This is a genomic window from Trinickia sp. LjRoot230 (genome assembly GCF_964253315.1).
GTDB lineage: Bacteria > Pseudomonadota > Gammaproteobacteria > Burkholderiales > Burkholderiaceae > Trinickia.
Genome location: NZ_CAXUQX020000001.1, coordinates 3192941 through 3422897, shown reverse-complemented (window position 1 = coordinate 3422897; position 229957 = coordinate 3192941). Strand labels below are relative to the sequence as shown.

Below are 229957 nucleotides of genomic sequence, written 5' to 3'. Positions count from 1 at the left end.
GCTCAACATCGTCGACGTCGCGGGTAACCTCGCGCTGACGAAGGCGGGCTTCGAGGCCTTCAAGGCGAAGTATCCGAATCTCGTCAGCAACATCACCTATACGAACGCGCCTGCGCCGCAATTGCCTGGCAAGTTGAAGGCGATGCAGGCGGCGGGCCGCTCCGATATCGATCTCGTCGTGACCGGCACCGACGCGCTGGCCGCCGGTATCGAGCAGAACATCTGGACGAAGGTGTCGACCGAGGACAGCAAAGGGTTCTCCGACGCACTCGGTAAATACGCACCGGCCCCGCGCAAGATGCAGGACCTGGCACAGGGCTATGGCCTCGAAGTGACCTACATGCCGGCCGGCCCGCTGCTCGAGTACAACCCCGCAAAGGTGAGCGCGGCCGACGTGCCGAAGACGCCCGAGCAGTTGCTGTCGTGGTGCAAGGCGCATCCGAACAAACTCATCTATGCACGCCCGGCCAACTCCGGCCCGGGGCGCACGTTCCTGATGGGGCTGCCGTATGTGCTGCACGACAAGGACCCGCAAGACCCGATCAACGGCTGGGACAAGACGTGGGCGTTCCTCAAGCAGTTGAATGAATGCGTGCCTTACTACCCGGGCGGCACCTCGGCGGTCATGAAGGAACTCGGCGAAGGCACGCGCGACATGACCGTCACCGTGACCGGCTGGGACATCAACCCGCGCGCGCTCGGCATCGTTCCTGCCGATTTCAAGGTGGCCGCGTTCGAGAACATGACGTGGATCAACGACGCGCATTACATGGTGATCCCGAAGGGCGTGCCGAAGGAAAAGCTCGACGTGCTCCACAAGCTGATGAGCTTCATGCTGGAGCCCGCCCAGCAGGCGATGACGTTTGACGACGGCTACTTCTATCCGGGCCCGGCAATCAAAGGCGTGACGATCAAAGACGCGCCGGCGCATTCGCAAGAGGTCATCCAGAAGTACGGCCGCTCGGAATACGAGACGTGGATCGCCAAATATCCGCATGCGCTGCCGCTGCCGGCTGACAAGATGGTTGCGGCATTCCAGAAATGGGACCGCGAAGTCGGCGCACAGAAGACCAAGTAAGGCAAGGGAAGACGGTGCGCGCCGCACGCGCTGCGCGCACCCCGAAATGCGAGTCAGGAAATCATCATGAAGCATACATTCGACCGTTTGCGCCTCAACGGCGTGTGCCGCAGTTTCGCTAACGCCGAGGGCGCGCACGTGGCCGCGCTGCAAGGGCTCGATCTCACCATCGAGCGCGGCGAATTCATCGCACTGCTCGGACCGTCAGGCTGCGGCAAGTCGACGGCCCTCAACTGCCTGGCCGGTCTGCAGCCGCTTACGGGCGGCGAAATCTGGCTGGACGACACGCGCATCGACGTGCTCGCGCCCGAAAAGCGCGGCTTCGGCATGGTCTTTCAGAACTACGCGCTGTTTCCGCACATGTCGGTGCTCGATAACGTGGGCTTCGGACTCAAGATGCGCGGCGTGTCGCGCGCCGAGACCACGCGTCGCGCGCGCGCGGCTTTGCAACTGGTGCAGCTCGTCGGACACGAGAACAAGTTGCCCGGGCAACTCTCGGGTGGCCAGCAGCAGCGCGTCGCCATTGCGCGCGCCATCGTGATCGAGCCGCCCGTCGTGCTGATGGACGAACCGCTTTCCAATCTCGATACGAAGCTGCGCATCGAAATGCGTGCTGAAATCCGACGCATTCATGGCGAGCTCGAACGCGCAACGATCTACGTCACGCACGATCAGGACGAAGCATTGTCGATGGCGGACCGCATCGTCGTGATGAAAGAAGGCGCCGTGCAACAGGTGGCGGCGCCGAAAGAAGTCTATGGCCGGCCGAAGAATCTGCACGTCGCACGCTTTATGGGATATCGAAATGTCATCGGCTGCACGCTGGAAGGCGCGGCGGGCGAGGGCATGCGGGTGAATGCGGGCGGCGTGTCGCTCGTCGGAACGCCGATGGAATCGTTCGATGCGAAAGCGGCGATGCTTGCCATTCGCCCCGAAGATCTGGTGCGTGCGGAGTCCGGCTCGGCGAACGCATTCGACGTCGATGTCGAAGTGGTCGAATACGGCGGCCGCGATTCGCTGCTCTTCGTCAAGGCGTCGTTCGGCAAGATGTGGGCGCGCGTCGAGGGCGAGTTCACTGAAGGCGAGCGCATCAGGCTTGCGATCGCACCGGAGCGTGCGCTCGTGTACCGCCCGGAGCTTGCATCATGAGCGCGCTTTCGCTTAGCGGGCCGCGCGACGCGAAGGGCTGGCTCGTCACGCCGGCGCTTGGTTTCATCGTGGCGCTTTTCGTCTACCCGTTCGCCTACGGTCTCGTGCTGTCGTTTCAGCCGATGAACGGCGGCGGCGTGTTCGCCAACTACCTGACATTCTTCACCGACAGCGCGATGTGGCCGACGATCTTCGTCACGCTCAAGCTCGCTGTGCCGGCGACGCTCGTCAACGTCGGACTCTCGGTGCCGGTTGCGTTTTCGTTGCGCCGCAAGTCGCCGTATCAGAAGCTCGTGACGACGCTGCTGGTGATTCCGGTCACGCTCGGCACGGTGTTGATCGCCGACGGCATGCTCACGTATTTCTCGCCGAACGGATGGTTCACGCAAGGTGTGCAGGCGCTGCATCTGTACGGCGATGAAGTGCGGCTCACGCATAACTACTGGGGCGTATTGATTTCGCTGATCGTGTCGGGCTTTCCGTTCGCGTTCTTGCTGACGCTCTCGTACGTCACCGGCATCGACCCGACGCTCGCGCGCGCCGCGGCCACCTTGGGCGCGAGCCCTTGGCAGCAGTTCCGGCAGATCTATTTGCCGTTGCTCGTGCCGGGCTTGACGATGGCGGCCTGCCTGTCGTTCGTGCAGGCGTTCTCGGTGTTTCCGTCCGCCGTGCTGCTCGGCGCACCGGCCGGGCCCACGCGTGTGATTTCGATTGCCGCGTCCGAAGCCGCTTTTGAAAGCTACGACTACTCGCTCGCCTCGACGATTGCAATCTTGATGGGCTTCGTGCAATTGGTGGTGGTGGCCGGCATGCTCGGCGCGCGCCGCCTGTTTTATACCGGTCCGGTGACGGGAGGGAAGGGATGATGGCGACCGATAACCAAACGGCTCGCGCAATCGCGATGCACGAACCTGCCAGCGGGCGCGGTGCCGGGTTGAAGGATGCACCGGAGCGACGCCATACGGAAAGCATCGGCGGCCGCGTGTGGAAGGTGCTGGTACGTGGCGCGATGGTCTTCTTCCTGCTTAACGTGTTGCTGCTGATCGCAACCGTTGCGGTCAACTCGGTGGCGACGCGTTGGTTCGGCACGTTGCTGCCGCAGGGGTTCACGTTGCATTGGTATGCGCAGGCGTGGAGCGATTTCCAGTTGTCGAGCGTGTTGTGGGTGACGATGGAAGTGGTCGGTGCAGTCGTGCTGTTGTCGATTGCGCTGGGCGTGCCGGCGGCCTATGCGCTGGCGCGTGCGAACTTTCCGGGCAAGCGCATCGCCATGCTGACGTTCCTGCTGCCGTTGATGGTGCCGCCCGTGACGTACGGCATTCCGATGGCCACAGTGATGTACAAGGTGGGCCTGGCCGGCACGTTGCCCGGCGTGATTCTGGCCAACCTCGTGCCCGCGCTGCCGTTCGTGATTCTCGTTATGACGCCGTTCATCGAGCAGATCGATCCGAATCTCGAAGCCGCCGCGCGCATCTTCGGCGCCAATACGCTGCGGTATTTCCGCTACGTGCTGCTGCCGCTGCTCGTGCCCGGTATGCTCGCCGCGGGGTTGCTCGTGCTCGTGCGCACCATCGGCATGTTCGAGCTGACGTTTTTCACGGCTGGGCCGAGCACGCAGACACTCGTCGTCGCGCTCTATTACGCGGTGTTTTCGACGGGCGTGCGAGCGCCGCAGTCGATCGATGCAATGGCGATGATCTACATGGCCATTACGCTCGTCTGGGTGTTGATTGCGCTGCAGTTCGTGAGCCCGACGCAATTGGTCTCGCGTGTGAAGGAGCAGCGTTAGTCTTAACGTTGCCGTTACCTGTGTAAGCGAGCGCTGCGAAGCAGCGCTCGCTGAGCTCCGGGATCAGGTGCGTTCGATCGAGTATATGAGCCAAAGCTCATGCGAACGATGCGCCTGTCGCCTCGATCCGGTCGCGGTTTTCCGCCACGTACTCTGCGACGACGCGCATCGCGACGCGCACGCGCGGCATTCGCCGAAGGTCGGGATGCGCGACGAGCCACAGCTCAGACGCCATCTCGGACACAGGCCCCAATACGCGCACGAGCGCTGGATCGCCATCGGCTAGAAAGCATGGCAGGGGTGCGAGACCGATGCCGGCCCGAGCCATTTCGCGCAACGCGACGAGCGAATTTGCGCGATGGACGATTCGCGCCGGATCGACATGTTTTGCGATCCACCGGGCCGAGCCGAGATGCGCGAGGCTCTCGTCGGGACTGACCCAGTCGAGCGCGAGCGGATCGGCATCAGCTTCATCGGCCATGTATTCAGACGCACCGTAAATTGCGGATGCGACGGTTGCGAGTCGCTTCGCGACGAGACCGTCCGGCACCGACTCCGCAGGGCGCAACGCAATATCGGCATCACGTCGAGTGAGCGCCAGGAACGAATTCGTGACGACGACTTCCACGAGCAGTTCCGGATGCAAGTGCCGCAGCGTTTTGAGTGCTGGCGTGATAAACGCGAGCAGCGCTTCGGTTGTTGTCAGCCGCACGATACCCGCCAAGCGGCCGTCATGACCCGCGAGCCGGCGCGCGGTTTCATCAAGCTCGCGCAGCACGCGCTGCGCGAGGTCGATCGCCTCGTCACCGACGGGCGTTGCGGAGTAGCCGACGCGTGTCCGGTCGAACAAGCGCACGCCAAGCCGGCTTTCCAGATTACCCAGGCGCCGCCATGCGCTCGCATGGTTCACCTTGAGCTGCCGCGCGGCACCAGCCAGCGATTTCGCTTTCGCGAGCGCACAGAGCAGCCGTAGATCTTCGATATCGAGCAGTTCTTGTTGCGTTGGCAAACTGGCATTGCGCATCTGCAGTATTCCCTCGCGTTCGGCGTACAGCGATCATAACGCCAACATTTCTATTGCGAGGAGAGTGTGATGGCTGAGACCAATTTGCCGAGAGAAAGCCGCCGCATGATCGGCCGTTTGGCAGCCGGACTGCTGTTGTCGGGCTTGATCGACGCGCCCGCTCGCGCTCAGGTCGCGAGCACAAAAGACCAAACGGCCGAGCCGCCTGCCGGATTTATGAGCCGCTACCTCACGGTCGACGGATCAAGGATGCACTACGTCGAAGGCGGCGCAGGTCCCGTCGTGCTTTTGCTTCACGGCTGGCCTCAAACTTGGTGGGCGTGGCGCAAAGTCATGCCGTTGCTGAACGCCGAGCATCACGTCATCGCGCTCGACATGCCGGGCCTTGGCAAGTCGGACGTTTGCGCGAGCGGCTACACCAAGCGCAGCTTGGCGCGTCGTGTGCGTGCGTTCGCCGCAGCGCTCGGACACAAGCGCGTTGCACTCGTTGGTCACGACCTCGGCGCAGCGGTTGCCTACGCGTATGCCAAGCAATTTCATGACGATGTTTCGGCGCTTGTCGTGATGGACGATCCGCTGCCGGGATTGAAGGATTGGGACGTGGTCAAAGGCAAATGGCCGCGCTGGCACTTTGCGTTTCACAATGTAGTCGGCTTACCGGAAGCTTTGGTGTCGGGACGTGAGCTGATCTACCTGAGCTGGTTTTACCGAAACGCTTTTCAGGCCAACGCGATCACGGAGGCCGACGCCCGCGTGTATGCCGCCGCATACTCGCAGCCCACTGCGCTTCATGCCGGGTTCGAGTATTACCGCGCGTTCGAGCAGGATGCGGCGGAGAACGCGAAAGACGAAGCGCCTTTGACCATGCCGGTGCTGGCAGTGGGCGGCGAGCATTCGCCGTGGCGCTCCTATCTGCATGAACAACTGGAAGGTCGCGCGCTGTCTCTGGAGGGCGTCGTGGTACCTGAATGCGGCCATTTCATCGCCGAAGAGCAGCCGGTCTGGCTCGCGCAAACTCTTCGGCAGTTTCTCGCAACTCCTCTGCAAAAAGCTTAGGAGTGCGAACGACCAGTCAGACGGACCGACTGCCCACGGCGAGAAGCGCCTCGGTGTCAGCCTCCGCGATACCGCGGGTTAGCTTCGAGAAAGATACCGATGTTCGAATGGTATCCGCGATGCTTGAATTGAACGTCGCTCAATGCTTCCGAGAGATTCAGCACGTATCGCCTCGTTCCGTAATATTGCGCGATGCATTCTCCGCGCGCAGCGCCTTCCTTCTCGTAGCAAGGCGTGAGGGTTTGAGAGGTTGGAATTCGAACACCGTATGCGAAGCCGCTGGAGTCATATGTTTTGGCCTCGCTTCCACTGGCGCCTTTTCTGAACTTGACCGCTTCGATTTGAGCCTCGTATCGTTCGCCGTCGGGTGCGAGCGCCGAGCATTTGATGGTGTATTCGCCTTCTTGCCCGACGAGCAAGTTCTTCAGTTCGAGCACTGACGCTCCATTGCGGCCAGGCGTCGCGTCCTCGCGTTTGGCGTGAACGAAGCCGCTTGCTCCGCCGCCATGACTGACCAGGCAATACGTGTTTGAAAAAGTGGTCAGATCGCCGTCGCGGTCGACGAAATCGATAGAAGGCGTAGCGCAAGCAATTTCAGCTAAACCAAGAATCAGCAATCCTGCAGGAACGGTGGCTCTGAAATTCATATTGACTCTCTCGTAGAGTTGGTTTTGATCAAGAACGCAGCGACGCACAGTGAGCGCGAACGCCGGAACGCATGCTGCGGTAAGGGCAGCGTGAGCAGCGTAGTTGTCTTGAAAATGTGATCTTTACGAGGGCGGCAAATATGGGACAGCCGGTTGGCTGCAACGACAAGGTTTCTTGGTCGCTGCGGTTCGCTTATGCGGGCATGAGACCGGCCGCGATTTTACGGCTTGGTCAAGCAACTCGCGAGCGCCACGGGCTATCTCCAAAGACAGGGATCAGCACTGGCTTCGGGCGCAATACCCGTACGTTTTCGGACGAATCATCGTCTTTCGGCAAAAACCTGCGCAGCGCCTCCAATATTCCGCTCCAGTCTATCTGCCGACTCGCTTCTTCCGGTGGAAGAAGGTGCACACGTTTCGGAATATCGAGCGCTTGAGCCATGCTGTTAATTGCTCTGATTTGATTGAGTGCAAATATCAGCGTCCCTATCTCGCGCCGCCCAACTGGCTTGCCGCCTTGTCCGCTTGCCAGCTCGTGCAGTCTGCGTAGCGTTTGCGCGGCGACGTCGAGCCCCTTTTCTATGTCGGGCGTGGACAATACATCAGGGAGAAAGTACCGTCCTTCGTCGAAGATCGCATTGCCATCGCCGCCGACGTCGAGAATTTCCCGTGAATCGTTCATGAAGTCGATGCCGCGAGTCAGAAAATCTTCGACGGCCGCGCGAGTCGCCCGACCCTTGGGTGAATCGCTGAGGCAAGCTTTGTAAAGTTCCTCAAGCTTCGTCCCTTCCACGAAATACTGAAACGCTTCTTCGTTGAATGTTGACGGATGATTCAATATCCAGTTGTCGTTGCCCGCGGCATACAGCGATGGCAGGGGCGCTTTATCCAACATTTCAGGGTAGCGCATGCTGAGCGAGAAATGCAGGATCGACGGTTTGTCGAACTGCGGCAGCAAATCTTGTGTACGCACCAGCGCCGGCATCTCGACAACGTCACGATCGATCTCCGGACAGATGCGCTGAGCATTAGGCAGCACGTCGTTATGCATCAGAAATTCGGCGACGGCGCGCCGCACCGAAACTGGCGCGATTTCCGCCGTCTGCGTCGGAACGCTGCCCTTGGCGGGAAAGTAGGATGCTAAAACCGCATAGCGGCGATTTTCGCTTTTGGCGAGCGCTTCGCCTTTCGCCACGATGCTCTTCGGCATGGCGGCCCCGATGTGCGGGAACAGCACACTCCACTTTACGAGCAGCGACAACGACGCAACACTGATCTTGACGACCTTGCCAGGCTTATCTGGATCTGTATAGACGGCGTGATCCATGCCGTGACCGAGCATTTTCAACGTATTCGGCGGCAGCGGATCGAGCCGTTTCCAGGCCCATAGGCGCAGCTTGCGCTCGCGCTGCGCGGGCGTGCCCTTGAGATCGTGCATCATCTCGCCGAATTCCGTCTCATCAAACGCATGCGGGCCAAGAATTGCCTTGAGCCTTTTATTCAATTCGCCTCGCGTGAATTCAATCTTCACGAAGCTGCGCCGCGGCAACCCCGTGAGCTCAGTCAACTCCGCACCGGCGCGCGCGCGGCAAGTTGCTTCGGGTGCCGTTTGAACCGTTGAGCCTCTTTGACCCGCAAGCGGGTGCGGCTGCTCGTTCGCGCCGCCTTTCGCGCCTGTAATGCAATAGGTCATGATCGTGCAAGTGTAGTGAAAGACTCGTCACTTTAGGGCGGACACCTGCCGTATATGCGGGTGTGAGCGAACTGGTGGCTGTCGATGCGAATGGCGCGGCTTTGAGGACGTTCGAAAGCCTCACGCCTATCGTCGGGGAGCGTAAGCGATCGATGATCCGCGCCCTGTTTCTGCGAGGTAAAGCGGCGACGATTGTGTCTACATGAACGCGGAGGTGAACGCAATGACAGAGCACAGCAAACGAAGAGCTTCTGGAAACGACTGCCCGAGCGGACTGTTGGCCAAGGAGCTGAATCACCTCGCCGGACACTGGCGGAAGCCCGTCCACTTAGCCCCGTGCCGTCCGAAACCATGTACACGGGCTGCAAAAATATAAATCGCGACAGGGGCACCAGATGCGCTCACACTGGAAGGCGTGGAGCAGAAAGGGCGCGGATCCGTGCCCTAGGCGCCTGCTATTTCTTCTTGACCGGCGCGCCGCCTGCGGGGTCTTCGCAAGCGAAGGGAACACGCCTACCACAGGAAACGTCACCTTTTTAGCGGAAAACAGCGTCGACAACGCTGTGCACGGGTCATCCGACACTTGAGTGCGCCGCTAAACCGCTGTTCTCATCCTGACGGTTGCTCGCGCGTCCAACCGCACCCGTGATCAAGCCGCACGCCCAAGGCTTGCATGCACGCGATACGTGCGGTGCGGCCTCTCCGAAGGAAGATCCGATGATGTCTCAGCGCTATAAGCCCTGCGTCGCTTTTGCGGTGGCAAACGATGCGCACGCCGCCAACACGACGCGCCACCGCGATAGGTCCTCTCCACCGAACTCCCCGACATCGTGGAAAGTGCGTCTGTGAAAACGATCCTTCGATATGTCGCGCGACATCGCTCGCCGTCGCCGCTGTGGACTGACATCGCGCCAGTGCGCGAAGCGCTGTTCGGCGTCGAACGGCTTGAGCAACACGCGGAGAGCCTCGCTGCCGCGCAATCGGTTACCAAGACTCCGCCTGCCGTTTTGTCGCTGCACACGAGACTGAACGATAACGCCGCCGTGCTGCTCGCAGCCTACCGGGCGGGCGCCAAGGAACTGGAGGGCGGCCGCGGGGTGGTGCCCGCCGCGGAATGGCTGCTCGATAACTATCACCTCGTCGAGGAGCAGATCCGCGAGATTCGCGACGACCTGCCGCCGGGCTACTACTCCCAGTTGCCCAAGCTTGCCACAGGCCCGTTCGCCGGGTATCCGCGCGTATTCGGTCTCGCGTGGGCGTTTGTTGCGCACACCGACAGCCATTTCGACCCGCAGATCCTGCGGCGTTTCATCACCGCGTATCAACGGGTTCAACCGCTGACGATTGGCGAATTGTGGGCTGTGGCGATCACGCTGCGCATCGTGCTCATCGAGAACCTGCGACGCCTGACTGACCAGATCACCGCAGGCCGTAGCGCACGCGCCGACGCGGATGCGCTCACCGACCGTCTGCTCGAATCCGGCTGCGCCAGCTCGGCGCTCGAAGCGGACATTGCCACGCGCTCGTCGGGCCTGTTATCGGAGCTGTTCGCAGCACAGCTTGCAAAGCGGTTGCGCGACCAGGATCCGCATACCACGCCGGCACTTGGCTGGCTGGAAGCGCGGCTCAAGCTGCAGGGCGCTACCGTCGATGAAGTCGTGCAACACGCGCAGCAGCGACTGGGTGCGTCGAACGTCACCGTGCGCAATGTGATCACCAGCATGCGGCTGATTTCCGACATCGACTGGACGGAACTGTTCGAGAGCGTGAGTCTTGTCGACGCGCGGTTGCGCGCCCACAGCAGCTTTGCCACGATGGATTTTCCAACGCGCAACCTGTATCGCAGCGCGATAGAGCAGCTGGCGCGCGGCTCGTCTTTCACCGAACTCGAAGTCGCCGGGTTAGCACTGGAATCGGCGCAGGCGGCGGTGCTCGAAGCAGGCGATGGCGCGCATGCGCAACGCGCGAGCGACCCCGGCTATCACCTGATCGCCGAGGGCCGGCGGGCGCTGGAGCACGCGATCCAATTCCGACCGCCGGCGCGTCTGCGGATCGCGCGGGTCAGCGTCCGCCTCGGCATCGGCGGTTACGTCGGCACGATCCTGATGGTCGCCACGATGTTGCTGGCGCTGGCATCGTGGGCGCTGTGGACACTCGCTGCGGGCGGTCTCGAACCCGCGTTGCTCGCGCTGTTTGCCGCATGCGGATTCCTGCCCATCACCGACGCCGCGACCGCGCTCGTCAATCGCGCGGTGACATGGAGCTTCGGCGCAATCACGTTGCCGGCTCTCGAGCTGACTGCCGGCGTGCCGTCGTCATTGCGCACCCTGGTTGCCGTGCCGACGCTCCTGACGAACGAGGCCGATCTGCGCGAGCAGGTCGAACGCCTTGAGGTGCATCACCTCGCGGGAGCCGGTGGCGACCTGTCCTTCGCGTTGCTGGCGGACGGGCTCGATGCGAATCAGGAAGTGTTGCCCGGTGATGCGCATCTGCTCGCGGTAGCCGCCGACGCCATCGAAGCCCTGAACCGCCGTTACGAGCCCAGCTCCACCGGCAACCGTTTCCTGCTGTTGCACCGCCGCCGCGTGTTCAGCGCGAGCGAAAACACATGGATGGGCTGGGAGCGCAAGCGCGGCAAGCTGCACGAACTCAACCGCCTGCTGCGCGGTGCGACGGATACCACCTTTATGCCGATCGCCGGCCGTGCACCGCAGGTACCGCCCGACGTGCGCTACGTCATCACACTCGACGCCGATACGCGTCTGCCACGCGACGCCGCGCTGCGGCTGATCGGCAAGATGGCGCATCCGCTGAACCGGCCGACATTTAGCGAAGCCGAGCAACGCGTCGTCGGCGGATACGCGATTTTGCAGCCGCGCGTCACGCCGTCACTGCCAATCGGTCAGGAAGGGTCACTACATCAGCGCATCTTCTCCGGCCCGGGCGGGATGGATCCGTACGCAGCTGCCGTGTCCGACGTCTATCAGGATATGTTTGGCGAAGGCTCATACACCGGCAAGGGCATTTACGACGTCGATGCATTTGAAGCGGCTTTGCGTGGACGCGTGCCGGAAAATGCGCTGCTCAGCCACGATCTGTTCGAAGGGATTTTTGCGCGCGCCGGACTGGCGTCGGATGTCGAGGTGGTCGAGGAGGTGCCGTCGCGCTACGACGTGATTGGCAAACGGCAGCATCGCTGGACACGTGGCGACTGGCAATTGCTGCCGTGGATCGTCGGCTATCGCGGCCGCGGCCGGCACGCGATGCCGTCGATCGGCCGCTTCAAGATGCTCGACAATTTGCGCCGCTCGCTGCTCGCCCCGTTCATGGTCGCCGCGCTCGCCCTTAGCTGGCTGATGCCAATCCGCGCCGGGATGGCAGGCGCGCTGCTGATGCTCGGCGCGCTGGCGATTCCTGCCTTCCTGCCCACCCTGTTCGCGATCCTGCCGCGCCGCAGCGGCATCCGGCTGCGCAATCATCTAGAGGTGCTGGCCGCCGATGTGCGGCTCGCCGTCTTGCAAACCGTTCTGTCGGCCGCGTTCCTCGCTGATCAGGCGTGGCGCATGGGCGATGCGATCGTCCGGACGTTGATACGGTTGTTCGTGACGCATCGCAGACTGCTCGAATGGACGACCGCTGCGCAGTCAAAGAGCAGCCCTCGTCTCGATCTGCGCGGCTTTTACAGGCAGATGACAGGCGGTGTAGCGCTCGGCATCGTGCTGCCGGCTGGTGCCATCGCGTTCGCCCCGTCGCACTGGCCGCTCGTGCTGCCGTTTGCGCTGTTATGGCTCGCCGCGCCGGCGCTCGCGTTGTGGTCGAGCCGCTCCTCGACCGTCGCGCGGCGTTTCGCTTTGACTGACCCGGACGCACGCAGCCTTCGCCTGATCGCGCGACGCACGTGGCGTTTCTTCGAGACCTTCGTTACTCCGGCAGAGAATATGCTGCCGCCCGATAACTTCCAGGAAGATCCGAAGCCGGTCGTCGCACACCGTACCTCGCCGACCAACCTCGGGCTATATCTGCTGTCGGCGATTGCTGCGCGGGATTTTGGCTGGGCCGGGACGACGGAAACAGTCGAACGGCTCGAAGCGACGTTCGCTTCGATGCGCAAGCTCACGCGTTTCAAGGGACATTTCTATAACTGGTACGGGACGCTCGATCTCCGAGTGCTGGCGCCGGCGTATGTTTCGTCGGTTGATAGCGGCAATTTGGCCGGTCATCTGATCGTCCTCGCGAACGCGTGCGAAGAATGGCCGCATGAATTGCTCGCACCGACTGCGCGATCCGGATTGATCGATAACCTGCAACTCGCGCGTGAAGCTGTCGACACGTTGCCCGCCGCGAGCGGCGAACGTGGCCGGCAACTGGTTGCGATCCTCGAAGAGATCAGCAAGCAGTTGCATGGCCCGCAGACGCTCGAAGCGCTGTCCCCGTCGCTCTCGCGGCTGACCGAAAAGGCCGCGAGAGCGACGCGTGAACTTGTGCCCGCCGGCGGCGCCGATGGTGCTGCCGATCTGATGTTCTGGATCGAAGCGTTGAGCAAAAGCGTGGTCGAACATGCTCGCGACCGACAACAACTCGCCGCGGCGCCGGCTCTTCTGCGTGCGCGCTTAAGGTCGCTCGCCGATACGTCGCGTACGATGGCGCTCGACATGGATTTCGCGTTCCTGCTCGATCCGGAACGCAAGCTGCTGTCGATCGGCTATTCGCAATTGGACAACAGCCTCGACTTGAACTGCTACGACCTCCTTGCGTCCGAAGCGCGTCTCGCGAGCCTCTTCGCCATCGCGAAAGGCGATGTGACGACGCGCCACTGGTTCCGGCTGGGCCGCGCTGCGACGCCGGTCGGCAACGGCTCGGCGCTCATCTCGTGGTCGGGGTCGATGTTCGAATACCTGATGCCGTCACTGGTGATGCGCGCGCCGGTCGGCAGCCTGCTCGAACAGACGAGCCGTCTGGTGGTGGAGCGGCAAGCGTCGTATGCGCATTCGCTCGGCATTCCGTGGGGCATTTCGGAATCGGCGTTCAACGCGCGCGACATCGAATTTACCTACCAGTATTCGAATTTCGGCGTGCCCGGCCTTGGCCTCAAGAGGGGCCTTTCAGAGAACCGCGTGATCGCCCCGTATGCAACGGGGCTAGCCGCGATGGTCGACCCACAAGCCGCGCGAGAGAATTACGCACAACTTGCCGCGCTTGGCGCGCTGGGCCGCTATGGTTTTTATGAAGCACTCGATTTCACTCGCTCGCGTCTACCGGGTAACGAGGATGTGGCGATAGTGCGCAATTTCATGGCGCATCACCAGGGCATGACGATCGTGTCGATCGCGAACGTGCTACTCAACGCGCAGATGCGTGCCCGTTTCCATCGCGAACCGATGATCCAGGCGAGCGAATTGTTATTGCAGGAACGTATGCCGCGCAATGTCGCCGTCGCGCATCCCCGTGCCGAAGAAGTGAAAACATCGGCAGCCGTCGCCGGCGTGATGCCGCCGACCGTACGGCACCTCGCTGCATCGACTGTGGCCGGCGCAGCGCCGGTGACCCACCTGCTGTCGAATGGACGCTACGCGGTCATGCTGACCGCGACCGGTGCCGGCTACAGCCGTTGGCGCGATCTGGCCGTGACGCGCTGGCGCGAAGACGCAACTCGCGACGACTGGGGCTCCTTCATCTTCCTGCGCGACAGGCAGAGCGGCCATGTGTGGTCGGCAGGCGCACAGCCGGCTGCTAGCGAAGCCGAGTGCGAAGACGTCGTATTCGGCGAAGACCATGCGGAATTCACCCGTCGCGACGGCTCGTTGACAACGACGATGGATGTACTGGTTTCCAGTGAAGCAGACGGCGAAGTTCGCCGCGTGTCGTTGGCGAACAGCGGGCGCCGTGCGCGTGAGATTGAACTGACTTCCTATGCCGAAATTGTGCTTACGACGCCCGCTGCCGACAACGCACATCCGGCCTTCTCGCGGATGTTTGTCCAAACCGAGCACCTTGCGGAATTCGGCGCGCTGGTGGCCACACGCCGTCCGCGTTCACACGACGAAAGACAGCTGTGGGCCGCGCATTTCGCCGTTGTCGACGGCGAGATCATCGCCGATCCGCAACACGAATCGGATCGCGCGCGCTTTCTGGGGCGCGGGCGCAACGCCGGCACGGCGGCCGCGATCTTCGACGATCAGCCGCTCACCAACACCGTCGGGACCGTACTCGATCCGATCTTTGCGCTCAGGTATCGCGTGCTGGTGCCGCCGGGCAAGGTCGCCCGCGTGACGTTCTGGACCGTGGTGGCCGAGTCGCGGGCGCAGTTGCTCGATCTGATCGACAAGCACCATGACCGCAACGCGTTCGATCGCGCCAAAACGCTGGCCTGGACGCAGGCTCAGGTGCAGTTGCGCCATCTCGATGTCGAAGCCGAGGAGGCGGCGGACTTTCAGCGCCTGACCGCGCCCATCATCTACGCCGATGCGCGTTTCAGGGCGCCGTCGGACACGATAATTCGCGGGGCTGGCGCGCAGTCCGGACTCTGGCCGCATGCGATTTCAGGCGACCTGCCGATCGTGCTGCTGCGTATCGATGATGTCGAGGACATCGCGCAAGTCCGTCAATTACTGAGGGCACACGAGTACTGGCGGATGAAGCGGCTGGGCGTCGATCTCGTCATCATCAACGAACGGGCTGCGTCCTATATCCAGGAGTTGCAGGGTGCGATCGAAACAGCCGTGCGCAGCAGTCAGTTGCGGCCGCGTTTCGGCGAAGAACTCGCGCAAGGGGCCGTCTTTACGCTGCGCGCCGATTTAATGAGTATGGAGGCGCGCGCACTGCTGCAATCGGTCGCGCGTGTCGCATTGATCGCGCGTCGCGGTTCGATCGCCGACCAACTCGCGCGCCTGCCGCACTCACAAGGCCAACCATCGGCGCCGCGCCGGCAGAAGCTGCCCATGTCGTCGCCATGGTCCGCGGCGACGCCTCGTCCGCCACGCGCGCCGTCTTCGATTCCATCGGGGCTCGAGTTCTTCAACGGTCTGGGCGGCTTCGATAAAGACGGGCGGGAATACGTGAGCGTGCTCGTGGCGGGTGCGAGCACGCCCGCGCCGTGGATCAACGTGATCGCAAACGCCGGCTTCGGCTTTCAGGTCGCGGCGGAAGGCAGCGGCTACACGTGGGCCGAAAACAGCCGCGAAAATCAACTCACGCCGTGGTCGAACGATCCGGTCGAAGACCCGGCCGGCGAAGCCATTTATGTGCGCGACGAAGTCACTGGCGATGTGTGGGGCGCGACCGCGTCGCCGATCCGCGACGGCGGGACGTATATCGCGCGTCACGGGTATGGCTACAGCCGCTTCGAGCACGAGGCGAATGGCATTGCGCTCGCCTTGCTGCAATACGTGCCGCTCACAGACCCGCTGAAAATCTCCCGGCTGACGTTGCGCAATCTGTCCGGCATGCCGCGCCGCCTGTCAGTGACCGCGTGGATGGAATGGGTGCTTGGCACGTCGCGAGGCGCATCGGGACCCTTCGTCGTGACGGAGATCGACGCCGTTACCGGCGCGATGCTGGCGCGCAATCCGTGGAGCATGGCGTTCGCGGGACGCGTCGCGTTCGCCGACCTCGGCGGTCGGCAGACCGCGTGGACGGCGGATCGTACCGAATTTCTCGGCCGCAATGGTCGAACTGCGGCGCCCGCCGCGCTAACCGGCAACACGTCGCTGTCTGGCGCAACGGGTGCGGGCCTCGATCCCTGTGCGGCGTTGCAGGGCGTGATCGAGTTGGGCGTGGGCGAGACCGTCGAAGTGGTGTCGCTCGTTGGGCAATGCGCGTCCGTCGAGGAGACGCGGGCGTTGATCGAGCGCTATCGCAAGGCCGATCTCGACGCCGTCCTCGCCGAGGTGACGGCCCAGTGGCTGAACGTGCTCGGCACCGTCCAGGTGAAGACCCCTGAGCGCGCGATGGATCTGATGCTAAACGGCTGGCTGCTGTATCAGACGCTCGCGTGCCGCGTCTGGGCGCGCTCGGCGTTTTATCAGGCGAGCGGCGCGTATGGGTTCCGTGATCAGTTGCAGGACGGCATGGCGCTGACCCATGCGCGGCCAGACGAGACGCGCCGACATTTGCTGCGCGCTGCGGCGCGCCAGTTCGTCGAAGGCGATTTCCAGCACTGGTGGCTGCCTCAGTCCGGGCATGGCGTGCGCACGCGGATTTCCGATGACCGCGTATGGCTCGCTTTCGCGACGGCGACGTACGTCGGCTGCGCGGGCGACGTCGCGGTTCTCGACGAGCTTGTCCCGTTCCTCGATGGACCGCCACTACGGGCTGGCGAGCACGATGCGTTTTTCCAGCCGATGGTCGCAGATCGAGCAGCGTCGCTATTCGAACATTGCGCGCGCGGGCTGGATCAATGTATCGAGCTGACCGGTGAACACGGCTTGCCATTGATCGGCACGGGTGACTGGAACGACGGGATGAACCGCGTCGGCGCGCACGGCAAAGGGGAGAGCGTTTGGCTCGGCTGGCTGCTGTTGCGGACTATTGCGTTGTTCGCCCCCCTGGCCGAGTCGCGCGATGCGGGTGCTGCCGCGCGCGCCGCGCACTGGCGTGCTCATGCAGCCTCGGTGCGCGAGGCGCTGGAGCGGGACGCATGGGACGGCGAATGGTATCGCCGGGCGACGTTTGATGATGGCACGTGGCTTGGCTCGCAAGACAGTGACGAATGTCAGATAGATTCGATAGCACAGTCGTGGGCTGTGCTGTCGGGCGCAGCAGATCCCGCACGCGCGTCTGTCGCGATGATGTCGCTGGAAAAGCATCTTATCCGGGGTGACGAAGGGCTGGCATTGCTGTTCACGCCGCCGTTCGACAAGACGTCGGACGATCCCGGCTACATCAAGGGTTATCCGCCCGGGCTGCGTGAAAACGGCGGGCAGTATAGCCACGCGGCGATGTGGGTCATCCTCGCGCTGACAAAAATGCGCGAGGGCAACAAGGCCGCCGCGCTATTTTCGCTACTTAATCCGATCAATCATGCGCGCACACCGATGGAAGTCGACCGCTACAAGGTTGAACCCTATGTCGTTGCCGCCGATGTTTATTCCGTGGCGCCGCATGCCGGGCGAGGCGGCTGGACTTGGTACACGGGATCCGCTGGATGGATGCACCGGGCGGGTGTCGAGGGCATTCTCGGGATTTGTCGCGAGGGCGATTTTCTTGTGATCGATCCTTGTATTCCGGACACGTGGCCGGGATTTGAAGCAACAGTGACAATGCATTCGACGAGGTATCAGGTTCTCGTCGAATCCGCTGGCGAGGGCGGTGCGATGCGGGCGGTGCTCGACGGCGCGGGTCTCGTCTGTAGTGGTCAACGGGTGCGGGTGCCGCTCGATGGCGGGTCGCATAAGCTGCTGATTTCGCTTCGCCTCAGCGTGAGTGAAGACGTGAATTCTAGCGCGCACATCGCGTGACGAATCCGCATCGGTAATCGAGGCGAAAGCGGCGACGGATAGTGGAAGGGCAATCCTGATCGGAGCAGGCAATATCGGCCAGGGCACTGGAAGAGCTGAACGACTGGTTCGGCGAAGAAGTGGTTCAGTTCGACGACTACGACATTCCGCCGGCGCCGGCGGCTGCGTAGGCGACTCTCTTACCGGCTAGCGCTTCTATCGGCAAATCGATGGCGAAGTGGCGTAATGATCAGCCGAGAGGCAATCGCAACCGTGAGGCAGGCCACGACGAAAGAAATCACGAGGAAGACGATCAGTAGGCGGGTTTCCCCGTCCTCTGCTCCTTGCCACTTGAGCAAGCTTATCAGCCAAACGTAAGCATGCTGCCCCGATGGGCTGTCGACCGCTTGTTCGACCAAGCGTGCCAGCGGTGGCCACCGATAGATGAGGAGGGTGTAAAGGTGCGTGAGCACGATGACGGCAACGATACGCAGCACGAGTTTCATTTCACCATCACCGTTCCGTAGTACCGAGTGAATGTGCCCGGAATATAGCTCGTCGGCTGCGACTTGAGATATTCGCGCAGCTGTCGGAACAGCGCGGGTGACACAAGCGTGATGCATCCTTCGCTTCGGCCGTGGCTCCCGACCGGATGAAGGCGCAAACTCGTCCGCTTGACGCCGTCGACAATAATCCAGTCGTCGTTGGGCGTTGGGCCGGATGTAGCGCGAACCACTCGTCGTGCTTCGAGCGACTGTACATATCCTTTAGGGGGGCCCAGAGCCACCCCATGCGGCCACCGCTGTAGTACGTTCCCTTGGGCATGGCCCTAGGTCTTTGAGCGCAACGTCGGATACCTTGTTCTCATGCCCTTTGTCACCAGAGAAAGCGGCGTATGCATTACCGTCACAGGTGAGCATGCTGGTTTGTCTGTTATTGAGAAAATACGTGCAGCTAGCGACGATATAGATTCCCTCGGATTTGTTATTTGAAGTCGAGCCGCGATAAGAATACAACAGCCGCTCAAGGACACACGCGATCGCTAAAACACAGATGACGTCTTCGCTCCGCCATCGCTTTGCGCCGTCGAGCGCGAGCGGAGCTTGGCGTGAACGCCGCTTGCCTCGGCTTCGAATTTCCGCTGTCGACCCTGACGCGACGCGTTTGTGAACAAGGCCGCATCGATGTCGTGATGCAGAACGCGGGGCACCTCGTCGTCGGTCCGGTCGAGGCGTTCACCCCTGAAGATGTTTTCGCCTGCCGCGCTGAGTAACGCCGGAAACGAGGCCTGATGACTGTCCGTTCCGGCAGCAGCTTCGGCCGTTCAACGCGGTACGGCTGAACGCGTCGCGTACACGATGTGACCTGCAACGGCCAGCGCCTGCGCGCTCAGCTTGCCGATGCCCGTTCCCGCGCCTGTGACCAGGATGACTGATTTCATGATGTTTCTCCGATTTTTCACGTTCGTTCAAGTGAGGCTTCAGCTTCAGGCCACGCCGCCATTCGCACGCAGAATCTGGCCATTGACCCGGCCGGCGTCGGCACTGGCGAGGAACGAGACCACCGAGGCGATGTCCTCCGGCTGGCCGAGCCGCTGCAGTGGCGGCATGTTCGCGAAGGTCCGGATCTGTTCTGCAGTCTTGCCGTCAAGAAACAGCGACGTCGCGATCGGGCCCGGCGCAACAGCGTTCACGGTAATGTGGCGACCGCGCAGTTCCTTGGCGAAAACGTGGGTGAATGCCTCGACAGCGGCCTTGGTCGCGTTGTAGACCGCGTAGCCCGGCATGTTCAGCGCGAGCGTCGTGCTCGAGAAGTTCACGATGCGGCCGCCTTCGTTCATCCGCCCGGCTGCTTCACGCAATGTGTTGAAGGTGCCGCGCACGTTGATGTCGAAGGTCTGGTCGTACAGCGCGTCCGACGTGTCGGCGAGCGGCACCGTTTTCAGCACGCCGGCGTTGTTCACCAGCACGTCGATCTTGCCAAGCTGTTGTCCGGTGATCTCGAACATCGTCCGGACTTCGCCGGCGTTCGCGACGTCTGCCTTTACTGCAATTGCGTTCGCGCCTTGCGCCGACAGCTCGGCGACCAGCGCCTCGGCCTCCTTCGAGCTCGACGCATAGTTGATGGCGACAGCGAAACCGTCGCTGGCGAGGCGCCGCGCAACCGCCGCGCCAATCCCACGTGATGCGCCTGTAACGATGGCAACCTGGCTGTTCTTGATGATGGTCATAATTTGCCCCTTTTCGGTGGGTGATTCAGGTAGTGAGTGGGTGAGACGAATATTCGACGATTCGACGGCAAAGATAATTGCCAGCAAACTGGTATCATAATTCCATTTGCTTTAACAATTGACCGCGGCGCGCTCATATGGACCGTTTCCAGGAAATGCAGGTTTTTATCCGAATCGCCGAGCGCGGTAGTTTTACCCGCGCGGCGGACGACCTGCAGATTCCCCGTGCCACCGTCACCAATCTGATGAAGCGGATGGAGGAACGGCTCGGCACGCGGCTGCTGGAGCGGACAACGCGCACAGTGCGCCTGACCCATGACGGTGAGGCGTTCTATCGCCGCTGCGTGCGCCTCGTGGCCGATCTGGAGGAAGCGGAGGGCTCGTTTCGCAACGTCGCCCCAAAGGGACTGCTGCGCGTGAATGTGCAGGGGACGCTGGCGAAGCACTTCGTCGTGCCCGCATTGGTGGATTTCGTAGCGCAGTATCCCGGTATCGAGTTCCATATCGGCGAGGATGACCGGTTGGTCGATCTGGTGCGCGAGGGGATCGATTGCGTGCTGCGGGCGGGGACGCTGCAGGATTCGTCGATGGTCGGGCGGCGCGTCGCTTCGCTGGAACAGGTCACCGTGGCCAGTCCTGCCTATCTCGCGCAATTCGGCGAACCGGCGACGCTAGAGGCGCTCGACGCCCATCGTGCCGTGAATTACATCTCGAGCGGCTCTGGACAGGCGCTGCCGATGGAATTCACGGTCGACGGAGAAGTGATCGAGAGGCAGCTTGCGTCGATCGTGTCGGTCACGGGGGCGGATCTGTACACGGGCGCCGCAGTAGCGGGCCTCGGCATGGTTCAGGTACCCCGATACCGCGTGTCGGGCGAATTGTCTGCCGGAACACTGAAGGTTGTACTCGCCGCCTTTCCGCCGCCACCGATGCCCGTGTCGGTGCTGTATCCGCACAACCGTCAGCTTTCATCGCGGGTCAGGGTATTCGCGCAGTGGCTGCGCGATATCTTCGAAGTAGCGGGCTGAATGCGGGCGCTCGGCGAGTGCCGCCTCGTGACCCGCGACCGTCTCATATCAGTTTGAGATACGACCGTCGCGAGTTTCGTTTGAATGACTAAAACTGGGCCGATCAGTGACGGGCGAGGACCGTCTCAGGCGGACCCATAGAGCCCATCAGAGGGGGTAACGAGAAAGGTAGCCGACCTGCTAAATCGTTGATTACGATCATAAACAGGCGATGCCTCTGGTCACCGAGACGAAAGGTAACAGGTGGCAGGTTTGTTTCCTATTTGTGACCGGACTCCAGCTGCCGCATCTGTTACAGCAAAACGCTTGCGGGCAGTTTTTGCCGCTGCGTTACTTTTTTCCGCAAGCCGCATTTTTCGTGGCGACTTTGCGTTCCTGTATCGCTGTCGGCCCCGTTCAGTCATCTCCGCGTCCGTGAGGACGCGGCGCGTCGGACACTACGCCAGATTTTTTACGCCAAATGAAAAGCCCAGCCTTGCGGGCTGGGCTTTTCATTTGAATCATTGGTGCCCAGGGTCGGACTCGAACCGACACGCCTTGCGGCGGGGGATTTTGAGTCCCCTGCGTCTACCTGTTTCACCACCTGGGCATCTTGACGGCTGCTGAACAAAAGTCGAAAACAGCAGCGCGAAGAGCGCGATTATGGCTGAAAAGAGTGGCATCGGCAAGCGCGTGGCCGAACCTCGGCGAGTACCGCTCGACGAACCCGATCTCTCCCCCGCTTACTGCCCCACGAACACAAACTTCCCACCGCGGATCGCCCCCATCACGCTGGCTCGCTGATCCAACCCGACGTGGTCCTTCGCGCTCGTATTGACGACGCCGTTCGGCACCGCGAGTTCATGCGCTTGCTCCAGCGCCTCGCGCAGTGCGATGCGAAACTGCACGGTGCCCGGCTGCGCAGTTTTCAGTGCCCGCGTCACCGCATCGGCGAGACGCGGGTAGACGCCCGCCGCGTCGCCCGCGAACTGTGTGACGGTGCCCGCGCCATACTTCGCTTCATAAGCCGACACAAAAGCCACCGCCGCCTTCTTCGCCGGAAGATCGGCCGGCAGCGTATGAGCCACCACCACCGGCTGCGTCGGGAAAAGCGTGCCCTCCACGTCCTTGCCGCCAAGCTTGATGAACTCGGGCGTCGCAATGCCATGCGTCTGGTAGATCGGCCCCTTGAACCCCCGATCGACAAGCGTGCGCTGCGGCAGCGCGGCGGGCGTCCCGGCGCCCGCGACGAGGATTGCATCAGGTTTCGCCGCCATCAGCTTGAGCACCTGCCCGGTCACGCTCGCGTCGTTGCGGTTAAAACGCTCGGTCGCGACGATCTGAATGTGCCGCAGCTCGGCAAAGCGCCGGAACGCATTGAGCCAACTGTCGCCGTAGCTATCGGCAAAACCGATGAAACCAACCGTTTTCACGTCGTGATTCGACATATAGCGCGTCATAACGTCGGCCATCGCGCTGTCGGTCTGTGCCATCTTGAACGCCCAGACGCGTTTGCCCTCTTGCGGCTCGACGACGCTCGCCGAGCCGATCAGCGTGATCATCGGCGTTTGCGCCGCAGCGACGGCGTCGAGCGCGGCCAACGCGGCAGGCGTGATGTTCGGGCCGACGATCACGTCAACGTGGTCCTCATCGATCAGCTTGCGGATATTCGCAACGGCTTTGCCCGGATCGGTGCCGTCGTCGAGGATGATGTATTGCGCCTTTTGGCCCGCGATCGTTGCCGGCCACATCTGTATCGCGTTCTTGCTGGTGATGCCGATGACGGCGGCAGGCCCCGTCGAGGACAAATCGATGCCGACCTTGATTTGCGCATGCGCGGCATCGATGCCGGCGCCGACACATGCAAAAGCCGTGAACCCAAGCGCGAACGCGCGGCGCAACGAGGCGGACAACGCCATGCGAATTCTCCGAAGCGTGGTGACGTTAAAAAAAAGAAAACCGAAATGCGGCGCGTTACAACTCGTAATTCTCGTGCTCGCCCTTGAGCGCTTGTTCGATCAGCTTGCGTGTCAGCGTCGGCGAAAGCAGTTCGACGAGCGTATACACGTAGCTGCGCAAATAAGCACCTTGTTTGAGCGCAACGCGTGTCAGATTTGTGCCGAACAGGTGTCCGACCGGCATGGCCCGCAGGTGCTTGTCGCGTTCCGCGTTGAATGCGATATCGGCCATGATGCCGACGCCGAGCCCAAGCTCGACATAGGTCTTGATCACATCGGCGTCAATGGCTTCCAACACGACGTCGGGCGTCAGGTTGCGCCGGGCAAACGCCTCGTTGATCTTGGTGCGGCCCGCAAACGCCGCTTCATAGGTGATCAGCGGGTATTGCGCGAGATCTTCCAAACCGAGCAGTTTGCGCTGCAGCAACGGATGATCAGCCGGCATCACGGCAACGTGGTGCCATTGAAAGCAGGGCAGGGAGATCAACTCCTTATAGTTCGCAATCGCTTCGGTCGCGATGGCGATATCGGCATGGTCGTGCATGACCATCTCGGCCACCTGGGTCGGGCTGCCTTGCAAGATCGCCAAATGCACCTTCGGAAAGCGCTTCTTGAACTCGGCAATGGCCGCCGGCAGCGAATAGCGCGCCTGTGTGTGCGTGGCGGCAATCACGAGATTGCCCTGATCCTGAGCGGCGAAGTCCTTGCCGACGCGCTTGAGGCTTTCGACCTCCTGCAAAATCCGCTCGACCGAGGCGAGGATGATGCGGCCCGGCTCAGTCAGCGAGCGCACCCGCTTGCCGTGTCGTGTAAAGATTTCGACCCCAAGCTCGTCCTCCAACTCGATGATCGCCTTCGACACGCCGGGTTGCGACGTATAGAGCGCCTTCGCCGCCTCCGTCAAATTGAAGTTCTGACGGACGGCCTCACGCACGAACCGGAATTGGTGCAGGTTCATTTATAACCTTTGCGTATAAGAGCAGAATTTTTTAGTCGTTTGAAATATAAGGGGAGTTTATTACGATCATCGGACGTTTTTCAATATGCATAGCTGTTTTTGTCATTAGCACATGAGCGGACGGTCTGAACGTTTCCCCGTCCGCACGCATCGATAGCGATTCGGGCGCCGTGAATGGTTCTGGCACGCGGCGCGACACAACCTGGGGTCCCCGAATGTATCAATACGATCAGTACGACCAGACCATCGTCGACGAGCGTGTCGCGCAGTATCGCGACCAAGTCCGCCGGCGTTTGTCAGGCGAATTGAGCGAAGAAGAGTTCCGTCCACTGCGGTTGCAAAACGGTCTTTACATGCAGCGTCACGCGTACATGCACCGCATCGCGATTCCCTATGGGCTCTTGCGCAGCGATCAGTTGCGGATGCTGGCGCGCATCGCACGCGAGCACGATCGCGGCTATGGCCATTTCTCGACGCGCACGAACATGCAGTTCAACTGGATCGAGCTCGAGCAGACGCCGGAAATTCTCGCCAAGCTCGCATCGGTGCAAATGCATGCGATTCAAACGTCGGGTAACTGCATTCGCAACATTACGGCAGACCAGTTCGCGGGCGTTGCGCCCGACGAAATCGTCGACCCGCGTCCGTGGGCCGAGATCTTGCGCCAGTGGTCGACGTTTCACCCCGAATTCGCCTGGCTGCCGCGTAAGTTCAAGATCGCCGTGTCGGGCTCGAAGGAAGACCGCGTGGCCGTGCAGATTCACGATCTTGGCGTGTATTTGTCGAAGAACCCGGCAGGCGAGGTCGTCTGCGCGATTCTCGCCGGAGGCGGCCTTGGCCGCACGCCGATCGTCGGCCCGGTTATCCGCGAGAATCTGCCGTGGCAACATCTGCTGTCCTATTGCGAAGCGGTGCTGCGTGTCTATAACCGCTTCGGCCGCCGTGACAACCTCTTCAAGGCACGTATCAAGATTCTCGTGAAGGCCCTCGGTGCCGAGAAGTTCGCGCAGCAAGTCGAAGAGGAATGGCAGCACCTCAAGGACGGCCCGTCGACGCTGACGCAGGCCGAATATGATCGCGTCGCGCAATATTTCCAACCGCCGGTCTATGAGAAGCTTTCCGATACGGATGCGTCCTACGAGAACCATCTGCTCGAAGACCGTGCATTCGCGCGCTGGGTGCAGCGCAGCGTGCGGCCGCACAAGGTGGCGGGCTACGCCTCGGTCACGCTCTCGCTCAAGCCGACCGCGGTCGCACCGGGCGATGTGACCGACAAGCAAATGGAAGCAGCGGCCGATCTCGCGGACACTTACTCGTTTGGCGAACTGCGCGTGTCGCACGAGCAGAACCTGATTCTCGCCGACGTCAAAAAGCGCGATCTGTTCGCAGTGTGGGAGCGTGCGAAGCAACTCGGCTTTGCCACGCCGAATATCGGGTTGCTGACCGACATCATCGCGTGCCCGGGCGGCGACTTCTGCTCGCTCGCGAATGCGAAGTCGATCCCGATCGCGCAGGCCATCCAGCGTCGTTTCGACGATCTCGACTATGTCCACGATCTGGGCGAGCTTTCGCTCAACATCTCGGGCTGCATGAATTCGTGCGGGCATCACCATGTCGGCAACATCGGCATTCTCGGCGTCGACAAGGACGGTTCCGAGTGGTATCAGGTGTCGCTGGGCGGCGAACAGGGCACGAGCCCGACGGGCGCACGGCTTGGCCGCGTTATCGGCCCGTCGTTTTCCGCCGAGGAAATGCCCGACGTCATCAGCAAGGTGATCGACACGTACGTCGAAAGCCGCGTCGACGGCGAGCGCTTTATCGATACATACAACCGGATCGGCATCGCGCCGTTCAAGGAACGTGTGTATGCCTCGCGCCAGCCTGCCCATGCATGACGCACGAAAGGAACATTCGCAGATGACTTCGATTATCAGGAACCGCGGCGTCGTCGAGGACGATTGGCATGTCGTGCGTGCCGCGGAAGACGGTGCGTTGCCTGCCGTCGATGCGCTGCCGGCGGGCCGCGTGCTCGTGCCGTTCGCGTTGTGGCAGGCGTCGCGCGAAGCGCTCGTCGCCACGCGCGACGCCGCCTCGATCGGCGTGTGGCTCGCGCCTGACGACGAGCCGGCCGACCTCGTGGCCGACTTCGACAAGATTGCGCTGATCGGCGTCGATTTCCCTGTGTTTCGCGACGGCCGCGGCTATAGCATCGCGCGTCTGCTGCGCGAGCGTTACGGCTGGCGCGGCGAGTTGCGCGCCATCGGCGACGTGTTGCGCGATCAATTGAACTACATGGCGCGTTGCGGTTTCGACGCATTCGCCGTGCGCGCTGACAAGGACATCCATGACGCGCTGCGGGCGTTCAGCGAGTTTTCGGTGCAATACCAGTCCGCCGTCGATACGCCGCAGCCGCTCTTTCGTCGTCGCGCGGCACACCCGGGGGAGCAGCTCGCATGAATACCGCTGTCGTCAATCCGACTGAGCTGGCCGTCGAAGTCGACGCGGCTGCGCTCGCTGCGAAGATCGAGCGTCTCGATGCGCTGATCGATTCGATTGCCGCGCGTCATGCGTCGGTCAAGCTCGCGAGCAGCCTCGCGGCCGAAGACATGGTCCTCACGCATGCGATCTTGTCGCGCGGCGCGGCAATCGGCATCTTCTCGCTCAATACCGGGCGCTTGCATCCGGAAACGCTGGGCATGCTCGATCGTGTTCGCGAACGCTATGGTTATCAGATCGAGCAATTTCATCCGCAGGCCGACGCAATCGATGCCTACGTCGCCGACCATGGGATCAACGCGTTCTATGAAAGCGTCGAGTTGCGCAAACGCTGCTGCGAGATCCGCAAGGTGGAGCCGCTCAATCGTGCGCTCGCCGGCGTGCAAGCCTGGGTGACAGGGCAGCGCCGCGAGCAGTCGGTCACGCGCGCCGAACTCCACGAAGAAGAGCATGATGCGGCGCGCGACATCGCCAAGTACAACCCGCTCGCCGATTGGAGCGAGGCCGAGGTATGGGCTTATCTCAAACAATTCGATGTGCCGGTGAACCCGTTGCATGCGCGAGGCTATCCGAGCATCGGCTGCGAGCCTTGCACGCGCGCCATTCGTCCGGGCGAAGATAGCCGGGCAGGGCGCTGGTGGTGGGAGTCGCGCGACACGAAAGAGTGTGGCTTGCATATCAGCACGATTGAGATCGTCCCGGAAGCCGCGCACCCTGTCATCGGAAGCGCAAGGTAAGACGCAAGCAACGCCGTACACGAATGCCGCCGACGCGGCCGCAATGGCCGCCGCCGCGCCGGGCAGGCAAACGATAGGAACAGACAAACATGAGCACGATTCTCGAACCCTCCGCAACGACCCCGCTCGCCGTGACCTCGACCCGCATGGACCACCTCGATTGGCTCGAAGCGGAATCGATCCACATTCTGCGCGAGTTGGTGGCCGAGTGCGCCAAGCCTGCACTGCTGTTTTCGGGCGGCAAGGATTCGGTGGTTGTGCTGCATCTGGCGCTCAAGGCGTTCGGCCTGGGCGCGCACCGCAAGACGGCCTTGCCGTTTCCGCTCGTTCACATCGACACGGGCCATAACTACGACGAGGTGATCGACTTTCGCGATCGGCGTGCGCAGCAAATCGGTGCGCAACTCGTGGTCGGGCATGTCGAAGATTCGATCAAGCGCGGCACGGTACGCCTGCGCCGCGAGACCGATTCGCGCAACGCCGCACAAGCGGTGACGCTGCTCGAAACGATTGCGCAGCACGGGTTCACGGCGATGATTGGCGGGGCGCGGCGCGACGAAGAAAAAGCGCGCGCCAAAGAGCGCATCTTCTCGTTTCGCGACGAGTTCGGCCAATGGGACCCGAAGGCGCAACGTCCGGAGCTGTGGAGCCTGTATAACGCGCGTTTGCATCAAGGCGAGCATCTGCGCGTGTTTCCGATTTCGAACTGGACCGAGCTGGATGTGTGGCAGTACATCGCGCGCGAGGGGCTCGAGCTGCCGTCGATTTACTACGCGCATCGCCGCGAGATCGTGCGACGCAATGGGCTGCTCGTGCCGGTGACGCCGCTCACGCCGATGCGGGAGGGTGAGGTGAGCGAACAGGCGCTGGTGCGCTTTAGGACGGTGGGCGATATCAGCTGCACGTGCCCGGTGCAAAGCGATGCGGACGACCTCGAGAAGATCATCGCCGAGACGGCGGTGACCGATATCACCGAGCGCGGCGCCACGCGCATGGACGATCAGGCGTCCGAAGCCGCGATGGAGCAGCGCAAGAAGCAGGGTTACTTCTGATTGCTCAGGACTGCTAACGAACGCTTAAGCGAAGCCACGCACACGTACACGCACACACATGCACACGGAAACACACAAGGCAGGACCTATGAACACACATGAACCGGCGGATCTCGGCGTGCTGCGCTTTATCACCGCGGGAAGCGTCGACGACGGCAAGAGCACGCTGATCGGGCGCCTGTTATACGACAGCAAGGCGGTCCTTTCGGACCAACTCTCGGCGCTCTCGCGCGCGAAGATGAAGCGCACGGTGGGCGACGAGATCGATTTGTCGCTGCTGACCGACGGCTTGGAAGCGGAGCGCGAGCAGGGCATCACGATCGATGTGGCGTATCGCTATTTCGCCACGGCCAAGCGCAAGTTCATCATTGCCGACACGCCGGGCCACGAGCAGTACACGCGCAACATGGTGACGGGCGCGTCGACCGCGCATGCGGCGATCGTGCTGATCGACGCCACGCGCGTGACGTTCGAGCAGGGCGCGGCCGTTTTGCTGCCGCAAACGAAGCGTCATAGTGCGATTGTGAAGCTGCTGGGTTTGCAGCATGTGATCGTCGCGATCAACAAGATGGATTTGGTGGAATTCAGCGAGGCGCGCTTTAACGAGATTCGCGATGCGTACGTGCAGCTCGCGCAGCAATTAGGCTTGGTGGATGTGCGGTTCGTGCCGGTATCGGCGCTCAAGGGCGACAACATCGTGACGGCGAGCGAGCGTATGCCGTGGTATGCGGGCGAGCCGCTGTTGGACGTGCTCGAAGCCTTGCCGGTGGCGCAGCCCGCCGGTGAGGCGCTGCGCTTTCCGGTGCAGTGGGTGGCGCGTCAGGACGGCGCGAGCGCGGACGATTTCCGCGGCTACATGGGCCGCGTGGAAGCGGGCGAGGTGCGCGTGGGCGATGCGCTGACCGTGTTGCCGGCGGGGCGCGCGGCGACGGTGGCGGAAATCATCGCACCGGTGCCGGGCGGCACGGCCGCGGTGACGCGCGCGTTTGCGGGGCAGACGGTGACGATCCGTCTGACCGAGGACGTGGATGTGTCGCGCGGTGACACGTTCGTGGGCGCGCAAGCGGCGTTGCAGCCGGCGAAGAAGTTGGAAGCGGATTTGTGCTGGTTCGACGAGGAGCCGCTCTCGACGCAGCGCAAGTATTTGCTCAAGCAAACGACGAATACGGTGTTCGCACGCGTGTCGGCCGTGAACGAGGTGCTCGATGTGCACACGCTCGCGCATTCGAGCGAGCGGCACAATCTGACGATGAACGATATCGGGCGCGTGGCGCTGACGCTGCAAAAGCCGGTGGTATGCGATGCCTACGACGAGCATGCGGGCACTGGTGCGTTCGTGTTGATCGACGAAGCCACACATCATACGGTGGCGGCCGGCATGATTCGTGCATACTCGAACTGACGCGGCCTGAACGACGGCCGCTCGCTCGAACGATGAGTGAACAGAACGAACCGGACGGATGGCGCAATGGGTAAGGTGTATTTGATCGGTGCAGGGCCTGGGGCAGCGGATCTCATTACGGTGCGCGGTGCTCGGTTGTTGGGCATGGCTGACGTCGTATTGCACGATGCGCTGGTCGAACCCGACATGCTCGCCTATGCTCCGCCGGGCGCCCGCAAGATCGCCGTCGGCAAACGGTGTGGCCGCCGCTCGACGGCTCAGCAGTTCATCAACAAGCAGATTGTTGACGCGGCGCGTGCTCACGCGCTGGTGGTGCGCTTGAAGGGCGGCGACCCGATGCTGTTCGGCCGGGCCGATGAAGAGATGCGTGCGCTCGAGGAAGCGGGCATCGAATATGAGGTCGTGCCGGGCATTACGGCTGCGCTGGCGGCTGCCTCGGCTGTCAAGCGCTCGCTGACGCTGCGTGGCGTGTCGCGCAGCGTGGCGCTGGCCACGCGCAGCCGCGCGCCCGACAGCGAGGCGATTCGCGAGCAGGTGAACGCCGATTCGCTGGTGTTTTATATGGGCCGCGACAGCGCGCCCGAAATCGCGCAGGAGTTGATCGATGCGGGCCGGCCGGCCGCGACGCCTGTGGCGATCGTCGAGGCATGCAGCACGCCGCGCGAGCGCACATTGACGCTCACGTTGGAAGCGCTCGCGATGGGCGAAGCGCAACAATGGCTCGACGCGGCCCAACCTAGCTTGCTGATGATCGGTGAAGCATTCGCCGAGCGCAAAACGCTACTGCCCGTTTCGCGGCAAGACGAGATGGCTGACGAGCAGCGGGCGCGCGTGGCGGCATAAGGCAGATGTCCGTCACGGCGCGGCTGCCCTCTAGTCCTCTGCAAGCATGCGGTTTAGCGACCCCGCTCAGCCAACCACTGCTCGTTCAACTCGGGAAAGTCTGTGAACACGCGCGTGCGGCCTTCGGGCGTCTGTCCGAAGTCTTCGCGCGCCATCGTGTCATTGACGATGCCCGTCGCCCACGTACCCGACGGACGCACGCCTTCTGAGGCGAGCACGCCCCCTCGCGTGTCGTCGAGCACGAAGCATTCGCCCGGTGATTGACCGACTCGCGCAGCGCCTGTTTCGTAACCCTCGGGGTTGGGTTTTGCAGCCACGTCGCTTCCGGTGACTACTTGCTTCTGCGTCCGGAAATATTGGTCAAGCCCGGTTTGCCGGATCATCGGCCACGCGTTTTTCTCCACGCTATTGGTGACGATCGCGAACGGCACGTCTTTTTCTTGAGCCAATTTCAGAAAGTCGTGGACGCCATCTCGTGCATGTATTGGGTCTTTCTCAATCAATTCCCGGAAAATCTCGTCTTTGCAGTCCGCCAAAAACGCTGCCTCATCCGGCGTAAAGCGTCGGCCAACTCGCGTGCCGAGCGTCATGATGATTTGGGCATTGCTGCCAGTGAAGGCATCGGGCTCATGGGGTTCGAGCTTGAGACCCAACTGTTCTTTGCAGAAAAGAACCCATGAGTGGGCCTGGAGTTGCGCGCTATCGACGAGCGTGCCATCGAGGTCGAGCAACGCTGCGCGCGGGGGCCCCGAGCGCTCGTCTTTCCCCGTTACGGAAAAGAGGAAGCTGAGAGGCGCGCGGGTGTCTCCCCCGCTTCGCCGGCCCGTCGCCACAAGCCCGCCCAACTCGGCTGGAGGCGTGCCGCGCCCTTGCGGTTGCACACTGTTTTGAAACGCGGAACTGTTGCCTAGCGGCGCGCCCCCACCGGGGATGCCGGATGGTTCTCCAACTTTCATGTCGATCCTCCTGTCGAAGATTCAGTTGCATTTGCGTCGCCAATCCCGCCGGTAGTGCAGGATTGCAACCGCGTGGCACCTTTCTGAGGCGCCATGCACCTTGAGCACGCATGTTAAGTGGCTCGCATCATTTCAACAGTGCGGAGGCGAAAGGCAGAGGGATAAAACGAATTTGGTTGCGGATCAATTCGCGTGTCAGTGACCGATCTGTCGCAGGCAGTATGCCGCCAATGCATCGAGCACCGCATCGTCTTCCCCAACCGGTTCAGCGCAGCGAATCTCGATGCCGACATGCTGAGCGCGGCATAGATCAATAACGGCCGGCAGATCGCGCCGGATATGGCCGCCCACACCGACGAATACCGGAACGACCGTCACGGCCGTGCAGCCGGCCACCACTTGCGCGGCGATGGCCGTCGGCAGATCGGGCGTCATCAGTTCGAGGAACGCGAGATCGACGCGCGTATCGGGCCCGGCGAGCGCGCCTAGTTTGGAGGCGAGCCGTTCAAATGGCTCGGCCCAGCGTGCATCGCGCGCGCCGTGGCCGAAAAGGATGATGCCATTGCGTACCGTCGCCATGATGATTGCGCTCCGAATGTCAATGCCGGTCGACCCACTTCAACGCGACGAAGCCGAGCACGAGATAGATCAGCGCAGGGGTGGCTGCCGTTACCGGCGCGGGCCACGTGTTCAGCATACCGATATGCGAAAACAGCGTGTTGATCAACTGAAAGCTCATACCGAGCATGATGCCGCCAAACACTTTCACCCCGACGACGCCAGCGCGCGTATGCAGATAAGCGAACGGTAGCGAGAGAACGAGCATGACCAACACGGCGAACGGGTAAAGCAGCTTTTTCCACAGAGCGATCTCGTAGCGCTGCGTATCTTGCCGATTCTCCGTCAAATGCTGGATGTAGCGAAACAGATTGAACATCGACATCCGATCGGGCGAAATCAGCAACACCGAAAGGATTTGCGGCGTGAGCTCCGAGCGTAGCGAGTACTCTGGCAACGTGGTTTGCGTCGCGCGGTAAACGGGGTTGAGCGCATCGGTGGGCGTCGCTGCGGACGGCGCGATACTCGCGAGATTGGTGTCGCTGACGCCCTTGAGCAACCAATGCCCCGCGCCTTGATAGCGCCCGCTTTGCGCAATCCGCACGTTGGTCAGCTCGAATTTGGAATCGAATTCGTAGATGCGCACATTGCTGATCGACGTATCCGGCATCAGCTCGCCGACGTTGACGAAGCGCGTCACCCGTTGCCCGTCTTCGCGCGCGGTCAGCGTGTCCTTGACCCACACACCGGAGGCGAAGTTAGTCGACACGGCGGAGCCGAGCGCCTCGAGCCGCACACGCTCGGAGAGTTGATCCGAGTAGGGGCCGACCACTTCCCCGATGAAATAGGTCAGTGCCACGAGCGGAATGCCGATTTTGAGCAGTGAGCGCAACGCCTGGCCGGTCGAAAGGCCCGAGACGCGGAAAATCGTGTACTCGGAGTTGGCCGCCATCTGCGCGAACACGTAGATGGCGCTGATCAACCCGGCCACGGGGATGATTTCATAGAACCGCGATGGCGTTTGCAGCGCGACGCGCACCACCGCGTAGCCGAATTTGTAGTTACCGTGCCCGACCGTGTTCAATTCGTTGATGAGGTCGAAAAAGAAGAACAACCCGGAAAACGCGAACAGAATGAAAACAAAAGCGAAATAGATCTGCCGGGCGAAATACTTTTCGTAAATGCGCATGGCGTTACGCTCCCCGGGCTCGGGCAAACATCGCGCGCGAAATGAGCGGCCGATTGCGCACGCGCAGCCAGAACACGGCGACGACGATGGCCGTCACGATCAGATGCAGGCCCAGCAGACCAACGACGAACGACATCCGGCCTTGCTCGACCCACGATTGCACGACGTTGAGCAGGTTCGAGTACGTGAGGAAAATAAGCACGGCCATCACGAGGTTGATCGTGCGCCCGCGGCGCGGATTCTGATAGGCAAGCGGAATGCCGAGCAGCATCAGGTTGATCGCCATCAACGGCAGTCCTGTGCGCCACGCAAATTCGGCAAGATTGTTATGGCTCGGATGATGCAGCAACGCGAGCGTCGGCAAGCCGGTCGTGGTGGGCCGGTTGACCACGGGCTGCTGCGTGATCTTCACGCCATAGCGCTCGAATTCCATGATGCGAAAGTCGGGCTTGGCGGGCTCGCCGTCGTAACGGCGTCCGTTTTCGAGCACGACGAAGCGTGAGCCGTCCTTCGCCGTTTCCGTGTGGCCTTCTTTCGAGACGACAACGTTGATCTTGCCATGCTCGGTGCTGGTGACGAATACGTTCTCGACGTGCGCCTGATCGGGCGTCATTTTCTCGACGAAGAAGACACGATTGGTCGCAGGCGATTCGCGGAATTGACCCGGTGCGAGCAACGACACTTCGTCGCGTTGCTGAAAGCGCGTGCGGATCAACTTGCTCTGCGCGTTCGACCAGGGCCAGCCGACGTAGGCGAAAAAAGCGATAAGCACGAGCATCGGCGCGGCGAACGTCGCAATCGGCTTGATGAAGCGCGTGAGGCTCACCCCCGAGGCAAGCCATACGACCATTTCGGAGTCGCGGTACCAGCGCGTCAGAACGAACAGGATCGAGACGAATAGCGTGACGACGAGCATCACGGCGATATAGCCGACGACGGTCAGGCCGATGAGGACGATGACGTCCTTCGGATCGATTTGCCCCGATGCGGCGAAGCCGACGATGCGTATCATCATCGTCGTGAGGAAAATGGTCAGCAGCACCATGAATACGGCGCCTGCCGTATACGCGAGCTCGCGCTGCAAAGAGCGTTCGAAAATCATCGTGATGAGCGAGGGCAGGGGCGGGGAACGCTGACGGTGCGCGTCGCGAACCGACGCCGCGAAAAAATAGCGGATAATTGCGGCTGCTCGGCTACGTCTTTCATAGCAACACGCCGATTTTATCCGAGGACAAGCGCGATGGACTTTAGCATAAAAGCCTGTGATTGGACGAAAGGCTTGCCGAAAGGCTCGACGAAGGGCACGCCGAAAGGCGCGTCAACAGGCTCTCCGGCGGCCTTCCTTACCGGGAAATCGGATTGCATCGTGCTCGGGGTGTTCGAAGCACAGACACTCACGGGCGCTGCCCTCGAGATCGATACCGCAACGAAGGGCCTCATCACGCGCGTCGTGAAAGCCGGCGATATGCAAGGCAAAAGCGGCACGACGCTCTTTTTGCCCGAAGTCTCGGGCATCGGTGCCTCGCGGGTGCTGCTCGTCGGTCTGGGCAAGCAAGACGCGTTCGGTCAGAAAGCCTATGGCGACGCCGTACGCGCCGCGTGGCGTGCGCTGCTCGGTACGAAGATCGTTCAGGTGACGTTCACGCTTGCTCAAGCACCGGTGAAAGGACGCACGGCGGACTGGGCCGTGCGCGCCGCCATCGTCGCGCTGCGCGGCGAGACTTACCAGTTCACGCAGATGAAGAGCAAGCCCGAACCGGTGCAGCACGCGCTCAAGCGCGTCGTCTTCAGTGTGGACGCGGCCGACGAGAAAGCGGCCAAGGCGGCGGCCAAAGAAGGTGTGGCGCTCGCGAACGGCATGGACCTTGCTCGCGACCTGGGCAATTTGCCGGGCAACGTGTGTACCCCGACCCACCTCGCCCATACCGCTAAGAAGCTCGCTAAGGACTGGAAGCTCAAGGTTGAGGTGCTCGGCACCAAGCAACTCGAAGCGCTGAAGATGGGCTCGCTTTTGTCGGTGACGCGCGGCTCGGCTCAGCCGCCGCAGTTCATCGTCATGCAGTATCAGGGGGCGGGCGCGAAGGCCGCCCCCGTCGTGCTGGTCGGCAAGGGCATCACGTTCGATAGCGGCGGCATTTCGCTCAAGCCGGGTGAAGGCATGGACGAAATGAAGTACGACATGTGCGGCGCGGCATCGGTGTTCGGCACGCTGCGTGCAGCGGCGGAACTCGGGCTCAAGCTAAACGTCGTCGGCATCGTGCCCGCGTGCGAGAACATGCCGAGCGGTACGGCAACGAAGCCGGGCGACATCGTGACGAGCATGTCCGGTCAGACCATCGAGGTACTCAATACCGACGCGGAGGGCCGACTCGTGCTGTGCGACGCGTTGACCTATGCCGAGCGGTTCAAGCCGGCTGCGGTCGTCGATATCGCGACGCTCACAGGCGCCTGCATAATTGCATTGGGCCACCACATGAGCGGGCTCTTTTCGAAGGACGACGCGTTGGCAGGCGAGCTGCTCGATGCTTCACGCGAAGCGTCCGACCCGGCATGGCGCATGCCGATCGAAGACGAGTATCAGGAGCAATTGAAGTCCAACTTCGCGGACGTCGCCAATATCGGCGGGCGTCCGGCCGGCAGCGTGACCGCCGCGTGCTTTTTGTCGCGCTTCACCGAAGCCTATCCGTGGGCGCACCTCGATATTGCGGGTACCGCGTGGAAAAGCGGTGCGGCCAAAGGCTCGACCGGGCGACCGGTGCCGTTGCTGCTGCAATTCCTGATCGATCGCGCGGCGCAGTGATGGCGGGTTGCCGTACCGAGGGCGCATCCGTAGAGGTGGTGCCGCAATGACGCGCATCGACTTCCATACGAACGTCGGGGATTCGCTGCTCTACGCGTGTCGTCTGGTTCGCAAGGCTTATCTTGCGGGCCAGGCGGTGGTCGTGCTCGCCGACGCAGCGCGGCTGCGGGCATTCGACGAGCGGCTTTGGACCTTTTCGCCACTCGATTTCGTGCCGCACTGCGCAGTTGGTGACGCGCTTGCGGCGCGTACGCCGGTCGTGCTGACCGAGACCGTCGATACTGCGCCGCATCATCAGATCTTGCTGAATCTCGGTGCCGCGGTGCCGCCGCAATTCGCCCGCTTCGAACGGCTGCTCGAAATCGTCGGTAATGACGAGGCGGAACTTGTCGCCGGTCGCGATCGCTATCGGTTCTATCGCGATCGCGGCTATGCGCTGAACAATTACAAGCAAGGCGCCTAAGGCTTGGCGCGGATAAGCGCCTCGTCACGCACTATCGTTTGTCCGATGGCTGCGCGAGCGAGGTGTCATCGTAGCCTCGCGGGCGTTCGTCCCACCGAGGCGGGCCGATTCACCATCATCAGGGAGAGTAGTCGTGGTCGATCCCAAGCATTCCGAGGACGTCAACGATCCTGACGATCCAGATTCGATTCCAGTACTGATCGATGTGCTCGTGGCCGGCCGGCCGCCGATGCCGCGGACGGTGCATGAGGACGCTGCTGCGCAGCCCGCGGCACACGATGCCGTGTCGCAAGTCGCAAGTGAGCACAAGGACAAGCACAAGGACGAGGACCGGCGACGCGGAGCGGAAGAATCGATAGAGGCCGCGCGAGCGGCACAATTGGCCGATTTCGTCGAACCGGCTCTGCAAGAGACGCCTGCATCAGCCGCACCGGAGCCGATTGCATCAGCGCCTTTCGAACCAGCCGCGCCCGATCGCCCGGCTGTCATGGTGGAGGCGGATTCCGCCGACTTGAGCGAGCGCGATGCCGAACATCTTGCCGAGCGCTTGCGTGTGCGCTTTGCCGGCTATCTGCGCGAAGAAGGGCGCGGCGTGATCGAAGCGCGCTGCCGCGATGCGTTGCAAGAGCACACGAGCTGGCTCGTGCGCCAAGTGACGCGAGAGGTTGCGCTTGCGCTCGAAGGCGAAGTGGTAGGGTGGGTGCGCGACGCGGTGCGCGAGGAGCTCGCCGCACACCGCGCCGCGCGCCGCCAGGATACGCCGTAAGCCCTAACCCCTAACGACGGCGCGTCGCAAGAAGCCTCAGCCTGTCACCGCGCCGGTCGTGGCGGGCTGCGCGAGCGCCGCATATTTGGCCAGCACGCCGCGCGTATAACGGGGCGCGGGTTGCTTCCATGCGGCGCGGCGGCGCGCGAGTTCGGCGTCGTCCACGTTCAACTGCAACAGCAGTTTGTGGGCATCGATCGTGATCGAATCGCCTTCCTGAACAAGCCCGATGGCGCCGCCGATGAACGCTTCGGGCGCGACGTGGCCAACCACCATTCCCCAGGTCCCACCCGAAAAGCGTCCGTCGGTGATCAGCCCGACTGATTCGCCGAGCCCCTTGCCGATCAGCGCCGAGGTGGGCGCGAGCATTTCGGGCATGCCCGGGCCGCCTTGCGGGCCAAGATAGCGCAGCACGAGCACGTCGCCCGCTTTGATCTTGTCGTCGAGGATCGCGGCAAGCGCGCTTTGCTCGTCGTCGAAGACGCGCGCAGGGCCGGTGATCACCGGGTTCTTGAGGCCCGAAATCTTGGCGACGGCACCTTCCACAGCAAGGTTGCCCTTCAGGATCGCCAAGTGACCTTCCGAGTACAGGGCCCGGTCGATCGGGAAAATGACCTGCTGGTCGGCGCGCGGCACGCTCGGCACGTCTTTCAGTTCTTCGGCGAGCGTCTTGCCGGTGATCGTGATGCAATCGCCGTGCAGCAAGCCTGCATCGAGCAGAATCTTCATGACCTGCGGAATGCCGCCCGCGCGATGCAGGTCGGTTGCCACATACTCGCCCGACGGCTTCAGGTTGCAGATGACAGGCACGCGCCGGCGCACGCGCTCGAAGTCGTCGATCGTCCACTCGACTTCGGTTGCATGGGCGATGGCGAGATAGTGCAACACGGCGTTGGTCGAGCCGCCCGTGGCCATGATGACAGCCACCGCATTTTCGATCGACTTGCGCGTGATGATGTCGCGCGGCTTCAGGTCTTGCTTGACCGCCTCGACGAGCACGCGTGCCGATTCCGCGGCCGAGGTCACTTTCTCGTCATCGGGGTTGGCCATCGTCGACGAGTAGAGCAGCGACATGCCGAGCGCTTCGAACGACGAGCTCATCGTATTGGCCGTGTACATGCCGCCGCACGAGCCGGTGCTTGGGCAGGCGTGCTGCTCGATGCCATCGAAATCCTCTTGCGTCATACGCCCGGCTGTGAATTCGCCAACGGCCTCGAACGACGAGACGATCGTCAGATCCTTGCCCTTCCAGTTGCCCGGGCGGATCGTGCCGCCATACACATAGATGCCCGGCACGTTGATGCGCGCGAGCGCGATCATGCCGCCCGGCATGTTCTTGTCGCACCCGCCGATCACGACCACGCCGTCCATCCACTGACCCTGCACGCAAGTCTCGATGCAATCGGCAATGACTTCGCGCGAGACGAGCGAGTATTTCATGCCTTCCGTGCCCATCGACATGCCGTCGGAAATCGTCGGCGTGCCGAAAATCTGCGGATTCGCGTTCGCGTCCTTGACCGCTGCAACGGCCGCGTCGGCCAGGCGCTGCAAGCCGGCGTTGCACGGCGTGATGGTGGAGTGTCCGTTGGCAACGCCGATCATCGGCTTGTCGAAATCGTCCTTTTCGTAGCCGAGCGCGTAATACATCGAGCGGTTCGGCGCGCGCGCGACACCCTGGGTGATGTTTTTGGAGCGGCGGTTATAAGGCATGGTGGGGACTCCGGTTCGTTCGCGGGTTATTTGGTTTGCATCTGCGAAAAAGCGGCGGATCAGCGTCTTTTCGTTGTCTCACCGGCCGCTTGAGCGCCAAGGTCGCGCCAGAATGCCCTGACTCACAACATGTGTCCAATATATTATTCAGCACTGATTAGGTCGAAAAGGATATCAACGATGCCCCCCGATTTGCGCCAGCTTCGCTATTTTGTCGCCGTCGCCGAAGAACGGCATTTCGGGCGTGCCGCGCAGCGCTTGTCGATGACGCAGCCGCCGCTCTCGCAGGCAATCCGCTCGCTCGAAGAGGCGCTTGGCGTCGAATTGTTTGCGCGCACGAAGCGTACCGTCGAATTGACGGCGGTCGGGGCCGATTTGCTGCCGGAAGTGCGCAAGCTGCTCGCCCTGGCCGACGGGCTGCGCCCGTTGGCGCAAAGTCTGGTGCGCGGGGAGGCAGGCTCGCTTGCGCTGGCATTCGTCTCGACGGCCGATTACGGTTTGCTGCCGCAGTTGTTGCGCGAATTTGCGGTGCGCTATCCGCGCGTGCGGCTGCAGCTTGCCGAGGCGACGAGCGACGTTCAGATAGAGGAACTCGTCGCGGGCCGCATTGACGCGGGGCTTATCATTCCGCCGCTGCCGCCGCGCCATGCGGCGTCGTTGAGCTATTTGCCGGTCATGCGCGAGCCGCTCGTCGCGGCATTGCCAAGCACGGCGGTGTTGGGTGCGCATCGTGCGGGCCGGGCCCGAGGCCGAGTCCAAGGCCAGCTAAGCGGCGAGCCGCCCGATTGGGACGACGCGCCTGTCACGCTTACCGAACTGGCCGAATTACCGCTCGTGATCTTCCCTCGCCGTTTGGCGCCAGGCTTTTATGACATCATTACGGGCTGCTATGGCGCGGCGGGTTTGACGCCGCGCATCGGGCAGGAGGCGATCCAAATGCAGACGATCGTCAGCCTCGTGTCTGCGGGCATGGGCGTCGCGCTCGTGCCGCAGTCGTTGCGCAACTTGCGCCGCACCGGCGTGGTCTATCGTCCGCTGGCCGAGCGCGCGCCGATCGTCGAGACAGGGCTCGTTTGGCGCACAGCCGAAGTCAGCCCGGTGCTGGCCGGGTTGCTCGATGTCGTGCGCAGCCATGTCGCGGCGGCTTCGGCGCTTACGCGTCGCGGCCGCAAAGCCTGATTCGTTCCATCGCTCCATCAACTGTTCGAACCCGTTCACATTACTGCTCAACGCCCGATACCACACACGATGCTGATCCATCCCAATTTCGATCCGATTGCCATTCATCTCGGGCCGCTCGCCGTGCGCTGGTACGGCCTCATGTACCTCGTCGCGTTCGTGATGGCGATCGTCGTCGGGCGGCTGCGGCTGCGGATGCCGCACGTCGCGGCGCAAGGCTGGAACGTGCGCGATATCGACGACATGCTGTTTTACGGCGTGCTTGGCACGATCATTGGCGGGCGCCTCGGCTATGTCTTGTTTTACAAACCGGACTATTACTTCATGCACCCGCTCGACGTGTTCAAGGTCTGGCAAGGGGGCATGTCGTTTCATGGCGGTTTTCTCGGCGTAACGTTGGCCATGGTGCTATTCGCGTTTCAGCGCAAGCGAACCTGGCTGCAGGTTACTGATTTCGTCGCGCCGATGGTGCCGGCGGGGCTCGCGGCGGGCCGGCTCGGCAACTTCATCAACGGGGAGTTGTGGGGTCGCGTGACGGACCCGTCAGCGCCCTGGGCGATGATGTTCCAAAGTGCGTCGGAAGACGATGCCCATTGGCTGATCACGCACCCGGTGCTCGCGGCCAAGTGGCATCTCGTCGAGATTTTCGCGCAATACCACATGCTGCCCCGGCATCCGTCCGAACTCTATGAAATCGCGCTCGAAGGCATCGTGCTCTTTTTCGTGCTCTGGTTCTTTGCGCGTAAGCCGCGTCCGGTCGGCGCGGCGTCGGCTGTCTTTCTGATCGGCTATGGGCTTGCCCGTTTCATCGTTGAATTTGCGCGCGAGCCCGACGATTTTCTCGGCTTGCTCGCGCTTGGATTCTCGATGGGGCAATGGCTTTCGATACCGATGATCGTCGCCGGCGTTGCGCTTTTCGCTTGGTCGTACCGGCGCGCAAGTAAGGAGCCGGCAGCGCTTGCGCGCTAAACACCGGGCGGGCCGTGACGCGAGTGCGGCGCGTGCTGCCCCGTGTCGTCGTCAGCGGCTCATTTGCACCGAGCCCGAGACATTCACTGTTACACGCGCTTTGCCGGCTTCGATGGGCAGCGGCGCCGCCTCGGGCGCCGCCATCGCGCGCATCGCGAACATCGGGCGCGGCGACGGCATTTCGCTGCCGATGTTGACCTCGCGTATCGTGTAGCCGCCATAGCCGAACGCACGCGTCGCCGATTCCGCCGCTTTACGGAACGAGGCAATGGCGTCACCCGTCAGCTTGTCGGCGGTCGCGCGTTGTGCCTCCGGCGAGAGCGAAAACGCGACATTGCCCACTTGCATCGTAGTGTTCAATTGGCCAGCAAGCTTCGAGGCGGCGGCGAAATCGCGCGACTCGAGCACGACCTCGGTGCGTCCGCGCCAGGCGGAGATATGGCCGTTACGGTCGGTCGATGGTGAAATCGAAAACGTACCGGTCCGTGCGCTCACGCCGGCCACACCTTTTGCCTGTGCAAGCGCGGCGGCCGTGCGCTTGTTGAGCGCGTCTGTCAACGAGCCCGCATCGGACGCTTCTTGCTCGTAAAAGAGCGTGATGTCGACGACGTCCTGTGCGACTTCATTGCTTGCCTGCGCCGACAGCGACAGCACGCCCGACGGCACGGCGTTCTCGGACATCGGCATCGTGGCGGCGTGGGCCGAACGGGGTGCGAGCGCGGTCAATGCGGTGATCGACATCAGCGTCGTGGCGCTCAGCAATGCGAAGGTGAAGGCGGTTTTTCTCATCTCAGGTCCTTGTTATAGAAACTATCGAAACAGCAGATTGAGAGATTAACCGAGTTCGTATGGCGCGATAGGCAGGCGGTCGTTCCTAGCCTCCGGTCAGTTGCTTGGTGATGAAGCGCCATTCGGCTTCGGTCACCGGCGTGATCGACAACCGGTTGCCCTTGGCGAGCACGCGCATGTTGGCGAGCTCCGGGTGGGCGCGCAACGCGGCGAGCGCAATCAGCGGTGTCTTTTTAACGAAGCGGACGTCGACGAGCATCCACCGCGGTGTTTCCCGCGTCGATTTCGGGTCGAAATAGGGGCTTTTCGGGTCGAATTGCGTCGGGTCCGGATAGGCGCGCGAAACCACTTCGGCCAACCCCGCGATGCCCGGCTCGGGGCAGCTCGAATGATAAAAGAGCACGCCGTCGCCAAGCTGCATCGTGTCGCGCATGAAGTTGCGCGCCTGATAATTGCGTACGCCCGTCCACGGCAATGTGCGTGACTTCGCGGCGAACAGATCGTCGATGCTTGCTTCGCTCGGTTCGGACTTCATCAGCCAATAGCGCATAGTGACTTCCCGTGACACCGCACACGCACCGCAAATGAAAACGGCATCGGAATAACCGATGCCGTTGAATAAATCCCCACCTTGGCCGCTAGGCCGGCATCCTGAACCGAGGATTCAGAATTGGTCGCAGTTAGCCGCACTTCGGGTACATCAGACAGAGTGACGCGCACACCCGTGCTGCAAATTTCCGCAACCGTGCACATGGCATTGGTTCAAGGAATTTATGACCTTGGCGAACCAGGCAGGGAAGCCGTAAAACTTGTGTAAACCTAAACTTTGCGAACGATTACCGCTCGTGCTTACCTAGCTTCAAGGGCTTCGTTTTGCCCCAGTACCGCACCGAGTTGCTCATTCATTTGGCGCATTGTACGCCGGATTTCCTCGGCCGGGAATGCTTCGCCATGACGAATACTTTCCTGCAGCCGCACGAGCTCGGAAGCCAGCGACAGCGCGGCCATCACCGCAATGCGATCGGTACCGCGCACGTTGCTGTGGCTACGCACCTTCGTCATTTCGGTATCGACGCGTGCGACAGCCTCGAGCAGTGCCGCCTCGGTTTCCGGTGAGCAGGCGAGACGATACGTCTGGCCGAGAATCGAGGCTTCGATCTGTTTCGTCGTCATGCGGTGTCTCCGTGCTGGGCAGCGCCGTTGCGTGCCGCTTCGCGTGTTGCCTCAGTTTCGCCCGTGCCGCCCGACAGCAAATCGAGCTGGGAGTCGGCGTCATAGGGGCTCTTGCCGCGCGGCAATTTTTCGAGAATCACGTTCAGGCGGACTTGCGCATCGTCGATCTTCGCAAGCAGCGTGTCGCGCTCGACTTGCAGCGCGTTGCGTTCGTCGCGCAAAAGGGCCAACTCGGCGCGTGCGGCGTCGTTTTCCGCGCGCAATTGCGTGAGTTGCTCTTCGAGCGCGTGACGGGCTTGCTGATGGCGTTCGTTGATCGCAATCAGCAAGCCGATGTTTTGTGACAGGGTTTCGAGTTCGTTAAGCATCTGCGGCGTCCTCTAAAGACTTGTGCATTTTAGCGCGGAATACGGAGCCGTCCGACCTCTGTCTCGTTTCCAGACGTAACAACCCCCCGCATTTTTGTGCCTACGGAGCGTCACGAGACGCCAACCCGGTGCGAATGCGGCGATTCTTGACGGTGTCCATGCGCCGCTCCTACACTTGCGGCACTTTGGTGCCCGCGTGCGGTCCGATGCGCGCGGTTAAACGGGAAACAGGGAGCGAAGTCCGCCCGGACGAGCCAACCTGTGCTGCCCCCGCAACGGTAAGCGATACGCCGCGCGTGACGCGCGCGAGAGAGGTCCGATGCCACTGCGCACTGCGCTGCGTGGGAAGGCGGACCCGATAGGTCGCCAGCCCGGATACCGGCCAAAGGGGGGAGTGCGGCGCATCGTACCAGCGCGTCGCACTTATGACACGGTGGCCTGCGGGTGGCGGGCTGACTGTCTCGTCCGACAGGAAAGACCACACAATAATGTTCTCGACCTTGCTTCACAAGGCGTTGTTCGTTGCGTTCGCTGGCTTGCCGCTGGCCGCGTTCGCTCAAGCTTCGAACGATGTATCGTCACCTTCTGCTGCTTCTGCTGCTTCCGCCGAGGAAAGCGAACAGACGCTCGCACCAGTTGTCGTGACGGCCCAGCGCGCCCCGCAGCCGATCGCCGACGCTATCGCGCAAACGACGCGCTTTACGCGTCGCGACATCGACGACGCGACAGCCACGGACCTGCCCGAGTTGCTCGCGCTTGCACCGGGCGCGCAAATCGCGCGCTCGGGCGGGCCCGGCGCCAATTCGACGCTGATGTTGCGCGGCGGCTCGGCCACGCAGTCACTGGTGCTGATCGACGGCGTGCGCGTCGATTCGGTGAGCCTCGGACAAGCGCAGATCGCGCAAATTCCGCTCGCGCAGATCGATCATGTCGAAGTGGTCAATGGCGACGTCTCCGCGCTTTATGGGTCCGGCGCGATGGGGGGCGTCGTGCAGGTCTTCACGAAGGACGGCGGGGCACACCCGCCGCGCTTTCACTTCTCGCTCGGCTACGGCAGCTATCACACGCAAAAGCAGGAGGCGGGAGTCGAAGGTGCGTTCGACAAAGAGGGCAAGACGACGTTCAGTTTCAATGTGGCGCGCTTCAAGAACGATGGATTCTCATCGATCGACCCCGCTTTGGCGCCGAATGCCAATCCGAATGCAAACGGTTATTTGAACGAGAGCGTGTCGGCGATGGTGCGCCACAAATTCAGCGATAAATGGGACGCCGGCGTGCGCGCGTTCCAGTCCAACGGCAATGCCAGTTTCGATAACGCCTATGGCTCGCCTACCGACATCAACAATCTCTATAGCAAGGTGCGTCAAGCGTCGGTGTTCGCCAACGGCAAGCTGACCGACTGGTGGACCGCGCATTTCACGGCGGCCGAGGGCGACGATCGGAGCGTCGAGAAGGTCAATGGCGTCTACGACAACCGTTTCGATACCGAGAACCGGCAATACACCTGGCAAAACGATTTCAAGCTGACGCCGGAACACAAACTGCAATTGGGCTACGAACATCTCGATCAGCAGCTCGATTCCGATACAGTCAGCGCGCCGCAGCGCCATGTCGATTCGGTATTCGTCGGCTATGCGGGGCGCTTCGGCGCTAACCGGATACAGGCCAATGTGCGGCGCGACCAATATTCGGATTTCGGCGGCGCCAATACCTATTACCTCGGCTATGGCTACGATTTCACCGAGCATTGGTCCGCGACGGGCAGCTATTCCAGCGCATTTCGCGCGCCAAGCTTCGATGACCTCTATTATCCCGGCAGCGGCAATCGATCCATTCGGCCCGAGCGCAGTCATTCGATCGAAGCGGCGCTGCAGTACGCGTCGGATTCGCTCGGGGTGATGCGCTTGACGGCGTTCCAGACCACCTATACCGATCTGATCAACTACGTGGCGACGCAAGGCGGACTCTATTATCTGGCCGAGAACGTCGGCCGTGCGAAAGTGCAGGGCATCGAAGGGTCGTGGCGTGGGCGGATCGGCAAAACGGACGTCCGTGCGGCGCTGACGGTGCAAAATCCTGTCGATGAAGACAACCGGACCGATCTCAATCGGCGTGCAAGGCACTTTGCGTCGTTCTCGGCGAATCGTGGGGTCGGGCCGTGGCGGTTCGGCGGCGAATGGATCGTCAGCGGCGCGCGCAACGATAGCGGCAACACGCTCGGCGGCTACGGCATCGTGAACCTCTCGGCGCGCTATCACGTGACGAAGGCTTGGTACGTCGCAGCGCAAATCCAGAACCTGTTCGACAAGCACTATGAGCTCGCCTATCCCTATAACACCCCGCGGCGCAGTGCGTTCATCACGCTCGGCTGGCAGCAGCAATGATGCCGCTTAACGCCGTCGTATGGCTGGGCAAGCCGCTATGAACCGGCTCGCGTCTGTCGCGCGTGCCCCGATGAACGGCAAGCGTGCCGCGCTGATCTGGCTCGTGCTCGGTAGCTGCGCATTCGCAGTCTTCGTTGCGGCGCTCACGCTAGGGAGTGTCGAGATTTCGCCGACGCGCGCGCTGTTGGCGCTCGTGCATGCGCGTGCGGGCAGCACCGACCCGCTCGACGAAATCGTGCGGACGCTGCGCTTGCCGCGCGCGCTTGCAGGCTTCGCGTGCGGTGGGTTGCTCGCGTTGGCTGGCGCGCTGTTGCAGGTTCTGCTGCGCAATCCGCTGGCCGAACCGTATGTGCTCGGTGTGTCCGGCGGCGCGGCCGTCTTTGCCGTGCTCGCTATGCTCGGAGGGGCGGCATGGTGGCTCGTCGACGCCGCCTCGTTCGCCGGCGCGCTGATCTCCATCGCCCTCGTGCTCGGTTTTGCGCGCCGCGCGTTGAGCGCGGGCGAGCCGCAGGAGGCGTCGCCGCGGCTCTTGCTGACGGGCGTCGTGCTGGCAACGGGATGGGGGGCGTGCATCACGCTGCTGCTGACGGTCGCGCCCGACGAACGGCTGCGCAGCATTCTCTTTTGGCTGACAGGCGATCTGAACGGCGCGGCGAGCCCGTGGCCCGCGCTCGTTGCACTCGCGCTCGCGCTCGCCGTCGCTACGCCTGTTGCGCCTCAACTGAACGTCCTGCTGCGCGGTGAAGCGCTGGCGCTCGCGCTCGGTGTGCCTGCGGGCCGCCTGCGTTTGCGCATCTACCTCGTCGCGTCGCTCGCGGCCGCTGCGGCCGTTACGACGGCTGGCACGATCGGCTTCGTCGGGCTCGTCGTGCCGCACGCGTTGAGGCTCGTCTGCGGCAACGATCAACGCATGCTCGTGCCGGCGTCGGTGCTGGCGGGCGGTGTGGCCGTGATGGGGGCCGATCTTGTCGCGCGCACGATCGTCGCGCCCGCGCAGTTGCCGGTCGGTGTCGTGACGGCCTTGATCGGTGTGCCCGCGTTCTTGTGGATGCTTGCCAGGAGGCGGCGATGAGCGGGCAGCCGTTCGACGCATCTGCGATTTCGCTCGATGTGCGCGGGCTGACGCTGCGCGCAGGCACGCGCACGTTGCTCGCCGATTTCACGCAGACGTATCGTGCGGGCGAAATCTGGTGCATCGCCGGGCCGAACGGTGCCGGCAAAACGACGCTGATCTCGACGCTCGCGGGCCTGTTGCAGCCCGCGCAGGGGCATGTGGCGCTCGACGGCGTGCGCATCGACGCGTGGCCGCAGGCCAGCTTGGCGCGTCGACGAGCGTTGATGCCGCAAAGCACGCATGACGCGTTCAGTGCAAGCGTGCTCGACATCGTGCTTTTGAACCGCTTTCCGTACCTGACCGGCTGGGGCTGGGAGGCCGAGAGCGACCGTGCCGCGGCGCAGGCGGCGCTCGATGCGTTCGCGCTTGGCACGCTCGCGGCGCGCGACGTGCGTTCGCTTTCGGGCGGCGAACGCCAGCGCGTCGCGCTTGCCGCCGCCATCTGTCAGGACGCGCCGCTGGTGTTGCTCGACGAGCCGCTCGCGCATTTGGATCTGCATCATCAGATCGATTGCCTCACCGTGCTTGGAGCATGGCTGCGCGAGGCGCCGCGCACGGTCATATTTTCATGTCACGATCTGAACCTCGCCCGGCGTTTCGCGACGCACGCCGTACTCATGCACGGCGACGGGACTGCCGAGGCAGGTCCTGTACGCGAGGTCCTGACGCCAGCGCTTGCGAGCCGCGCATTTGGCTATCCGCTCGTGCTGATCGAAGCCGAGGGCTATGAGGCGCTCGTGCCGGCGTGGCGGACGTCATGAAATCATCATCTCCGTTCGACGTGGCGGCGTTTTTGCTGTGCGCCTTGCCTGTGTCCGCTTACTTGCTTTTCTTGCCGTTGCAGCACCCAACCGACCCATCCATCGTATGAACGCTCCGCTGCCGTTGCCCGTCGTCCGCCCGCTCGACCGCTCGTTTAGCGCCAAGCTGGTTCGCATCATCGACACTAAAACCAAACCTCCCGGCAGCCTCGGCATGCTCGAAACGCTGGCTTGCCAGATCGGCACGATTCAGCGGTCGATACACCCGTCGATCGAGCGGCCCACGATCATTGTATTTGCCGGGGACCACGGCATTGCCGAGGAAGGCGTGAGTCCTTATCCGCAGGCCGTGACCGCGCAAATGGTCGCCAATTTCGTCGCGGGCGGGGCGGCCATCAATGCGTTCAGCGGGGTCGCGGGGTTGACGCTCGAAGTCGTCAACGCAGGGGTTGCCACGCCGCTCGACGCGTTGCCCGGGCTCGTCGATGCGCCGATCGGCCGCGGCACCCGTAACTTCGCACGCGAGCCGGCCATGACGCGCGACGAGGCGTTGGCCGCGATCGCGGCAGGCGCCGCACGCGTGCGCTATCACGCCGCGCTCGGCACCAATGTGATCGGCTTCGGCGAAATGGGCATTGCGAACTCGTCGTCGGCCGCTTGCCTGATGAGCCGGCTTTGTGGCCTGCCGATCGATGCATGCGTTGGCCGCGGCACCGGGCTCGACGACGCCGGGCTCGCAAAAAAGCGCAGCGTGCTCGAAGCAGCGCTCGCGCGTCACAAGGCCGCTCGCGAGCCGCTTCACGTGCTCGCGACGTTCGGCGGCTTCGAGATCGCGATGATGACCGGCGCTTACCTTGCCGCCGCGGAAGCCAACATGACGATCGTCGTCGATGGCTTCATCGCGACTTCGGCGCTCGTCGTCGCCCATGCGTTGGCGCCGGCCGTACTCGATTATTGCGTGTTCGCGCATTGCTCCAACGAGGCCGGGCACCGGCGCATGCTCGAGTACTTCGCCGCGGCGCCGCTGCTCGCACTCGATATGCGGCTTGGCGAAGGCACGGGTGCAGCGCTCGCGCTGCCGCTTTTGCGCGCCGCTGTCGCGTTCGTCAACGAGATGGCGAGCTTCGAGTCCGCCGGCGTGACCGATCGCGATGACCGCAGTGACCGCGACACGCCGGGTGCCCACGGCGCCTCCGACGGCGCGCACCTCACCCAATGACAAGCGATCGCGGCGAGCCGATGGCCGTTTCACGCCGGCGCTTCGACGCGTGCGCCGAGTGGCGCTATCTGTGCGCGGCACTGCGCTACTTCACGCGCGTGCCGCTACCAGGCAACGTCGGCACGACCGCGAGCGATCTGGCCGGCGCCATCCGTTACTTTTCGCTGATCGGCGCACTGGTCGGCGGCCTCGGCGCCGTCGTATTTCTGGCCGCGTTGCGCTGGTTCCCGGTTCCGCTCGCGGTACTGCTTTCGATGGCTACGACGCTCGCCGTGACGGGCGCGTTTCACGAAGATGGTCTCGCCGACTGCTGTGACGGGTTCGGCGGCGGCGCCACGCGCGAGGACGTGCTGCGCATCATGCGCGACCCGCGCATCGGCGCGTTCGGCGTGATCGGGCTCGTCATGGCGCTCGCGCTCAAATGGCAGACGCTGGCTGCGCTGCCGCCGCTGCTCGCCGCCTGGCTGATGATTGCCGCGCATGCCGCGAGCCGGGCGATGGCGGCAAGCTTGCTGATCACGCTCGATTACGCGCGCGCCGACGGTAAGGCGCAGCCTGTTGCGCAACGGCTGTCGTGGCGTGCGTATGGCGTCGTCGCTGTGCTCGGGCTGCCCTGGCTCATGTGGCCCGACTGGCGGGCCGGGCTTGTTGCGTTGCTCGCCGCGCTCCTCGCGCGCGTCGCGCTGTCTCGCTACTTCGTTCACCGGCTCGGCGGCTATACGGGGGATTGCCTGGGCCTGGTGCAGCAAGTCGTCGAGCTTGTCATCTATCTTTGCGTGCTGGCATGGATCTCGTCCTGATTCGCCATCCGGCGCCCGCAGTCGAAACCGGTATCTGCTACGGACGCACCGACGTGCCGCTCGCGGCCGACGAGCGGGCCTCGGCCGATGCGATCATCGCGCGCCTCGCGGCGCTCGATGCGCCGCTGCCTCAGGCCATGTGGACGAGTCCGCTGGTTCGATGTGCGGGCGTGGCGGCAAGGCTCGCGCGACGTTTCGGCTGCATGGAGCGGGCCGACGCCCGCTTGCAGGAAATCGACTTCGGCGCCTGGGAACGGCTGCGGTGGGATGCGATCGATCGGGCCGCGCTCGACGCATGGGCCGCCGACCTGTGGCACGCGCGTGTGCACGGCGGCGAGAGCGTGGCGCAGTTCGGGGCGCGCATCGGGGAATGGTTCGGCGCGTGGATCAGGGCGAATCAAGTGGCAGCGTCGGCGTCGACGCATGTCGTCACCCATGCTGGCGTGATGCGCATGTTGACTTCGCTTGCGCTCGGTTTGCCGATTGAAGACATGTTGCACTGGCCGGTCTCGATGGCAGGGATCGTTTGGCTGCGCGGCGCGCCGAATGGCGGGGCGTGGCGGGTGATACGGTGGAATGCGTAGCGCGCCGTTCGCGTGGCTTATCGCGATTATCGCGAAGGCGATGTGCCGGCCGCCGACGCTTCGCGTCGCGAGCGAGCCGTTTCGAGGTCCTCGCACAACGTGCGGATGCCGCTGGCGAGGCGCGGTCCCGGGCGATTGATCAGATCGCCGTCGATGGAAAAAAGGTTATCACGTGCGACGGCTGTCATGCGCGGCCAGGCACGCCAGCGGGCGAGTTCGGGCAGCGGTGTGCCCGGCGCGGCAGGCGTGGCGCCGCTGCGCGCGGTGACGATTGCTTCCGGATCGGCGGCCACGACAGCTTCCGCCGACACGGTCGGCACGCGCGCGGCAAGCCCTGCAAAGACGTTGTGCCCGCCGCACACGGCGATGGCGTCGCTGATGATGTGCGCGCCGTTCAACGTCATCAGCGGACGATCCCAGACCTGATAGAAGACGCCAACCGGGGGCCGCGTGGCGTAACGCGCACGCAGCTGCGCGATGTCATCGCGATAATGCTGCGCTGCGGCATCGGCGACGGGTTGCGTGCCCAATAGCGTGCCGAGCCGCTCCAGATCAGTGGCCACGTCGTCGAGTTTGTGCGGCTCGCTGTAAAAGAGCGCGATGCCGAGCGCGCGGAGCTTGTCGAGTTGGTGCGTATCGTTGCCGTGCCGCCATACGACGATCAGTTGGGGCCTGAGCGCGACGATGCGCTCCAGATCGAGTGCCGTATTGCTGCCGACGCGCGGCAGTGCGCGGGCTTCGGGCGGATAGTCGCTGTACGACACGGCGCCGACGAGCCGCGCGCCGCCACCGGCGGCATAGATCAGTTCGGTCGCGTGGGGCGCGAGCGAGATGACGCGCGCGGCGGGCGCAGCCAGCGTGACCGTGCGGCCCGCGTCGTCGACGACGGCGAGTTTCGCATGCGCCGCGAGGGGGCTGACAAGCCCGAGCAAGACGATGGTGATGGCGATGGCGATGGCGAAGGCGATGACAACTGGAGCCCTAGCCCCGATCCGAATCCCGCCGGCCCCGAGGCGCACTGCCCACAACCGGCGCCTCATGGCCGAGTCGGGCCGGGTTTGACCGCAACCGGCAGGCCGGCCACCATCAGCGTCACTTCCCGGGCGATACGCGCCACGCGTTGATTCAATCTCCCGAGCTCATCGACGTAGTGCCGCGTGAGCGAGCCGAGCGGTACCACCCCCAAGCCGATCTCGTTGCTGACGACGATGACGCGCCCCCGCGCGCCGCTCAGCGCCGCTTCGAGCTCGTCGAACCGGCTGGCGGCCGCGCTTGGCGGCGGCTCCCCGCCCTCAACCGGGCACACGAGCCCCGCGAGCCAGAGCGTCAGGCAATCGACAAGCACGCAGTGTTGCTCGCCGTCTGCCGCGCGCAGTGCTTGCGGGAGCGCTGCGTCGGCTTCGACGAGCGTCCAGTGCGCCGGCCGGCACGCCTGATGATGGGCGATGCGGGCCGCGAATTCGGGGTCGGCGTCGGCACTGCGAGCCGTTGCAATGTAGGTTACTGGCCGTCCGCTCGCGGCGGCGAGGCGCTCAGCATAGGCGCTTTTGCCCGAGCGGGCGCCGCCGAGCACGAAGGTGAGATCAGGCGAAGTCATCGCGCGATTGTACCGGCGCGGCGCCCGGCCAGAAGCCGCAATAGCGCGGAAGGTTTCGGTGCCGGCCGATTTGCCGATATCATCTGCAGCGCGACGCGTCTCGCACACGAATACGAATACACGACGCGAGCACATCTTCTACTCGGGAGCGTTCATGACGTTAATCGTGGTGGCCAACCCCAAAGGCGGGGTCGGCAAAAGCACGTTATCGACCAATCTGGCGGGCGCGTTTGCGGCTAGCGGCGAATGGGTGGCGCTGGCCGACCTGGATCGGCAGCGCTCGGCGCATTCCTGGCTCGAGCTGCGCCCCGAGGGCCTGCCCGTCATCGAAGCCTGGGAAGTCGACATCGATGCGCCGGCCAAGCCGCCGAACGGCCTCGAACGCGCGGTGGTCGATACGCCCGCAGGCCTGCACGGCGCGCGGCTCACCGCGGCGATCGGGCTTGCCGACAAGGTCATCGTCCCGCTGCAGCCGTCGATGTTCGACATCCTCGCCACGCAGCACTTCCTCGAACGGCTCGCGAAGGAGAAAGCGGTGCGAAAAGGGGCGATCGAAGTGGGCGTGGTCGGTATGCGGGTCGACGCCCGCACGCGTTCAGCGGAGCAGCTGCATCGCTTCGTGGAAAGCCTCGATCTGCCGGTGCTCGGCTATTTGCGCGACACGCAAAACTACGTGCAACTGGCCGCGCACGGCCTCACGCTGTGGGATGTGGCGAAAAGCCGCGTGGAAAAGGATCTCGAGCAATGGGAGCCCATCATTGCCTGGGCTACGCGGTAGGTAACGCACCCTGCCAACCCGGCCCGATCAAGTCCACGTTTGCACGGGCACGTGAGCTCGGCTGCCTTTCATCGTGTTGCGCTCGTCGACGAATACGAGCTTCGGCTCCCAGCCGGCCTTCAGTTCGGCTTCGTCGACCATCGCGAACGAGGCGATGATGACGAGGTCGCCCAATTGCGCGCGTCGCGCCGCCGAGCCGTTCAGCGAGATCATGCCGCTGCCGCGCTCGCCGCGGATCGCATAGGTCGAAAATCGCTCGCCGTTGTTGATGTTCCAAATGTCGATGCGCTCGTTTTCGACGATGTTCGCCGCTTCCAGCAAATCCTCGTCGATCGCGCATGAGCCTTCGTAATGCAACTCGCAATGCGTGACGACTGCGCGATGGATTTTCGATTTGAGCATGTGACGCTGCATGATCGTTTCCTCGGATGAATGCCGCTTTCGCTTCACACCCGCGCGGGGCGGGCGGCGAAGCAGCCAAGCTTAGCCGTTTTCAAATTTCCAGATTATCGATAAGACGCGTGGCGCCGAGCTTGGCCGCGGCCAGCACGACGAGCGGTGCCTGCGCGTCGTTGGCGGTGGGCGCAATCAGGTCCTCGCGCTTGCGCACGGCGATGTAATCGGGCTGCCAGCCGCGTGCCGCCAGGCTAGCCATTGCTTCGCGTTCGAGCCGCTTGAAGTCGCGCTCGCCGCCGAGCACCGCTTCGCGCAGACGGCCGAGCGCCGTGGCGAGCATCGGTGCCTCGGCGCGCTCGGCCTCGCTCAGGAAGCGATTGCGCGAACTCAGCGCGAGACCGTCGCGGTCGCGCACGGTTTCGGCCGCGACGATATCGGTTTGCAGTGCGAATTGATTGCACATGCGGCGCACGATCATCAATTGCTGGTAGTCCTTCTTGCCGAAGACTGCCACGCGCGGCTGCACGCAGCACATCAGCTTCATCACGACCGTGCACACGCCGGTAAAGAAGCCGGGCCGGAATTCGCCTTCGAGAATGTCGCCGAGGTCATGCGGCGGATGCACGCGATATTCCTGCGGCTCGGGGTACATATCGCGCTCGGTCGGTGCGAACAGCACGTAGACGTTTTCCCGCTGCAGCTTTTCGATGTCGGCTTCGAGCGTGCGCGGGTATCGGTCGAAATCCTCGTTCGGGCCGAACTGCAGCCGGTTGACAAAGATGCTGGCGACGACCGGGTCCCCATGCTGGCGCGCAAGCCGCATCAGCGAGAGATGCCCTTCGTGCAGATTGCCCATCGTCGGCACAAAGGCCGTTCGGTTCTGGCCGCGCAACTGATCGCGCAATTCCTGGATGGAGCTGATGACTTTCATGATGGACCGGGTCTTGGGCGCTGCTGCACGCGAAGCGAGGCTAAAGCGCGCGATTGTAGTGGATTTGGCCGCGTGCGACGTTGAAAAGAGCCGGCTCTCTAAACGCGGGCGCGGCGGCTTTCCTCATGCGGGCAAATAGGCCAGACGCACGTAGATCGGTGCGAACGGCTCGGCTTGCGTGATCTCGATCAGCGATTCGCGCGAAAGCTCCAGCATGGCGATAAAGTTGACGATCACGACGGGCACACCACGCGACACGTCGAACAGATCGCAAAATTCCATGAAGCGCGCATTTTGCAGGCGACGCAGCATAAGGCTCATGTGCTCACGCACCGACAGTTCCTCGCGCGAGATCTTGTGATGCTGGACGAGCTTCGCGCGCTTGAGCACGTCGGCCCACGCCGCGCGCAGGTCGTCGATTTCGACGTCCGGAAACCGCGGGGCTATGCTCTGTTCGATGTACACCTCGGCGCGCAGGAAATCGCGCCCGAGCTGAGGCAGCCGGTCGAGTTGCTGGGCGGCCAGTTTCATGCGCTCGTATTCGAGCAGGCGCCGCACCAGTTCCGCGCGCGGGTCCTCGGCCTCATCGCCCGTATCGGCTTTTTTCACCGGCAACAGCATCCGCGACTTAATTTCGATCAGCATGGCCGCCATCAGCAGATATTCCGATGCGAGTTCGAGGTTGGTCTTGCGCAATTGCTCGACATAGCCGAGATACTGGATCGTGACGTCCGCCATCGGGATATCGAGGACGTTGAAATTCTGCTTGCGGATCAGGTAGAGCAGCAGATCGAGCGGCCCCTCGAATGTTTCGAGAAAGACTTCAAGCGCATCGGGCGGGATGTACAGATCCTGCGGCAGCTTGAAAAGCGGCTCGCCGTACAGGCGTGCAAACGCAATGCCGTCGACGATGTCGGGCGTCGTGTCCGTCGTCGGCGCAGTCAGTGCCGTGGCCGACTCGCGTGCACGGCTGGCCTCGTCGGCGGCGCTCATTGGCTCGGGGCGCTTAGAAGTTCTGATAGTAGACGTAAGGCGTTTGCTTGATGCCCGATGCCTGCTGGCGCGTGCGCTCTTCGAGATCGAGCGGCTGCTTGTCCCATAAGAGCGCACGTCCGCGGCGCTGTTCTTCCTCGAGCGTTGGCTGTTGCTGCTTCAGTTGACTCAGAAATTGCGTGATGTCCGATAGATACATGGCTCGACGATCGTAGAAAATGGGGACACGACGGTGCCGCACGCACCGGCTTTGCAAACCGCGATTTTAACGCATACGCAATCGAGCGGAACACGGCGGGCTTGCCAGCCGTCAAAGCCGGGCGTGAATGACGCGGGCTCGATACGGCTGCCTGTGGTCAAATAAGCGGCCTGCGCGGTTTCGCAAAGGGCGCTGCCCCGGCTTCACGTGGCATTCACGCGGTATTCACTTTACGCAGTTGGGCGCAAGCCGCCTCGTCATCTCAACGTTGCCCGGAGGTCCCGTTTGGCGGGAGCAGTGATCGAAACGCCGTGCGCCGCACGCACCGTCAGCACGCGCGGCCAGCGCCGAGCCCGCATCGCGCGTCGCTGGTTCGCTGTCGCGCTCGGTGGTCTGCTGAGTGTGCTCGCCATGCCGGCCGCAGCGAAGTATGCCGTGCAGATCGACGCCCCGCGGCCGCTGCGCAAATTGCTGCAGCAGCATCTCGATTTGGCGCGCTTCGCCAAGCGCGACGACATCTCGGAAGACCAGTTCGAGTTTCTCGTCACGGCCACGCCGCAGCAAGTGCGCGACCTTGTTGCCACCGATGGTTACTTCTCGCCCGTTGTGCGCACCGACGTGCGCATGGATAACGGCAAGAAGGATGTGACCGTGCATGTCGACCCGGGCGCGCGCACGACGGTCACATCGATCGAGCTGTCGTTCGATGGTCCCATCAACACTGAAGAGCCTGCGCGCGAGAATGCGGCGCGCTTCGCGTTCTCGCTGCGCGTGGGCGACCCGTTCACGCAGGCAGGCTGGAGCGATGCGAAAAGCGCCGCGCTCAAGGTGCTGCAGGCGCGTCGCTACCTCGGTGCAAAAATCACCCGCTCGGAAGCGCGTATCGATCCGCGCAAGAAGACGGCGGTGCTGTCGGTCGCGTTTGCGAGCGGCCCGACGTTCACACTCGGCGCGCTGGACGTCTCGGGCGTGCGCCGCTACCCCGGCGAGATCGTGACGAACGTCAATCCGATTGGCGTCGGCGAAATTTATGATAGCCAGCGCATCGCCGAACTGCAGCGCCAGTTGCAAAATACGCCGTATTACGCGAGCGTGGCGATCGATGTAGGCAGCGACGTCGACAAACCGCGCGACACGCCGATTCACGTCAAGGTCAGCGAATATCCGTATAACAGCGTGCGGGGCGGCGTGGGCTATGCAACCGATACCGGCCCTCACGTGCAAGGCGCCTATTCGTATTTGAATACGTTCGGCGCGGCGTGGCCTTTTTCGGTTCAGGGCCGCGTCGATCAGATCCAGCAGTACGGGCAGATTCAGTTGTCGATGCCGCCAGGCGCGCGCGGCTGGGTCAATAGCGTACTCGCTTCATATACGAGCACCAATGTGTCCGATACGCGCATCTACAGCGCGCGGATCGGTTTGCAGCGGGCGCGCACGGCGCAGTTCATCGACTATACCTACTCGCTCCAGTACTACGCCGATCGGCTCGATCAGAACGCAGCGGGCCCCACCACGAGCCACGCGCTCGTGCCGCAGTGGGCGTGGACGCGTCGCAACGTCGATGATCCGCTGTTCCCACGTTCCGGCAACCTGCTGCATGCCGAGGCCGGGTTTGCGGTGAAAGGGCTCCTGACCGATCAAACCTTCGTGCGTGGCTACGCGCGCGGGGTGCAGTATCTGCCGATCGGCCAACGCGACTTGGTGCTCTTTCGCGCCGAGCTTGGCGGCGTGTTCACGAGTGGCGGCTCGAGCGGTGTGCCCGCGTCACTGCTTTTTCGCGCGGGCGGCTCGAACTCCGTGCGCGGCTATGGCTTTCAGAGCATTGGTAACGATGTCTCCGGCTCGGTGTTGCCGACGAAGTACCTTGTCACGGCAACCACCGAATATCAACATTGGTTCTCCCACGATTGGGGCGCCGCCGTGTTCTTCGACATCGGCACGGCAACCGACACGTGGCACGAGCGCACCTTTTTTCCCGGCGCGGGTATAGGCGCGCGGTGGCGCAGCCCCGTCGGGCCGGTCAACGTCGACCTGGCCTACGGCATCCGCAACAAGAGCGTGCGGCCGTACCTGACGCTCGGCATTGCTTTTTGAGACCGCACAGCGCATGACGAACGATTCGCCGCCTCCCCCTTTGCCACCTGACGCGCCCGAAGACGCAAGCGGGAACGCCACGCCACCGGCGCCGCGTTCGCCGCGTCGCGCGAGGCGGCGCGCATGGCGCATGCTGGCGTGGGCGGTGCTCGGCATCGGGTTCGTCGTTGTCTCGGCGGCGCTCGCCCTCTACGGCGCGGCGACGACCGAGCGCGGCACGCGCCTCGCGTGGCGCGCTGCCGTTGTACTGTCGGGCGGTCGGCTTGCCGGGACGCTCGTGGGGGGCACGCTCTCGAGCGGCATGCAGCTCAGCGGGCTGCATTGGCGCGATCGGCCCACGGTCGCAGAGGCTGCCGGCACCACCGACGCTGACGCCACCGATACCACCGAGATCCGCATCGACCGCCTGGCGGGCCGTTGGGCGCTTACCCGCTCGCCGTGGCGTTTGACGCTTTTCGATCTGCACGCCGGCACCATCGACGCGCACTTCGCGCCGTCGCAAAACAAGACGCCGCTCACGCTGCCTGCGAGCCTGCGTTTGCCGCTGCAACTCGACATACGCTCGCTGGGCATCGGTCAACTGCGGCTTCGCAACGGTGCGAGCGTAACCGAGCTCGCCCACGTGCACCTGCGCGGACGCAGTGACGGCCGGCACCACGCGCTTTCGCTCGACGGGATCGACACGCCGTTTGGCGCGGTCACGGCCGAGCTGTCGCTCGATGGCGTGCGGCCTTTCGCGCTGACAGGCGATGCGGCCTATGCCGGCGAACTCGCCAGCGAGCCGGTGCAACTGAGCGCGCATATCGGCGGTACATTGGAAGCGCTCGCCGCGGACGTTCAAGCGAGCGGCTTTAAGCTCGCCGGGCGGGCGCACGTGGAAGCCGCACCGTTCGCGGCCGTGCCGCTGACGCGCGCGAAGCTCGCGTTCGCCCATATCAACCCGCAGACATTCAGCCTCTCGGCACCGGCCGCCGATATTTCGCTCGATGCGGACCTGGCGCCCGTGCCCGGTGCGGGCGCGGCAGTCGTGGCGGGTTCGGTCGCAATCGTCAATGCGAAGCCAGGCAGGCTCGACGCGAAGCTGTTGCCGCTCGTCGATGCGCACGCCGACGTGCGTTTGGATGCGCGCGAGCAGCGTATCGCCAATTTGCGCGTGCGGCTGGTCGACGATGCCACGCTGGCCGGCGGCGGCACGTTCGCCGGAGGGCGTGGCCATCTCGCATTGCAGATTGCCGGCCTCAACCTCAACACGCTGACGCCTGTCGTGCGGCCGACTGCGCTTGACGGCCCGATCGGCGTGTCGCTTGACGGTGCGGCCCCGTCGTTTAACTTCGATCTCGCCGACAAGCGCGCTGGGCTTGGGGCACGCGCGAAAGTCACGTTCGAACGCACCCGAATCGCGTTGCGCGATGTGCGTGTGACTGCCGGCAAGGGCCGGGTCGACCTCGACGGCGCGCTGCAGCGCGATGCGCAATCAAGCTATGCATTGCGCGCGACGCTGACCGATTTCGATCCGCGCCTGTTGATGGCAGCGGCGTATAGAGGCGGCCCGGCAGTCGGCCAGCGCGCCGCGCGCGCGACAACCCAGGCAGCATCGACATCGGCAGGCAAATCGACATCGGCGGGGAAATCGGCATCGAAGCCGAAGCCGACGGCAAAGCCCCACTCCGCACGCGCCGCGAAGCCGAGCACCGCCGCCGCGGCGTGGCCCCAGGCAAGCGTCAGCGGCACGTTCAACGCCGACGGGACGCTCGCCCCCGCATTCGCGACGAAGCTGCGCTTTAAGTTGACCAACAGCGTCTACGACGGGTTGCCGCTCACCGGTGCCGGCACCGTGCACGTGGCCGGCGCACGGCTTTTGCCGAGCGACGCTGCGCTATCGATTGCCGGCAATGACGTGGAACTGCACGGCAGTTTCGGCGGCGCCGGTGACCGCCTGCGCTTTCATGTGGCGGCGCCGCGGCTCGATCGTCTCGGCTTCGGCTTGGCCGGCACGCTGTTGGCCGATGGCGACGTGACCGGTTCGCTCGCGCATCCGAATGCGACGCTGACCTACGATGCGCGCGAGGTCGCGTTCGCCGGCAACCGGGTGGGCGCCGCTGCCGGGCGTGCGCTGATACGCGACGGCGCAGCGGGCGCGCTCGAGTTCACCACCGACGCACGCGACATCCATACGAGCATCGCCGATATCACGACGCTGTCAGCGCATCTGAGCGGCACGCGTGCCAAGCACGCTTTCGACGCCGCCGCGAAGGGCGTGCTGCGCGGCCGCCCGGTTGATCTCACGATGGCCGCGTCGGGCGGGCTCGCCGAGACCCCGGAGGGCATGAGCTGGGCCGGCACGCTCACCCGCTTTGCCAACCGCGGCATGCCCTCGCTCACATTGGAGGCGCCGCTTGCGGTGAAGGCCGCGCCCGAATCGTTGACGCTCGGCGCCACGCATCTCGCGCTCGAAGGGGCTCGGCTCGATCTGAAATCGTTGGTCTACGATCACGGCGCCGTGCGCTCGGCCGGCTCCGCGTCAAACCTGTCGGTTGGGCGGCTGTTGGCCATTCGCGAGGAGTTGACCGGCACGCCTTCGCGCGTGCGCAGCGATCTGGTCTTCGCCGGCGACTGGGATTTCACGCTCGGGCGCACCGCGAGCGGCTACGCGCAACTCGCGCGCGTGAGCGGCGATGTTTCGGTCGATACCGGGCGCGGCGGGCTTGCCCCGCTTGGCATCACCGCGTTGCGCGCGCGCGCCGAATTCGCTCCGGGCGCGCGGCTGGCGGCCACGTTGCATGCCGCGGCGAGCCGTATCGGCACGGCGGATGCGAATGTCGCGCTTGCGCTGACACCCGATGCGAGCCACGCGGGCCTGCTCGGTGTCGCCGCTAACGCGCCGCTTTCGGGCGCCATCGCAGCGGACGTCCCATCGCTGAAAACGACGGGTGGGTTGTTCGGCCCGAGTTACGTGCTCAATGGGCGCGCCGCATTGAAGCTGACGGTGGCCGGTACTGCGTCCAAACCCGCCGTGTCCGGCTCGCTGACCGGCGACGAGTTGTCGGCGACGTTTGTCGATCAAGGCGTGCAGTTGAAAGACGGTGTCGTGCGCATTGCGCTGTCCGAAAATCTCGTCGATTTCCAGAATGTCGAATTCCACGGCGGCGACGGCACGCTGCGCGCCACAGGTCAGATCCGGCTAGATCGCGCCGAGCCCGACCTTACGGCTCGGATCGTAGCGGACAAGCTCGAGCTTTTTGCGGCACCCGACCGGCGACTGTCGCTATCGGGCGGTGCGACGGTGGCCAACGGGGGGCCAGCCGGCGGCCTCGACATCAACGGCAAATTCAAGGTCGAACATGCGCTTTTCGACATGCCGGAATCGCCGGCGCCGAGCCTCTCGGACGACGTGGTCGTTGTGCGCAACAACGCCGTCGTGCGCGGCGCGCCGCCGCCGATGGAGCCGGCTATGAACAAGCCCGTCGGCCGTTTCGCGCCGCGCGCCGACGTGGATATCGACCTCGGCCCGGACTTTCGTTTTCGCGGCCGCGGCGCCGATTTAGGCTTGCGCGGCACGGTGACGGCGTTATCGGCGCCGAACCAGCCGCTGCGCGCGCTGGGCAACGTCCGGGTGACGGAGGGCTCGACCTATACGTCGTTCGGCCGCAAGCTTGGCGTCGAGAACGGGTTTTTCACGTTCAACGGGCCGGTGGCGAACCCCGGTGTCAACATCCTCGCGATGCGCCGCAACCAGGAGGTCGAGGCCGGCGTGCAGGTGACGGGCACGCTCAACACGCCGGTCGTGAAGCTGATCTCCGAGCCGAACGTGCCCGACGACGAGAAGTTGTCGTGGCTGCTGTTCGGCCATGGCACGGACCAGGGCAATAACCTCGGTCAGCAAAGCTCGATGACGGCGGCGTTGGCCCTGCTTGGCAGCGCGACCGGCAAGCGGGTGGCGCAGACATTCGGACTCGATGAATTCAGCGTCGGCCGCAGCGATGTCGGGCTGACCGATCCGCAGGTGGTGATGATTTCGAAGGCGATCAACGAACGGCTCGTGCTCGGTTACGAACAGGGTCTGCAATCGGCGAGCAACGCGATCAAGGCGACGATCAACCTCTCGCGGTTTTGGTCGGTATCGACCTATGCGGGCACGTTCCAGGGCGTGGACGTCAATTTCACGCGGCGCTTCGACGGGTTCTGGTCACGGCGCTAGCAAACCGGCATGCGTTGTAACGTTCTGCGTTTAATTGTGGGGACTCGACACCATCGGCGGTTTATCGGTAGCGGGTCGGTCAAATTCAATTCGATCGATTTGCGCCGGCTTTTCGCCCGACCGAAGTGGCGCGCGAGAGCGAGAGGAGGGCCGCTGCTTCCGCCATCTGGCGATTCTCGAATGCCGGCGCAAAGGCATCGAGGTCATCGGTGGTCATGCCGATTGAGGCGGATTGCGCGACGCATTTCCAATCCTTTACCGCGCGATAGGCCTGGCCGAGAATATGCGCGGCGCGCGTCTCGGACAGCCGGAAGTAGGGTGCCGTTTCGAACGCAGCCGCGATGGAATTAGCGGGGCCGTACTCCTCGGTGAGCCAGAGCTTCAGCTCCGAGTCTTTGTCGGGAAACGGATTGATGTCGAAGGCAGGTGCCAGACGCCATTGCCCATGCTCGAGGTGAAGGAAGCCATGGTTTTGCAAGTGGTCGTCGACGTTCGTGATGAGCAGATTGAACACGAGCCGCCGCCACAGTTCTTCGAGATCATGCTTCGGGTCGACGCAGCGCGCGATGATCACGTCGGCTATCTGAGTGTAGGCATGGTCGTCCGCGCGTGAGGCTTGCAGCATGGAGCTGGCCGACAGGTAGGGGATACGACCTCCATTGGCGCTTCGGTCGAAGCGTTGGATGAGGGCTACAGGGATCTCGTCCGACATGACGATGCGAGCCTGTGCGGCCGTTATGCCGGCAGCCGCTGCCAAACGGAGCGCGAGTACTTCACCGCGCGTGACGCAGCGGTCATCTTTGATGCTTGGAAATTTGCCGATGCACAGGTGCCCGTTTTCGTCGCGTACGGTGCATTTGGGGCGCATGCCGCCGAGAGAGGTGCCGCGTCCGCGCAAGTATCTCAGGTCGGCATCGGTTTCCTTATTCATCTCGACCGCGCGCGTAGCGCCGATGAGTTGTGTCAACTCGATGAGCGGCGGGGTGCCGTGGCCACCGTCTTCGATGGTACGAAGGACGTTGCCCGCTTCGTCGGCGAACCGCAGCGCACCGATGCGGCTCGTATCGTCCACGCCGAGCAGATAGTCCATTTCGGTGAGCGACGCGCTCGGCGTAGAAGTTCCGGCCGCCTGGGGCGATGCCTGCGCGACTTTGCGCCGCTTGGCATGGTCGCGCGCAATGACCCGGCAACCCCAGCCATCCGGCTCAGTGTCCGCGAACGCGAAATGAAACAGCGAATCATCCTTCGTCGGGGCCTTGCGATACTGGTGGCCTTCGATCAAACCGAGGTCGGGCGAAATCTCGAAGCGCTCGGTCGATTGAAGCCAGGCCCGGTCATAAGCAAAGGCCGAGTACTCGCGACTACCGTCCTTGTTGTAGGTGAGCGCGCCTATTGGCAATGCAGCCTGGCCCAGCAGGACCCGGGTGGTCTTCTGAACCGATGTCTTCATAGTGCCCCCGAATCCCCCTTCCCACGCTTTTTTCGGACGCGCTGTGGCACCTGCTGGTTCATCAGAGCAAGGCCGATATCGTCGGCTGCGGTATCGAGCAGACCGGTGATCTTCGGTAATTCGCCGAGCACATGAAAAGCCTGTGCGACGGTCCCGATCGGGATGCGCGGATCGCCTTTCTCCAGCCGCCGCAACGTCGCGACCGACGTATGAATGCGCTCGGCCATCGACTCCTGAGTGATGTGCCGACGGCGGCGCGCGAGCGCGATATCGTCGCCGAGTTTACCGAGCGCGCGAACAACCGGCATAGGTAATATTTTTTTGGCGTCTTTAACGCTCACAGGTGAGCGTTTAGCCGAGTTTATAGTGCCCATATAAGCGGTTACGGTTTTTTGGTGGAGTGGCGGTCATTATCGGTCGCTGCTGGGCATGCGTCAAGATAACCGCTCATACGCAAGCGGTAAACAACCGTAATCGCTCACGTGTGAGCGGTTACGCCGTCTACTTCACTCGCATTCCCGGCTGCGCACCCGGATGCGGTTCGAGGATATAAAGCCCTGGCTCCGCTTTTTCGTCGCTGGCCGATGCGGCCAGCACCATGCCTTCCGAAAGCCCGAATTTCATCTTGCGCGGCGCAAGATTGGCCACCATCACTGTCAGCTTGCCGACCAAGTCCTCTGGGCGGTAGGCCGACTGAATGCCGGAGAACACGTTGCGCGTCGTTTCTTCGCCGACGTCGAGCGTCAACTGCAGCAGCTTGTTGGATCCTTCGACCGTCTTGCAGTCGACGATGCGGGCAACGCGCAGATCGACCTTCGCGAAATCGTCGATCGAAATGACCGCAGATTGCGGCTCGGCCGTAGCCGTGACCGTAGCCGTAGTAGCCGCCTGTGCAGGCGCATTGCCGGTTGGCAGCAGCGTTGCGCGGTTGGCGGCAACGAGTGCCTCGATCTGCTTCGGGTCGACGCGTGTCATCAAATGTTTGTACGCGTTGATCGGCCGCGCCGACGACAGCGGCACATCGCCATCAGACCAGACGAACGGCGCAACATCGAGAAACGCTTCCACCTTCGCTGCCAGCGCGGGCATCACCGGTTTCAGCGCGATCGACAGCAGCCGGAACGCCTCCAGACTCACGCTGACTGTCTCGTGCAGCGCGACCGCGTTGGCGTCGTCCTTCGCCTGATCCCAAGGTTTGGCGGCGTCGACGTAGGCGTTGACGGCATCGGCGAGTTCCATCGTTTGGCGCACCGCCCGGCCGTACTCGCGCGCTTCGTAGTACGCGGCGATCTGCGGCAGCGCCGCCCGCAGCGTGCCGAGCAGGGGGTGATGCATCGCGCTGTCCTGCACGCGGCCCTCGAAGCGCTTGCTCAGAAAGCCGGCGGCGCGGCTCGCGATATTCACGTATTTGCCGACGATGTCGCTATTCACGCGCGCTTGGAAGTCGCCGAAGTTCAGGTCGATGTCTTCCATCGTGGCGTTCAGCTTCGCGGCGAAGTAATAGCGCAGCCACTCGGGGTTGAGCCCGGTCTCCACAAAACTGCGGGCCGTGATGAAGGTGCCGCGCGACTTCGACATTTTGGCGCCGTCGACGGTCAGAAAACCGTGCGCGAACACGTTCGTCGGCGTGCGGTGCCCGGAAAATTCGAGCATCGCGGGCCAAAAAAGCGTGTGGAAATAGAGGATGTCCTTGCCGATGAAGTGATACTGCTCGGCCGTGGCGCCTGGGCGCACCCAGGCGTCGAAATCGAGCCCTCGCTGCGCCGCGAGATGTTTGAAGCTTGCGTAATAGCCGACCGGTGCGTCGAGCCAGACATAGAAATATTTGCCCGGCGCCCCCGGGATTTCAAATCCGAAGTAGGGCGCATCGCGCGAGATATCCCAATCGGCGAGCTTGGCATCGCCCGCCTCGCCCAGCCATTCGCGCATCTTGTTGGTGGCCTCGGGCTGCGCGAGCCCGCCGACCCAGCCGCGCAGGAAGTTTTCGCAGCGCGGATCGGACAGACGGAAGAAATAATGCGTCGATGCGCGTCGCACCGGTGTGGCACCCGAGATGGCCGAGTAGGGATTGACGAGGTCGGTCGGCTGATAAGTCGAGCCGCAGACCTCGCAACTGTCGCCGTATTGGTCTTTCGCGCCGCACTTCGGGCATTCGCCCTTGATGAAGCGGTCAGGCAGGAACATCTCCTTGACCGGGTCGTACGCTTGTTCGATCTCACGCGCGTCGATCAGGCCCGCGTCTTTCAGTGCGAGGAAAATCGATTCGCACAGCACGCGGTTTTCGTCGGAATCGGTCGAATAGTAGTTGTCGAACGACACGAGAAAATTGTCGAAGTCCTGCTTGTGTTCGCGCCACACCCGCTCGATCAACGCCCTTGGCGCGACGCCTTCTTTTTCGGCGCTGAGCATCACAGGCGTGCCGTGGGTATCGTCGGCGCCGACGTAATAGACCTCGTGCCCATGCATACGCAGCGCGCGGACCCAGATGTCGGTCTGGATGTACTCGACCAGATGGCCCAGATGAATCTGTCCGTTCGCATAAGGCAAGGCTGACGTGACGAGAATCTGGCGCGGGCCGGCGCTGGCGGCGGAAGCGGTATCGGGGGCTGTCATTGGCGTGAATGGAGGACTGCGCAGGGAAAGCGCCGATTTTAACAGGCGCGGCGCAGCATTTTGCTGGATGGGGCGCGATGCGACGCAGCGTACGCGCGATGCAGCAAAAAAAACCGGGGCGGTAGCCCCGGAGCAACAACGACAAGAGGAGAATGGTGACGTGACGGCTAACGCCAGCCACGTACCGTAATGAAAGACAGCGAATCTCGCGGCGAGTTCGAAATTTTTTCGATTCGTTTACCGGGAGATTCCGGACGGCTTCTGAGGCCGTCCGACGGCCGCTTGCCGAGTGCTATGACCTTACTGGTAGCGGGGCTGCTGGCCGTGCTGGGCGGTCGCCTTCAGGTAGATCTCGACGCGGCGGTTCTGTGCGCGGCCTTGTTCCGTGTTGTTATCGGCGATTGGTTGGCTCGGGCCGTAGCCCGTGGCGGCCAGGCGGTTCGGCGCGACGCCGTGCTGGCTCAGGTAGACCGCGACGGCCTGCGCGCGGTTTTGCGACAGCCGCTGATTCAGTTCGGCACCGCCCGTGTTATCGGTGTAGCCGCGGACGTCTGCCACGAGTTCGGGGTTCTGGCTCATCTGAGTCGACAATTCGTTCAGGGTCGGGTAGAGCGCCGGGTTGATCTGGTAGCTGTTCGTCGCGAAGGTAACCGAACTCGGGATGTTCAGTTTCAGCGAACCGTCGGGCTGCTCCGAGACCGTGGTGCCCGTGCCTTTCGAGGCGCCCGAGAGCCTGCCGCGAATAGCTTGCCAGTTATAGCCGGTCACGCCGCCCGCGAGTGCCCCGACACCGGCGCCGATCGCTGCACCCTTGCCGCCGCCGAAGATAGCGCCAAGCCCTGCGCCGAGCGCGGCGCCGGCACCGGTGCCGACAGCGGCATTGTTCTGTTGCTCGGTCGCGCAGCCGGCGAGAATCGCCCCGGCGAGCGTGAAGACGGTCAAGCGCGTGATGATTTTTGTGTTCACTTTTCGAGTCCTCTCATGAAAACGTGTCGGAACGGCGCACTTGCGGGCGATGGATAACGCGCCGCACGCAGTGCCCTCGCGGCGCCGACGATGCGAGCCATCGCAAGCCACTACAATAGCGCGTATGACGCTGCGATGCTGCCCTGCGGCAAGCGCCGACGGCGAAGGTGCCCCGGCGCGTCACTCTTTGGCAATGGCAAGCAACACTTTCTTTCAATTTTCCTGCCTCGCAGCCGCGCTTAAGGCCCGCCGTGAGCCATTTCGCTTAATTTTGTTATTTCTATTTTTCGCTTCGGAGTCATTTCGATGAACATTGACCGGGCCTTGGTCGACGCCGCCCTTGCGGCCGTCACTGATCCCAACACGGGCCGCTCGTTCGCGGCCGCCAAGGGCGTCAAGCAACTCGCTATCGACGGCGCGATGGTGCGAGCAGAAATCGTGCTCGGCTATCCCGCGAAAAGCCAGCACGACGCGCTGCGCACGCTGATCGAGGCGGCGCTCGTGAACGTACCGGGCGTCGAGCGTGCCGAAGTCACGCTCACGCAGTCGATCGTCGCGCACGCTGTGCAACGCGGCGTGAAATTGTTGCCGAACGTCAAGAACGTCGTGGTGGTGGCGTCGGGCAAGGGCGGCGTCGGCAAAAGCACGACGGCCGTCAACCTCGCGCTGGCGCTGGCAAGCGAAGGCGCGTCGGTCGGTGTGCTCGACGCCGACATCTACGGCCCGTCCATACCGATGATGCTCGGCATCGAGGGCCGCCCTGAATCGCCGGACGGGCAGACCATGCATCCGCTCGAAGGCCATGGCGTGCAGGCCAACTCGATCGGCTTTCTCGTCGAGCAGGACAACCCGATGGTCTGGCGCGGGCCGATGGTCACGTCCGCACTAGAACAACTGCTGAGGCAGACGAACTGGCGCGAGCTCGACTATCTGATCGTCGACATGCCGCCAGGCACTGGTGATATTCAACTCACGCTTGCACAGCGCGTGCCCGTCACGGGTGCCGTCATTGTCACGACGCCGCAGGATATCGCGCTGATCGACGCCAAAAAGGGCCTCAAGATGTTCGAGAAAGTCGGCGTGCCGATTCTCGGCATCGTCGAGAACATGAGCACGCATATTTGTTCGAATTGCGGCCATGCCGAACCGATCTTCGGTGCGGGCGGCGCGCAGCGCATGGCCGGCGAATACGGCGTCGAACTCCTTGGCAGCCTGCCGCTCGATATCTCGATTCGCGAGCAGGCCGATGGCGGTCATCCGTCCGTCGTGGCGGAACCGGCAAGCTCGATCGCCGAGGCCTATCGCGCCATTGCCCGCAAGGTGGCCATCCACATTGCCGAACGCGCGCGCGACATGAGCGCGAAGTTTCCGAGCATCGTCGTGCAGAACACGTGAGCGCGCGAGGCGATGTTTGCGCTGCGGCCTCGCGTGCCGCCGTGGCCGGTGCCGCGCCATGCCAGGGGGCGCGGGCGTCGCGTCGCGGTATCATGTTGCCTTCGCTTGAGTCCGGCTCAGGGGGTGCATGCGCACCGCGGGCCGGCGTGAGGATCGCATGAGACAACGAACGGACGGGCGGCGCACGCTGAGCGTCTTGGCCTGCGTAGCGCTGGTAGGCGTGACGGGCGCCGCGCTCGGCGGCTGTGCCGCGTTGTTCGGCCCGCATGAAAAACGCGCCGCCGCGCAATTGCTGCCGACTGTCGGCAGCGCCGCGCGGGGCGGCGTCACGTTCATCGAGCGCTCGGACGGCGTGCAGGTCACTTACAGCATCAGCGGTTTGCCGCCCAACAGCGACCACGCGCTGCAAGTGCACGAGCGCGGCGATTGCAATGCGGTGGAAGGCTCGAGCACCGGCCCGGTGTTCGCGCCGGGGGCGTCGCGCCTGCGCGCGGGCGTGCGGCTGGCGGGGGACCTCGGCAACATTCATTCCGATGCCACGGGCGGCGCGACGGGCTTCATTGTCGCCCCCGAACTGGCGCTCGATGGCGTGCGCTCGGTGATCGGGCGTTCGGTGCAGATCCACCGCGAGCCGGGGGACCCGGCGTTTCCCGATCATGGCGCCGGCGCTGCGCTCGCGTGCGGCGTGATCCGCGGGCAGTGAGCGGCCCACCAAAAGACCCATAAAACCTGCACGTTATGACAATCAAATCCGACAAGTGGATTCGGCGCATGGCCGCCCAGCACAACATGATCGAACCGTTCGTGGGCGATCAGGTTCGCACGGCCGAAGACGGGCGCAAGATCGTCAGCTACGGCACGTCGAGCTACGGCTACGACATTCGCTGCGCCGACGAATTCAAGATCTTCACGAACATCAATTCGACGATCGTCGATCCGAAGAATTTCGACGAGAAATCGTTCGTGGATTTCAAAGGCGATGTCTGTATCATTCCGCCCAATTCATTCGCGCTCGCGCGCACGGTGGAATATTTCCGCATTCCGCGCAACGTGCTGACGGTATGCCTTGGCAAATCCACCTATGCGCGTTGCGGCATTATCGTCAACGTCACGCCGTTCGAGCCCGAATGGGAGGGCTATGTGACGCTCGAGTTTTCGAACACGACCCCGTTGCCGGCCAAGATCTACGCCAACGAAGGCGTGGCGCAGGTGCTCTTTTTCGAGAGCGACGAGGTCTGCGACGTCTCATACGCGGACCGCGGCGGCAAATATCAGGGGCAGCACGGCGTCACGCTGCCGAAGGCATGACGGCCGTTCGCGGCCGTCATCAGACTGACGTATAGCGCAACGACACTGACAGGTTGTTCGAGCGACCGCTCGGCACGGAATGATGACCCGGGCCAGCGGTTCTTGTTTTTGGAGATTCGCCATGAAGTTCCGTTTCCCCGTCGTCATCATCGACGAAGACTTTCGCTCCGAGAACATTTCGGGGTCCGGCATCCGCGCGCTCGCCGAGGCCATCGAAGGCGAGGGCGTCGAAGTGCTCGGCTTGACGAGCTACGGGGATCTGACGTCGTTCGCGCAGCAGTCGAGCCGTGCGTCGTGCTTCATTTTGTCGCTCGACGACGACGAGTTGATGCTCGGCGAGACCGGACCCGACGGCGAGTTGCCGGAGCTCGCGACGGCCATTATCGAGCTGCGCGCGTTCGTGAAGGAAGTGCGCCGCCGCAACGCCGACATTCCGATTTTCCTCTACGGCGAAACACGCACCTCGCGCCATCTGCCGAACGACATTCTGCGTGAGCTGCACGGCTTCATTCACATGTTCGAGGACACGCCCGAGTTCGTTGCGCGCCACATCGTGCGCGAAGCGAAGGTCTACCTCGATTCACTCGCGCCGCCGTTTTTCAAGGAGCTCGTGAAGTACGCCGACGAAGGCTCGTATTCGTGGCACTGCCCCGGCCATTCGGGCGGCGTGGCGTTTCTCAAGAGCCCGCTTGGGCAGATGTTCCATCAGTTCTTCGGCGAAAACATGCTGCGCGCCGACGTGTGCAATGCCGTGGATGAGCTCGGGCAACTGCTCGATCACATCGGCCCGGTGGCAGCCTCCGAGCGTAATGCCGCGCGCATCTTCAGCGCTGATCACCTCTTTTTCGTGACGAATGGTACGTCCACGTCGAACAAGATCGTCTGGCACGCGACGGTGGCGCCCGGCGATATCGTCGTGGTGGACCGCAATTGTCACAAGTCGATCCTGCACGCCATCACGATGACGGGTGCCATTCCGGTGTTTCTGACGCCGACGCGCAATAACTTCGGCATCATCGGGCCGATCCCGCTCGACGAATTCAAACCCGAGAACATTCGCAAGAAGATCGAGGCGAATCCGTTTGCGCGCGAAGCGCTCGAAAAGGATCCGAATGTAAAGCCGCGTATTCTGACGATCACGCAGAGTACCTACGACGGCGTGATTTACAACGTCGAAATGATCAAGGCGCTGCTCGGCGATCTGCTCGACACGCTGCATTTCGACGAAGCCTGGCTGCCGCACGCCGAGTTCCATCCGTTTTATCAGGACATGCATGCGATCGGTGCGGGCAGGCCGCGCACCGGCGCGCTCGTCTTCGCAACGCACTCGACGCACAAGTTGCTCGCCGGCATCTCGCAGGCTTCGCAGATCGTCGTGCAAGATTCAATCGACGGCGTGTTCGATCGGCATCGCTTTAACGAAGCGTATTTGATGCACACGTCGACGAGCCCGCAGTACGCGATCATCGCGTCGTGCGATGTGGCCGCCGCGATGATGGAGCCGCCAGGCGGCAGATCGCTCGTTGAGGAGTCGATTGCCGAGGCGCTCGACTTTCGGCGCGCGATGCGCAAAGTGGATGCTGAATACGGCGAGGACTGGTTCTTCCAGGTCTGGGGCCCCGACGCGCTCGCCGACGAAGGCATCGGCTCGCGCGAGGACTGGGTGCTGCGTGCGAACGACCCTTGGCACGGCTTCGGGCCGCTCGCCGAGGGCTTCAATATGCTCGACCCGATCAAAGCGACGATCGTCACGCCGGGGCTCGACGTCGACGGCGAATTCGGCGAGACGGGCATTCCCGCCGCGATCGTCACGCGGTATCTGGCCGAGCACGGCATCATCGTCGAAAAGACCGGGCTTTACTCGTTTTTCATCATGTTCACGATCGGCATCACGAAGGGCCGATGGAATTCGATGGTGACCGAGTTGCAGCAGTTCAAGGACGATTACGACAGCAACCAGCCGCTGTGGCGCGTGCTGCCGGAGTTCGTCGCGCAACATCCCGCGTACGAGCGCATGGGGCTGCGCGATCTGTGTCAGGCCATTCACAGCGTCTATCGCGCGAATGACATCGCTCGTCTCACGACGGAGATGTATCTGTCGAACATGGAGCCGGCCATGAAACCGTCCGAGGCGTTTGCCAAGCTCGCTCACCGCGAGATCGATCGCGTGCCGATCGACGAACTCGAAGGCCGCGTGACGAGTATTTTGCTGACGCCTTATCCGCCAGGCATCCCGCTGTTGATTCCGGGCGAGCGTTTTAACAAGACGATCGTCAACTACCTGAAATTCGCGCGCGAATTCAACGAGCGTTTCCCTGGCTTTTCGACCGACATTCACGGGCTCGTCGGCGAATTGGTCAATGGGCGCGTCGAATATTTCGTTGACTGCGTGCGTGCGTGATCATGAAGGACGTTGCACATACACTCCGCCAGACATGGCTGAACGCCCGGACGTCGGGCGCGGGCGGTATCGTTGCCATCCTTATTGTCGTCATCGTGGCGAGCGCGCTTGTTGCGCCGGTGACAGCACGTGCCGAAGCCGCGCCAGCCGATCCGATCGATACGGCTATGCGTACCTGTCTCGCGCGGGCCGACCGCTCGTCGCCGGCGGGTCAGGCGCAATGCATGGACGCGGCGCGTGCTTCATGGCAAGCCGCGATCGATGCGACCTACCGCACATTGGTCGCCAGCGCGCCTGACAAGGCGCGGCGCGGCTGGCAGGAGAGCCAACGGCGGTGGCTGGCCTGGCGCAACGACGAGGAACCACTCGTGCATGCGGTATTTCAAACGACGCATGGCTCGGCCTACTTGATCACGCAAGCGAACGTGCTGCTGCAGCCCGTTCGCGATCGGGCGCTGCAATTGCGGCATGCGGCTGCGCAGTTCGAGCCCACGGTAGTCGCCGCCGTGGGGGCTTCGGGCGCGGCCGAAGCTGCCGCTGTGCCCGCTCCTGCGGCTCGGCCCACGCGACTGCGGCCTTGTACCGTGGATGCGGCTTGCGAGCATGCGCAATTCGACCTGAACCGCTATGCGCGCAAGCTGCGCACGAGGCTGCCAGTTCATGCGCGGCCGCTGCTCGCACGTGCGCAACGTACGTGGCGCAGTTATTTCAATGCGACGGCGGGGCTGGGTGGTACCGAAGCGGAGCGCGTCGATCTCGTCGGCGCACGTGTGGCGACATTAAAGCGCCTGGCGGAGACCGCCGGCAACGATTGAGCCGTAGTGGACAGAGACAGGCCGGCCCCGCTCGCGTCGGGCCGGCTCAATGGTTTGCTTCGCGCTTACTTTTTTCGTTACTTGCCCGGCTGCGCCTGCAACGCCTGACGCGCTGCCTGAGCCGCGGCCCGCACCTGCTCGGGTGCCGTGCCGCCCGGATGATTCCGGCTGGCCACCGACCCTTCGAGCGTCAGGTAATCGAACACGTCGTCGCCAATCAGATGCGCGACGTTCGCCAATTCGTGACGCATTTCGTCGAGCGTGAGATCGGCCAGATCGCACTGCCGGTCCACGCAGATGCGCACCGCATGCGCGACTGCCTCGTGAGCATCGCGAAACGGCAGGCCGCGCTTGACGAGGTAATCCGCGAGATCGGTTGCCGTCGAGAAGCCTTGCAGCGCCGCAGCCCGCATCGCCTCGGGCTTCACCGTGATACCGCCGACCATTTCCGCGAAGATGCGCAGCGTATCGGCAACCGTATCGACCGTGTCGAAAAGCGGCTCCTTGTCTTCCTGGTTGTCCTTGTTGTAGGCGAGCGGCTGGCCCTTCATCAGCGTGAGCAGCGCCATCAGATGGCCATAGGTGCGCCCGGCTTTGCCGCGCGCGAGTTCGGGCACGTCGGGGTTCTTCTTTTGCGGCATGATCGACGAACCGGTGCAGAACCGATCTGCCAGATCGATGAAGCCGACGCGCGGGCTCATCCATAGCACGAGCTCTTCCGACAGGCGCGAAACGTGCGCCATCACGAGTGCCGCGGCGGCCGTGAATTCGATCGCGAAATCACGGTCGGAGACGGCATCGAGCGAGTTCGCGCAGATGCCGTCGAAGCCGAGTGTCGCCGCAACCGCGTGGCGGTCGATCGGGTAGCTGGTGCCGGCCAGCGCAGCCGCACCGAGCGGCAAGCGGTTCACGCGCTTGCGGCAGTCGAGCATGCGCTCGGTGTCGCGCCCGAACATTTCGACGTAGGCAAGCAGATGATGGCCGAACGTCACCGGCTGAGCCACTTGCAAATGCGTGAAGCCCGGCATGATCGTGCCGGCATGCTGCTCGGCGAGGTCGATCAACGCGCCGCGCAGGCCGCCGAGCAGTGCCACGATGCGGTCGATCTCGCCGCGCAGCCATAAGCGGATATCAGTGGCCACCTGGTCATTGCGCGAGCGGCCCGTATGTAGGCGCTTGCCGGCGTCGCCGATCAGCGCGGTCAAGCGCGCTTCGATATTCAGATGCACGTCTTCGAGGTTGAGCTGCCAGACGAATTCGCCACGCTCGATTTCGCCGACGATTTGCGCCATGCCACGCTCGATCGCGGCCAGGTCGTCAGCGCCGATGATCTTTTGCGCCGCGAGCATCTTGGCATGCGCGAGCGAGCCTTCGATATCGACACGCGCCATCCGGTTGTCGAAGAAGACCGACGACGTGTAGCGCTTGACGAGCTCCGACATCGGCTCGGAGAAGCGAGCCGACCAGGCTTCGCCTTTTTTATGCAGTTGGGACGTCATGATGGTGGGCTGTGAGGGTAGCGAGCGATTTTATCACTGTGGCCCTGCGCACCTACCCGGCGCGCGCCGCTACGCCGTAGCCATCAGTTTGCCGGCGCACACGACGGGGCCGCTCGGGCCGCTCGCGCCCGGTGCGCCGCTCATCGGTTCGACCGAGACCGCAAGCCTAGCAAAAGCGTTCATGCCGGGCACTTTCATATGCACGACCTTGCCCGGCGGCAATCTGCCGAGCGAAACGGGCCGGCCGTGCTCCGGGATGCCCCAGAGTTCTTCCGACTTGCCGGGCGGCGCAGCGTCGCCGCCGCTCATGCGGTGCACGCTCATCATCGCGCTTCGGTTGTCCCACATCACGAAAACCATCGTCTTGTCCGTTTTGACGTCGGCCAGCGCGGCGACGTAAGCGACGCGTTCGATCACCGGCGCGCCGGTGTCGGCGTCGGCGCCGTGCTGTTCGGCAGCGGGCGTGCCGGCAAGACGTGCGGAGCCGCTCGTGAACGGCTGCAACTGAAGCGAGACAACCAACGCAAGCACGGCAGCGAAAGCCGCCGCGCCCGTCGCCGCGATCGACCAGCCGCGCCAAAACGTCAGACTGTCGAACCAGCGCGGCTGGTTGGCCGGCGCAGGCGAACGTGCCGCCGACTGTGCGCGTGCGCCGAGTGGTGCCGCCAAGCCGAGCCGCTGCTCGATCGAGGGCCACAGGCTCGCCGGGGGCTCGACAGCGCGCGCCAGTTCAGGCAGCGCAGCGAGGCGAGCGTGCCACGCGTCGATGGCGGCGCGCAATGCGGGCTCGCGCCCGGCGAGCTGCTCCAAACGGCGCCGCGCACCACCGCGCAGCACACCGAGCACGTATTCGCCGGCGAGCCGATCGATCAAGTCGGGATGCCGTTCAAGATCCATCACTGGCCTCCCATACACGTCTTCAATTTTTCAAGCCCGCGCCGCACCCACGATTTCACGGTGCCCAGCGGCACCGCCAGCGTCGCCGCAATTTCGCGGTGGCTCTGATCGCGCAAATAGGCGAGCGCGACAGCCTGCCGCTGGTTCGCATCGAGCCGCTCCATACAGATTGCGAGGCGCTGCGCCGCTTCGCTCAACCATGCCGCCTCGGCCGGATCGCGTTCGCCGCTGGCTAAGGTGTCCGCCAGCGTATCGTCGGAATTAAGCGGCAGCGCGAGCGCGTCAGCGCCGCCGGGCCGATGCCGGCGCAGGCAATCGAGCGCGCGGTTGCGCACGATCGCCGTCATCCAGGTGATCGGCGCGGCCAGGTTTTCGCGATAGTCGCCGGCATGCCGCCAAATGTTCACGAACGATTCCTGCAATGCCTCCTCCGCCCATTCACGCTTGACCAATATACGGAGCGCAACGCCAAACAGTTTCGCTGCGCTCAAATCGTAGAGCGCACGCAACGCTGCGGCGTCCTCCCGGGCCACGCGCGCGAGCAGCGCGGCGAGGTCGGACGGCGTGGGTTCGGAGGATGGCGAGGTCATGAAAGGGGGCGTGGTGGGCGTTGCGCGCTATCTTAACCGCGTTGAGCGCCCGCCCGGTTTTCAGCTTTGCACGAGCACGACGAGCAGCAGATCTTCCCGATGCGCGGGCTTGAACGTGATCTGCTCGTAGACGACGCGTCCTGCTTGCGGATGATCGAATTCACGCGTGCCGACCTCGCGCTCGCCGACGTCCTGCGAAGCCCAAAAGTGCGCGAACGACTCACTCTCGCCAGCGAGCGAATCGAGCAGCGTGCGCGTGGGTGCCTCATTCAGATGATGAATCGCATCGGCGCGAAATTGGGCCACGAGCCGGCGCGCGCGCGTTTCCCAGTCGGCGATCAACGTGCGAGCGGCGGGCACGGTGAACGTGAAGCGCAGCAAATTGCGCTCGCGTGCCGTGTCCTCGGGCGAGCCATCGAGCCAGCCAACGAAAAGCTCGGCGGCCGGCGCGTTCCAGGCGAGCGCATTCCACTGTCGATCGAGTACATAGGCGGGCGTGTCGAGATGGCGGACGGTGGCCAGCAGCGCGGCGGGCGCGTCGGCGGAGGCTGGGGTGGGCTCGGCCGGATCGCGCTCGCCGGCCAAATCGAACAGATAGGCACGTTCGGCACGCGTGAGCTGTAACGCGACGGCGATGCGCGCCAGCGCCTCGGCCGAAGCCGACACGGGCCGCCCCTGCTCGATCCAGGTGTACCAGGTTGGGCTCACGCCACATAATTGCGCGACTTCCTCGCGCCGCAGCCCGGGCGTGCGACGGCGCGGGCCCGGTGCAAGCCCCACGGCAAGCGGGGTGAGCTGTTCGCGGTGCGCGCGGATGAATTCGCCGAGCGCACGCGCGCGCTGCGGTCCTGAGGCGGTTGGCTGATTGGCCATTGAGTTGTTGGATGAAGGAGGCGTCCTGGGTAGGGCAAACGACCGGCTGAGTGCAACCGGGTGCTTCACATACCAGGATAATCGCTTGTCTTGTACCAGTATTGGCAAAACCGTATTGTAGCGACAGCGTGGCCAACCGGCTACCGGGTTGCAGCCCCGCCGTACCGCCGCTTGCCAATGCCAACCCCATTCACCGCTGTCAAAGGAGCGTGCTGTCATGAAGCATCACGAAAAGGTTGCCGACGCGTTTGGCTCAACTGCCGCCGCCTATTTCTCGAGCCCGAGCCACGCAAGCGGTGCCGATCTGCAACTGTTGGCGGCGGAAGTAGCGACGGCGCCCGATGCGATGGTGCTCGATCTCGGCTGCGGCGCGGGCCATGTCAGTTTCGCTGTCGCGCCGCATGCGCATAGCGTGACGGCGTACGACTTGGCGCCCGAAATGCTCGCCATCGTGGCAGCCGCGGCACGCGAGCGCGGGCTCGACAATATCCGCACGGCGCAGGGGGCGGCCGAGACCCTGCTGTTCGATGACGCTTCGTTCGATTTCGTGCTGAGCCGCTTTAGCGCACATCACTGGCACGATGTGCCGCGCGCGCTGGCCGAAGTGCGTCGCGTGCTGAAGCCGGGCGGGCGCGTGATTTTCGTCGACGTCGTCGGTGCGAACCATCCGTTGCTCGACACGCATCTGCAGGCGGTCGAGTTGTTGCGCGACGCGTCGCACATCCGCAACTACCGCGCCGACGAATGGCTCGGCTTGTTCGCCGCAGTGGGCTTACACGCGCAGCGTCGCGACACGTGGCGGCTGCCGATGGTATTCGACCAGTGGGTGGCGCGCATGCGCACGCCCGAGGTGCGTGTCGCGGCGATCCGCTCGCTGTGGGCCACGGCGCCCGACGAAGTGCGCGAGTACTTCGCCCTCGCGCCCGATGGCTCGTTCGAGCTCGATGTGTTGATGCTGGAAGCTCAGGCCATCGCCGCGTAGCGTCGCCGCCATTCATCGTGCCAACGCGGCAGTTGGGCGGCCATCATCGGCGGCCCGACGAAATCGCCCTGTGCGACTTCGCAGCCCATCTCGCGCAGCACGCGCCAGTCGTCGGCGTCGTCGATGCCGAGTGCGATCGTGCGCATATTCAATTGCCGCGCGAGCGACAAGCTGGCCTTGACGATCGCACCGAGCGATTCGTCGTGGCTTGCACCGCGCACGAAACTGCGATCGAGCTTGAGTTCGTCGAACGGAATGTCGCGCAAATGCGTGAGCGAGGCTTCGCCGGTGCCAAACGCGTCGATCAGCAGGCTAATGCGCTTTAACCTCAACCGCGTGAGCACGTCGAGCGAGATCAATCGATCGTGATTGAGCCGCGTCTCGGTGATCTCGAGCACGAGCCGCGAGAGCGGAAAGCCGACCGATGTCGCTGCGTCGACGATGAAATCGGGAAAATCGAGCGACGTCAGATCGTCGATCGACAAATTGATGCCAAGCCTGAAATCGGGCCCCAGCGCGTGCCATTGCAGCGTTTGCTCGAGCATCGCGGGCAGCGCGCGGCGCGTCAGGTCGCCAAAAATGCCGGCCTGCTCGGCCACGTTGAGCTCGCGCCCGGTCAGCAAGCGCCCATCGTGCGGACGTTGCCACCCGAACAACGCCTCGATGCCGGTCACCTCGCCCGTCGCGAACGCTGCCTGCGGTTGATAGCAGGTCACGATCTGGCCTGCTGTCACGGCGGCCGCCAGTTCCTCCGGCGAATAGCGCGGCAACTCCGCGGCGCGAGTCGTATTGGCGAGCAAGCGCTGTTGCAGTTGCTCGCGTGTGGCTGGTTTGGCGAGCGAGCCAAGCACGCGCAAGCCACGTGAGTAGGCCAGCTTTTCGGCGCTTTTGAGCACGCGGGCGTCTTCGCCGCTCACCAGCACGACTTGTCCGTCGTATCCGCGTGCAACGAGCTGACGCAGGAATTCGACGCCGTCCATATCGGGCATCTGCAAGTCGGTGAACACCACGTCGATCTGGTGGTTTTCGTCTTCGAGCGCGGCGAGCGCGTCTTGCGCGTGCTCGTAGGGAAGAATGTCGTCGTAGCCAAGCTGCGTGAGCTGGCGCACCAGCACTTTGAGAACAAAGGGCTCGTCGTCGACCACCAGGATCTTGCGCTGCTTGGTCGAAGCTGTCATGCAGGTCACCGTTTCCTGATAATGGGAGTGAACGTGGATGCGGATGCGTGCATACGTTATGAGGCGGCCGTTACCGACAGATAAAGACGCAATTTCTCGACTAACGTGTTGCGGTCGAACGGCTTGACGAGAAAGTCCACCGCGCCCGCCTTGAGGCTTTCGACCACGATATTGCGTTCGCTGTGGCCGGTCACCATCACGATCGGCACGTGCGCAAACTGCGCGATCGATTTAATCCAACGCGTCGCCTCGACGCCGTTGGTATCGGGCAGTCCAACGTCCATCAGCACGAGATCGGGCTTGTATTGCCACATCTGCGTTTGCGCCTGCGCGCCGGTGCTGGCGAAGACGAGTTCGATCGGCTGCCCGGCCAGCAGCCGCGCAAGCAGCTTCTGCTGGAATTCGTCGTCTTCCACCATCAGCACGGTCGGCCGTTCGCTGCGGGCAGCGACGGCGCTCGCAGCCGGCGGCGCGACGCTCGGTTCAAGGGCCGGCGACTCGTCGAAAAACGAGGTCCGCGGCACCGTCACGGTCGGTTCGACGGGAGAAGGCGCGGCCGCTGCCGGCGCCACGCCGCGTTTGACCATCTGGGTGCTGGCGGGCTGCCCCGCCGCCATACGCACCGACGATTCGCCCGCGCGCGCTTGCGTGCGCATCAGCCGCAACGCGTGGTGCACAGCCATACGAATGCGCGGCGCATCGTTCGGCGCGGGCCAAAAAAGCACGTAGTCGTCGAAGTGCTCTTTGCAGCAGAGTTCATACGCGCTTTTCAAATCGCGGGAACTGCAGAGCACGACGGTGCGGTGAGAGACCGTGTGCACTGTCGTGCCGAGCCGATAAAGGCCCAGGTAGTAGCGCTGCGCCGCTTCGAGCGTATCGAAGGCCAGCACCAGCACGGCCGGACGAACGGATTCGAAATCGGCCACGGCCGACTCCGGCTTGATCGACAAGTGCACATTGCCGAATTCGTCGTTCAGCAGCTTGCCGACGAGTTCCGCGTCGGCAAGTGCGTCGGTCGCCACGAGAACCGCGGCGCGGTCGGCTGAGAGATCGGCTTCGTTCAACATCATTCGGTCCCTGTTGTTTATTTCGTTTCGATCGCGAGCAATTGCTCGAGTGTGTCTTCCACGGCTGCGAGCGCCGTATCGAATTGCCGCGCCCAATTCGCGAGCGTGGCCAGGTCGCCGGCCTTGCCCGCATTCTCGAGTTCGGCGCAGAGGTCGCCGAGCGCCACCGCGCCGACGGAGCGCGACGACGACTTCAGCTTGTGCGCGATCGCACCGGCTTCACGTCCGCGCCCCGCGTCGCAGTGCGTGCGCAACTCCGCGGCCAGGCGTCCCACTGAGTGCTGATAGTCGGACAGCAATTCGCGGACGACTTCCGGGTCGTCGCCGACAATGCCCTTGAGCACGTCCACATCGACCGCCGCCGCTGTAGCACCGTGCGGTACGGCCGCGGGCGTTGCTGCCGGCCCGGCGGCGGGCGACGGATCGCTTTGATTGCCGTTTGCATTCGGCGCACGAAAGTGCGTCTCCAACACGGCTTGCAGACGATTGAGCTGCAGCGGCTTGGTCAGATAACCGTCCATGCCCACGGCCCGCGCGCGTGCCGCTTCACCCTGCACCGCATTGGCCGTCAGCGCGACGATCGGCAGCCGTGTACCGGGCGGTTCTTCGCGCCGTATCGTTTCCACGAGTTCATAGCCGTCCATCTCGGGCATGTGCAGATCGGTCAGCAACAGCGCGTAGTGGTTCGCGCGCCACAGCGCGAGCGCCTCGCATCCGTCGCTCGCGATTTCCGCCACGTGCCCCAGCAGGCCGAGCTGGCGCAAGATGACCTTCTGGTTGATCGCGTCGTCTTCGGCCACGAGAATGAGCCGCCCTTGCTCGCGCGCTTGCGCGACCGACAGCACCGGACCGGTGCGCTCGATGCGCGCGTTGCCGCTCGCGCGCGCTGCGCTCTCGGCCGAACGAATGGTGGCAATCGCCTGCTCGTCGATCTTGAACGGCAAGCGCACCATGAACGTCGAGCCCACGTCCGGCGTGCTCTCGACGGTAATCGTGCCGCCCATCAGATCGACGAGCCGGCGGCAGATCGCAAGCCCCAGGCCGGTGCCGCCAAAGCGGCGCGTCGTGGACGCCTCGGCCTGCGTGAATGGCTTGAAGAGCTTGGGCAGCGTCTCGGCCGACATGCCGATGCCGTTATCGGTGATCGCGAACGTCACTTCGATGCGCGCGTCGCCAAGCGCTTGCGCCGTCACCCGTACCGACACGCTGCCGGGCTTTTCGGGGCGTCCGCCCGAGAACTTGATGGCGTTGCCCACGAGGTTATAAAGCACTTGGCGCAGCCGCGTATCGTCCGACAGGACGGCCTGCGGCAGATCGGGCGCGATGAACTTCGTCAGCTTGACGCCGCCCCGCTCGGCCACCGGCGTCAGTGACTGGCACAAGCCCTCGGCCAGATGCGCGATCGACAGCGGCACGCATTCGATATGCAGCCTGCCGGCTTCGATCTTCGAGAAATCGAGGATGTCGTCGATCAGCGTGAGCAGCGCGTGTGCCGACTCGCGAATCGTCGTCACCATGTCGCCCTGATCGGCGGTGAGGCCCGTTTGCGCCAACACCTCGGTCATGCCGATCACGCCGTTCATCGGCGTGCGGATCTCGTGGCTCATCGCCGCGAGGAACGCGCTCTTCGCGCGCGAAGCGGCTTCGGCGTCGGCGCGTGCCTGCTCCAACTGCAACGTGGCGTGGCGGCTTTCAGTGACATCGCGTGCCGTCGCATAAAGGAGTCCGTCGAGCTGAATCGCTTTCCACGCGAGCCAGCGGACGGTGCCGTCCGAGCACAGATAGCGGTTCTCGAATTGGTCGATCGGCTCACCGGGACCGCGGCGATGGATTTCCGTCATTGTCGCGACGCGGTCATCAGGGTGCACGAATTCGATGAAAGGCCGTGACAGCAGTTCCTCGTTCGACCAGCCGAGCACGGTCGAAAAGGCGGGGTTCACGCGCTTGAAGCAGCCGCTCGGATCGGCGAGGCAGATCAGGTCGAGCGAAAGATCGAAGAGCCGGTCGCGCTGCGTTTCGGCTTCCTTGCGGCTCGTGATGTCCTGCACCATGACGAGCGCGCCTGCCAGGCCGTCCATTTCATAGGGCACGGCTGTCATTTCGCCGATGAAAACGCTGCCGTCGAGCCGCAGCCATTCGACCTCGCGCGTCGGTGTCGCGATGTGCGTGCGCAACAGCCGCTCGATGCGTGCCTCGGCCGCGTCCCGGTCGTCCGCGCGCAGAAATTCGACCAGCGACAGCCCGCGAATCTGTGCCGCCGAATAGGCGCCGAGAATCTGCAGCGCCTTCGGATTGGCGAACGCAATCGTTTGCCCTTGAATCAGAAAAACGGCGTGGGGCGACAGTTCGATCAATTGCCGGTAACGTGCCTCGCTGCGCATCAGCGCTTCTTCGCCGGCCTGCTCGCGCGTGACGTCGCGTATCAGCGCGATCATGCCCGCCGACGCGGTGCCGCGCTTTTCCACTCGCATTTCATACACGGCGGGCTCCGAGCGCTCGAGCCGGAACATGGCGCTTGGCGCACCGTCATCGTGCGAGGCGGGGCCGCCGGCCAGCATGGCGGCGAAACGTTGAATCTGCTCGGGGCGGTCGTCGCTACGGTCGTCCTGAAAGAATGCTTCGGCGATATTTGCCGGCGTCGCTGCGCTGAGTTGCTCGCTCGTCCAGCCGAGCAGCGTGAGCAAATGCGGGTTGTAGCCGTCGACATGGCCGTCGGCGGAAAAGCCGATGGCCGCGTCGGGAATCGCCTTGAAAAGGGCTTCGGCGCGTTCGGCTTCCTTGAGCTTGCGCGCGTGTGCCTCGCGCTCGCGCAGCGACGATGCCTCGGCGCGCCGATAGAGCCGGCCCTGATTGATCTCGGCGGCGAAAATCAAGAGCGTCAGGATGACGCCGGCCACAACGAGCGCGATGATCCGATGATGGAACGCCGCGAGGTAATCGGCATTCGAAAAACCGATCATGGCGGCGGCCGGAAAATCGGCGAGCGTCACATAGCTGATCGTGCGGCGGACGTCATCATAAGGGCTGGCCGCTTCGAAGGTGCCCTGCGGCGCGCGCTTGAGCGCGAGGCGCAACGGCGAATGGGGCGGAATAGGCCAATTCGTATCGAGCCGCGACCCGGTGCGGCGCGCGCGTACGACGAAGTCTTGCGTGCCGATCACGGCAATCAGACCGCTGCGGCCGATACGTTGCGACTCGAGCACTTCCGTCAGCAATGCGGGCGGCACCGAGATGACGACGACGCCGACAAAGCGTCCTTGGGTATCGTTGATCCGGCGCGACAACTGAATGGACATTTGGCCGCTGACACGGTCGATCACCGGTTTGCCGATAAAAAGCGCTGTGCTCGGGTCGTACATGTGGGCGCGATAGTAATCGCGATCGGCATGGTCGATCGGCTGGAAGCCGGGGAATGTCGACGCGCGCATGATGCCGCGTTTATCGAGTACGGCAACTTCGATGAATTCGTCGAGATTCAGCAGCCCTGAATGAACGTAGTCTTCAAGCGGCAATTGCACGCCTTCGCGCTTGACGAGCCACGAGGTGACATCGGCAACTTGATTGGCTTCCCGAAATACGCGCGTGGTATGAGCCGCCAGCGCATTGGCGAGGGTTTCCACCTGTAAGGATTCGTTTTTCGCCTCGGCATTGAAATCCCACATCGAAAATGCGCCGAGCGCAATCCACAGCGCCACCACCAAGCCGAGCGCGGTGGCGTGATTGATGCGCGATGCTCGTTGGATGCGTTCACCCAATCGTCGAATACGCGAAACGTGGCTCATGAATGACATTTTTCGCGGTGATGGTGCGAGCCGCGCAAAAGCACGCGGAAATAAAATGATTGGTTAACGATCGTCGTGTCGATCTGCTCGCCCAAAAGGGGCGGCCTCGAGTTTTTTATCGACCGAAATACGCTGAACTTTAATATCAAGCGTTCGCTTAATTGGGGTGGGAATCAATAAACTGATGTTGCGACCATAATAAAAATGGGGCCGGCGCTTTCGCGCACAGCCCCTTGGATCATTTCGTCATGCCGAAATGAAAAGACGTACCGTACTGTTTATTCAACCCGTATTGCGCAACCCTGCTGCAATGCCATTGATCGTCAAATGGATACCGCGCCGCAAGCGCGCGTTGGTGTCGCCTCCGCGGTGCCGTTTCAGCAATTCGACCTGCAAGTGATTCAACGGATCGAGATAAGGGAAACGGTTCTTGATCGAACGCGCGAGCAGCGGGTTATCGGCGAGACGCTCTTCTTTGCCCGTGATTTGCGCGAGCGCATGAGCCGTGCGCTCCCACTCCGCGACGATCCGTGTGAATACGTGCTGGCGCAGCTTCTTGTCCTCGACGAGCTGCGCATAGCGCGATGCCACGGCCAGGTCGGTCTTCGCCAGCACCATATCCATGTTCGAGAGCAGCGTCGAAAAGAACGGCCATGCCTCGAACATCTCTCGCAGCATCGCGAGGCGTCGTGTGCGTTCGGCGTCGCTGCCTGCCTCGTTCAAATGCGCCTCTACCGCGCTGCCAAAGCCGTACCAGCCGGTCAGCAGCAACCGGCATTGGCCCCAGGAGAAGCCCCATGGAATCGCGCGCAAATCTTCGATGCGGCGTTGCTGCGGATCGTGCAGCTTGCGCGAAGCCGGGCGCGAGCCGATGTTCAGTTCGGCAATTTCGGTGATCGGCGTCGACTGAAAGAAGTAGTCGGTAAAGCCCGGCGTGTCGTAGACGAGCGCACGGTACGCCCCCATCGCCGCATCGGAGAGCGCCTGCATGGTCGCCTCGAAACTCGCCAGTTGGGCGGGCGCATGGCCGTGCGGCAGCACTGACGCCTCGAGCGTTGCCGCAATCACGGTTTCCAGATTACGCCGGCCGATCTCGGGGTTGCCGAATTTGCTGGCGATCACTTCGCCCTGCTCGGTCAGGCGAATTTGGCCGTCGACCGTGCCGGGCGGTTGCGAAAGGATTGCCTGATAGGTCGGGCCGCCGCCGCGGCCGACCGTGCCGCCGCGGCCATGAAAGAGCCGCAATCGGATCCCACGGCTCTTGAAGAGCGCAACGAGCGCAACCTCCGCCCGGTAAAGCTCCCAATTCGAGGTGAGGAAGCCGCCGTCCTTGTTGCTGTCGGAGTAGCCGAGCATCACTTCCTGTTCGCCGCCTTGATGGGCGATAAGCGCCTCGACGCCGGGCAGATCGAAGAACTCGCGCATGATGACGGGCGCGTTGCGCAAATCGGCGATGGTCTCGAACAGCGGAATCACCATCGATGCACTGCGCGCGCCATTGCCATGCTGGCCGCCGAGCGTGCCTTCGAGCAAGCCGGTTTCTTTTTGCAGCAGCAGGACCTCGACCAGATCGCTGACTGTTTCGGTGTGCGAAATGATGTAATTGCGCACGGTCCGTGCGCCGAAACGCTTGCGCGAGGCCCGCGCCATTTCCAGCACGCCCAATTCTTGATTCACACGCGGCGAATATTCCATATACGGCGAGCGCAACAGGCGCGGCTGCCCGAGTTCGGCGAGCAGCACACGCAATTTGTCGGCTTCGCCTAGCGCCGCATAGTCGTCCGCCACACCGGCGCGTTGAAGCAACTCGGCAATGACCGCCTCATGCACGTCGGAGCTTTGGCGCAAATCGATGCTCGCGAGGTGAAAGCCGAATACTTCCGCGGCGCGGGCGAGCGGTGCGAGACGTGGCGTGGCGAGCGAGGCGCCATGGTGCGCCGCGAGCGAATCGACGAGCACGTTCAGATCGCGCGCGAATTCGGCGGCATCGGTATAGGGGGCCGCATCGCGATGCACGCTGCGGGTGCGCACGACGCCGTCGCCGAGCAGCGCGCGCGCCGTGGCTGCGAGCCGCGCATAGACGCCGATCAGCGCGCGCCGATAGGGCTCGTCGACGCGATGCGGCGAATGGTCGGGCGAGGCGAGGGCGAGCGCCTTGAGCGCTTCGCTCGAGCCTGCCAGCAAGTTCGACACCGACAGCTCCGCACCGAGCGCATGTACTTCGTCGAGATAGTGCTCGAAGAGCACGGACGCCTGGCGCGTCACCGCATGTTCGAGCGTATCGGCCGTGACATTCGGGTTGCCGTCGCGATCTCCGCCGATCCAGCTTCCCATCTGGAAGAACGCGGGCAGCCGTGCCTTGAGACCGTGATGCTCGTCGAGCGCGGCTTCGATATCGGCATAGAGCGCGGGAATCTCCTGCAAAAACGTCGCGCGGTAATAGGACAACGCATTTTCGATTTCGTCCGCGACGGTGAGGCGCGAGTCGCGCAGCATCCGTGTTTGCCATAGCGTCGTCACGCGTGCGCGCAAAAGGGCCTCGTTTTGCGCCCGTTCGCGCTGCGTCAGCTGCTGATCGCGCTCGGCAAGCAGACGGGCGATGTCGTGTTGCGCATCGAGAATGCTCTTGCGCTGGACTTCGGTCGGGTGCGCCGTCAGCACCGGTACGATCAATGCATCGTCGAAAAAGCGCTTGAGCGCCGCCGGTTCCACCGTGCCTGCCAGCGCGAAGCGCTCGAGCGCATAGGCGATCGTGCCGGCCTTCGGCGCCGAGCCGCCGAGCGCGTGGATGCGGCGACGGCGGTTGTGATGGCGGTCCTCGGCGATGTTCGCCAAGTGTGAGAAATAGCTGAATGCGCGCACGACGCTGACGGTTTGATCGGGCGTCAGTGTGCGCAACTGCTTTTCGAGCGAGAGGGCCGCGCTGTGATCGTCTTCGCGTCGGAACTTGACCGCGCTTTGGCGAATCGTTTCGACGAGATCGAAGACGGCGTCGCCTTCCTGCTCGCGCACGACATCGCCGAGCAGCCGGCCCAGATAGCGGATGTCCTGAAAGAGCGGTTGATCCTTGTCTTCGCGGCCGCGGGCGGCGGGTTTGGATGGCGCAGGCGTGCCAGCCGTGGGCGAAGCGGTTGGAGAGGTTGAAGAGGCTGATGCGGACGATGCATCGGCGTTGGGGGCGACGCGCGCCGGTCCGGAAGACGTCACGGTGGGTTCCTCAGTGAAGCCAGAGTCGATGGAATTGAATGAACTGCGAACTGCGAAGCAGACAAAACGAGGCAACGAGGCCCTAGCCGGGCGGTGCGAAAAATGGGGCAAGGCGTGCGTGCTACCATTCTTCGATGTTCGATCCCGTCATTCGATGTACTGATCAATGAATTCCGAGACGCTTTTTTCCGCGCCGCCCGGCACGCTCGTCATCGCCTCCCGCGAGAGCCGTCTCGCGATGTGGCAGGCCGCGCACGTCCGGGACGCGCTGCACAAATTATATCCATTCTGCGACCTACGGATTCTCGGAATGACGACGAGGGGCGATCAAATACTCGATCGCACGCTGTCCAAGGTGGGCGGCAAGGGGCTGTTCGTCAAGGAACTCGAGAACGCGCTCGCCGAGGGCCGCGCCGATCTGGCTGTGCACTCGCTCAAAGACGTGCCGATGAACCTGCCGGACGGCTTTGCGCTGGCCGCGGTGCCGGAGCGCGAGGACCCGCGCGACGCGTTTATCTCGAACGACTACGCCGAGCTTGCCGCGCTGCCCGCGGGCAGCGTCGTCGGCACTGCCAGCTTGCGCCGTGAGTCCATGTTGCGCATGCGCTATCCGCATCTCGTGGTGCAGCCGTTGCGCGGCAACCTCGATACGCGCTTGGCCAAGCTCGATCGCGGCGATTATGCCGCCATCATCCTTGCAGCCGCGGGCTTGAAACGGCTTGGGCTGGCTGCGCGCATCCGCTCGCTGATCGACATCGACGACAGTCTGCCGCTAGCCGGACAGGGCGCGCTCGCTATCGAGATTCGTGCCGATCGTCCGGAACTCGCCGGCTGGCTCGCGCCGCTCGATCATCGGCCGACTGCACTGGCGGTCCAAGCGGAGCGCGCGGTGTCCCGTGCACTCGGTGGGAGCTGCGACGTGCCGCTTGCCGCGCACGCGCACTGGCGCGGCGACGTGCTGCATCTGTCGGGCCGTGTATCGATGCCGGACGGTTCGCGCTCGGCTGCGGCCGACGCCGCCTCGCCGGTGGGCGATGTCGCGGGTGCGCTGGCGCTGGGCCGAACCGTTGCCGACCTGCTCGATGCCAAGGGCGCGCGCGCGATCGTCAGCGCGCTGGCCACTGCGACGAGCGGCGAGTCGGCCGTCTGAGCGCCGCGATCTTCGGCATGGCGAGCCCCGAGCCGAACGCACGCGAGCCTCATCGCCAATCTGCAGACGGGCGCGCGCAGTCGGCATCGTTTACCGCCGTCCTGACGCGTCCGGCCGGACAATCAGCGGCACTGGCTGCGAGACTCGCGCGCGACGGCATCGACTCATTCGAATTTCCGCTCATCGAGATCGCCCCCGTAGACGACGTGAGGCCGCTGCAAGCCGCGCTCGCTGAACTCGAAGCCTACGCGCTCACCGTTTTCGTTTCGCCGAATGCGCTCGACCATGCCCTGGCGCATCTGGCGCGCCGCTGGCCGGCGGCCGTGCCCATCGGCGTGCTCGGGCCCGGAAGCCTCGCGGTGCTTGCCCGTCACGGCATTGCCGCACCCGAATGCGAGGTGATTTGCCCGGCTGGCGCGAACGGCACCGGCGCCGATGTTACAGACGGCACCGATGCCGCCGCCCTGCGTTTCGATTCCGAAGCGCTGTGGACCGCGCTCGAACGCCGCTTTGGCTCGCGCGGGCTCGATGGCAAGCGCGTGCTGATCGTCCGGGGCGACGGCGGCCGCGAATGGCTGGCCGATCGGCTGCGCGAGGCTGGTGCGCAAGTCGAAGCCGTGGCGGCTTACCGACGCGTTATGCCGGCGCCGGCCTCGGGCGCGTGGGCGCACGTGCGCGCGCTGCTAGCGGGTGTGCCGCACGCGTGGCTCCTCACGAGCTCGGAAGGCGTGCGCAATCTCGATGCTCTGGTGCGCGCCCATTTGAGCGACGCCGAGCACGCAGCCATCCGGCGCGCGCCCGTGATCGCGCCACATGCGCGCATTGCCCAGACGGCGCGGGCACTGGGTTTTGATAGGATTACGCAATCCGGCCCCGGCGACGAGCGTATCGCCGCGGCATTGCGCGCCGTTTCGGCCTCATCTCGCGCATCCTTTGATCAACCGGCTGTTGCTTCCTCTTCTTCGGCTCAATTGCGCATGACTGATTCCAACCAGGACTCATCGAACCTCGCTTCACCGCCACCTGCGGCGTCGTCCGAGCCGTTTTCCTACGAGGCGCCAAAGCGCCGCGGCGGCGGGTGGCTGCTGTGGCTTGTAGTGCTGCTCGTGGTCTGCGCCACCGGCATCGGCGCGTACGCGCTGAACCGCAAGATGGATCGGCTCGATACACGCATCAGCGCGCGCCAGCAGGCGCTCGATGCGCAGACGGCTGAGCAGCGAGTGAAGACGGACCAGGCGCTCGCAACCGTTCATCAGATCGACGCGCAGTTCGCGCAACTGCAAGGCAAGCTTGCCGACGCGCAAACGGCGCAGCAGGCGCTGCAAAAGCAGTACGACGAGCTCGCGCGCAACCGTGACGACTGGACCTTCGCCGAAGTCGAGCAGATGCTGTCGAGCGCAAGCGAGCAGTTGCAACTGACCGGCAACACGCAGCTCGCCCTGTTCGCGCTGCAAAGCGCCGACAGCCGGCTCGCCGCGCTGGCGAGTCCACAGTCGCTGCTCGTGCGCCGGGCCATCGCGCAGGACATCGACAGGCTCAAGGCCACTCCTTCTGTCGACCTCACGGGTCTGGCCATCAAGCTCGACGACGCGATCGGGCAAGTCGATTCGCTGCCGCTGTTGGGCGAGGCCCCGGTCGGCCGGCCGGCGGGCGCCTTAGCGGTTCCAGCTGCGGCCGATGCGCGCGCGGCGGCGGCTGGCGAGCCGCGCTGGAAGCTCTGGTGGCGCAAGCTGTCCGCGGCCGTCGGCGTGGAATTGAAGGGGCTCGTGCAGGTGCGCCGGCTCGACAACGCCGATGCGATGCTCAACGCACCCGAGCAAGGCGAATTCGTGCGCGAGAACGTGAAGCTGCGGCTCTTGTCGGCGCGGCTTGCGCTGCTCTCGCGTAATCAGGCAACGCTGAGCTCGGATTTGCAGGCGGCCGATGCGGCACTGACGCGGTATTTCGACGGCGCGTCCAAGCACGTACAGACGGTGCACGAACTCGTGAAGGATGTCGCGCACCGCGGTGGTTTGGTCGAAACGCCGAACATCAATACGAGCTTGCAAGCCGTGCACAACACCAAGAGCCGGGGTTGACGATGGCAATCAGGGGACTCTTTTGGTTGGCCTTTCTGTTCGCGCTTGCGGCCGTTATCGCGACGCTCGGACACTTCGACGCCGGCCAGGTGCTGCTCGTCTATCCGCCGTATCGGATCGACATTTCGCTCAATCTTTTCGTTGTGTCAATCGTTGCGCTCTTCGTCGTGCTCTATGCGCTGACGCGCATCGCGCGCAACGTCTGGCAGATGCCGCGGCGCGTGGCGGCCTACCGCGTGCGAGCCCGCGAGGCGAAGGCTCATGCGGCGCTGCGCGAGGCAATCGGCAACCTTTATTCAGGGCGCTTTTCGCGCGCTGAGAAAGCTGCGCGCGAGGCGCTCGCCAACCCGGCGAACAAGGGCGCGGCCGGGCTCGTCGCCGCAGCGGCGGCTCACCGGATGCGCGAATCGATGCGTCGCGACGAATGGCTGGCCGCGATCGACGCGCCGGAATGGCAGGACGCGCGGCTGATGGCGAGTGCCGACATGCGTGCCGACGGGCGCGATCCGGAGGGAGCGCTCGCCGCGCTGACCGAAATGCAGTCGCAAGGTGCGCGGCGCATCCACGCTCAGCAGATCGCGCTGCGCGCGCAGCAGCAAATCAAGAACTGGGGCGAGGTCTTGAAGCTCGTGAAGACGCTCGAAAAGCGCGAGGCGATCCACCCAGCCGTCGCCGTGCGGCTGCGCCAGCAGGCGGCCGAGAATTTGCTGCGCGATCGTCGGCATGACGCCGAAGCGCTGCTCGCGCTTTGGCACTCGCTGGCCGCTTCCGAGCGGCATTCGCCGCGCCTGGCCGATCTGGCGGCCGAGTTGCTGATCGGCCTGAACCGGCACGACGAGGCGCGCAAGATCGTCGAAGACGCGTTGCAGCACAACTGGGATGCCCGCCTGTTGCGGCGCTATCCCGACACCGCTGGCGACGATGCGCTGCCGCTGATTCAAAAGGCCGAAGCATGGGGCAAGAGCCGTCCCGACGACGCCGATTTGCTGTTCGCGCTCGGCCGCCTCTGCCTGAAGCAGCAACTTTGGGGGAAGGCGCAGTCTTTCCTCGAATCGGCGCTGACGCTGGCCGACGACAACGAGGCATTGACGATCCGCACGCATCGTGCGCTCGCGCGGTTATTCGAACAGCTCGGCGACACGAGCCGCGCGAGCGAACACTACCGTGCGAGCGCACTAGCAATGAACGTCGTGTGACGAACGTGCACGACGCTCAGTTGCTTGCTTACTTGTTCACCAGCCGTGCGGGCACGCTGAGCGCGAGTAGGGCGCCGAGCACCATGAATGCGGCGAGCATGTACATGCCGGAATCGTTGACGCCGGTTGCCTGCTTGAGCCAGCCGATCGCGTAGGGGCCGAGAAAGCCGGCCAGATTGCCGATCGAATTGACCATCGCGATGCCGGCGGCCGCGCCGGCACCGGCGAGAAACGCCGTCGGCAGGCTCCAGAACAGCGGCAACGAGGTGATGATGCCCGCGGTTGCCAGCGTCAGCGCGGCCATGGCGAGCCCGGTCTGATGCGCCCACGTGACGGACATGATGAGCCCGAGCGCTCCGGCCAAGCCCGGCAATGCCACGTGCCAGCGCCGTTCGCGCCGATGGTCGGCGCTTTTTGCGACGATCAGCATGGCGACGACGGCAGCCGCAAACGGGATGGCCGACAGCAAGCCGATGACGAGCGGGTCGGCCACGCCTGTCGCCTTGATGATCGTCGGCAGCCAGAAGCTCACACCGTACAGCCCCATCACGAACGAGAAGTAAATGAGGCTCATCAGCCATACGCGTGGGCTTGCGAGCACCGCGCGAAGTGACATGTCGATCTTGTCCGCTTCGTCGGCTTTGATTTGGCGCTCGATCAGCTGCTTCTCGTCGTCCGAGAGCCAGCGCGCGTGCGCGACGCGGTCATCCAGCGCGACGAGCACGAGGAGGCCTGCCAGGATCGACGGCAACCCTTCGAGCAGGAACAGCCACTGCCACCCTTGCCAACCGTTGGTGCCGTGAAAGGTTTTGAGGATATAGCCTGAAATTGGCCCGCCGATCACACCGGAAAGGGCGACGGCTGTCATGAACCACGTCGTCATCCGGCCGCGCCGATGGGCGGGGTACCAGTAGGTGAGATAAAGGATGATGCCGGGAAAGAAGCCTGCTTCGGCGAGCCCCAGCAAAAAGCGCATGGCGTAGAACATCGCCGGCGTGGTGACGAACATCGTGAGAATCGAAATCAAGCCCCAGGTGATCATGATGCGAGCGATCCAGATTCGCGCGCCGACGCGGTGAAGAATCAGATTGCTTGGCACTTCAAACAGGAAGTAGCCGAGAAAAAAGATGCCCGCACCTAGCCCATAGACCGAGTCGCTCAAATGCAGGTCGCTTGCCATTTGAAGTTTCGCGAAACCGACATTGACGCGGTCGAGATATGCGACCAGATAGCAGAGCAGCAACAGCGGCAACAGTCGCCACGATACTTTGCGATACGTTGCTGCTTCGAAGCTGGATGGGGTGGCGCCGGGCGTCGGCATCGAAAGCGGGCCGAGGCCCGCGTCGGGATCGCTCATCGTTTGTCTCCTCTTGTTGTGTCGTCAGTGGTGGTGCATCAAACGGATACTAAACGCAGCGTCCGCCGTCGACTTCGAGGCAGACTCCCGTCACGAACTCTGCTTCGTCGGAAGCGAGAAAGAGCGTGGCGTTCGCGACATCTTGCGGCGTCGAAAAGCGGCCGAGCGGAATGCCGGCTAAAAAGCGCTGCCGGTTTTCGGGTGTGTCGTCGACACCCATGAAGGCTGACAGCAACGCCGTTTCGCCGATAACGGGGTTGACGCAGTTCACGCGAATGCGCTCGGGGCCGAGTTCGACCGCGAGCGATTTGCTTGCGACGATGACGGCGCCCTTGCTGCCGTTGTACCAGACGAGACCGGGCCGCGGCCGCACGCCGGCGGTTGACGCGATGTTGACGAACACGCCGCCGCCTTGCTCGCGAAAATACGGCACGAAGGCTTGCACGCTCCAGAAGATGCCTTTGACGTTGACTGCGTAGACGCGGTCGAATTCGTCCTCGGTGATCTCGAGTACCGGCTTGTTGCGATGTGTGGTGCCGGCGTTGTTGACGACGATTTGCACGCTGCCGAAGTCTTCCAGGGCGGTTTCGCGCAGCGTATGCCAATCGTTCTCCCGCGTCACATCGCCTGCGACGGCGATGGCGCGCGCCCCGCTGAGGGCGATTTCGCTGGCGACGCGCTCGGCTGCTGCGCTTGACACATCGTTGATGACGACGTTTGCGCCTTCGCGCGCGAACGTTTTGGCGATGCCTTCGCCGAAGCCTGAGCCGCCGCCTGTGACGATGGCTGTTTTGCCTTTGAGTCGCATCGTGTCTCCTGTGTCGGCCGCAGTTGGCGCTTTAGCGCCTACTGCGGCCCCATGCAACGCAGTCGGCCGCAGTTGGCGCTTTAGCGCTTAGTGCGGCCCCATGCAACGCAGTCGGCCGCAGTTGGCGCTTTAGCGCTTAGTGCGGCCCCATGCAACGCAGTCGGCCGCAGTTGGCGCTTTAGCGCTTAGTGCGGCCCCATGCAGCGCGGTCGGCCGCACTTAGCGCTAAAGCACTTAGCGCAGCCCCCTGCAAAGCTGTCGTTCGAATAGTGCCCCGGCGGGCTACAGCAGGCAAGCGCCATACTTTTCGCACCACGCGGCGACCTGCTGCCTCAACCATGCCGTATCGCAATCGTCTTGAGCGTTGTAAACCCGTAGAGCGCTTCAAAACCCTTTTCCCGGCCGAAGCCCGAATGCCCTGTACCGCCGAACGGCAACTCCACGCCACCTCCCGCGCCGTAATTATTGATGAATACCTGGCCTGCGCGCACCCGGCGCGCGAGCCGCAGCTGACGTGCGCCGTCGCGGGTCCAAACCCCTGCGGCGAGGCCATAAGGCGTGCTGTTGGCCAATGCAATCGCATCGGCTTCGTCGTCGAACGGCAGTGCCGCGAGCACGGGCCCGAAGACCTCCTCGCGCGCGAGCCGGTGAGTGCGCGGCACATCGGCAAAGAGCGTCGGCACCTGATAAAAGCCGCCTTCGGGTGCGTCCGGCAAGATCGTGCCTTGGCCGGCAATGCGCACGCCGTCATCCTTCGCTTGCGCGATGAACGCCGCGACGCGTTCCCGCTGCTTGGCGCTGATCAGCGGGCCGCAATCGGCTTCGGTTTGTCCCGGCCCGGCGCGCAGTGCGTTGAAAGCAGCACCAAGCCGTTCGACGAGCGATGCGTAGATCGGCCGCTCGATCAGCACGCGGCTGCCCGCCGAGCAGGTCTGGCCGGCGTTTTGCAAAATCGCGGACATCAGCGTGGGCATGGCTGCATCGATGTCGGCATCGGCGAACAAGATCTGCGGAGACTTTCCGCCGAGTTCGAGCGTCACGGGCGCGTAGTGCTCGGCAGCCATTTGCGCGACGAGTGCGCCCGTTGGCGGCGAACCCGTAAACGAAATGTGATCGATGCCGGGGTGCCGCGCGAGTGCTGCGCCGGCTTCGCTACCATAGCCCGTCACGACGTTGAGCGCGCCGGGCGGCAGGCCCGCTTCCACCGCCAGCGCCGCGACGCGCAACAGCGACATACCGGCATCATCCGCAGGCTTGACGACGCAGGCGTTGCCCGCGGCAAGCGACGCCCCGACGCTGCGCCCGAAAATCTGCATCGGATAATTCCACGGCACGATATGGCCGGTCACCCCATGCGGTTCGCGCAGCGTCAGCACGGTATAACCGGCTTGATAGGGCAAGGTCTCGCCATGCAGCTTGTCGGCTGCGCCGGCATAAAACTCGAAGTAGCGCGACAGCGCAGCAGCATCGGCCCGCGCCTCTCTGAGCGGCTTGCCGGTGTCGCGCGCTTCGAGTTCCGCGAGTTCGTCGCGATGCGTGGTGACCAGCATCGAAAGCCGGTAAAGGACGCGACCCTTTTCGGCCGCACTCATGAACCCCCATGTGCCGTCGAAGGCGGCCCGCGCGGCGCTGACCGCGGCGTCGATGTCGGCGGCGTTGCCTCGCGCGATGCGCGCAAACAATTGGCCGTTCGCGGGGTTCACGACATCGATGGTTTCCCGGCTCGTTGGCGCGATCCATTCGCCGCCTACGAAATGTGTTGCTTCCTCCATGCAAGGCTCCCTGTTGATCAGAACCGTCCGTCCAAACGCAATGAGCGTCGATTATCGCGCCGTTGCTCGAACGGCTGCGCGTGAATGCACCTATTGCGCTCGGCTATAATGGCGCGCAGCGCATATGCCGGGGCCGCAATACCACACTCGGCTGCTCGACGCTTCCTCCCTTTTCCATCTTCCTCAAGAGAACGTCATGAGCTTCAATCACGTCCCCGCGGGCAAGGATCTGCCGCAAGACTTCAACGTCATCATCGAAATCCCGGCGCAAAGCGACCCGGTGAAGTACGAAGCAGACAAGGAACTTGGCTTGCTCGTCGTCGATCGCTTCATCGGCACGGGCATGCGCTACCCGGTGAACTATGGCTATATTCCTCAGACGCTTTCGGGCGACGGTGACCCCGTCGACGTCCTCGTCATCACACCGTTTCCTCTGATTCCCGGATGCGTCGTACGTTCACGCGCGCTGGGAATGTTGCAGATGACGGACGAGTCCGGTGTCGATGCGAAGCTCGTTGCAGTGCCGCACGACAAGCTGTGCCCGATGACGGCGCATATGAAATCGGTCGACGACGTGCCCGCTTATCTGCTCGATCAGATCAAGCACTTTTTCGAGCAGTACAAGGCGCTCGAAAAGGGCAAGTGGGTCAAGGTCGAAGGTTGGGCAGGCATTGAAGCGGCCCATAAAGAGATCACCGAAGGCGTGGCGAATTACAAGAAGTAAGCGCTCAGCCCGCTGCCTCGTCTTCGACGGCAGCGGCATTTGCTTGTGTCAATTGTGCCGCAAGTGCCACTTGCGGCAACACCGAATCGAGCGTGCGCTCGCCGGCGGCGAGTGAGCGCTTTTGCGCGGGCGATAAGCGCTTCACCCAATATTCGGCGCGCGATGCACTGGAGCGGTCGGCCAACTCGAACGACGCCAATACGCAAACGGGCCTACGCGCGCGGGTATAACGCGCGCCCAAGCCGCTCACATGCTTGGCAAAGCGCGCCTCGACATCAATAGCGATGCCCGTGTAGATGCTGGCGTCGTCGCATTCGATCAGATAGAGAAACCAGGGCATCGGCGAGCGCTATGGTTTGGACGGTTTGAACGGGTGATGCTCGCGCAGCTCGTCGACATGCGCGTGAATCAGATTAGCCTCGTTTTCGAGAAAACGCGCGACGGCATCCGAAAACGCCGGGTGCGCAAGCCAATGCGCCGAATGCGTGACAGTCGGCATGAAGCCGCGCGCCATCTTGTGCTCGCCTTGCGCGCCGCCTTCGAACGTGGCCAGCTTTTCTTCGATGCAAAATTCGAGCGGTTGGTAATAGGCCGTTTCGAAATGCAGGCACGGCACGTGCTCAAGCGCGCCCCAGTAGCGGCCATAGAGCGTGCCGCCCAACTCTTCACCGCGCTGGTACACGACGAGCGAACTCGCGATCGGCTGTCCTTCGCGTTCGGCAATGACGAGCAGCAGGTTCTCCGGCATCGTCGCGCCGATCATGCGGAAAAATTCCAGATTCAAATACGGTGAGGAAAAGTGCTCCCGGTAGGTCTGCCGATAGCAGCGCGCGAAAAAGCGCCAGTCCTCGTCGCTTGCCTCTTCGCCGCGCACGCGGCGAAACGTGATGCCGGCTTCGCGCACATGGCGTCGCTCCGCGCGGATATTTTTGCGTTTTTTCTGCTCGAGCGTCGAAAGGAAGTCGTCGAAATCCCGGTAGCCGTCGTTGAGCCAGTGAAACTGGATGCTTTCCCGCCGCATCATGCCAAGCGACGTCAGCGTATCGGCTTCCGCTTCGGTCGGAAACAGCACGTGCAGCGACGATACGTCCGACTGTTCCGCAAGCGCCACGATCGAGGCGGCCAACTGACGGCGGGCCGGTTCGTCGACGGCGATGAGCCGCGAGCCCTGCACCGGCGTAAACGGCACGGCGCATACGAGCTTCGGGTAGTACTCGAGACCGTTGCGCTGGTACGCATCGGCCCAGGCCCAATCGAACACGTATTCGCCGTACGAATGGTTTTTCAGATAGACCGGCGCGACGGCCACAAGCTCGCCGCTCGTCGCATCGGAGAGCGTGACGAAGCGCGGTGCCCAGCCCGCGCGTTCTCCCGTGCACTGTGCCGCATGGAGCGCGCTAAGAAACTCGTGGCGCAAAAACGGCGTCGGCTGAGGCTGGCGGGCGAGCAGGGTGTTCCACTGGCTGGCGTCGACCTCGAGGGGGGACGCCAGAAGGCCCATGCGATAATCGATGCGTTCCTGTTTCAACTGTATAACCGTGTTCGTGGCGGGGCGCAGTTGCTAGTGCGGCGTTCGCCGCTCGTTGCATATGAACTCATGACCACTCGAATCGCGCTTGGCCAACTGAACGTTTCCGTCGGCGATTTCGCCGGCAACATCGCGCGGATCGTCGCGGCGGCGCGCGCGGCGCATCGCGATGGCGCCCGGCTGCTGCTTACGCCGGAGCTTGCTTTATCCGGCTATCCGCCGGAAGACCTGCTGCTGCGCCCCACGTTTTACACGACGAGTGCTGCAGCGCTCGCCGAGTTGGCCGAGCAACTCAAGCCGCTCACCGGCCTCCATGTCGTGGTGGGCCATCCGCACCGGGACAGCGCGAAAGCACCGGGTGCCGACGCATCGGGCGCCGGCGCACCGAGCGCTCATGGTAATGCAAACCGGCCCATCGAGCGCGGTTTGCCGCCTGTCGACACTTACAATGCCGCGTCGGTTCTTGTCGACGGCAAGATTATCGGCACGTATCGCAAGCAAGCGCTGCCGAACACCGAGGTCTTCGACGAAAGGCGTTATTTCGCCTCCGACACCACGCCGTTTGTCTTTGCACTCGACGGTGTGCGCTACGGCGTCATCATTTGCGAGGACGCCTGGCATGCTGCGGCGGCGCAGCTCGCGAAGGCCGCCGGCGCCGAGGTCCTGCTGATTCCAAACGGCTCGCCTTATCACCTGAACAAGGGCGATGCGCGCGTGGACATCCTGCGTGCACGCGTCGCGGAAACCGGGCTGCCTGTTGTCTACGTCAACCTGGTCGGCGGACAAGACGAGCTCGTCTTCGACGGTGGCTCATTCGTGCTTGATGCGAAAGGCGAACTCGCGATGCGCATGCCGCAGTTCGTCGAAGGCCAGGCGATCGTCGAATTCGACGGCGCCGCGCCGCAACGCGGCGTCATCGCTGTCACGCCGCCGCTCGAGGCGCAGGTCTATGCCGCGCTCGTGCTCGGTGTGCGTGACTACATCGGCAAGAACGGCTTTCCGGGTGCGATCGTCGGGTTGTCGGGCGGCGTCGATTCGGCGCTCGTCCTTGCTATTGCCTGCGATGCGCTCGGTTCCGAACGCGTGCGGGCGGTCATGATGCCGTCGCGCTATACGGCCGATATGTCGATGCTCGATGCGGCCGAGATGGCGCAGCGCCTTGGCGTGCGTTACGACGAGATCGCAATCGGCCCGATGATGGCGGCGTTTCGCGGCGCGCTCGCGGGCGAGTTCGACGGCCTGCCGGAAGACGCCACCGAAGAAAACATCCAGGCGCGCATTCGCGGCACGCTGTTGATGGCGCTTTCCAACAAGTTCGGCGCGCTCGTGCTGACGACGGGCAACAAAAGCGAAATGGCCGTGGGCTACTGCACGCTTTATGGCGATATGGCGGGTGGCTTCGCCGTGATCAAAGATATCGCCAAGACGCTGGTCTATCGGCTTTGCCGCTATCGCAACGGTGCATCGTCGTTCGCGCGGCGCGACATCATCCCCGAGCGGGTTTTGACGCGCGCGCCGTCGGCCGAATTGCGCGATAAGCAAACGGATCAGGACAGCCTGCCACCATACGATGTGCTCGATGCGATCATGCAAATGTACATGGAAGAAGATCAGCCGCTTGCCGATATCGTCGCGGCCGGTTATGCCCGTGAAGACGTGCTGCGCGTGACGCGCCTGCTAAAGCTAAGCGAGCATAAACGTCGGCAGGCGCCTATCGGCATTCGCGTCACGCATCGCGCTTTTGGCCGCGATTGGCGTTATCCGATCACGTCGCGTTTCGCCGAACAGATTCCATGAGCGCGGGTCGGCTGCTCGCCGGCCGCAGCGTAGAATCGTTGCAACCCACCGAATAATCCAGACGAGGCTAGCCATGAAACGCATTACCGCAATCATCAAACCGTTCAAACTCGACGAAGTGCGCGAGGCGCTGGCCGAAGTTGGGCTCACGGGCCTCACCGTCACGGAGGTCAAAGGCTTCGGCCGGCAAAAAGGCCATACGGAACTCTATCGCGGCGCTGAATACGTCGTCGATTTTCTGCCGAAAGTGAAAATTGAAGTAGTGATTGCCGATACGCAAGCTGACCAGGTGATCGACGCCATCATCGGCGCTGCGCGCACGGGCAAGATCGGTGACGGCAAGATCTTCGTGACCGAGGTGGAGCGCGTGATTCGCATTCGCACGGGAGAGGAAGACGAAGCGGCCGTCTGAGCCATCTGAATGGCTGGCTGAATAATTGAATGGTTGAGCGGCTGACGCGTTTCGAACGACGAACCGACAAACAACAAACGCGCAGCCCCAAAAAAAACGGTGCGACGCCCTAACGGGCACCGCACCGATACGCGCCTCTCGCAGCAGCGTGAAACTTGTTATGAAGCGTTTGTTGCTGTTGTTGCTGTTGTTGCTGTTGTTGCTGTTGTTGCTGTTGTTGCTTTTGTCTTAGCTACGCCGTTCGTTTAGAACGTGTGTTGAATGCCGGCATAGACGCCCGACTGGCTGTGGCCAGGAACCGGGTTGTCGTTACCTGCCCCAGCATTGCCCGCGCCGGCCGCATTCGCTTCGAGACCGAAGTTAGCCGACTTGCTGTTGCGGACCGTAGCGATCTGGAGGTCGAACAGCGTGCGCTTCGAGATGTTGTAGGTACCGCCGATCGTGTAGATCGTGGCGTTGCCCGCACCGTTGTTGCCGTTCACGTGATAGACGGCGGCAATGGCAGCCGCAGCCGGCGTAGCCTGCCACGTTACACCTGCCCATTCGTGATCGAGCGTCGTCGGCGTGCCCGGAGCGACGTTGCGTGAGCCCGCCGTACGGATAGCCTGATAAGCGGCTTGGATCTTGAATGCACCGAGGAACACATTGGCGCCTGCCGTGTATTCGCGCGAGTTGACGAACGGACCACCGTCACCGTCGTTCAGGCCACCCGTATTCTTATTACGCATTTCGTCATAGATGCCGCGAAGTTGGAAGAGCGAGGTCGTGTACGTGACCTGCACGCCAGCGTTGCGACCTTGCGAGGTCGAACCGTTGCCGTTCCAGCTCGTTGCGTTCGACAAGCCGTATTGGGTATACACGTCGAAACCGTTCCATTTCGGCGATTGATACGAAAGGTTGTTGCTCGACTTGTTCCAGTTGCGGCCGCGCACGAGCGATGCCGACGACCAGTTCGATTGACCGAACGGATCGAAGTCCCACACGCCGTTCGCGATGGCGAGCTCACGACCCAACAAGAACGTACCGTAGTTGACGTTCGAGAAGCCGACCGTTGCCCAGCGATCCCAGATGGAGCCCGCAGCACCGAGGCTGCCGGTCATCGTGTTGAAAGCGCCTTCCAACTGGAACACGGCCTTCGTGCCGCCGCCCAGATCTTCCGCGCCTTTCAAGCCCCAAAGGCTCGTGCCCCAGTCGCCGCTTTCTGCACGCCAGCGGGAAAGGTGGCCGCCGGAACCGTTCGTCAGGCCGCTCATGTATTCGAGGCCTGCGTCGAGGCGACCGTACAGCGTCACGCTACTTTGTGCGTGTGCGATCACGCCGGCCGACATCAGCGCTGCGGCGAGCAATACTTTCTTCATCTTCTCCTCCTCCATACCCTGTCAAAAAGTGAAGCTACTGCGAATAGCGCCCGGGTGCATCAGGCGCCCGGGCGGGAATCCGACTTCAGGGAGATCGCTTGCCAAACAGCGCGCGGCTTTGGGCGCCGGCGGGCCGTTTCAACTGCTCCAGACCGCTGGATGCGGAGTGGTGTCTCCTCTTTGAAGTAAAACTACATTTGCAGCACCTGCTTTTGCTACTTTGGTTACTAATTTAGCAAAAATACACTTGAGTGGCTAAAGAAATCGTGGCTGCGCCGGAACCTGTCGCCAAATTGCCATATCACCGCATCCGGATCAGGCGCCATGGGGCGCACCGCTCCGCGCGAAGCCTTATGCGACAGGGCTTTGACGATGTCTCGCAGACTGGGTCAAGGAATTTCGCTATTGACTAGCAAAATTGGTGGGGGTAAGCGATTTCACTGCTCCACATAGTGGGCGCAAAAATGAAAAAAGGCGCGGGAAAACGCGCCTTTTGATGATGAGCGGATGAAGCGCCGCGCGGCTTGCCCGCTATTTGAGACTGCCGGAAAGGAACTGTTTGAGGCGCTCGCATTGCGTATTGCCGAACACTTCTTGCGGGCAGCCTTCTTCCTCAATGCGCCCCTGATGTAGGAACACGACATGGTTCGACACGTTGCGCGCAAAGCTCATTTCATGCGTGACTACGATCATCGTGCGGCCTTCTTCGGCGAGTTTTTGCATCACCTTCAACACTTCGCCGACGAGCTCGGGATCGAGCGCCGACGTCGGTTCGTCGAACAGCATGACGTCGGGGTGCATCGCGAGCGCACGTGCGATCGCCACGCGCTGTTGCTGGCCGCCCGAGAGATGGGACGGATACTGCTTTTCGAGGCGCGGGGCGAGGCCCACTTTCTCGAGATAGGTTCGTGCGCGTTCCTCGGCTTCGCGGCGCGAGAGCCCGAGCACGTGAACCGGCGCTTCGATGATGTTTTCGAGCACCGTCATGTGTGCCCAGAGGTTGAAATGCTGGAACACCATCGCAAGCTTGGTGCGCATGCGTTGGAGCTGCTTGTGGTCGGCCACGCGCAGCTCCCCGGTCTTGTCCTTGACCGTGCGCACTTCTTCGCCGTCGACGAAGATGCGCCCGGCGCTTGGCTGTTCGAGAAAATTGATGCAGCGGAGCATGGTGCTCTTGCCCGAGCCCGAGGACCCGATCACGCTGATGACATCGCCGGCTTGCGCCGTGAGCGAGACACCTTTGAGGACCTCTTGGTCGCCGTAGTGCTTGTGTAGTTCGTCGATGAAAAGCTTATGCATCGGGCAGTCCGGGGTTACTTGCCTTGCGGCTGCAGATAGGCGAGCCAGTGTTTTTCGGCTCGGCGGAACAAGCCGACGAGCGCGAACGAGATGGCGAGATAGAGCAAAGCGGCGATGCCGAACGCGTGGAACGACATATAGGTGGCCGAATTCACGTCGCGCGCAATTTTGAGGATATCGGGCACGGTCGCTGTGAACGCGACCGTCGTCGCATGCAACATCAGAATCACTTCGTTGCTGTAAAGCGGCAGCGCACGCCGCAGCGCGGAGGGCAGGATGATGCGTCGATAGAGGGTGAAGCGCGACATGCCATAGGCGCGCGCCGCTTCAATCTCGCCGTAGGCCGTGGCTTTGATTGCGCCCGCGAAAATCTCGGTCGTATAAGCGCCGGTATTCAGCGTGAAGGCGAGTAGTGTGCAATGCATGCCGTCGCGGAAAAAATCGTTCAGCAGCGGGTGAGCGCGTACTACTTCGAGGCTATAGATGCCGGTATAGCAAAGGAGCAGTTGAACGTAGAGCGGCGTGCCGCGAAAGATATAGGTGTAAAGCCAGACCGCACCGGAGAGCAGACGGTTTTGCGACACCCGTGCGACCGCGAGCGGGATGGACAGGCAAAATCCGATGCCGATCGACACGACGAGCAGCCACAGCGTGATGGCCAGCCCGGTAAAACGATAGCCGTCGGTAAAGAGATAGTTGCGCCAGTACTCGTGAATGACCTCGATCATGGGTTATAGCTCGGCTTTGCGTACGCCGATCGAATAGCGCTTCTCGAGCCAGAGCAGCACGAGGTTCGAAATCGTCGTGATCGCCAGATAGATCGCGCCGGCGATCAGCGTAAAGAAGAAAAAGCGCAGCGTGCCTTTACCGGCGTCTTGCGTGGCTTTGACGACATCGGCGAGCCCGATGATCGACACGAGCGCCGTCGCCTTCACCATGACTTGCCAGTTGTTGCCGATACCGGGCAGGGCGAAGCGCATCATTTGCGGGAACATGATGCGTGAGAACGTCTGCCATGAACTCATGCCGAATGCCACGCCGGCCTCGAGTTGGCCGCGCGGCACTGATAAGAACGCGCCGCGGAATGTTTCGGTGAAGTAGGCCCCGTAGATGAAGCCGAGCACGACAATGCCGGCCACGAATGGATCGATGTCGATTTGATCGATGCCAACGAGATCGGTCAGATTGTTGAGCCAGATCTGGATGCTGTAAAAGAGCAGCAGCATCAGCACGAGGTCGGGCACGCCGCGAACGAGGGTCGTATAGACGGTGCCGAACCCGTGCGACAGCCGGTTTTTCGACAATTTCGCCGCGGCGCCGATCAAGCCGAGCACGAACGCCAACGCAAGCGAGAGCACCGCGAGCTTGACTGTCTGCCAAGTGCCGGCGAGGATCAGCGGGCCGTAGCCTTGAAGAAACATGGTAGGAAGTGCAATCCTTGACGGTACGCGAAAGCGCGCATAACGCGAAATTCTAGATGGCCAAAAATAGCGTGCCGTGAAAAGCGGCGGCTTATCGTCTTGTGTCTGGCGCTTTGTGCCGGCTGATGCGTCTGCCGACATAAGCGCACGTGGCGTGGAGCCCTCTCGGGCGAAAAGCGCGGTATTTTACCCGAAGCGCAGCGGTGCGCCACTGCGGCGAACCCTCGGGTGACGCGTGGGGGGAAGATCGGGGGAGAAGTGAACGGTACGCAGAGGCGGTAAACCGGCGGCGCACGCAGCGCCGCCGGTGCGAAAGGGCTGGCTTACTGAGGCATCGGCTTGCCATCGGCCGCCGCGCCATGCTCCTTCTCCCAGAACCGATGCATCTTGCCGTGCCGTGCGGCCATCATCGAGAAATGCTGCTTGAGCTCAGTGCTGACAGTCGTCTTTTGCTGGTCGTTCAAACTGTCGTAAAAGGCAAGCCAAGTCGTGGCCGTTTGCTCGCGCAGTTGCTCATTTTGCTGACTGATTTGCCGGTGCGCCGCATGCAACGCATCAAGATCGAGGATCGGCTGCTGCTGGGCCGCCGCGAATTGCCGATGCATCTTTTCGTGGTTCGCGTGCTCGGTTTCGCGGTCCTGTTTCATCGTCGTAAGGGCAGCTTGCCACTTCTGCTCTTGCTCTGGCGTGAGCTTCAACTGCGTATGCAGCGCGTCTAGCCGGGCCATCATTTGTTGACCGTGGCCATGCCAGCCACCCGGACCGCCCGGGGGCATAGCCTCGTCGGCCGCGTACGCCGCGCCAAACGTCACGGCAAGCGCGGTAGCCGCAACAGCCAAGTAACGGGACGATCTGCTAAAGATCGGATTCATCGAACTTCTCCGTGCGCCGGTAAAAACCGGCAAAGTGTTGTGAATGAAAGAGTCATACGTTGAAGGCCTAGCCAGCCACGGCGGCCCCGAGTCATGCGCGTGTACCCGTAAGGGTGCAGGCGAAGCGTTGACAGGGGTACGCGCGGGCCGGGTATTGAGCCGCGAAATAGATGCCCCGTGGCGAGAGCTACGGGTTGACCGGGATGCCGAGGCAGTGGAGAAGTGCCGAAGGCCACACTGGGGCTGCCGCATGGGCGAGGCAGCCTCGGACCCCGCGCGGTCAGAGACCCCGCGCACGCGCGGATACACTTTGCATGGGAACCGGGAGGTCCCGCGCTCTACTGCGTCTCGCTGGGAAGCGTCGGCCGCAGTGCGCATCGTGAAGCCTGAGGGCGTACGACGATGAGCCACGGGCGTGGGAAGTCGGACTGCTGCGTAGTACCTGGGAAGCCGCCGAACAAGGTCGAGGGTGAAACTCCCACGACGGCGGAGGCGGTGGAGGGAAGGCGGCAGGCCAAGGGCAATGCTGTTGCGGCGCACATGTCCCGCAGATCGATGCGGACCTATGACATGGGAACGGCGCTCGACGGCATACGACAGACGGCCAAAGGCCGACCGGGTGCGAAGTTCACCACCCTCATGCAACACATCTACGCGGTCGAACGTCTGCGGGGAGCCTACTTTGCGTTGGAGCGTAAGGCGGCTGCCGGGGTGGACGGCCAGACGTGGCAGTCGTACGGAGAGGACCTTGAAGCCCGGCTTCTGGATCTCTCGGCGCGGCTGGCCCGAGGGGCTTACCGGCCCCAGCCTGTGAGGCGCGTGTACATCGACAAGGCCGACGGGAGCAAACGCCCGCTGGGCGTGCCGGCGCTGGAGGACAAGCTGGTCCAACTCGCCACAGTCGAGGTGCTCAACGCAATCTACGAGCAGGACTTCGTTGGGTTCAGCTACGGCTTTCGTCCCGGCAAAAGCGCGCACAACGCGCTGGATGCCGTGAGCGTGGGTGTAGAAAGACGGCGGGTGAACTGGATACTCGATGCCGACATCAGCAAGTTCTACGACACAATCGATCACGACTGGCTGATCAGATTCATCGAGCACCGGGTGGCTGACACACGGGTGGTGCGGCTCATCAAGAAATGGCTGCACGCTGGTGTGCTGGAAGAGGGCAGGTTGACGCGCAGCGAGGTAGGTACAGTTCAGGGCGGAAGCATCTCGCCGCTGTTGTCGAACATCTACCTGCACTATGCATTCGATCTGTGGGTGAAGCAGTGGCGTGCGCGTCACGCCGAGGGCGAAGTGATCGTCGTGCGGTATGCCGACGATTGGGTCGCGGGGTTCCAGCACCTGAGGGATGCCGAGCGCTTCCAGCGCGAGGTGACCGAACGACTGGCCCACTTCGGTTTGAAACTGCACGAGAGCAAGACGCGGCTGATCGAGTTCGGGCGGTTCGCCCGAAAGAACTCCAGCCGCAGGGGGGCAGGCAAGCCGCAGACCTTCGAGTTCCTGGGCTTCACGCATTGCTGCGGGAAGACCCGTAAAGGTGGATTCGCGGTGTTGCGGCTCACAAGCGCGAAGCGCATGCGAGCCAAGCTTGAGGCGGTGAAGGAGGAACTGCGCCGGCGTATGCACCGGTCCATCGCGGAACAGGGACGTTACCTGCGGGCGGTGGTGACCGGACATACGCGCTACTTCGGGGTGCCCCGTAACGGCACGCGCATCGGTCAGTTCCGCCATCATTTGACCCGGCTGTGGTATCGCACCTTGCGTCGCCGCAGTCAGACCCGTAGCCTCACCTGGGCGCGAATGACTCGCCTTGCAGCGCACTGGCTCCCTCTCGCTCACATCTGCCACCCGTACCCGAGCCAACGTCTGATCGTTACGACCCAAGGCAGGAGCCGTATGCGGTAATTCCGCACGTACGGATCTGTGGAGGGGGTGTTGGGTGGCTGACATTCCTACTCCGATTTCCAGAAAACATTGCACTCGATCCGAAGGCGCCGGCAACGCGGCGCTCCGATCGGTGAGTGAAGGCTAGTCCCGGCCGCCCTCGCGCGTGTTACGCGGCGACAGGCGCACGTTACGCGCAATTACGCACAGCTTTCACCGTAACGTTCCGTAACCCTTTCGGCTGCGACGGCCCCACGCGGGCGCGACGCTCGCGTTAAACTTCGCGCCATGGCTACCCAAATTCTCATCGTCGACGACGACGCCGAACTGCGCGATCTGCTGCGCGAGTACCTCGTACGGCAGGGCATCGAAGTGTCCGTGCTACACGACGCGGCCTCGCTCGAGCGTCGGCTCGAGCGCGAGCGCCCCGATCTGATCGTGCTCGATTTGATGATGCCGGGCGTCGACGGGCTCACGGCCCTGCGCCAGTTGCGCGCATCGGGCGACGATATCCCCGTCATCATGTTGACCGCCCGCGCGGACGACGTCGACCGCATCGTCGGCCTCGAGCTGGGTGCGGACGACTATCTCGGCAAGCCGTTCAACCCGCGCGAGTTGCTGGCGCGCGTGCAGGCCGTGCTGCGTCGGCGTCGCACCGTGCCGTCGGCGGCCCCGGAGCAACGCGCGCCGTTCCCGTTTGGCCGGTTTGTGCTCGACTTCGAAACGCGCACGCTGAACATGGACGGCCGTCCGCTCACGTTGTCGGGCAGCGAATTCGCGCTGCTCAAGATCTTCGTCAACCACCCGATGCGCACGCTCACGCGCGAGCGCTTGCTCGAACTCCTGCATGGTCCGGAGTACGACGGCACGGACCGCGGCATCGACGTGCAAGTCTGGCGGCTGCGCCGCATTCTGGAATCGGACCCGTCGGCACCGCGCTTCGTGCAGACCGTGCGCGGCCGCGGGTATGTGTTCGTGCCGAACGGCGAGCCCAATGCGTCGGCCAATTGACACGCTGTTCGGACGACTGGCGCTGCTCGTTGTCGCGGTGCTGCTGATTTCGCATTTCGCCTGGTTCGTGCTGATCCGCGTCGAGCGTAGTCATTCCCAGGCGCGCTACGCGGTGGAAGAAGCCGTGTTCCTGGTCGAGGCCGTGCGCGAGCACATCATCCGAGCCCCCAACCAGCCGTTGCCTTCACGGGTACGGATGATCGATCTTGCCAGCCCGGAAGTGCCGCCGCAGCGGCACGATTTGCCGGCCGGGCTCGAGCGCTTCGTCGAAGACTTTCGCGAGCGCATGCCGCCGGGCTCGCAGGTGCGCATCGGCGTGCCGGGGCGCCCGCCCACGCTGTGGGTGCACGAGGCGGGGGACCCGCGCTGGATCGTCGTGCCGATGCTTGCATTGCATCCGCCGCGCCCGCTCGATCGCATGGTTATCTGGCTGGCCACGATCTTCGCGGCAGCGGTCATGTGCGCACTATTCGTTGCCTGGCGGCTGCAACAGCCGCTGTCGGCGCTCGCCCACGCGGTCGCCCGTTTCGGCCGCGGCCAGCCCGTGCCGCCGGTGCCCGAACGCGGCCCGCGCGAGCTGCGCGCGCTCACGCATGGGTTCAACCAAATGGTGCGGGAAGTCTCGCGCGCCGATAACGACCGCGCCGTGATGTTGGCCGGCATCGCCCACGATCTGCGCACGCCGCTCGCCCGCATGCGGCTGCGCGCTGAAATGATGGACGACTTCAAGTTGCGCGATGGCGTCGTACGCGATGTCGACTCCATGACGCACATCGTCGATCAGTTTCTCGCGTTTGCGCATGACGCCGTGGACACGAGCGAGCGGGTCGACGTGGACGCCCAATGCGAGCGCATCGCACGCACTTACCGCGCGGTGTATCCGGCCGCGCCGCCCGTACAGACGCGCCTCTCGGCGGGGCCCGGCTTTTGTCTGCCGACCGCGACGCTCGAGCGCATTCTTTCCAATTTGCTCGACAATGCACACGCCTACGGTGCGCCGCCCGTCACCATCGAAACGGTGCGCACCGCGGACGGCTTCGAACTGACGGTGAGCGATCATGGCAACGGCATCGCGCCGCAAGACCTGATCGACGCAAGCCGGCCGTTCGTGCGGCTTGATCCGGCCCGCGGCGGCAATGGCCATAGCGGCCTCGGCCTCGCCATCGTGGAGCGGCTCGTGCGCCGCCTCGGCGGCGAGTGCGACATCGGCAATGCGCCAAGCGGCGGCCTTCGCGTGGCGATGACGTTCCCGAGGGAGACGCCGGCGCACGCGGCTGCGTAGGGCGGCTAATCGGTGAAGAGCGTATCGAGCGCGGAGGCTGCTTCGCTATCCACCGTGTTGTAGGTGACGCTGTCGGCGCCGAAAATGTAGTGCGTCGTATATTTCCCGAGCTTGGTCAAGATGTCTTCCTGCACACTCTCGGGTTCAGCCTCGAGCTTGAGGTACCACGCGGTCGACGACAGCCGGGTCTGATACGCGCCGTACTCGGCCATGAGATGATCGAACGCATCCGCGTCCTGGTCGCGACAGACGATGACCAGATTGCCCTTCATGCGAACCTCCAGGTAGATCGAACGGTGGCTTCTCGCCGTGAAAGCCGATGATACCCGGTCTATTCGACAAGGCGCAGATGACTGGCCATTCGGCCGAGCTGGTCACTGCGAATGCAAGCGCGCGCAGCGCAGCTGCCCTCAGCGAAGCACGGAGACAGTGCTCGGCTGAGCGTCGCCTGACAGGTCGCTATATCCCGCCAATACCTTCACGCAGTCGCGGCCGGCCGACTTCGCCAAGTAAAGCGCGCGGTCGGCGCGGCTGATGATGCGCTCGAGCGTATCGTTCGGCGCGAGGTCCGTCACGCCGATGCTCACGCGCAGCGAGACCTCCTCTGGCAACCGCTCCGAACGATGCGCCTTAAGTGCGTCGCGCAGGCGCTCGGCAATGGCCAGCCCGTCGTCGAGCGAAGTCATCGGCAGCAAGACGGCGAACTCTTCTCCACCGAGCCGTCCGATGGCGTCGTCCGCGCGGACCGCGAGCCGGCAACTGTCGACAAAATGCTCGAGCGCGCGATCGCCGACGGTATGGCCGAAGCGGTCGTTGATCTGCTTGAAGTGATCGAGATCGGCAAGCGCCAAGCAAAGCGGTGCGCCTCGCGCCCGGGCGATATCGATCTCCGTTTGCAGTAGGTTCAAAAAATAGCGGCGCGAGAGCGCGCCCGTGAGTGCGTCGTCGCGCGCCTCGGCGCAAAGCAGCGCGTTGGTGGCCTGCAATTGCCCAGCAAGCCGCCGCGCCTCCTGATGGTGGCGTTTTTCGCGGTGGTACGAAGCCGCGATTGTGCCCACCAGCAGCAGCGCGCCCGCCAGCAGGGCGAACGTCTGTGCGCGCATGTTGCGGTTATCGCTGACCATATGGGGCCACATGGAAATGGGCGCGAGCAGATGGGCCGAGAAGCCCGAGTTGATACCACCGCGCGTCGTATAGAGTGCTGGCAGGTCTGTGGCACGGAGCTTGACCATCTGATTGGCGAGCACCGGCGGCACCCAGCGCGCCTCGCGCCGTATCGTTGCCGGGAGCGGCACGATGTTGAGCACGGGAAAGGTTATGTGGCGATAGTCGTCGTAGCGTTCGGCCGCGTCCATGCTGGTCACGCGTGCGCCCGGCAGGCGGTATCCCTCGAGCCGACGGTCGTTTGCAATGACGATTACACCGTTTTCATCGGCGACGAACGAGCCCGGAGCCGCCACCCAGTGCCGCAGCCGGCGCAGCGCAATTTTCGCGACGATCAGGCCGACCAGGATGCCGTCGTCATAGACCGGCGCCGAGATATAAATACCATTTTCGCCGCTACGGCGGCCGACAGCGTACATTTGGCTGGGCGAGCCAAGCAAGGCCTCCTGAACATAGCGGCGCGACGAAATGTCGACGCCCACGAACGAAAGCGGCTCGAACGCATTGCTGGAAGCCACACAAATACCCTGCGTGTCGACGAGCCAAATGTTGTCCAGTCCGGCGAGGCCGCGCGCTTCGTGCAGGAATGCGTCGGCTTCTTTGAATTCGGGCACGCTCAGCAGTTGGTCTCGCCGCGCGGGTTCCCCTTGGGGCCGCTTCGCGGCATAATCGCGCGAGCGCGCCAGCATCTGCTGGATCGTGCTCGTTTCGGCCAGCGTGGCGGGGATGGCGCGCGCCATCGAGAGGTCGCTGGCGACTGTCTGGGCAATATTGTCTGCCGTGGCGAGCGAAAGCTGCCATTGGTTACGCACCGCGTCCTCGAGCTGGCGCGCGCTCGAGTGGTCGGCCACGATGCCGGCAACAATCCAGCATACGGCCGTAACCGCCGCAATGCCTGCCGCGACGACTATCCGGTGCAATGTTGCTTGTTCCATCGACTCCCTACGCCCTTTGCCGGCCGCCGCGCGCGCCGTGCCGGACGCGCCAACGGCTCACCGTGTACATATTATCGGCGCGCGCGATACATTCTGAATGGCCCACGCAGCGGGAAGGCAAAGAAGGCGGGGCAGCAGTGGTCATAAGCGTCAGCATCGGCGTCGTTACAAGGGTGGTCACACATTCCCCTAGGGAAACACTGATTTATGTGTTCGCCGCGAGCGCTTGCGACGAATCAGTTTGCAAGCGTCAGAACGGCGAACGAATTTTGTTGTGATCGGGGTGAGTTTTGCTCGAATACAGGCCAACTGCTCGCGTTTTTCATGCACATGACGGACTTTCCCCATGTATCGAGCGCAGCCGGTTCTTCGCGATCACCAAGTTGGCCAAGGCGAAGAGACTAAGCAGTTGCGCCGTGTTCTTGGCTAGACCTCTGTAGCGGACCTTGCGATGGCGGAACAGATTTTTGACGATATGAAACGGATGCTCGACCCGTGCGCGAATCTGCGCCTTGGTACGCTCGACCTGGATCAGCAGGTCCTTGAGCGCACCGTCTCGCATTGCCTTGATCTTCCCACGCTTGATAGCCACGCGCCATTGCACCGGGTTGGCGTGCATCTCGTCGCGTTTTTCAACGCCGGTGTAGCCGGCATCGCCGAACGCCTCCTGTTCGTGCCCGTGCAACAAAGCATGGGCTTGCGATACGTCCGATACGTTGGCCGATGTACCCACCAGGCTATGCACCAGGCCCGAGTCGGCATCAACGCCGATGTGCGCCTTCATGCCGAAGTGCCATTCGTTGCCCTTCTTCGTTTGATGCATCTCGGGATCGCGGCTGTTCTCGGCGTTCTTGGTCGACGGTGGTGCTTCGATAATCCTCGCATCGACCAAGGTGCCTTCCTTCATCAGCAACCCGCGTTCGCACAGCGAAATGCCGATCTCGTCGAACAGTTTGCGAGTCAAATTGTGTTCGACCAGCAGGCGGCGGAACTTCAACAAGGTGGTTGCATCCGGCACGTCCTCGACCGCCAGATCGATGCCGGCAAACGCACGCATTGCGATGCTGTCGTACAGCGCGTCTTCCAACCCTTCGTCCGACAGCCCGTACCACTGTTGCAGGAAGTAGATCCGCAGCATACGTTCCAAGCCAATCGGCGGTCGGCCTCGCTTGCCCTTCGGATAGTACGGCTCGATGGCCGACAGCAAACGTGGCCACGGAACAAGCTTCTCCATCTCCGCCAGAAAGCGTTGCCGCTTGGTTATGCGCTTCGCGCCTTTGCTTTCCGCTTCTGCAAAACCGATCTGCCGCTTCATCGTCCTGGGATCCCTTCCGTGAGCCTCTTTCTACAACGTCCTCGGCTACCTTTGCGATGACCGCCGAGCCTCATAAATCAGTGTTTCCCTAGCTGCGGTTGTGCCTGAAACACAGTCTGTAGTAGTGTCTTGCCGTCGCAAAGACTAAAAACAGGGCCGCCGCGCGATTGGCCACCATCGATCGTCATCGGCCATCGCAGTCAACGAATTACAGCACCCATTTGCGTCCCATGCACTTATTCCATATTTCCGGCTCTTTCGGCGTTGCGTGCACGCGCCTCCGGCACACCGGCTCGCGTTGGCGCACGGCGCTTGACGGCCATGCCCGTCCGGTCGGCGGATCGCCACGGCCGGGCAGGGAGGGCTGATGGACTTCGGCTTCAACCTGAACCGCACCGCGAATGCATCGGCTTGGCGGCTGTTGCCGAACCGTTGGGATTTTGTCGCCTTTCCGCTCATTATCTGTCTGATTGCGATTGCCGCCATCGGCTTTCACGAGACGATGGCGCCTATCTCGACGCTCAAGACGCAAGGCATATCGCTCGATCCGGCGAACTTGCCCGAGTATGCGCTTCGCACGACGCTGCGGATGCTGGCGGCCATCGTGGCCTCGTTCGCCTTTACGCTCGCCTACGGCACGCTCGCGGCGAAAAGCCGGCGGGCGGGGCTCGTGCTGGTGCCGATTCTCGACATCCTGCAGTCGGTGCCCGTGCTCGGCTACATTTCTTTTACCGTGACGTTCTTTCTGGCGCTCTTTCCAGGTCGGGTGCTCGGCGCGGAGCTAGCGGCGATCTTCGCGATCTTCACGAGCCAGGCATGGAACATGACGTTCAGCTTTTACCAGTCGATGCGCACGGTGCCGCGCGATCTCGACGAAGTCTCGCGCGGCTTTCATCTGACTGCCTGGCAACGGTTTTGGAAGCTCGATGTGCCGTTTTCCATGCCGGGGCTCGTGTGGAACATGATGATGTCGATGTCGGGCGGATGGTTCTTCGTCGTCGCATCGGAGGCCATCACCGTCGGCAACAACACGATTACGCTGCCTGGGATCGGCTCGTATCTTGCACAGGCTATCTCCGAGCGCAACCTCGTCGCGGTCGGCTGGGTCATTCTGACGATGTCGATCGTGATTCTTGCCTACGATCAATTGATGTTTAGGCCGCTCGTTGCCTGGGCCGACAAATTCCGCATGGAGACGACGAGCTCGGGCGACGCGCCCGAATCGTGGCTGCTCGATCTCGTGCGGCGCACGCGACTCATTCATCAACTGCTCGTGCCGGCTGGCTGGCTCTTCGCCAAACTCGCCCGCGTGCCGCTGCGCGTGCCGTTGACGGCACGCATACGCCTTCCATGGCCGCGTGCGCAAAAGCGCAAGCGAAGCTCGCGGGCGGTGGACGTTGCCTGGGCCGTGATTTTGATCGTGGCGACGCTTTACGTCGTAGCGCGCGTCGTTGCCTACGTTCGCACCGGTGTGACGATCGAGGAGGTCGGACACGTGTTCGTGCTCGGCTTCATCACGCTTTTGCGCGTGGCATTGCTCATTGCGCTGTCATCGTTGATCTGGGTGCCGGTCGGCGTGCTGATCGGCCTGCGCCCGGCCGTGGCCGAAAAGGTTCAGCCGCTCGCACAGTTCCTGGCGGCCTTTCCGGCGAATCTGCTCTTTCCCGTCTTTGTCATCGTCATCGTGCGGTTTCATCTGAATCCCGACATCTGGCTCTCACCGCTGATCGTGCTCGGGACGCAGTGGTATATCCTCTTTAACGTGATTGCGGGCGCCAGCGCCTACCCGAACGATTACCGCGAAGCGGCCACCAACTTCCGCATTCGTGGCTGGCAGTGGTGGCGTCAGGTCATGCTGCCGGGCATTTTCCCTTATTACGTGACGGGTGCCATTACGGCGTCGGGTGGCGCGTGGAACGCGAGCATCGTAGCCGAGGCCGTGCAGTGGGGCGATACGCGACTCGTGGCGCACGGCCTCGGCGCGTATGTGGCGCAGATGACGGCGGCTGGCGACTTTCCGAAGATCATTCTCGGCATCGCCGTCATGTCCCTGTTCGTGACGTTGTTCAATCGTATGCTCTGGCGGCCGCTTTACGCGTATGCCGAAGCGAAGCTGCGGCTCGACTGATCGTTGCAAGATCGATGAGCCAATCGAAAAGTGAAGCGAAAAGTGAAGCGCAATGCAAAATCCGAAAGCTGAACTGAGCGCCGCGCCGCGTCTCGGCGAGCAAGTCCTCGACGTCAGGGAGGTCCGTCGCGGCTTTGCCAAAGCGCAAGGCGAGCTGCTCGTGCTCGATAACGTCAACCTGTCGCTGCGGGAAGGGGAGATCGTCGGCATGCTCGGGCGCTCGGGCTCGGGCAAATCAACGCTGTTGCGTATCATCGCGGGCCTTATCGAACCGACGGCGGGCCACGTCGACTATCTCGGCAAGCCGCTGGCCGGTCCGGCCGAAGGCGTCGCGATGGTGTTCCAGACGTTTGCACTCTTTCCGTGGCTGACGGTGCTGCAAAACGTGGAAGCCGGGCTCGAGGCGCAAGGTGTCGCCGCGCGCGAGCGGCGCGAGCGCGCGCTCGCGGCAATCGACCTGATCGGCCTCGACGGTTTCGAAAACGCATATCCGCGCGAGCTCTCGGGCGGCATGCGTCAGCGCGTCGGTTTTGCGCGCGCGCTCGTTGTCGACCCGACGCTGCTGCTGATGGACGAGCCGTTCTCCGCGCTTGATGTGCTTACGGCAGAAACGCTGCGTACCGACCTGCTCGATCTCTGGACGCAGCGGCGCATGCCGATCAAATCGATGCTGATCGTGACGCACAACATCGAAGAGGCGGTGTTCATGTGCGACCGCATTCTCGTGCTGTCGTCCAACCCGGGGCGCGTGATAGCCGAAATCAAGGTGCCGTTCGCGCACCCGCGCAACCGGCTCGATCCCGCATTCAAACGTCTGGTGGACGAGATCTACGCGAAGATGACGGCCCGCCGCACGGACGAGTCGACCAAAAAGGGCATCGAACTCGGCAGTTGGCTGCCGAGCGTGTCGACTAACCTGATGGCGGGCCTGATCGAAACGCTGGCGGCGCCGCCTTACCATGGCCGCGCCGACATGCCGGAAATCGCGCGGACGCTGCATCTGGAGGTGGATGATCTGTTTCCGATCGCCGAAGTGCTGCAGCACCTTGGCTTCACCGATGTGCGCGAGGGCGATATTTTCCTGACACCGCCCGCGCGCGTATTTGCGGAATTCGGCACGCAAGAGCGCAAGATGATGTTCGCCGAGCATTTGCTGCGGCATGTGCCGCTGGCTGCGCGTATCAAGAAGGTGCTCAACGAGCGGCCTGGCCATCGCGCGCCCCGCGTGCGCTTCGAACAGGAACTCGAAGATTTTCTCTCGGATAGCGCTGCCGAGGAAACACTGGACGCCGTCATCAACTGGGGCCGCTACGCCGAGATCTTCTCGTACAACGATCAGACGGAGATCTTCAGCCTCGAGGACGTCGAGTCCTGACGCTACGGCCGTGCGCGCATGCGGGGCACGCTAGGCTTCGCTGCGCGGCATATCGCCCTCGTCCTCGTACGCACCGAGGCGGTTATAGAGCGTCTTGAGGCTCACGCCGAGCGCCTTGGCTGCCCGGCGCTTGTCGCCCCCGCAGAACTTGAGCGTGCCGAGTATGATCTGCCGCTGCGCTTCGGCGAGCGGCGTGCCGACCCAGATACTCATCGCATCGCCCTGCGTCACCGCCTTTTTCGAGCGCGCGGCAAGGCGAGGGTGCTCGATTTCCACCGTCTTCTCGGCCAGGATGAATGCGCGATACACGCTGTTTTTCAATTCACGCACATTGCCGGGCCATGAATACGTGCGCAGCGTTTCCCGCGCGCGCTTGCTGAATGTCTTGGCGGTATTCTCCTGCGCGTTGAGCTCAGCCAAAAAATGTTGCGCAAGCAACTCGCGATCCCCGTCGCGCTCGCGCAGCGGCGGCGCCCGCAGCGGAAACACCGCGAGCCGATACATCAGATCTTCACGCAGGCCGTTTTCCTTCACGGCGACCATCGGGTCGCGGTTCGTTGCCGCGACCACGCGCACATCGCTTCGCATCAATTCCGTGCCGCCGACGCGATAGAACGTGCCCGTTTCGAGCGCGCGCAGCAGCTTGACTTGCCGCACCGGCATCATCTCGGTGACTTCGTCGAGAAACAGCGTGCCGCCGTTGGCATGTTCGAAATAACCGGCCCGGCCCTGCACGGCACCGGTGAAGCTGCCGCGCTCGTGGCCGAAGAGCTCCGCTTCGATTAGATTGTCCGGAATCGCGCCGCAGTTGACCGCAACGAACGGCCCGCCACTGCGCGCGCTGCGATCGTGAATCGTGCGCGCAACCAGTTCTTTGCCCGTGCCCGATTCGCCGACCACCAGCACGGTCGCATCGGTTACCGCCACGCGCTCGATTTGTTCGTACAGCTCGAGCATCGCCGGCGACGAGCCATACAACATGCCGTACGATGCGAGCTCGCTTGGCAAGCCGTTGTCGTTGCGTGGCTCGGCGCCGTTGTCAGGCGCTGCCGCCGCAGTATCGGAATCGCTTGTTACCGCCATGGGTCGCAGTCTTGTCAATCTCGTCGTACGCCGACTTCCCGCCCGAAGGCCGTTGCCGACGCGTTGGCTCTGATGGTTGCAAACTGTTATTTAACCACGCCGACGCAAGCTTACACCTTGCTTCGTTCAACCGTTTTTTTCTGGCATGGAAACTGCTAAATAAAGTGCCTCGCACAGGGGAACTTGCTGCGATGCAGTTGATCCGAACCAATGTGCACGTGCACGCCTATTTTTTCATTTCGAGCAAGAATGCTAGGGGGATCAGATGGCTCGTCCCAGAATCGGCATCTTTGGCGCGCTGGTCGCGGTGGGAGGAGTAATCGCGTGGCGCTGGGCACAGAAACATCGCGCGTCGCAGGCGCGGCTCAGTAACGAACTCAATCGCTGGGAAGCCGAAGGCGGCGCGCTGGCGAGCACCGCTCAGGCGGCCCCTGTCGAAGCGTCGGTCGGCGACGTTTCGCCGGGCGACGTTTCGCCGGGCGACGTTTTGCCCTGCGCTGTTCCGAACGGCCGCGCTCACGTCGGCGGCACGCGCGACGCATGGCGTTTTCCGCATAGCTGAGCATGCCCGCAACCTGCATGGGTTGCGGCGGCGAGCGCCTACGGGCACGATAGCGCGCACTGGCGCATACACACGCCAGCGCGTGCGTGTTCCGTGTTTCCTTCCTATCCTGAATTCAAATAACTGAATGAACACAGAACCCGATGCCACATGTGCTGATAGTTGACGACGACCCGCAAACGCGCGAAGCGCTTGTAGCAATCATCGCGGAAGACGGCTTGACCACGGCAACGGCTGGCGATTTGCGCGAAGCCCGTATCCAGCTCGTGCGGCAAACGCCGGACGTTGTGTTCACCGATCTGCAATTGCCCGATGGCAGCGGTGTCGATCTTTTTGAGGACCTCGACCCACGCTCGGGTGTCGAGATCGTTGTTATCACCGGGCACGCCACTGTCGAGTCGGCTGTTTCGGCGCTGAAGATGGGCGCCTCCGACTACCTCGTCAAACCGATCAACATGCAGCGCGTGAAGGCGTTGCTCGATCGGCTGCCGCGCGCAGGCGACCTCAAGGCGCAGATCGGCACGCTGCGCGGCGAATTGCGCCGCATGGGGCGCTTCGGGTTCATGCTGGGCAGCTCGCCCGCGATGCAATCGGTCTATGATCAGATCGGTCGCGTGGCGCCGACGGCCGCGTCGGTGCTGCTCGTCGGTGAGTCAGGCACCGGCAAGGAAGTGGCTGCTCAGACCATTCATGAACTCAGCTTGCGCCGCAAGCACTCTTTTCTTGCCGTCAACTGCGGCGCGATATCGCCGAATTTGATCGAGTCGGAGATGTTCGGCCATGAGCGCGGTTCGTTCACGGGCGCCGATCGCCAACACAAGGGGTATTTCGAGCGCGCCAACAGCGGCACCATCTTTCTCGATGAAATCACTGAAATGCCGGCTGAGCTGCAGGTGAAATTCCTGCGCGTGCTCGAGACGGGGATGTTCATGCGCGTGGGCACGACGAAGGAAATCGAAACCGACGTGCGCGTGATTGCGGCGACCAACCGGGACCCGGAGGAGGCAGTGCTCGAAGGCAAACTTCGGCTCGATCTCTATCACCGGCTCAATGTCTTTCCAATCAGTTTGCCGCCGCTGCGCGAACGCGGTAACGATGTGTGGCTGCTCGCTCAGGCATTTCTCGACGAACTCAACGAACGGCACAGCGTGCACAAGCAGTTTCCGCCCGGTGCGAAAGAGATGCTGTTGTCGTATCCATGGCCCGGCAACGTGCGCGAACTCAAGAACTACGTGCAGCGCGCTTTCATCATGGCCAGCGCCGATTCGAATACGACCGCGGCTGTGCCGCTGCAAATATCGCTGTCGAAGCCCTCTACCGGCACGGCCGTGACGATTCCATTCGGCACATCGCTCGCGGTGGCCGATCGCCAACTGATCCTCGCGACGCTCGAGCAGTGCGGCGGCGTGAAAACGCGTGCCGCCGAAATTCTCGGCATCAGCTTGAAGACACTTTATAACCGCCTCGTCGAGTACAACGAGGACGGTGGCAAAGCGGCGGGGGAAGCAGATACGGCTGGCGAGCAGGCCGCGGGCAACTGATTGGCAAGGGATGATCAATGCGACGGGCAAAGCGATTGCTCGTTCATATCGCGTGTGGGCGGCCTCTCGCCGCCCTGCATTGCCCACATCAGTCGACTTCGGTCGAACGAGGAACGTCCGATGCACGCATCAAGCCGCGAGTCGCCTTTCGTTCTTTTCGCTCTTTTAGCTCATACGCCGGAGCCCGATCCGCCAGGCCCGCCACCGACCCGAGACCCGCCGAGCCCTCATCCCGAGCCCGAGCGCGAGCCTCCTGGCCCACCCGAGCCGCCCATCGGCGATCCGCCGCCCGAGTTGCCCTATACGACGCATTAGCGCGGTGCCTGCCAAACGCTGCGCAATGATCAGTCGAATGCGCCAGTGTATGGGTTACAAAATCGGCGCAATTGTTACCGCGCGAAACGAGCGGTTGCATCCTAGACTGTGAATGTTGACGTTTCAGCAGGTCCTGACGTCGCCCTACGGGGCGCGCCTTCCATCGGAGGCATTTGATGAGACATCCTGCGTTGCGGCGCTCGCCACGCCACAATTCGAAGCGCGAAGCAAAGTCGACCGGCACGGCCGTCACGCCGCCGCCACACGATCCGTCCGCGCAAAATCGTATTGCACCGAATGCGCCGCCTGACGGTGCATACAATCAGGGCGGCGTGCGCCCGGAAGGGCTCGATTATCAGCGCGATCTCGGTGCGGAGCAGGACGCCTGAGCCGCCCTTTCGCGCAGTGTGTAGGAGCGCTGACTCATTTTTTTTGCGGCTGCAGGCCGCAGGTCTGTTCTCGCGCCGAATGTATCGGGACGCATGACGGCACGGGACTTGCCTCCCGTGAAATGCAGCGACGATCGTCGCCAAGCGTAAAAGCGTAAAGCGAATCCGAAGAGGTAAAGCCACATGAGCAGACTTATCGTGGTATCGAACCGGGTCGCGCCGGTGCAAGAGGGCCGTCCGGCCGCAGGCGGGCTCGCGATCGGCGTGCTCGATGCGTTGAAGGAAACGGGGGGCGTGTGGTTTGGATGGAGCGGCGAGATTGTCAATCAAAGCGAAGGACCGGCGTTCGAGCGGCAGGGCAACGTCACCTATGTGACGGTTGGCCTCACGCGGCGCGATTATGATCAGTACTACAGAGGATTTTCCAACGCCACCTTGTGGCCGACGTTCCACTATCGCACCGACCTCTCGCACTATGACCGCCAGGAATATGCCGGCTATTTGCGCGTGAATGCGTCGCTTGCGAAGCAGCTCAAGACCCTGCTCGCGCCCGACGATATCGTCTGGGTGCACGACTATCATCTACTGCCGTTTGCCGCTGCGCTGCGTGAAATCGGCGTGACCAATCCGATCGGCTTTTTCCTTCATATCCCGTTTCCTGTGCCCGAGATGCTGCGCACGGTGCCGCCGCACGAGGAACTCATCAAGGCGATGTGCAGCTTCGACGTGGTGGGTTTTCAAACGCACGCGGACTGTCAGTCGTTTGTCGACTACATCGAGCGCGGCGGATTCGGCATGCATAGCGACGACGGCATGCTGCACGCCTTTGACCGCATGTTGAAAGTCGGCGCTTATCCTATTGGCATCTATCCCGACGCTATCGCGAAGGCCGCCGAGCAGTACACCGACCGCAAGCCGGTCACCGCGCTGCGCGAAGCGACGCGGGAGCGCAGGCTGATCATGAGCGTCGACAGGCTCGATTATTCGAAAGGACTCGTCGAACGCTTTCAGGCCTTCGAGCGGTTGCTGGCCGATTCGCCGCAATGGCAGGGCAAGGTCTCGCTCGTGCAGATTGCGCCGCCCACGCGCTCTGATGTGCAAACCTATCAACGGATTCGCCAAACGCTGGAAGGCGAAGCGGGCCGCATCAATGGACGATTTGCGCAAATGGATTGGACCCCGATCCAATACCTGAACCGCAAATACGAGCGCAACGTGCTGATGGCGTTGTTCCGCCTCTCGCAGGTTGGCTACGTGACGCCACTGCGAGACGGCATGAATCTGGTGGCCAAGGAATACGTTGCGTCGCAAGACCCGCAAGATCCCGGCGTGCTCGTCTTGTCGCAGTTTGCCGGCGCAGCCGAGCAATTGCCCGGAGCACTCATCGTCAATCCGTTCGATCTCGTGCAGATGGCTGATGCGCTCGCGCGCGCGTTATCGATGCCGCTCGACGAGCGCCGGGCGCGCCACGCGGACATGATGACGCAATTGCGAGCGAACGATTTGTCGATATGGCGCGATGCGTTCCTCGGCGATTTGCGTCGCGTGAGCACCGTGGCGTCCGCTGCGCGCCGCGCAGTGGAGTTGGCCGAAATGAGCCGCGTCGACGTGCCGTTACCGTTTCACTATCCCGTCGAACGGCCGGCACGTGTGGCATATCGTTCGGAATATCATAAGTAGTACTAACTAAAAGCTAAGGCCTTCGGAAACATAAAACATAAACGACGGCGGGCCGCTCGACAATGAGCGGCCCGCCGTTGTGTTTAGGGGCTTGTGTGCCGGCGGTGCCCTCAGCCATCAGCCTCAGCCTCAGCCTCAGCCTCAGCCTCAGCCTCAGCCTCAGCCTTGCCGCCGCAACTGCGCGGGCGGCAGCTTCAGCAGATTCCGATATTTCGCGACGGTACGCCGTGCCACGATCATGCCTTCGTGCGTGAGCATCTTGGCAAGCGTCACATCGGACAGCGGATTGCGCGGATCTTCCTGTTCGATCATCTCCTTGATCAGCGCTCGCACGGCCGCAGCCGAGCAGCGTCCACCCGTCTCGGTGGCGAGTTCGCGCGGAAAGAAGTGCCGGAATTCAAAAATGCCGCGCGGGGTGGCCATATACTTGTTGCTCGACGCACGAGAAACCGTCGATTCGTGCAAGCCGAGTTCATCCGCGAGTTTGCTCAGCACAAGTGGCTTCAGTGCGATCTCGCCGTAATCGAAGAATGCCTTCTGATACGAGACGATGCATTGCGCGACACGTTGGATTGTCGTGAAGCGCTGCTCGGCATTGCGTAGCAGCCAGCGCGCTTCTTGCAACTGCTGCGCGAGCGGCGAGCCGCTGCCGCCGGACGATTGCGCGAAAAGCTCCGCATAGACGCGGTGAATGCGCGCACGCGGCAGGACAGCCGGATTGATCGTCGCTACCCAACGGTTTTGCACCTTGCGGACCAGCACGTCGGGAATCACATAGTTGTCGTCACTTCGCGCATAGTGCTCGCCCGGCTTCGGATCGAGCCGGCGCACGAGCGCGCAGGCGGTGCGCAGCGCCTCCGCCGAGCAGCCTAGCTGCTTTTGCAGTTCTGCATGTTCGCGGCGCGCGAGCCGCTCCAGGTGATGCTCGACAAGCTCGCGCGCGACAGTGCGCCCTGGCGTATCAGTGGGCAGAGCATCGAGTTGCAGGCTCAGGCATTCGGCCAGCGAGCGCGCGCCCACGCCAGGCCGATCGAGCGTTTGCACGAGCCGAAGTGCGACGCGCAGTTCGTCCTCGGTGACGGGCGGGTCTGCCTCGAACGAGGCCGCGAGTTCGTCGAGGGGTTCGCGCAGATAGCCGTCGTCATCGAGTGCTTCGATGACGACCTGCGCGGCTGCGTGGTCTCGCTCATTGAGTGGATAAAGATGCAGCAGATTGTGCAGATGCTCATGCATCGACAGTTGAGCGTGGGCCCACGCACCTGGATCGACGTCGCCGGAGTCGCCGTTGTGCCGAGAGGCAGGGCGCAGTGACCAGTCCTGCGAGAGTTCGCCGCTCTGCTCGTCGTTGGCCGTCGTCGCGGGCGCATCCGAAGTGGCCACGCCCTCGAAGCTGTCGGTCGCTTCGGCGGGCGCGAGGGTTTCGTTTGATGCCCCACCATCGGCGGACGCTGAGATAGGCCGCGTGCCATCGGGTGCGAGTTCGGCATCGGGCTGTGTCTCGTCGTATTCGAGAAAGGGATTGTTGTCGAGCGCCTGACGCAGTTCGTGCTGAAACTCCAGCGACGACAACTGCAGCAGTCGCACCGATTGTTGCAGGCGCGGTGTCAGAGCGACGTGTTGTTTGCTGCGCAGTTCGAGAGTCGGCGGCATGGTCAATGTCCGTTGGGAGTGGTGATTGACCGTGAAGCAACCCCCATACCATGCGATGCACTGCGCGGCCGATAGCGGCGGCGCGGGGCGCAAGGAGCGGCCCATGCGCTTTGCAAGCAGCAGCTTTTACAGATGCAGTGCAAAAAACGCGCCGCGCTCGTTTGCTCGAACGAGGTAGAAGCGGACGCGGGAACCTCGTATGGAGCCGTGCAATGGGCATGACGATTGCGTCGCCGAGAGCGGGACCGGACCGACGAAATGCGCAGGCTTTGCCGCGCTGGCTCGGCCGCAATCCCAGCAAGACTTTCATCTTCCCAGGAGGGCAACACCGTGCAAACGTTCCAGCCACTCAAAATCGCCGCAACCGTTGCCGCTTTGCTCTTTGCCGCTACTTCGGCGGCTCAGACCGGTGCGCCACCCGCGTCGGGGACGGCACCAACCTCGCACGCATCCGAATCGCTCGGCGAGCATGTCAGCGACGCCACCATAACGACGAAAGCCAAAGCAGAGCTGATTGCGGCGAACGACGTGAAAGCGTCGCGCGTTCATGTGAAGACACGCCGCGGCGTGGTTTCGCTGACCGGCACGGTGCCGAGCGCCGCTGACAAGACGCGCGCGCAGGAGATCGTCGAAGGAGTCGCCGGTGTGCGCTCGGTGAATAACCACCTCAAGGTGATCGAAAACGGCGCGAGCGAGTGACGCGCGAATGACCATGGGCGGCCGCAGGCCAAGCTAAGGTAGGCGCTGCTGCGCGTCGGCGAGCGTAAGCGGCACGGGCCCGACGTCGTCGGCTTGAAATCGGCTCAGTGTCCGCGTTACCAGCGCCCCGTTGCATGTTCGATGGCTTGGCCTCCGGCCTCCGGCCTCCGGCCTGCGCGAGCAGTGCGCCCGCATGCGCCTGGCGTTCGGCCGAAACATCGGTCACGCGGCGGCGCGCTGCGGCTGTCTGAGCCGCAATAGGCTCACGCATGCCGCGGCGGCAGCGAACGCCGCGCCGACTTCGAGGCAGAGGGTCGGCCCGCTCGCCGGGGCGATGCCGAAGATCAGCGCGACGAGCGCCGCACCGAGGGTCTGGCCGGTGAGCCGCGCGGTGCCGAGCATGCCGCTCGCACCGCCCGAGCGCTCGCGCGGCGCGGCGGACAGCATTTGCCGGTTGTTCGGCGCCTGGAAAAGCCCAAAACCCGCACCGCAAACGGCCATGCGCCAGGCAATGTCGAGCGCGCCCGGATGCATGCCCACCGTCGCCATTAATACGAGCCCCACGGTCAGCACAATGAGGCCGATGCCGCCGAGCATGCCAGCCGAATAGCGGTCCGACAGCGCCCCGGCCAACGGAGCGGCGAAGACGATTGCAAACGGCCACGGGGTAATCAGCAGCCCGGTTTCGACTTGGGTGAACCCGAACGTGTTCTGAAACAGGAACGGCAGCGAGACGAATGCAAGCATTTGAGCGCAAAACGAGCAGACCGACGTCGCCACCGAGAGTGCAAAGATCGGAATTCTCAATAAATCGACGGGCAGCAGCGGCGCTTTTTGCTTCAACTGCCGCTTGACGAACACGTAGCCGACGACCACCACTGCCAGCGCTTGCAGCAGCACGAACCGCAATGGTTCGCCGTGAGCCGGCCCATCGATCGTGAAAATCAGCATCCCGAAGACGAACGCGTTCATGATCGCGCTCGCGTAATCGTAGGGCGCGTTGTGCCCCGGGTTATTGGGCAGCGCCCGGAATGCGCCGGCTATAGCTGCGATGCCGATCGGCACGTTGATGGCGAAGAGCCACGGCCATGACGCGACTGCCAGCACCGCCGAGGCCACGGAAGGCCCCACGGCCGAGGCAATCGCCACGACCATCGCGTTGATCGCCACGCCGCGGCCCAGCATCGACGGCGGATAGATGGTGCGCACGAGCGCGGTATTGACGCTCATCAGACCGGCCGCGCCGAAGCCTTGTATCACCCGCGCCGCGGCGAGCATCGGCAGCGAGCCTGCGAGTGCGCATCCGAGCGACGCCACGGTGAACACGGCGAGCCCGCCCGTATAGACGCGCCGATAGCCGATGCGGTCGCCGAGTGACGCAAGTGGCAACAGGGAAATCGTGATCGAAAGCTGATAGGCGTTGACGACCCAAATCGACGCGGCAGCGCTTGCATTCACGTCGCGCGCGATCGTGGGCAACGCGACATTGGCAATGGCACTGTCGAGCACGGCTAGCGTGAGCCCCAACGCAATGACGACGATGGCCCAATAACGCTCGGGCGTAGGAAGGCCTTGTTCTGCGTCCAATGGCATGGCAAACGGGGCGTCGAGCGGCTTGGCGATGGATAGAGCGCATTGTAAGCGTTTAACCCTTCAGCAAGCTTGGCGCCGCTGCCGGCGATAACGTTGCGCATGCAACGAGCGCAACGAGCCGCATGCCGCGCGCATGCGGCCGTGTTTTCGCGCTACTTGAGCTCGTAAAGGCCCGTGTAGGTGGTCGAATCGATTTCGTTCAGATGGATCATGAACCGCGCGACGGCGTTCGTCGTCTCGGCCGTGATCGGCAATTGAGCGGCCTTTAGTGCATGCAGGCGGAAGATGTAGCGGTGCGGCTTGTCTCCGCGCGGCGGCGCTGCGCCGCCGAAGCCTTGCGTGCCATAGTCGTTGCGCACTTGCAGCGCGCCGGTTGGCAACAGCGTGGCGTCGGCCTTGCCGGCGTTGCGCGGCAGCGAGCGTGTGCCGACCGGAAGATTGACGACGACCCAATGCCAAAACCCGCTGCCGGTTGGGGCGTCCGGATCGTAGACGGTGAGCGCGAGGCTTTGCGCGTCTTCGGGCACGTTTTCCCACTGCACCGCAGGCGAGACGTTGCCGCCTAGGCCGTCCACGCCGAACGCTTTATCGCTGCATTCCTGCTCTTTCGACATGAAGCCATTGCTGGGGAAGTCGTCGGACCAAAGTCTGAATTCAGCCATCGGATACCTCCTGTTGTTCGAAACGGTTCGACCTCGAGGCCGCCAAGCAGCGAGCGCCAAGCGGCGAGCGGGGCGAGTGTATCACCGTGCGTCGCCGCACCGCTGTCACCTCTATCAGTATAGTTGCGCCGCAAAAGAGAAGCATGCGCGAGCCCGATGCTCAAACGCGCACGGGCCGCGCAAAACGCAGCGAGAACGTGGTTTTCACATTCGGAACGCTTTTCACGCGGCATTCACCGCCATGCTCGTCCATGATCGACTTAACGATGGCAAGGCCTAGTCCCGTGCCCGAAGCCGAATTTTGCCGCGCCGGATCGAGCCGATAGAAACGGTCGAAGATACGCGGCAGGTGCTCGGAAGCGATGCCGGACCCCGCGTCGGTCACCGCAATGACTGCGACGTCGTCGACATGGCCGCATTCGATCGTGACCGCGGAGCCCGACGGTGCATGCGCGAACGCGTTCGACAATAGATTGCTGAGCGCGCGTTGCACGAGCAGCGGGTCTCCTTCGAACGCACAGTGTCCGTCGACGCTGATGGTAATGTCGCGATCGTCGGCGATCGATTCGTAGTAGCGTGCCACGCGCCATGCTTCATGCTCGCCATCGACGCGCCGAAAATGCGCGCGCCGCTGCCGGGCATCGGCGCGCGCGAGAAAAAGCATATCGTCGACCATTCGCGACAGGCGCTGAAATTCCTCGACGCTCGATTCGATGACCGCCCGATATTGCTCGCCCGAACGCGGTTGCGAAAGCGCGACTTGCGCCTGGGCCAACAGGTTCGTGAGCGGCGTGCGGATATCGTGTGCGAGGTCGGAAGAAAATTGCGCGAGGCGCGTGAACGATTCGTCGAGACGCGTGAGCATCCGGTTGAACGCATGCGTCAATTCGCGCAGCTCGTCGGCCATGCCGGCCTCGGGCAGCGGATGCGCGAGGCGGTTGCCGGAGATTTCGTCGGCGCGCGCCGCAAGCTGGCTCAACGGCTTCAATGCAAACACGGCGATGCGATAGGCAACGAGCGCGGCCAGCACCGTTCCCACCAGCACGCCAAGCACCACGCTCAACGCGCAGATATGCAAGAACGCCTGCGCTCCCCGGTAGTTGCGTTGCACGACGACGCGCAGCTTCGGCACCTTTTTATCGGCCATTTCGGCGGCCGCCACCAGATAGCGGATCGGACGTTCGCGATGTTGCACGCTGACGGGCGAACCGCCGATCGGTGGTGCCAGCACATTGGGGCTTGCGATGAAATTCGGGCTCGTGACGAGCGGATTGCCCGCCTGATCGAATACCGCCAGATCGATGTCTTCGTGACCTTGCAGCAGCAATGACGACGCCGGGCGTTCGTCGCGCAGTTCGTCGAGCGTATCGACCGTATTGAGCCGCGACACCGCCGCGGCGAGCGTGGCGTCCATTTCATGTTTGAGCGACTGCGCGATCGAACGTGCAAGCGTCTCGTAGAGCAATGCGCCGCTCATCGCGAGAATGATCGACGTCGAGAGCGCGAACAGCACCGCGAGCCGGCCGCGCATGGTCCGAGGCACGAGTTTGCCGATCATGAGGCGTCGGCACCCCGTTGTTCGAGGACATAGCCCATGCCACGCACGGTATGAATCAGCTTCGGTTCGTACGCGTCGTCGACTTTCGCGCGCACGCGGCGGATGGCGGCATCAACGACGTTCGTGTCGCTGCTGAAATTGATGTCCCACACTTGCGAGGCGATCAGCGAGCGTGTGAGAATTTCTCCCTCCCGGCGCATCAGCAACCACAGCAGCGCGAACTCTTTGGCCGTCAGCAAGATCGTGCGGCCTTGCCGTTTCGCCTTGCGCCGCATCAGATCGAGCTCGAGATCGCCGACGCGCAGCACCGAGGTGTCGAGCGCTTGCCCGCGACGCAGCAGCGAGCGCACGCGTGCCAGCAGCTCGACGAAGTCGAACGGCTTCACGAGGTAGTCGTCGCCGCCCAGTTCGAGCCCTCTCACGCGGTCATCGACATCGTCGCGCGCGGTCAGAAAGAGCACGGGCGTGCGATGTGTTTTGCGCAGTTCCTCGACGACGGCCCAGCCGTTCTTGCCAGGCAGCATGACGTCGAGAATCGCGAGGTCGTATTCCTCGGTTTGCAAATGATGCAAGCCGCTGACACCGTCCGCGGCGCTATCGCAAACGAAGCCTGCTTCGATCAGCCCCTGTTTCAGATAAGTCCGGGTTTTGGGCTCGTCTTCTACGATCAGAATCTTCATTTTTGTTTCTGGATACGCCGGTGAATTGCGGACGGCGACAGAGCCGGCACGGTGAAATGCCGATGACCGAGTTGATTGAGTTCGCAGCAGAGACGACAGTTGACCGGCAGCCATCTCAATAAGTTCCGGTTGAATCGGTTTCACCCGGCCATGTGCTATTGAGGATTTGAGCATTTGAGCATTGCGACATGACAGCAAAATCATTTTGCCGTCATGTTCGCGATGCGCGCGCCCGCCAGAATTCAAACCATGGATGCATGTGGTGTCCATGACGTTCATTGACGTCCTCGAATCCGATTGGAGAGGTAGCGATGAATTTTCCTAAGCAAATGATTTTGCAAAACCTTGCCTGGGCGCGCGAAACGGCTCATGGCGACCCCGCCTTATTTGAACGGTTCAGCCAAGGACAAGAGCCGAAAGTGCTTTGGATCGGGTGCTCGGATAGCCGCGTGCCGGCGGAGATCGTAACGGGCGCACGGCCCGGCGAACTTTTCGTGCACCGAAACATTGCGAACCTTTTCGTGCCGCACGACGACAACACCATGAGCGTGCTCGAGTATGCGGTGTGCGTGCTCAAGGTGAATGACATCGTGATATGCGGGCACTACGGATGCGGAGGCGTGCGCGCCGCGCTCGGTGCACCAAACGAGCGCGTGCCGCATGTCGAGCAGCGCATTCGCCCATTGCGCTGGCTCGCGCGGCGCCACCGCGAAGCGCTCGATGCCATTGCCGATATCGACGAGCGCACGAACCGGCTCGCCGAGCTCAACGTGCTCGAGCAGGCCCGTGTGCTGCGCGCGTCGCCTGTCGTGCACGACGCGGTACCGCGGCCACGCGTGCATGCGTGGATATTCGATATTCGCGACGGTTTGATCCGTGCGCTGCCGTTCGAGCAAGTGGAAGCCAGCGAGTCGCTCGAATCCGCGGACATTGCTCAACTGGTATCGGAGCACCGTCCCGAGCGGCGCGAAGATGTGCCGATACGCGTCGCGGGCGGTGCCGTGCGGTAACACGCGCCGCATCGATGTGGCGTCCATCCGACGCGGATGTGACGCTTTCCGACGCCGCGGTGCGCCGCTTTTCCGGCCCACGCGCGGCCATTTCACTTTTCAACGGTAAGCCATGACTGATACCAAGCTGGCGGCAACGTTGCCGCGGGATTGCTTTTCGGGGACGGTCGTCTTTTTGGTGGCCCTGCCCCTGTGTCTGGGAATCGCTCAAGCATCAGGCGTCGAGCCGTTTGCCGGTTTGCTCGCCGGCATCATCGGCGGGCTCGTGATTTCGCTGTTGAGCGGCTCACAGTTGAGCGTGAGCGGGCCGGCTGCCGGCCTGATCATGATCGTCGTCGAGGGCATCGCGAATGTCGGCGGCTTTGCTGCCTTTCTGAGTGCGCTGCTGCTCGGCGGGGCGATGCAGTTTTGTTTCGGTGTGCTCAAGGCCGGACGGTTCGCCGCCTATGTGCCGTCATCGGTCATCAAGGGCATGCTGGCCGCCATCGGTCTATTGTTGATCGTCAAGCAAGCGCCGGTCGCCATGGGCCTTGCATCGGCATCGGCCGCGGGCGGAGCCGAGCCCGCCGGGTACATGGCCGGCTTCCTGGAGACACCGTTCGGCACGAGTTCGATGCTGGCGTTGGCGCTCGCACTCGTGTCGCTCGCCGTACTGTTCGGATGGGAGCACCGGCTCGTGCGGCGTGTGCCGCTCTTGGGCCTGTTGCCGGCGCCGCTCGTCGTGGTCGCATTGGGCATTGCCGTCACGCTTGGCGTCGAAGCGTTCGCGCCGGGGCTCGCGCTGCCCGCCTCGTATCGAGTGAACCTTGTGCCGCTCGATTCGCTGGCGGCGTGGGGCAGTGTGCTCACACAGCCCGATCTGCGTCAGCTCGCCAGCGTCGATGTCTGGCGTCTCGCGGCGACGATCGCCATCGTCGCCAGTCTCGAGACGCTGCTGTGTCTGGAGGCGATCGAACACATGGACCCGCAAAAGCGCGTGGCGTCGGCCGATCGCGAGCTCAAGGCACAGGGCATCGGCAACATGCTGGCCGGCGCACTCGGCGCGTTGCCGATCACTTCGGTGATCGTACGCAGCTCGGCGAATCTGCATGCAGGTGCACGCACACGCGCTTCGGCGTTCATCCACGGTGTGCTGCTGCTCGCGAGCGTGTTTGTGTTGAGCGGCGTGCTTAACCTGATTCCGTTGTCGTGCCTTGCCGCGATCCTGATTGCCACGGGCTACAAGCTTGCCAAGCCGGCGCTGTTCGTCGAGGTGGCCAAGCGCGGCGTCAATGCGCTCGCGCCGTTTATCGTGACGATCGCGGGCGTGCTGGCAACGGACTTGCTGATCGGCATCGCACTTGGCCTGGCTTGCAGCATTGTGTTGGCGCTGCATCCGAACTTGCGCCATCCGTTTTCGATCGCCCGTCACGGCAACGAATTCCTGCTGCTCTTTCGCAAGGACGTGTCGTGCTTTATCCGCGTGCGGCTCAAGCAGGCGCTCGCGGGCATTCCTGATCGCGCGACGCTGATCATCGATACGAGCCGGGCCGATTTCGTCGATCCCGATGTCCGTCATCTGATTGCCGAGTTCGCGGCACATTCGGCTCACCGCGGCATCTCTGTCAGCTGGCGCTGAGCGAAGGGCCGGCACGCGCCGGCCCTTCGTTGTGGTGGTATCCATCGGATCGGCGGATAGATTCGATCCGAAAACACGACTTTTATTCCTGCGGCGACTCGCCTACGATGCGCCAAGAGCAGTTCGCATCGCATGCAAAAGGAGTGCCGATGGAACATCGTGCCCGCACGCAGCAAGAAGCACTCGAGGTCAAGACGACGACTTGCTATATGTGCGCTTGCCGTTGCGGCATTCGCGTCCATTTGCGCGACGGCGAAATTCGCTATATCGACGGCAACCCTGAGCATCCGCTCAATCAGGGCGTCATCTGTGCGAAGGGTGCGGCAGGCATCATGAAGCAGTACTCTCCCGCACGGCTCACACAGCCGCTGATGCGCAAAGCGGGTGCCGAGCGAGGCAGCGGCCAGTTCGAACCCGTGACGTGGGAGGCGGCATTCGCGCTGCTCGCCGCGCGGCTTTCGCATATTCGCGCGACGGACCCAAAGCGTTTGGCGCTCTTCACCGGCCGCGACCAGATGCAAGCGTTGACGGGCCTGTTCGCAAAACAATTTGGTACGCCTAACTATGCTGCGCACGGCGGCTTTTGCTCGGTCAACATGGCCGCCGGCATGATCTACACGATGGGCGGCTCGTTCTGGGAGTTCGGCGGACCGGATCTCGAACGCGCGAAGCTGTTCGTGATGATTGGCACGGCGGAGGACCATCATTCGAATCCGCTCAAGATCGCCATTGCGAAGTTCAAGCGCGCGGGCGGACGCTTCATCGCGATCAACCCGGTGCGTACCGGCTACGCGGCGATCGCCGACGAGTGGGTGCCGATCCGGCCTGGCACTGATGGCGCGCTGTTGATGGCAATCGTGCATGAGCTGATCGAAAACGATGCTTACGATCATGCGTTTGTTTCGCGTTATACGAATGCGGGCGAACTCGTCGATGTCGATGCGTCGAGCGATACGTTTGGGCTTTTCGCGCGCGATCCGCACGGCGAGGCAGGCAATCCGCTTTTTCCGCAAAATCACTTGTGGTGGGATAGCGCGAGTGGGCGAGCGGTGCGCCATCACACGCCCGGCGTCACGCCTGCGCTTGGCGGCCAATACGTGCTCGACGACGGCACGCCCGTCGCGCCGTCGTTCGAGTTGCTGCGCGAGCGCGCCGCAAGCTGCACGCCGCAATGGGCTGCCGCGATCACCGGCATCGCGGCTGACACGATCCGCCGTCTTGCTCGCGAGATGGCCGATATGGCGCGCAACGAGCGCATTACGTTGCCGATTCCCTGGACTGATGCATGGGGCGTCGAACATGAAACCGTAACGGGCAGCCCCGTCGCGTTTCATGCGATGCGTGGGCTCGCCGCGCACTCGAACGGCTTTCAGTCGATTCGTGCACTGGCGGTGCTGATGTCGCTGCTCGGGACAATCGATTGTCCGGGCGGGTTTCGGCACAAATCGCCTTATCCGCGCGCGACGCCGCTCTCGGCCAAGCCGCCGAACCATCCCGATATGGTGCGTGCCAATACGCCGTTGCCAACGGGGCCACTCGGTTGGCCCGCGTCGCCCGACGATCTTTTTATTGATGACGAAGGGCGGCCCGTGCGCATCGACCATGCGTTTTCGTGGTCTTATCCGCTGGCCGTGCATGGCCTGATGCATAGCGTGATCACGAATGCCTGGCGCGGCGATCCTTATCCGATCGATACACTCTTCATCTTCATGGCGAATCTCGCGTGGAATTCGTCGATGAATACGGTGCAAACCCGTGAGATGCTCGTTGATAAAAACGAGGACGGCGGCTACAAAATTCCATTTATCGTCGTAAGCGATGCCTTTCAATCGGAGATGACGGCCTTTGCCGATCTGATTCTGCCCGATACCACGTACCTTGAACGGCGCGATGCGATGTCGATGCTCGATCGGCCGATCTCCGAATTCGATGGCCCGACCGATTCGGTGCGCGTGCCGGTGCTGCCGCCGACAGGCGAATGCCGACCCTTCCAGGAAGTGCTGATCGAACTGGCGGGCCGGCTCGGGCTGCCGGCGTTCACGACTGCCGACGGCGCTCGCAAATACCGCGATTACGCCGATTTCATCGTCAACCATGAAACCGCGCCGGGCTCGGGCGTGGGTTTTTTGATGGGTTGGCGCGGCGAGGACGGCGATAAGGCGCTGGTTGGCGAGCCCAATCCCGATCAATGGGAAAAGTACGCGGCGAATAACTGTTTTTTTCATTACCCGCTGCCCGAATCCATGCAGTACATGCGCAACTGCAACGGCCCGTATTTGCAATGGGCCGTGGAAAAAGGCTTTCGCAAATATGGCGAGCCGATCGTCATTCAGCTTTATTCGGAAGTCATGCAGACTTTTCGTCTGGCCGCGCAGGGCAAGCGTAAAGGGCGCCAGCCGCCGGCACATCTGCGTGCACGCGTCGAACGCTATTTCGATCCGCTGCCGTTCTGGTATGCGCCGCTCGAGCAATCGGTGACTGATGCGTCGCGCTATCCGCTCGCGGCCATCACGCAGCGGCCGATGGCGATGTATCACGCTTGGGATTCGCAAAACGCGTGGCTGCGGCAGATTCATGGCGAGAATTACTTGTATATGAACCCACGGATGGCGCGTGCGGCAGGCATTGATGACGACAGTTGGATCTACGTCGAATCGACGTGGGGCAAGGTGCGTTGCGTCGCGCGTTACAGCGAAGCCGTGGAGCCTGGCACGGTGTGGACGTGGAATGCGATCGGAAAGGCCGCGGGCGCGTGGCATTTGGGCCGCGACGCAAACGAAGCGCAGCGCGGCTTCTTGCTTAACCATCTGATTACCGATGAATTGCCGGCCGAGGGGCATGAGCCTGGCGAGCGGATGTCGAACTCGGACCCCGTGACAGGGCAAGCCGCATGGTTCGATGTTCGCGTGCGGGTCTTTCCAGCTGAGGTGGGCGCGAATTGCACGTTGCCGCAATTTACGCCCATGCCGGCGCTGCCCGCCTCGATCGGTGTGATGCGTCGCCTCGTGCAGACGTACTTCGCGGGGCGGGGGCAATTCGCCGCGCATTTAGGGCGAATGCGGCGCCGGGCGAAGGGCGACAACGTTGGATAACGGTAGATGATTGCTGTCACGGAGCGGAGCGAAAAAGATGACCCAAATGGCCCTCGTAATCGATCTGAACGTCTGTGTCGGCTGCCAGGCGTGCGTGACGAGTTGCAAGGAGTGGAACACGTCGGGCGAGGCGGGAAGTTTGGCGGATTTTCGTCCTTACGATGCCGACCCATCCGGCACGTTCTTCAATCGCGTGCAGACCTATGAAGCAGGCGAGTTTCCGGAAACGGAGACGATTCACTTCCCGAAGTCGTGCCTGCATTGCGAGGATCCGCCTTGCGTGCCCGTTTGTCCGACGGGCGCGAGCTACAAGCGCAAGGAGGACGGCATCGTACTGATCGACTACGACCGCTGCATTGGCTGCAAGTATTGCGCGTGGGCCTGCCCGTATGGCGCGCGCGAGATCGACGAGGCGCGCCGCGAAATGACCAAGTGCACGCTTTGCGCCGACCGTATCGATAACGAGACGCTGCCCGAGCGCGACCGAAAGCCGGCTTGCGTGCTGGCATGTCCGACTTCGGCGCGCCTTTTCGGCGACATCCATGATCCGCTCTCCGATGTTTCGCAGGCCATCGCGGCGCGCGGCGGGTATGCGCTGATGCCCGAGTGGGAAACGCGTCCGTCGAATCATTATTTGCCTCGCGTGAAGACGGCGGCGTGCGGCGAGAACGGCTGCAGTTGCAATGCTGCGACACCTGCCCAAGCCAACGGTGCCGACGGTGCCGACGGTGCCGACGGTGCCGACGAACCCGAGGTAATGCGATGAGACCAGCGTTCTCAGTGGTGTTGCTGACGACAGCTTGTGGGGCCGCACAGGGTCTCTTGATCGCGCTCGTTGGGGTCGAGCTTGGCGGGCGGCTTGGGTGGAGCACGGCTGCATCGGCGGGCTCGGGGTTCTACGTGGTCGGCGCGTGTGCCGCACTCGTGCTGGGTGTCGCCGGATTGGCGGCTTCGTTCTTCCATCTTGGCCACCCGGAGCGCGCGTGGCGCGCGGTCGCAATGTGGCGCACTTCGTGGCTCTCGCGCGAGTGCCTGTGCCTGCCTGTTTTTCTCGGCTGCACTGGCGGGTATGGGTTCGCGCACTGGCTCGGCTCGTCCTATGCGTTTGTGATTGGCGTGTTGGGCGTGTGCGTGAGCGCCGCGCTTTTTGTCTGCACGGCGATGATCTATGCGTGTTTGCGCTTTTTGCGGGAATGGGCCAGTCCGCTTACGCTCGTCAACTTCGTTGCCCTCGGCTGCGCATCGGGCGCGACGCTTGCGACGGTGTGTGCCGCGTGGTTGGCACCGCCGATGGCTGGCGCGCTGGCGGTGGTTGCTTCTGTGTTGACGGCGGTTGCCGCGCTTGGGCGTCTCGCGATGCTACGGCGCAATGCGCGGCTCGCGCCGAAGTCGTCTTTGGCGAGTGCCACTGGCATTACTTCGCCGAACCTTCGCCAGACCTCGCGCGGCTTTACCGCGCAGTCTTTCAATACGCGCGAGTTTTTTCATGGGCGATCCGCGAAGATGCTGCGTTGCGTCAAGTGGGGCTTCCTGGGAGGGGCTTTTGCGCTGCCGCTCGCGTTGATGGGGCTCGGAGCCGATTTGGGCGGCTTGGCGGCGGTTCGCGTTTTTGCGGCGGCTTTCACGGTGCAGTACGCGGGGCTGATTGCCGAGCGGTGGTTTTTCTTCGCCGAGGCACGGCATCCGCAGAATTTGTATTACGGAAAGGGGTAGGTTCGAGTTGAGGGTGTTGTTTGTCGGTACGGCCCCGTACTTACCTTCGGCTGCTGCGCGCCCTACAATACGATTATCGCGACGATGGAGGAGGTTCATCATGCCGGAGTCCTCGATCGGCCTCATGTTGCTGCTGACGATTTTCGTCTGTGCGGCGCTGGCCGTTGCCACCCGTTACCATACCGATCACCCGCTTAACGACTTGCGCCATTGGCTCGACCGCATGCATCGGCGGCATTGAGTATTGGGTATCGCTTCGCGCTGTTTGTTCCTATTGCCTGTCGCGGATGCGGCGCGCGATGTTGCCGTGCGCCTGCGTCGCCGCGCCCTTGCGGCCGTTACAATGCGCGTTGCGCGAAAGCGCCTTCGACGATAAACGCATCAACGAACACAAGAGTAAGAGCCGCTCTATGCACCAACGCAAAGCATTGGAAAAACTTCTGGAAGGTGTGTTATTCAATTCGCGCTGGTTGTTAGCGCCTTTTTATATCGGCCTTGTCGTATCGCTGGCCATGCTGCTGGTCGCGTTCATCGGCGACCTCGTTCATATTCTTCCCAATCTGCTGCAAGCGAGCCCTGAGGAGATCATTCTTAGCGTCTTGACGCTAATCGATCTCTCGCTTGCGGGTAATCTCGTCGTCATCGTGATGTTTTCGGGCTATGAGAATTTCGTGTCGAAAATCGACACGGGCGCCAGTGAAGATCGGCCGAGCTGGATGGGAACGCTCGATTTCTCCGGGCTGAAGATGAAGCTCATTGGTTCGATCGTGGCTATCTCGGCCATTTCATTGCTGCGCGCCTTTATGACGTTAAGCGAGCCCGGCAGCGCATTTGACGAAATGCGTATTCGCTGGCTTGTCATCTTGCATCTGACCTTTGTTGTATCCGGGCTGTTGTTTGCAGCGATGGATTGGGTTGCGGCGCAGGCGGAATCGCATTGAGGAAGTGTTGCTTGTGCGGCTAGCCGGGGCCTGGCGGCTGCATAAGCTATTGCGCGAGCATGGTGCCAGCACGCGGTGGCACAAGCGCAATGGCGCGAAGAGATGAGTTAGTCCTGTCGCGATAGCCGGGGTCCACGCAAAGCATAAGGCCGGGCTTTTCTCAGTACTCGAGCGGTCCCGGTTGCCGCCTCAGCAAAGAGCCGTTAAAGCGTTCGCGAGCCTATGCCGATAACCAGAATACGACGTACGCCACGGGGGCATCTATGCGGCAAGCGATTCGATCCAGTGTAAGGAGCATAGTATTTGCAGCGGTAGTCACGGTCGTGTTTGCCGCGTCGCCCTGTCCGGCGCGCAATTCGTCTCCGGATGTGTCGGCTCAGCCTGACGAGGCCGAATTGACCTCACACGGGCACTATGTCAATAAATATGGGCAAGGCGTGCATTCGCCGGCGAAGACGGTCAGCGGCAGGGTGCCGGCAGGCGCGTCGGCGAAGTGTGCCGATGGGACCTACAGCTTCAGTCGGCATCATGCCGGAACCTGCTCACGGCATGGTGGAGTGGCGGTGTGGGAGTGAGCGTCAAGCGCAACGAAAACGGCTGGCGCGGGCAGCGATCATGTTCGAAGGTCCAGAAAGCGCTTTCCGATGCGTTCGCCGCCTTGGCTCGGACGCGCTCCGTATTCCGAATCGGGTTCAACGAGCGGCATCCAAAGGCGCAAGGAATCCCCTTCCTCCGCGACATCGAGGCCAGCAAACCATGACTCGGAAAGGGGGCGCCTAGTTATCGCGGGGGCGTCCTTCAGCCGTGTTTGAGGCGGCGTGCCAAGAGTGGAAGTGGATCTACACGAATGCAGTCAGCTTCTTGCGTCCTGACTGTTAGTGCCTTTCATCGGCCAAGCGCAGCGCATGGATCGCATCGTGGGTTCGCTGCTTGCGAGGCGATATTGAATCAGCCGACGCGCAATACGCGCTGATCAGCGTTTCAACCCGCGCTTGGTCTGCCCGTTGAATGTCCGCCAATCCCACGTTCTGCCGATGGTGATCTTTCAGCCACAGGCTGAAACCGCGTAGGTAAATCAAGTTGCGTCGCCGGGCGGCGTCATGCACCCCGGCACGGCGTGCCGCTTGACCATAATGATCGAGCACATCCCGATCTGCCTCGCTCACGTCGCGGCAATACGCGCGAAGCGCATCAACCGCGCTCTCGATGTTCCGCTTAAAATTCCTCCCCACCTTTGGTTCAAGCTCCTTTCGCAGGATCGTCTCTTCGCCATACGCGTGAAGCAATGCGTCCACTTGCGCTTGATCGGCCCATACGATACCCGTCAGCCCTCTTACCTGTAGGTGGTGTTGTGCTAGCCAAAAGCTAAAAGCGCTCAAGCGGGTTTGGCTGGCTCTAAGAGGGTTGTCAGGTTCTCCGCCGTCACGTGCGGCTTTGTCGTACCGGTCGAGCACGATGCCTATACTCCGTAACGCGTCGACAGCACCTGCGATGTGGCTCCCATGAGGCGACGCTCGCCCGATCTCGTTGCAATACTCGGCAACCAGGGTACCTACCTCCCGCTCATCGGCCCCTTGAATGTAGAGCAGCTGTCCCTCTCCCATTCCCGGATCGCGCTTCTGTAGCCAAAGGCAAAAGGCGCGCAACTGACTTTGGCGATCGCTTACCGCGCTGCTTGTCGTTCCGGGGCCTGCCGCGTCGCAAAAGCGTTTTAGAACCATCTCATCGGGCTCACTCAGTCGAGACCGTAGCGCATCGACCGCAGCTTTGATATTTCTTCGCGCGCTCGTCGTTAAGTTGGGCAACATGCGATATTGAAAAAGTAACATCGCAACAACGTCCGCATCGGCTGCTTCGACGGCCGCCAGCCCGCCTGCCTCCGGACGGTCATTTAACCAGTAGCCGAAGCCTCGCAATTGGCTTTCATAGTTCTGCGCTGTACCGGCCGTCATTCTGGTTTGTGCAGCGTCGCGAAAGCGTTTAAGAACGGCCTCATTGGTCTCGCCTTGTTCGAGACCTGGACCAGCCGCGCGGCCCGTCTCGGCACGTAGCGCATCGACCGCTGGTTTGAGGTAGTTCCGATCCTTCGTCGACAAGTCAGGCGACACGCGATATTCCAACATCAGCGTGCGTGCATCTTTCTCATCAGCCTGCCGGATGCCCGCGAGCCCTCCTGCTGCCGGGCGGTGTTTCGCTAACCACATGCTCAAGCGCCTCAAGCAGTTTTGATAATTCGCAATGGTGGAGTTTGACAATTTGCCGGCAAGCACTTGACCGTATTGCTCGAGCACACCCTCGTCCGCCGCATTCCCGGGACCAGATGCCTGGCGAGCGGTGGGCACTGAGGTAAAGCGCGCCTGAAGCGAAGGGCGGAGTTCCGAGTTATTTTTCGGCTCATTTGCTCGCGATGACGCCGGCCGCGGCATCTCCGACGCGCGAATCAACGGGCCGCTGACGTGCGGTACCGGCGAAGGACTGACCGGTGTCATAGACTCCGGTTCGGTACGACTCCTGTCAGCCGAAGTATCGGATTGGCGCTGGTTGCGCCCGGCTCCATCGATTGACCACGATACCATCGGACGTCACTATGTTTCTGGAAAGCGGCAACTCTGATACAAGTTTCCGCAACGCTCCGATTCCGCACGAAGCAGCGCATGCTACGACGAACAATCTCGCCAAAATGCAAGCGCATCGGTTTGGCGCCAAACGGGCGCCCTCAATCGAGATCGTGATGCAGGCCTATGTTGCGATTCAGTTATTCGAGAGGTGACCCGCGCTATTCGAGATCGAGCTCGCTTCAACCCATCACGAAAAGCTGCTTTCCTTGTTCCGAATGCTCAGTCGCGGTGCGGATTGCCAGTTCGAAATCGTCCAGCCGATGAGTGGCACCACGCGGGATATAGAAATCGTCCGATCCGAAAGCAGCGATGACCGATGACAGCATCTCCCAATCCGCGGGTTTTGGTGGGTTGAAGAAATAGCGGTAAATGCTGGCGCGCATCTCGGCACCACTCATCAAGAGATCGAAATTGTGGAGCTCGAAGCGCTCGGGACTCATGCCACCATTGATCACGACACGCCCACCGAAAGCAAGGCTGCGAACGAGTTCTCCTGTCACCGGGCCGCCCACGTTGTCGATGACCGCATCGAGTCCATGACCATTGGTCAGGATCTTGATTCTCTCTCCAAGGGGTTGGCCCAAATCGGAAAGGTCGATCAATTCGGCAGCACCCAGAAGGCGCAAATCAATTTCATTGCGCGTCCGGCGTACGATCGGAATCACATTGACACCACGCTGCCGCGCGAATTGCAGAGTCATGGTTGAGATCGACGAATAGCCCGCGGTTAGTGCCAGCCATTGGCCGGGCAGGACCTGGGCTGCGTCGAGCAGATCCCACGCCGTTATCGGGTTCATCAATTGACCAGCCTTTTCCGGACGATAGTTGTCGGGAATGGGGATCAGCCACTGCGAAGGCACAACGGCATATTCAGCCCAAGTGTTGTAGTGGCTAAAGGCCACGAATGTGCCCCGTGCAATGTTGACTTTCGATCCTACTCTTTCGACCAATCCGGCGCCGTGGTTGCCAGCGATCTGCTGCGGCAATCTGGGCCGCTTCGGTTCCGGATACAGGTTTTGGATAAAGAGAAGGTCGCCCGGATTGATGGATGACGCAATCAGACGCACTAGTACGTCATTCTCGCCCATGGTCGGCACGGGCGTTTCGCCCAGGTAGAGTACCTCGGCCGGAGGGCCAACCTTGTCGAACATCACAGCTTTCACGTCATGCTCCTCGAACTGATCGAACAAATCATGAGAGCCATGGTACTGGGTTGACTTTTCGCTGAAAATTGTCAACATTGACAATCAATATGCGAAACAAGACAAACGACGATCTGTTGGTCGATGCCGCAAACAATCGGTGCAGCAGCCAAGCGCCAAGACATGTTGTCTTCTGGCTTCCACCTCGATTCTATGCGGCCGTCGCGGCAGCCCTCGTCGAGATGTTCGACCTGGTCAACGATCTTTCTGGCGGCCCGGCGCTTACCTATGAGTTCGTGTCCACCAGAGCGCGCGCCGTAAGCGCATCCGGCGTCCGGTTCCCGACGGTACCCGCTCCATCGCGTCCAATGGATGCGCTGGTGCTCTTGGCCGGCCCGGGGCTCGATGTGGCGACACTGATCGCATGCCTGGAGAAGGACGCAGAGGCCGCTGCGGAAATCATCGCACGCGCTCAAACGGAAGGAGCGTTGATCGCGGCTCATTGCAGTGCCAGCTACTTTCTCGCCCGGAGCGGCATGATCGACGGATGCGAGGCCACGATTTCCTGGTGGCTTGGAACTGAGGTAGCCAAGCGATTCCCGGCAGTACGGTGGCAAGTCAATCGGATGCTCGTGCAATCCGGACGGATTTTCACGTGTGGAGGCGCGTTTTCAGGGCTTGAACTGGGCAGATCCCTTTTAGGTCAATTGGGGTTTGGCGATCAGGAGAAAATCATCGGCAAGGTTCTGGTTTTACCGCCTGCGCGAGAATTTCAAAGCCCGTACGCGTTCGAACTGAACGCCGCGACGACCAAGCCAGCGTTTGCGGCGCGCCTGGAGCAAATCGCAGTCGAAGAATTGCCGGTTTTGACGCCAAAACGCCTTGCCGACGCGTTTGGACTGACGTCGCGGACATTGGCGCGCCGCTTTGCGAGAGAATTGAACACAAGCCCGGGGCAATGGCTGCAGGCTCGACGGCTGGAAGCTGCGCGACACCTCCTGCAGAGTACGGCGATGACTGTCGCGCAAGTCTGCTTCGCTGTCGGCTACGAAGACGTCGCCTCGTTCAGCCGACTTTTCCGGCGTGCGACAGGCATGGCGCCAACAGCTTTCCGCCACATGTGAGGTTCCCCATGCAAGCGCAAACGGCTCGCATGTGAGGGCCGGGACCAGGAGGAAGACAAGATAGCGGATTTCCGGTTAACCACCTTGGGGTGCATCTAGGCGCCGGTGCAGCTGGTGTGGGATGCGATCCACGATTCGATTCAGTGATTTGGGAGCTGCTCTCGCGGCACGCAGGAGCTATATCCATCAGGTTTCGGCCGATGGCAAACTCAGTTCGAATTGACATCGCGCCACGCTCCCGCTCAGGCGGTTTCGCACGCTTCGTATATTTCTTTGCCGATGCTCCAGCACTACTACGACTGCCGAGCAGACGCCGGCTCGGCGTTTCATATACTGCAGCATGTGTTTGTTGCGACATGCTTGCTCGAGAAAGTTTGCTCTGAGCATTGAGCTTTACGCAAACGAATTCGCCAGCGGCAACGCTCGAGTAATCGACCCAGGAAAGGATAACAGCATGACCAGTCTATTCGACAAGCTGGGTGGCGACGCGGCCCTCGATATCGCGGTAGATAAGTTCTACGTGCGTGTTCTGGCCGACAAGCGCATCAATCACTTCTTTCACGGCGTTGATATGCCGAGACTTCGGCAACATCAGAAAGCGTTTCTCGCCTTTGCGTTCGGCGGCTCATCCGGATACGACTCACGTGGCCTGCGCTTCGCGCACGGTCGGCTCGCCGATCTGGGATTGAACGATAGCCATTTTGATGCCGTCATCGAAAATCTGTCGATGACCTTGAGCGAGCTCGGCATTCGGAACGAACTCATCGATGAAGTCAAGCTGGTCGCGGAGTCGGTTCGCCTTGACGTGCTCAACCGTTAGTTGGACCGGACGCGGGAGGCTTTAGTCATGGACACGCGCAATCAGTTACAAGCCCGTATAGAGACGAAGGGAAGAACACTCGCGACGCATCCCGTCTTTACGGCGGTTCGTGCGATCGAAGATCTGCGCATATTCATGGAGTGGCACGTTTTTGCGGTATGGGACTTTATGTCGTTGCTGAAACGGCTGCAACGCGAGTTCACGACGCTGAGCGTGCCTTGGACTGCGCCGGACAGTGCCCGCATCGCCGGTTCATCAACGAAATCGTAATTGGCGAGGAGTGTGACGAGACGCCGTGGGGGGTAGCGAGTCACTTTGAACTGTATAGCGATGCAATGAGTGAGATTGGTGCGTCTACCGAGCGTATAGATTGCTTCGTTCAGTTGATCCGGACCGGCGTGCCGACAGCGGATGCACTGGTGATGGTCGAAGCGCCTGCACCCATTCAGCAGTTCGTCAAAGCGACAATCGACGTGTGCACTCAAGCCGACGCGCATTGTGTGCTGGGGAATTTCTTTTACGGGCGCGAGAACGTCATTCCATCAATGTTCAGTTCATTGCTGTCGAATTGGAAAATTGATTCGTCGACAGTGCCCAAACTCGCTTATTACCTGAGCCGCCATATCGACCTGGATTCGGGGCAGCATGGGCCGGTCGCTGAGTCCGCGCTACAGGACCTCGTTGACGCGGACGAAGCGAAGCTCCGGCAGGCGTTCGAAGCTGGACTTGCCGCGATTGAAGAAAGAATGCGGCTTTGGGATGGGCTACATGCGGCGCTCGCCGATCGCTCGCGCGACGCGTTGACGCTCGCCAGGGCGTGACCGGCGGGCAGGCACCTCACCATTGCGTTACGCCAGTTGTAGACTCGATGTTGCGACCTGGTTTCGACCGGTCGCTGTCGCGTTATACCGGCTTCGTCAGCGGCCCAGACGACGGCAGCTGCAGAAGATGGAGGATCATGAGCGTGGTTTGGCCGCTGACTGCGCTATTCGGCACACTCATTTAGCAGCTTTGGCAAGCTCGGCGCCCCCGGCGCGAAGTCGGCAAAGTGCTGTCCCACCTACCAGAAACCGCTGTCGGGCACGGGGAGCCCGGCGTGGCAATGTGCCTGCATCCGATTGTCGCACCTGTGCGTATGGTAGTGATGACGTCGGTTCTGTCCGCTGCGTAGATCGCAACTGGCGTTGTTGACTTTCCTCGCCTCGGAGTCAATCATGCTGACCTGGACCAGATGGCTATCCGGTGTGCTGGCGGTTACGGAGTCGGTGCAATGCGCGTCGGAATACCCTGAGCGTCAGCGCACAATTCGACGCCCGCGCGCCGGGACCCGGCATCTTGAACGCCTACGTAGCGCTTTACGAAAACCAGTTGGTTTCGCAAGTCAGCGCAGGCGAGAATCGCGGCGAGACGTTGCGCCACGATCGTGTCGTGCGCGAGTGGATCGGCCCCGTGCCGTTAGTCGCGGGGGTGGTGCGGATTCGCCACGACCTCACGCTCGATCCCGCCGCGGTATCCGCGGCGAACCGGTTCGGCGTGGCCGCGTTCGTGCAAGACAGCGCCTCTGGTGACGTACGCACGGTGCGGCTAGCGGCGGGGGAGAAGGCATGCCCTCTTGCGACTCGATCGGCGAACACTGGTGAGGAGGTCTACCATGGTCGCACCACGTGGGCGCGAAGCGCACGAACCCGCTTCGGCACGCCGAGGCACTCTGCCCCATCCAGGCTGGGTCCGCGTCACGCACTGGCTCAATGCGCTTGCTGCAATCGTAATGATGCTCTCGGGCTGGCAAATCTACGACGCCTCACCGATCTTCCCGAGCTTCATGTTCCCGATGTCGATTACGCTCGGCGGCTGGCTCGCCGGTGCACTGCAGTGGCATTTCACGGCGATGTGGCTGCTGATGGCAAACGGCGCTGTCTACATCGTACTCAGTGTCGCAAGCGGCCGTTTGTTCTCGCGCTTGTTCCCGCTTTCACCGGGCGCAGTCCTGCGCGATCTGCGCAGTGCCCTGACGGGCAAGCTTTCGCATACCGACCTGTCAAAGTACAACGCCGTGCAAAAGCTTGCCTATCTGGCGGTGATCGTCGATCTCGTTGTGCTGGTGCTCTCGGGCTTGGCGATCTGGAAGTCAGTGCAGTTTCCGCTGTTGCGTACGCTGATGGGCGGCTATGACTCGGCGCGCGTCGTACATTTTCTCGCGATGGCGCTGCTGGCGGCCTTTCTGGTCGTCCACGTCGTGATGGTTGTGCTCGTGCCGCGCTCACTGATTGCCATGCTGCGCGGCCGGTAGACGTTAACGCGCACGCACACGCCTCGAGACTCATGGAACAGGAGGCCACAATGATACGATCCCAAATCGATACCGGTACCAAGAAGCCCTCGCCGGACAACCAGACGATCCTAGCCGACGCACGACGCGAACTGGCGCTGCCGTCGCGCCGCGCGTTTGGCAAACGCGTGTTGACGCTCGGCGGCCTAATGATGCTCACGGGCTGCTCCCTGACCGACGAGCCATCCGTCAACGCGTTTCTGATGCGTGTGTCGCGTATGAACGATCGCATCCAGGCTTGGCTTTTCGACCCGACGCGGCTCGCGCCGACATACAGCGAAGCCCAGCTCACGCGGCCGTTCCCGTTCAACGCCTATTACGACATCAACCAGGTGCCGCACGTGGACGCAGACGGTTTCGTGCTGAAACTAAGCGGCCTCGTAAAAGGCAAACGCAGCTGGACGCTGCCGGAGCTCTATGCGCTACCTTATGCTGAACAGATCACGCGGCACATCTGTGTCGAAGGTTGGAGCGCGATCGGACATTGGAGCGGCACGCCGTTCGCGAATTTTCTCCATCGCGTGGGAGCGGACACGAGCGCAAGGTACGTCGGCTTCAAGTGCGCCGACGATTACTACGAAAGCATCGACATGGCAAGCGCGCTGCACTCGCAGACGTTGCTCACGTTCCAATACGACGGCAAGACCTTACCGCCGGAATACGGCTTCCCGATGAAGCTGCGGATACCGACCAAGCTCGGCTATAAGAACCCGAAGCACATTATGGAAATATTCGTGACGAATACGTACCCGGGCGGCTATTGGAGTGATCAAGGGTACAACTGGTTCGGTGGCTCCTGACGCATCGAGGCCGTGCCATGCATCCTTTGCGCGCGGCACGGCGGGTGTTCCGACCAACGTCGAGCATCGAGCTGTAACGAGCGTGCCGGCTACGCGACCTCATTCTTGCACTATCATCTATCCGGCTATCACAACACCATGGAGGGCTTCCATGAACAAGATGATCGTAGCAACGCTTGCAGCTGTGCTTGGACTCGGCGCATCAGGCGCGTTCGCACAGGAGGCGAGTGGTGCGATGTCGAACACGGAAATGGCGAGCGGGACGATGGCGAAGCAACCGATGTCCAAGAAGAAGACGAAGCCCGCGCTCACCAAGAAAAGCGGCGCGATGGGCATGAATCATGGAGCGTCGGGTGCGATGGGGAATTGAGCTTCAATTTCGGCTTCGTGGCGAAGCGCTGACCACCCCGGCATCGCCAACGGCCGGCTGCCATCCCGTGTCTGCTCCGCTATCGATGTTCATCCGCGTACTGGGTCGTTTGCGTGGCAGTAGTCGAACTTCGCCGCATCGACAGATTGCGACCGCCAGCAGTTTGCGTCAGTCAGGCCTGCTTCAATGCCCGATTGCGACGCAGCCGTTCATTGGCCACTGTGACCCATCGCTTATCAAACGGATCATAGGCTTTCGGATTCATGTACCTGTAAATCACTCGCTCCCCGTCTCGGACAGCGGTAGGCGTGCGCGATAACCGATACTCTTCAACAACGAGTTGAATGTTGGACTTATCTATAGTGCCAAGCATAAAATGCACCTCAGAAAACGCTGGCAACTCGCCTCGTTCAGGATCGCCATAAAGAGCGAAGCGAACTGTTTCCGGATGACCTGCTCTCGCAGGAGGAGTCCAATGCTTCTGTTCAGCCGACGCCACCTTTGTCTGTTCCATCTTTTTTTGATTCCATAACACTATGTTCAGCCAAAATTCGCTCCCATTTTTGTCCGCTTGTTTCGCGCTGTAATAACACAAAGGCGTTGCCTCTCCGCCAGGAGTCAGCGTTGAAACAATATGGTCATCTCTCTGGCCGACGTCTTTTGCCGATTCAGGCCTCACCATACCGATGTAAACAGCAAATTGCTCCACGTTATCGAGAGAAAATATACTTTCTCCGGCTCGACGATTGGGCAACAACAAGCGTCTTGTTTCTTCGTTGATTTCACCTTTTGTTCGGAGTTGCTCACTCTTCAGAAGTATGTTCAAGGCTCTTAAGTGCCGATTGCACAAGCCAATCAATTCATCCCTCTGTAGCTTCGGAGGAGTCAAATCATTCTCACCCGCATGGGCCTCTTCGGCCATCATTGCTGCAATTGCCACTTGGGCTTCGTTTCTTCCGAGGGCCAAGTAACCGCTGCCAAGACTGTCCACGCGGCACGTCAAAGAATCACGGGCAATTTTGTGAAGCGAGGCGGTTTGATCGCCACCGAGTTCAATATCAGCAGATCGCAGTATTCCATTCTCTAACGCGGAGCCGATCAGCTTGCCATTTGATGTGCTCGATTCATCTATCAAAAAGTTGTCTACCACTACCTCTTTTCCATCTCCCAGCCCGAAGTGCGTTTTGCCTTCCTCCTGCCACGTTGAGAGCACTGGATTACTCGCACCATGCTCAATGACCGCAGCATGCCGCGACAGTCTGTATCGAGTCTCAGGACTGGTGGGTTTTCCCAGGATATGCACATTCAATGGCTTAACGCGCGGCCTTCGTGAATCGATTTCCAGGAGATCGGAAAGAACTTGTGGTATGACCGCCTGCGATTTTCCTGCTCCTATTATGGCGATACTTCTCGAGTCGTTTTCATGCCCTTCATATGCGTCGATCGCTGAATTTGATTTTTCCTCATCTTGAGTTTTTCGAGAAAAATTCGATCGCCGGAGAAAATCATCATCGGAACTACGAATTGGATTGAACATTTCATTTCCTGGTCGACAACATCGCATGATCAAAAATTCGAGCGCTGGGCATAAAAACCAGCGTGCGGTTATCGAATGCTACAAAAAGGCTCCATAAACATGAACGAATATTTTCAGCATTCAATATTTTATTTGCTCATATTAAATAAAACGTATTTGTCGCGAGATCACAGCCTTCGGTTGGTCTACGCAATAATCTCGAAATATCTATGGATATCGCAGAAGTTGGCTGTCTGATGATGCCCGTGTCGAAGGACGAATATCCTGAAAATGCGAACCAATACGGGAAACGCTAACGCGACATCGGCATGAACCAGTGCCCGTGGTAGGTCGGTGGCTGCGGCGAGTGCTGCAGGGATATTTGAATTACCATGCGGTGCCTGACAACATGCTGCGGCTGGCTAGATTTCTTCAGGAAGTCAGTCGTGCGTGGCGTCACGCATTGCTACGACGAAGTCAGCGCAGGCGCATGCCGCGTGGTCGCGCTTCCACGGGCTGCTTCGGAAATACCTGCCACCGTGCCGACTCGTCCATTCCGACCCGACCGAGCGGCTTCGCGTCAACACCTTTGGTAAGAGCCGTATGCAGTAATTCTGCACGTACGGATCCGTGCGGGGGGGGGCGATGGTTAACCATCGTCCCTACCGCGACCAGCCTTTCAGTATTTGGCCAATTTTGAATGGCCGGTCTCAGAAAAATCGAACAGGCGCTAACGCCCCCTTAGCCGCCAGTGCAAGCAAGAGCGCGAATGCCAATGGCATCTTGATTGCGCAGGTCAATCGCGCTCCGACCTGCAGCCGGACTGCGACGAAATTCGCTAGGCGGCGCTCAGGTGTTGATCCAGACGCGCGCCTGCTCCAGCTCGTTGATGTGGAACACCTTGACTTCGGCCTTCGTAAAGAACCGCGCCAGATGCGTAGAGGCACGGATCCAGCCCGCATCGGCCACCACGGCGGCGCGCGTGACCTTGCGGGCCACGGAAACGCCTAGCGTCATATCGGTCCACAGCGCCTTCGGCTCGATGCCGGCGAAATGCTCGATGCGTTCAAGCACGCGGGTCTTGCCGTTCAGTTCGAGATCACCACGCATACGCTCAATGGCTTCGCGCAGATCGTGGTCGGTGATTTTGCCTTCGACGGAAATTTCGATGACAGGGGAATCGGGCTCGGTGTGATACAGGATCATGGCAAGACCGCCTGCTAGGGAGACGTTATACGCTCAGGCGCGGCGCGGATGAGCCTAGCGTTCGATAATTTCTTCACGATACGCCTTTTCACACGGCTCGGTTAGCCAAGTTTAACGCCGTTTAGAGTACGCAGACTGGTTGTTTTTCAGGACGCCAGCGAAATAGGGAACGCGGACCAACGACGCCTCATGAACGTTGCGAACGACATGATCGATTCCCTGCCCTTAAAAAATCCGAGACCCATGTCTGATAAAAGTTCCGGGTCTCAGTCGGTGCAAGGCCGGCCGGCGCCAAAACCAATGCTGGTCCCCCCGACAGGAATCGAACCTGTATCTAGCGCTTAGGAGGCGCTTGTTCTATCCATTGAACTACGGGGAGAGGATAAGAGGGACATCCGAGCGCGAAACGCCGCGTGTGCCAGTGCGGCCAGAGTATAGCAAAGGTGGTCAAACCAGCGCGCCGAGCCACGCGACGCCAGAACGCCCTGTCACCGTTCGATTCAAAACTCCACCACACTAAACTCCGCCTTGCTCACGTCGCAAAGCGGGCAGCGCCAGTCGTCGGGAATATCGGCGAAAAGGGTGCCTGGCGCGATGCCTTCGTTGGGCAAGCCCTCTTCTTCGTTGTAGACCCAGCCGCAAATCAGACAAACCCAACTCTTGTATTCGATGACGTCGCTCACGGCGGTCCTGCCTTTTCAATCTAAAAAATAAACAAAACAATCAATGAGATAGCGCCGCATATCCGCCCATCAATCCGGCCAAACCATCGCACCCGGACCACGGCAGCCGCGCCACAAAACCCGCGATTTTACCCAAGCACGGGCTCGCCCGGTTGTCAGCCGTGCGGCCGGTACAATTGACGTTTCGGATTTTTCGCAAGGCGCGCCCTTTTATGTCGCTTTATTCCATTACCGACGCCCAGCTTGCGTTCGGCCACGTTGCGCTGCTCGATCACGCCGAGTTCTCGCTCGAAGCGGGCGAGCGCGTCGGCTTGATCGGCCGTAACGGCGCCGGCAAGTCGTCGCTTCTGAAGATCGTTGCGGGCCTGATGCCGATCGACGATGGGCTCGTCACGCGCCAACAGGATCTTTCAACCGTCTACGTGCCGCAGGAGCCTGAGTTCGACGCCGATTCGACCGTATTCGATGCGGTCGCGAGCGGCCTGGCCGGCGCGCGCGCATCGCTCGACGAATACGACTCCGTGGCGCACGCGCTGGCCGGCACGCCCGAAGGCCCCGAACACGATGCGCTGCTCGTCCGCATGAACGCACTGCAGTCGAAGCTCGACGCGACGAATGCATGGGGCTGGCGCACGCGCGTGTCGACCACGCTCGCGCAATTGAGTCTCGATGGCGAGGCCCGCGTCGGCGCGCTCTCGGGCGGTATGCAAAAACGGGTGGCGCTCGCGCGCGCCCTGGTTGTGGATCCCGACGTACTGCTGCTCGACGAGCCCACCAACCATCTAGACTTCGAGGGCATCCGCTGGCTCGAAGAACTGCTCGTCAGCGCTCGGGCCGGCCTCTTCTTTATCACGCACGATCGCGCTTTTCTCGATCGCGTCGCCACGCGCATCGTCGAACTCGATCGCGGCCGGCTGCTTTCCTACCCAGGCAACTTCTCCGCGTACCAGGTCCGCAAGGCGCAGCAACTCGAAGTCGAACGCGTCGAAAATGAAAAATTCGACAAACTGCTCGCACAAGAGGAAGTGTGGATTCGCAAGGGCGTCGAGGCGCGCCGTACGCGCAGCGTCGGCCGCGTGGCGCGCCTCGAACAGATGCGCCACGAGCGCTCGGAGCGGCGCAACGTGCAGGGCAACGTGAAGCTCGACGTAGGCCAAGGCGAACGATCGGGCAAAATCGTCGCGGAACTCGTCGACGTAACCAAGCGTTACGGCGCCCGCACGGTCGTCGATCGTTTTTCGGCCACACTCATGCGCGGCGACAAGGTCGGCTTCATCGGGCCGAACGGCGCGGGTAAAACCACGCTGCTCAAACTCATTCTCGGCGCGATCGCGCCCGACGAAGGCAAAGTGCGCGTCGGGACGAACCTCCAGGTGGCGTATTTCGATCAAATGCGCGCGCAGCTGGATCAGGACAAAAGCCTCGTCGATACCATCAGCCCCGGAAGCGACTGGATCGAAGTCAACGGCACGCGCAAGCATGTCATGAGTTATCTCGGTGACTTCTTATTCGCGCCCGAGCGCGCTCGCTCGCCCGTGAAATCGCTCTCGGGCGGCGAGCGTAACCGGCTGTTGCTCGCGCGGCTCTTTGCTCGGCCCGCGAATGTGCTGGTGCTCGACGAGCCCACCAACGATCTCGACATCCCGACGCTCGAACTGCTCGAAGAGCTGCTTACCGACTACGACGGCACGGTGCTGCTCGTCAGCCACGACCGTGCGTTTCTCGATAACGTAGTCACGTCGGTGATCGCGTCCGAGGGCGAGGGGCGCTGGCGCGAATACGTGGGCGGCTTTACGGACTGGCAGGTGCAAAGCGAGCGTGCGAAGCGGTTAGCCGACGATACCGCGGCTAAAAATGCGCCGGCGGCGCCACGCGAGGCCGCACCGAAGGAAAGCGCGGCGGGCCGCAATGCACAGCGAACGGTCAAGCTTTCGTTCAAAGAGCAACGCGAACTCGAGGCGCTGCCGCAGACCATTGCGGCGCTCGAGGCCGAGCAAAAAGCGATTTCGGCACAACTCGCGGACGGTTCGATCTTCGCGAAAGACGCGCAAGAGGGTGCGCGTCTCACCGAGCGATACGCTGCGATCGACGACGAACTGCTGGCCGCGCTCGAACGATGGGAATCGCTCGAGGCCAAGCGCAAGTAGCGATGCGCTGAGGTTCGGTTGCACCCGGTTTCACCCGGCCGCATTCGTTGGCGCTTCGGCCGAATTGCCCGCAAGATCGAAACCAGTAAAATACGCCGCGATTACAAAGTGGCACGACGTGCCTCCCATTTTGCGAGCATGCTTCGCTTCACTTTGTTTCGATTCGCTTTTTTTTTGAATTTTCAACGCCTTGTCCACGTGGATATCCCCATGGCCTGTGGACAACGATGACCAACACGAAACGATGTCCACGAAAAAGCCAAGTGCCGCGTACAGCGAGGCGTCGATCAAGGTGCTCAAAGGTCTCGAGCCGGTCAAGCAACGGCCCGGCATGTACACGCGCACCGAGAATCCGCTGCACATCATCCAGGAAGTCATCGATAACGCGTCGGACGAAGCGCTCGGCGGCTTCGGGCGCCAGATCACGGTGACGCTGCACGCCGATCAATCCGTCTCCGTCGACGACGACGGGCGCGGCATTCCGTTCGGTATTCACCCCGACGAAGGCGTGCCGGTGGTCGAGATCGTCTTCACGCGCCTGCACGCAGGCGGCAAGTTCGATAAGGCCGCGGGCGGCGCCTATACGTTTTCGGGCGGCCTGCACGGCGTGGGCGTTTCCGTCACGAATGCGCTTTCGTCGCGTTTTGACGTGAGCGTCTGGCGCGACGGCAAGGTTGCGGAGATGGGCTTTGCGCACGGCGATGTCGTGCGTCCGCTCCAAATTCGGGCGGCCGAGCGCAACGGCAAGCGCTCGGGCACGCGCGTGACGGCGCTGCCCGATCCGAAATATTTCGACTCATCGAATATCCCGTTGGGCGAGTTGCAGCGGCTGCTACGCTCGAAAGCCGTTTTGTTGCCGGGCGTGGAAGTCACGCTCATCAACGAGAAGTCGGGCGAGCGCCAGACCTGGAAATACGACGACGGGCTGCGCGGCTATCTGCTCGAAGGTATGGGCGATAGCGAACTGCTCATCCCGTTGTTCGAAGGCGAACGCTACGCGGACAGCGCGCGCACGAACGAAGAGGCGTTTGCCGAAGGCGAGGGCGCGGCGTGGGTCGTAGCCTGGAGCGAGGAAGGCTCGCTCACGCGCGAATCCTATGTGAACCTGATTCCGACACCCGCCGGCGGCACGCACGAATCGGGTCTGCGCGATGGGCTTTATCAAGCCGTCAAGAGCTTCGTCGAGTTGCACAATCTGCAGCCGAAGGGCGTGAAGCTGCTGGCCGAGGATGTGTTCGCACGCGTGTCGTTCGTGCTGTCGGCAAAGGTGCTCGACCCGCAGTTCCAAGGGCAGATCAAGGAGCGCCTGAACAGTCGCGACGCAGTGAAGCTCGTCTCGACGTTCGTGAGGCCCGCGCTCGAGCTGTGGCTCAACCACCATGTCGAGCACGGTAAAAAGCTTGCCGAACTCGTCATCAAGCAGGCGCAGGCTCGCACGCGCGCGGGTCAGAAAATCGAAAAACGCAAGAGCTCCGGCGTGGCGGTGCTGCCCGGCAAGCTGACCGATTGCGAATCAACCGATATCTCGCGCAACGAGCTGTTTCTTGTGGAAGGCGATTCGGCAGGCGGCTCGGCGAAGATGGGCCGCGACAAGGAGTTCCAGGCGATCCTGCCGTTGCGCGGTAAGGTGCTCAACACCTGGGAGACCGAACGTGACCGCCTGTTCGCCAATAACGAGGTGCACGATATTTCGGTGGCGATTGGCGTCGATCCGCACAATCCCGACGATAGGGTCGATCTGTCGAATCTGCGCTACGGCAAAATCTGCATTCTCTCGGATGCCGATGTCGACGGCGCGCACATTCAAGTGCTGTTGCTCACGCTGTTTTTCAAACACTTCCCGCAGTTGATCGAGCGCGGCCATGTCTGCGTGGCACGTCCGCCGCTTTTTCGCGTCGATGCACCTGCGCGCGGCAAGAAGGCCGCGCAAAAGCTCTATGCGCTTGATGAGGGCGAGTTGGAGGCCATCCTCGATAAGTTGCGCAAGGACGGCGCGCGCGAATCGCAGTGGTCGATCAGCCGCTTCAAGGGGCTCGGCGAAATGAGCGCCGAGCAACTGTGGGACACGACGATGAACCCCGATACGCGCCGCCTGATGCCGGTTGCGCTCGGCGAACTCGATTACGACAGCACTGTTTCGCGCATGACGATGCTGATGGGCAAGGGTGAGGCTGCCGCGCGCCGCAGTTGGCTCGAAGAGAAGGGCAACGAAGTCGAAGCCGATATCTGAGCGCGGCGCTTGTCCGACTACCTGACACCCGACTCCCGATTTCTGAATACGGATACCATTTTCGATGGCTCAACAAGACGATTTGTTCGCTCCAGCCGTTGTGCCCCCCGACGGCGAATCTCTGACGCTCGGCCACTACGCCGAGCGGGCCTATCTCGACTACGCAGTGAGCGTCGTGAAAGGCCGCGCGCTGCCTGATGTAAGCGATGGCCAAAAACCGGTGCAACGGCGCATTCTCTTTGCAATGAGCGAGATGGGATTGACCGCCGATGCGAAGCCGGTGAAGTCGGCACGCGTGGTCGGCGATGTGCTCGGCAAATATCATCCGCACGGCGACCAATCGGCATACGACGCGCTCGTGCGCCTCGCGCAGGATTTTTCGATGCGCTATCCGCTCATCGACGGCCAGGGCAACTTCGGCTCGCGCGATGGCGACGGTGCGGCGGCGATGCGCTACACCGAAGCGCGTCTTACGCCGATTGCCAAGCTGCTGCTCGACGAGATCGACGAAGGCACCGTCGACTTCATGCCGAACTACGACGGCTCGTTCCAAGAGCCGAAGCTCTTGCCCGCGCGGCTACCGTTTGTGCTGCTGAACGGCGCATCGGGCATCGCGGTGGGTCTCGCCACCGAAATTCCTTCGCATAATCTGCGCGAGGTGGCCGCCGCGGCGGTTGCGATGATTCGGCGTCCTAACATTTCGCACTCCGAATTAATGGAACTCATGCCGGGGCCGGACTTTCCTGGCGGCGGGCAGATCATTTCGAGCGCGGCGGAAATCGCGGCGGCCTATGAAACGGGGCGCGGCAGTCTGAAGGTGCGCGCGCGTTGGAAGATCGAGGAACTCGCGCGCGGACAGTGGCAACTCGTCGTCACCGAATTGCCGCCGAACGCGTCGGGGCAGAAGGTGCTCGAAGAAATCGAAGAACTGACCAACCCGAAGGTGAAGCTCGGCAAGAAGACGCTCACGCCCGAGCAGATGCAAACGAAGCAGACGCTGCTCGCGTTGCTCGACGCGGTGCGTGACGAGTCGGGCAAGGACGCGCCGGTGCGCCTCGTATTCGAGCCGAAGACGAGTCGCATCGATCAAACCGAATTCGTCAATTCGCTGCTGGCGCACACGAGTCTCGAATCAAATGCACCGCTCAATCTGGTGATGATCGGCGCGGACGGGCGGCCGCGGCAAAAAGGGCTGGTCGAGATTCTGCACGAGTGGGTCGGTTACCGCTTCGCCACGGTGACGCGCCGTACGCAGTATCGTTTGGCGAAGGTGGACGATCGCATCCATATCCTCGAAGGGCGGATGATCGTTTTCCTCAACATCGACGAGGTCATTCGCATCATCCGCTCGTCCGATGAGCCGAAAGCGGCGCTGATGTCGGCCTTCGGCCTCTCGGAGCGGCAGGCCGACGATATTCTCGAAATCCGGTTGCGGCAGCTCGCGCGGCTCGAGAAGATCAAGATCGAAAAAGAGCTCGAGACGCTGCGTAGCGAAAAGACGAAACTCGAAGAGTTGCTCGCAAGCGAATCGGCAATGAAACGCCAGATCATCAAGGAAATCGAAGCCGATGCGAAGCAATACGGCGACGAACGCCGCACGCTGATTCAACAGGAAAAGCGCGCAACCTTCGAGGCGCGCGTGATCGACGAGCCGGTGACGGTCGTCGTCTCGCAGCGCGGCTGGGTGCGTGCGCTGAAAGGGCACGGGCTCGATCCGGCCGGCTTCTCGTTCAAGGATGGCGATAGCCTCTATGCGGCTTTTCAGTGCCGCACGCCCGATACGCTCATCGCGTGGGGCAGCTCGGGCCGCGTCTATTCGGTCGCTGTGGCACCCTTGCCGGGCGGGCGCGGCGACGGCGTGCCCGTCACGTCGCTGATCGAACTCGAGGCCGGCACGCGGTTGTTGCATTACTACGCGGCGAACGCTGAGCAGCCGTTGCTGCTGGCGTCGAGCAACGGCTTTGGTTTTGTCGCCAAAGTCGGCGATGCGGTGAGCCGACTCAAGGGCGGCAAGTCTTTCATGACGATCGACGCGGGCGCTGTTCCGCTCGCGCCGATGCCGGTCGCGCCCGATGCCACGCAGGTCGCTTGCTTGTCGAGCGCGGGGCGGCTGCTCGTTTTTTCGATCGACGAAATGAAGATGCTGTCGGCGGGGGGGCGCGGTATCACGCTGATGATGCTCGACGAGAACGAAACGCTCGTGCAAGCGCTGGCGATCGGCAAGGCCGGCCTCGTGCTGCTGGGCACTGGGCGCGGCGGCAAGCCAGTCGAGCAGACGCTCGCGGGCGAGGCGCTCGCACCACATATCGGCAAGCGTGCGCGTCGGGGCCGTGCGCCCGATACGCGAATGAAAATCGGTGCGCTTCGTCCCGTACTCGCATAATGTCGGCCCAACGCGGCTAGGTTCAGCGCTAACCTTTGGAGAAACGTGTCATGTCGATTGCCATGAACGCCGCCTTGTTCCTGCATCTGGCCGCGGTCGTCGTATGGGTAGGCGGGATGGTCTTCGCGCAATTCTGCCTGCGCCCAACGCTTGCCGATGTATCGCCGCAACTGCGGCTGCCGCTGGTCGAGGCCGCGTTCGGGCGGTTTCTGAACTGGGTCGGCGTTGCGGTGTTCGTCATTCTGGTCTCGGGGGGCTTCCTGCTCGTTGCCTTCGGCGGAGGGCGCGCACCGTGGCCGCTGCATCTGATGGCGGCGCTTGGTGTCGTCATGATGCTCGTATTCGGGCACCTTCGTTTCGCGGTATTCCCACGCATCAAGCGGGCGGTGCAAGCGCAGAAATGGCCGGACGGTGCGCGCGCGGTCGAGTCGATGCGCCGGCTCGTGCTCGTCAATCTCGTCATCGGTTTCGTGACGATCGGCGTCGCAGTTTATTCGCGCGGTTTTTGAAGCGGCCGTTAGCGCCGCGGTTCGGTCAGTGGTTAGCGGTTATCGATGGCCGGCAACCAACGTCGCGCCATAGCCGAGTGCCACTACCGCATAGACCAGATAGACGGGCAGCTTTAACCGAGCCAGGCAAACGAACGAGAAGACGCCCGCGGCAACATACGATAGCTGCAGCGGGACATGTTGCGCGACATGTATGACGGCCACGATCAGAAACGATGTGGTGGCGGCGCGCAATACACGCATACCGTGTTCGAACCTCGCGTGCGCTTCGAACCGATGCAAATGGCGCCGGGCGAAGACGATCGCAAGCCCTGACGGAACGAAGAATGCGAGCGTCGCGGCAACCGCGCCGGCAAAGCCGTCGGTCAGATAGCCGAGAAACGGAATGACGTTGAGCAGCGGGCCGGGCGAGATCGGCGAGAGCGCGAACGCGAGCGTGAAGTCGCGCAGCGCCACGCCGAACGGCGGAATGACGAAGAGGGTCTTCAATACCGGTAGCGCCGAAAAGCCGCCGCCGAACAGCGTCATCGCGGCGCCGGCAAGGCGCGGCCAGATCAGCGCGAATTGATAGCGAGGCGGCAGCGGCAGCGCGAAGAGCGCCACCAGCGAAGCCAGCGCGAACACCATCAGCTTGTCTTGTCGGTTGAACGACAGCTCGAGCCGCCCGCCGCGCGCGGGGCTCGCGATCCAACCCGCGAGAAACGCGCCGCCGAGCAGCAAAACGAATGCGCTCGCGCTATGGGTGAGCAGCAATACCACGCACGCGATGGCGGCAGCGCTCCAGTCGAGTGGCGAGCGCATCAGTGCTCGCATCTGTCGATACCACGTCAGCGCAATCAACGCACTCAGCACGACGGCGAAATGATCGATCAGTGCAGGCGAGGCGAACGAGCGGACAAACGGCGTATCGTAAAAGACCGCACATGCGCTCATCGTCAAAAAGAACGGCAGCACGGAGGCCGTGCCCGCCACCCATGCACCGGGGCCGCCGCGCAGCGCATGGCCGACTTGCACGGCCACGTTGCACCCGACGGCGCCGGGGACCATCCATGCCAGTGCGACAAAATCGGAAAACTGCAGTCGAGTGAAGCGCTGCTCCTGATCGACATAACGCAGTTCGAGCTGGGCCATCAGCGCCAAGCCTCCCCAAGAAAGCGCGGACAGCAAGAAGACGACGCGAAAAAGCCGCGACAACGGCTCGCGCGTGGTGGGTGGCCGGTTTGTGTGGGCTGTCGTCGTTTCGTCTGGCAGCGCGGTAGCGGACGGCGCGTGTGGCATGGGTCTGGTTTGCGTCGTGGCGGGGGTGTCGATATCGGCATCGGTATCGATATCGGCGTCGGTCATGGGGCGGGGGCCTTGGATCACGACGCACAGTCTCGGGCAGCAGCCGAACGGAAGACGGGGGGCGCTCAGGCGGATTGCCCGCTCGCTCTCGCGCTCGTGTGACTGCGTCCGGCATCGATTGATGCTTCGCGCATCCCGCACACGCCGAAGCGTTCGAGCAAGGCCGGTATGCCTTCCGCCGGCACCGGACGGGAAAAGAGGAAGCCTTGCGCCTGAATGTTGCCGAGCGCTGAAAGCCAGGCGATCTGTTCTTCGGTTTCCGTCCCCTCGACGACGACCGTGAGCCCAAGCGAGCGCGCGAGATTGACGATTGCCGAGACCATTACGCACACACTGCGATCGCCAGGGATCGCTTGTACGAATGAGCGATCGACCTTGAGCGTATCGACGGAGAACCGGTTCAGATACGACAGCGACGAATAGCCGGTGCCGAAATCGTCGAGCGCGATGCTGACGCCGAGACGCTTTTTGAGCGCGGCGATTTTTTCCGAGACGAGGTCCGGGTACTCCATCATCGCGGTTTCGGTGATCTCGAGCTCGAGCCGGTGCGCGGCGATACCGGTTTCTTCGATGGCGCCCGCGATCATCTCGTAGAGGTCGCCGCGCCAGAACTGCACGGCCGAGATGTTGACGGCCAGCGAAAGCGTGTCGAAGCCCTGTTGCTGCCAGATCGCGAGTTGCTTGCAAGCCTCGCTGATAACGAAGTCGCCGATCGGCACGATCAGGCCAGTAGACTCGGCCACGGGAATGAATTCGCTCGCGGAAATCACGCCTTGCTGCGGATGGTTCCAGCGTACGAGCGCTTCGAACCCGGTAATACAGCGGCGAGAGAGATCGATCTTCGGCTGATAAACGAGAAAGAGTTGACGTTCGGTGAGCGCGACGCGCAGTTGCTGCTCCCACTGCATCAGATGATCGGCGCGATGCGATAGATGCGGCGCATAGAATTGATAGCAGTTCTTGCCTGCGTCTTTCGCGCTGTACATGGCGAGATCGGCTTTCTTGAGCAGGTCGATTTCGCTTTCGCTCGCAACCGAATAAAGCGCGATGCCGATGCTCGCATGTAATACGAACGAGGTACCCCGCACGTCGAACGGTTGTTCGAACATTTGCCGCATGGTTTCGGCAAGCTGCGTCGCCTGGCGCTCGACGTCGCCACCTTTGAGAATCACGACGAACTCGTCGCCGCCAATGCGCGAGAGCACACCCGCACCGCCGACGGTGTCGGCCAGGCGCGAGGCGGTCATTTGCAGCACGATGTCGCCGGCGTTATGGCCGAGCGTGTCGTTGACCGTTTTGAAATTGTCGAGATCGACGAAGAGAATCGCGAGACGGCCGACATTGGTCAGATCGCCGACGTCCTGCCGCAGGCTCTGGAGCGTAGCGTAACGATTGCGCAAACCGGTTAGCAGGTCGTATTCGACGAGATGCGTCATTTCGCGTTCGCGGCCGAGCAGTTTGCCGATAAGCCCCGTTGCTACGGCGAAAAAACCGAGCATCGCGAGCGAGATGAAGCCGGCCATCAGCAGATAAACGTTGCGGGTATGGTTGTAGTCGGCGAACTCCTCGGCTTCGGACAGCCCGACGAGCACGCCCATCGGATAACCGTCGATGTGTCGGTAAGAGACGATGCGCTTGACGTGATCGATCGAATCGATCTGTGTACCGGAGACATGTTCGGCGATCGGATAGACGCCGCTTGCCGAGAATGCGCCGGGCGAACTATTCGTGGAGCCGGTGCGCCGCGCCAGCACGGCGCCGCTATCAGCGACGACCGCGATCACGCCATCTTTGCCGATTGCTGCGTTGTTGTAAAAATCGCTCGTGAAGTAGCCGGGGTTTTCGGAAACGACGACCACGCCCGCGAACGAGCCGTCGGCGTGATTCAGGCGCCGCGTCATTTGCAGTGTCCACTGATGCGATACGCGGCCGAGCACCGGTGTGCTGATGTAAAGCTGATCGTCGTTTTCGTGCTCGTGGACCTTGAAGTGTTCGCGATCCGATAAATCGACCGGAGTCGGCTTGGCTTCCGCGGTGGAGGCAACGAGCAAACCGTGCTCGTTGATGATCGCCACTTGCACGAGCGTGTCGCTTTGGACAACGCCTTTTTCCACCGTGTTTCGCAAGTCGAAACGTTCGGGGTTCTTTTCGAACTCGAATTTGACGAAGCGCGTGATTTGATCGACTTGATGAATCGCCTTGATCGTATGTTGTTCGAGCGCGGCCGACAGTATCGCGGCCGAAGCGGCCGCTTCGCGGTTGGTCGAATCGCGCTCCATCGACAGACGGGCCGAGATCACCGTCCACAGCAAAACGAGCACGAGCAACCCCAACGCCGGAATGGCGATGAGCGCTCGCCGCCGCGAGCCGGCGGCATCGCGTCGCGGTCTCGCATCGCGAGTTTGAGAGGGCCTGAAAAAGCTCATCGCTGGCTGGTGGTTTTCGAGAGACGGCTCACAGGTTCCGGCGAATACGGCAGGTGCTTGGTTGGCTGCATGGCGAGCGTGGTGCCCAGGGCCTGGCCGGGCGCTATTGATACAAAAAAGGGAAATTCGGCCTGTTCACCCTCGTGGGCAGCCCTCAGGTGGATATTACTGAATGGATAAGAATTAAGATAGCGTCCGCTTACCGGGTAAACGTTTGACCCGCCGGGCATGATTTCGGCAGGGCGACGCTTTTTACGGTTGTGACGGGAAGTGACAGACGGAGTGCGACGAGACAGACACGTACGATGGAGGCCCGCCGAACGCCGAACGCCCGGCAAGCCTCCGACGGCCCCGGCAACGAAGCGCTGCCAGGGCGCGCGGTGGGTTTACGGCAGTGCGATAGTGCCGTCAACGACAGTTATGGATGCGCCGCCGATCCAGATTTTGCCGCGGGCGTCGTCATACTCGACGAACACGCGCCCGTCGCGTCCGATTGCCGTGCCCTGGCGCACTGTATACCGTGAGCCCGGGCGGCAGGCTCGCGAGTCGAACAGGCTCGCAAGCCCGGCGTTGGCGCTGCCGGTGACCGGATCCTCGTAGACGGCGAGGTCCCCCTCGACGCAGATGCATCGCACTTCATAGGTGGCAGGGCCGCCATCCGGATGCGGTGCGTAAAGCGCGACGCCGTTCATTCCGGCGCGTTGCACGATGCGGGATAGCGCAGCGGCATCAGGCTTCACCGCGACGCAAGCCTCCGGCGACGCCAACCCGACGGCGAGCCACTTCACGCCGTTGTCGACTTTGCTCGGCGCAATGCGAGTGGTATCGATCTCATCGGTGGCTAACGCTGCATTTAGCGCCTGATACTCGCTTGGCGGCAGCGGTTCGATCCGCGCGCGCGGGGCGGCAAACGCGCGCACACCCGAGTCGCGCGGTTCGCGTGGTTCGATTTCGACGAGGCCAACTCCGCATTGCTGAACGAGCCGGTCAGCATGGCGGGGCTGATACCCGCTTTCCACGAGCGCATGCGCCGTGCCGAGCGTGGGATGTCCCGCGAAGGGCAACTCGTATGCCGGCGTGAAAATGCGTACGAGATAGTCCGCCGCCGGGTCGGTCGGCGTGCAGATGAAGGTGGTCTCGGACAGGTTCGTCCAGCGCGCGACGCGTTGCATCTCATCGGTGCTGAGCGTGTCGGCATCGAAGATCACAGCAAGCGCGTTGCCGCGATACGGCTTAGCGGAAAAAACATCGACCTGTTTGAACCGAACGCGGCGAACGCTCATGGCCGGCCTCCTTACGCGAGTTCCGCGATGAGTTCGATTTCGACGCAAGCACCCGTCGGAATCTGCGCGACGCCGAATGCCGAGCGTGCGTGCTTGCCGGCATCGCCGAGCACTTCCACGAGGAACTCAGATGCGCCGTTCGTCACGATGTGCTGCTCGGTATAGTCGAGCGTCGAGTTGACGAGGCTCATCACTTTCACGATACGGGCCACGCGATTGAGGTCGCCCGTATGCGCGTGCAGCGTCGCAAGGAGATCGATGGCGATGGCCCGTGCAGCGGTTTTGCCTTCGTCGGTCGTCATGTCGGCCCCGAGCTTGCCGACCCACGGCTTGCCGTCCTTTTTCGCGATATGCCCGGACACGTAGACCGTGTTGCCGGTTTGCGCGCACATCACATAGGCGGCAGCCGGCGCAGCGGCCGTCGGCAGTTCGATGCCGAGTGCTTTGAGCTTGTCGTAGACGTTCTGTTGTGCCATGAGATGTCCTAGATGTCGATGAGTGAAGAAGCGGTCGAAAGTGAAATGGCGAGCACTCAAATGCGCTCGCGAATCAGCGCGGCGAGGCGCGCCACGCCCTCGTCGATGCGCGCGGGCGGCACCGTCACGAAAGAAAGCCGCAGCAAATGTTTTTGCGGCTCACTCGCGAAGAACGGAGCGCCCGGCACGAACGCGACGTTTTGCGCGATGGCGGCTTCGAGCAATTGCATCGAATCGATGTGGGCCGGTAACGTCACCCAGATGAACATGCCGCCTTCCGGGCGGTTCCAGCTCACCCCTGTGGGCATATGGCGCGCGAGCGCGGCAAGCATGGCTTCGCATTGATCGCGATAAAGCGCTCGCACCGCCGGAATCTGTTCGTCGATAAAACCGTCTTTAATGACTTCGTAGACGATGCGCTGCGTGAGTGTCGGCGTATGGAGATCGGTGGCCTGCTTGGCTTGCACGAGTTTGAAGTGCAGCTCTTCGGGCGCCACGATGTAGCCGAGACGCAGTCCCGGCGCCAGGATCTTCGAGAAGGTGCCGCAGTAGACGACGTGATCGGGCGCCATCGACAACAGCGTCGGCAGCGGCGAGCCGGCGTAGTCGAGCGCACCGTACGGGTCGTCCTCGATCACCGGAAACGCGCTCGTGCGCGCGAACTCAGCCAGTGCGACGCGCCGCTCGAGCGGCAGCCGGCGGCCGGTCGGATTCTGAAAGTTCGGTTGTGCGTAAATCAGGCGCGCACCGTCGGTCAGCGCAGCGGTGAGCGCTTCTGGCACGAGGCCTTCGTCGTCGGTCGGCACTTGCCTGAACTGCGGCTCGTAGAGCGAGAACGCTTGCAATGCGCCGAGGTAGGTCGGCGTTTCGACGAGCACCGGGCTTGCCGGATCGATCAGCACTTTACCGAGCAAATCGAGCGCTTGCTGCGAGCCCGTCGTAATCAGCACCTGCGACGCGCGGATGGTGGCGCCGTTGGTCGACAGGCGCGCTGCGACCCATTCGCGCAACGGCAGGTAGCCTTCGGTCGCGCTGTACTGAAGCGCGGCAGCCGGAGCATCGCGCAGTACGCGGTCCGTCGCGGCGCGAATGCGCTCGGCCGGGAACGTTGCTGGCGCAGGCAGCCCACCAGCAAACGAAATGACCTCGGGCCGTTCGGTGACTTTCAGGATTTCGCGAATGGCCGAACTTGTCAGCTTGCGCGCTCGCTCCGAAAGTTGCCAGACCCGATGCGGCATCTCGCTGTGATCCATGAATGTCTCCTTGTTTGGGCGAAAAAAGGGTGAAACGAAGCGCGCTGAGGCTGAGAAACTTGTGAGCGCACTCAGCCGAACGAAGCCGAAAAGCACGAAGCTGCGATTATCGCTCCAGTTGCAGTGCAGCGGTGGCCGGCGGCGCTGTGCGCACCGCAGCCTTACGGCCGATCAGCACGGTTGCGATGACGGCCGCCGCGAAAAGCCATGTCGACGGACGGACCGATTCGCCGAAGAAAAGCGCGGCGAACGCGATCGTAAAAAAAATCTGCAGCAGTTGCACTTGCCCGACGCGAGCCGTGCCGCCCATCGCGAGCCCTGCATACCAGGCGAAAAAACCGATGAACTGCGAAAACAGCGCGACATAGCCGAAGGCGAGCCAGGTCTTGAGCGCAACGGGGCCGGGATGCGCCACGTGTTGCTGCCAACCGAGCCAGCCGACGGGTACGACCAGCAGCGGCGCCGCGACGACGAGCGCCCAACAGATCACCTGCCAGCCGCCCATTTGCCGCGCAAGGCGCGCACCCTCCGCGTAGCCGAGCGCGCCGATGGCCACGGCGACGAGCATCAGCGCATCGCCCGCTTTTAGCGCGCCGCCGCCTGCGTTGAGTGCGAACGCCACGACGAGCCCGCTGCCCAGCGCCGCGCTGGCCCAGAAGGCCGACGAAGGGCGCTCGTGCGAGAGCCATGCCGCATAAAGCGCGACGAAAAGCGGCTGCAGCCCGCCGACGAGCGCGCCGTGCGAGGCCGGCACACTCTTCATGGCCCAAGCAGAGAAGACTGGGAACGCCACGATCACGCCGAGCGCGACGACGAAAAGCCCTTTCAGTTGGGCGCGATTGGGCAGCGGCTCGCGCCGCCAGGCGAGCAGCAAGCCGGCCGGCACCGCGGCGGCGAGGGCACGGCCGAGACCGTTGAGCAAAGGATGAAACTCCTGCACGACGATGCGCGTCATCGGCAGGGTCAGGCTGAAGATCACCACGCCGACGAGGCCCAGCAGCATGCCCTTCGATTCGCGACTGTTCATGAGCGGCGCATTCCTTTTTCGATATCGATGAGAGGCGACGGCATCCGGGGAGGGGGGCGCTGCCTACCGAAGCACGCGCACGCCTGCGGGCGTTTCGATTTCCGCCACGAGCGCCGGGGGCTGGTTTGGGGCGTCTTCGATGTCGATCAAATGGGCGGCGCCGAGCCACGCGAGTTGTTCGCGAACGAGATTGGCGCGGGGATGAAAGCCCTTGAGCGAACGCAGTGCGAGCCCCGAATTGGGCAACCGCTGCGCCGGCGTCAGCGGCGTATCCCACTGAATCAGCGTCGGCGCAATGCCGTCGCCGGCACCTTGCCAACTCGGAAACGCACCGTCGACAGGCACCGTGAGCCGCCAGGTGAGTTCGCCGCGCGACATCGCGATGACGGGCGCGATGCGCGACGGATATTGCGCCTGCCAGCGCCCAAGATCCTTCGGACGGCCGACGCGCGCGGCCCAGTGCGCCAGGAACGGGCCGCGTTCGAGCCGAGCCTGCATCGCCGGGGTGTCGAGCTCGAACCAGCGCGAAGCCAAGGCCTGCGCTTCTCGATCGATTGCGATCACTTCGAGATAGACGCCGCCTGCGAGGCCGAGCAACCGGTTATGGGTGCCCATGCGCGCGTGCGCGCCGCCCGTTACGGGCTCCACGCCGAGCGTCTCGGCAACGAATTGCGCCCCTTCGTCGAGCGAGCGGGCGGCAATGATCAAGTGGTCGAGCGCGAGAGCGGCAGCGGAAGACGGCTTCATGCGGAAATCACATGCGAAAGATGTAAAAGGCGGGTGTAACAGCCAGACATGAAAGTAAAAGCGAAAGCGAAATGCAAGATCGACGGACAGTCGAGATCAGCATCCACTCTAATCGGCGAGACCGGCACAGTAACGGTACAATTGCTGCGATACTTTTCGGTACAGTTCGGGGTTGCCCTCATGTCCGTTCCGCTCGACCTCATTCCGGCGCCGCACGGCGCATCGCCGCTCACGCTTGTCGAACAACTCGTCCAATGGGCGCGCCGCCGTATCGAAGAACGCGTCTTTCGGCCCGGCATGCGGATGCCGTCGATCCGCAAGCTCGCGCAGGACAAGGGCGTGTCCCGTTTTACCGTCGTCGAGGCCTACGAGCGGCTCGTGGCCCAGGGCTATCTGGAGTCGCGGCGCGGCTCCGGCTTTTACGTGCGCGAGCGCTCGGTGGGCGCGCACGACGGCCCGCGCCGGCCTGAGCCGCGCGAGCCCACCGCGCGCAGCGCTATCGACGTCGCCTGGCTCTTGCGCAACACGCTGCAAACGAGCACGCCGGAGAAGGGTCCGGGTCTCGGCTATTTGCCGTCGCGCTGGCTCGACGGCGAGCTCGTGGCCGGCGCGCTGCGTACGCTCGGTCGGCAAAGCGCCGCGCAGTGGCTCGGCAATGGCACGGCGCAGGGGTTCTTGCCGCTGCGCCAGCAATTGCAGACGCGTCTCGAAGAGTTGGAGATCGGTGCGGGGCCCGAGCAGATCGTGCTCGTGTCCGGCATCACGCAGGCCATCGACCTGATCGCGCGGCTTTATGTGCAGCCGGGCGATGCGGTGATCGTCGGCGACCCGTCCTGGTTCCAGATGTTCGGTCGTTTCGCATCGCAAGGCGCGCGGCTTATCGGCATGCCGTATACCGCGGGCGGCCCCGATATCGACGCACTGGAGACACTCGTTGCGAGCTGGCGACCCAAGATGCTCGTGATCAATTCGGTGCTGCACAACCCTACCGGCACGTCGTTGTCGCCGGCGCAGGCGTTTCGGATTTTGCGGCTGGCCGAAGCGTACGACTTCATCGTCGTGGAGGACGACATTTATGGCGACCTCTGCCCGCCGAGCTACCCCGCCACGCGCCTGGCAAGCCTCGATCAGCTTAGACGCGTGATTTACCTCGGGAGTTTTTCGAAGACGCTGACGGCAAACTTGCGCGTGGGTTTCGCCGCTTGCTCGCCCGACGTCGCACAGGCGTTCGCAGACCAGAAGCTGCTGGTCGGCATGACGACGCCCGAGCTGAACGAGCGGCTGCTCTACAAGGTGCTGACCGAGGGGCAGTATCGGCGCCATGTCGAGCGCTTGCGCGGGCGTCTCGATGGCGTGCGCGACAAGTGCGCGCGCATGCTCGAAGCGGTGGGCCTCTCGCTTTTCACGGCGCCGGCCGCCGGCATGTTTTTGTGGGCCGATACCGGGGTCGATGCCGACGGGCTCGCCGCTGCGGGGCAGGAAGCGGGTTTTCTGCTGGCGCCGGGCAGTCTTTTTTCGCCGCACCAATCGCCGACGACCTGGATGCGCTTTAACGTCGCCAACTGCGGCGACCCCGCGTTGCCGGCATTTCTCGCCGGCTATGTCGACAGCAAGCGAGCCGCGCGGCCCTTGAAAACGGCTCAGCCCATCCCCATGTGAGCGCTCGTTCGCAGCGGTGGGTGCCGCGGGTCTTCGCGCCATCGCATCATCGCGTAATCGCGTAATTGTTACTCACGAAAAATAGGAATCGGAACATGGCACAAGAAACCATGAGCTTTCAGGCGGAAGTGAAACAGCTTTTGCAACTGATGATTCATTCGCTCTATAGCCACAAGGAAATTTTCCTGCGCGAACTGATTTCGAATGCGTCGGATGCGGCCGACAAGCTGCGCTTCGAGGCGATTGCCGACAGCACGCTGTTCGAAGACGACCCGAACTTGCGCATCCGTGTGTCGTTCGACAAGGCGGCGCGCACGATCAGCATCGACGACAACGGCATCGGCATGAGCCGCGACGAAGCCATTTCGCATCTGGGCACGATTGCACGTTCGGGCACGAAGGAGTTCTTCTCGAAGCTGTCGGGCGATCAGCAAAAGGATGCGGCGCTGATCGGGCAGTTCGGCGTGGGTTTCTACTCGGGTTTCATCGTGGCGGACAAGATCACCGTCGAGACGCGCCGTGCGGGTTTGCCGGCGTCCGAAGGCGTGCGTTGGGAGAGTGCGGGCGAGGGCGAATTTGCCGTCGAGACGATCGAGCGACCTGCGCGCGGCACGACGATCACGCTGCATCTGCGCGAGGGCGAAGACGAGCTCCTTTCCGGTTATCAGTTGCGCTCGATCATTCGCAAATACTCCGACCATGTCGCGCTGCCGATTCTGATGAAGAAAGAGGAGTGGGATGCGGAAAAGGGCGAGACCGTCGAGAAAGACGAGGACGAGACCGTCAATCAGGCGAGCGCGCTGTGGACGCGGCCAAAAAGCGAGATCAGCGACGATCAGTACAAGCTCTTTTATCAGCATCTCTCGCACGATCATCAGGACGCGCTTGCCTGGACGCATAACCGCGTTGAAGGGCGCAGCGAGTACACGCAGCTGCTTTACGTGCCGGCTCACGCGCCGTTCGATCTTTTCAACCGCGAGCGGCACGGCGGTTTGAAGCTCTATGTGAAGCGCGTGTTCATCATGGACGACGCCGAGCAACTGCTGCCGTCGTATCTGCGCTTCATCAGGGGCGTGGTGGATTCGAGCGATCTGCCGCTGAACGTTTCGCGCGAAATTCTGCAGGAAAGCCGCGATGTGCGTGCTATTCGCGAGGGCGTGACGAAGCGCTCGCTGGCGATGCTCGAAGAGCTTGCCAATGACGAAACCGATGAAGGCAAGGCGAAGTACACGGCGTTCTGGCAGGAGTTTGGCCAAGTGCTGAAAGAGGGGTTGGGTGAGGACTTCGGCAACCGCGAGCGCATCGCGAAGTTGCTGCGTTTTTCGTCGACACATACCGACTCGCCCGAGCAGACGGTTTCCCTTGCCGATTACGTCGCGCGCATGAAGCCGGATCAGACGAAGATCTACTACGTCAGCGCCGACACCTGGCAGGCTGCGAAGAACAGCCCGCACCTCGAAGTGTTCCGCAAGAAGGGAGTCGAGGTGCTGTTGCTGTCGGATCGGGTCGACGAATGGGCGCTAGCCTACTTCACCGAATTCGAAGGCAAGCCGCTGGCCAGCGTGGCGCGTGGCGACCTCGATCTCGATACGTTCAACGATGAAGAGAAGAAGGCGCACGAAGCGATGGGCGAGACGATGAAGCCGCTCGTCGAGAAAATGAAAGAGGTGCTCAGCGAGAAGGCGAAGGACGTTCGTCTTACGTTCCGGCTGACCGATTCACCTTCGTGCCTCGTGGCGGACGAAGGGGAGATGAGCGGTTACTTGCAGCGCATGCTGAAAGCAGCGGGGCAAAAGACCCCGGAGTTTCGGCCGATTCTCGAGGTGAATCCTGAGCACGCGTTGGTGAAGGGCCTTTCGCCCGAGCATGCGGAATTCGCCGATTGGTGCCATTTGCTGTTCGATCAGGCGTTGCTTGCCGAGGGCGGCGCGCTCGAAGATCCCGCGAGCTTCGTGAAGCGTACCAACGCGCTGCTATTGGCGCGGTGACGCAACGGATGCGTGACGACGGGTCGCCGCGCTGGCTCGCTGCCGGTTCCATCTGGCGCACGAGCCCGCATCCATCTTTCACCGCCGATCAGAAGGACTGGCTCACGCGGGGCGGATCGCTGACGGCGCATTTGAGCCGCCTCGGCGCGGTTGCCGTGCGTGTGACGCGCGAGGCTGTCACGCTCGCTTGGTCCGACGAGCACGCGGCGCTTGGCATTGCGCCGCGTGCTCCCGTGTGGGTGCGCGAGGTCGTGCTCGAAGTGAATGGCGTGCCGTTCGTCGTGGCGCACAGCATCGCACCGCTCGCCGAGAGCCGGGGTATCTGGCAATCGATGCGACGTCTTCGCACGCGTCCGCTGGCCGAACTGCTTTATCACGACCGCGACGTCTCGCGCTCGATGCTTGTCAGCGCACGGCTGACGGCCCGTCATCCGTTGTTTGCGCTTGCTTGTAAAGACGTTCGTGGTGAGCCGACGCATGCATTTGCTGCGCGTCGTTCTGTTTTCGTGCGGCACGGCGCGCCGCTGATGGTGACCGAGTGCATGCTGCCTGCGCTTTGGGAGCGGCTCGCTCGTGCTGCGTGCGCGGATCATGCCGACGGCGGCGAGCTTGTGTTATCGAAACAGATGACATGCGATCGCAAAAGGCAATAGACGCCATTCGCGGGGTCGTCGCAGAGGTGTAGTTGATGACGTATAAACGTTGCTTCCCGCCGATCGTAGATGCGAACACGCGGGTATTGATTCTCGGCAGCTTGCCGGGTGAGGTATCGATCGCGCAAGCGCAATACTATGCCCACCCTCGAAATTTGTTTTGGAAGTTAGTGGGCGACACGATCGGTGCGCCTCTCGTCGAACTTGCCTATACCGAGAGGCTGCGTGTGCTGTTGGATCACAGGATAGGTTTATGGGACGTGGTTGCCGAGGCGCGTCGGATCGGTAGTCTCGATAGCTGCATCCGCGACCATGCCAGCAACGATCTGATCGGTCTCATTGATACGTTACCTAATCTGGCGGTCGTCGCATTCAACGGCGCCAAGGCCGAGACGATCGGGATGAAGGCACTGGGTGAGCGTGCGCAGCAATACCGGCTTTTGCGAATGCCATCCAGCAGTCCGGCCCATGCCGCAATCCAGTATCCACAAAAGCTTGCGATATGGCAGCAGTTGGCATCCGTCTGAGGCTGGCCGTCAGCAAGCGATTGCTCAGTTTGGTCGAGGTGGAAGGTGTCTGGCGCCTTCCCTCATGACGATTGCAGCAATGAATTGCCAGCGGCAGCAGTCACTGCTTCCGCTTCAAGAAGTTCGAATACGCGGCAATGGCGAGCCCCCCGAGCGCATCGGCAACTGCCAGTACTGGCAGTGGGTTCGCGGCTCGCTGTGTTTTTACGCGCGCCTGTCCTGCTGGGTTCCCCGACGCACCACAACCAACGCAATGCCTCCGAGGATTGCTGCCGAGGCCAACACGATTCGGAGGGTCACGCTCTCTCCAAGAAAGACGACTGCGCCGAGCGTTGCGATGACCGGCACACTCAACTGCACCGTGGCCGCATTGCCGGCTTTCAGACCGGGCAACGCTGCGTACCAGATGGCGTAGCCGATGCCGGAGGCCACCGCGCCCGAACCCGCCGCATACCAGAAACCGGCGCAATCAATCGAAGCGTGAGCGGACATCGCGGCGCTGAGTGCGGCGGTAAGTGGGATTGCGCGCAGGAAGTTGCCGGCCGTCACCGCGGTGGGGTTTCCCGCGCCCTTGCCGCGCAACGAATAGATGCCCCAAGCCACGCCGGCGCCGAGCATAAGGACAGCGCCTCCGGGAGGTGGCGCAAAGAGACCGGGAAGCAGCAGCCCGGCAAGACCTGCCAACGCGCATGTCAATCCGATCCATTGCCGCCTATCGAAGCGTTCGCCTTTTCGGATGCCGTAGCCGATCATCGTCGTCTGGACAGCGCCGAACAGAAGCAGGGCCCCGGTGGACGCCGGCAGGCTCCGGTATGCAAACGAGAATGCGGCCGCATAGGCGAACAGCGCCAACGCCGACAGCCAATTTCCGGCGCCGCCCAGCCTGCCGCCTCGGAGCAGCACTATCATCGAGAGCGCGAGGGCGCCTGACGCGATACGGATCGACGTAAAACTCGCTGCATCGGCGCCGGTGCCCTTGAGGGCCAGCCGGCATAGCAACGAATTCGCTGCAAACGCGACCATTGCAAGCAGCGTCAGCACAGTGACACGCACGGGCGACACAGAAATCCCCCAAAAACCCTGAATCTTCCGCCAGTATCCGGCCATTGCGCTGCCAGTACGAGCGACGATGGTGGCGGAGCGATCCACGGCGGCGGTTGGAGCGACTGATTGTGTTTAGAAAGGCGGCACTGAGCGCGAGCTGATCGATCAGCGGTCATTGATGGGCGTCAATGACCGGTCGTCTCTGGCCCGAACGCGGTCTTTTGCAATCGGCCCATGTCCTACTGCGGAAGTGCCGCTCGAGCGTCGGCGGGCGCACATCTGCTTATGGCAGGAGTGCAGGTACGCGCGCACCGCGTCGAGATCGTGCGCCGCGCGTAGCCATGCGATCGACCCGGCGCTCTACCCGGTTGACGTGATCGACGTGTCGCGCGTCTGGAACGGACGTTCACCCGGCGTATCCAGAACGAGGCGACCGAATTCCTGCACGGCCAGCGTCTTTTCGCCGTTACCCCAGAGCAGTCTGAATTCCGCCTCGGGCAAGGGCGGCAAGCCGTATCGTCCGTCGATGACCGCGATGCCGGGCTCCAGATCGTCGTAGGTGAAGGGCGCGATCGCGAGCCCGGTCATGACAGCCGCGCGAATCCCCGACTGGCTCGACGATGTAAAGGCGACATGCCAGTCGACCGGCAAGCCCTCGAGCGCATTGATGGCCACGCGCCGGTTGACGCACGGTGCCGGAAAAAACGCCAACGGCAACGATGCGCCCTCGCGCATGTCGAATGACTCCGCGGCGGCCCAGACAAACCGGGTCCGCCGCAACACGACGCCTTTCTCGCTGTGATCCGTTTCGGGACGCGCGCAGAGCACCACGGCCAGATCCAGCTCGTGCGCGTCGACCATCCTCTGCGAATCGAGGCTCATCCCGACGCTCACGTCGAGCCGCACGTTCGGATACGCACGCGAAAATTGCGTGAGCAGCACGGGGAGCCGCTCGCCCATGAAAATATCCGGCGCACCGAAGCGCACGCTTCCCGTCACAGGCGAGGAGTGAAAGCGCCGGGTTACCGCCTCCATCGCCTCCAGAATCTGCAACGCGTAGCGCAGGAAATCCTCGCCGTCTTCGGTCAAGGTCAGACTGCGCGTGGTGCGGTATAGAAGCGGCCGCCCGATTTCTTCTTCGAGCCGCCGGATCTGGTGGCTGATCGCGGATTGCGTCAGGTGTAGCCGCCGCGCCGCTTTCGTGAAGCCACCGGCTTCCGTGACGGCAACAAAAGCGTGCAAAAGTGCAGGATCGAGGTTCATGGTCTAAATGATGAAGCAACTTAATGAATGATAGTAAATTAAATCATTTCCATCATTAAGCTGCGCCCCGGAGAATAAAACACATGACCTTCTCCGATAGCTGCGATGGACACCTTGCCCCGAGCTTCACATCAATTCGCGCTCACGCTGTTGCTGAGCGCCGTGATTGCCGCGACGTATGGATTTGGCGTCTATCTGTTTCCCGTCCTTCTGCCTGAGATGAAGCACAGTCTTGGCTTTGACTACGCGCAGGCCGGTTTCATCACGGCCGCACGGCAGCTTGCCAACGTCGCGATGGCGCTTCTCTCGGGATTCGCGGCCACCCGCTTCGGGCCGGCCAGAGTCGTGCTTGTCGCGACTGCGCTTTCGGCCATCGGCCTCGGGTTCCTGGCATTCGCCGATGAGGCCTGGGTGATGGGCAGCGTGCTGATCGCGCTCAACGCCTGCGCGGCGACGACCTGGGTACCGATGATGTTGCTGATCACCCCGCTGATCGATGAGCGACATCAGGCAAAAGCGATTGGCGTCATTTCGAGCGGAACCAACTATGGTGTCCTGCTGAACGGATTGATGGTGCCGGCATTGCTGGCTTCCTGGGGCTGGCGCTCCATCTGGCTCGTCAGTGCAGCGCTGACAGCGGTGTTAAGCGCCACGCTAATCACCGTGTTCGCACGACTTGATCGCTTGCAGACACGTACTACCCTTCCCGGTCGTACTGCGCGGCCACGCGCCGGCTCAACGGCTCGCCAGATATTCGCGCGACGTTATCTGCTGGCGTATGCGATTGCAGTGCTGTGCGGTTTTGCCGGCGTACCGTATATCACCTACTTCTCGGCCTATTCGCATGACGACCTGCATCTGGGTCTCGACGTCACGGCACACGCGTGGGCGCTCGTGGGTCTGGTCGGTGCCGTAAGCGGCCTGGCGCTCGGCATGATTGGCGACATGCGCAGTGTTCGCGACCAAGCAGGCCCCGCGCAGCGCGACGGGATGCGCACCGCTCTCGTCAGTGCGGGCGTGCTGTTGTTCTGCGCATCTCTTGTCGCGGCGTCGCGCCCTGGCGGTTATGCGCTTGCGGTCGCGGCAATCGCCTTCGGCTTTTCGTTTTTTCCGATCTTCGGCTTGCTGCACGCGTATGTTGGCAAGATCAGCGCGCCGGCGCTCGCCGCCATTGCATGCGGAATTTGTGAAGCTGCGTTCGGCGTAGGTGGCGCGTTGGGAAACGTGCTCGGCGGGTTGTGCAAAACAGTATTCGGCTCGTTCCAACCGGTCTACTGTTTTGCAGCGGCGGCCTCGATCGTGCTCGTCGGATTGACCTTTTTCGTACAGAGTGGAAAGCCTGCTACGACGGTTTGTCGGTGCGGTCTTGCAGACCTGCGCTGACAAAGGGCGTCTTTAGCCGTTGTTCTCGTACCTGGCGCATTCGTTCGGCGTTTTTTGTCAAGCTCAGGTGTCGACCCACTTCAGCCCCTCGACGTATCGCGAAATCAACGGCAGCTTCCGAGATACCAACAGCCAATTGCCGAGCCGCGTCTGACGGTGTGAGCGCAGAGCCCTTGATATGATGCTATCAAGCACGAACGTGACGGCTACGCGATATCGCTTGGAGGCAACTACTCTCTGGTCGCCAGAATGGAGCCCTTCATGGAGGGCCTGACAGGCCGCGAGCGCCACGGCTATTTCCAACCGAGCAAGAACTGGGAGCCCTACTGATACGTCAGCGATTTACGCCCAAGTTCGCGAAGCAGCCTATTTCTATGCCGGCGCGAGCATCGATGCTCAGATCGGGAAGCTGCTCGCCGGCTACGGCTCAGAAGTTGAAATCCGTTTTGCCTGAACACTTAGCCTTCTAGCCGCCCTAACCGAGCAGCCGAGCGTGCCCTCATTCCCGATTCGGCGCTTGTCACGAAGTCATCCAGGTGCAGTTCGCGCGTCTGCCCGGCGAACTCTCGCTGGCGTTCCGTCGGTGAAGTGTGCAGCACCAATGCTTCGGTAACCTGACTGGCCGGCATCGGTCGTCCAAGCAAGAATCCTTGCAGAGCATCGCAGCCAACGCGCGAGAGAAATGCTTGTTGCTCCAGCGTCTCGACGCCTTCGGCCACAACTCGAAGATTAAGCGTCTTGCCGAGGGCCACGATGGCCGACACGATCGCGATGTCCTCCGTGCTGGCCATGAGATCGCGTACAAACCCGCGGTCGATCTTCAACTCGTCCGCGGGCAGACGCTTGAGATAGAGGAGACTCGAATAGCCCGTACCAAAATCGTCGATCGCGATCTGAACACCCATCTCATGGAGTTGCTGAAGGATGATCATGCTGGCTTCCACGTCACCCATGGCCGTCGATTCGGTAACTTCCAAAGTTAGCTGGTGCGGCTCCAGCGCATGGCTCTCGAGCGCCGCACGGACTGTCTGGACCAACGTCGAATGGCGAAACTGCATGACCGACAAGTTGACCGCCACGCTCCAACTTGTGCAACCGGCGTCTCGCCACTGCGCCATTTGCCGGCATGCTTCGTTTAGCACCCATTCCCCGATCGGCACGATCAAGCCGGCCTTCTCCGCCAGCGGGATGAACTGATCCGGCGGAATGAGCCCGGCCGTCGGATGCGCCCAGCGCACGAGGGCTTCCACACCGACCACCGGACCGTGCGGCACCTTGAATTTTGGTTGATAGTGCAGCACCAACTCGTCTTGCTCCAATGCCAGTCGCAGATCCTGAAGGAGCTGTAAGTGCGCGTGCGCGTTCACGTTCATCGAAACGTCGTAGAAGCAGTAGCCGTTTCGCCCCAGGGCCTTCGTACGATACATCGCTGCGTCGGCATTGATCAGCAGCTCATGCGAATGTTCGCCGCTGCCCGGGTAGACGGCAATACCAAGGCTGGCCGACACGCGTAGTTCATGGCCTTCTATCTCAATTTGCTTGTTAAGGGAGGTGAGGATGTGTTCGGCCACGATTGCAGCATCGGCTGCTTCTCCAATATTGACGAGCAAGACGAACTCGTCCCCACCCATGCGAGCAACAGTTTCCTCCGCGCCTACGGATGCGCATATGCGCCGGGCGACGTCGACTAGCAATAGATCACCCACATGGTGGCCAAGTGCATCATTGATTGCCTTGAAGCCGTCCAGGTCCACGAAGATCACGGCGATTTGGCGGTTGTCGCGAACCGCGTTGCGGATTGCCCGCTCCAGGCGCTGCTCCAACAGTGCGCGATTGGGTAGCTTGGTGAGATTATCGTGAAGCGCGAGGTAGGCCAGTTCCTCAGCGCGAGCAAGCGACGCCGCCAACGCAGCGGTGCGTGCCTGTAGCCGCCGGTCGAGTATCGAGAAGGTCAACGCGATTGCCATGATGGCGACCGTGCCGACGATGATCAAATTCGCCAACCATTCCGCATTCACGCCGGTGCGTGCGGCTTCACAGACGCTACCCAGAGGAAATCGCGCGGCCGCCATGCCGGTGTAATGCATGCCAACAATGGCGAAGCCCATGACTACGGCTGCCCCCGTGCGCAGCAGCCTGACGCGGGGCGAATGATGGCGCAGCCGAAAGGCAATCCATAGCGCGGCCCCCGAGGCCAGGACGGCAATGGCGATGGACAGGAGGAACCACGAAGCTGCGTACTGAATCGCGGGGGCCATGAGCATCGCTGCCATGCCCATGTAGTGCATGCCAGCAATACCCATGCCCATCAGCATTGCCCCGCAGACCAGGCGAAACCGAGGCAACGCCGGTTGGCTGATCAGCCACAGGGCAATAGCCGACGAGATGACGGCGATGAGTAATGACAGGAACGTGAGCGTTGGATCGTAGCCCACTTTAATCGGCAAACTAAAGGCCAGCATGCCGATGAAGTGCATCGACCAGATCCCTACTCCCATGGCAAACGCACCTGCAATAAGCCACCCATGCACGCTGCGCCCTTGGCCGGCAGCAACCCTGCCGCCCATGTCCAAGGCTGTATAGGAAGCGAGGATCGCGACCAACAAGGACAGCACGACGAGCCACGCACTATAGGTGCCAACGTACATCGACATCTCCCTGAGGCATTGCCATACCGTCCGTGTTACACAAGTTTGTTTCTACAAGCGTTCGTTCCGAGCGGCGCGCTAAGCGGCGACCTGCTGAACGAAGAGAACGATTACCTCACCTGCGGTGATGAAATACGCGTGGGCCTCGCCCGTGCCGACGTACCGGGGCGGACGAGGGGCCAATGGATTCGGATGGAACGGCGTCGACATAGGCGCCGGTTGGGTTGACGCTCCAACTCTCGTCGAACGATATTGGCATGCTGGCTCGACGGTAGCGGCAGTGCCTGCTCAAACGCAAATTGGTTTCTTGTCTAGAGAATAGCCGGCGGATTCGAGACTCGCAACCCGCAACCCGCAACGAGAAAAGTGAAGATTTGCGTCGGCCCGCAAGCATCAATTGCTTCGGGGCCTCATTTGCAGCGCCAAGCTGTTCGCAAACTACTTCAGAAGACAGCGAAAGAGCGTAATAACCCCAGCCGAAGTCGTCGGCGGAAAACCACACTTCCGAGTCGAGGGACAGGAGTGGTGCCGTAAGCGCTGTATGGGACGGATCCCCATCGCCTTTATCCGATAGAAATCGACATTGATTCTCACTCAGCGAGCATACAAGCGCGAGCCCGAGTCGGCAGGCTCCGCTCTTGCGCCGGGAATTTGATCCGAAGCTGAGACTAAGAGTTATTGCAGCCGATGCACGCCGTCGAAAGCTAGCACCTTTTAGCGTTCTCGAGACCGGTAATTGAGGGATGGGGATGGCTGAGGCAGATCGAACGGAATAAGCATAAGCCGACTGACATGATCCACGCATGAAGATAGGTAACGGGCCCGCCGAGACGGGTCTTAATGCGATCCTTCCGGAAGTGCTACGCTTTGCACGATGAACAAGAAATCGATTCTCGACAGTGTGTTTGGCATCCTCGCGTTCTTCGCCCTCATATTTACGCCGGCGTGGACGTTCAATTATTGGCAGGGCTGGGCGTATCTCGCCACTGTTATTGGAGCATCCCTTCTCTATACGATCTATCTCATCATGTACGCCCCGGCACTCTTGGCTCGGCGCCAGCAGGTGGGTCCGTCGCATGAGAACGAACCGGCCCAGAAAATAATAGTACGGTTTATCATCGTGGCGTTTATCGCACTCGTCGTATTGCCACCGCTTGATTGGCGATATGCATGGTCTCCCGTGCCGTGGTACGTATCAATCATCGGCGATGCGCTCACAGCCTTCTCATTTTATGTGTTTTATCTTGTCTCCAGAGTCAATAGCTATGCGGCCGCCAATGTGCGTGTCGAAGAAGGACAGAAGGTTGTGGACACGGGCGTGTATGCTTGGGTGCGTCATCCAATGTATTTTGGCACGCTATTTCTGATCATCGGTACGCCGCTTGCGCTTGGCTCTTGGCATACGCTCGCGCTGACACCCCTTCTCCTGGTTGTTCTCTATTTCCGGATAAAGAGCGAAGAACAGGTGCTTGTTCGCGATCTCGTCGGTTATACGGAATATCAGAACAAAGTGAAATATCGCTTGATTCCGTTCGTTTGGTAACAGTGACCATGACGACACATAAAAGCACTCGAGAAGCGGCGCTTCCGCGACACGACAAGTATCGGATCTATTGTAAGCGTGCAATAAACCACGTGGCTTGCTCGGGGCGACCGGTTGTGCGTCAGTCTGCGGAGGGGATGAGGCGCCACGGCAACAGCGCCTCATAGTCGTTGCCGGTTTTTGCGAGCGGCAGTACCTTGAACAGCTCGACGAGATAGCTGTACGGTTCGACGCGGTTCGCCTTGCAGGTTTCGCTCAGCGATTCGATCGCAAAGAGTTGCCCGATCAGTCGAATGAATTCGCTGACAGGATGATCGCGACCACGCTGCGCCTTCGGCAGATTCTCTTCGGCTTCGATCATGTAACGACGCGAATGTGCCCAGCAGCCCAAATGCACCAGTTGGTTGCCGCGGGCAATGTCGTTGTATGGTTCATAACCGTCGGTCATCAATGCCGCGTCAGGCTTGATGCCCGCATAGAGCGCTGCAGCCTGTGCCGCGCGAGAGATCGCCCCCGAAACGGTGTAGCAATGCGGCGATTCGATACAGCGGCAGAGCGTCTGCAAACTTGCTCAGTGTGCAGACCTATCATGCAGCCGGGCTTGCGGGCATTGGGTTGATCCAGGCGGGATATTCGGCGCTTGCGCGTTACCTCGAAAGCGGGGCGCTCGTGGAGGTGCTGCCCGACCTGCGTCCTGAGCCCCTCGCCGCGTCGCTCGTCGTGGCGCATCGTCGTAACCTATCACCGCGCGTCCGGGCTTTCATGGACTGGATCGAAGGGGTATTGGAGCCTTATTTCGATTAGCCGGTCGATTCGCCGCGGTTGCGTACGCAACGCACTGTCGGGCAAGTACATCCGTGGGGTCCACCAAGCGGACCGATGCGCCATTCGTTCCAACGAATGTTTCCCGCTGCAGCAGTAGCGGCAATTCAGTGCAGCCGAGAATCACGACTTCAACGCCTTGGGAAATGAATTCATCAATCGCCGCAGCGATATCGGCTTGACACTGCCCGGTTGTGAATCCCGCCTTGATGCCTTCGTTGCCATAAATCGCGTTCATCACTCGCGCTTGCGACGCGCAACTGGGCACGATCTGCTGTAACCCTTGCGACATCAGCGCCTTTTCATAGATGCCGCTTTCGACGGTGCCCGAAGTCGCCAATACGCCGACTGAACGCAATGAAGGATAATTTTCGCGAACGTAACGAACGGTCACGGTCAGCATATTCACAACGGGGATATCGAGGTACGGCTGGATACGTTCGACAAACGCGTGCGCGGTATTACAGGGAATAGCGATGATGTCGGCATCTCCCAACTCGAGCTTTTTGCATGTCGCGTACAGGGAGACCGTCGGGTCGGGCCCATCACCGATCAGGTGCTCGGTGCGGTCCGGAATCTGCGGATTTTGTTCAACCAGCAGTTTGATGTGATCCTGGTCCCGTATTGCCGGCGTGTTGCGCACGATTTTGCGGATGAAATCGACGGTGGCCGCGGGTCCAACGCCGCCGACGATGCCTACCTTGAATAGGCTTTCCGTCGATGCGTACTGCCCTGATACGACGTATTGTGCGTACGCCAGATTCGAATCGACTAGCGGCACCGACAGCGCTCCCAGTCCCTCGGCTACGAGCGCAATTTCGGTCAGCCCCGGGACGATGATGTCGACGCCCTGCGCGATAAGGTCCTCACATGCCGCGCGCAAAAGCTCGACCGGCCGTCCATTCAGGTGTCCGCTCTTCACACCATCGGACCCATACACCGCCTCGGTGACGAGATCGATATTCTGTTGCAGGCGAGGATGAATCACCTCGAATTCAGGCGACGAAAAGTACTTCTCGAACAAACCCTTTCGACGGGTGTAATCAGACGCGAGTACGCCGACTTGACGGGCCGCGGGAAACTTTCGACGAACGTGACTGCGCACAGCCTCGACCATATCGACGATCTCCAACGGCGAGTTCGCTTTCAGTTCGTCGATGAAGGTGTGACTGAGGAAGCAGGGCAGCACAACGGTCGTCACCCCTCGCTTTTCGAAGCCGTTGATCAAATCGAAAATGTACAGCTTGCGCGCCGTCGTGGCTTCCGATCCAACACCTGATGTTCGAAAAGAGTGCTGCTCGAATATGACATCGACATGCTCGGCGTCGCTCGTTGCGGGAGTCGATTTCACGAGCTTGAAAAATACGTCCGCGCTCGCCAAAGGCCCGAGGCCGCCGACGACGCCAAACTTGCGGACGCTTCTTTCCCATCGCGCTTTCATCTTGCATCGCCCCGCAGTTGAACGAAGGCCGCTTCGTCGGCGATAGTCGCTTGCTTGAGCGCACGTTTGCCTTCCCACTTTGCAACGACCGCGGTGGCGATGCTGTTGCCGATCACATTGGTCGCGGTCCGACCCATATCGAGGACTTGATCGATGGCCAGGATCAGCACGACGCCCGATGGCGGCAAGTGGAACATCGGCGCGACGGCGGCAACGACCACCACCGAGCCTCGCGCGACGCCGGCCATGCCTTTGCTGCTCAGCATCAGCACGAGCAACATCATGATTTGGGTACCCAGCGGCATGTCGATACCGAACGCCTGCGCGATGAAAATCGCGGCGAAAGCCTGGTACATCATCGAGCCGTCCAGATTGAACGCGTATCCGAGCGGCAAGGTGAACCCCACTACCTTCTTGTCGACACCGAACGCTTCGAGCTTTTCCGTCAAGCGCGGGTAAGCGGCTTCGCTGCTTGCGGTTGAAAATGCAAGCATCGCGGGCTCGCGAACGGCCCTTAGCAGCGCCCACACTTTCTTGCCGAGAAAGCCGTAGCCGACGAGGATCAGAAGCGTCCACAGAAGCACGAGCCCCGCGTAGAAACTGCCGATCAGCTTGCCGTACGTGGTCAGCACATCTAGTCCGTGCACGGTAATCGCGGAGGCCAGCGCGCCGAATACGCCAATTGGCGCGAGGCGCATCACGTAGTCCGTCAACTTCAACATGGCAGGCACGAGCGCATCCACGCCCGCAATCAGCGGCGCCGTGCGCGAGTCGGACTTGATGACGCTCAGTACGACGCCGAACAACACCGAGAACACGAGAATTTGCAGAATGTCGTTTCTGGCCATCGCATCGATGATGCTGGTCGGAAACGCATGGGTCACGAAATCCTTGAAGTTCAGCCCGGCCGTGTTCAGGCCGGTGCTGACGTCTGCACTCGTTTGTATCAAATGCAGCCCGGCACCCGGTTTGAAGACGTTCGCCAGGACAAGACCGAGCGCGAGCGAAATGAGTGATGCACACATGAACCAACCCACCGATCGGAATCCGATGCGGCGAACGTCGCTTGTTCCGGCCATGCCCGCAAGACCGGATACCAACGTCGCAAAGACGAGTGGCGCGATAATCATCTTCACGAGACGAAGAAAGATATCGGTGATGATCGAGAAGTAGCCCGCGATGACTTTCGCTTGAGCAGCATCGGTAACCGATCGGTGGCAGAGGTAGCCGACGACAACGCCGAGCACCATGCCGACGAAGATAGTGAGCGTGAGGCGGTTCTTCATTTGGATTCGTCCGGAAATGGTGTGCTGCGGTTGTGCTGCGACACCTTGTACGGACGATATTAGGGAGAGTCAAAAATAGGGCGATGCTAGTACCGCATGCGCTTATGCGAGAACCGCATAACACGTGAAAACCCTATCAAAACGTCTGCGACGCAGCCCGAATGTGGTCCCACAGCTTCTCGATAAACTCGCTGTGATTCGACGCATCGCGATAAACCCGCAGTTCAATCTCGAGTTGCCATTGCGCGCGTCCAGCAGACACCAGTTCGCCTGATTCGAGTTCGGCAATGATGGAACTCTTGGGCAGCCATCCGACACCTTCGCCTTCTACGACGAGCCTTTTTAGGACTTCTGCCATATCCGATTCGTACTGCAATTGCAGTGCCGGCGCGGTCGTTGCCTGATTCAACAGCAACGCGAGGCAGCGGCCAAAATAGCTGGTTTCCGTGTATGAAATGAACGGCAGCGGCCGGTTAGGGGTTCCCGGCAGACGAAACGCAGGGCCGGAGCGTTGGTTGGGACGGCATACAGGCATGAACGTGTCCATGCCTACCGTCAGATGTTGGTACCGAGTCGGGTCCAGGTGCAGCGGCAACTTGGGATGGTGATAAGCAAACATCAGCTCGCAGTTGCCGTTGACGAGCATCAGGATCGAGTCGTGCACGTTCGTCGGAATGACCCGGGCTCGGACGTCGCCGAAATGCGCGGTGAGCGTTTTCAACCACGCAGGAAGGAAGTTCAGCGCGATGGTATGGCCGGCTGCAATCTGCAGGCCTTTGCCGGCCATTCTTTGCTCGGTACGGATGATGGCGCGGGTATCGAAAAGCTTTTCGAGAAGGTCTTCCGCGGCTTCCTGAAACAGTCGCCCGGCGGGTGTCAGTGTCGGCGGAAAACTGCTTCGATCGATCAGGTCGGCGCCGACCCATTGCTCCAGAGACTGGATTCGCCGGCTAAAACCCGACTGAGTCACGCTGCGGAATTCGGCTGCCCGTGAAAAGCTCTGATATCGGGCGAGCGCGATGAAGTCTTCAATCCACTTGATTTCCATATCCGGTCCTGTGCTTTTGACCCGCTTCGGTGTCGGCCGAACACTGACTTGTCGGAAGGGTACGCCCGGATCGCGAAATGGCGATGTGCCCACTGCTTCCCTTCACCTATCAACGCGGTTCGTGTCCCGCGAAGCAGCGTCAGGCGCACGGTAGCAGATGTTCGGCTGGCGCAGCACTTCCTTCAGAAGTGCTCGGCATGACCATCACTTCCGCTTCGAGCAGGACACAAGCACGAAAGGCGGCCCGAGGTTTCGGGCCGCCTTCGTGAGCAACGATGAGGTGCATCACCGCATCGCATAGTTCGAAGTACCGGGTTCCGTTGCGGATGCAAACCGGCCGCGCGGGCTGCCGTGGCATCATTGCAGCCGATCCACGAGCGCGGTCGACTCCGCTACTTTGCGGGGATCAGAATAGGTGCGCCCTTGTCCTTGATCAGGAACACGACAAACTTGGCGGGTTGCGTGGCGCTCGCGTTGTGCCCGACGGTATGAATGTCATTTGGCCCTTCGTGGAACGTATCTCCGGCTTTGAGCGTGACCTCCTTGCCCCCTTTGACGCCCATCACGATGCTCCCCTCGAGCACATAGACAAACGCGTGCGCGTTATGACGATGCACGGCGTCGGCCGCACCGGGAGGGTAGTCCACGACGATCATCTGGGCCTCCTTGCCCGGATACTCAGGCAACGGTTCCGTGCGCAACTGCGTGACACTCGCATGCGGCGCGGCCACGGCCGGCCGCGCGGCCACCAGCGTCAACGACGACAGCATCAGGGCTGTTGCAAACGACACGATCGTTTTCATCGCATTACTCCGCACGGGTGTTCGCGAGCCATTGCTGGAGGCTGATGCGGCCAAGCCGTGCATCGCCGAGCGGCACGAGCGAGTGCTCCTCGACGCGGCCGCCGAAGTACCGCGCATCGCGATCCGTTACGGCTGGGCGGGCGTCGCCTACGAATTTCAGATACCGTGCCACGATCTCCGCGAACGGCGCGCGCTCTGGGCCGGCGATGTCAACGATGCCGTTCACGGGTGCCGCGAGCGCGACCTGAGCAAGCAATGCGGCGACGTCGTTCGCGGCGATGGGTTGAAAGAGGCCATCGCCGATGTGCACGGTGCCGCCGTGCGCGCCGGCATCCGCGATGCCGCCGATGAACTCCATGAATTGCGTCGCGCGTACGATCGTATAAGGCACGCCGGCCGCTTCGATCGCCTCTTCCTGTGCCATCTTGGCGGTGAAATACGCGTTGTCGGGCATGCGGTCGGTGCCGACGATAGACAACGCGACGTGATGGCGCACGCCCGCAGCCACTTCCGCTTTGCCCAGGTTGCGCGCCGACGTGCGGAAGAAGTCGAGCACCGCTTGGGGCTCCCACGACGGCGCGTTTGCCACGTCGACGACGACGTCGGCGTGTGCGAGTGCCTGACTCAGGCCTTCGCCCGTCACGGTGTTCACGCCGGTACGGGGCGATGCCGCGAGCGCGGTATGGCCCGCCTCGTTGAGCAACGCGACAAGACGTGAGCCGATCAGGCCGGAACCACCGATTACGACAATCTTCATCGAAATTCTCCAAAAGAAGGATAGACGGACATGCGAGACGTTCGGTGTGGCGGCGTCGCGTGAAATTGACTGTTGCCCTCGCATTGCCTGCGGTCATTGTGGAAGAATCATGACTTATGAATAAGGGCCAAGAATTGTCGATATGACTAGGCCAAGTTGTTTCTGCGTCGCTTGCCCGAGAGACCGTCATGACCGCACGCTCCCCCGCATTGACCGTCGAAATCGATCGGCACAAGCCGTTGCCGATCTATCTGCAGATTTGCGAGCGTTTCAGAACGGCGATCGCGGCGGGACATCTGCGTCCTGGCGACCGCGTGCCGGCGCTGCGCGGGCTCGCCATGCAACTGAATACGGCGCGAGGCACCGTTGAGCTGGCCTATACGACACTGGTCGACGAGGGGTACTTGCAGATGCGCGGCGCCGCGGGCACGTTCGTCTCGCCTTCGCTGCCCGTGGCGGTAACGCATCGGGCAGCTGGGCGGGGTCACCCCGACGTGCGCGATAGGCCGGCTTCGGAAGAGGAGGGCGTGCCAATCACGCTCGACTCATCGCGCAATAATCAGCCGACCTCGCGCCAACGGGCCATCGCCGTCGCGATGAGCGGCGAGCCGCGGCCGTTGCAGGCGGGGTTGCCCGCACTCGACGCGTTTCCGCGCAAGATATGGAACCGGCTCGTTTCGCGCCGTGCGCGCAGCGGCGAACGCGCAATGCTTGCCTACCCGGACCCGGTGGGCTACCGGCCGCTGCGTGAACACATCGCCACTTATCTTGGCCTTTCGCGCGGCGTGACATGCCTGCCCGAGCAGGTGTTCGTGACCGGTGGCTATCGCGCGACGCTCGAACTCGTGTTGCGCAGTCTCGCGAGTTCGAACGACCGCATGTGGTTCGAAGATCCCGGCTATCTGCTCGCGCGCAGCTTTTTAACCGAGACCGGCGTGCAACTGGTGCCGGTGCCGATCGACGAGGAAGGAATCGACGTCGATCGCGGCATCGAACGCGATGCGCAGGCGCGCTTCGCGCTGGTCACCCCTTCGCATCAAAGCCCGCTCGGCTACACGTTGTCGCTCGCCAGGCGTATGGCATTGCTCGAGTGGGCAAACAAGGCGTCTCGCTGGATCATCGAGGACGACTACGACAGCGAGTTCCGTTATGTGGGCCGGCCGCTGCCGGCGTTGAAAAGCCTCGACCAGCACGATCGCGTCATCTATTGCGGCACGTTCAGCAAGGTGATGTTTCCCGGTTTGCGGCTAGCCTATGTGGTGATGCCGGAGCGTGCCGTCGAGCGCGTCGCGCGCGTGGCGTGCAGCATGAATGCCGGTTCTCCTACGCTATTGCAGGCCGCGCTGGCGGATTTCATCGAGCAGGGGCATTTTGCGCGCCATGTGAAGCGGATGCGCGCATTGTACGGAGAGCGGCGCATGCTGATCGTGCATGCGCTGGAGCAGGCGTTTGGCCAGCGGATGATTGTCGATTTGCCGGCTGGCGGCATTCAGTTCGCGGTGCGATTCGCCGACGATGCGGCTGGCGCGGTCGACGATGTCGCCGTCGCAGCGCGGGCCCGCCAAGCGGGGCTCGCGACTTTGCCGCTTTCGATCTGGTATGCGAGCGGCCGCACGCCAAGCACGCCGCGTGGGCTTGTGATGGGCTTCGCGAACATTGTCGACGCTGACGAAGCGGGCCGTCTCGCGGGCATCTTGCGCGCGTGCCTTGACGGATGACGGTGACGCATCACGAGCGATTGCGTGTGCGCAGGCAGCCCAGGCTCGCACCTAGCCCGCGAATACGACTTCGATATGTCCTTCGACTTCGGAAGGCTGGCTCGGACCTACGACAATGCGCACATCGCGCCCGAGCTTCGCGAGACATTCCAACATCTTCGTTTCACTGATACCGCGAAACTGTCCGCGCAGCATATTCGACAGCTTGGGTTGCGTCATGCCGAGCACCTGAGCCGCTTGCTGCTGGGTCCATTGGCGCGCTTTGATAATCTCCCCAATCTTGGTGGCGAGTTGCGCCTTAACCTGCATTTCCTCGGCATCGGGGAGGCCCAGATCGGCGTATACATTGCCGCTGCCGCGTTCGATCTCAACCATCACTTTTCTCCTTTCGCATGCGCTTCGGCCGTTTTAAGACGTTCGCGGATGATGTTCATGTCGGGCGCGGGCGCCGCGATGCCGCGCGTTGACTTCTTTTGAAAGCAGTGCAGTACGTATACCGCGCTGCCCAGCTTCACCACGTACACCGCACGGAAAGTGCCGGTGTGGTCCGATTCGACTACCTCCAGCACACAAGCCGATCCGAAACCCTTTAACGGCTTTGCGTCGGCGTGCTTGCGCCCTGTCTGAGCCAGATACAGTGCGTAGCCAAACGTATCCTGGACCGCCTCCGGCATCGTCTTCAAATCCTTACGCGCCGAGCCGAGCCAGTAGAGCGGTTTAATGTACGAATCCATCGGTTAAGTTATACCTATTTATGTATATTTGCAAGAGGCGCGTGAAGACACAACGCGCGGCGAGGCGGCTGCAACGCGGTGTCGCGCCGCACTGCAGCCGCCTCGCATTTTTTGCTGCAGCGAGGGCTGCGGGAAGTCTGCCGTTAGGTAGATAGGCGAAGCAGCGAGCCACATCGAAGCTGGCCGTCGCGTGTTATCGAGGGGAGGTGGCGCGCTGGCTGGTGCCGCTAGCTAAGGGCTGCGCGGTGACGCACGATGCTATGCTCTCGTCCGATTCAACCCGGCGCACCGCGCGAATCCATATATGACTGATCTCATCAAGCGCGCTTCTGCCGAAGCACGTGCTTTTCGTACCAAGTCCGCCCGCCCGGATCTCGCCGACGCTGCTCACGACATGCCGAACGCAAGGCGCACAGGCGGCAAACGTGTCGCCGCTCGCCGTGCGGCGCGCGACGACGCGCCGGGCGTCGGCATGCCGCGTCTCGACATGCCGCGCAAACCGCGTTTTGCGCCCGTCACGTTTTCCGAAGAAAGCGGTGTGCGCTATCTGCACTTCGGCACAGAATGGGTGCAAGGCGCGATGCGCATTCGCAAACCCGATCACATCGAACTCGAATACGCGCAGCAGATGATGGCGTGGCTTCTTTTCATCGAGACGCCCGAGCGCATCGTCCAACTCGGGCTCGGCACCGGCGCGCTGACGAAATTCGCCTACCGCTTTTTGCGCCGCGCTCACGTCGAAGCGGTCGAGCTCAACCCGGCAGTCGTCATTGCCGCGCGCACGATGTTTGCGCTTCCGTCCGACGACGCCCGTTTGAAGGTGCATGAAGCCGACGCTTGGGACTTCGTCCACGACCGCGCCAATCACGGCACGATCGGTGCGCTGCAGATCGATCTGTACGATGCCACCGCGCGCGGCCCCGTGCTCGACAGCGTCGCCTTTTATCGTGCGGTGCGCGCCTCGTTGACCAACGCGGGCGTCGCCACAATCAATCTGTTCGGCGACCATCCGAGCTTCGTGCGCAACATGAAGCACCTTAAAGTCGCATTCGACGGCCGCGTCATCGCGCTGCCCGAAGTGCACGAAGGCAACCGCATTGCGCTGGCATTCTCGGGACCGGCACTTGCGGTGCCATTTGCGGCATTGAAGGCGCGTGCGCGGCTGATCGAAGCTCAACTCGGCTTGCCGGCCCGCAAATGGGTGAGCGCGCTGGAAGCGGCTTTGCCGGAGCGTACAACGACGTTCGCGATCTGAACTCGATTTGACGCTTGGCCACCCGAGCCTCAGGCGGGAGGTGCTCGAGGTGGGCGACGCCTCGGGTCCGCCCTGCTTGACCGGGCGTACTCCGCTCTTATACTCTTGCCAAGCTTTATGAGATGCCCGGACGCGCACGCCTGCGAAGCGCGGTCTGGTCGCGATACGGCGATACGGGTAGCGGGTTCGATAAAAGTCTAAAAGAGGAGACGTCATGGCTCACAATGCCGACGCCAACCGAGCCGCCAAACGCTGGCTCTGGCTATTGGTTATTCCCTGGATCGCGATGATTTGGGTGCCGTCGTATAACAAGATCGACCCGCAGCTCTGGGGTTTTCCGTTTTTCTATTGGTACCAGCTCTTCTGGGTGCTGATAAGCGCGGTGATTACCGCGTTCGTTTATATCAAGACCAAGGACACATCGAAGCAGAGCGCAGATCATGGAGGTGCGCGATGAACGCCACCGCAACCACCGTCTTTGTGCTCTTTTTCGTCGGCGTCACGATTCTCGGCTTTTTCGCGGCCCGCTGGCGGCGCGGCGATCTCGCCCATCTTGAAGAGTGGGGCCTCGGCGGACGGCGCTTCGGCACGATCGTCACCTGGTTTTTGCTCGGTGGCGACCTCTATACGGCCTACACGTTCGTGGCGGTGCCGGCCCTTGTATTTGGCGCGGGTGCAACGGGCTTTTTTGCGCTGCCTTATACGATTCTGATCTATCCGTTCGCGTTCGTCGTGTTCCCGAAGCTGTGGGCCGTCGCCAAGCGCCACGGCTACGTGACCTCGGCGGACTTCGTGAGCGCGCGCTACGGCAGCCGCATGCTCGCGCTCGCCGTTGCGGTGACCGGCATCGTCGCGACGATGCCTTACATCGCGTTGCAGTTGGTCGGCATCGAGGTGGTGATCGGCGCGCTCGGGTTCAATACCTCGGGCTTCGCCGGCGACTTGCCGCTCATCATCGCGTTTGCGATTCTCGCGGCCTACACCTACACGTCAGGCTTGCGGGCACCGGCGATGATCGCGATCGTGAAGGATCTGCTGATCTACATCACGATTGCCGTGGCGATCGTCGTGATTCCGATGCAGCTGGGCGGCTTTAGCCACATCTTCGCGGCTGTGCCACCGGCCAAGCTGCTGCTCAAGGCGCCCGATGCCGCGAGCTTGAACGGTTACAGTGCTTACGCTTCGCTTGCGGTGGGCTCGGCGCTCGCGCTGTTCCTGTATCCGCATTCGATCACGGCGATTCTGTCGTCATCCTCGGGTAACACGATCCGCCGCAACATGGCGATGCTGCCGGCCTACTCGCTCGTGCTCGGCCTGCTCGCGCTGCTCGGCTTCATGGCGCTCGCGTCCGGCGTGAAGGACATGCCGGAATTCGCACCGTACTTCAAGGCGTTCGGGCCGAACTTCGCCGTGCCGGCACTGTTCCTGCACTTTTTCCCGTCGTGGTTCGTGGGCGTTGCGTTTGCTGCGATCGGCATCGGGGCGCTCGTGCCGGCGGCGATCATGTCGATTGCAGCGGCCAACCTCTACACGCGCAACATCCATCGCGAGTTCGTCAATCGCAATATGTCGCACGAGCAGGAGACGAACGTGGCTAAGCTCGTGTCGCTGATCGTCAAGGTCGGGGCCGTCGCGTTCATTCTCGGCTTGCCGCTGACCTATGCGATTCAGCTGCAGTTGCTGGGTGGGATCTGGATCATTCAGACGCTGCCGGCCATCGTGTTCGGTCTTTACACGCGCAAGCTCGATTACCGCGGCTTGCTCGCGGGCTGGGCCGTCGGTATCGGTATCGGGACCTGGATGGCCGCTTCGCTCAGCCTCAAGACCTCGATCTTCACGCTGCACTTCGGTGGCATGGCAATTCCCGGCTATGCGGCGGTTTGGTCGCTCGTCGTGAATATCGTCGTTGCGGTCGTCGTTAGCGTGGGCGTGCGTGCCGTCGGCATCGCTGCGGCCGAAGACCGGACCCGCCCCGAGGACTACCTCGACGCGCTCGAAACCTGAGCGCCGCGTGCCGCGTGTGCGCTTGACTGGCATATGCGGCACGTGCGGTCCATGCGGCACCGGCGGCCGGTAGGTTGCCGGATTGCCTCGACGGCGCGTTTTGTTTCGCCGACAATGACGCGCCATGGCTATCCTTGTTCCTCCCCGCGTGCTTGCCGTGCGGTTGGCTCGCGCGATCTCCTCGCCCTATTACCGATATCGCCATGCGCGCGCGCTGCATGCGATGCGCGTCGGCTTGGCGATGCTGGCTTCGATCCTCGTGACGACGGGCATCAACGTGCCGAATGGGATTTGGGCGTCCGTGACGGTACTCGTCGTCATCGGTGGGCTGCAGCATCACGGCAACATCCGCAAGCGAGCGGCCGAGCGCGCGCTCGGCACCGTGCTCGGCGCCGTGGTCGGCTTGTTGCTGCTCGTCCAATTGCACCTGATCGGCTCGATGCCGCTGATGTACGTGCTGATGTCGCTGGCCGCGGGCGTGTGCGGCTATTTCGCGATCGGGCGCCCTGGGTATGTCGCGCTGCTGGCGGCCATTACGATCTGCATCGTGGCTGGCCACGGCGAGAGCACGATCGATACCGGCCTGTGGCGTACACTGAATGTGTTGATCGGCATTGTGGTTGCGCTGGCGTTTTCGTTTGCGCTGCCGCTTTATGCCACTTACTCGTGGCGTTATCTGTTGGCCCGCAATCTGCGCGAATGCGCGAGGCTCTATACGCGCATCGCGACCGGCGCGCCAGGCGAGGCCGGCGCACAACTCGCAGCTTTCGTGGCGCTTGGTCAGCGGCTCGTCAAACTACGTTCGCTGATGCCATCGGTTGCCAAGGAAATCGACGTGCCGCTCAAGGAACTCGAGGCGATTCAGCGCCTGAATCGCTCGATACTGAGTGCGCTCGAGATGATCTCTACGGCGGCGCTCGCCGGGCAGCAAGGAGTGACATCGCCCGCGCGCGCGGCTGTCGGCGCGCCCGAGCCGGATGCGCATGTTCATGCCGTTCGCACGACATTGCTCGCGATGGCGCGTGCATTGCGCTTCGGTTCGAATACGCGAGCGTGGCTTCCCGCTAACGGGGCGTGGCCGCCTGGTGCCGTGCCGATTATTGTGGTCAGTGCAGTGGCCGCGAATGGGCCCGAATGGCTCGCGCAACGTTTCGCCGAGCAAGTCGACGAATTGCGCGAGCTGCTTGCGCGTACCGAAAGCCATTGGAATATCGAGCGGCGGCCGCCGCTGGCGGCGCAGTCCTGAGCGCTCACACGACGAGCGACCTGCTTTGGCCGCTCGTCACCGCGTTATTGCGCCGGGACTTTGGTCACGCTGACCATCCACGGAATGCCGAACTTGTCGGTGACCATGCCAAAGCCTTTCGAAAAGAAGGTTGGCTGCCAGGGCAGCGCGACGCTACCGCCGTCGGCAAGCGCGTCGAAAGCCGCTTTGGCTTTGTCCGCTTCGTCGAGTGCGATCGAGATGCGAAACCCCGAGTGCGGCGTCGCCGGCGCTGGCGCATTGTCGTCGCTTGCCATCAGCGTCGCTTCGCCGATGCGAAACAGCGCGTGCATGATGCGCTCGCCTTGTTCGCCTTGGGTTTGATCGCCGGGTGCATCCTTATAGCGCAGTTTGACGGACACTTCGGCGCCGAGCTTGTCCGTGTAGAAATCGAGCGCTTGCTCGCAGTTGCCGTAAAAGAAAAGATAAGGCCGAACTTCCATCATCGTTATATGAACGCCTCCCGTTTGCGAAGGTTTTTCGTGTGTTGCGACTACGACAGGATGGGTTGCAGCTTTATATCCGGGCTTGTTGCAGCCCGATGCGCTGCGGCCCACCATGAAATCCGCTGACCCGCACCTCATTTCTCCGGCGAGCTTGAAGCTCGAGCGATGATTCAGGTTTAGCGAGTCCCGGTCCGACCTGTCTTGTCATTACATACGATTGCCAGCGCAACCTTTCGACGTGTCATCCTGTAAAAGTTGATCTTTCTGCGCGTCGTTCGCCATTCAAATCGGCTTCACGCTCACGTAACCTTTTTCATATGGCCGGTCATGTGCCAGGATTGCCCAGATCGTGCGGGCCATCTTGTTGGCCTGCGCCACGACCACTACATTCATCGGCCTGCGTGTCCTGATCTGCTCAAGCCACGGCCCCGGCTCCTTCGAGTGGAAGAGCACGCTGCGCGCACCGTGGATCAGCAGCTTGCGCAGATATGTATCGCCTCGCTTGCTGATGCCCAGCAACTGAACCTTGCCGCCCGACCCCGTTTGCCTCGGGACCAGCCCAATCCAGGCTGCGAACTCACGCCCGGATCTGAACGTCTTCGCGTCCCCCATCGTCGCGATCGCCGCAGTCGCCGTCAGCAGACCGACACCCGGTATCGCAACGATTGCCTTGCACGCCTTGTCCTCTTTCAGCCATGTCTGCAGGCGCCGTTCGATTTCGGCAATCTGCCGGTCCAGATCCGTCAAGCCGTTCCATTGCTCGCGCAGCGTGTCGATCAGAATCGTCGGCAGACGGTCCACCAGTCGCGCCAATACATCTGGTATCGCCTTGTCCAGCGCAGCTCGACCCTTGCCCATCACTTCACCGTATTCGGTCAGCAGGCCGCGCAGACTGTTGATCTGCATCGTGCGAAACTTCACCAGCTGTTCGCGCATCCGGTGCAGCCCCAGCACTGCCTGCTGCGTCTCGGTCTTCACCGCAACTGACTTGCCCGGTTGCTGCGCGGCCATCCAGATCGCTCGCGCATCAGCCGCATCATTCTTGTTACCCATCACGAACGCCTTGACGAACTTCGCCGGCATCAGCTTCACCTGGTGGCCCATCGCCGTGAGCTTGCGGGCCCAGTGCTGCGAACCGCCACACGCCTCCATCCCGACCAGGCACGGCGGCAGGTTCGCAAAATGCTCGAGAAACGCCGCCCGCTTTATCGGTTTGTTCACAATCTCGCCTGTCTCAGCGTCGATGTAATGGAGCTGGATCACGTTCTTTGCAATGTCCACACCAACTGTCGTAAGCTTCATTTCGGACCCTCCGGTTTGCCTGTGAAGACCTTGATGATCTTCCACCTTGGGCACTTCGATGCCGTCGGCCCGTGAGGGTCCACCCTCCTTCTTCGCTTCCACCTCTCACGGGTGGGAGGCGTTCATATCATTTCTCCTTATATCCGCAAGGGTTGGCTTCCATGATCGGCCCCGTACATCCGGGGGCCGGTGCACTGTATCAGCGCAACGACTCGATGAGCTTCTCCAGCTTGATCGCATCGGCCGCGAATGCTCGGATGCCTTCGGCGAGCTTCTCGGTAGCCATCGCGTCATCGTTGAGCTGAAAGCGAAACGACGATTCGTCGATCGCGATGCGTTCGATCTGCGCATTCGCGGCGATGTCGTCCGATAGTTTGCGTTCGACGGTCTCATTGCTGTCATGCAGTTTTTGCAGCAACTCAGGGCTGATCGTCAGCAGATCGCAGCCCGCGAGTTCCAGGATCTGGCTTGGCGTGCGAAAGCTCGCGCCCATCACCTCGGTGCGATAACCGAACTTCTTGTAGTAAGCATAGATGTGACGCACCGATTGCACGCCCGGATCGTTCGCGCCGCCCATCGCTGCTTCGTCCCAGTTGCTGCCGGCCTGCTTTTTGTGCCAGTCGTAAATGCGGCCGACGAACGGCGAGATCAATTTTGCACCGGCCTCGGCGCACGCGGCGGCTTGCACCGGCGCAAAAAGCAGGGTCATGTTGCAGTTGACGCCCTCTTTTTGCAGCACTTCGGCCGCACGCATACCTTCCCAGGTGGAGGCGAGCTTGATCAGCACGCGCTCGCGGCCAATGCCGGCCGCCTCGTAGAGCTTGATCAGTTCGTGGCCCTTGTCGATCGAGCGTTTCGCATCGAATGAAAGCCGCGCGTCGACCTCCGTGGACACGCGCCCCGGAATGATGTTGAGAATCTCGCGGCCGAACGCGATCAATAAATGGTCGATGATCGCGCCGGCCGGCTTGCCCGCATGATCGCGCACCGTTTTCTCGAGCAACGGCTTGTAGGCGTCTTTTTGCACCGCCTTCAAGATCAGCGAGGGGTTCGTGGTGGCGTCGCGCGGTTTGTACTGGGCGAGCTGCTGGAAGTCGCCCGTGTCCGCAACAACGGTCGTGTATTGCTTCAGTTGGTCAAGAGCATTTGTCATGGCTAAAGGGCGGGCTTGCAGCCTGCGCGGGAAGAAGGGAAAAAGGGTCGACGGGCAGATAGTGCTGCGCCGCGACCGGCGACAACGAGGATATATCGACTATTTTAGCGGCAGCCGGCGCACAGGCTGTTTCGTCTGGGCGCTTCCGTTCATGCGCGCCGCGTATTAAGCATGACCTGCGTGACGAGGCCGGCAACAAGGCCCCAAAAAGCCGATCCGATCGACAGCAGTGTCAGCCCCGACGCCGTCACCATGAACGTGACGAGCGCCGCCTCGCGATAACGCGCGTGGCTCATCGCGTTCGTGAGCCCGCCCATGATCGAGCCGAACAGCGCGAGCGCGGCGACCGACACGATGAGCGCCTTGGGCAGCGCGGCAAAAAGCGCGGCGATCGTGGCGCCAAAGATGCCCGCCATCAGGTAAAAGAGCCCGCACCAGAGCGCGGCGGTATAGCGTTTCGTGCGGTCTTCGTGCGCTTCGGGGCCGGTGCAGATTGCCGCGGTGATGGCCGCAAGCGTGACGCCGTGGGCGCCGAATGGCGCGAGCACGAGCGACGCGATGCCGGTGGTGGCCACGAGCGGTGCTGATGGTGTGTCGTAGCCGTCGGCGCGTAGCACCGCCAGCCCGGGCATGTTTTGCGAGGCCATCGCCACGACAAAAAGGGGCACGCCGATGCTCACGGCAGCCGCGAATGAAAACTGCGGCATCGTGAACACCGGCTGGGCCAGCGCAACATGGAAGTGACCGAAATCGATCAGGCCCAATGCGCCTGCCAGCGCGGTGCCGGCCGCGAGCGTCGTCGGGATGGTATAGCGCGGCGCGGCACGCTTCATCGCGAGATAGACGAAGAACATCGTCACGACGAGCGCGGGCTGATACTGCGCCGCATGAAAAATCTCGATACCGATCTCGAACAAGATGCCCGCCAACAACGCCGCGGCGATGCTGGCAGGCACGCGTTTCATCAATGCATCGAACCAGCCGGTCAAGCCGACGACGGTGACAAGTGCCGCCGATACGATGAATGCGCCGATCGCCTCGCCGTAGGCAACATGCGGCAACGAGGCGATCAGCAGCGCGGCGCCGGGCGTCGAGTACGCGATGACCACGGGCGCGCGATAGCGCAGCGAGAGGAAGATCGTCGAGAGCGCCATGCCAATCGACAATGCCCAAATCCACGAGGAAATTTGCGCCTCGGACAGATGCGCGGCGCGCCCGGCCTGGAAGACCAGCACGAGCGAACTCGCGTAACCCGTCATCATCGCGACGAACCCTGCCACGACCGCATGCAGCGAGGTATCGGTGAAGGGGCGCAGGAAACGGCGGCCAGCGATCGGCCGGCAGGCAAGCTCGGGGGTGGGCGGCATGTTCATCTACACAACGGGGGACGTGAGAACGTAAAAGGGAGCCAGCGGCTAGCGGCCCGGCGTTATTTGCTCAACTCGCGCATGGCCGACTCGAGGCCAGCTGGCGTGAGCGGATACATTCGTTCGCCGAGCAGTTGACGAATGATCGATACCGATTGGCGATATTCCCATAAGCCCTGCGGCTCGGGGTTGAGCCAGGCATGATGCGGGAATTGATCGGCGAAGCGGCGCAACCATACGGCGCCTGCTTCAGGGTTGTCGTATTCGACCGAGCCGCCCGGTTGCAGCACTTCATAGGGGCTCATCGTGGCGTCGCCGACGAAGATGAGCTTGTAGTCGGGCGTGAACTTGTGCAGCACGTCCCACGCCGGCACGCGTTCCACATGGCGGCGGCGATTATTCTTCCAAAGGGAGTCGTAGACGCAGTTGTGGAAGTAGTAGAACTCGAGGTGCTTGAACTCCGCCTTGGCCGCGGAAAAGAGTTCTTCGGTGCGCAAGATGTGGTCGTCCATCGAGCCGCCGACGTCGAGCAGCATCAGCACCTTCACCGTGTTGTGCCGCTCGGGCACCATCTTGAGATCGAGCCAGCCCGCGTTGGCCGCCGTGCTGTGGATCGTGCCGGGCAGGTCGAGTTCCTCGGCGGCGCCTTCGCGCGCAAAGCGCCGCAACCGCCGCAGCGCGACCTTGATGTTGCGCGTACCGATCTCGACCTGGTCATCGTAATCGCGATAGCCGCGCGCTTCCCATACCTTGACGGCCGTTCGGTTACCGGCGGATTCCCCACCGATGCGTATGCCTTCCGGATGGTAGCCGCCGTTGCCGAACGGCGAGGTGCCGCCTGTGCCGATCCACTTGTTGCCGCCTTCGTGGCGCCCCTCTTGTTCGTCGAAGCGCTGCTTGAGGCGCTCCATCAGCTTGTCGAGCCCGCCTAGCGCTTCGACGGCTGCTTTCTCCTCTGGCGTGAATTCGCGTTCGATGCGCTTGCGAAGCCATTCGGACGGCACTGCCAGGGCTGCGTCGGTCACCGCTTCGACGCCGCGAAAGTAGGCGCCGAAGGCTTGGTCGAATTTGTCGAAATAACGCTCGTCTTTAATCAGCGTGAGCCGTGCGAGATAGTAGAACTCGTCGAGTGACGGCGCGATCACGCGCTCGCGCAACGCTTCGAGCAGCGTCAAATATTCGTTCACCGATACGGGTAGGCTGGCCGCGCGCAACGTATAAAAGAAGTTGATGAGCATGCCGGGCTCCGTCGCTCATCGATTGTGGCGGTTCATATAGACGAGCCGCTCCAACAGGCTCAGGTCCTGCTCGTTTTTCAGCAGCGCGCCGGCGAGCGGCGGCACGACCTGCTTGCCTTCGAGCGAGCGCAGTGCTTCGGGAGGGATCGCTTCGGCGAGCAAAAGCTTGAGCCAGTCGAGCAATTCCGAGGTCGACGGTTTCTTTTTCAGCCCCGCGACGCTGCGCAACTCGAAAAAACTTGCGAGGGCCGCGCTCAGCAGCTCGGCATGAATGTCCGGGTAGTGCACGTCGACGATCTGCTGCATCGTCGCCGGGTCTGGAAACTTGATGTAGTGAAAGAAGCAGCGCCGCAAGAACGCATCGGGCAACTCCTTCTCGTTGTTCGACGTGATCACGACCAGCGGGCGATGCCGAGCGCGTATGATTTCGCGCGTCTCGTAGACATGGAACTCCATGCGGTCAAGTTCGCGCAGCAGGTCGTTCGGGAATTCGATGTCGGCTTTGTCGATTTCGTCGATGAGCAGCACCGCCGGCTCGTCACATTCGAACGCTTGCCACAGCACACCCTTCACGATGTAGTTGGCGATATTCTGCACGCGGGCGTCGCCGAGCTGGGAATCGCGCAGGCGCGAGACAGCGTCGTACTCGTAGAGCCCTTGCTGTGCCTTCGTCGTCGATTTGATGTGCCACTGAAAGAGCGGCATGCCCAGTGCCGCAGCCACCTCTTCGGCCAGCATCGTCTTGCCCGTGCCGGGCTCGCCCTTGATCAGCAGCGGCCGCTTGAGCGTCATGGCGGCGTTGACGGCGAGCTTCAGATCGTCTGTTGCGACGTACTGCGACGAACCTTCGAAACGCATGGTGACACCGCCCTCTCGGAAAAAACCCAGTATAAGTCAGAAGGCCCGGGCGCCTGCGGCATGGTGTCGCACGGGTGTCGGACGTGTGTCGGGTACCCTGTTTTCGGCGGCGCCCATCGGGTCTGTGCCGATGTGGACCGCGGCTTGGCGTCGCGGTACAATTGCCGCGTTTTTTTGGCCTCTTTGGCTACCTCGATAATGAAGAGCGGCGCGGTTGATGAAATGACTCGTGCCGTCGCCCTGCGGCAGTTGCGTAGGCGTTCGTTTCCCCTCAGCCAGGTTACAAGCTATGAACTCTTTCGTCGGCAAACATGTCGTGACCGTAGCGCTCGCGGCCCTTGCTGGGTTCGCGTTGAACGCCCAGGCGGCCGATGTCGTCGGCAATCCGAAGGCGGCGCAGGGCAAGGTCGCAATGTGTATCGGCTGCCATGGCATCCCCGATTACCGCACGGCTTACCCCGAGGTCTACCACGTGCCGAAGCTCGGCGGTCAAAATGCGGCGTATATCGAGAATGCGTTGAAGGGATACAAGAAGGGCGACCGCCACTTCGCCACGATGCATGCGATTGCCGTGACGCTCACCGATCAGGACATTGCGGATATCGCGACCTATTACGCGGCTCAAACGGCGTCCACACCGAACAATCCCGACAAGTGACCGGGTCGTTGCGCGGTTGCTTTCAGCTCTCTCAGGCACTCTCATTTCGCGGGATAGGAGAATTCATGAACAAGCGCGATCAGGCACTTCGGACGATCGTCAAGGCTGCGGGGGCAGCGCTCGCTTTCGGCGCGCTGGTGATGTCGAACCCGGCCGCAGCGGCCGACGCGGCTAACGGCAAGACGCTCGTCGGCAGCCACAACTGCGCGGCATGTCATGGCCCGAACCTGAATAAGCCGGTTTCGCCGGAATATCCGAAGCTCGCCGGCCAGCATGCGACTTACGTCTATTGGGCGCTGCGGCAATACCAGATGGGCAATGGCAATCCCCAACTCGGCCGCAACAACCCAATCATGCAAGCGCAGGTGCAAAACCTCTCGCAAAGCGATATGAAGGATATCGCTGCGTACGTCGAATCGCTCGACGGCGATCTCGTACAGAAGAAGTAACCAGCCGCACCGATCGGACCGAGGTCGCTCGGATCAATCAGTTACAAACACCCTGCTGGCCGGTTGGCTGGCCGGTTGGCTGGCCGGTTGGCTGGCCGGCATCGGCCGTCAATCGCGCGATGCCCGCCGTTCGATGCGGGCGAGATAGGCGTCAGTATCGGGAGGCGTGTTATTGCGCTGCGCCTCCCAAATCGTCTCGCCGAGGCATTCCATAATCGCGTGCTGTGCGTCGTGCGTCGAGTGCAGGCGCGCGGCGAGCCGTTCGTGCGCGGCCCGGATGCCCGGTGGCTGATCGATAGACAACTGCTCGCTGATCGCGAGATGCATCGACAGATGCAGGAATGGGTTGGTCCGCCCGCCTTCGGGCGAATAGTCGGCTGAGCTCGCGGCTGTCTCGTCGGCAAGCTCGTCGTGGTACTCCGGATGTTCGATGATCCAGTCCGCCGCGATTGCCTCGAGCGGCGTCAAGATTTCGCCCGCGCGCTGCTTGCGCCAGGTGGCGGTGAAAAAACGTCGGACTTCGTCGCGGCTCGGATTGAACATCGTGTGGTGAGGAGAGACTCGCTGCATGAAGCCGACATTTTACGCCGCGACAGCGTTCCCGCTAAAATCGCGCGGTTCACATTTTTGCGTGTATTTTTCCGCACGACGCACCCGCGCGAGAAGCGCCAGGCCGATGACCCCAGCAACGCTATCTTCCCGCACTGATACGCTTTATGGCGCGGCGCTCGCCGCCCTTTCCGCGAGCGCGTTCGGCGCGATGGCTATCTTCGGCCGCTATGCCTATGCGGGCGGCACCGATGTGCTCGGTCTGCTCGCCTTGCGCTTTGTCGTCAGCGGTAGTGTGCTTGCCTGGGTGGCGCGCCGCCGCGGCGTGGTCTGGCCGCAAGGCCGCACGCTCGCCTGGATCGCCGCCATGGGCGCGATCGGGTATGTCGGGCAATCGCTTTGCTACTTCATTGCTTTGCAGCACGCGCAGGCGAGCCTGGTGGCCCTGCTGCTGTACCTCTATCCCGCATTCGTCACCGTCTTGGCGGCCTGGTGGCTTCGCGAGCGGCTCACGCCGATGAAGTGCGCGGCGCTCGTGCTCTGCCTGGCAGGCTCGGCGTTGATGGTGGGCGGCGGGCATGGTGAGCCGCTCGGAATCGCGCTCGGCCTTGCCGCGGCGGTGATCTATTCGATCTATATCGTCGTCGGCGCACGCGTGACGCGCGGCGTGGACCCGCTCGCGACGACCGCCGTCGTGTGTCTCGCGGCCGCTGCCGTGTTCGTCGTACTGTCGCTTGCACGTACGGCAACCGGTGCGCCGCCGCATTGGCCGGCGACGCCCGCCGGCTGGGCCGCTGTTATCGCCATCGCGCTTGTTTCCACCGTCACCGCCATGCTTGCGTTCTTCGCGGGCCTCGTGCGGCTGGGCGCCGCGCGGACGTCGATGCTTTCGACGCTCGAGCCCGTCGTTACGGTTGCGCTCGCGTCGCTGCTGCTCGGTGAATCGCTGAGCGCGCTTCAATGGGTGGGCGGTGCCTCGGTGCTCGGCGCGGTGCTCTGGCTCGTCAGCGCAGGCGGCGGCGCCCAAGGCGACGCTGTGCCGCTCGAAGCGAACCAGTAGCAGCCCTAGCCCTGCAAGAGACGCCTTCGTTCAAAGCTCGGGCGGCGGCGTTTTCGGCCTGTATTCGCAAAGCGGTTCGATCACGCAGTGCCAACACTCGGGCCGGCGCGCTTTGCAGACGTAGCGGCCGTGGAGGATCAGCCAGTGATGCGCGTCGTGCCGAAACTCGGGCGGCGTGAACTTCTCGAGCGCGGTTTCGACCGCGCGCACGTCCTTGCCTGGCGCGAGCCCCGTGCGATTCGCCACGCGGAAAATATGCGTGTCGACGGCAATCGTCGGTTGACCGAATGCGGTATTGAGCACGACGTTGGCCGTTTTGCGACCGACGCCCGGCAACGCTTCGAGCGCCGCGCGCTCGGCAGGGACCGCGCCGCCATGCTGCTCGAGCAGCAATCGACACGTGGCAATCGCATTTTTCGCCTTGGTCCGATAAAGGCCAATCGTCTTGATGTATTCGGCCAGTCGGGCTTCGCCGAGATCGAGGAACGCCTGCGGCGTATTGGCGACCGGGAACAGTTTGCGCGTCGCCTTGTTGACGCCGACGTCAGTGGCCTGCGCCGAGAACATGACCGCGATCAGCAGCTCGAACGGCGTGGTGTATTCGAGCTCCGTCGTGGGATGCGGGTTGAGGCTTTGCAGCGCTTCGAAAATGGCGCGACGTTTGGTGGCGTTCATGCGGCTCTTTTAACGTGACGGCGGGTTCTCGGGTTTTATCGGCGAAGGCGAAGGCGAAGGCGAAGGCGAGGGCGGGGTGTTAGCTGCGTTGTCGTCCGATGTCGGCGCAGTAGCCGCGCCGGCATCGGCAAGGCGCCGCCGCCGGGCCTGGGCGGCGTCGATTTGCGCTTGCACGGCCGGGCTGACGTCGCTGACGTTCTGCGGCACGACGCCCTCCGATGCGAGCGCCGCCTTCTTCTGGCGCGCCCGCTCGAGCGCGGCGGCGATAATGGCGCGTTTTTTCGCGGCGGCGCTGTCCGCGCCGTTCGCATCGGACGGCGCGGCCGCGCTTTGCCCCTCGAACGCGGCGGGTCCAGCCGATGCATCCAATGCCGCGGGCGCCGCAGCGGAGCGCCGCGCGGCTGCGCGCGCAAGCGCTGCGTCACGCTCGTGCGCGAGCCGCGCCGCGCGCTGCGTAAAGCGCTGCCGGGCATCTTGTGCCTGCTCCTCGCTCCATGCTTGCCAGCCGGTGGCGGCGCCCGTGACGGGCACCATGTCGATGCAGTCAACCGGACAGGGCGCGACGCACAGATCGCAGCCCGTGCACAGCTTCGACACGACCGTGTGCATCAACTTCGGCGCGCCGACGATCGCATCGACCGGGCATGCCTGGATGCACAGCGTGCAGCCGATACAGAGCGTTTCGTCGATGATGGCGACGGGGCGCGCGCGTTCGACCCCGTTGGCCGCGTTGAGCGGGACGACGGGCTTGCCGATGAGCGAGGCGATGCGCGCGACGCCTTCGGCGCCGCCGGGCGGGCATTGGTTGTAGCCGGCCTCACCGCTGGCAACGGCTTCGGCATACGGGCGGCAGCCCGCATAGCCGCACTTGGTGCACTGAGTTTGCGGCAGCAGATCTTCGATGCGATCCGCGAGGGTATTTCTATCGGTCACGTTGGGCGACATCTGAACGCGGCGGGCCCTGAAAAACGGGCTTGAAAAGCGGCGAGCCGTAAAACGCCGGCAAGCGTAGTGGGGACGCTGGGAAAGCTGTCATTATCGCCGATTTCACGGGTTGCCATTGGCAAGCCATGTGCCATAATCGAAGCGCTTTTCGCACGACCACTTAAAAAGTAGGGGTGTCTCCCACGAACAAGGCGCGTGGGTCCCATGCCGCCGGCACAGGGTTCGAAGGAGGGCTGGCAGCGTGACGCGGACAACGCGGCTCACAAAAACGCGGGGCCGCTCACAGAGCAAAAGGCCACCATGAATCAGCTGAAAATCAAAAGAGACCCAGAGGGCACTCGGCGCCGTATTTTACTGGCCGCGGCCGAGGAATTCGCAAATGGGGGCTTGTTCGGCGCGCGAGTCGATCAAATCGCCCGGCGCGCCGAGACCAACGAGCGCATGCTCTACTACTATTTCGGCAGTAAAGAGCAGCTTTTCACGGCGGTCCTCGAACACGCGCTCAGTGCACTGATTGATGCGGAAAAAGCGCTCGATCTCTCCGGTATGGCGCCTGTAGAGGCAATGACGCGACTCGCGCATTTCGTTTGGGATTACTACCGCGATCATCCCGATCTACTGCGGCTCATCAATAACGAAAATCTGCACGAAGCACGCTACATCCAGAAATCGACGCAGATTCGCGAATTGATTTCGCCGATGGTGACGACGTTGTCATCGATTCTCGAGCGCGGTGAACGCGCGGGTCTTTTTCGCGCGAATGTCGATCCACTACGTTTTTACGTAACGCTTTCCGGCTTGGGGTACTACGTCGTATCGAACCGTTTCACGCTGCAAGCCACGCTCGGCCGCGACTTCAACGCACCGGAAGAGCGTAGTGAAATCGTGCGCATGAACACCGAATTGCTATTGGCGTATCTGATGCGGCGTTGAGCGAGCGCACGACGAGTTGATTGAAGCCGGCTTGGTTCAAGCCTCGACCGGCTCGACCTTGGTTTTCGATTCGTTGTTGTGCTCGAGGATGAAATCGCGCAATTGCGGATAGATGATCGTGCGCCAGCGCCGCCCCGAGAAAATGCCGTAGTGGCCGCATTTTTCGGCGGTGAAATGGCGCTTGCTGCTTTCCGGAATGCCAGAGCAAAGCTGATGTGCGGCACGCGTTTGACCGCATCCCGAAATATCGTCGAGCTCGCCTTCGATCGTAAAAAGCGCGGTGTGCTTGATGTCCTGCGGGCGCACGAGTTCTCCGTCGATTTCCCATGTGCCTTCGGCGAGCCGAAACTCCTGGAATACGATGCGGATCGTGTCGAGATAATACTCGGCGGCCATATCGAGTACCGCGTTGTACTCGTCGTAAAAGCGGCGATGCGCTTCGGCGTCCTCTTCGTCCCCGCGCATCAGACTTTGATAGAAGTCCCAATGCGACGCGGCGTGCCGCTCCGGATTCATCGCGACGAACCCCGAATGCTGCAAAAAGCCCGGATAAACATGGCGGCCCACGCCGGGATAATTCTGCGGTACGACGTGGATCACGTTGTTCTCGAACCACTGATACGAATGCTGCATCGCAAGCGAATTGACCGAGGTCGGGCTGCAACGCGCGTCGATCGGCCCACCCATCATCGTCATCGTGGGCGGGGTATCTTCGCCGCGGCTCGCCATCAGCGAAATGGCGGCAAGCACTGGCACGGTCGGCTGGCAGACAGACAGCACGTGAAGATTTTTCGCGCCGATGTGGCGAATGAATTCCTGGATGTAGGCGACGTAATCGTCGAGATGGAATGGCCCGTTCTCGACGGGCACCATGCGCGCATCGATCCAATCGGTGATGTAGACCTTGTGATCTTGCAACAGCGTTCGAACGGTATCGCGCAGCAGCGTCGAGTGATGCCCGGAAAGCGGTGCGCACACCAACACGACCGGTTCGTCTTTCAGTTGCGCCACGGCTTCGCTGTCGTCGGCAAACCGTTTGAAGCGCAACAGGCGGCAAAACGGCTTTTCGATGATGGTCTGCTCGACGATCGGGATGTTACGGCCGTCTTTGACAATCTGATGAAGGTTGAACTCGGGTTTTTCGTAGTCTTTGCCGAGCCGGTAAAGCAGCTCGTAGGCAGCCGAAAGGCGCGTGGCACCGGGGACATAGGCAAGCGGGCTCGCCGGGTTCGCGAACGAGCGGGACGTAGCCTCGGCCCACGCCGTCAACGGATTCAAAAGCGCGCGCTGAAATTCGTAAAACTGGTAAAGCATGATGAGGACTCCCGCGTGGGAAAACTGAGCGGTAATAAGCGGCGCTCGGCGTCGCGGCATGCCGTGCTGGAAACAAAGGCTTCGTGCCAGTGTGGACTGATCGATGATATAGGACAAACATGGCTAGTTGCAATGCAGCAAATTCGCGACCCGCGCGGGGTTTTCCCGAATGCAGCGCCGCCGCGGCGCGCCGATAGGCGGCCTTGCCGACCGCAAAACGCAGGTATTTTCGAGGCCGCGCGCGTCTAGCATGCGCTGCTGTCGCCGTTTTTGCCCCAGGCGCCGGTCGAATTGCTGGAACCGGTCGAATCGGTGGATTCGGCGGAATGGGCCGGATGCCCTGTCGCCTGCGTCATTTCCTGCTCATGCCGCATCAGATTGAGCCCGGTATGAATCAGCGCCACATGCGAGAACGCTTGCGGAAAGTTGCCGGTAAAGCGCTTCGCGCGCGGGTCGTATTCTTCGGCCAGCAAGCCGACATCGTTCGCGAGCTCGATCAGGCGCTCGTACATCGCGTGCGCCTCGTCGAGCCGGCCCTGTAACGCGAGGTTGTCCACCAGCCAGAAGCTGCATGCGAGGAAGGTCCCCTCGCCGGGCGGCAGGCCGTCGTCGACCTCGGCAGTGCGGTAGCGCATCACCAACCCGTCGTGCATCAGGTCGCGCTCGATGGCCGAGACCGTCGAGACGATGCGCGGGTCGTGCGGTGGCAAAAAGCCGACGAGCGGCATCAACAGCAAGCTCGCGTCGAGATCGTCGCTGCCATAAACCTGCGTGAACGCACCCAGTTTTTCGTTGAAACCCTGAGCGCAGACATCGGCGTGAATCGCGTCGCGCACCTCGCGCCAGCGCTGCACGGGGCCGCTCAAACCGCATTTCTCGGCCGAACAGACCGTGCGGTCGAACGCGACCCAGGCCATCACCTTGGAGAACGTGAAGTGACGACGCCCGCTGCGCACTTCCCAGATGCCTTCGTCAGGCTCGCTCCAGATTGTCTCGAGGTGTTCGAGCATCACGCATTGCAGTGCCCAGACCGATTCATTCGAATGCAGCCCGCCAATACGCGCAAGATGCAGCGCGTTCATGATTTCGCCATAGACGTCAAGCTGCAATTGGCCGACCGCGTTGTTGCCGATCCGCACCGGTTTCGCGCCCTGATAGCCAGGCAGCCAGTCGATCTCCATTTCGGGTAGGCGCCGTTCGCCGGCAAGTCCGTACATGATTTGCACCTGCGACGGCGCGCCTGCCAGCGCGCGCTCGAGCCAGGCGCGCCAGGCGCGGGCTTCATCGTAATATCCGCAGCGCATCAGCGCGAGCAGCGTGATCGTCGCATCGCGCAGCCAGCAGTAGCGGTAATCCCAATTTCGAGTGCCGCCGAGCAGCTCGGGCAGCGAGGTGGTCGGCGCGGCGACGATACCGCCCGTCGGCGCATAGGCGAGCGCCTTGAGCGTCAGCAGCGAACGGCGAATCGGCGCGGCGTAGCGGCCGGTGACCTGACAGCGGCTGGACCAGTCGTGCCAATAGGTTTGGGTGCCGGCGAGCGCGGAGAATGGATCCGTGGCCGGCGGCAGCCGTTGGTGCGAGGACGAGTAGGCGAGCACGAACGGCACACGCTCGCCCTCGGAGACCGTGAATTCGGCGGCCGTATGCATGTTTTCACCGTGTAACGGCACATCGGTGCGCAGCACGACCATGTCCGGGCCAACCACGGCGCGGATACCGTTGCCATGTGCAAGCTGCGTGACCCATGGCACGGAAAAGCCGTAATCGAACCGTAACGTGAGCGCCATGCGCATCGGGACCGTGCCACGCTTGCCCACCACGATGCGAACGAGTTCGGACCAACCGTTGCCGGGCGGCATGAAATCGATCACGGTCACGGCGCCTTCGGCGCTCTCGTAGTCGGTTTCGAGGATCAGCGTGCCCTCGCTATAGCGGCGTCGGGCGCTGGCGGTGCCGCCCACGGGGCCGAGCTGCCATGCGCCGTGCTCCGGATTACCCAGCAGCGCGGCAAAGCAGGCGCCGCTGTCAAAGCGCGGCCAGCACAGCCAATCGACGGAGCCGTCGCGGGAAATGAGCGCGGCCGTGTGGCCGTCGCCGACAAGTGCGTAGTCTTCGATGGAAGCGGGCATGGTGGTCGTTATGCGATTTCGCGGCTGGAAGACGTTAAGTCACGGTAGTCAGCAGTAGTTAGCGCCTGCTCTGCGGTAGGTCGTTGCCAGCGCCGGGTCTGGCTGGCTACAATCGCATCTCGGGGAATTTGTGCGACGCATCCCCCATAGCGGGGCGAACACCACCGCACGATGCGTTCTCGGCCAGCCGTGCGCCTGTGACGTTCTTTCACCACGAGGATTGACGCCATGCAGCATCCGTCCAAAGTCGATTGCATCACTATTCTCTCCGCCGCCCGCGATCTATGCGACGGCGCCTTGCTTTCTCTCGATCCCAATGCACTGGGCCTGTCGCGCAACGGCATGGACGCCGCAGCGGCGTTTCTGATTGAACGCGCCTGCTTCACACAACATCGCGACGGCGACGGCCATTATGCGGTCGGCGGCCTCTCGTTGCAGGGAAAGCTGCGGCTCGACCAGCTCGCGAACGGTTGAACTGTTCGATCCGAAGCGGACCAACGTGACTCGCCGCCACTGGGCACGCTGCTAGCTGATACCGGTCATCCCGCTTGCTTCAAAGCCGCAGATGCTCCGATGCGGGACCAATCAGCCCAAGAATGCCGATGATGATGAGATAAAGCGCGACGATGTAATTCAAGAGTCGCGGCACGATCAGAATCAGAATGCCGGCGATCAATGCGGCTAGCGGCCCAAGACTGACTGAAATGTTCATGGCGATGCCTCGCGTCGGATGGATCGGTTGGTCGGCGCGTGTCGCTCGCTCGCGGCGAGCGACGGCTATGCCGACGGAGATACTTTGATGCCGAATACGTTGGTTCAACGCTGGTCGCGCGTGCGGCCAGGCTGGCCTTTTCGGGTAACGTTTTCCGCCCATGCGCCGAACTGTGATGATACTTGGCGGCCTAGCGAATCGTGTGCCCTCCTCCTAAGAGGGGCGCGATCGTGCAAAGGTTTCGCGACACGACGTTTATCTGTTTTCGCGTCCTTGGTGACGGCTGTGGCGGCCTTGACGGCTGTGACAGCTGTGACGGCGCCGCAGCACGCTGCGGCGCAAACGGCGAACGCCGCCGGCGCATCGTACGATCTGCTCGTCGGCACGTACACGACGAACGGCAAGAGCGTCGGCATTTATGTGTACCGCTTCGATCCGCAAACCGGGGGGACGACGCTGCTGTCGTCGGCGCCGACGGTCAATCCGTCGTATCTCGCGGTAGGCAGCGGCAATCGGACCGTTTATGCGGTCAACGAACTACCCGGCGATAACGGGCCTGCCAACGAGCGCGGCGGGGTGAGCGCATTTTCGTTCGATCCGGCGAGCGGACATCTTGCGTTGTTGAACCGCGTCTCGTCGCAAGGTAATGACCCTTGCTATCTGAGCCTGTCGCCCGACGGCAAATACCTGTTCGTCGCGAACTATTCCGTGGCCGCCAACCCCGGCGGCAGCTTTGCCGTGCTGCCGGTCGGCGACGGCGGCAGCCTGAGCGCCGCAGTGCTGAGCGTTCATCACGAGGGCAGCGGCCCGGTCAAGGGCCGGCAGGACGACGCGCACGTCCATTCGACGGTTTTTGCGCCGGACGGCCGTTATCTGTTCGCGCAGGATCTGGGCATCGACAAGCTCTATGGCTATCGCTACACGTCCGATGGCACCCGCGGCTTGCTGAGCCCCACGCCCACCCGCTACGTGAACATGCCTGCTGGCTCGGGGCCGCGTCACCTCGTGTTCGACGCAAAAGGGCAACGCGCTTATCTGACGAGCGAGTTGTCGGCCACGGTGACGGTGCTGCAGTACGCGAACGGCGAGCTCACGCCGTTGCAGACTATCCGGCTGGCTGCGCCCGGTTTTACCGGCAAGCAGGGTGCCGGTGCGATTCACCTGTCGCCGGACGGACGTTTTGTCTATGCGACGAATCGCGGCGACGCGAACGAGATCGTCATCTTCTCGGTCGATCGCCATGACGGAAAGCTCAGGTTGGTGGGCCGCCAGTCAACGCTCGGCCGCACTCCGCGCGAATTCGCGATCGATCCGAGCGGCCGTTGGTTGATCGTCGGCAATCAGGATAGCGATACCGCCTATGTCTTCAGCCGCCATCCAGATGCCGGCCTGCTTGGCCCGAACCCGGTGCGGCTCGACATCGGCGCACCGGTCGATTTCAAGTTTGTGCCGGCGTCGTGATCGTCTTTGCGCGCCTGAGCCTGAAGACAAAGAGAGCCTGCGCGTCAGAGCAAGCACGCAGGCTCGAAGCTACCGCCTCACGGGGGGGCGGGGCGGCAGAGGATGGAACAGGACAGGACACCCAAGCGGTTTCGATATGCTGATTGACGCAACGGCCGTGCCGGGCCTGCGTAAGCTCCCGTCGATTGAGGTTGGGCCGGCGCGTGTGCACACCGCTTCACCCCAGCGCGTCGTTTGTCCGGTTATTTCTTGCAATCGCCTCGCACGATTTACGTGTTTTATGCAGATGCATCGAAGCGAAGCAACGACGACAGGGCCAGCCGGCCGCCGGCTGCGCACCGCCGCGTGGGTCTGCGCCTGTGCGTTCGGGTTGCTCGTCACGCCGCTGCAGGCATCGGCCGGCGCGGTCGTGAGCTGCACGCCGGGCGACGACGTGCTGAGCGATGCATGCCGCCGCGTTGACCGCGTGGCGCAGCACGGCAGTTGGGATCTTTACCTTACAGGCTATGCGTGGCATATCGACGGCTATTCGGCCGAGCAGCGGCATGCGCTGAACGCCAAATCGTGGGGCGGCGGCGCGGGCAAGCATTGGACCGATGCAAATGGCAACGAAGACATCCTGTTCGCGTTCGTCTTTCTCGATTCGCACGTGCGCCCCGAGCCGATTGCCGGCTATGCGCGCGTGTGGTTTACGTCGCCGGTGATGGGCGGCTTGTCGGTAGGCGGCGGATGGTTCGCGGGGTTCACCGCGCGCAAGGACGTGCTCAGCTACATACCGCTGCCGATCGCGTTGCCCATCGCGTCGGTGCGGTATCGCAACGCTTCGGTGATGGGCACGTTCATCCCGCACGTGCCGGGCTCCGGCCACGGCGATATCGCATTCTTCTGGACGCGCTACGAATTTTGATGCATTGACGCCAATGTGCCGCTAGCCGTCGCGCTCGGGCGGCGCAAGCACTTCGCGGCTACCGTTGACGCTCATCGACGACACGAGCCCCGCCGCTTCCATTTGCTCGACGAGACGCGCGGCGCGGTTGTAGCCGATGCGTAACTGTCGCTGCACCGACGAGATCGATGCCCGGCGCGTGCGCACGACGAACGCCACGGCTTCGTCGTAAAGCGGATCGGCCTCGGCATCGGACGCGTCGCCAAAGAGATCCTGTGCGGCGCCTTCTGTCGCGGGGCCGTCGAGAATGCCTTCCTCGTATTGCGGCTCCCCGAACTGCTTGAGATGCTCGACCACGCGATGCACTTCTTCATCGGCGACGAACGCGCCGTGTACGCGCTGCGGGTAGCCGGTGCCCGGCGGTAGAAACAGCATGTCGCCCTGACCGAGCAGCGATTCGGCGCCCATCTGATCGAGAATCGTGCGCGAATCGATTTTCGACGAAACCTGGAATGCCACGCGCGTCGGAATGTTGGCCTTGATCAGGCCCGTGATGACATCGACGGAGGGGCGCTGTGTCGCGAGAATCAGATGGATGCCGGCCGCACGCGCTTTTTGCGCGAGCCGTGCGATCAGCTCTTCGATCTTCTTGCCGGCAACCATCATCAGGTCGGCGAGTTCATCGATGACGACGACGATGAACGGCAGCGTCGAGAGCGGTTCCGGCGCATCGGGCGTCAGCGAGAACGGATTGGTCAATTTCTTTCCCGCCCGTTCGGCATCGCGCACTTTTTGATTGAAGCCCGCCAAGTTGCGCACGCCGACGGCCGACATCAGCCGGTAGCGCTTCTCCATTTCGCCGACGCACCAGGTGAGCGCGTTCGCGGCAAGCTTCATGTCGGTGACGACTGGCGCAAGCAAATGCGCAATGCCCTCATAGACCGACAGCTCGAGCATCTTCGGGTCGATCATGATGAGGCGCACGTCCTCGGGCGACGCTTTGTACAGCAACGACAGGATCATCGCGTTGATGGCAACTGATTTGCCCGAGCCTGTCGTGCCGGCCACCAGCATATGCGGAGCCTTCGCGAGATCGGTCACGATCGGCTGGCCGGTGATGTCCTTGCCCATCGCGATGGTGAGCAGCGAACCCGAATTGCGATAGGCGCTTGCATCGAGAATTTCGGAGAGGCGGATCATCTGGCGCTTCGCGTTCGGCAGTTCGAGCCCCATGCAAGTCTTGCCCGGGATCGTCTCGACTACGCGAATCGATGTGAGGCCCAGCCCGCGCGAGAGATCCTTCATCAGGCCCACGATCTGGCTGCCGCGTACGCCGAGTGCGGGCTCGACTTCGAAGCGCGTAATGACAGGGCCGGCCGACGCGCCGACCACGGTCACCGGCACCTTGAACTCCTGCAGCCGTTGCTCGATCAACTGACCCGTTAGCGCGAGCTGCTCGGCCGGGATCGGCTCAGTGTCGGCCGATGCACGCTCGAGCAAGTCGAGCGACGGCAGCTCGATGGCGGGGGCAACCGGCGCGTGGAACGCAAAGTCCTCGACGATGTAACCGCGCACGCTCGGGAGTGAAGGTTGTGCGGGCGGTGGGCTTGCGGGCGTCGTCGGTGTTTCGTCGATGCGCTCGAACGGCGATGCCTCGTTGGCCGCAGCGGCGCTGGTGCGGATAGTTTCGCTGTGCGCTTCGTGCGTTGCGCGCAGTGGTTCAGTGTCGGCGGCATGTTGCTCCGCTGGTGCGGGACGCTGAATGGAAGGCGTCGCGGCGGACGGCAGCGGGGGGGGCGCGGGAAATGGCGGCTCAGGTTCGTGCGGAAAGTGCGGCGTTGCGGGTAACACGTCCGGCGTCGGGGTAGTGTCTGCGTCTGCGTCGGCCGCTTGCTGCGCCGGATGCACGTTCTGCGCGTCGTGCGGCGGTGCGTCGGTTGCTTGCGCCGCATCCGGCGTTTCATGCGACGGCGTCGCGGCAGGGCTTGTTGCCGGCTCGTCCACGGCCTCGATCGGCGGCATGCCGAACGCCGGCGATGCCTTAGGCGGCTGCTCGCTCGTACGATCGGCGGGGGCACGGAGGCTCGTTTGCATCGACACGTCGTCGGACGCGAACGCCTGCTCCTGCTCTGCGGACATCGATGCTTGGGTCGGCGAAACGCCGTTGCGCGCAAGGCTTACGCCCGCGAGCGTCGTCCATTGCGCAGCGTTCGCTTCGATCGCGCGCAGTGTCTCGAGGACCCCAGGCGTCGGCGTCGCGGGGCGAATGCCGGCCGTCGCCGTCGCGCTGTGCCGCACAGGGGCAAGCGCGGCCGATGACGTCGGGGAGCCCGTCAGCGAGCGATCCGGCGTACGAGATACCGCGGGCGCGCGCGGCGCGTTCGACTGCTTCGAGACGGGCTGCGTTTCACGTGCGGGCACGCCGACGGTTCGGGTCGAAGCAGGTTTGGCCGTGGCGCGTGGCACGACGTTCGCGAGCCGCGGCCCGTATGGCGCCGCAGCGCCCCGCTGCGTGACGGCAAGCGTGGCACCGCGCGGCGCGCTCGACGACGCAGGCGGTCGCCAGGCGGTCGGGCGCGCGTAGCGGCCGGTCGATTTGGGCGCCATTGGGTTCGTCGTTGCGACGCCGGCTGCGATGGCGCCCGGCCGGCCACGCGCATCGTTGCCGCGTGCCGCTTTCGCGCGCAGACGCGAGATGCCGAGGCCGAGGCCCAGCGCGCGATCGGCGGCCGCCAGCGCGTCGAGCCACCGAAACGCGAGCAGCCACGGCAGGCCGGCGGCGAAGAGTGCGAGCATGGTCAGCGGCGCGGCGGTGGCGCCAAGCGTCGGCCCGAGCATGTGCCCGAGCACGTCCCCGACGCCGGCGAGCACCCCGCGTCCCAGGACGTGAGCGCTGCCGCTGCCCGCGGCGAGCGCTGCTTCGAGTGCGCAACTGGCGATGAGGACGCTTACGAACCCGAGCCACAGGCGAATGGTGCCGGGGCCGCGCAGGCTGACGCCGCCGGGCAGCGCCGCCTTGGCGAGGCGCCACAACAAGGGAAGGAACCAGACGGCGGAAAGGCCGAACCAGTTCAAGACTGCCGTATGCATGCTAGAGCGAGAAACTGACGAGGCAAAGAGGCTGACGAAGCCGGCGAGCGACGCCGGCGAACCCGACGAGTTTAACCGGTCGGTCGCCGCGCGACGGTGGCATCGCTATGGCGCTCACCGATCAGCCCGCTGGAAGCTGAGCGTCGCACCGTCTTCCGTGATGATCACCAACTGCACGGGCGGGCGCCACTGCACGCCGGTCTTGCCGATATGCGCCAGCGCATCGAGATAGCCGCGCTCGAACTCGCCACGCTCGCCCGGGCAAGCGCGGCGCGTGGTGGTGAGCGGGCCGAAGGACAACGTGCCGTCAATCAGCGAATAGCGCGCGCTAAAGCGGTTGCAGCCCGCTATGCCGCTCGCTTGGCGCTGGCCTGTGGCCGTCGAAAAATCGAGCGTCGGGCGGGCGGCGTCGCCCTCACTCGGGAGTTCACGCCGGCCGCCATCGGCCGTTTGCCAAGCGGCGAGTACCCAGTGCGTGTCGTCGAGCAACTGCACGGCGGCGGGCACAAACGGATCGCTGCGCGGGGCGGCTGAATCGGGATGCGTCGGCATCGCACAGGCTGCGAGGAGCGCCGCGCTCGCCAGCACGCCGGCGCGTCGCGACCCGCTGGCACGCGTTGCCGCGCGCAACGACGCGATGAACTGACTCCACATGACTGCGTTTCCTTTTTTGATCTGCTGGCGAAGGCGTAAGGGTAACGCACTCCGATCGGCGCGCGTGAGGGAACGCATGCGCCTCGTGCTAGCATCCCGCTTCTTCACATGCTTTACGAACGAACGGGATACGTCATGCAGATCGGCCATCGAATCGGCACGCCGCTCACGTCCTCGGCCACGCGCGTCATGCTGCTGGGCGCGGGCGAGCTCGGCAAGGAAGTCATCATTGCGCTGCAGCGGCTTGGCGTCGAGACGATCGCCGTCGATCGTTACCCGAACGCACCCGGCCATCAGGTCGCGCACCGTTCGCATGTCATCGACATGACTGATCCGGCGGCGCTTGTCGCGCTCGTGCATGCTGAACGGCCGCATTTGATCGTGCCGGAGATCGAAGCGATTGCGACCGACGCGCTTGCCGAAATCGAGGCGGCCGGCGTGGCCGAGGTCATTCCCACGGCGCGCGCCACGCAGTTGACGATGAACCGCGAGGGCATTCGCTGCCTCGCGGCCGAAACACTGGGTCTGCCGACTTCACCCTACACGTTCGCGCAATCGTTCGACGAGTTCAAGGCCGCCGTTGCCCGCATCGGCTATCCGTGCGTGGTGAAGCCGGTCATGTCGTCGTCGGGCAAGGGGCAGTCGGTTCTGGCCAGCGAGGCAGATATCGAGCCGGCCTGGCGCTACGCGACGGCCGGTGCGCGCGTGAATGTCGGGCGTGTGATCGTCGAGGGTTTTCTCACGTTCGATTACGAGATCACGTTGCTGACGGTGCGTGCGGTCGGTGCGGCGACAGGCGAAATCGAAACCGCGTTTTGCGAGCCGATCGGCCATCTGCAGGTGGCGGGCGATTACGTCGAATCGTGGCAGCCGCAGCCGATGTCGGCCGCAGCGCTCGCGCGCTCGCGCGAGATCGCCACGAAAGTCACGGGCGCGCTCGGCGGGCGCGGCGTGTTCGGCGTCGAGTTGTTCGTGCGCGGCGACGACGTCTGGTTCTCCGAGGTCAGCCCGCGTCCGCACGATACCGGGCTCGTGACGTTGCGCTCCCAGCGTCTGTCGGAGTTCGAGCTTCACGCGCGCGCGATTCTCGGCTTGCCGGTGGATACCGCGCTTGCCGCGCCTGGCGCGTCGGCGGTCATTTATGGCGGGCTCGAGGAAGCGGGCATCGCGTTCGAGGGCGTGCGCGAGGCGTTGGCCGTGCCGGCTTCGGACCTTCGCCTGTTCGGCAAGCCCGAAAGTTTCAAGAAGCGGCGCATGGGCGTGGCCGTGGCGACGGGCGCCGATATCGACGAAGCGCGCACGCGCGCGAAGGCGGCCGCCGCGGCTGTACATCCTGTTTCGACGATCCAAAAAGAAAGCTGACGCTCGAACGCGCGCGCGAAAGATGGCATCCGTCATCGCGATGTCGCGCGAAACGAGCAAGATCGACACCGCAGGCGCGCGTTTTCCGACTTAGGCCTGGTTTAGGCTTGGCCGTTGCGGCAGCTCGGGTCGTGCCTGTGGGCGCCCAAAACGCGCCCACGGATGCCGCGGCCGGCCGCAGCGGGAACACGATGCTACAATACCGGCCTTTCCGGCAGCACTGCCGCCGGAGTTGGCCACGCCTAGTCGGCCACCGCCTGTTGCGCGGCACCGTGGGCGGCCCGCGCCGTCGTTGGCCGTTACTGGCCCACTGGCCGTTTGGGGCTGCCGTGGTTTATGCCTCGACGTCGATTCCGTCGAGCCGCGCTAGTGCCGAATACCGTACTAGTAGCCTATGTCCGCTGCTGCGCGCGAACGACGCGACGCGTGAGCGGTGCACTTTTAGCGAACGCCACCATGTCTGATCCTGCTGTTACGTCCCCCATCGCGACCTTCGACCATTTCGGGCTCGCCCCCGACATCCTCAAAGCGATTGCGGAGCAGGGCTACACCACGCCGACGCCGATCCAGGCGCAGGCGATTCCGGTCGTTCTGGCAGGTCGCGACGTGATGGGCGCGGCTCAGACGGGCACCGGCAAGACGGCCAGCTTCTCGCTGCCGATCATCCAGCGCCTGCTGCCGCACGCAAGCACAAGCGCGTCGCCTGCGCGGCACCCGGTGCGCGCGCTGATTCTGACGCCGACGCGCGAGCTCGCCGATCAGGTGGCCGCCAACGTGCACGCGTACGCCAAGCACACGCCGCTCAGAAGCGTGGTGGTGTTCGGCGGCGTCGATATGAACCCGCAGTCGGCCGAGTTGCGGCGCGGCGTCGAGATTCTGATCGCCACGCCCGGGCGGCTACTCGATCACGTTCAGCAAAAGACGGCGAATCTCGGCCAGGTGCAGATGCTTGTGCTCGACGAGGCCGATCGCATGCTCGACATGGGCTTTTTGCCCGATTTGCAGCGGATCTTGAACCTGTTGCCGAAAGAGCGTCAGACGCTGCTCTTTTCGGCGACGTTTTCACCCGAGATCAAAAAGCTGGCCGCAACCTATCTGCGCAATCCGCAGACGATCGAAGTCGCGCGCAGCAACTCGACGGCGACCAACGTCACGCAAATCGTCTACGAAGTGGCCGAGGGTGACAAGCAAGGCGCCGTCGTGCAACTGATTCGCGAGCGCGGTTTGAAGCAGGTCCTCGTTTTCTGCAACAGCAAGATCGGGGCGGGGCGTCTGGCGCGGCAACTGGAGCGCGACGGCGTGGTGGCCTCCGCCATTCACGGCGACAAATCGCAAAATGAACGCATGCAGGCGCTCGATGCGTTCAAGCGCGGCGAACTCGAAGCGCTGGTGGCAACCGATGTTGCCGCGCGCGGTCTCGATATCGCCGAATTGCCCGCGGTGATCAACTTCGACCTGCCGTTCAACGCTGAAGACTACGTGCACCGTATCGGCCGCACGGGCCGTGCGGGCGCGTCGGGCGATGCGCTCTCGCTTTGCAGTCCTAACGAACGCAAGCAGCTTGCGGACATCGAAAAACTGATCAAGCGGCCAATCGAGGTGCTGCCGCTGGTGCTGGATGCGCCGGTGCGTCATGCGCGTGAGGAGCGCGGCCGCCGCGAGCGCGACGATCGCGCGTCGCCGGGGCGTCGTGCTCGCGGCGCGTCGGGCCACGAGCGTCCGGTGCATCGTCATACGCATGCGAGCGTCGACGATTTCTTCCTCAAGCCCTACGAGCCGTCGCCGTCGGTGCGCGAGCGCGAGGCGGCGTCCAACGAGTCTGCGGCGCCCGCGAAGGCCGCGCCGAAACAGCCGCTTGCCGCGCTGCTTGGCGGCTTTGGCATGGCGCGCCGCAATTCGTCGTCATAGTCGACATCGGCAGTCGAGCAGCGCCGCGCATCCCCGACTAGGCGTCCCCGACTAGGCGTCCCCGACTAAACCGGAAACGCTGTCGTCGACAAAATCTCTTTCAGTACCATGAAGCTGCGTATCTGCCGCACGCCGGGCAGGTAGAGCAGTTGCTCGGCATGCAGACGGTTGAAACTGTCGCTGTCGCGTGTGCGCACGAGCATGAAATAGTCGAATTCGCCCGTTACGACGTGGCATTCCATGCAGCCCGAAATCTTGCGCGCTGCTTTTTCGAATTCCGCAAATGTCTCCGGTGTCGATCGATCGAGCACGATGCCGATCACGACGAGCATGCCTGCGCCGATCGCTTTCGGTGCCAGCAGCGCGACGACGCCTCGAATAAATCCCGCCTCCTTGAGCCGCTCGACGCGCCGCAAACAAGCCGGCGCGCTCAGTTTCACTTTTGCCGCGAGCTTGACGTTCGAAATCGATGCGTCTTGCTGCAGCGCTTTGAGAATCGCGCGGTCGGTCCGATCGAGCTGCGCGAGTGCGGCGGGCTCGGCGGTAGCCCGCGTGCTATTCGCCGCACGGCGACGTAATTTTATTGCGCTCATGATGGATTCAACACATTGAAAATAAATAAACCGAGGAATTAGCAATCTAAAATTACGTACTACCTTTAATTTTCGCAAGCTCATTTCGTCGCAATCGCCCTATTATTTTCTGATCGCGCAGCAGTGTCCTTAACCTTTGACCGCACGATCGGAGCCCGTCATGAACTTGGATCGATTTCCCCGTTATCCGCTCACGTTCAGCCCCACGCCGATCCACCCATTGAAGCGGCTCACGGCGCACCTTGGCGGCAGAGTCAACCTGTATGCCAAACGCGAAGACTGCAACAGCGGACTCGCATTCGGCGGCAACAAGACGCGCAAGCTCGAGTACCTGATCCCCGAGGCGCTGGCACAAGGTTGCGACACGCTCGTTTCCATCGGCGGCATTCAGTCCAATCAGACGCGCCAGGTCGCCGCCGTCGCCGCGCATCTCGGCATGAAATGCGTGCTTGTCCAGGAGCACTGGGTCAACTACAGCGATGCGCTGTACGATCGGGTTGGCAATATCGAGCTGTCGCGCATCATGGGAGCCGATGTCCGCCTCGTTCCCGATGGCTTCGACATCGGTTTTCGCCGCAGTTGGGAAGAGGCGCTCGAGAGCGTGCGTCGCGCGGGCGGCAAACCCTACGCGATTCCAGCCGGATGTTCGGACCATCCGCTTGGCGGGCTCGGTTTCGTTGGTTTCGCCGACGAAGTGCGGCAACAGGAAGCGCAGCTTGGCATTCGCTTCGACTACATCGTCGTGTGCTCGGTCACGGGCAGCACGCAGGCGGGGATGGTCGTCGGCTTTGCCGCCGATGGGTGGGCCAGGCAGGTGATCGGTATCGACGCCTCCGCCAAGCCGGAGGCCACGCGCGCGCAGATTCTGCGTATCGCGCAACAAACGGCGGAGCAGGTCGATCTCGGGCGCGTGATCGTCGATGACGACATCATCCTCGATACCCGCTATGGCGGCCCCGAGTACGGGTTACCGAGCGAGGGCACGCTCGAGGCCATACGGCTCGCTGCCCGGCACGAGGGCATGCTGACCGACCCGGTCTACGAGGGCAAGTCCATGCACGGGATGATCGACCGGGTGCGCCGCGGCGAATTCGCGTCGGGCGCCAATGTGCTGTTCGCTCATCTTGGCGGTGCGCCGGCACTGTCGGCTTATAGCTTTATTTTTCGCAACGGGTGAACGAGGCGATCGTTACTGCTTGGTTCGACTGCACGCAAAATTGTCGGTGGGATTTAGCGCTTTAGCGCTTAGATCGACCCCATGCAGAGCTCGCAGCCCACGCCGCAACCATCTCCACATAAAACGCTTCGAGCGTCACGCCACCCCAGTTGTGCGCTGCCGACACCAGCCCCAAATGGCGCGCCGCAGCTTGTAGCGCAGGCAGCGGCCGGCTCGCATCGAGCGCTTGCGCGCCGGTCTGCTTGCTGAGCTTTTCGCCCTGCGCGTCCGTCACCACCGGAACGTGCAGATAGGCGGGCGTCGGCACGCCGAGACAGCGTTTCAGATAGATCTGACGCGCTGTCGAATCGATGAGGTCCGCGCCGCGAACGACGTGCGTGATGTGCTGGTCGGCATCGTCGACGACAACCGCGAGTTGGTAGGCCCATTGCCCGTCGGCACGCTTGAGCACGAAATCGCCGACTTCATCGGCCAAATTCTGCTCACGCACGCCTTGCCAGCGGTCATCGAACGAGATCGTCGCGGCAGCCCCGTCGGGCACGCGCAAGCGCCATGCCCTTGCGGGCTTGCCGAACAGGCCCTGGCGGCAGGTGCCCGGATAGGCGAGCGTCGTATGGCGCGCGTGGCTGCTGGCCAGCGAATCGGCGATTTCCTTGCGCGTGCAGCCGCACGGATAGACGAGCCCCGCGGCCGTGAGGCGGTCGAATGCCTGCGTATAAAGCGCGGTGCGCGCGCTTTGCCAGACAGGCGGCTCGTCGGCGAGCATGCCGAAACGCTCGAGTGTCGAACATATCTGCCGGTCGGCGCCTGGCACCGTACGCGGCCCGTCGATATCCTCGATCCGCACGAGCCAGGTGCCGCCATGCGCGCGCGCATCGAGATAGCTTGCCAGCGCACCGACGAGCGAGCCGAAATGCAGCGGCCCGGTTGGCGATGGCGCAAAACGGCCGCGATAGGCTGGCGACGCGAGTGCGTCCGGTGAACTGATCGCGGCGAGCACGGGGCGGCCGCCGCTTACGCAGCCTCAGCCGCCGTACCGCGTTGCGGATGGCAGGCGGGGCAGTACCGGCCGGCCTCGTAAAGCGGCGAGTGCTGCGCCTCCAGCGTGACGACGCCGCGGCAGCCGAAGCACTGCACGGTAGGGGTGGGGCCGAGTTGCGGATCGAGCGCGGTGCGGTAATCGAACACGAAGCATTCGCCGTGATAATGCGCGCCGCCCACTTCCTCGAAGTACTTGAGAATGCCGCCTTCGAGCTGATAAACATGCTCGAAGCCGATCTCCTTCATATGGATGGCGGCCTTTTCGCAGCGGATGCCGCCGGTGCAGAACGAGACAACGGTTTTATCCGTGAGTTCGTCGCGATGGGCTTGGATCACCTCGGGGAACTCGCTGAATTTGTCGATGCGGTAATCGATTGCGTTGTCGAACGTCCCCACGTCGACTTCGAACGCATTGCGCGTGTCGAGCATGACAACCGGGCGCCCTGCGTCGTCGTGTCCGCGATCGAGCCAGCGCTTGAGCGTGGGCGCATCGACGGCGGGCGCACGGCCAAGCTCCGGCTTGATGGCCGGCCTTTTCATCGTGATGATTTCGCGCTTGAGCTTGACCAGCATGCGGCGAAACGGCTGCGCTGGCGACTCGCTTTCCTTGAACTGCAGCGATGCGAACTTGCCTTCGAAAAGCGGATCGTGGCGCAGATAGTCGACGAATGCGTCGGCCGCCTCGCGCGAGCCGGCTACGAACAGGTTGATGCCTTCGGGCGCGAGCAGAATAGTGCCTCGCAAGCCAAGCGCGATCGAGCGTTCGGCCACGAGCGGGCGCCATGCCTGGATTGCATCGAGCGTGACGAATTGATAGGCGGAGAGATTGACGATGCTCATGATGATGATGGTGCCTGCTTCGCGCCGCGTAGCAGCGTCCTGTGCAATGCGCAAAACCCGTATTATCCCGCAAATTCGAATCGAAACGGGCGCGCCGGCGGCGCCACTCGGCCGCGCGCCGCGCGCTCCTTTTTGCGACAGAAAACGCGTTGCGCCGGATGTACAATACGGCCCATGTCAGATCCCCGCTTCGTCCATCTTCGCATCCATTCCGAATTCTCGATTGCCGACGGCATCGTGCGCATTGACGACGTCGTCAAGGCGGCCGCTGCCGACGGGCAGGGCGCGCTCGCACTGACCGATCTTTCGAACGCATTTGGTCTTGTCCGTTTCTACCGGGAAGCACGCGGCAGCGGCGTCAAGCCGATTGCCGGGTGCGACGTCTGGATCACGAACGCGGCCGATCGCGACAAGCCTGCGCGTTTGCTGTTGCTCGTCAAAGACGGTCGCGGCTATTTGAACCTGTGCGAGCTGCTTACCAAGGCTTGGCTGACCAATCAGTACCGCGGACGCGCCGAGATCGACCCGGCATGGTTCGATACGCCGCTGTGCGAGGGCCTGATTGCGCTTTCGGGTGCGCAACTCGGCGACATTGGGCTCGCGCTTGCCGCGGGCAACAAGGACGCCGCCAAGCGCTACGCGCTGCTATGGGCCGAGCGCTTTCCGAACGCGTTTTACATCGAGTTGCAGCGCTGTGGCCAGCCTGGTGGCGAGGCGTATGTGCAGCAGGCCGTGGCGCTGGCGGCGGCACTGAAGCTGCCGGTCGTCGCCACCCATCCGGTGCAGTTCATGACGGCCGACGATTTCACCGCGCACGAGGCGCGCGTGTGCATCTCCGAGGGCGATATCCTCGCGAATCCGCGCCGCCCGAAACGCTTCACGACTGCGCAGCATTTTCGTACGCAAGACGAAATGGCTGCGCTCTTCGCCGACATCCCGTCCGCCGTTGCGAACACAGTCGAAATCGCCAAGCGTTGCAACCTGGCGCTGGAACTGGGCAAGCCGAAGCTGCCGCTGTTTCCGACGCCCGACGGTATGTCGCTGGACGAATACCTCGTGCAACTGTCGAAAGACGGTCTGGAGCGCCGGCTAGTAGAACTCTACTCGGACGAAGCCAAACGCGTCGAGGCCCGCGAAACCTACTACCAGCGGCTCGAATTCGAGTGCAAGACGATCATCAAGATGGGCTTTCCGGGCTACTTCCTGATCGTTGCGGACTTCATCAACTGGGCCAAGAATAACGGCGTGCCGGTGGGGCCGGGGCGCGGCTCGGGCGCGGGTTCGCTCGTCGCCTATGCGCTCGGCATCACCGATCTCGACCCGCTGCGCTACAACCTGCTGTTCGAGCGCTTCCTGAACCCTGAGCGCGTGTCGATGCCTGACTTCGACATCGACTTCTGCCAGGAAGGGCGCGACCGCGTCATTCAATACGTCAAGGGCAAGTACGGCGCCGATGCGGTCTCGCAGATCGCGACCTTCGGCACGATGGCGGCGAAAGCGGCCGTGCGTGACATCGGCCGTGTGCTCGATCTCGGCTACACGTTCACCGACGGCATTGCGAAGCTGATTCCGTTCAAGCCGGGCAAGCATGTGACCATCGCCGACGCGATGAAGGAAGAGCCGCTCTTGCAGGAGCGCAACGACAACGAAGACGAAGTGCGGCAGTTGCTCGAACTCGCGCAGCGCGTCGAGGGCTTGACGCGTAACGTCGGCATGCACGCGGGCGGCGTGCTGATTGCGCCCGGCAAGCTGACCGACTTTTGTCCGCTATACGCGCAGGGCGATGACGGCGGCGTCGTGAGCCAGTACGACAAAGACGACGTCGAAGCCGTTGGCCTCGTCAAGTTCGACTTTCTCGGTTTGACGACGCTCACGATTCTCGATTGGGCCGAGCGCTATATCCGTCGGCTCGACCCGTCGAAGGCCGATTGGTCGCTCGCGCAGGTGCCGCTCGACGATCCCGCTTCGTTTTCGATGCTGAAAAAGGCGAACACCGTCGCCGTGTTCCAGCTGGAAAGCCGCGGCATGCAGGGCATGCTCAAGGATGCGCAGCCGGACCGCTTCGAGGACATCATCGCGCTCGTCGCGCTGTACCGGCCAGGCCCGATGGACCTGATCCCGAGCTTTTGCGCGCGCAAGCACGGGCGCGAGGTGGTGGAGTATCCGGACGCGCGCGTAGAGCCTGTTCTGAAAGAGACCTACGGGATCATGGTCTATCAGGAGCAGGTGATGCAGATGGCGCAGATCATCGGCGGCTACTCGCTTGGCGGCGCCGATCTCTTGCGTCGTGCGATGGGCAAGAAAAAGGCCGAGGAGATGGCCAAGCATCGCGAACTGTTTCGCGAGGGCGCCGCCAAGAACGGGCTGACGGGCGCGAAGGCCGACGAGATCTTCGATTTGATGGAGAAGTTCGCGGGCTACGGCTTTAACAAGTCGCACGCGGCTGCCTATGCGCTGTTGGCTTACTACACGGCGTGGCTCAAGGCGCACCATCCGGCCGAGTTCATGGCAGCCAACATGAGCTTGGCGATGGACGACACCGACAAGGTGAAGATCCTCTATGAGGATTGCAAGTTCAATGGCATCGCCGTGCTGCCGCCCGATATCAACCATTCGGCTTATCGCTTCGAACCGGTCGCCGAGCTCGACGGCAAACGCTCGCGTACGATCCGCTACGGGTTGGGCGCGGTAAAGGGCAGCGGCCAGAATGCGATCGAAGAAATCCTGCGGGCGCGCGAAGCGGGGCCCTTTGTCGATCTATTCGATTTTTGCGGGCGCATCGACCGGCGCGTCGTCAACCGGCGGACCGTCGAGGCGCTGATTCGCGCCGGCGCCTTCGATACGCTTCATGCCAATCGCGCGCAACTGATCGCGTCGGTGCCGCTCGCGATGGAAGCGGCCGACCAGGCGAGCGCCAATGAGATGCAGGCGGGCCTGTTCGACATGGGCGATGCGCCGTCGCAAGGCCATGAGCTCGTCGACGAGCCGGCTTGGCACGAAAAGCGCAAGCTGCAAGAAGAGAAGACCGCGCTCGGTTTTTACCTGTCGGGCCACCTCTTCGATGCCTATAAGGATGAGTTGCGGCGCTTCGTGCGTCAAAAGCTCGGCGAGCTGAAGGAAGGGCGCGACAAGCTTGTGGCAGGCATCATCGTTTCGCTGCGCACGCAGATGACCCAGCGCGGCAAGATGCTGATCGCGCTGATCGACGATGGCACGGGCCAGTGCGAAGTCACCGTTTTCAACGAGCAATACGAAGCGAACCGGGCCGTGTTCAAGGAAGACGAATTGCTGGTCGTGCAGGGGCAGGCGCGCAACGATGCATTCACGGGCGGCATTCGCTTCACCGTCGATGCGGTGATGGACCTCGAGCGCGCGCGCAGCCGGTATGCGCAGGCGGTGAAGGTCTGCATGAACGGCAATGCGGATGCCACTGCGTTGCGCCGCGTGCTCGAGGCGCATTGCGCGCCGCCGGCGGCGGCCGAGCCGGCAGTGGCAGTTGCAACGGCCGCGCCGGCAGGCAACCGCGGCTTCGGTGGCGGCATGCGCGGCGGTGGCGGCGGCAGCGACGCCTCATCCGCTCGCGGCGCACGGCCGCGAACGCCGCCGCCGGCCGTGCCAAACGGGCTTGCCGTGCAGATCGTCTACACCAACGCGCGCGCGCAAGGCGAAGTGCGGCTCGGCGACGCCTGGCGCGTGCGCCCAAGCGACGATTTGCTGGCCGCGCTGCGAACCGAGTTCGCCGCGAGCGCCGTCGAAATCGTTTATTGATTACGGCGATGCTGTTCCTCAAGTTTTGCGGTACCCCCGCATGAAGATCGGTATTTCTGCCAACGCGCTCAAGCAGGGCGGCGGCTTCGAGCGCTATGCCATGGACTTGGCGCGCGGGCTGGCCCAACGCGGCATCGAGCCGGCGTTTTTTGCCCGGCGCTTCGACCGCAGCCTGCCCGAAAGCGGGCTGGTGCAAGCGCACCGAATCAACGTGTCGTTTCTGCCGGGCAAGTTGCGTGACCACTGGTTCTCATGGCGTTTGCGTCGGATGCGGCGCGCTGCCTGCGTCGATGTGCTGATTGGCTGCAATCGGGTCGATTCATCCGATATCGCTGTATGCGGCGGCACGCACCGCGGTTTTGTGCGCGCGCTTGGCCGCACGCCGACGCGAGCCGACCGGTGGCAGATCGCGCTCGAAGCGCGCCAATACGCGCATGCGGCCGTCGTCGTGGCCCACTCCTTGTTGATGCGCGACGAATTGCGCGAGCTCTACGGCGTAAGCGACGACAAAATCCGTGTGCTTTATCCGCCCGTAGATGCAGCCCGCTTCTCGCCCGTCACGCCGCAGGCAAGGGCGCAGCTGCGCAAACGGTTCGGTTTCGCCGACGATGAAATCGTCTTGCTGTTTCCGTCGAGCAGCCATGAACGCAAGGGTTTGCCGCTCATCGAAGCCGTGTTGCGCGAGACGAATCTTCCGATCATCGTGGCCGTGGCTGGCCGTCCGCCCGAGCGGACCAGCGCGCGGATTCGCTACATCGGCTATGTGACGGATATCGAGAACGGCTATCGGGCGGCCGACTTCACGATCCTCGCTTCGAAGTACGAACCGTTCGGACTCGTCGGCGTGGAGTCGGTCATGTGCGGCACGCCGGTCATTCTCGCGGCGAACATCGGCTGCTGCGACGCGATTGCACCGCATCGCAAACTCGTGTTCGCTCCGGGTGATGCACTCGATTTGCAGCGAGTGTTGGAACAGGCGGTGCACGCGGTCCAGCTTGGAACGAGCCGTGCGTCGCCATCAAGTGCGCGGCAGGCATCCGACCCGATCGCGTACGACCCCAGCATCGCAAGCCATGTCGATTCGCTCGTGGCGCTCGCGCATGAACTTCGGGCTGCCTCGAGTTCGAGCGACGGCGCGTCGACTCGGTACGCTCCGCCGGCTTGAACGGGGCCCCTCCACGTCGCTTACACTACCGCCTTCAAGCGGGCTGTGGACGCGCGTCGCGCGCGGGCAATCGAGTATACTGCTGCGGCTGCGGACGAAGCGCGCTTCGGTTTGGCAGCACGGCTCCTTCATTTGAAGGCCAGTTGGCTTCGCTCCGGAAAAATCACCACAAAGCGCCATGAACCGCGTTCTCATCATCAAGGTCACATCGTTGGGCGACATCGTGCACGCGCAACCGCTCGTGGCCGATTTGCACCGCGCTTTTCCCGGGGTCGAAATCGATTGGGCCGCGGACGCGGCTTTTTCGGAAGTCCCGCGATGGAACCCGGGTATCGATCGTGTGCTGTGCGCGCCGCTCAGGCGCTTCAAGCAACAGCGCAGCATGGCGGATTTCAAGGCCATCGCGGCATCTATTGGCGAGTTGCGCCGCTTCAAATACGACGCCGTCATCGACGTTCACGGCGTTTATAAGAGCGCGATCATCGCCTTTTGCGCGCGCGCCCGCGTCCGCTATGGCTATCGTTCAATCGATTTGGGCGAAAAAGGCGCGGCATTTGCCTATTCGCGACGTTTTGCCCGTCCATCCGCGCTCAATGTCTGGGACGGACTTCGCAAAAGCGTCAGCGACGCCTTTGGTTATGAAATCGACACCGCACCCGAGTTCGGGCTGAAGATCCCGACGCCGGCCACTATTCCTGAAGCTACCCGACAAGGCCCGTTCGCCGTGCTGTTGCACGCCACCTCGGCCGATGTAAAAAAGTGGCCGATCGAATCCTGGCAGCAGGTCGGCCGCGAACTCGTTTCCCAGGGCATCCGCGCCGTGTTGCCCTGGGGCTCGGAGCAAGAGCATGCCGAGGCGCGTGCGATCGCCGCCGGTATCCCTGACGCGACGGTAATGCCGCGGCTGTCCGTGCGCGAGCTGGCCCAGCATATCGATTTGGCCACGCTTGTCGTCGGCACCGATACGGGCTTCACGCACCTGGCCAGCGCGCTGCGCAAGCCGACTGTGATGATTTTCACCGCTACCTCGCGCGAGCATTTTGGCGTGAATGTCCCGGGCCGGGCCGTTTCGGTGGGCGACGAAGGCGTAGTGCCGTCGGTTCGCGAGGTTACCGAAGCGATTCACGCGGTCTGGCAGCCGTCGATTGCGTCCGGCGCATCGAAAATCGTTGCGCGCGCGTGAGCCGCTGAGCCGCGCCAAACGAACGAGCCTCTCATCGCGTGTTTTTTGAATGCCTTCGCAGGGTGCGCCGGCTGGTGAGCCGTTCGGGTGTCACGGCGCGTGCGGTATACTGGCGAACTTCTGTCAGAGCGGGGGCCGGCTGAAGCGGGCCACCTAGCGGGGGTTTCGAGCTTCTCCCGCGCGATTTAATCATAGGTTTGATGCGCGTGCGCCCGAGTCGACGCAAGCGTTCCTCTTTTTTGCGAGGAGCGACAAAGACAACGCGACGGGACGCGGCTCGATAACGGACCTTGCCTCGAGAACGACACAAATCAAGTGACGGGGCCGGATGGCTAGCGAATGAGTCGACTGTTAGGACGTATCCATATTTTCGCGCGAGCATTGCCGCGATTAGCGCTCAAGCCATTGCGCAACAAGCCGTCGCAGCCGCGCCGAATCCTGATCGCACATCATTTGCTGCTGGGCGACACGCTATTGCTGACGGCCTTGCTGGCGAAACTGCGCCAGCAATACGTCGGCGCCCAAATCGTGCTGACCTGCCCGAAGGCAATCGTGCCGCTTTATTCGGGGCGGCCGTTCGGCGTAGAGGCACTGCCGTTCGATCCACGCGATTCGCTCGCGGTGCGGCGCGTACTGAACTCGGGCCCTTACGACCTCGGCATCGTGGCCGGCGATAATCGCCATAGCTGGCTTGCACTGGGCGCCGGTTGTCGATGGATCATCGCGCACGCCGGAGACAACGCTTGGAAGAACTGGCCCGTCAACGAACTCGTGAACTACCCTGACGAACCGGCGGCATGGGCCGATCTGACCACCGAGCTCGTGGCCGGCGAGCCGCCGCCCGCATACCGCCCCGATGTCTGGCCTGCGCCTGCGCCGAGCGCGTTTAACGAATCGATGCTGCCGCAAACAGCCTATGTCGTGCTGCACCCTGGTGCGAGTACGGCGGTCAAGCGCTGGCCGATTGAGCGCTGGCGCGAGTTGGCGTGCGAGGTGGAGCGGCTCGGGTATCGGGTCGTGTGGAGTGGGGGCCCGAGCGAGGCCGATCTCGTCAAAGAGATCGATCCCGATTCGAGCCGCGTGAATTTTGCCGGCCGTCTGGGCCTTGCCGACGTCTGGCACCTTTTTGCGGGCGCGCGGGCGCTCGTGTGTCCCGATACCGGAACCGCGCATCTCGCGCGGTTGATCGGTGTTCCGGCGGTGACGCTTTTCGGTCCCGGCAACGCGCAGATTCACGGCGCCGGGCGGTACTGGCGCGACATGCCGTTCGTGCCGGTGACGATCGCCGACATGCCATGCCGCAACCAGCACAACATTTTTCGCCGCGAGCTGGCCTGGGTCAGGCGCTGCGACCGCAACGTCTCGACGTGTATCGAATGGAACGGCGACCACGCCGGGTGCATGGGCCGGCTGACCGTAGATGCGGTAACCGACGTATTGAAAGTCGTGTTGGAGGCGGCATGAATGCTTTGACGCCACCTGCCCGCTTGCTCTGGTTGGCGTGCCCGCTGATGGCGTTCGCGGTCATGTTTGGCCATATGAACGGGCCCGTGAACATTGGGCTTGCGTTCACCGGCTTTGCGGTGCTGGCTGCAGCATGGGCGGAGCGGCGCGAGCTGACGCGCTGGCCGCTGGTCGTACCCGCAGGCCTGTGGGCCGCATGGAGCCTGGGCGCGGTGGCATGGTCCGCATATCCGGCGCTCAGTTGGCACGCGTGGCTCGACGAAGTTTGTTATCCACTCATCGTCTTCTGGGGCGCATGGCTCTTCGCCACGCGTACCGGGCGAGCCGCCTGGGCGGCCTATGCCTGCTGGCTTGCTTGCGCGCTGCTCGCGCTGATAAGTGCGCTGTACTGGGGGCAACTGCAACCGCCGACGCCCGTCACCTTTCCGCTGCGCTTTTATGCCCGCGTGGGCCATACGAGCACGCTCGCGCTCTTTGCCGCCGCGCTCTTCATCGGGCTGATGCCGCGTGGGCGCTCGCGCATTGCCGCTGTCATCGGTGTGATGTTTTGCCTGTTCATCGGGCTTGCATCGTTGAACCGGTTTTTCTGGCCCGCGGCCGCCGTAACGTTTTTTATCGCGGCGTTTCCGCTTTATCGTCGGCGTCCCAGGGTTGCCATCGCCGTGCTCGTGGCCTTGTTGGCGGTGGGCGCGCTGCTTGCGGTCTATGGCGGGATGTTGCGATTCGGGGCAGCGGAGCCCGTCGCGATGGCCGCCCCGCAACACGCTCTACAACCGGCTGCGCTCCCGGCCGCGCAAACCGCTTCGCAACCGGAACTTGCAATGCCGCAGTCGTTTGTGGCCTTCGACGATGCGGTCCGCGCCGACACTCGTCCGAAACTGTGGGCGTTCTATGCACACGAGGCGCTTCGCCGCGCGTGGATCGGCATCGGTTTCGGCAAGCCGCTGCCGGGCATCGCACTGCGACGCGATATGCCGCCGGCGCTCATCGCACTGGAGCCCGCCGCGCCGACCCATGCCCATAACCTTTTTCTGAATACATGGCTGCAAACGGGCCTGATCGGCGTCATTGTGCAAAGCGCGTTGCTGGTATCGCTGGCATCGCGTTTTTTCCGCCTGCGGGATGCCGACGAGTGGGTCGCGGCGGCGGGCGTCGCGCTCGTCGTCGGCATGCTGACGAAGAACTTCACCGATGATTTCATGTGGAAGGCCACCATGCTGGCCTTCTGGGCGTTTGCGGGCTTGTTGCTCGGTACCGGCGAGCGGGCAGCGCACGCCGCGCCCTGGAGCGCGGTACGTGCTCATCGTCGATGAAGGGACGACAACGGTGCAGCGGTAAAGCTGTCAGTAACGAGATGCTATGAGCCAACACAGCGTGAACGATGAGACAGCGTGGGAGGCGGCAAAGCGGCTAGAGCCACCGGGCCGGGCCGTGCGCATTCTGTTTCATATCAATGATTTCGGGCGCGGCGGCACCGAAACGGCGCTGCTCGCGTGGATCAACGCGCTTGATCGGCGTTATTTCGAACCGACCGTCGCGGTCGCCTATCCCACCGACGATCTGGCTCAGACGGGGCGTGTCCGCAAGCTTGGCAAGTTCGAAAAGATCGCGCATAAGGTATCGACGCACGGCGCGATTCGCCCGCTGCTCGCGCACCGCTTCTTGCGCTTGGCGCGGGACCAGGACATCGTGTGCGATTTCGATTTATCGCTGCGGCGTATCGCCGGGCGTTTGGGCGTGCCGTGGATCGGCTTTAGCCATTACAGCTTTGCCGCGCGGCTCGGGCGCAAATCGGCCGCCCACGTCGCGCGGCGCGTTCGACAGTTCGGCCGTTATGCCGCGTTGGCGGTACTGACGCCGGACATGCTGCGCGAGAACTGCCCAACGTCATCGATATCGAAGCGATCCGCGAGCGTGCAGCCGATGTGGCCGAACTGCGGCGCTCACCGTTCATCGTCTCGGTGGCCAGGCTGGACGAAGGACAGAAGGATCATCGGACGCTGTTACGTGCCTATGCGCTCGCGCGCGAGCGGGTGGCGGGCATCGGCGAGCTCGTGTTGATCGGCGAAGGCCCTGACCGAGCGTTGCTGGAGGATTTGGCGAAAGAGCTTGGCATTCACGAGTCCGTGCGCTTTCCCGGTTTTTGCGAACCCGTTTCCATACGTTCAAGCGGCTGAAACGCTGGTACTCAGCAGCCGCTACGAGGGCTTCGGGTCGGTGCTCGGCGAGGCGATGGCGCTCGGCACACCGGTGATTTCAGCGGATTGCCCAACGGGCCCGCGCGATCTGCTCGATGGCGGCAAGGCGGGGTTGCTCGTCGCACCGGGCGACCTTGAAGCCATGGCCGACGCGATGACGCGGCTCGCATCCGACAGCGCGTTACGCGAAACATTGCGACGCTATGCGCACGAGAAGGTGCAGACGTTTGCGCCGCCTGCCGCGAATCGACGGATGCTCGCGCTTGCACGGCGCTTATGCCCGCGACTTTTCAGCAGCGTGACTCACGCGATGACGTCTTAACTGTTGGCGGCGGCCTCAGCGGCGTTTCCCGCTTCGTACGGCCCAATCGAGCTTCAAGAAACGGTAATAGACGGTTTGCGCGTTAAAGGCCGCGATGATGAACCCGGCGCGCCCGTCCAGAAATCCGCGGCGCAACAAATAGGTCCGAAAGAAGGCCCAGACGCCGCGCGCGAGCGCCCGACCCAGCCCCCCTTTTTGTCCTGCCGCGAGCCGCTGACGCGCGCCCGCGCTCGAATAGGCGTCGAGCTTGCGCAAGAGCGTCTCGAAGTCCTCGTAAGAGTAATGAAGCAACTGGCCCTTGAGCCGGGCTGCTGGCCCTTCGAAGACGAGGCGCTCGTGAACCAGATCGTCGGAAAAGCGAGTCGTGCCGCGCTTAAATAGCCGCGGCACCCAGTCCGGATACCAGCCGCTGTGGCGAATCCAGTCACCACAAAAATTCGACAGCCGATCGAGCGCATAGACATCCGCTTGCGGCGCACGGATCGCCTCGCGGATCGAGCCCGCCAGTTCCGGCGTGACGATCTCGTCGGTATCGATCGACAGCACCCAGTCCGTCGCCAGCGCGTCGACCGCGCGGTTCTT

The 229957-nt window shown here is 62.6% G+C and carries 189 protein-coding genes, 2 tRNA genes, 1 other RNA gene, 6 pseudogenes and 1 riboswitch (2 of these 199 cut by a window edge); of the genes and pseudogenes, 98 read left to right on the top strand and 100 right to left on the bottom strand.

The window, feature by feature from the left end:
- The 4 genes from ACSQ20_RS15575 to ACSQ20_RS15560 all read left to right on the top strand — a co-directional run.
- Positions 1-1078: the 3' portion of an extracellular solute-binding protein gene (locus tag ACSQ20_RS15575; RefSeq protein ID WP_436021451.1), read on the top strand. The gene continues 95 nt to the left of window position 1, outside the view; 1078 of the gene's 1173 nt are visible here — the last part of the coding sequence; its start codon lies off the left edge, out of view; it ends in the stop codon at positions 1076-1078.
- A gap of 66 nt (positions 1079-1144) precedes the next feature.
- Positions 1145-2227 carry an ABC transporter ATP-binding protein gene (locus ACSQ20_RS15570; protein ID WP_436021449.1) on the top strand — a complete coding sequence of 361 codons (1083 nt, stop codon included), beginning with the start codon at positions 1145-1147 and terminating at the stop codon, positions 2225-2227.
- Positions 2224-3093: an ABC transporter permease gene (locus ACSQ20_RS15565; protein WP_436021447.1), complete on the top strand. Its 870-nt coding sequence runs from the start codon at positions 2224-2226 to the stop codon at positions 3091-3093. The genes ACSQ20_RS15570 and ACSQ20_RS15565 overlap by 4 nt, the downstream gene beginning before the upstream one ends.
- Positions 3093-4016 (top strand): ABC transporter permease, encoded by a 924-nt coding sequence (locus ACSQ20_RS15560; RefSeq protein ID WP_436023144.1) that lies wholly within the window; start codon positions 3093-3095, stop codon positions 4014-4016. The genes ACSQ20_RS15565 and ACSQ20_RS15560 overlap by 1 nt, the downstream gene beginning before the upstream one ends.
- Positions 4017-4113: 97 nt before the next feature.
- Here ACSQ20_RS15560 and ACSQ20_RS15555 read toward each other — a convergent pair whose 3' ends face one another.
- Positions 4114-5040 (bottom strand): LysR family transcriptional regulator, encoded by a 927-nt coding sequence (locus tag ACSQ20_RS15555; protein WP_436021445.1) that lies wholly within the window; start codon positions 5038-5040, stop codon positions 4114-4116.
- 69 nt (positions 5041-5109) lie between these two features.
- On the opposite strand from ACSQ20_RS15555, the gene ACSQ20_RS15550 reads away from it, so the two are divergent.
- A complete protein-coding gene (locus ACSQ20_RS15550) occupies positions 5110-6096 on the top strand; it encodes an alpha/beta fold hydrolase (protein WP_436021443.1) in 987 nt (328 codons plus the stop codon).
- Positions 6097-6152: 56 nt separating this feature from the next.
- On the opposite strand, the gene ACSQ20_RS15545 is transcribed toward ACSQ20_RS15550, so the two are convergent.
- Positions 6153-6743 carry a hypothetical protein gene (locus tag ACSQ20_RS15545; RefSeq protein ID WP_436021441.1) on the bottom strand — a complete coding sequence of 197 codons (591 nt, stop codon included), beginning with the start codon at positions 6741-6743 and terminating at the stop codon, positions 6153-6155.
- 232 nt (positions 6744-6975) lie between these two features.
- Positions 6976-8436 carry a hypothetical protein gene (locus ACSQ20_RS15540; protein ID WP_436021439.1) on the bottom strand — a complete coding sequence of 487 codons (1461 nt, stop codon included), beginning with the start codon at positions 8434-8436 and terminating at the stop codon, positions 6976-6978.
- An 845-nt stretch (positions 8437-9281) separates the two neighbouring features.
- Between ACSQ20_RS15540 and ACSQ20_RS15535 the strand changes: the two genes are divergently transcribed.
- Positions 9282-17891, top strand: a complete 8610-nt coding sequence (locus tag ACSQ20_RS15535; RefSeq protein WP_436021438.1) for a GH36-type glycosyl hydrolase domain-containing protein — start codon at positions 9282-9284, stop codon at positions 17889-17891.
- A 179-nt stretch (positions 17892-18070) separates the two neighbouring features.
- Here the strand turns inward: ACSQ20_RS15535 and ACSQ20_RS15530 are convergent, their stop codons facing one another.
- Both ACSQ20_RS15530 and ACSQ20_RS15525 read right to left on the bottom strand, forming a co-directional pair.
- Positions 18071-18376 (bottom strand): hypothetical protein, encoded by a 306-nt coding sequence (locus ACSQ20_RS15530; protein WP_436021436.1) that lies wholly within the window; start codon positions 18374-18376, stop codon positions 18071-18073.
- Positions 18373-18606: a tlde1 domain-containing protein gene (locus ACSQ20_RS15525; RefSeq protein ID WP_436021434.1), complete on the bottom strand. Its 234-nt coding sequence runs from the start codon at positions 18604-18606 to the stop codon at positions 18373-18375. The genes ACSQ20_RS15530 and ACSQ20_RS15525 overlap by 4 nt, the downstream gene beginning before the upstream one ends.
- 372 nt (positions 18607-18978) lie before the next feature.
- Here ACSQ20_RS15525 and ACSQ20_RS15520 point away from each other — a divergent pair, with 372 nt between their 5' ends.
- Positions 18979-19143 (top strand): hypothetical protein, encoded by a 165-nt coding sequence (locus ACSQ20_RS15520; protein WP_436021432.1) that lies wholly within the window; start codon positions 18979-18981, stop codon positions 19141-19143.
- A 72-nt stretch (positions 19144-19215) separates the two neighbouring features.
- Here ACSQ20_RS15520 and ACSQ20_RS15515 read toward each other — a convergent pair.
- Both ACSQ20_RS15515 and ACSQ20_RS15510 read right to left on the bottom strand, forming a co-directional pair.
- Positions 19216-19311, bottom strand: a pseudogene (locus ACSQ20_RS15515) (oxidoreductase); the annotation flags it as partial.
- 45 nt (positions 19312-19356) lie between these two features.
- Complete coding sequence (locus tag ACSQ20_RS15510) at positions 19357-20100, bottom strand: SDR family oxidoreductase (protein ID WP_436021430.1); 744 nt, start codon at positions 20098-20100, stop codon at positions 19357-19359.
- 137 nt (positions 20101-20237) lie between these two features.
- On the opposite strand from ACSQ20_RS15510, the gene ACSQ20_RS15505 reads away from it, so the two are divergent.
- Positions 20238-21128 carry a LysR substrate-binding domain-containing protein gene (locus ACSQ20_RS15505; RefSeq protein WP_436021428.1) on the top strand — a complete coding sequence of 297 codons (891 nt, stop codon included), beginning with the start codon at positions 20238-20240 and terminating at the stop codon, positions 21126-21128.
- A 504-nt stretch (positions 21129-21632) separates the two neighbouring features.
- Here the strand turns inward: ACSQ20_RS15505 and ACSQ20_RS15500 are convergent.
- The 3 genes from ACSQ20_RS15500 to ACSQ20_RS15490 all read right to left on the bottom strand — a co-directional run bounded on the left by ACSQ20_RS15500 (position 21633) and on the right by ACSQ20_RS15490 (position 24023).
- A tRNA-Leu gene (locus ACSQ20_RS15500) sits at positions 21633-21717 on the bottom strand.
- A 133-nt stretch (positions 21718-21850) separates the two neighbouring features.
- On the bottom strand, positions 21851-23026 hold the full coding sequence (locus ACSQ20_RS15495; RefSeq protein ID WP_436021426.1) for an ABC transporter substrate-binding protein: 1176 nt from the start codon (positions 23024-23026) through the stop codon (positions 21851-21853).
- 55 nt (positions 23027-23081) lie between these two features.
- Positions 23082-24023 carry a CysB family HTH-type transcriptional regulator gene (locus ACSQ20_RS15490; protein ID WP_436021424.1) on the bottom strand — a complete coding sequence of 314 codons (942 nt, stop codon included), beginning with the start codon at positions 24021-24023 and terminating at the stop codon, positions 23082-23084.
- Between the two features lie 215 nt (positions 24024-24238).
- On the opposite strand from ACSQ20_RS15490, the gene ACSQ20_RS15485 reads away from it, so the two are divergent.
- The 6 genes from ACSQ20_RS15485 to cobA all read left to right on the top strand — a co-directional run bounded on the left by ACSQ20_RS15485 (position 24239) and on the right by cobA (position 30553).
- A complete protein-coding gene (locus ACSQ20_RS15485) occupies positions 24239-25918 on the top strand; it encodes a nitrite/sulfite reductase (RefSeq protein ID WP_436021422.1) in 1680 nt (559 codons plus the stop codon).
- A 22-nt stretch (positions 25919-25940) separates the two neighbouring features.
- Positions 25941-26480 (top strand): DUF934 domain-containing protein, encoded by a 540-nt coding sequence (locus ACSQ20_RS15480; protein ID WP_436021420.1) that lies wholly within the window; start codon positions 25941-25943, stop codon positions 26478-26480.
- Positions 26477-27256: a phosphoadenylyl-sulfate reductase gene (locus ACSQ20_RS15475; RefSeq protein WP_436021418.1), complete on the top strand. Its 780-nt coding sequence runs from the start codon at positions 26477-26479 to the stop codon at positions 27254-27256. The genes ACSQ20_RS15480 and ACSQ20_RS15475 overlap by 4 nt, the downstream gene beginning before the upstream one ends.
- 89 nt (positions 27257-27345) lie before the next feature.
- Positions 27346-28308 carry a sulfate adenylyltransferase subunit CysD gene (cysD, locus tag ACSQ20_RS15470; RefSeq protein ID WP_436021416.1) on the top strand — a complete coding sequence of 321 codons (963 nt, stop codon included), beginning with the start codon at positions 27346-27348 and terminating at the stop codon, positions 28306-28308.
- Between the two features lie 88 nt (positions 28309-28396).
- Complete coding sequence (locus ACSQ20_RS15465; protein ID WP_436021414.1) at positions 28397-29710, top strand: sulfate adenylyltransferase subunit 1; 1314 nt, start codon at positions 28397-28399, stop codon at positions 29708-29710.
- Between the two features lie 66 nt (positions 29711-29776).
- Complete coding sequence (gene cobA / locus ACSQ20_RS15460; protein ID WP_436021412.1) at positions 29777-30553, top strand: uroporphyrinogen-III C-methyltransferase; 777 nt, start codon at positions 29777-29779, stop codon at positions 30551-30553.
- Between the two features lie 53 nt (positions 30554-30606).
- Here cobA and ACSQ20_RS15455 read toward each other — a convergent pair whose 3' ends face one another.
- From ACSQ20_RS15455 to lptF, 4 genes are all read right to left on the bottom strand, one after another.
- On the bottom strand, positions 30607-31509 hold the full coding sequence (locus tag ACSQ20_RS15455; protein WP_436021410.1) for an HAD family hydrolase: 903 nt from the start codon (positions 31507-31509) through the stop codon (positions 30607-30609).
- A gap of 195 nt (positions 31510-31704) precedes the next feature.
- Complete coding sequence (locus ACSQ20_RS15450) at positions 31705-32088, bottom strand: sirohydrochlorin chelatase (RefSeq protein WP_436021408.1); 384 nt, start codon at positions 32086-32088, stop codon at positions 31705-31707.
- Between the two features lie 19 nt (positions 32089-32107).
- Entirely contained in the window at positions 32108-33256 is a 1149-nt protein-coding gene (gene lptG / locus ACSQ20_RS15445) for an LPS export ABC transporter permease LptG (RefSeq protein WP_436021406.1), read from the bottom strand.
- 4 nt (positions 33257-33260) lie between these two features.
- Entirely contained in the window at positions 33261-34358 is a 1098-nt protein-coding gene (gene lptF, locus ACSQ20_RS15440; RefSeq protein ID WP_436021404.1) for an LPS export ABC transporter permease LptF, read from the bottom strand.
- Between the two features lie 138 nt (positions 34359-34496).
- On the opposite strand from lptF, the gene ACSQ20_RS15435 reads away from it, so the two are divergent.
- The 3 genes from ACSQ20_RS15435 to ACSQ20_RS15425 all read left to right on the top strand — a co-directional run bounded on the left by ACSQ20_RS15435 (position 34497) and on the right by ACSQ20_RS15425 (position 37285).
- Positions 34497-36056, top strand: a complete 1560-nt coding sequence (locus ACSQ20_RS15435; RefSeq protein WP_436021402.1) for a leucyl aminopeptidase — start codon at positions 34497-34499, stop codon at positions 36054-36056.
- 46 nt (positions 36057-36102) lie between these two features.
- A complete protein-coding gene (locus ACSQ20_RS15430) occupies positions 36103-36519 on the top strand; it encodes a DNA polymerase III subunit chi (protein WP_436021400.1) in 417 nt (138 codons plus the stop codon).
- A gap of 133 nt (positions 36520-36652) precedes the next feature.
- Positions 36653-37285 (top strand): DUF2486 family protein, encoded by a 633-nt coding sequence (locus tag ACSQ20_RS15425; protein ID WP_436021398.1) that lies wholly within the window; start codon positions 36653-36655, stop codon positions 37283-37285.
- 36 nt (positions 37286-37321) lie between these two features.
- On the opposite strand, the gene ilvD is transcribed toward ACSQ20_RS15425, so the two are convergent.
- A complete protein-coding gene (gene ilvD / locus ACSQ20_RS15420) occupies positions 37322-38995 on the bottom strand; it encodes a dihydroxy-acid dehydratase (RefSeq protein WP_436021396.1) in 1674 nt (557 codons plus the stop codon).
- 180 nt (positions 38996-39175) lie between these two features.
- Between ilvD and ACSQ20_RS15415 the strand changes: the two genes are divergently transcribed.
- Positions 39176-40174: a LysR substrate-binding domain-containing protein gene (locus ACSQ20_RS15415; RefSeq protein WP_436021394.1), complete on the top strand. Its 999-nt coding sequence runs from the start codon at positions 39176-39178 to the stop codon at positions 40172-40174.
- A 69-nt stretch (positions 40175-40243) separates the two neighbouring features.
- The gene (lgt, locus tag ACSQ20_RS15410) at positions 40244-41143 is read left to right on the top strand and encodes a prolipoprotein diacylglyceryl transferase (protein ID WP_436021392.1); all 900 of its coding nucleotides are present in this window, start codon (positions 40244-40246) and stop codon (positions 41141-41143) included.
- 51 nt (positions 41144-41194) lie between these two features.
- Here lgt and ACSQ20_RS15405 read toward each other — a convergent pair whose 3' ends face one another.
- The 5 genes from ACSQ20_RS15405 to ACSQ20_RS15385 form a co-directional block, all read right to left on the bottom strand.
- Positions 41195-41932: an SIMPL domain-containing protein gene (locus tag ACSQ20_RS15405; RefSeq protein WP_436021390.1), complete on the bottom strand. Its 738-nt coding sequence runs from the start codon at positions 41930-41932 to the stop codon at positions 41195-41197.
- A gap of 85 nt (positions 41933-42017) precedes the next feature.
- Positions 42018-42482 (bottom strand): EVE domain-containing protein, encoded by a 465-nt coding sequence (locus tag ACSQ20_RS15400; protein ID WP_436021388.1) that lies wholly within the window; start codon positions 42480-42482, stop codon positions 42018-42020.
- 69 nt (positions 42483-42551) lie between these two features.
- Positions 42552-42733: non-coding RNA, 6S RNA (gene ssrS, locus ACSQ20_RS15395), on the bottom strand.
- 48 nt (positions 42734-42781) lie between these two features.
- Positions 42782-43105, bottom strand: a complete 324-nt coding sequence (locus ACSQ20_RS15390; protein ID WP_436021386.1) for a cell division protein ZapA — start codon at positions 43103-43105, stop codon at positions 42782-42784.
- Entirely contained in the window at positions 43102-43473 is a 372-nt protein-coding gene (locus ACSQ20_RS15385; RefSeq protein ID WP_436021384.1) for an ATPase, read from the bottom strand. Before ACSQ20_RS15385 ends, ACSQ20_RS15390 begins: the two co-directional genes overlap by 4 nt.
- A 169-nt stretch (positions 43474-43642) precedes the next feature.
- Positions 43643-43874: riboswitch (cobalamin riboswitch) on the top strand.
- An 87-nt stretch (positions 43875-43961) separates the two neighbouring features.
- Here ACSQ20_RS15385 and ACSQ20_RS15380 point away from each other — a divergent pair.
- From ACSQ20_RS15380 to ACSQ20_RS15355, 6 genes are all read left to right on the top strand, one after another.
- Complete coding sequence (locus ACSQ20_RS15380; protein WP_436021382.1) at positions 43962-45857, top strand: TonB-dependent receptor plug domain-containing protein; 1896 nt, start codon at positions 43962-43964, stop codon at positions 45855-45857.
- A 19-nt stretch (positions 45858-45876) separates the two neighbouring features.
- Positions 45877-46929 (top strand): FecCD family ABC transporter permease, encoded by a 1053-nt coding sequence (locus ACSQ20_RS15375; RefSeq protein ID WP_436021380.1) that lies wholly within the window; start codon positions 45877-45879, stop codon positions 46927-46929.
- Complete coding sequence (locus ACSQ20_RS15370) at positions 46926-47732, top strand: ABC transporter ATP-binding protein (RefSeq protein ID WP_436021378.1); 807 nt, start codon at positions 46926-46928, stop codon at positions 47730-47732. Before ACSQ20_RS15375 ends, ACSQ20_RS15370 begins: the two co-directional genes overlap by 4 nt.
- 106 nt (positions 47733-47838) lie before the next feature.
- A complete protein-coding gene (gene cobT, locus ACSQ20_RS15365) occupies positions 47839-48951 on the top strand; it encodes a nicotinate-nucleotide--dimethylbenzimidazole phosphoribosyltransferase (RefSeq protein ID WP_436021376.1) in 1113 nt (370 codons plus the stop codon).
- A gap of 20 nt (positions 48952-48971) precedes the next feature.
- Positions 48972-49751, top strand: a complete 780-nt coding sequence (locus ACSQ20_RS15360; RefSeq protein ID WP_436023142.1) for an adenosylcobinamide-GDP ribazoletransferase — start codon at positions 48972-48974, stop codon at positions 49749-49751.
- Positions 49736-50335, top strand: a complete 600-nt coding sequence (locus ACSQ20_RS15355) for a histidine phosphatase family protein (RefSeq protein WP_436021374.1) — start codon at positions 49736-49738, stop codon at positions 50333-50335. The genes ACSQ20_RS15360 and ACSQ20_RS15355 overlap by 16 nt, the downstream gene beginning before the upstream one ends.
- A gap of 26 nt (positions 50336-50361) precedes the next feature.
- On the opposite strand, the gene ACSQ20_RS15350 is transcribed toward ACSQ20_RS15355, so the two are convergent.
- Positions 50362-51375 (bottom strand): cobalamin-binding protein, encoded by a 1014-nt coding sequence (locus ACSQ20_RS15350; RefSeq protein ID WP_436021372.1) that lies wholly within the window; start codon positions 51373-51375, stop codon positions 50362-50364.
- On the bottom strand, positions 51372-51932 hold the full coding sequence (cobU, locus tag ACSQ20_RS15345) for a bifunctional adenosylcobinamide kinase/adenosylcobinamide-phosphate guanylyltransferase (protein ID WP_436021370.1): 561 nt from the start codon (positions 51930-51932) through the stop codon (positions 51372-51374). The genes ACSQ20_RS15350 and cobU overlap by 4 nt, the downstream gene beginning before the upstream one ends.
- Positions 51933-52086: 154 nt before the next feature.
- Here cobU and ACSQ20_RS15340 point away from each other — a divergent pair, with 154 nt between their 5' ends.
- Complete coding sequence (locus ACSQ20_RS15340; RefSeq protein WP_436021368.1) at positions 52087-52710, top strand: ParA family protein; 624 nt, start codon at positions 52087-52089, stop codon at positions 52708-52710.
- A 27-nt stretch (positions 52711-52737) separates the two neighbouring features.
- On the opposite strand, the gene panD is transcribed toward ACSQ20_RS15340, so the two are convergent.
- The 4 genes from panD to ACSQ20_RS15320 form a co-directional block, all read right to left on the bottom strand.
- The gene (gene panD, locus ACSQ20_RS15335) at positions 52738-53124 is read right to left on the bottom strand and encodes an aspartate 1-decarboxylase (RefSeq protein WP_436021366.1); all 387 of its coding nucleotides are present in this window, start codon (positions 53122-53124) and stop codon (positions 52738-52740) included.
- A gap of 79 nt (positions 53125-53203) precedes the next feature.
- Complete coding sequence (gene panC, locus ACSQ20_RS15330; protein ID WP_436021364.1) at positions 53204-54037, bottom strand: pantoate--beta-alanine ligase; 834 nt, start codon at positions 54035-54037, stop codon at positions 53204-53206.
- Positions 54038-54160: 123 nt separating this feature from the next.
- Positions 54161-55030, bottom strand: coding sequence for a segregation and condensation protein A (locus ACSQ20_RS15325; protein WP_436021362.1), 870 nt, complete (start codon positions 55028-55030; stop codon positions 54161-54163).
- A gap of 13 nt (positions 55031-55043) precedes the next feature.
- Positions 55044-55229 (bottom strand): DUF3460 family protein, encoded by a 186-nt coding sequence (locus tag ACSQ20_RS15320; protein ID WP_436021360.1) that lies wholly within the window; start codon positions 55227-55229, stop codon positions 55044-55046.
- A gap of 411 nt (positions 55230-55640) precedes the next feature.
- Here ACSQ20_RS15320 and ACSQ20_RS15315 point away from each other — a divergent pair, with 411 nt between their 5' ends.
- Positions 55641-57323, top strand: a complete 1683-nt coding sequence (locus ACSQ20_RS15315) for an autotransporter assembly complex protein TamA (RefSeq protein WP_436023140.1) — start codon at positions 55641-55643, stop codon at positions 57321-57323.
- A gap of 13 nt (positions 57324-57336) precedes the next feature.
- Positions 57337-61521: a translocation/assembly module TamB domain-containing protein gene (locus ACSQ20_RS15310; RefSeq protein ID WP_436021358.1), complete on the top strand. Its 4185-nt coding sequence runs from the start codon at positions 57337-57339 to the stop codon at positions 61519-61521.
- Positions 61522-61606: 85 nt separating this feature from the next.
- Here the strand turns inward: ACSQ20_RS15310 and ACSQ20_RS15305 are convergent, their stop codons facing one another.
- From ACSQ20_RS15305 to ACSQ20_RS15290, 4 genes are all read right to left on the bottom strand, one after another.
- Complete coding sequence (locus ACSQ20_RS15305) at positions 61607-62971, bottom strand: type II toxin-antitoxin system HipA family toxin (RefSeq protein ID WP_436021356.1); 1365 nt, start codon at positions 62969-62971, stop codon at positions 61607-61609.
- Positions 62968-63279, bottom strand: coding sequence for a helix-turn-helix domain-containing protein (locus ACSQ20_RS15300; RefSeq protein ID WP_436021354.1), 312 nt, complete (start codon positions 63277-63279; stop codon positions 62968-62970). Before ACSQ20_RS15300 ends, ACSQ20_RS15305 begins: the two co-directional genes overlap by 4 nt.
- A 193-nt stretch (positions 63280-63472) precedes the next feature.
- A complete protein-coding gene (gene metG / locus ACSQ20_RS15295) occupies positions 63473-65584 on the bottom strand; it encodes a methionine--tRNA ligase (RefSeq protein WP_436021352.1) in 2112 nt (703 codons plus the stop codon).
- 300 nt (positions 65585-65884) lie between these two features.
- Entirely contained in the window at positions 65885-66550 is a 666-nt protein-coding gene (locus ACSQ20_RS15290; protein ID WP_436021350.1) for an OmpA family protein, read from the bottom strand.
- Between the two features lie 306 nt (positions 66551-66856).
- Between ACSQ20_RS15290 and apbC the strand changes: the two genes are divergently transcribed.
- From apbC to ACSQ20_RS15265, 5 genes are all read left to right on the top strand, one after another.
- Positions 66857-67945 carry an iron-sulfur cluster carrier protein ApbC gene (gene apbC / locus ACSQ20_RS15285; RefSeq protein WP_436021348.1) on the top strand — a complete coding sequence of 363 codons (1089 nt, stop codon included), beginning with the start codon at positions 66857-66859 and terminating at the stop codon, positions 67943-67945.
- Positions 67946-68102: 157 nt separating this feature from the next.
- Entirely contained in the window at positions 68103-68648 is a 546-nt protein-coding gene (locus ACSQ20_RS15280; protein WP_436021346.1) for a superoxide dismutase family protein, read from the top strand.
- A gap of 35 nt (positions 68649-68683) precedes the next feature.
- The gene (dcd, locus tag ACSQ20_RS15275; RefSeq protein WP_436021344.1) at positions 68684-69253 is read left to right on the top strand and encodes a dCTP deaminase; all 570 of its coding nucleotides are present in this window, start codon (positions 68684-68686) and stop codon (positions 69251-69253) included.
- 121 nt (positions 69254-69374) lie between these two features.
- Entirely contained in the window at positions 69375-71654 is a 2280-nt protein-coding gene (locus ACSQ20_RS15270) for an Orn/Lys/Arg decarboxylase N-terminal domain-containing protein (protein WP_436021342.1), read from the top strand.
- A gap of 2 nt (positions 71655-71656) precedes the next feature.
- Complete coding sequence (locus tag ACSQ20_RS15265) at positions 71657-72469, top strand: lysozyme inhibitor LprI family protein (protein ID WP_436021340.1); 813 nt, start codon at positions 71657-71659, stop codon at positions 72467-72469.
- Positions 72470-72546: 77 nt separating this feature from the next.
- Here the strand turns inward: ACSQ20_RS15265 and argH are convergent, their stop codons facing one another.
- The 4 genes from argH to ACSQ20_RS15245 form a co-directional block, all read right to left on the bottom strand.
- Positions 72547-73968: an argininosuccinate lyase gene (gene argH, locus ACSQ20_RS15260; RefSeq protein WP_436021338.1), complete on the bottom strand. Its 1422-nt coding sequence runs from the start codon at positions 73966-73968 to the stop codon at positions 72547-72549.
- 69 nt (positions 73969-74037) lie between these two features.
- Entirely contained in the window at positions 74038-74865 is an 828-nt protein-coding gene (locus ACSQ20_RS15255) for an anti-sigma factor (RefSeq protein WP_436021336.1), read from the bottom strand.
- Positions 74865-75455 (bottom strand): sigma-70 family RNA polymerase sigma factor, encoded by a 591-nt coding sequence (locus ACSQ20_RS15250; RefSeq protein ID WP_436021334.1) that lies wholly within the window; start codon positions 75453-75455, stop codon positions 74865-74867. The genes ACSQ20_RS15255 and ACSQ20_RS15250 overlap by 1 nt, the downstream gene beginning before the upstream one ends.
- Before the next feature lie 60 nt (positions 75456-75515).
- Positions 75516-76328, bottom strand: coding sequence for a helix-turn-helix transcriptional regulator (locus tag ACSQ20_RS15245; protein WP_436021332.1), 813 nt, complete (start codon positions 76326-76328; stop codon positions 75516-75518).
- Positions 76329-76545: 217 nt separating this feature from the next.
- Between ACSQ20_RS15245 and ACSQ20_RS15240 the strand changes: the two genes are divergently transcribed.
- Entirely contained in the window at positions 76546-77310 is a 765-nt protein-coding gene (locus ACSQ20_RS15240) for a class I SAM-dependent methyltransferase (RefSeq protein WP_436021330.1), read from the top strand.
- Here the strand turns inward: ACSQ20_RS15240 and ACSQ20_RS15235 are convergent.
- The 4 genes from ACSQ20_RS15235 to ppc all read right to left on the bottom strand — a co-directional run bounded on the left by ACSQ20_RS15235 (position 77292) and on the right by ppc (position 86544).
- Positions 77292-78488, bottom strand: a complete 1197-nt coding sequence (locus tag ACSQ20_RS15235) for an EAL domain-containing response regulator (protein WP_436021328.1) — start codon at positions 78486-78488, stop codon at positions 77292-77294. The genes ACSQ20_RS15240 and ACSQ20_RS15235 overlap by 19 nt on opposite strands.
- 56 nt (positions 78489-78544) lie before the next feature.
- Positions 78545-79558: a response regulator gene (locus tag ACSQ20_RS15230; RefSeq protein WP_436021326.1), complete on the bottom strand. Its 1014-nt coding sequence runs from the start codon at positions 79556-79558 to the stop codon at positions 78545-78547.
- Positions 79559-79572: 14 nt separating this feature from the next.
- A complete protein-coding gene (locus ACSQ20_RS15225) occupies positions 79573-83337 on the bottom strand; it encodes a PAS domain S-box protein (RefSeq protein WP_436021324.1) in 3765 nt (1254 codons plus the stop codon).
- 282 nt (positions 83338-83619) lie between these two features.
- The gene (gene ppc, locus ACSQ20_RS15220) at positions 83620-86544 is read right to left on the bottom strand and encodes a phosphoenolpyruvate carboxylase (RefSeq protein WP_436021322.1); all 2925 of its coding nucleotides are present in this window, start codon (positions 86542-86544) and stop codon (positions 83620-83622) included.
- A 166-nt stretch (positions 86545-86710) separates the two neighbouring features.
- On the opposite strand from ppc, the gene hemC reads away from it, so the two are divergent.
- The 3 genes from hemC to ACSQ20_RS15205 are packed head-to-tail and all read left to right on the top strand — an operon-like array spanning position 86711 to position 90968.
- Positions 86711-87694: a hydroxymethylbilane synthase gene (gene hemC, locus ACSQ20_RS15215; protein WP_436021320.1), complete on the top strand. Its 984-nt coding sequence runs from the start codon at positions 86711-86713 to the stop codon at positions 87692-87694.
- Between the two features lie 17 nt (positions 87695-87711).
- The gene (hemDX, locus tag ACSQ20_RS15210) at positions 87712-89772 is read left to right on the top strand and encodes a fused uroporphyrinogen-III synthase HemD/membrane protein HemX (protein WP_436021318.1); all 2061 of its coding nucleotides are present in this window, start codon (positions 87712-87714) and stop codon (positions 89770-89772) included.
- 2 nt (positions 89773-89774) lie between these two features.
- On the top strand, positions 89775-90968 hold the full coding sequence (locus ACSQ20_RS15205; protein WP_436021316.1) for a heme biosynthesis protein HemY: 1194 nt from the start codon (positions 89775-89777) through the stop codon (positions 90966-90968).
- A 28-nt stretch (positions 90969-90996) separates the two neighbouring features.
- Here the strand turns inward: ACSQ20_RS15205 and ACSQ20_RS15200 are convergent, their stop codons facing one another.
- The 3 genes from ACSQ20_RS15200 to ACSQ20_RS15190 form a co-directional block, all read right to left on the bottom strand.
- Complete coding sequence (locus ACSQ20_RS15200; RefSeq protein ID WP_436023138.1) at positions 90997-92289, bottom strand: MFS transporter; 1293 nt, start codon at positions 92287-92289, stop codon at positions 90997-90999.
- A gap of 85 nt (positions 92290-92374) precedes the next feature.
- On the bottom strand, positions 92375-93133 hold the full coding sequence (locus ACSQ20_RS15195) for an SDR family oxidoreductase (RefSeq protein ID WP_436021314.1): 759 nt from the start codon (positions 93131-93133) through the stop codon (positions 92375-92377).
- A gap of 332 nt (positions 93134-93465) precedes the next feature.
- A complete protein-coding gene (locus ACSQ20_RS15190; protein ID WP_436021312.1) occupies positions 93466-94905 on the bottom strand; it encodes an aldehyde dehydrogenase family protein in 1440 nt (479 codons plus the stop codon).
- Positions 94906-95101: 196 nt separating this feature from the next.
- Here ACSQ20_RS15190 and ppa point away from each other — a divergent pair, with 196 nt between their 5' ends.
- On the top strand, positions 95102-95629 hold the full coding sequence (gene ppa, locus ACSQ20_RS15185) for an inorganic diphosphatase (RefSeq protein WP_436021310.1): 528 nt from the start codon (positions 95102-95104) through the stop codon (positions 95627-95629).
- A 4-nt stretch (positions 95630-95633) separates the two neighbouring features.
- On the opposite strand, the gene ACSQ20_RS15180 is transcribed toward ppa, so the two are convergent.
- Together ACSQ20_RS15180 and ACSQ20_RS15175 are read right to left on the bottom strand one after the other, a co-directional pair.
- Entirely contained in the window at positions 95634-95969 is a 336-nt protein-coding gene (locus tag ACSQ20_RS15180) for a GIY-YIG nuclease family protein (protein ID WP_436021308.1), read from the bottom strand.
- A gap of 9 nt (positions 95970-95978) precedes the next feature.
- Positions 95979-97157 carry a GNAT family N-acetyltransferase gene (locus ACSQ20_RS15175; protein WP_436021306.1) on the bottom strand — a complete coding sequence of 393 codons (1179 nt, stop codon included), beginning with the start codon at positions 97155-97157 and terminating at the stop codon, positions 95979-95981.
- Positions 97158-97226: 69 nt separating this feature from the next.
- Between ACSQ20_RS15175 and ACSQ20_RS15170 the strand changes: the two genes are divergently transcribed.
- Complete coding sequence (locus tag ACSQ20_RS15170; protein WP_436021304.1) at positions 97227-98954, top strand: NAD+ synthase; 1728 nt, start codon at positions 97227-97229, stop codon at positions 98952-98954.
- Positions 98955-99027: 73 nt separating this feature from the next.
- Positions 99028-99366, top strand: coding sequence for a P-II family nitrogen regulator (glnK, locus tag ACSQ20_RS15165; protein WP_436021302.1), 339 nt, complete (start codon positions 99028-99030; stop codon positions 99364-99366).
- A gap of 245 nt (positions 99367-99611) precedes the next feature.
- On the opposite strand, the gene ACSQ20_RS15160 is transcribed toward glnK, so the two are convergent.
- The 5 genes from ACSQ20_RS15160 to ACSQ20_RS15140 form a co-directional block, all read right to left on the bottom strand.
- A complete protein-coding gene (locus ACSQ20_RS15160; RefSeq protein WP_436021300.1) occupies positions 99612-100724 on the bottom strand; it encodes a porin in 1113 nt (370 codons plus the stop codon).
- 531 nt (positions 100725-101255) lie between these two features.
- Positions 101256-102023, bottom strand: coding sequence for an ABC transporter ATP-binding protein (locus tag ACSQ20_RS15155; RefSeq protein WP_436021298.1), 768 nt, complete (start codon positions 102021-102023; stop codon positions 101256-101258).
- Positions 102024-102037: 14 nt separating this feature from the next.
- Positions 102038-102751 carry an ABC transporter permease gene (locus ACSQ20_RS15150; RefSeq protein ID WP_436021296.1) on the bottom strand — a complete coding sequence of 238 codons (714 nt, stop codon included), beginning with the start codon at positions 102749-102751 and terminating at the stop codon, positions 102038-102040.
- A gap of 3 nt (positions 102752-102754) precedes the next feature.
- On the bottom strand, positions 102755-103444 hold the full coding sequence (locus tag ACSQ20_RS15145; RefSeq protein WP_436021294.1) for an ABC transporter permease: 690 nt from the start codon (positions 103442-103444) through the stop codon (positions 102755-102757).
- Between the two features lie 323 nt (positions 103445-103767).
- Complete coding sequence (locus ACSQ20_RS15140; RefSeq protein ID WP_436021292.1) at positions 103768-104316, bottom strand: periplasmic heavy metal sensor; 549 nt, start codon at positions 104314-104316, stop codon at positions 103768-103770.
- 570 nt (positions 104317-104886) lie between these two features.
- Here ACSQ20_RS15140 and ltrA point away from each other — a divergent pair.
- The 3 genes from ltrA (at position 104887) to ACSQ20_RS15125 (ending at position 108499) form a co-directional block, all read left to right on the top strand.
- Positions 104887-106227: a group II intron reverse transcriptase/maturase gene (gene ltrA / locus ACSQ20_RS15135; RefSeq protein ID WP_436021290.1), complete on the top strand. Its 1341-nt coding sequence runs from the start codon at positions 104887-104889 to the stop codon at positions 106225-106227.
- Between the two features lie 267 nt (positions 106228-106494).
- Positions 106495-107217, top strand: a complete 723-nt coding sequence (locus ACSQ20_RS15130) for a response regulator (protein ID WP_436021288.1) — start codon at positions 106495-106497, stop codon at positions 107215-107217.
- On the top strand, positions 107201-108499 hold the full coding sequence (locus ACSQ20_RS15125) for an ATP-binding protein (protein WP_436021286.1): 1299 nt from the start codon (positions 107201-107203) through the stop codon (positions 108497-108499). The genes ACSQ20_RS15130 and ACSQ20_RS15125 overlap by 17 nt, the downstream gene beginning before the upstream one ends.
- A gap of 5 nt (positions 108500-108504) precedes the next feature.
- On the opposite strand, the gene ACSQ20_RS15120 is transcribed toward ACSQ20_RS15125, so the two are convergent.
- The 3 genes from ACSQ20_RS15120 to ACSQ20_RS15110 form a co-directional block, all read right to left on the bottom strand.
- The gene (locus ACSQ20_RS15120) at positions 108505-108771 is read right to left on the bottom strand and encodes a double-stranded DNA-specific endonuclease (protein ID WP_436021284.1); all 267 of its coding nucleotides are present in this window, start codon (positions 108769-108771) and stop codon (positions 108505-108507) included.
- 138 nt (positions 108772-108909) lie between these two features.
- Complete coding sequence (locus ACSQ20_RS15115; RefSeq protein WP_436021282.1) at positions 108910-110598, bottom strand: diguanylate cyclase; 1689 nt, start codon at positions 110596-110598, stop codon at positions 108910-108912.
- 322 nt (positions 110599-110920) lie between these two features.
- Positions 110921-111913 carry an IS5 family transposase gene (locus tag ACSQ20_RS15110; protein WP_436021280.1) on the bottom strand — a complete coding sequence of 331 codons (993 nt, stop codon included), beginning with the start codon at positions 111911-111913 and terminating at the stop codon, positions 110921-110923.
- A gap of 367 nt (positions 111914-112280) precedes the next feature.
- Here ACSQ20_RS15110 and ACSQ20_RS15105 point away from each other — a divergent pair, with 367 nt between their 5' ends.
- Positions 112281-114041: an ABC transporter permease gene (locus ACSQ20_RS15105; protein ID WP_436021278.1), complete on the top strand. Its 1761-nt coding sequence runs from the start codon at positions 112281-112283 to the stop codon at positions 114039-114041.
- 52 nt (positions 114042-114093) lie between these two features.
- Entirely contained in the window at positions 114094-115416 is a 1323-nt protein-coding gene (locus ACSQ20_RS15100) for an ABC transporter ATP-binding protein (RefSeq protein WP_436021276.1), read from the top strand.
- Between the two features lie 30 nt (positions 115417-115446).
- Here ACSQ20_RS15100 and ACSQ20_RS15095 read toward each other — a convergent pair whose 3' ends face one another.
- Entirely contained in the window at positions 115447-116499 is a 1053-nt protein-coding gene (locus ACSQ20_RS15095; protein WP_436021274.1) for a sigma-54 interaction domain-containing protein, read from the bottom strand.
- A gap of 265 nt (positions 116500-116764) precedes the next feature.
- On the opposite strand from ACSQ20_RS15095, the gene ACSQ20_RS15090 reads away from it, so the two are divergent.
- The 4 genes from ACSQ20_RS15090 (at position 116765) to otsA (ending at position 120986) form a co-directional block, all read left to right on the top strand.
- Positions 116765-117061 (top strand): hypothetical protein, encoded by a 297-nt coding sequence (locus tag ACSQ20_RS15090; protein WP_436021272.1) that lies wholly within the window; start codon positions 116765-116767, stop codon positions 117059-117061.
- 143 nt (positions 117062-117204) lie between these two features.
- On the top strand, positions 117205-118602 hold the full coding sequence (locus tag ACSQ20_RS15085) for a sigma-54-dependent transcriptional regulator (RefSeq protein WP_436021270.1): 1398 nt from the start codon (positions 117205-117207) through the stop codon (positions 118600-118602).
- A 491-nt stretch (positions 118603-119093) separates the two neighbouring features.
- The gene (locus tag ACSQ20_RS15080) at positions 119094-119306 is read left to right on the top strand and encodes a hypothetical protein (RefSeq protein WP_436021268.1); all 213 of its coding nucleotides are present in this window, start codon (positions 119094-119096) and stop codon (positions 119304-119306) included.
- Between the two features lie 183 nt (positions 119307-119489).
- Positions 119490-120986 carry an alpha,alpha-trehalose-phosphate synthase (UDP-forming) gene (gene otsA / locus ACSQ20_RS15075; RefSeq protein ID WP_436021266.1) on the top strand — a complete coding sequence of 499 codons (1497 nt, stop codon included), beginning with the start codon at positions 119490-119492 and terminating at the stop codon, positions 120984-120986.
- Between the two features lie 159 nt (positions 120987-121145).
- On the opposite strand, the gene ACSQ20_RS15070 is transcribed toward otsA, so the two are convergent.
- Complete coding sequence (locus tag ACSQ20_RS15070) at positions 121146-122636, bottom strand: RNA polymerase factor sigma-54 (RefSeq protein ID WP_436021264.1); 1491 nt, start codon at positions 122634-122636, stop codon at positions 121146-121148.
- A 330-nt stretch (positions 122637-122966) separates the two neighbouring features.
- Between ACSQ20_RS15070 and ACSQ20_RS15065 the strand changes: the two genes are divergently transcribed.
- A complete protein-coding gene (locus ACSQ20_RS15065; protein WP_436021262.1) occupies positions 122967-123335 on the top strand; it encodes a BON domain-containing protein in 369 nt (122 codons plus the stop codon).
- A gap of 222 nt (positions 123336-123557) precedes the next feature.
- Here the strand turns inward: ACSQ20_RS15065 and ACSQ20_RS15060 are convergent, their stop codons facing one another.
- From ACSQ20_RS15060 to irlR, 4 genes are all read right to left on the bottom strand, one after another.
- On the bottom strand, positions 123558-124928 hold the full coding sequence (locus ACSQ20_RS15060) for an MFS transporter (protein ID WP_436021260.1): 1371 nt from the start codon (positions 124926-124928) through the stop codon (positions 123558-123560).
- Positions 124929-125080: 152 nt separating this feature from the next.
- Positions 125081-125590, bottom strand: a complete 510-nt coding sequence (locus ACSQ20_RS15055) for a YbhB/YbcL family Raf kinase inhibitor-like protein (protein ID WP_436021258.1) — start codon at positions 125588-125590, stop codon at positions 125081-125083.
- A 160-nt stretch (positions 125591-125750) separates the two neighbouring features.
- Positions 125751-127148, bottom strand: a complete 1398-nt coding sequence (locus tag ACSQ20_RS15050; RefSeq protein ID WP_436021256.1) for a heavy metal sensor histidine kinase — start codon at positions 127146-127148, stop codon at positions 125751-125753.
- Positions 127145-127828 (bottom strand): heavy metal response regulator transcription factor IrlR, encoded by a 684-nt coding sequence (gene irlR, locus ACSQ20_RS15045; RefSeq protein WP_436021254.1) that lies wholly within the window; start codon positions 127826-127828, stop codon positions 127145-127147. The genes ACSQ20_RS15050 and irlR overlap by 4 nt, the downstream gene beginning before the upstream one ends.
- 311 nt (positions 127829-128139) lie before the next feature.
- Here irlR and ACSQ20_RS15040 point away from each other — a divergent pair, with 311 nt between their 5' ends.
- From ACSQ20_RS15040 to ACSQ20_RS15005, 8 genes are all read left to right on the top strand, one after another.
- A complete protein-coding gene (locus ACSQ20_RS15040) occupies positions 128140-128838 on the top strand; it encodes a carbonic anhydrase (protein WP_436021252.1) in 699 nt (232 codons plus the stop codon).
- A gap of 112 nt (positions 128839-128950) precedes the next feature.
- Positions 128951-130456, top strand: a complete 1506-nt coding sequence (locus ACSQ20_RS15035; protein WP_436021250.1) for a SulP family inorganic anion transporter — start codon at positions 128951-128953, stop codon at positions 130454-130456.
- Positions 130457-130605: 149 nt separating this feature from the next.
- Positions 130606-133548: a molybdopterin-dependent oxidoreductase gene (locus tag ACSQ20_RS15030; RefSeq protein ID WP_436021248.1), complete on the top strand. Its 2943-nt coding sequence runs from the start codon at positions 130606-130608 to the stop codon at positions 133546-133548.
- A 37-nt stretch (positions 133549-133585) separates the two neighbouring features.
- Complete coding sequence (locus ACSQ20_RS15025) at positions 133586-134314, top strand: 4Fe-4S dicluster domain-containing protein (RefSeq protein ID WP_436021246.1); 729 nt, start codon at positions 133586-133588, stop codon at positions 134312-134314.
- Positions 134311-135261, top strand: coding sequence for a dimethyl sulfoxide reductase anchor subunit family protein (locus ACSQ20_RS15020; RefSeq protein WP_436021244.1), 951 nt, complete (start codon positions 134311-134313; stop codon positions 135259-135261). Before ACSQ20_RS15025 ends, ACSQ20_RS15020 begins: the two co-directional genes overlap by 4 nt.
- A 100-nt stretch (positions 135262-135361) precedes the next feature.
- Positions 135362-135502, top strand: coding sequence for a hypothetical protein (locus tag ACSQ20_RS15015; protein WP_436021242.1), 141 nt, complete (start codon positions 135362-135364; stop codon positions 135500-135502).
- A gap of 58 nt (positions 135503-135560) precedes the next feature.
- The gene (locus tag ACSQ20_RS15010) at positions 135561-136202 is read left to right on the top strand and encodes a TIGR00645 family protein (RefSeq protein WP_436021240.1); all 642 of its coding nucleotides are present in this window, start codon (positions 135561-135563) and stop codon (positions 136200-136202) included.
- A gap of 263 nt (positions 136203-136465) precedes the next feature.
- The gene (locus tag ACSQ20_RS15005; RefSeq protein ID WP_436021238.1) at positions 136466-136777 is read left to right on the top strand and encodes a DUF3761 domain-containing protein; all 312 of its coding nucleotides are present in this window, start codon (positions 136466-136468) and stop codon (positions 136775-136777) included.
- Positions 136778-137077: 300 nt separating this feature from the next.
- On the opposite strand, the gene ACSQ20_RS15000 is transcribed toward ACSQ20_RS15005, so the two are convergent.
- A complete protein-coding gene (locus ACSQ20_RS15000) occupies positions 137078-138691 on the bottom strand; it encodes a hypothetical protein (protein ID WP_436021236.1) in 1614 nt (537 codons plus the stop codon).
- Between the two features lie 98 nt (positions 138692-138789).
- On the opposite strand from ACSQ20_RS15000, the gene ACSQ20_RS14995 reads away from it, so the two are divergent.
- A complete protein-coding gene (locus tag ACSQ20_RS14995) occupies positions 138790-138972 on the top strand; it encodes a hypothetical protein (protein ID WP_436021234.1) in 183 nt (60 codons plus the stop codon).
- Positions 138973-138999: 27 nt separating this feature from the next.
- Here the strand turns inward: ACSQ20_RS14995 and ACSQ20_RS14990 are convergent, their stop codons facing one another.
- Positions 139000-140061, bottom strand: coding sequence for a quinone oxidoreductase family protein (locus ACSQ20_RS14990; RefSeq protein ID WP_436021232.1), 1062 nt, complete (start codon positions 140059-140061; stop codon positions 139000-139002).
- A gap of 11 nt (positions 140062-140072) precedes the next feature.
- Between ACSQ20_RS14990 and ACSQ20_RS14985 the strand changes: the two genes are divergently transcribed.
- The 7 genes and pseudogenes from ACSQ20_RS14985 to ACSQ20_RS14955 all read left to right on the top strand — a co-directional run bounded on the left by ACSQ20_RS14985 (position 140073) and on the right by ACSQ20_RS14955 (position 145405).
- The gene (locus tag ACSQ20_RS14985) at positions 140073-141086 is read left to right on the top strand and encodes a GlxA family transcriptional regulator (RefSeq protein ID WP_436021230.1); all 1014 of its coding nucleotides are present in this window, start codon (positions 140073-140075) and stop codon (positions 141084-141086) included.
- 454 nt (positions 141087-141540) lie between these two features.
- The gene (locus tag ACSQ20_RS14980; RefSeq protein ID WP_436021228.1) at positions 141541-141906 is read left to right on the top strand and encodes a group I truncated hemoglobin; all 366 of its coding nucleotides are present in this window, start codon (positions 141541-141543) and stop codon (positions 141904-141906) included.
- A gap of 27 nt (positions 141907-141933) precedes the next feature.
- Positions 141934-142727, top strand: a pseudogene (locus ACSQ20_RS14975) (DUF3050 domain-containing protein).
- Between the two features lie 421 nt (positions 142728-143148).
- A pseudogene (locus ACSQ20_RS14970) lies at positions 143149-143445 on the top strand (DUF1223 domain-containing protein); the annotation flags it as partial.
- Between the two features lie 112 nt (positions 143446-143557).
- Positions 143558-144196, top strand: coding sequence for a cytochrome b/b6 domain-containing protein (locus ACSQ20_RS14965; RefSeq protein ID WP_436021226.1), 639 nt, complete (start codon positions 143558-143560; stop codon positions 144194-144196).
- 50 nt (positions 144197-144246) lie between these two features.
- Complete coding sequence (locus ACSQ20_RS14960) at positions 144247-145035, top strand: molybdopterin-dependent oxidoreductase (RefSeq protein WP_436021224.1); 789 nt, start codon at positions 144247-144249, stop codon at positions 145033-145035.
- A gap of 151 nt (positions 145036-145186) precedes the next feature.
- On the top strand, positions 145187-145405 hold the full coding sequence (locus tag ACSQ20_RS14955; protein ID WP_436021222.1) for a pentapeptide MXKDX repeat protein: 219 nt from the start codon (positions 145187-145189) through the stop codon (positions 145403-145405).
- 172 nt (positions 145406-145577) lie between these two features.
- On the opposite strand, the gene ACSQ20_RS14950 is transcribed toward ACSQ20_RS14955, so the two are convergent.
- The 4 genes from ACSQ20_RS14950 to ACSQ20_RS14935 form a co-directional block, all read right to left on the bottom strand.
- Positions 145578-146942, bottom strand: coding sequence for a hypothetical protein (locus ACSQ20_RS14950; protein ID WP_436021220.1), 1365 nt, complete (start codon positions 146940-146942; stop codon positions 145578-145580).
- Positions 146943-147770: 828 nt separating this feature from the next.
- Entirely contained in the window at positions 147771-148127 is a 357-nt protein-coding gene (locus tag ACSQ20_RS14945; RefSeq protein ID WP_436021218.1) for an STAS/SEC14 domain-containing protein, read from the bottom strand.
- A 304-nt stretch (positions 148128-148431) separates the two neighbouring features.
- Positions 148432-148506: transfer RNA gene (locus ACSQ20_RS14940), tRNA-Arg, on the bottom strand.
- 121 nt (positions 148507-148627) lie between these two features.
- Positions 148628-148810 (bottom strand): rubredoxin, encoded by a 183-nt coding sequence (locus ACSQ20_RS14935; protein WP_436021216.1) that lies wholly within the window; start codon positions 148808-148810, stop codon positions 148628-148630.
- Between the two features lie 212 nt (positions 148811-149022).
- Here ACSQ20_RS14935 and ACSQ20_RS14930 point away from each other — a divergent pair, with 212 nt between their 5' ends.
- Positions 149023-150957: an ATP-binding cassette domain-containing protein gene (locus tag ACSQ20_RS14930; protein ID WP_436021214.1), complete on the top strand. Its 1935-nt coding sequence runs from the start codon at positions 149023-149025 to the stop codon at positions 150955-150957.
- A 30-nt stretch (positions 150958-150987) separates the two neighbouring features.
- Here ACSQ20_RS14930 and ACSQ20_RS14925 read toward each other — a convergent pair whose 3' ends face one another.
- A complete protein-coding gene (locus ACSQ20_RS14925; RefSeq protein WP_436021212.1) occupies positions 150988-151155 on the bottom strand; it encodes a hypothetical protein in 168 nt (55 codons plus the stop codon).
- Positions 151156-151201: 46 nt separating this feature from the next.
- Between ACSQ20_RS14925 and ACSQ20_RS14920 the strand changes: the two genes are divergently transcribed.
- The 3 genes from ACSQ20_RS14920 to ACSQ20_RS14910 all read left to right on the top strand — a co-directional run bounded on the left by ACSQ20_RS14920 (position 151202) and on the right by ACSQ20_RS14910 (position 156079).
- Complete coding sequence (locus tag ACSQ20_RS14920; protein WP_436021210.1) at positions 151202-153187, top strand: DNA topoisomerase IV subunit B; 1986 nt, start codon at positions 151202-151204, stop codon at positions 153185-153187.
- Between the two features lie 64 nt (positions 153188-153251).
- A complete protein-coding gene (gene parC / locus ACSQ20_RS14915; RefSeq protein ID WP_436021208.1) occupies positions 153252-155570 on the top strand; it encodes a DNA topoisomerase IV subunit A in 2319 nt (772 codons plus the stop codon).
- A gap of 50 nt (positions 155571-155620) precedes the next feature.
- On the top strand, positions 155621-156079 hold the full coding sequence (locus ACSQ20_RS14910) for a CopD family protein (protein WP_436021206.1): 459 nt from the start codon (positions 155621-155623) through the stop codon (positions 156077-156079).
- 39 nt (positions 156080-156118) lie between these two features.
- On the opposite strand, the gene ACSQ20_RS14905 is transcribed toward ACSQ20_RS14910, so the two are convergent.
- From ACSQ20_RS14905 to ACSQ20_RS14875, 7 genes are all read right to left on the bottom strand, one after another.
- A complete protein-coding gene (locus tag ACSQ20_RS14905; protein WP_436021204.1) occupies positions 156119-157423 on the bottom strand; it encodes a chromate transporter in 1305 nt (434 codons plus the stop codon).
- A 65-nt stretch (positions 157424-157488) separates the two neighbouring features.
- Complete coding sequence (locus ACSQ20_RS14900) at positions 157489-159849, bottom strand: bifunctional diguanylate cyclase/phosphodiesterase (protein ID WP_436021202.1); 2361 nt, start codon at positions 159847-159849, stop codon at positions 157489-157491.
- A gap of 386 nt (positions 159850-160235) precedes the next feature.
- Positions 160236-161132 (bottom strand): PhzF family phenazine biosynthesis protein, encoded by an 897-nt coding sequence (locus ACSQ20_RS14895; RefSeq protein WP_436021200.1) that lies wholly within the window; start codon positions 161130-161132, stop codon positions 160236-160238.
- An 11-nt stretch (positions 161133-161143) separates the two neighbouring features.
- Positions 161144-161608 (bottom strand): RidA family protein, encoded by a 465-nt coding sequence (locus tag ACSQ20_RS14890; protein ID WP_436021198.1) that lies wholly within the window; start codon positions 161606-161608, stop codon positions 161144-161146.
- A gap of 56 nt (positions 161609-161664) precedes the next feature.
- Entirely contained in the window at positions 161665-162861 is a 1197-nt protein-coding gene (locus ACSQ20_RS14885; protein ID WP_436021196.1) for a PLP-dependent aminotransferase family protein, read from the bottom strand.
- Between the two features lie 106 nt (positions 162862-162967).
- Positions 162968-163888: a DMT family transporter gene (locus ACSQ20_RS14880; protein ID WP_436021194.1), complete on the bottom strand. Its 921-nt coding sequence runs from the start codon at positions 163886-163888 to the stop codon at positions 162968-162970.
- 63 nt (positions 163889-163951) lie between these two features.
- The gene (locus ACSQ20_RS14875; RefSeq protein WP_436021192.1) at positions 163952-164635 is read right to left on the bottom strand and encodes a VOC family protein; all 684 of its coding nucleotides are present in this window, start codon (positions 164633-164635) and stop codon (positions 163952-163954) included.
- Positions 164636-164815: 180 nt separating this feature from the next.
- On the opposite strand from ACSQ20_RS14875, the gene ACSQ20_RS14870 reads away from it, so the two are divergent.
- From ACSQ20_RS14870 to ACSQ20_RS14855, 4 genes are all read left to right on the top strand, one after another.
- On the top strand, positions 164816-166294 hold the full coding sequence (locus ACSQ20_RS14870; RefSeq protein WP_436021190.1) for a PLP-dependent aminotransferase family protein: 1479 nt from the start codon (positions 164816-164818) through the stop codon (positions 166292-166294).
- 95 nt (positions 166295-166389) lie between these two features.
- Positions 166390-168282: a molecular chaperone HtpG gene (htpG, locus tag ACSQ20_RS14865; RefSeq protein WP_436021188.1), complete on the top strand. Its 1893-nt coding sequence runs from the start codon at positions 166390-166392 to the stop codon at positions 168280-168282.
- An 8-nt stretch (positions 168283-168290) separates the two neighbouring features.
- Positions 168291-168935, top strand: coding sequence for a chorismate--pyruvate lyase family protein (locus ACSQ20_RS14860; RefSeq protein ID WP_436021186.1), 645 nt, complete (start codon positions 168291-168293; stop codon positions 168933-168935).
- A 35-nt stretch (positions 168936-168970) separates the two neighbouring features.
- Complete coding sequence (locus tag ACSQ20_RS14855; RefSeq protein WP_436021184.1) at positions 168971-169462, top strand: DNA-deoxyinosine glycosylase; 492 nt, start codon at positions 168971-168973, stop codon at positions 169460-169462.
- A 204-nt stretch (positions 169463-169666) separates the two neighbouring features.
- On the opposite strand, the gene ACSQ20_RS14850 is transcribed toward ACSQ20_RS14855, so the two are convergent.
- Together ACSQ20_RS14850 and ACSQ20_RS14845 are read right to left on the bottom strand one after the other, a co-directional pair.
- Positions 169667-170524, bottom strand: a complete 858-nt coding sequence (locus tag ACSQ20_RS14850; RefSeq protein ID WP_436021182.1) for a DMT family transporter — start codon at positions 170522-170524, stop codon at positions 169667-169669.
- Between the two features lie 342 nt (positions 170525-170866).
- Positions 170867-171769, bottom strand: coding sequence for a LysR family transcriptional regulator (locus ACSQ20_RS14845; protein ID WP_436021180.1), 903 nt, complete (start codon positions 171767-171769; stop codon positions 170867-170869).
- A 105-nt stretch (positions 171770-171874) separates the two neighbouring features.
- Between ACSQ20_RS14845 and ACSQ20_RS14840 the strand changes: the two genes are divergently transcribed.
- Positions 171875-173152 carry an MFS transporter gene (locus tag ACSQ20_RS14840; RefSeq protein ID WP_436021178.1) on the top strand — a complete coding sequence of 426 codons (1278 nt, stop codon included), beginning with the start codon at positions 171875-171877 and terminating at the stop codon, positions 173150-173152.
- 458 nt (positions 173153-173610) lie between these two features.
- Here ACSQ20_RS14840 and ACSQ20_RS14835 read toward each other — a convergent pair whose 3' ends face one another.
- Positions 173611-175800: a putative bifunctional diguanylate cyclase/phosphodiesterase gene (locus tag ACSQ20_RS14835; protein WP_436021176.1), complete on the bottom strand. Its 2190-nt coding sequence runs from the start codon at positions 175798-175800 to the stop codon at positions 173611-173613.
- An 874-nt stretch (positions 175801-176674) separates the two neighbouring features.
- Between ACSQ20_RS14835 and ACSQ20_RS14830 the strand changes: the two genes are divergently transcribed.
- Complete coding sequence (locus tag ACSQ20_RS14830; RefSeq protein ID WP_436021174.1) at positions 176675-177343, top strand: isoprenylcysteine carboxylmethyltransferase family protein; 669 nt, start codon at positions 176675-176677, stop codon at positions 177341-177343.
- A gap of 121 nt (positions 177344-177464) precedes the next feature.
- Here ACSQ20_RS14830 and ACSQ20_RS14825 read toward each other — a convergent pair.
- Positions 177465-177918, bottom strand: a pseudogene (locus tag ACSQ20_RS14825) (IS66 family transposase); the annotation flags it as partial.
- On the opposite strand from ACSQ20_RS14825, the pseudogene ACSQ20_RS14820 reads away from it, so the two are divergent.
- Positions 177917-178147, top strand: a pseudogene (locus tag ACSQ20_RS14820) (LysR substrate-binding domain-containing protein); the annotation flags it as partial. The pseudogenes ACSQ20_RS14825 and ACSQ20_RS14820 overlap by 2 nt on opposite strands.
- Here the strand turns inward: ACSQ20_RS14820 and ACSQ20_RS14815 are convergent.
- The 5 genes from ACSQ20_RS14815 to ACSQ20_RS14795 form a co-directional block, all read right to left on the bottom strand.
- Positions 178104-179606: an amino acid racemase gene (locus ACSQ20_RS14815; RefSeq protein WP_436021172.1), complete on the bottom strand. Its 1503-nt coding sequence runs from the start codon at positions 179604-179606 to the stop codon at positions 178104-178106. The pseudogene ACSQ20_RS14820 and the gene ACSQ20_RS14815 sit on opposite strands and share 44 nt — an antisense overlap.
- Positions 179603-180892: a dicarboxylate/amino acid:cation symporter gene (locus tag ACSQ20_RS14810; RefSeq protein WP_436021170.1), complete on the bottom strand. Its 1290-nt coding sequence runs from the start codon at positions 180890-180892 to the stop codon at positions 179603-179605. The genes ACSQ20_RS14815 and ACSQ20_RS14810 overlap by 4 nt, the downstream gene beginning before the upstream one ends.
- A gap of 136 nt (positions 180893-181028) precedes the next feature.
- Complete coding sequence (locus ACSQ20_RS14805; protein WP_436021168.1) at positions 181029-181940, bottom strand: LysR substrate-binding domain-containing protein; 912 nt, start codon at positions 181938-181940, stop codon at positions 181029-181031.
- A 392-nt stretch (positions 181941-182332) separates the two neighbouring features.
- Positions 182333-182743 (bottom strand): cupin domain-containing protein, encoded by a 411-nt coding sequence (locus ACSQ20_RS14800; RefSeq protein ID WP_436021166.1) that lies wholly within the window; start codon positions 182741-182743, stop codon positions 182333-182335.
- 4 nt (positions 182744-182747) lie between these two features.
- Positions 182748-183500 (bottom strand): SDR family oxidoreductase, encoded by a 753-nt coding sequence (locus ACSQ20_RS14795; RefSeq protein WP_436021164.1) that lies wholly within the window; start codon positions 183498-183500, stop codon positions 182748-182750.
- 188 nt (positions 183501-183688) lie between these two features.
- Here ACSQ20_RS14795 and ACSQ20_RS14790 point away from each other — a divergent pair, with 188 nt between their 5' ends.
- Positions 183689-185218 (top strand): PLP-dependent aminotransferase family protein, encoded by a 1530-nt coding sequence (locus tag ACSQ20_RS14790; protein ID WP_436021162.1) that lies wholly within the window; start codon positions 183689-183691, stop codon positions 185216-185218.
- 51 nt (positions 185219-185269) lie between these two features.
- On the opposite strand, the gene ACSQ20_RS14785 is transcribed toward ACSQ20_RS14790, so the two are convergent.
- Both ACSQ20_RS14785 and ACSQ20_RS14780 read right to left on the bottom strand, forming a co-directional pair.
- On the bottom strand, positions 185270-185593 hold the full coding sequence (locus ACSQ20_RS14785) for a helix-turn-helix domain-containing protein (RefSeq protein ID WP_436021160.1): 324 nt from the start codon (positions 185591-185593) through the stop codon (positions 185270-185272).
- A complete protein-coding gene (locus tag ACSQ20_RS14780; protein ID WP_436021158.1) occupies positions 185593-185952 on the bottom strand; it encodes a type II toxin-antitoxin system RelE/ParE family toxin in 360 nt (119 codons plus the stop codon). Before ACSQ20_RS14780 ends, ACSQ20_RS14785 begins: the two co-directional genes overlap by 1 nt.
- 304 nt (positions 185953-186256) lie before the next feature.
- Between ACSQ20_RS14780 and ACSQ20_RS14775 the strand changes: the two genes are divergently transcribed.
- From ACSQ20_RS14775 to ACSQ20_RS14760, 4 genes are all read left to right on the top strand, one after another.
- On the top strand, positions 186257-187207 hold the full coding sequence (locus tag ACSQ20_RS14775) for a spermidine synthase (RefSeq protein ID WP_436021156.1): 951 nt from the start codon (positions 186257-186259) through the stop codon (positions 187205-187207).
- A gap of 214 nt (positions 187208-187421) precedes the next feature.
- Entirely contained in the window at positions 187422-187664 is a 243-nt protein-coding gene (locus tag ACSQ20_RS14770) for a DUF3311 domain-containing protein (RefSeq protein WP_436021154.1), read from the top strand.
- On the top strand, positions 187661-189211 hold the full coding sequence (gene mctP / locus ACSQ20_RS14765) for a monocarboxylate uptake permease MctP (protein WP_436021152.1): 1551 nt from the start codon (positions 187661-187663) through the stop codon (positions 189209-189211). The genes ACSQ20_RS14770 and mctP overlap by 4 nt, the downstream gene beginning before the upstream one ends.
- Positions 189212-189335: 124 nt before the next feature.
- Positions 189336-190457, top strand: a complete 1122-nt coding sequence (locus tag ACSQ20_RS14760; RefSeq protein WP_436021150.1) for an FUSC family protein — start codon at positions 189336-189338, stop codon at positions 190455-190457.
- Positions 190458-190501: 44 nt separating this feature from the next.
- On the opposite strand, the gene ACSQ20_RS14755 is transcribed toward ACSQ20_RS14760, so the two are convergent.
- The 6 genes from ACSQ20_RS14755 to ACSQ20_RS14730 all read right to left on the bottom strand — a co-directional run bounded on the left by ACSQ20_RS14755 (position 190502) and on the right by ACSQ20_RS14730 (position 196839).
- Positions 190502-190921: a VOC family protein gene (locus ACSQ20_RS14755; protein WP_436021148.1), complete on the bottom strand. Its 420-nt coding sequence runs from the start codon at positions 190919-190921 to the stop codon at positions 190502-190504.
- Between the two features lie 282 nt (positions 190922-191203).
- On the bottom strand, positions 191204-192223 hold the full coding sequence (locus tag ACSQ20_RS14750) for an IS110 family transposase (protein ID WP_436018354.1): 1020 nt from the start codon (positions 192221-192223) through the stop codon (positions 191204-191206).
- Between the two features lie 199 nt (positions 192224-192422).
- Positions 192423-193376, bottom strand: a complete 954-nt coding sequence (tal, locus tag ACSQ20_RS14745) for a transaldolase (protein ID WP_436021146.1) — start codon at positions 193374-193376, stop codon at positions 192423-192425.
- Between the two features lie 149 nt (positions 193377-193525).
- Positions 193526-194743, bottom strand: coding sequence for a benzoate/H(+) symporter BenE family transporter (locus ACSQ20_RS14740; protein WP_436023136.1), 1218 nt, complete (start codon positions 194741-194743; stop codon positions 193526-193528).
- Between the two features lie 62 nt (positions 194744-194805).
- Positions 194806-195981, bottom strand: coding sequence for a vWA domain-containing protein (locus ACSQ20_RS14735; RefSeq protein ID WP_436021144.1), 1176 nt, complete (start codon positions 195979-195981; stop codon positions 194806-194808).
- A gap of 15 nt (positions 195982-195996) precedes the next feature.
- Positions 195997-196839, bottom strand: a complete 843-nt coding sequence (locus ACSQ20_RS14730) for an AAA family ATPase (protein WP_436021142.1) — start codon at positions 196837-196839, stop codon at positions 195997-195999.
- 289 nt (positions 196840-197128) lie between these two features.
- On the opposite strand from ACSQ20_RS14730, the gene ACSQ20_RS14725 reads away from it, so the two are divergent.
- Both ACSQ20_RS14725 and ACSQ20_RS14720 read left to right on the top strand, forming a co-directional pair.
- The gene (locus ACSQ20_RS14725; RefSeq protein ID WP_436021140.1) at positions 197129-197497 is read left to right on the top strand and encodes a c-type cytochrome; all 369 of its coding nucleotides are present in this window, start codon (positions 197129-197131) and stop codon (positions 197495-197497) included.
- A 65-nt stretch (positions 197498-197562) separates the two neighbouring features.
- On the top strand, positions 197563-197946 hold the full coding sequence (locus tag ACSQ20_RS14720; RefSeq protein ID WP_436021138.1) for a c-type cytochrome: 384 nt from the start codon (positions 197563-197565) through the stop codon (positions 197944-197946).
- A 108-nt stretch (positions 197947-198054) separates the two neighbouring features.
- Here ACSQ20_RS14720 and ACSQ20_RS14715 read toward each other — a convergent pair whose 3' ends face one another.
- On the bottom strand, positions 198055-198489 hold the full coding sequence (locus ACSQ20_RS14715) for a DUF1841 family protein (RefSeq protein ID WP_436023134.1): 435 nt from the start codon (positions 198487-198489) through the stop codon (positions 198055-198057).
- A 133-nt stretch (positions 198490-198622) separates the two neighbouring features.
- Between ACSQ20_RS14715 and ACSQ20_RS14710 the strand changes: the two genes are divergently transcribed.
- Positions 198623-199555, top strand: coding sequence for a DMT family transporter (locus ACSQ20_RS14710; RefSeq protein ID WP_436021136.1), 933 nt, complete (start codon positions 198623-198625; stop codon positions 199553-199555).
- A gap of 30 nt (positions 199556-199585) precedes the next feature.
- Here the strand turns inward: ACSQ20_RS14710 and nth are convergent, their stop codons facing one another.
- On the bottom strand, positions 199586-200230 hold the full coding sequence (nth, locus tag ACSQ20_RS14705; protein ID WP_436021134.1) for an endonuclease III: 645 nt from the start codon (positions 200228-200230) through the stop codon (positions 199586-199588).
- Positions 200231-200239: 9 nt separating this feature from the next.
- Positions 200240-201163 carry an electron transport complex subunit RsxB gene (gene rsxB, locus ACSQ20_RS14700; protein WP_436023132.1) on the bottom strand — a complete coding sequence of 308 codons (924 nt, stop codon included), beginning with the start codon at positions 201161-201163 and terminating at the stop codon, positions 200240-200242.
- Positions 201164-201475: 312 nt separating this feature from the next.
- Between rsxB and ACSQ20_RS14695 the strand changes: the two genes are divergently transcribed.
- On the top strand, positions 201476-202108 hold the full coding sequence (locus ACSQ20_RS14695; protein ID WP_436021132.1) for a TetR/AcrR family transcriptional regulator: 633 nt from the start codon (positions 201476-201478) through the stop codon (positions 202106-202108).
- A 36-nt stretch (positions 202109-202144) separates the two neighbouring features.
- Here ACSQ20_RS14695 and ACSQ20_RS14690 read toward each other — a convergent pair whose 3' ends face one another.
- Together ACSQ20_RS14690 and ACSQ20_RS14685 are read right to left on the bottom strand one after the other, a co-directional pair.
- Positions 202145-203422 carry a polyhydroxyalkanoate depolymerase gene (locus ACSQ20_RS14690; RefSeq protein ID WP_436021130.1) on the bottom strand — a complete coding sequence of 426 codons (1278 nt, stop codon included), beginning with the start codon at positions 203420-203422 and terminating at the stop codon, positions 202145-202147.
- A 245-nt stretch (positions 203423-203667) separates the two neighbouring features.
- The gene (locus tag ACSQ20_RS14685) at positions 203668-205551 is read right to left on the bottom strand and encodes a glycoside hydrolase family 15 protein (RefSeq protein WP_436021128.1); all 1884 of its coding nucleotides are present in this window, start codon (positions 205549-205551) and stop codon (positions 203668-203670) included.
- 228 nt (positions 205552-205779) lie between these two features.
- On the opposite strand from ACSQ20_RS14685, the gene ACSQ20_RS14680 reads away from it, so the two are divergent.
- Positions 205780-206025, top strand: coding sequence for a hypothetical protein (locus ACSQ20_RS14680; RefSeq protein WP_436021126.1), 246 nt, complete (start codon positions 205780-205782; stop codon positions 206023-206025).
- Positions 206026-206104: 79 nt separating this feature from the next.
- Here ACSQ20_RS14680 and ACSQ20_RS14675 read toward each other — a convergent pair whose 3' ends face one another.
- The gene (locus ACSQ20_RS14675) at positions 206105-206263 is read right to left on the bottom strand and encodes a DUF3096 domain-containing protein (RefSeq protein WP_085230062.1); all 159 of its coding nucleotides are present in this window, start codon (positions 206261-206263) and stop codon (positions 206105-206107) included.
- 285 nt (positions 206264-206548) lie between these two features.
- On the opposite strand from ACSQ20_RS14675, the gene ACSQ20_RS14670 reads away from it, so the two are divergent.
- Entirely contained in the window at positions 206549-207724 is a 1176-nt protein-coding gene (locus tag ACSQ20_RS14670) for a lactonase family protein (RefSeq protein ID WP_436021123.1), read from the top strand.
- Between the two features lie 280 nt (positions 207725-208004).
- Positions 208005-208631, top strand: coding sequence for an antimicrobial peptide resistance and lipid A acylation PagP (locus ACSQ20_RS14665; RefSeq protein ID WP_436021121.1), 627 nt, complete (start codon positions 208005-208007; stop codon positions 208629-208631).
- A 21-nt stretch (positions 208632-208652) separates the two neighbouring features.
- Here the strand turns inward: ACSQ20_RS14665 and ACSQ20_RS14660 are convergent, their stop codons facing one another.
- Positions 208653-211700, bottom strand: coding sequence for a DNA translocase FtsK (locus tag ACSQ20_RS14660; RefSeq protein WP_436021119.1), 3048 nt, complete (start codon positions 211698-211700; stop codon positions 208653-208655).
- Positions 211701-211814: 114 nt separating this feature from the next.
- Complete coding sequence (locus tag ACSQ20_RS14655; RefSeq protein ID WP_436021117.1) at positions 211815-212354, bottom strand: META domain-containing protein; 540 nt, start codon at positions 212352-212354, stop codon at positions 211815-211817.
- Between the two features lie 135 nt (positions 212355-212489).
- Here ACSQ20_RS14655 and purT point away from each other — a divergent pair, with 135 nt between their 5' ends.
- Together purT and ACSQ20_RS14645 are read left to right on the top strand one after the other, a co-directional pair.
- Positions 212490-213716: a formate-dependent phosphoribosylglycinamide formyltransferase gene (gene purT / locus ACSQ20_RS14650; protein WP_436023130.1), complete on the top strand. Its 1227-nt coding sequence runs from the start codon at positions 212490-212492 to the stop codon at positions 213714-213716.
- A gap of 456 nt (positions 213717-214172) precedes the next feature.
- A complete protein-coding gene (locus ACSQ20_RS14645; RefSeq protein WP_436021115.1) occupies positions 214173-215624 on the top strand; it encodes a DEAD/DEAH box helicase in 1452 nt (483 codons plus the stop codon).
- A gap of 65 nt (positions 215625-215689) precedes the next feature.
- On the opposite strand, the gene ACSQ20_RS14640 is transcribed toward ACSQ20_RS14645, so the two are convergent.
- Positions 215690-216217, bottom strand: coding sequence for an Lrp/AsnC family transcriptional regulator (locus tag ACSQ20_RS14640; RefSeq protein ID WP_436021113.1), 528 nt, complete (start codon positions 216215-216217; stop codon positions 215690-215692).
- A 160-nt stretch (positions 216218-216377) separates the two neighbouring features.
- On the opposite strand from ACSQ20_RS14640, the gene ACSQ20_RS14635 reads away from it, so the two are divergent.
- A complete protein-coding gene (locus ACSQ20_RS14635) occupies positions 216378-217394 on the top strand; it encodes a 1-aminocyclopropane-1-carboxylate deaminase (RefSeq protein WP_436021111.1) in 1017 nt (338 codons plus the stop codon).
- 61 nt (positions 217395-217455) lie between these two features.
- Here ACSQ20_RS14635 and gluQRS read toward each other — a convergent pair whose 3' ends face one another.
- Complete coding sequence (gluQRS, locus tag ACSQ20_RS14630; RefSeq protein ID WP_436021109.1) at positions 217456-218394, bottom strand: tRNA glutamyl-Q(34) synthetase GluQRS; 939 nt, start codon at positions 218392-218394, stop codon at positions 217456-217458.
- A gap of 14 nt (positions 218395-218408) precedes the next feature.
- The gene (locus ACSQ20_RS14625; RefSeq protein ID WP_436023128.1) at positions 218409-219275 is read right to left on the bottom strand and encodes a sulfurtransferase; all 867 of its coding nucleotides are present in this window, start codon (positions 219273-219275) and stop codon (positions 218409-218411) included.
- A 165-nt stretch (positions 219276-219440) separates the two neighbouring features.
- Between ACSQ20_RS14625 and dnaE the strand changes: the two genes are divergently transcribed.
- From dnaE to ACSQ20_RS14595, 6 genes and pseudogenes are all read left to right on the top strand, one after another.
- Positions 219441-223043 (top strand): DNA polymerase III subunit alpha, encoded by a 3603-nt coding sequence (dnaE, locus tag ACSQ20_RS14620; protein WP_436023126.1) that lies wholly within the window; start codon positions 219441-219443, stop codon positions 223041-223043.
- Positions 223044-223083: 40 nt separating this feature from the next.
- The gene (locus tag ACSQ20_RS14615; protein WP_436021107.1) at positions 223084-224208 is read left to right on the top strand and encodes a glycosyltransferase family 4 protein; all 1125 of its coding nucleotides are present in this window, start codon (positions 223084-223086) and stop codon (positions 224206-224208) included.
- A gap of 178 nt (positions 224209-224386) precedes the next feature.
- On the top strand, positions 224387-225391 hold the full coding sequence (waaC, locus tag ACSQ20_RS14610) for a lipopolysaccharide heptosyltransferase I (protein WP_436021105.1): 1005 nt from the start codon (positions 224387-224389) through the stop codon (positions 225389-225391).
- A gap of 339 nt (positions 225392-225730) precedes the next feature.
- A complete protein-coding gene (locus ACSQ20_RS14605; RefSeq protein ID WP_436021103.1) occupies positions 225731-226855 on the top strand; it encodes a glycosyltransferase family 9 protein in 1125 nt (374 codons plus the stop codon).
- Positions 226852-228168 (top strand): O-antigen ligase family protein, encoded by a 1317-nt coding sequence (locus tag ACSQ20_RS14600; protein ID WP_436021101.1) that lies wholly within the window; start codon positions 226852-226854, stop codon positions 228166-228168. The genes ACSQ20_RS14605 and ACSQ20_RS14600 overlap by 4 nt, the downstream gene beginning before the upstream one ends.
- Before the next feature lie 46 nt (positions 228169-228214).
- Positions 228215-229375: pseudogene (locus ACSQ20_RS14595) on the top strand (glycosyltransferase).
- Positions 229376-229390: 15 nt separating this feature from the next.
- On the opposite strand, the gene ACSQ20_RS14590 reads toward ACSQ20_RS14595, so the two are convergent.
- Positions 229391-229957: the 3' portion of a glycosyltransferase family 2 protein gene (locus ACSQ20_RS14590; protein WP_436021099.1), read on the bottom strand. It continues 243 nt past the right edge of the window; the window shows 567 of its 810 coding nt (coding positions 244-810); its start codon lies beyond the right edge, outside the window; its stop codon occupies positions 229391-229393.

What these genes read in the sequence shown, in the direction of transcription:
- ACSQ20_RS15570 (WP_436021449.1), top strand. Translation starts at nt 1,145, where the DNA reads ATGAAGCATACATTCGACCGTTTGCGCCTCAACGGCGTGTGCCGCAGT.
- ACSQ20_RS15565 (WP_436021447.1), top strand. Translation starts at nt 2,224, where the DNA reads ATGAGCGCGCTTTCGCTTAGCGGGCCGCGCGACGCGAAGGGCTGGCTC.
- ACSQ20_RS15560 (WP_436023144.1), top strand. Translation starts at nt 3,093, where the DNA reads ATGGCGACCGATAACCAAACGGCTCGCGCAATCGCGATGCACGAACCT.
- ACSQ20_RS15555 (WP_436021445.1), bottom strand. Translation starts at nt 5,040, where the DNA reads ATGCGCAATGCCAGTTTGCCAACGCAACAAGAACTGCTCGATATCGAA.
- ACSQ20_RS15550 (WP_436021443.1), top strand. Translation starts at nt 5,110, where the DNA reads ATGGCTGAGACCAATTTGCCGAGAGAAAGCCGCCGCATGATCGGCCGT.
- ACSQ20_RS15545 (WP_436021441.1), bottom strand. Translation starts at nt 6,743, where the DNA reads ATGAATTTCAGAGCCACCGTTCCTGCAGGATTGCTGATTCTTGGTTTA.
- ACSQ20_RS15540 (WP_436021439.1), bottom strand. Translation starts at nt 8,436, where the DNA reads ATGACCTATTGCATTACAGGCGCGAAAGGCGGCGCGAACGAGCAGCCG.
- ACSQ20_RS15530 (WP_436021436.1), bottom strand. Translation starts at nt 18,376, where the DNA reads ATGAAACTCGTGCTGCGTATCGTTGCCGTCATCGTGCTCACGCACCTT.
- ACSQ20_RS15510 (WP_436021430.1), bottom strand. Translation starts at nt 20,100, where the DNA reads ATGACCATCATCAAGAACAGCCAGGTTGCCATCGTTACAGGCGCATCA.
- ACSQ20_RS15505 (WP_436021428.1), top strand. Translation starts at nt 20,238, where the DNA reads ATGGACCGTTTCCAGGAAATGCAGGTTTTTATCCGAATCGCCGAGCGC.
- ACSQ20_RS15495 (WP_436021426.1), bottom strand. Translation starts at nt 23,026, where the DNA reads ATGGCGTTGTCCGCCTCGTTGCGCCGCGCGTTCGCGCTTGGGTTCACG.
- ACSQ20_RS15490 (WP_436021424.1), bottom strand. Translation starts at nt 24,023, where the DNA reads ATGAACCTGCACCAATTCCGGTTCGTGCGTGAGGCCGTCCGTCAGAAC.
- ACSQ20_RS15485 (WP_436021422.1), top strand. Translation starts at nt 24,239, where the DNA reads ATGTATCAATACGATCAGTACGACCAGACCATCGTCGACGAGCGTGTC.
- ACSQ20_RS15480 (WP_436021420.1), top strand. Translation starts at nt 25,941, where the DNA reads ATGACTTCGATTATCAGGAACCGCGGCGTCGTCGAGGACGATTGGCAT.
- ACSQ20_RS15475 (WP_436021418.1), top strand. Translation starts at nt 26,477, where the DNA reads ATGAATACCGCTGTCGTCAATCCGACTGAGCTGGCCGTCGAAGTCGAC.
- cysD (WP_436021416.1), top strand. Translation starts at nt 27,346, where the DNA reads ATGAGCACGATTCTCGAACCCTCCGCAACGACCCCGCTCGCCGTGACC.
- ACSQ20_RS15465 (WP_436021414.1), top strand. Translation starts at nt 28,397, where the DNA reads ATGAACACACATGAACCGGCGGATCTCGGCGTGCTGCGCTTTATCACC.
- cobA (WP_436021412.1), top strand. Translation starts at nt 29,777, where the DNA reads ATGGGTAAGGTGTATTTGATCGGTGCAGGGCCTGGGGCAGCGGATCTC.
- ACSQ20_RS15455 (WP_436021410.1), bottom strand. Translation starts at nt 31,509, where the DNA reads ATGAAAGTTGGAGAACCATCCGGCATCCCCGGTGGGGGCGCGCCGCTA.
- ACSQ20_RS15450 (WP_436021408.1), bottom strand. Translation starts at nt 32,088, where the DNA reads ATGGCGACGGTACGCAATGGCATCATCCTTTTCGGCCACGGCGCGCGC.
- lptG (WP_436021406.1), bottom strand. Translation starts at nt 33,256, where the DNA reads ATGCGCATTTACGAAAAGTATTTCGCCCGGCAGATCTATTTCGCTTTT.
- lptF (WP_436021404.1), bottom strand. Translation starts at nt 34,358, where the DNA reads ATGATTTTCGAACGCTCTTTGCAGCGCGAGCTCGCGTATACGGCAGGC.
- ACSQ20_RS15435 (WP_436021402.1), top strand. Translation starts at nt 34,497, where the DNA reads ATGGACTTTAGCATAAAAGCCTGTGATTGGACGAAAGGCTTGCCGAAA.
- ACSQ20_RS15430 (WP_436021400.1), top strand. Translation starts at nt 36,103, where the DNA reads ATGACGCGCATCGACTTCCATACGAACGTCGGGGATTCGCTGCTCTAC.
- ilvD (WP_436021396.1), bottom strand. Translation starts at nt 38,995, where the DNA reads ATGCCTTATAACCGCCGCTCCAAAAACATCACCCAGGGTGTCGCGCGC.
- ACSQ20_RS15415 (WP_436021394.1), top strand. Translation starts at nt 39,176, where the DNA reads ATGCCCCCCGATTTGCGCCAGCTTCGCTATTTTGTCGCCGTCGCCGAA.
- lgt (WP_436021392.1), top strand. Translation starts at nt 40,244, where the DNA reads ATGCTGATCCATCCCAATTTCGATCCGATTGCCATTCATCTCGGGCCG.
- ACSQ20_RS15405 (WP_436021390.1), bottom strand. Translation starts at nt 41,932, where the DNA reads ATGAGAAAAACCGCCTTCACCTTCGCATTGCTGAGCGCCACGACGCTG.
- ACSQ20_RS15400 (WP_436021388.1), bottom strand. Translation starts at nt 42,482, where the DNA reads ATGCGCTATTGGCTGATGAAGTCCGAACCGAGCGAAGCAAGCATCGAC.
- ACSQ20_RS15390 (WP_436021386.1), bottom strand. Translation starts at nt 43,105, where the DNA reads ATGACGACGAAACAGATCGAAGCCTCGATTCTCGGCCAGACGTATCGT.
- ACSQ20_RS15385 (WP_436021384.1), bottom strand. Translation starts at nt 43,473, where the DNA reads ATGCTTAACGAACTCGAAACCCTGTCACAAAACATCGGCTTGCTGATT.
- ACSQ20_RS15380 (WP_436021382.1), top strand. Translation starts at nt 43,962, where the DNA reads ATGTTCTCGACCTTGCTTCACAAGGCGTTGTTCGTTGCGTTCGCTGGC.
- ACSQ20_RS15375 (WP_436021380.1), top strand. Translation starts at nt 45,877, where the DNA reads ATGGCTGGGCAAGCCGCTATGAACCGGCTCGCGTCTGTCGCGCGTGCC.
- ACSQ20_RS15370 (WP_436021378.1), top strand. Translation starts at nt 46,926, where the DNA reads ATGAGCGGGCAGCCGTTCGACGCATCTGCGATTTCGCTCGATGTGCGC.
- cobT (WP_436021376.1), top strand. Translation starts at nt 47,839, where the DNA reads ATGAACGCTCCGCTGCCGTTGCCCGTCGTCCGCCCGCTCGACCGCTCG.
- ACSQ20_RS15360 (WP_436023142.1), top strand. Translation starts at nt 48,972, where the DNA reads ATGGCCGTTTCACGCCGGCGCTTCGACGCGTGCGCCGAGTGGCGCTAT.
- ACSQ20_RS15355 (WP_436021374.1), top strand. Translation starts at nt 49,736, where the DNA reads ATGGATCTCGTCCTGATTCGCCATCCGGCGCCCGCAGTCGAAACCGGT.
- ACSQ20_RS15350 (WP_436021372.1), bottom strand. Translation starts at nt 51,375, where the DNA reads ATGAGGCGCCGGTTGTGGGCAGTGCGCCTCGGGGCCGGCGGGATTCGG.
- cobU (WP_436021370.1), bottom strand. Translation starts at nt 51,932, where the DNA reads ATGACTTCGCCTGATCTCACCTTCGTGCTCGGCGGCGCCCGCTCGGGC.
- ACSQ20_RS15340 (WP_436021368.1), top strand. Translation starts at nt 52,087, where the DNA reads ATGACGTTAATCGTGGTGGCCAACCCCAAAGGCGGGGTCGGCAAAAGC.
- panD (WP_436021366.1), bottom strand. Translation starts at nt 53,124, where the DNA reads ATGCAGCGTCACATGCTCAAATCGAAAATCCATCGCGCAGTCGTCACG.
- panC (WP_436021364.1), bottom strand. Translation starts at nt 54,037, where the DNA reads ATGAAAGTCATCAGCTCCATCCAGGAATTGCGCGATCAGTTGCGCGGC.
- ACSQ20_RS15325 (WP_436021362.1), bottom strand. Translation starts at nt 55,030, where the DNA reads ATGAGCGCCGCCGACGAGGCCAGCCGTGCACGCGAGTCGGCCACGGCA.
- ACSQ20_RS15320 (WP_436021360.1), bottom strand. Translation starts at nt 55,229, where the DNA reads ATGTATCTATCGGACATCACGCAATTTCTGAGTCAACTGAAGCAGCAA.
- ACSQ20_RS15315 (WP_436023140.1), top strand. Translation starts at nt 55,641, where the DNA reads ATGCCGGCCGCAGCGAAGTATGCCGTGCAGATCGACGCCCCGCGGCCG.
- ACSQ20_RS15310 (WP_436021358.1), top strand. Translation starts at nt 57,337, where the DNA reads ATGACGAACGATTCGCCGCCTCCCCCTTTGCCACCTGACGCGCCCGAA.
- ACSQ20_RS15305 (WP_436021356.1), bottom strand. Translation starts at nt 62,971, where the DNA reads ATGAAGACATCGGTTCAGAAGACCACCCGGGTCCTGCTGGGCCAGGCT.
- ACSQ20_RS15300 (WP_436021354.1), bottom strand. Translation starts at nt 63,279, where the DNA reads ATGCCGGTTGTTCGCGCGCTCGGTAAACTCGGCGACGATATCGCGCTC.
- metG (WP_436021352.1), bottom strand. Translation starts at nt 65,584, where the DNA reads ATGACAGCCCCCGATACCGCTTCCGCCGCCAGCGCCGGCCCGCGCCAG.
- apbC (WP_436021348.1), top strand. Translation starts at nt 66,857, where the DNA reads ATGAACATTGACCGGGCCTTGGTCGACGCCGCCCTTGCGGCCGTCACT.
- ACSQ20_RS15280 (WP_436021346.1), top strand. Translation starts at nt 68,103, where the DNA reads ATGAGACAACGAACGGACGGGCGGCGCACGCTGAGCGTCTTGGCCTGC.
- dcd (WP_436021344.1), top strand. Translation starts at nt 68,684, where the DNA reads ATGACAATCAAATCCGACAAGTGGATTCGGCGCATGGCCGCCCAGCAC.
- ACSQ20_RS15270 (WP_436021342.1), top strand. Translation starts at nt 69,375, where the DNA reads ATGAAGTTCCGTTTCCCCGTCGTCATCATCGACGAAGACTTTCGCTCC.
- ACSQ20_RS15265 (WP_436021340.1), top strand. Translation starts at nt 71,657, where the DNA reads ATGAAGGACGTTGCACATACACTCCGCCAGACATGGCTGAACGCCCGG.
- argH (WP_436021338.1), bottom strand. Translation starts at nt 73,968, where the DNA reads ATGACGTCCCAACTGCATAAAAAAGGCGAAGCCTGGTCGGCTCGCTTC.
- ACSQ20_RS15255 (WP_436021336.1), bottom strand. Translation starts at nt 74,865, where the DNA reads ATGGATCTTGAACGGCATCCCGACTTGATCGATCGGCTCGCCGGCGAA.
- ACSQ20_RS15250 (WP_436021334.1), bottom strand. Translation starts at nt 75,455, where the DNA reads ATGACCTCGCCATCCTCCGAACCCACGCCGTCCGACCTCGCCGCGCTG.
- ACSQ20_RS15245 (WP_436021332.1), bottom strand. Translation starts at nt 76,328, where the DNA reads ATGGCCAATCAGCCAACCGCCTCAGGACCGCAGCGCGCGCGTGCGCTC.
- ACSQ20_RS15240 (WP_436021330.1), top strand. Translation starts at nt 76,546, where the DNA reads ATGAAGCATCACGAAAAGGTTGCCGACGCGTTTGGCTCAACTGCCGCC.
- ACSQ20_RS15235 (WP_436021328.1), bottom strand. Translation starts at nt 78,488, where the DNA reads ATGACAGCTTCGACCAAGCAGCGCAAGATCCTGGTGGTCGACGACGAG.
- ACSQ20_RS15230 (WP_436021326.1), bottom strand. Translation starts at nt 79,558, where the DNA reads ATGATGTTGAACGAAGCCGATCTCTCAGCCGACCGCGCCGCGGTTCTC.
- ACSQ20_RS15225 (WP_436021324.1), bottom strand. Translation starts at nt 83,337, where the DNA reads ATGAGCCACGTTTCGCGTATTCGACGATTGGGTGAACGCATCCAACGA.
- hemC (WP_436021320.1), top strand. Translation starts at nt 86,711, where the DNA reads ATGAATTCCGAGACGCTTTTTTCCGCGCCGCCCGGCACGCTCGTCATC.
- hemDX (WP_436021318.1), top strand. Translation starts at nt 87,712, where the DNA reads ATGGCGAGCCCCGAGCCGAACGCACGCGAGCCTCATCGCCAATCTGCA.
- ACSQ20_RS15205 (WP_436021316.1), top strand. Translation starts at nt 89,775, where the DNA reads ATGGCAATCAGGGGACTCTTTTGGTTGGCCTTTCTGTTCGCGCTTGCG.
- ACSQ20_RS15200 (WP_436023138.1), bottom strand. Translation starts at nt 92,289, where the DNA reads ATGCCGACGCCCGGCGCCACCCCATCCAGCTTCGAAGCAGCAACGTAT.
- ACSQ20_RS15195 (WP_436021314.1), bottom strand. Translation starts at nt 93,133, where the DNA reads ATGCGACTCAAAGGCAAAACAGCCATCGTCACAGGCGGCGGCTCAGGC.
- ACSQ20_RS15190 (WP_436021312.1), bottom strand. Translation starts at nt 94,905, where the DNA reads ATGGAGGAAGCAACACATTTCGTAGGCGGCGAATGGATCGCGCCAACG.
- ppa (WP_436021310.1), top strand. Translation starts at nt 95,102, where the DNA reads ATGAGCTTCAATCACGTCCCCGCGGGCAAGGATCTGCCGCAAGACTTC.
- ACSQ20_RS15180 (WP_436021308.1), bottom strand. Translation starts at nt 95,969, where the DNA reads ATGCCCTGGTTTCTCTATCTGATCGAATGCGACGACGCCAGCATCTAC.
- ACSQ20_RS15170 (WP_436021304.1), top strand. Translation starts at nt 97,227, where the DNA reads ATGACCACTCGAATCGCGCTTGGCCAACTGAACGTTTCCGTCGGCGAT.
- glnK (WP_436021302.1), top strand. Translation starts at nt 99,028, where the DNA reads ATGAAACGCATTACCGCAATCATCAAACCGTTCAAACTCGACGAAGTG.
- ACSQ20_RS15160 (WP_436021300.1), bottom strand. Translation starts at nt 100,724, where the DNA reads ATGAAGAAAGTATTGCTCGCCGCAGCGCTGATGTCGGCCGGCGTGATC.
- ACSQ20_RS15155 (WP_436021298.1), bottom strand. Translation starts at nt 102,023, where the DNA reads ATGCATAAGCTTTTCATCGACGAACTACACAAGCACTACGGCGACCAA.
- ACSQ20_RS15150 (WP_436021296.1), bottom strand. Translation starts at nt 102,751, where the DNA reads ATGATCGAGGTCATTCACGAGTACTGGCGCAACTATCTCTTTACCGAC.
- ACSQ20_RS15145 (WP_436021294.1), bottom strand. Translation starts at nt 103,444, where the DNA reads ATGTTTCTTCAAGGCTACGGCCCGCTGATCCTCGCCGGCACTTGGCAG.
- ACSQ20_RS15140 (WP_436021292.1), bottom strand. Translation starts at nt 104,316, where the DNA reads ATGAATCCGATCTTTAGCAGATCGTCCCGTTACTTGGCTGTTGCGGCT.
- ltrA (WP_436021290.1), top strand. Translation starts at nt 104,887, where the DNA reads ATGGGAACGGCGCTCGACGGCATACGACAGACGGCCAAAGGCCGACCG.
- ACSQ20_RS15130 (WP_436021288.1), top strand. Translation starts at nt 106,495, where the DNA reads ATGGCTACCCAAATTCTCATCGTCGACGACGACGCCGAACTGCGCGAT.
- ACSQ20_RS15125 (WP_436021286.1), top strand. Translation starts at nt 107,201, where the DNA reads ATGCGTCGGCCAATTGACACGCTGTTCGGACGACTGGCGCTGCTCGTT.
- ACSQ20_RS15120 (WP_436021284.1), bottom strand. Translation starts at nt 108,771, where the DNA reads ATGAAGGGCAATCTGGTCATCGTCTGTCGCGACCAGGACGCGGATGCG.
- ACSQ20_RS15115 (WP_436021282.1), bottom strand. Translation starts at nt 110,598, where the DNA reads ATGGAACAAGCAACATTGCACCGGATAGTCGTCGCGGCAGGCATTGCG.
- ACSQ20_RS15110 (WP_436021280.1), bottom strand. Translation starts at nt 111,913, where the DNA reads ATGAAGCGGCAGATCGGTTTTGCAGAAGCGGAAAGCAAAGGCGCGAAG.
- ACSQ20_RS15105 (WP_436021278.1), top strand. Translation starts at nt 112,281, where the DNA reads ATGGACTTCGGCTTCAACCTGAACCGCACCGCGAATGCATCGGCTTGG.
- ACSQ20_RS15100 (WP_436021276.1), top strand. Translation starts at nt 114,094, where the DNA reads ATGCAAAATCCGAAAGCTGAACTGAGCGCCGCGCCGCGTCTCGGCGAG.
- ACSQ20_RS15095 (WP_436021274.1), bottom strand. Translation starts at nt 116,499, where the DNA reads ATGGCGGTAACAAGCGATTCCGATACTGCGGCGGCAGCGCCTGACAAC.
- ACSQ20_RS15090 (WP_436021272.1), top strand. Translation starts at nt 116,765, where the DNA reads ATGGCTCGTCCCAGAATCGGCATCTTTGGCGCGCTGGTCGCGGTGGGA.
- ACSQ20_RS15085 (WP_436021270.1), top strand. Translation starts at nt 117,205, where the DNA reads ATGCCACATGTGCTGATAGTTGACGACGACCCGCAAACGCGCGAAGCG.
- ACSQ20_RS15080 (WP_436021268.1), top strand. Translation starts at nt 119,094, where the DNA reads ATGAGACATCCTGCGTTGCGGCGCTCGCCACGCCACAATTCGAAGCGC.
- otsA (WP_436021266.1), top strand. Translation starts at nt 119,490, where the DNA reads ATGAGCAGACTTATCGTGGTATCGAACCGGGTCGCGCCGGTGCAAGAG.
- ACSQ20_RS15070 (WP_436021264.1), bottom strand. Translation starts at nt 122,636, where the DNA reads ATGCCGCCGACTCTCGAACTGCGCAGCAAACAACACGTCGCTCTGACA.
- ACSQ20_RS15060 (WP_436021260.1), bottom strand. Translation starts at nt 124,928, where the DNA reads ATGCCATTGGACGCAGAACAAGGCCTTCCTACGCCCGAGCGTTATTGG.
- ACSQ20_RS15055 (WP_436021258.1), bottom strand. Translation starts at nt 125,590, where the DNA reads ATGGCTGAATTCAGACTTTGGTCCGACGACTTCCCCAGCAATGGCTTC.
- ACSQ20_RS15050 (WP_436021256.1), bottom strand. Translation starts at nt 127,148, where the DNA reads ATGATCGGCAAACTCGTGCCTCGGACCATGCGCGGCCGGCTCGCGGTG.
- irlR (WP_436021254.1), bottom strand. Translation starts at nt 127,828, where the DNA reads ATGAAGATTCTGATCGTAGAAGACGAGCCCAAAACCCGGACTTATCTG.
- ACSQ20_RS15040 (WP_436021252.1), top strand. Translation starts at nt 128,140, where the DNA reads ATGAATTTTCCTAAGCAAATGATTTTGCAAAACCTTGCCTGGGCGCGC.
- ACSQ20_RS15035 (WP_436021250.1), top strand. Translation starts at nt 128,951, where the DNA reads ATGACTGATACCAAGCTGGCGGCAACGTTGCCGCGGGATTGCTTTTCG.
- ACSQ20_RS15030 (WP_436021248.1), top strand. Translation starts at nt 130,606, where the DNA reads ATGGAACATCGTGCCCGCACGCAGCAAGAAGCACTCGAGGTCAAGACG.
- ACSQ20_RS15025 (WP_436021246.1), top strand. Translation starts at nt 133,586, where the DNA reads ATGACCCAAATGGCCCTCGTAATCGATCTGAACGTCTGTGTCGGCTGC.
- ACSQ20_RS15020 (WP_436021244.1), top strand. Translation starts at nt 134,311, where the DNA reads ATGAGACCAGCGTTCTCAGTGGTGTTGCTGACGACAGCTTGTGGGGCC.
- ACSQ20_RS15015 (WP_436021242.1), top strand. Translation starts at nt 135,362, where the DNA reads ATGCCGGAGTCCTCGATCGGCCTCATGTTGCTGCTGACGATTTTCGTC.
- ACSQ20_RS15010 (WP_436021240.1), top strand. Translation starts at nt 135,561, where the DNA reads ATGTTGCCGTGCGCCTGCGTCGCCGCGCCCTTGCGGCCGTTACAATGC.
- ACSQ20_RS15005 (WP_436021238.1), top strand. Translation starts at nt 136,466, where the DNA reads ATGCGGCAAGCGATTCGATCCAGTGTAAGGAGCATAGTATTTGCAGCG.
- ACSQ20_RS15000 (WP_436021236.1), bottom strand. Translation starts at nt 138,691, where the DNA reads ATGACACCGGTCAGTCCTTCGCCGGTACCGCACGTCAGCGGCCCGTTG.
- ACSQ20_RS14995 (WP_436021234.1), top strand. Translation starts at nt 138,790, where the DNA reads ATGTTTCTGGAAAGCGGCAACTCTGATACAAGTTTCCGCAACGCTCCG.
- ACSQ20_RS14990 (WP_436021232.1), bottom strand. Translation starts at nt 140,061, where the DNA reads ATGTTGACAATTTTCAGCGAAAAGTCAACCCAGTACCATGGCTCTCAT.
- ACSQ20_RS14985 (WP_436021230.1), top strand. Translation starts at nt 140,073, where the DNA reads ATGCGAAACAAGACAAACGACGATCTGTTGGTCGATGCCGCAAACAAT.
- ACSQ20_RS14980 (WP_436021228.1), top strand. Translation starts at nt 141,541, where the DNA reads ATGACCAGTCTATTCGACAAGCTGGGTGGCGACGCGGCCCTCGATATC.
- ACSQ20_RS14965 (WP_436021226.1), top strand. Translation starts at nt 143,558, where the DNA reads ATGGTCGCACCACGTGGGCGCGAAGCGCACGAACCCGCTTCGGCACGC.
- ACSQ20_RS14960 (WP_436021224.1), top strand. Translation starts at nt 144,247, where the DNA reads ATGATACGATCCCAAATCGATACCGGTACCAAGAAGCCCTCGCCGGAC.
- ACSQ20_RS14955 (WP_436021222.1), top strand. Translation starts at nt 145,187, where the DNA reads ATGAACAAGATGATCGTAGCAACGCTTGCAGCTGTGCTTGGACTCGGC.
- ACSQ20_RS14950 (WP_436021220.1), bottom strand. Translation starts at nt 146,942, where the DNA reads ATGTTCAATCCAATTCGTAGTTCCGATGATGATTTTCTCCGGCGATCG.
- ACSQ20_RS14945 (WP_436021218.1), bottom strand. Translation starts at nt 148,127, where the DNA reads ATGATCCTGTATCACACCGAGCCCGATTCCCCTGTCATCGAAATTTCC.
- ACSQ20_RS14930 (WP_436021214.1), top strand. Translation starts at nt 149,023, where the DNA reads ATGTCGCTTTATTCCATTACCGACGCCCAGCTTGCGTTCGGCCACGTT.
- ACSQ20_RS14920 (WP_436021210.1), top strand. Translation starts at nt 151,202, where the DNA reads ATGTCCACGAAAAAGCCAAGTGCCGCGTACAGCGAGGCGTCGATCAAG.
- parC (WP_436021208.1), top strand. Translation starts at nt 153,252, where the DNA reads ATGGCTCAACAAGACGATTTGTTCGCTCCAGCCGTTGTGCCCCCCGAC.
- ACSQ20_RS14910 (WP_436021206.1), top strand. Translation starts at nt 155,621, where the DNA reads ATGTCGATTGCCATGAACGCCGCCTTGTTCCTGCATCTGGCCGCGGTC.
- ACSQ20_RS14905 (WP_436021204.1), bottom strand. Translation starts at nt 157,423, where the DNA reads ATGACCGACGCCGATATCGATACCGATGCCGATATCGACACCCCCGCC.
- ACSQ20_RS14900 (WP_436021202.1), bottom strand. Translation starts at nt 159,849, where the DNA reads ATGAGCTTTTTCAGGCCCTCTCAAACTCGCGATGCGAGACCGCGACGC.
- ACSQ20_RS14895 (WP_436021200.1), bottom strand. Translation starts at nt 161,132, where the DNA reads ATGAGCGTTCGCCGCGTTCGGTTCAAACAGGTCGATGTTTTTTCCGCT.
- ACSQ20_RS14890 (WP_436021198.1), bottom strand. Translation starts at nt 161,608, where the DNA reads ATGGCACAACAGAACGTCTACGACAAGCTCAAAGCACTCGGCATCGAA.
- ACSQ20_RS14885 (WP_436021196.1), bottom strand. Translation starts at nt 162,861, where the DNA reads ATGGATCACAGCGAGATGCCGCATCGGGTCTGGCAACTTTCGGAGCGA.
- ACSQ20_RS14880 (WP_436021194.1), bottom strand. Translation starts at nt 163,888, where the DNA reads ATGAACAGTCGCGAATCGAAGGGCATGCTGCTGGGCCTCGTCGGCGTG.
- ACSQ20_RS14875 (WP_436021192.1), bottom strand. Translation starts at nt 164,635, where the DNA reads ATGAAGCCGTCTTCCGCTGCCGCTCTCGCGCTCGACCACTTGATCATT.
- ACSQ20_RS14870 (WP_436021190.1), top strand. Translation starts at nt 164,816, where the DNA reads ATGTCCGTTCCGCTCGACCTCATTCCGGCGCCGCACGGCGCATCGCCG.
- htpG (WP_436021188.1), top strand. Translation starts at nt 166,390, where the DNA reads ATGGCACAAGAAACCATGAGCTTTCAGGCGGAAGTGAAACAGCTTTTG.
- ACSQ20_RS14860 (WP_436021186.1), top strand. Translation starts at nt 168,291, where the DNA reads ATGCGTGACGACGGGTCGCCGCGCTGGCTCGCTGCCGGTTCCATCTGG.
- ACSQ20_RS14855 (WP_436021184.1), top strand. Translation starts at nt 168,971, where the DNA reads ATGACGTATAAACGTTGCTTCCCGCCGATCGTAGATGCGAACACGCGG.
- ACSQ20_RS14845 (WP_436021180.1), bottom strand. Translation starts at nt 171,769, where the DNA reads ATGAACCTCGATCCTGCACTTTTGCACGCTTTTGTTGCCGTCACGGAA.
- ACSQ20_RS14840 (WP_436021178.1), top strand. Translation starts at nt 171,875, where the DNA reads ATGGACACCTTGCCCCGAGCTTCACATCAATTCGCGCTCACGCTGTTG.
- ACSQ20_RS14835 (WP_436021176.1), bottom strand. Translation starts at nt 175,800, where the DNA reads ATGTACGTTGGCACCTATAGTGCGTGGCTCGTCGTGCTGTCCTTGTTG.
- ACSQ20_RS14830 (WP_436021174.1), top strand. Translation starts at nt 176,675, where the DNA reads ATGAACAAGAAATCGATTCTCGACAGTGTGTTTGGCATCCTCGCGTTC.
- ACSQ20_RS14815 (WP_436021172.1), bottom strand. Translation starts at nt 179,606, where the DNA reads ATGAAAGCGCGATGGGAAAGAAGCGTCCGCAAGTTTGGCGTCGTCGGC.
- ACSQ20_RS14810 (WP_436021170.1), bottom strand. Translation starts at nt 180,892, where the DNA reads ATGAAGAACCGCCTCACGCTCACTATCTTCGTCGGCATGGTGCTCGGC.
- ACSQ20_RS14805 (WP_436021168.1), bottom strand. Translation starts at nt 181,940, where the DNA reads ATGGAAATCAAGTGGATTGAAGACTTCATCGCGCTCGCCCGATATCAG.
- ACSQ20_RS14800 (WP_436021166.1), bottom strand. Translation starts at nt 182,743, where the DNA reads ATGAAAACGATCGTGTCGTTTGCAACAGCCCTGATGCTGTCGTCGTTG.
- ACSQ20_RS14795 (WP_436021164.1), bottom strand. Translation starts at nt 183,500, where the DNA reads ATGAAGATTGTCGTAATCGGTGGTTCCGGCCTGATCGGCTCACGTCTT.
- ACSQ20_RS14790 (WP_436021162.1), top strand. Translation starts at nt 183,689, where the DNA reads ATGACCGCACGCTCCCCCGCATTGACCGTCGAAATCGATCGGCACAAG.
- ACSQ20_RS14785 (WP_436021160.1), bottom strand. Translation starts at nt 185,593, where the DNA reads ATGGTTGAGATCGAACGCGGCAGCGGCAATGTATACGCCGATCTGGGC.
- ACSQ20_RS14780 (WP_436021158.1), bottom strand. Translation starts at nt 185,952, where the DNA reads ATGGATTCGTACATTAAACCGCTCTACTGGCTCGGCTCGGCGCGTAAG.
- ACSQ20_RS14775 (WP_436021156.1), top strand. Translation starts at nt 186,257, where the DNA reads ATGACTGATCTCATCAAGCGCGCTTCTGCCGAAGCACGTGCTTTTCGT.
- ACSQ20_RS14770 (WP_436021154.1), top strand. Translation starts at nt 187,422, where the DNA reads ATGGCTCACAATGCCGACGCCAACCGAGCCGCCAAACGCTGGCTCTGG.
- mctP (WP_436021152.1), top strand. Translation starts at nt 187,661, where the DNA reads ATGAACGCCACCGCAACCACCGTCTTTGTGCTCTTTTTCGTCGGCGTC.
- ACSQ20_RS14760 (WP_436021150.1), top strand. Translation starts at nt 189,336, where the DNA reads ATGGCTATCCTTGTTCCTCCCCGCGTGCTTGCCGTGCGGTTGGCTCGC.
- ACSQ20_RS14755 (WP_436021148.1), bottom strand. Translation starts at nt 190,921, where the DNA reads ATGATGGAAGTTCGGCCTTATCTTTTCTTTTACGGCAACTGCGAGCAA.
- ACSQ20_RS14750 (WP_436018354.1), bottom strand. Translation starts at nt 192,223, where the DNA reads ATGAAGCTTACGACAGTTGGTGTGGACATTGCAAAGAACGTGATCCAG.
- tal (WP_436021146.1), bottom strand. Translation starts at nt 193,376, where the DNA reads ATGACAAATGCTCTTGACCAACTGAAGCAATACACGACCGTTGTTGCG.
- ACSQ20_RS14740 (WP_436023136.1), bottom strand. Translation starts at nt 194,743, where the DNA reads ATGCCGCCCACCCCCGAGCTTGCCTGCCGGCCGATCGCTGGCCGCCGT.
- ACSQ20_RS14735 (WP_436021144.1), bottom strand. Translation starts at nt 195,981, where the DNA reads ATGCTCATCAACTTCTTTTATACGTTGCGCGCGGCCAGCCTACCCGTA.
- ACSQ20_RS14730 (WP_436021142.1), bottom strand. Translation starts at nt 196,839, where the DNA reads ATGCGTTTCGAAGGTTCGTCGCAGTACGTCGCAACAGACGATCTGAAG.
- ACSQ20_RS14725 (WP_436021140.1), top strand. Translation starts at nt 197,129, where the DNA reads ATGAACTCTTTCGTCGGCAAACATGTCGTGACCGTAGCGCTCGCGGCC.
- ACSQ20_RS14720 (WP_436021138.1), top strand. Translation starts at nt 197,563, where the DNA reads ATGAACAAGCGCGATCAGGCACTTCGGACGATCGTCAAGGCTGCGGGG.
- ACSQ20_RS14715 (WP_436023134.1), bottom strand. Translation starts at nt 198,489, where the DNA reads ATGTTCAATCCGAGCCGCGACGAAGTCCGACGTTTTTTCACCGCCACC.
- ACSQ20_RS14710 (WP_436021136.1), top strand. Translation starts at nt 198,623, where the DNA reads ATGACCCCAGCAACGCTATCTTCCCGCACTGATACGCTTTATGGCGCG.
- nth (WP_436021134.1), bottom strand. Translation starts at nt 200,230, where the DNA reads ATGAACGCCACCAAACGTCGCGCCATTTTCGAAGCGCTGCAAAGCCTC.
- ACSQ20_RS14695 (WP_436021132.1), top strand. Translation starts at nt 201,476, where the DNA reads ATGAATCAGCTGAAAATCAAAAGAGACCCAGAGGGCACTCGGCGCCGT.
- ACSQ20_RS14690 (WP_436021130.1), bottom strand. Translation starts at nt 203,422, where the DNA reads ATGCTTTACCAGTTTTACGAATTTCAGCGCGCGCTTTTGAATCCGTTG.
- ACSQ20_RS14685 (WP_436021128.1), bottom strand. Translation starts at nt 205,551, where the DNA reads ATGCCCGCTTCCATCGAAGACTACGCACTTGTCGGCGACGGCCACACG.
- ACSQ20_RS14680 (WP_436021126.1), top strand. Translation starts at nt 205,780, where the DNA reads ATGCAGCATCCGTCCAAAGTCGATTGCATCACTATTCTCTCCGCCGCC.
- ACSQ20_RS14675 (WP_085230062.1), bottom strand. Translation starts at nt 206,263, where the DNA reads ATGAACATTTCAGTCAGTCTTGGGCCGCTAGCCGCATTGATCGCCGGC.
- ACSQ20_RS14665 (WP_436021121.1), top strand. Translation starts at nt 208,005, where the DNA reads ATGCAGATGCATCGAAGCGAAGCAACGACGACAGGGCCAGCCGGCCGC.
- ACSQ20_RS14660 (WP_436021119.1), bottom strand. Translation starts at nt 211,700, where the DNA reads ATGCATACGGCAGTCTTGAACTGGTTCGGCCTTTCCGCCGTCTGGTTC.
- ACSQ20_RS14655 (WP_436021117.1), bottom strand. Translation starts at nt 212,354, where the DNA reads ATGTGGAGTCAGTTCATCGCGTCGTTGCGCGCGGCAACGCGTGCCAGC.
- purT (WP_436023130.1), top strand. Translation starts at nt 212,490, where the DNA reads ATGCAGATCGGCCATCGAATCGGCACGCCGCTCACGTCCTCGGCCACG.
- ACSQ20_RS14645 (WP_436021115.1), top strand. Translation starts at nt 214,173, where the DNA reads ATGTCTGATCCTGCTGTTACGTCCCCCATCGCGACCTTCGACCATTTC.
- ACSQ20_RS14640 (WP_436021113.1), bottom strand. Translation starts at nt 216,217, where the DNA reads ATGAGCGCAATAAAATTACGTCGCCGTGCGGCGAATAGCACGCGGGCT.
- ACSQ20_RS14635 (WP_436021111.1), top strand. Translation starts at nt 216,378, where the DNA reads ATGAACTTGGATCGATTTCCCCGTTATCCGCTCACGTTCAGCCCCACG.
- ACSQ20_RS14625 (WP_436023128.1), bottom strand. Translation starts at nt 219,275, where the DNA reads ATGAGCATCGTCAATCTCTCCGCCTATCAATTCGTCACGCTCGATGCA.
- ACSQ20_RS14615 (WP_436021107.1), top strand. Translation starts at nt 223,084, where the DNA reads ATGAAGATCGGTATTTCTGCCAACGCGCTCAAGCAGGGCGGCGGCTTC.
- waaC (WP_436021105.1), top strand. Translation starts at nt 224,387, where the DNA reads ATGAACCGCGTTCTCATCATCAAGGTCACATCGTTGGGCGACATCGTG.
- ACSQ20_RS14605 (WP_436021103.1), top strand. Translation starts at nt 225,731, where the DNA reads ATGAGTCGACTGTTAGGACGTATCCATATTTTCGCGCGAGCATTGCCG.
- ACSQ20_RS14600 (WP_436021101.1), top strand. Translation starts at nt 226,852, where the DNA reads ATGAATGCTTTGACGCCACCTGCCCGCTTGCTCTGGTTGGCGTGCCCG.